217 protein-coding genes, 2 tRNA genes and 1 pseudogene (2 of these 220 only partly in view) are annotated in these 230,686 nt (G+C 54.3%); 55 read left to right on the top strand and 165 right to left on the bottom strand.

Features of this window, described 5'->3' with window-relative positions; genetic code table 11:
* From tig to QWT68_RS03930, 9 genes are all read right to left on the bottom strand, one after another.
* Nucleotides 1-256 carry the start of a trigger factor gene (gene tig, locus QWT68_RS03970; RefSeq protein WP_040286332.1) on the bottom strand. Its footprint begins 1,037 nt before the window's first position, so only the first 256 of its 1,293 coding nucleotides appear in the window; the start codon lies at nt 254-256; its stop codon lies beyond the left edge, outside the window.
* Between the two features lie 104 nt (nt 257-360).
* Nucleotides 361-1,338 carry a tetratricopeptide repeat protein gene (locus QWT68_RS03965; protein WP_290149704.1) on the bottom strand — a complete coding sequence of 326 codons (978 nt, stop codon included), beginning with the start codon at nt 1,336-1,338 and terminating at the stop codon, nt 361-363.
* 70 nt (nt 1,339-1,408) lie between these two features.
* Entirely contained in the window at nt 1,409-1,945 is a 537-nt protein-coding gene (locus QWT68_RS03960; protein WP_290149703.1) for a hypothetical protein, read from the bottom strand.
* Between the two features lie 59 nt (nt 1,946-2,004).
* Nucleotides 2,005-2,457 carry a GNAT family N-acetyltransferase gene (locus QWT68_RS03955; protein WP_040286329.1) on the bottom strand — a complete coding sequence of 151 codons (453 nt, stop codon included), beginning with the start codon at nt 2,455-2,457 and terminating at the stop codon, nt 2,005-2,007.
* A 108-nt stretch (nt 2,458-2,565) separates the two neighbouring features.
* On the bottom strand, nt 2,566-3,054 hold the full coding sequence (locus tag QWT68_RS03950) for a methyl-accepting chemotaxis protein (protein WP_290149698.1): 489 nt from the start codon (nt 3,052-3,054) through the stop codon (nt 2,566-2,568).
* Between the two features lie 198 nt (nt 3,055-3,252).
* A complete protein-coding gene (locus QWT68_RS03945; RefSeq protein WP_290149696.1) occupies nt 3,253-3,951 on the bottom strand; it encodes a copper homeostasis protein CutC in 699 nt (232 codons plus the stop codon).
* 129 nt (nt 3,952-4,080) lie between these two features.
* Nucleotides 4,081-4,260, bottom strand: a complete 180-nt coding sequence (locus tag QWT68_RS03940) for a PspC domain-containing protein (protein WP_290149695.1) — start codon at nt 4,258-4,260, stop codon at nt 4,081-4,083.
* Nucleotides 4,261-4,303: 43 nt separating this feature from the next.
* Nucleotides 4,304-4,522: a hypothetical protein gene (locus QWT68_RS03935; RefSeq protein ID WP_290149693.1), complete on the bottom strand. Its 219-nt coding sequence runs from the start codon at nt 4,520-4,522 to the stop codon at nt 4,304-4,306.
* Nucleotides 4,523-4,558: 36 nt separating this feature from the next.
* Nucleotides 4,559-5,074 (bottom strand): GNAT family N-acetyltransferase, encoded by a 516-nt coding sequence (locus tag QWT68_RS03930; RefSeq protein WP_290149692.1) that lies wholly within the window; start codon nt 5,072-5,074, stop codon nt 4,559-4,561.
* A 252-nt stretch (nt 5,075-5,326) separates the two neighbouring features.
* Between QWT68_RS03930 and QWT68_RS03925 the strand changes: the two genes are divergently transcribed.
* Genes QWT68_RS03925 through QWT68_RS03915 form a run of 3 tightly spaced genes read left to right on the top strand, consistent with a single transcriptional unit; the run spans nt 5,327 to nt 9,534 of the window.
* Entirely contained in the window at nt 5,327-6,823 is a 1,497-nt protein-coding gene (locus tag QWT68_RS03925) for a phytoene desaturase family protein (RefSeq protein ID WP_082023308.1), read from the top strand.
* Nucleotides 6,824-6,849: 26 nt separating this feature from the next.
* Nucleotides 6,850-8,367: a phytoene desaturase family protein gene (locus QWT68_RS03920; protein WP_040286325.1), complete on the top strand. Its 1,518-nt coding sequence runs from the start codon at nt 6,850-6,852 to the stop codon at nt 8,365-8,367.
* Nucleotides 8,368-8,415: 48 nt separating this feature from the next.
* Complete coding sequence (locus QWT68_RS03915) at nt 8,416-9,534, top strand: glycosyltransferase family 2 protein (protein ID WP_290149690.1); 1,119 nt, start codon at nt 8,416-8,418, stop codon at nt 9,532-9,534.
* A 49-nt stretch (nt 9,535-9,583) separates the two neighbouring features.
* On the opposite strand, the gene QWT68_RS03910 is transcribed toward QWT68_RS03915, so the two are convergent.
* A complete protein-coding gene (locus QWT68_RS03910) occupies nt 9,584-10,762 on the bottom strand; it encodes a MalY/PatB family protein (RefSeq protein ID WP_290149689.1) in 1,179 nt (392 codons plus the stop codon).
* A 201-nt stretch (nt 10,763-10,963) separates the two neighbouring features.
* Between QWT68_RS03910 and QWT68_RS03905 the strand changes: the two genes are divergently transcribed.
* Complete coding sequence (locus tag QWT68_RS03905) at nt 10,964-12,985, top strand: penicillin-binding transpeptidase domain-containing protein (RefSeq protein ID WP_290149688.1); 2,022 nt, start codon at nt 10,964-10,966, stop codon at nt 12,983-12,985.
* Between the two features lie 242 nt (nt 12,986-13,227).
* Here QWT68_RS03905 and QWT68_RS03900 read toward each other — a convergent pair whose 3' ends face one another.
* Nucleotides 13,228-13,626 carry a DUF5412 family protein gene (locus QWT68_RS03900; protein ID WP_290149687.1) on the bottom strand — a complete coding sequence of 133 codons (399 nt, stop codon included), beginning with the start codon at nt 13,624-13,626 and terminating at the stop codon, nt 13,228-13,230.
* 167 nt (nt 13,627-13,793) lie between these two features.
* On the opposite strand from QWT68_RS03900, the gene QWT68_RS03895 reads away from it, so the two are divergent.
* Entirely contained in the window at nt 13,794-14,993 is a 1,200-nt protein-coding gene (locus tag QWT68_RS03895) for an iron-containing alcohol dehydrogenase (protein ID WP_290149685.1), read from the top strand.
* Between the two features lie 63 nt (nt 14,994-15,056).
* On the opposite strand, the gene QWT68_RS03890 is transcribed toward QWT68_RS03895, so the two are convergent.
* The 15 genes from QWT68_RS03890 to QWT68_RS03820 form a co-directional block, all read right to left on the bottom strand.
* On the bottom strand, nt 15,057-16,070 hold the full coding sequence (locus QWT68_RS03890) for an LLM class flavin-dependent oxidoreductase (RefSeq protein ID WP_040286320.1): 1,014 nt from the start codon (nt 16,068-16,070) through the stop codon (nt 15,057-15,059).
* Nucleotides 16,071-16,208: 138 nt separating this feature from the next.
* A complete protein-coding gene (locus tag QWT68_RS03885) occupies nt 16,209-17,294 on the bottom strand; it encodes a tartrate dehydrogenase (protein ID WP_290149684.1) in 1,086 nt (361 codons plus the stop codon).
* A gap of 20 nt (nt 17,295-17,314) precedes the next feature.
* Nucleotides 17,315-18,301: an NAD(P)-dependent oxidoreductase gene (locus QWT68_RS03880; protein ID WP_290149682.1), complete on the bottom strand. Its 987-nt coding sequence runs from the start codon at nt 18,299-18,301 to the stop codon at nt 17,315-17,317.
* Between the two features lie 85 nt (nt 18,302-18,386).
* The gene (locus tag QWT68_RS03875; protein ID WP_290149681.1) at nt 18,387-19,574 is read right to left on the bottom strand and encodes a thiolase family protein; all 1,188 of its coding nucleotides are present in this window, start codon (nt 19,572-19,574) and stop codon (nt 18,387-18,389) included.
* Nucleotides 19,575-19,578: 4 nt separating this feature from the next.
* Complete coding sequence (locus tag QWT68_RS03870) at nt 19,579-20,739, bottom strand: acyl-CoA dehydrogenase family protein (protein ID WP_290149680.1); 1,161 nt, start codon at nt 20,737-20,739, stop codon at nt 19,579-19,581.
* A gap of 13 nt (nt 20,740-20,752) precedes the next feature.
* The gene (locus QWT68_RS03865; protein WP_290149678.1) at nt 20,753-21,514 is read right to left on the bottom strand and encodes an enoyl-CoA hydratase/isomerase family protein; all 762 of its coding nucleotides are present in this window, start codon (nt 21,512-21,514) and stop codon (nt 20,753-20,755) included.
* Between the two features lie 30 nt (nt 21,515-21,544).
* Nucleotides 21,545-22,390: a 3-hydroxyacyl-CoA dehydrogenase NAD-binding domain-containing protein gene (locus tag QWT68_RS03860; RefSeq protein ID WP_290149677.1), complete on the bottom strand. Its 846-nt coding sequence runs from the start codon at nt 22,388-22,390 to the stop codon at nt 21,545-21,547.
* Nucleotides 22,391-22,409: 19 nt separating this feature from the next.
* Nucleotides 22,410-23,069: a 3-oxoacid CoA-transferase subunit B gene (locus QWT68_RS03855; protein ID WP_040286314.1), complete on the bottom strand. Its 660-nt coding sequence runs from the start codon at nt 23,067-23,069 to the stop codon at nt 22,410-22,412.
* Nucleotides 23,056-23,745 carry a CoA transferase subunit A gene (locus QWT68_RS03850; RefSeq protein WP_040286313.1) on the bottom strand — a complete coding sequence of 230 codons (690 nt, stop codon included), beginning with the start codon at nt 23,743-23,745 and terminating at the stop codon, nt 23,056-23,058. The genes QWT68_RS03855 and QWT68_RS03850 overlap by 14 nt, the downstream gene beginning before the upstream one ends.
* A gap of 31 nt (nt 23,746-23,776) precedes the next feature.
* Entirely contained in the window at nt 23,777-24,520 is a 744-nt protein-coding gene (locus QWT68_RS03845; protein WP_290150449.1) for an amino acid ABC transporter ATP-binding protein, read from the bottom strand.
* A gap of 43 nt (nt 24,521-24,563) precedes the next feature.
* Nucleotides 24,564-25,220, bottom strand: a complete 657-nt coding sequence (locus QWT68_RS03840) for an amino acid ABC transporter permease (protein ID WP_040286312.1) — start codon at nt 25,218-25,220, stop codon at nt 24,564-24,566.
* 73 nt (nt 25,221-25,293) lie between these two features.
* Nucleotides 25,294-26,442, bottom strand: a complete 1,149-nt coding sequence (locus QWT68_RS03835) for a saccharopine dehydrogenase family protein (RefSeq protein WP_290149674.1) — start codon at nt 26,440-26,442, stop codon at nt 25,294-25,296.
* A gap of 82 nt (nt 26,443-26,524) precedes the next feature.
* Nucleotides 26,525-27,355 carry a transporter substrate-binding domain-containing protein gene (locus tag QWT68_RS03830; protein WP_290149673.1) on the bottom strand — a complete coding sequence of 277 codons (831 nt, stop codon included), beginning with the start codon at nt 27,353-27,355 and terminating at the stop codon, nt 26,525-26,527.
* 226 nt (nt 27,356-27,581) lie between these two features.
* Nucleotides 27,582-28,748, bottom strand: a complete 1,167-nt coding sequence (locus tag QWT68_RS03825; RefSeq protein WP_290149672.1) for an LL-diaminopimelate aminotransferase — start codon at nt 28,746-28,748, stop codon at nt 27,582-27,584.
* 243 nt (nt 28,749-28,991) lie between these two features.
* Nucleotides 28,992-29,909: an SDR family oxidoreductase gene (locus tag QWT68_RS03820; protein ID WP_290149669.1), complete on the bottom strand. Its 918-nt coding sequence runs from the start codon at nt 29,907-29,909 to the stop codon at nt 28,992-28,994.
* A 129-nt stretch (nt 29,910-30,038) separates the two neighbouring features.
* On the opposite strand from QWT68_RS03820, the gene QWT68_RS03815 reads away from it, so the two are divergent.
* The gene (locus QWT68_RS03815) at nt 30,039-30,209 is read left to right on the top strand and encodes a hypothetical protein (RefSeq protein WP_179860762.1); all 171 of its coding nucleotides are present in this window, start codon (nt 30,039-30,041) and stop codon (nt 30,207-30,209) included.
* Between the two features lie 176 nt (nt 30,210-30,385).
* On the opposite strand, the gene QWT68_RS03810 is transcribed toward QWT68_RS03815, so the two are convergent.
* Nucleotides 30,386-30,820, bottom strand: coding sequence for a DUF1284 domain-containing protein (locus tag QWT68_RS03810; protein WP_040286307.1), 435 nt, complete (start codon nt 30,818-30,820; stop codon nt 30,386-30,388).
* 435 nt (nt 30,821-31,255) lie between these two features.
* On the opposite strand from QWT68_RS03810, the pseudogene QWT68_RS03805 reads away from it, so the two are divergent.
* Nucleotides 31,256-32,350: pseudogene (locus QWT68_RS03805) on the top strand (short-chain fatty acid transporter); the annotation flags it as partial.
* A 38-nt stretch (nt 32,351-32,388) separates the two neighbouring features.
* Here the strand turns inward: QWT68_RS03805 and QWT68_RS03800 are convergent.
* The gene (locus tag QWT68_RS03800) at nt 32,389-33,246 is read right to left on the bottom strand and encodes a nuclease-related domain-containing protein (protein WP_290149662.1); all 858 of its coding nucleotides are present in this window, start codon (nt 33,244-33,246) and stop codon (nt 32,389-32,391) included.
* A gap of 1,058 nt (nt 33,247-34,304) precedes the next feature.
* Here QWT68_RS03800 and QWT68_RS03795 point away from each other — a divergent pair.
* The gene (locus QWT68_RS03795; RefSeq protein WP_290149659.1) at nt 34,305-36,368 is read left to right on the top strand and encodes a S9 family peptidase; all 2,064 of its coding nucleotides are present in this window, start codon (nt 34,305-34,307) and stop codon (nt 36,366-36,368) included.
* A gap of 47 nt (nt 36,369-36,415) precedes the next feature.
* Here the strand turns inward: QWT68_RS03795 and thrS (QWT68_RS03790) are convergent, their stop codons facing one another.
* Entirely contained in the window at nt 36,416-37,621 is a 1,206-nt protein-coding gene (thrS, locus tag QWT68_RS03790; RefSeq protein ID WP_431312214.1) for a threonine--tRNA ligase, read from the bottom strand.
* A 665-nt stretch (nt 37,622-38,286) separates the two neighbouring features.
* A complete protein-coding gene (locus QWT68_RS03785; RefSeq protein WP_290149655.1) occupies nt 38,287-39,210 on the bottom strand; it encodes a DMT family transporter in 924 nt (307 codons plus the stop codon).
* A 182-nt stretch (nt 39,211-39,392) separates the two neighbouring features.
* Between QWT68_RS03785 and QWT68_RS03780 the strand changes: the two genes are divergently transcribed.
* On the top strand, nt 39,393-40,763 hold the full coding sequence (locus QWT68_RS03780; RefSeq protein ID WP_290149653.1) for an MDR family MFS transporter: 1,371 nt from the start codon (nt 39,393-39,395) through the stop codon (nt 40,761-40,763).
* A gap of 60 nt (nt 40,764-40,823) precedes the next feature.
* On the opposite strand, the gene QWT68_RS03775 is transcribed toward QWT68_RS03780, so the two are convergent.
* Complete coding sequence (locus QWT68_RS03775) at nt 40,824-42,947, bottom strand: ATP-dependent Clp protease ATP-binding subunit (RefSeq protein WP_290149651.1); 2,124 nt, start codon at nt 42,945-42,947, stop codon at nt 40,824-40,826.
* A gap of 358 nt (nt 42,948-43,305) precedes the next feature.
* On the opposite strand from QWT68_RS03775, the gene QWT68_RS03770 reads away from it, so the two are divergent.
* From QWT68_RS03770 to QWT68_RS03750, 5 genes are all read left to right on the top strand, one after another.
* On the top strand, nt 43,306-43,677 hold the full coding sequence (locus QWT68_RS03770) for a CidA/LrgA family holin-like protein (RefSeq protein ID WP_052461740.1): 372 nt from the start codon (nt 43,306-43,308) through the stop codon (nt 43,675-43,677).
* Complete coding sequence (locus QWT68_RS03765) at nt 43,668-44,360, top strand: LrgB family protein (protein WP_040286303.1); 693 nt, start codon at nt 43,668-43,670, stop codon at nt 44,358-44,360. The genes QWT68_RS03770 and QWT68_RS03765 overlap by 10 nt, the downstream gene beginning before the upstream one ends.
* Before the next feature lie 525 nt (nt 44,361-44,885).
* Nucleotides 44,886-45,938: a M42 family metallopeptidase gene (locus tag QWT68_RS03760; protein WP_290149648.1), complete on the top strand. Its 1,053-nt coding sequence runs from the start codon at nt 44,886-44,888 to the stop codon at nt 45,936-45,938.
* A 130-nt stretch (nt 45,939-46,068) separates the two neighbouring features.
* Nucleotides 46,069-46,701, top strand: coding sequence for a LysE family transporter (locus QWT68_RS03755; RefSeq protein ID WP_040286301.1), 633 nt, complete (start codon nt 46,069-46,071; stop codon nt 46,699-46,701).
* Nucleotides 46,702-46,819: 118 nt separating this feature from the next.
* Complete coding sequence (locus QWT68_RS03750) at nt 46,820-48,058, top strand: MFS transporter (RefSeq protein ID WP_348539789.1); 1,239 nt, start codon at nt 46,820-46,822, stop codon at nt 48,056-48,058.
* A gap of 62 nt (nt 48,059-48,120) precedes the next feature.
* Here QWT68_RS03750 and QWT68_RS03745 read toward each other — a convergent pair whose 3' ends face one another.
* Nucleotides 48,121-48,396, bottom strand: a complete 276-nt coding sequence (locus QWT68_RS03745) for a YqhV family protein (protein WP_040287195.1) — start codon at nt 48,394-48,396, stop codon at nt 48,121-48,123.
* A gap of 262 nt (nt 48,397-48,658) precedes the next feature.
* On the opposite strand from QWT68_RS03745, the gene QWT68_RS03740 reads away from it, so the two are divergent.
* Together QWT68_RS03740 and QWT68_RS03735 are read left to right on the top strand one after the other, a co-directional pair.
* Complete coding sequence (locus QWT68_RS03740; protein WP_290149643.1) at nt 48,659-48,961, top strand: hypothetical protein; 303 nt, start codon at nt 48,659-48,661, stop codon at nt 48,959-48,961.
* Nucleotides 48,962-49,121: 160 nt separating this feature from the next.
* Nucleotides 49,122-49,922: a DUF4309 domain-containing protein gene (locus QWT68_RS03735; RefSeq protein ID WP_290149642.1), complete on the top strand. Its 801-nt coding sequence runs from the start codon at nt 49,122-49,124 to the stop codon at nt 49,920-49,922.
* A gap of 46 nt (nt 49,923-49,968) precedes the next feature.
* On the opposite strand, the gene abc-f is transcribed toward QWT68_RS03735, so the two are convergent.
* The 4 genes from abc-f to QWT68_RS03715 all read right to left on the bottom strand — a co-directional run bounded on the left by abc-f (nt 49,969) and on the right by QWT68_RS03715 (nt 52,814).
* Nucleotides 49,969-51,585, bottom strand: coding sequence for a ribosomal protection-like ABC-F family protein (abc-f, locus tag QWT68_RS03730; protein ID WP_290149640.1), 1,617 nt, complete (start codon nt 51,583-51,585; stop codon nt 49,969-49,971).
* Nucleotides 51,586-51,673: 88 nt separating this feature from the next.
* A complete protein-coding gene (locus QWT68_RS03725; protein ID WP_179860761.1) occupies nt 51,674-51,814 on the bottom strand; it encodes an RAxF-45 family protein in 141 nt (46 codons plus the stop codon).
* An 83-nt stretch (nt 51,815-51,897) separates the two neighbouring features.
* Nucleotides 51,898-52,200 carry a hypothetical protein gene (locus QWT68_RS03720; RefSeq protein WP_040286298.1) on the bottom strand — a complete coding sequence of 101 codons (303 nt, stop codon included), beginning with the start codon at nt 52,198-52,200 and terminating at the stop codon, nt 51,898-51,900.
* 173 nt (nt 52,201-52,373) lie between these two features.
* Nucleotides 52,374-52,814 (bottom strand): hypothetical protein, encoded by a 441-nt coding sequence (locus tag QWT68_RS03715; protein WP_040286297.1) that lies wholly within the window; start codon nt 52,812-52,814, stop codon nt 52,374-52,376.
* A gap of 117 nt (nt 52,815-52,931) precedes the next feature.
* Between QWT68_RS03715 and QWT68_RS03710 the strand changes: the two genes are divergently transcribed.
* Nucleotides 52,932-53,975 carry an aromatic acid exporter family protein gene (locus tag QWT68_RS03710; protein ID WP_290149637.1) on the top strand — a complete coding sequence of 348 codons (1,044 nt, stop codon included), beginning with the start codon at nt 52,932-52,934 and terminating at the stop codon, nt 53,973-53,975.
* A gap of 79 nt (nt 53,976-54,054) precedes the next feature.
* On the opposite strand, the gene QWT68_RS03705 is transcribed toward QWT68_RS03710, so the two are convergent.
* Entirely contained in the window at nt 54,055-55,092 is a 1,038-nt protein-coding gene (locus tag QWT68_RS03705; protein ID WP_040286295.1) for a hypothetical protein, read from the bottom strand.
* A gap of 299 nt (nt 55,093-55,391) precedes the next feature.
* On the opposite strand from QWT68_RS03705, the gene QWT68_RS03700 reads away from it, so the two are divergent.
* The 3 genes from QWT68_RS03700 (at nt 55,392) to QWT68_RS03690 (ending at nt 57,504) form a co-directional block, all read left to right on the top strand.
* Nucleotides 55,392-56,378: a hypothetical protein gene (locus QWT68_RS03700; protein ID WP_290149636.1), complete on the top strand. Its 987-nt coding sequence runs from the start codon at nt 55,392-55,394 to the stop codon at nt 56,376-56,378.
* Nucleotides 56,379-56,512: 134 nt separating this feature from the next.
* A complete protein-coding gene (locus QWT68_RS03695) occupies nt 56,513-57,382 on the top strand; it encodes a GNAT family N-acetyltransferase (protein WP_290149635.1) in 870 nt (289 codons plus the stop codon).
* On the top strand, nt 57,379-57,504 hold the full coding sequence (locus QWT68_RS03690) for a hypothetical protein (protein ID WP_290149632.1): 126 nt from the start codon (nt 57,379-57,381) through the stop codon (nt 57,502-57,504). Before QWT68_RS03695 ends, QWT68_RS03690 begins: the two co-directional genes overlap by 4 nt.
* 48 nt (nt 57,505-57,552) lie before the next feature.
* Here QWT68_RS03690 and QWT68_RS03685 read toward each other — a convergent pair whose 3' ends face one another.
* Both QWT68_RS03685 and QWT68_RS03680 read right to left on the bottom strand, forming a co-directional pair.
* Nucleotides 57,553-57,999 carry a MarR family winged helix-turn-helix transcriptional regulator gene (locus tag QWT68_RS03685; protein ID WP_290149630.1) on the bottom strand — a complete coding sequence of 149 codons (447 nt, stop codon included), beginning with the start codon at nt 57,997-57,999 and terminating at the stop codon, nt 57,553-57,555.
* Nucleotides 57,999-58,475 carry a glutathione peroxidase gene (locus tag QWT68_RS03680; RefSeq protein WP_290149629.1) on the bottom strand — a complete coding sequence of 159 codons (477 nt, stop codon included), beginning with the start codon at nt 58,473-58,475 and terminating at the stop codon, nt 57,999-58,001. Before QWT68_RS03680 ends, QWT68_RS03685 begins: the two co-directional genes overlap by 1 nt.
* Before the next feature lie 163 nt (nt 58,476-58,638).
* On the opposite strand from QWT68_RS03680, the gene QWT68_RS03675 reads away from it, so the two are divergent.
* From QWT68_RS03675 to arsC, 3 genes are read left to right on the top strand one after another with little or no spacing between them, the layout of a single operon-like run.
* Nucleotides 58,639-58,947 (top strand): ArsR/SmtB family transcription factor, encoded by a 309-nt coding sequence (locus tag QWT68_RS03675; RefSeq protein WP_040286291.1) that lies wholly within the window; start codon nt 58,639-58,641, stop codon nt 58,945-58,947.
* Nucleotides 58,935-60,224 (top strand): arsenic transporter, encoded by a 1,290-nt coding sequence (locus QWT68_RS03670; protein WP_290149625.1) that lies wholly within the window; start codon nt 58,935-58,937, stop codon nt 60,222-60,224. Before QWT68_RS03675 ends, QWT68_RS03670 begins: the two co-directional genes overlap by 13 nt.
* A gap of 60 nt (nt 60,225-60,284) precedes the next feature.
* A complete protein-coding gene (gene arsC / locus QWT68_RS03665; protein ID WP_040286289.1) occupies nt 60,285-60,689 on the top strand; it encodes an arsenate reductase (thioredoxin) in 405 nt (134 codons plus the stop codon).
* A gap of 88 nt (nt 60,690-60,777) precedes the next feature.
* On the opposite strand, the gene chrA is transcribed toward arsC, so the two are convergent.
* A complete protein-coding gene (chrA, locus tag QWT68_RS03660; protein WP_290149622.1) occupies nt 60,778-61,965 on the bottom strand; it encodes a chromate efflux transporter in 1,188 nt (395 codons plus the stop codon).
* A gap of 300 nt (nt 61,966-62,265) precedes the next feature.
* On the opposite strand from chrA, the gene QWT68_RS03655 reads away from it, so the two are divergent.
* A complete protein-coding gene (locus QWT68_RS03655) occupies nt 62,266-62,430 on the top strand; it encodes a DUF3810 domain-containing protein (protein WP_144036076.1) in 165 nt (54 codons plus the stop codon).
* An 80-nt stretch (nt 62,431-62,510) separates the two neighbouring features.
* On the opposite strand, the gene QWT68_RS03650 is transcribed toward QWT68_RS03655, so the two are convergent.
* The 11 genes from QWT68_RS03650 to QWT68_RS03600 form a co-directional block, all read right to left on the bottom strand.
* Nucleotides 62,511-63,644, bottom strand: coding sequence for an alcohol dehydrogenase catalytic domain-containing protein (locus tag QWT68_RS03650; RefSeq protein ID WP_040286288.1), 1,134 nt, complete (start codon nt 63,642-63,644; stop codon nt 62,511-62,513).
* A 323-nt stretch (nt 63,645-63,967) separates the two neighbouring features.
* A complete protein-coding gene (locus QWT68_RS03645; RefSeq protein ID WP_290149620.1) occupies nt 63,968-64,348 on the bottom strand; it encodes an iron chaperone in 381 nt (126 codons plus the stop codon).
* Between the two features lie 168 nt (nt 64,349-64,516).
* Entirely contained in the window at nt 64,517-64,906 is a 390-nt protein-coding gene (locus QWT68_RS03640) for a hypothetical protein (protein WP_290149619.1), read from the bottom strand.
* Nucleotides 64,907-65,100: 194 nt separating this feature from the next.
* Nucleotides 65,101-65,670 (bottom strand): SCO family protein, encoded by a 570-nt coding sequence (locus tag QWT68_RS03635; protein ID WP_290149618.1) that lies wholly within the window; start codon nt 65,668-65,670, stop codon nt 65,101-65,103.
* A gap of 36 nt (nt 65,671-65,706) precedes the next feature.
* A complete protein-coding gene (locus QWT68_RS03630; protein ID WP_040286285.1) occupies nt 65,707-67,467 on the bottom strand; it encodes a GMC family oxidoreductase in 1,761 nt (586 codons plus the stop codon).
* 18 nt (nt 67,468-67,485) lie between these two features.
* Complete coding sequence (locus QWT68_RS03625) at nt 67,486-68,268, bottom strand: gluconate 2-dehydrogenase subunit 3 family protein (RefSeq protein ID WP_290149617.1); 783 nt, start codon at nt 68,266-68,268, stop codon at nt 67,486-67,488.
* Nucleotides 68,269-68,671: 403 nt separating this feature from the next.
* Nucleotides 68,672-69,913: a serine/threonine transporter SstT gene (sstT, locus tag QWT68_RS03620; RefSeq protein WP_290149616.1), complete on the bottom strand. Its 1,242-nt coding sequence runs from the start codon at nt 69,911-69,913 to the stop codon at nt 68,672-68,674.
* A 218-nt stretch (nt 69,914-70,131) separates the two neighbouring features.
* Complete coding sequence (locus QWT68_RS03615; protein ID WP_290149615.1) at nt 70,132-70,887, bottom strand: AAA family ATPase; 756 nt, start codon at nt 70,885-70,887, stop codon at nt 70,132-70,134.
* Between the two features lie 57 nt (nt 70,888-70,944).
* Nucleotides 70,945-71,682: an SDR family NAD(P)-dependent oxidoreductase gene (locus QWT68_RS03610; protein WP_290149614.1), complete on the bottom strand. Its 738-nt coding sequence runs from the start codon at nt 71,680-71,682 to the stop codon at nt 70,945-70,947.
* 91 nt (nt 71,683-71,773) lie between these two features.
* Entirely contained in the window at nt 71,774-72,433 is a 660-nt protein-coding gene (locus QWT68_RS03605; RefSeq protein WP_040286282.1) for a hypothetical protein, read from the bottom strand.
* Between the two features lie 35 nt (nt 72,434-72,468).
* The gene (locus QWT68_RS03600) at nt 72,469-74,403 is read right to left on the bottom strand and encodes a bifunctional metallophosphatase/5'-nucleotidase (RefSeq protein WP_290149612.1); all 1,935 of its coding nucleotides are present in this window, start codon (nt 74,401-74,403) and stop codon (nt 72,469-72,471) included.
* A 390-nt stretch (nt 74,404-74,793) separates the two neighbouring features.
* Here QWT68_RS03600 and QWT68_RS03595 point away from each other — a divergent pair, with 390 nt between their 5' ends.
* A complete protein-coding gene (locus QWT68_RS03595; RefSeq protein WP_290149611.1) occupies nt 74,794-75,429 on the top strand; it encodes a 2OG-Fe(II) oxygenase in 636 nt (211 codons plus the stop codon).
* 134 nt (nt 75,430-75,563) lie between these two features.
* Here the strand turns inward: QWT68_RS03595 and QWT68_RS03590 are convergent, their stop codons facing one another.
* Nucleotides 75,564-76,172, bottom strand: a complete 609-nt coding sequence (locus QWT68_RS03590) for an alpha/beta hydrolase (protein WP_290150447.1) — start codon at nt 76,170-76,172, stop codon at nt 75,564-75,566.
* Nucleotides 76,173-76,188: 16 nt separating this feature from the next.
* Nucleotides 76,189-77,172, bottom strand: coding sequence for a ring-cleaving dioxygenase (locus QWT68_RS03585; protein ID WP_290149608.1), 984 nt, complete (start codon nt 77,170-77,172; stop codon nt 76,189-76,191).
* A 228-nt stretch (nt 77,173-77,400) separates the two neighbouring features.
* On the opposite strand from QWT68_RS03585, the gene QWT68_RS03580 reads away from it, so the two are divergent.
* The 3 genes from QWT68_RS03580 (at nt 77,401) to QWT68_RS03570 (ending at nt 80,703) form a co-directional block, all read left to right on the top strand.
* On the top strand, nt 77,401-78,309 hold the full coding sequence (locus QWT68_RS03580; protein ID WP_290149606.1) for a glycoside hydrolase family 16 protein: 909 nt from the start codon (nt 77,401-77,403) through the stop codon (nt 78,307-78,309).
* 91 nt (nt 78,310-78,400) lie between these two features.
* Nucleotides 78,401-79,783 (top strand): glycosyltransferase family 2 protein, encoded by a 1,383-nt coding sequence (locus QWT68_RS03575; RefSeq protein WP_290149604.1) that lies wholly within the window; start codon nt 78,401-78,403, stop codon nt 79,781-79,783.
* On the top strand, nt 79,780-80,703 hold the full coding sequence (locus tag QWT68_RS03570) for a polysaccharide deacetylase family protein (protein ID WP_290149602.1): 924 nt from the start codon (nt 79,780-79,782) through the stop codon (nt 80,701-80,703). The genes QWT68_RS03575 and QWT68_RS03570 overlap by 4 nt, the downstream gene beginning before the upstream one ends.
* Before the next feature lie 134 nt (nt 80,704-80,837).
* Here QWT68_RS03570 and yiaA read toward each other — a convergent pair whose 3' ends face one another.
* The 5 genes from yiaA to QWT68_RS03545 form a co-directional block, all read right to left on the bottom strand.
* Nucleotides 80,838-81,293 (bottom strand): inner membrane protein YiaA, encoded by a 456-nt coding sequence (gene yiaA, locus QWT68_RS03565; RefSeq protein ID WP_290149601.1) that lies wholly within the window; start codon nt 81,291-81,293, stop codon nt 80,838-80,840.
* 121 nt (nt 81,294-81,414) lie between these two features.
* Entirely contained in the window at nt 81,415-81,894 is a 480-nt protein-coding gene (locus tag QWT68_RS03560) for a DUF2628 domain-containing protein (RefSeq protein ID WP_290149599.1), read from the bottom strand.
* A gap of 65 nt (nt 81,895-81,959) precedes the next feature.
* Nucleotides 81,960-82,289: a hypothetical protein gene (locus QWT68_RS03555; RefSeq protein WP_290149597.1), complete on the bottom strand. Its 330-nt coding sequence runs from the start codon at nt 82,287-82,289 to the stop codon at nt 81,960-81,962.
* Between the two features lie 342 nt (nt 82,290-82,631).
* A complete protein-coding gene (locus QWT68_RS03550) occupies nt 82,632-83,240 on the bottom strand; it encodes a CPBP family intramembrane glutamic endopeptidase (RefSeq protein WP_290149594.1) in 609 nt (202 codons plus the stop codon).
* A gap of 106 nt (nt 83,241-83,346) precedes the next feature.
* Nucleotides 83,347-84,192 carry a pyridoxamine kinase gene (locus tag QWT68_RS03545; protein ID WP_290149592.1) on the bottom strand — a complete coding sequence of 282 codons (846 nt, stop codon included), beginning with the start codon at nt 84,190-84,192 and terminating at the stop codon, nt 83,347-83,349.
* A gap of 202 nt (nt 84,193-84,394) precedes the next feature.
* On the opposite strand from QWT68_RS03545, the gene QWT68_RS03540 reads away from it, so the two are divergent.
* Nucleotides 84,395-84,940 carry an ECF transporter S component gene (locus tag QWT68_RS03540; RefSeq protein WP_290150446.1) on the top strand — a complete coding sequence of 182 codons (546 nt, stop codon included), beginning with the start codon at nt 84,395-84,397 and terminating at the stop codon, nt 84,938-84,940.
* Nucleotides 84,941-85,022: 82 nt separating this feature from the next.
* On the opposite strand, the gene QWT68_RS03535 is transcribed toward QWT68_RS03540, so the two are convergent.
* Nucleotides 85,023-85,955: an NADP-dependent oxidoreductase gene (locus QWT68_RS03535; protein ID WP_290149590.1), complete on the bottom strand. Its 933-nt coding sequence runs from the start codon at nt 85,953-85,955 to the stop codon at nt 85,023-85,025.
* Nucleotides 85,956-86,170: 215 nt separating this feature from the next.
* Between QWT68_RS03535 and QWT68_RS03530 the strand changes: the two genes are divergently transcribed.
* Entirely contained in the window at nt 86,171-86,956 is a 786-nt protein-coding gene (locus QWT68_RS03530) for an arylamine N-acetyltransferase family protein (RefSeq protein ID WP_290149588.1), read from the top strand.
* 115 nt (nt 86,957-87,071) lie between these two features.
* Nucleotides 87,072-87,500, top strand: coding sequence for a HEAT repeat domain-containing protein (locus QWT68_RS03525; RefSeq protein ID WP_290149586.1), 429 nt, complete (start codon nt 87,072-87,074; stop codon nt 87,498-87,500).
* 88 nt (nt 87,501-87,588) lie between these two features.
* On the opposite strand, the gene QWT68_RS03520 is transcribed toward QWT68_RS03525, so the two are convergent.
* Nucleotides 87,589-88,395 (bottom strand): aldo/keto reductase family protein, encoded by an 807-nt coding sequence (locus QWT68_RS03520; RefSeq protein WP_290149585.1) that lies wholly within the window; start codon nt 88,393-88,395, stop codon nt 87,589-87,591.
* Between the two features lie 198 nt (nt 88,396-88,593).
* Between QWT68_RS03520 and QWT68_RS03515 the strand changes: the two genes are divergently transcribed.
* Nucleotides 88,594-89,442, top strand: coding sequence for an aldo/keto reductase (locus QWT68_RS03515; RefSeq protein WP_290149583.1), 849 nt, complete (start codon nt 88,594-88,596; stop codon nt 89,440-89,442).
* 173 nt (nt 89,443-89,615) lie between these two features.
* Here QWT68_RS03515 and QWT68_RS03510 read toward each other — a convergent pair whose 3' ends face one another.
* The 7 genes from QWT68_RS03510 to QWT68_RS03480 all read right to left on the bottom strand — a co-directional run bounded on the left by QWT68_RS03510 (nt 89,616) and on the right by QWT68_RS03480 (nt 97,098).
* Nucleotides 89,616-91,673: a transglycosylase domain-containing protein gene (locus tag QWT68_RS03510; RefSeq protein WP_290149582.1), complete on the bottom strand. Its 2,058-nt coding sequence runs from the start codon at nt 91,671-91,673 to the stop codon at nt 89,616-89,618.
* Between the two features lie 240 nt (nt 91,674-91,913).
* The gene (locus QWT68_RS03505; protein WP_290149581.1) at nt 91,914-92,678 is read right to left on the bottom strand and encodes an AIM24 family protein; all 765 of its coding nucleotides are present in this window, start codon (nt 92,676-92,678) and stop codon (nt 91,914-91,916) included.
* 118 nt (nt 92,679-92,796) lie between these two features.
* Nucleotides 92,797-93,057 (bottom strand): putative periplasmic lipoprotein, encoded by a 261-nt coding sequence (locus QWT68_RS03500; protein WP_290149580.1) that lies wholly within the window; start codon nt 93,055-93,057, stop codon nt 92,797-92,799.
* A gap of 131 nt (nt 93,058-93,188) precedes the next feature.
* Entirely contained in the window at nt 93,189-93,872 is a 684-nt protein-coding gene (locus QWT68_RS03495; RefSeq protein ID WP_290149577.1) for a hypothetical protein, read from the bottom strand.
* 125 nt (nt 93,873-93,997) lie between these two features.
* A complete protein-coding gene (locus tag QWT68_RS03490; protein WP_290149575.1) occupies nt 93,998-94,276 on the bottom strand; it encodes a hypothetical protein in 279 nt (92 codons plus the stop codon).
* A 134-nt stretch (nt 94,277-94,410) separates the two neighbouring features.
* Nucleotides 94,411-95,151: a hypothetical protein gene (locus QWT68_RS03485; protein ID WP_290149573.1), complete on the bottom strand. Its 741-nt coding sequence runs from the start codon at nt 95,149-95,151 to the stop codon at nt 94,411-94,413.
* A gap of 21 nt (nt 95,152-95,172) precedes the next feature.
* A complete protein-coding gene (locus QWT68_RS03480) occupies nt 95,173-97,098 on the bottom strand; it encodes a DUF2075 domain-containing protein (protein WP_290149571.1) in 1,926 nt (641 codons plus the stop codon).
* 262 nt (nt 97,099-97,360) lie between these two features.
* Here QWT68_RS03480 and QWT68_RS03475 point away from each other — a divergent pair, with 262 nt between their 5' ends.
* A complete protein-coding gene (locus tag QWT68_RS03475) occupies nt 97,361-97,798 on the top strand; it encodes a hypothetical protein (protein WP_290149569.1) in 438 nt (145 codons plus the stop codon).
* 97 nt (nt 97,799-97,895) lie between these two features.
* Nucleotides 97,896-98,180 carry a type II toxin-antitoxin system HicB family antitoxin gene (locus tag QWT68_RS03470; RefSeq protein WP_290149567.1) on the top strand — a complete coding sequence of 95 codons (285 nt, stop codon included), beginning with the start codon at nt 97,896-97,898 and terminating at the stop codon, nt 98,178-98,180.
* A gap of 85 nt (nt 98,181-98,265) precedes the next feature.
* On the opposite strand, the gene QWT68_RS03465 is transcribed toward QWT68_RS03470, so the two are convergent.
* The 17 genes from QWT68_RS03465 to QWT68_RS03385 all read right to left on the bottom strand — a co-directional run bounded on the left by QWT68_RS03465 (nt 98,266) and on the right by QWT68_RS03385 (nt 111,241).
* Complete coding sequence (locus QWT68_RS03465; RefSeq protein ID WP_290149565.1) at nt 98,266-100,689, bottom strand: heavy metal translocating P-type ATPase; 2,424 nt, start codon at nt 100,687-100,689, stop codon at nt 98,266-98,268.
* 241 nt (nt 100,690-100,930) lie between these two features.
* Nucleotides 100,931-101,131 (bottom strand): copper chaperone CopZ, encoded by a 201-nt coding sequence (copZ, locus tag QWT68_RS03460; protein ID WP_290149562.1) that lies wholly within the window; start codon nt 101,129-101,131, stop codon nt 100,931-100,933.
* 69 nt (nt 101,132-101,200) lie between these two features.
* The gene (locus QWT68_RS03455; RefSeq protein ID WP_290149559.1) at nt 101,201-101,497 is read right to left on the bottom strand and encodes a metal-sensitive transcriptional regulator; all 297 of its coding nucleotides are present in this window, start codon (nt 101,495-101,497) and stop codon (nt 101,201-101,203) included.
* Nucleotides 101,498-101,612: 115 nt separating this feature from the next.
* Nucleotides 101,613-101,939, bottom strand: a complete 327-nt coding sequence (locus QWT68_RS03450; protein WP_290149556.1) for a four-helix bundle copper-binding protein — start codon at nt 101,937-101,939, stop codon at nt 101,613-101,615.
* Between the two features lie 128 nt (nt 101,940-102,067).
* Nucleotides 102,068-102,607 carry a DUF6241 domain-containing protein gene (locus QWT68_RS03445; protein WP_290149554.1) on the bottom strand — a complete coding sequence of 180 codons (540 nt, stop codon included), beginning with the start codon at nt 102,605-102,607 and terminating at the stop codon, nt 102,068-102,070.
* Between the two features lie 137 nt (nt 102,608-102,744).
* Nucleotides 102,745-102,818 (bottom strand) — tRNA-Arg (locus tag QWT68_RS03440).
* Nucleotides 102,819-102,907: 89 nt separating this feature from the next.
* Nucleotides 102,908-103,411, bottom strand: coding sequence for a metallophosphoesterase (locus QWT68_RS03435; protein WP_290149552.1), 504 nt, complete (start codon nt 103,409-103,411; stop codon nt 102,908-102,910).
* Nucleotides 103,408-104,022: an XTP/dITP diphosphatase gene (locus QWT68_RS03430; protein ID WP_290149549.1), complete on the bottom strand. Its 615-nt coding sequence runs from the start codon at nt 104,020-104,022 to the stop codon at nt 103,408-103,410. The genes QWT68_RS03435 and QWT68_RS03430 overlap by 4 nt, the downstream gene beginning before the upstream one ends.
* A complete protein-coding gene (rph, locus tag QWT68_RS03425) occupies nt 104,019-104,777 on the bottom strand; it encodes a ribonuclease PH (protein ID WP_290149547.1) in 759 nt (252 codons plus the stop codon). Before rph ends, QWT68_RS03430 begins: the two co-directional genes overlap by 4 nt.
* Before the next feature lie 100 nt (nt 104,778-104,877).
* The gene (gene murI, locus QWT68_RS03420) at nt 104,878-105,696 is read right to left on the bottom strand and encodes a glutamate racemase (protein WP_290149545.1); all 819 of its coding nucleotides are present in this window, start codon (nt 105,694-105,696) and stop codon (nt 104,878-104,880) included.
* Nucleotides 105,693-106,148: a MarR family winged helix-turn-helix transcriptional regulator gene (locus QWT68_RS03415; RefSeq protein ID WP_040286258.1), complete on the bottom strand. Its 456-nt coding sequence runs from the start codon at nt 106,146-106,148 to the stop codon at nt 105,693-105,695. Before QWT68_RS03415 ends, murI begins: the two co-directional genes overlap by 4 nt.
* A gap of 102 nt (nt 106,149-106,250) precedes the next feature.
* Nucleotides 106,251-106,640, bottom strand: a complete 390-nt coding sequence (locus QWT68_RS03410) for an RDD family protein (protein ID WP_040286257.1) — start codon at nt 106,638-106,640, stop codon at nt 106,251-106,253.
* A 122-nt stretch (nt 106,641-106,762) separates the two neighbouring features.
* Entirely contained in the window at nt 106,763-106,987 is a 225-nt protein-coding gene (locus QWT68_RS03405; RefSeq protein ID WP_040286256.1) for a helix-turn-helix domain-containing protein, read from the bottom strand.
* A 61-nt stretch (nt 106,988-107,048) separates the two neighbouring features.
* Nucleotides 107,049-107,504 (bottom strand): acyl-CoA thioesterase, encoded by a 456-nt coding sequence (locus QWT68_RS03400; protein WP_290149541.1) that lies wholly within the window; start codon nt 107,502-107,504, stop codon nt 107,049-107,051.
* 482 nt (nt 107,505-107,986) lie between these two features.
* Nucleotides 107,987-108,787, bottom strand: a complete 801-nt coding sequence (gene sdhB / locus QWT68_RS03395) for a succinate dehydrogenase iron-sulfur subunit (protein ID WP_052461733.1) — start codon at nt 108,785-108,787, stop codon at nt 107,987-107,989.
* Between the two features lie 53 nt (nt 108,788-108,840).
* A complete protein-coding gene (gene sdhA / locus QWT68_RS03390) occupies nt 108,841-110,589 on the bottom strand; it encodes a succinate dehydrogenase flavoprotein subunit (protein WP_290149537.1) in 1,749 nt (582 codons plus the stop codon).
* Between the two features lie 43 nt (nt 110,590-110,632).
* Nucleotides 110,633-111,241, bottom strand: a complete 609-nt coding sequence (locus QWT68_RS03385; RefSeq protein ID WP_040286253.1) for a succinate dehydrogenase cytochrome b558 subunit — start codon at nt 111,239-111,241, stop codon at nt 110,633-110,635.
* Between the two features lie 225 nt (nt 111,242-111,466).
* On the opposite strand from QWT68_RS03385, the gene QWT68_RS03380 reads away from it, so the two are divergent.
* Nucleotides 111,467-111,883 carry a YslB family protein gene (locus tag QWT68_RS03380; protein ID WP_290149535.1) on the top strand — a complete coding sequence of 139 codons (417 nt, stop codon included), beginning with the start codon at nt 111,467-111,469 and terminating at the stop codon, nt 111,881-111,883.
* 264 nt (nt 111,884-112,147) lie between these two features.
* Here the strand turns inward: QWT68_RS03380 and uvrC are convergent, their stop codons facing one another.
* The 12 genes from uvrC to zapA form a co-directional block, all read right to left on the bottom strand.
* Entirely contained in the window at nt 112,148-113,950 is a 1,803-nt protein-coding gene (gene uvrC / locus QWT68_RS03375) for an excinuclease ABC subunit UvrC (protein WP_290149534.1), read from the bottom strand.
* A 69-nt stretch (nt 113,951-114,019) separates the two neighbouring features.
* On the bottom strand, nt 114,020-114,334 hold the full coding sequence (gene trxA / locus QWT68_RS03370; RefSeq protein ID WP_040286250.1) for a thioredoxin: 315 nt from the start codon (nt 114,332-114,334) through the stop codon (nt 114,020-114,022).
* Between the two features lie 180 nt (nt 114,335-114,514).
* Nucleotides 114,515-115,498, bottom strand: a complete 984-nt coding sequence (locus QWT68_RS03365; RefSeq protein WP_040286249.1) for an electron transfer flavoprotein subunit alpha/FixB family protein — start codon at nt 115,496-115,498, stop codon at nt 114,515-114,517.
* Between the two features lie 37 nt (nt 115,499-115,535).
* Complete coding sequence (locus QWT68_RS03360) at nt 115,536-116,309, bottom strand: electron transfer flavoprotein subunit beta/FixA family protein (RefSeq protein ID WP_040286248.1); 774 nt, start codon at nt 116,307-116,309, stop codon at nt 115,536-115,538.
* A gap of 21 nt (nt 116,310-116,330) precedes the next feature.
* Nucleotides 116,331-117,104, bottom strand: coding sequence for an enoyl-CoA hydratase (locus QWT68_RS03355; RefSeq protein ID WP_290149531.1), 774 nt, complete (start codon nt 117,102-117,104; stop codon nt 116,331-116,333).
* A 131-nt stretch (nt 117,105-117,235) separates the two neighbouring features.
* Nucleotides 117,236-117,817, bottom strand: coding sequence for a fatty acid metabolism transcriptional regulator FadR (gene fadR, locus QWT68_RS03350; protein WP_040287181.1), 582 nt, complete (start codon nt 117,815-117,817; stop codon nt 117,236-117,238).
* A gap of 105 nt (nt 117,818-117,922) precedes the next feature.
* Complete coding sequence (locus QWT68_RS03345; RefSeq protein ID WP_040286246.1) at nt 117,923-119,617, bottom strand: long-chain-fatty-acid--CoA ligase; 1,695 nt, start codon at nt 119,615-119,617, stop codon at nt 117,923-117,925.
* Nucleotides 119,618-119,857: 240 nt separating this feature from the next.
* Complete coding sequence (locus QWT68_RS03340; protein WP_040286245.1) at nt 119,858-120,271, bottom strand: DUF350 domain-containing protein; 414 nt, start codon at nt 120,269-120,271, stop codon at nt 119,858-119,860.
* Nucleotides 120,272-120,347: 76 nt separating this feature from the next.
* Nucleotides 120,348-122,705, bottom strand: coding sequence for an endonuclease MutS2 (locus tag QWT68_RS03335; RefSeq protein ID WP_040286244.1), 2,358 nt, complete (start codon nt 122,703-122,705; stop codon nt 120,348-120,350).
* Between the two features lie 17 nt (nt 122,706-122,722).
* On the bottom strand, nt 122,723-124,429 hold the full coding sequence (gene polX, locus QWT68_RS03330) for a DNA polymerase/3'-5' exonuclease PolX (protein WP_290149528.1): 1,707 nt from the start codon (nt 124,427-124,429) through the stop codon (nt 122,723-122,725).
* Between the two features lie 76 nt (nt 124,430-124,505).
* On the bottom strand, nt 124,506-125,045 hold the full coding sequence (locus QWT68_RS03325) for a CvpA family protein (protein ID WP_290149527.1): 540 nt from the start codon (nt 125,043-125,045) through the stop codon (nt 124,506-124,508).
* 9 nt (nt 125,046-125,054) lie between these two features.
* The gene (gene zapA / locus QWT68_RS03320; protein ID WP_040286241.1) at nt 125,055-125,315 is read right to left on the bottom strand and encodes a cell division protein ZapA; all 261 of its coding nucleotides are present in this window, start codon (nt 125,313-125,315) and stop codon (nt 125,055-125,057) included.
* 412 nt (nt 125,316-125,727) lie between these two features.
* Between zapA and rnhC the strand changes: the two genes are divergently transcribed.
* Entirely contained in the window at nt 125,728-126,669 is a 942-nt protein-coding gene (rnhC, locus tag QWT68_RS03315) for a ribonuclease HIII (RefSeq protein ID WP_290149525.1), read from the top strand.
* 541 nt (nt 126,670-127,210) lie between these two features.
* Here rnhC and pheT read toward each other — a convergent pair.
* The 3 genes from pheT to QWT68_RS03300 all read right to left on the bottom strand — a co-directional run bounded on the left by pheT (nt 127,211) and on the right by QWT68_RS03300 (nt 132,106).
* Entirely contained in the window at nt 127,211-129,622 is a 2,412-nt protein-coding gene (pheT, locus tag QWT68_RS03310) for a phenylalanine--tRNA ligase subunit beta (RefSeq protein WP_290149523.1), read from the bottom strand.
* Nucleotides 129,623-129,634: 12 nt separating this feature from the next.
* The gene (pheS, locus tag QWT68_RS03305; protein WP_290149521.1) at nt 129,635-130,672 is read right to left on the bottom strand and encodes a phenylalanine--tRNA ligase subunit alpha; all 1,038 of its coding nucleotides are present in this window, start codon (nt 130,670-130,672) and stop codon (nt 129,635-129,637) included.
* A gap of 666 nt (nt 130,673-131,338) precedes the next feature.
* Entirely contained in the window at nt 131,339-132,106 is a 768-nt protein-coding gene (locus QWT68_RS03300; RefSeq protein ID WP_290149518.1) for a TrmH family RNA methyltransferase, read from the bottom strand.
* A 90-nt stretch (nt 132,107-132,196) separates the two neighbouring features.
* On the opposite strand from QWT68_RS03300, the gene sspI reads away from it, so the two are divergent.
* Nucleotides 132,197-132,412, top strand: a complete 216-nt coding sequence (gene sspI, locus QWT68_RS03295) for a small acid-soluble spore protein SspI (protein WP_290149517.1) — start codon at nt 132,197-132,199, stop codon at nt 132,410-132,412.
* Between the two features lie 47 nt (nt 132,413-132,459).
* Here the strand turns inward: sspI and argF are convergent, their stop codons facing one another.
* From argF to QWT68_RS03280, 3 genes are all read right to left on the bottom strand, one after another.
* A complete protein-coding gene (gene argF / locus QWT68_RS03290) occupies nt 132,460-133,419 on the bottom strand; it encodes an ornithine carbamoyltransferase (protein ID WP_244898687.1) in 960 nt (319 codons plus the stop codon).
* Nucleotides 133,420-133,553: 134 nt separating this feature from the next.
* On the bottom strand, nt 133,554-134,642 hold the full coding sequence (locus tag QWT68_RS03285) for a M42 family metallopeptidase (protein ID WP_040286235.1): 1,089 nt from the start codon (nt 134,640-134,642) through the stop codon (nt 133,554-133,556).
* A gap of 77 nt (nt 134,643-134,719) precedes the next feature.
* Nucleotides 134,720-135,706, bottom strand: a complete 987-nt coding sequence (locus tag QWT68_RS03280; protein WP_290149516.1) for a diaminopimelate dehydrogenase — start codon at nt 135,704-135,706, stop codon at nt 134,720-134,722.
* Between the two features lie 206 nt (nt 135,707-135,912).
* Here QWT68_RS03280 and QWT68_RS03275 point away from each other — a divergent pair, with 206 nt between their 5' ends.
* Nucleotides 135,913-137,067, top strand: a complete 1,155-nt coding sequence (locus QWT68_RS03275) for an MFS transporter (protein ID WP_290149514.1) — start codon at nt 135,913-135,915, stop codon at nt 137,065-137,067.
* Between the two features lie 78 nt (nt 137,068-137,145).
* Here QWT68_RS03275 and recQ read toward each other — a convergent pair whose 3' ends face one another.
* The 4 genes from recQ to pssA all read right to left on the bottom strand — a co-directional run bounded on the left by recQ (nt 137,146) and on the right by pssA (nt 140,277).
* The gene (recQ, locus tag QWT68_RS03270) at nt 137,146-138,918 is read right to left on the bottom strand and encodes a DNA helicase RecQ (protein ID WP_040286232.1); all 1,773 of its coding nucleotides are present in this window, start codon (nt 138,916-138,918) and stop codon (nt 137,146-137,148) included.
* Between the two features lie 65 nt (nt 138,919-138,983).
* Nucleotides 138,984-139,415 carry a hemerythrin domain-containing protein gene (locus QWT68_RS03265; RefSeq protein ID WP_040286231.1) on the bottom strand — a complete coding sequence of 144 codons (432 nt, stop codon included), beginning with the start codon at nt 139,413-139,415 and terminating at the stop codon, nt 138,984-138,986.
* A gap of 141 nt (nt 139,416-139,556) precedes the next feature.
* Nucleotides 139,557-139,647: transfer RNA gene (locus QWT68_RS03260), tRNA-Ser, on the bottom strand.
* A 96-nt stretch (nt 139,648-139,743) separates the two neighbouring features.
* A complete protein-coding gene (pssA, locus tag QWT68_RS03255) occupies nt 139,744-140,277 on the bottom strand; it encodes a CDP-diacylglycerol--serine O-phosphatidyltransferase (RefSeq protein ID WP_040286230.1) in 534 nt (177 codons plus the stop codon).
* A 45-nt stretch (nt 140,278-140,322) separates the two neighbouring features.
* Between pssA and asd the strand changes: the two genes are divergently transcribed.
* Nucleotides 140,323-141,099, top strand: coding sequence for an archaetidylserine decarboxylase (asd, locus tag QWT68_RS03250; RefSeq protein WP_040286229.1), 777 nt, complete (start codon nt 140,323-140,325; stop codon nt 141,097-141,099).
* Between the two features lie 41 nt (nt 141,100-141,140).
* Nucleotides 141,141-141,626, top strand: coding sequence for a DedA family protein (locus QWT68_RS03245; protein WP_040286228.1), 486 nt, complete (start codon nt 141,141-141,143; stop codon nt 141,624-141,626).
* 331 nt (nt 141,627-141,957) lie between these two features.
* Here QWT68_RS03245 and cydC read toward each other — a convergent pair whose 3' ends face one another.
* Genes cydC through QWT68_RS03225 form a run of 4 tightly spaced genes read right to left on the bottom strand, consistent with a single transcriptional unit; the run spans nt 141,958 to nt 147,818 of the window.
* Nucleotides 141,958-143,688 carry a thiol reductant ABC exporter subunit CydC gene (gene cydC / locus QWT68_RS03240; RefSeq protein ID WP_040286227.1) on the bottom strand — a complete coding sequence of 577 codons (1,731 nt, stop codon included), beginning with the start codon at nt 143,686-143,688 and terminating at the stop codon, nt 141,958-141,960.
* The gene (gene cydD, locus QWT68_RS03235) at nt 143,685-145,409 is read right to left on the bottom strand and encodes a thiol reductant ABC exporter subunit CydD (protein ID WP_290149509.1); all 1,725 of its coding nucleotides are present in this window, start codon (nt 145,407-145,409) and stop codon (nt 143,685-143,687) included. The genes cydC and cydD overlap by 4 nt, the downstream gene beginning before the upstream one ends.
* 2 nt (nt 145,410-145,411) lie before the next feature.
* Complete coding sequence (gene cydB / locus QWT68_RS03230; RefSeq protein ID WP_290149506.1) at nt 145,412-146,428, bottom strand: cytochrome d ubiquinol oxidase subunit II; 1,017 nt, start codon at nt 146,426-146,428, stop codon at nt 145,412-145,414.
* Nucleotides 146,415-147,818 carry a cytochrome ubiquinol oxidase subunit I gene (locus QWT68_RS03225; protein WP_040286224.1) on the bottom strand — a complete coding sequence of 468 codons (1,404 nt, stop codon included), beginning with the start codon at nt 147,816-147,818 and terminating at the stop codon, nt 146,415-146,417. The genes cydB and QWT68_RS03225 overlap by 14 nt, the downstream gene beginning before the upstream one ends.
* A gap of 306 nt (nt 147,819-148,124) precedes the next feature.
* Between QWT68_RS03225 and QWT68_RS03220 the strand changes: the two genes are divergently transcribed.
* Nucleotides 148,125-149,603 (top strand): catalase, encoded by a 1,479-nt coding sequence (locus QWT68_RS03220; protein WP_290149504.1) that lies wholly within the window; start codon nt 148,125-148,127, stop codon nt 149,601-149,603.
* A gap of 73 nt (nt 149,604-149,676) precedes the next feature.
* Here the strand turns inward: QWT68_RS03220 and QWT68_RS03215 are convergent, their stop codons facing one another.
* Entirely contained in the window at nt 149,677-151,176 is a 1,500-nt protein-coding gene (locus QWT68_RS03215) for a polysaccharide deacetylase family protein (protein WP_290149501.1), read from the bottom strand.
* Between the two features lie 318 nt (nt 151,177-151,494).
* Between QWT68_RS03215 and trhO the strand changes: the two genes are divergently transcribed.
* Nucleotides 151,495-152,466 carry an oxygen-dependent tRNA uridine(34) hydroxylase TrhO gene (trhO, locus tag QWT68_RS03210; protein ID WP_290149498.1) on the top strand — a complete coding sequence of 324 codons (972 nt, stop codon included), beginning with the start codon at nt 151,495-151,497 and terminating at the stop codon, nt 152,464-152,466.
* 143 nt (nt 152,467-152,609) lie between these two features.
* Nucleotides 152,610-153,434 (top strand): DUF368 domain-containing protein, encoded by an 825-nt coding sequence (locus QWT68_RS03205; protein WP_290149496.1) that lies wholly within the window; start codon nt 152,610-152,612, stop codon nt 153,432-153,434.
* A gap of 63 nt (nt 153,435-153,497) precedes the next feature.
* On the opposite strand, the gene QWT68_RS03200 is transcribed toward QWT68_RS03205, so the two are convergent.
* Complete coding sequence (locus tag QWT68_RS03200) at nt 153,498-154,481, bottom strand: NAD(P)/FAD-dependent oxidoreductase (protein WP_290149494.1); 984 nt, start codon at nt 154,479-154,481, stop codon at nt 153,498-153,500.
* Between the two features lie 135 nt (nt 154,482-154,616).
* Nucleotides 154,617-154,913, bottom strand: a complete 297-nt coding sequence (locus tag QWT68_RS03195; protein WP_040286219.1) for a DUF6509 family protein — start codon at nt 154,911-154,913, stop codon at nt 154,617-154,619.
* Nucleotides 154,914-155,109: 196 nt separating this feature from the next.
* Between QWT68_RS03195 and QWT68_RS03190 the strand changes: the two genes are divergently transcribed.
* The gene (locus tag QWT68_RS03190) at nt 155,110-156,807 is read left to right on the top strand and encodes a M3 family oligoendopeptidase (RefSeq protein WP_040286218.1); all 1,698 of its coding nucleotides are present in this window, start codon (nt 155,110-155,112) and stop codon (nt 156,805-156,807) included.
* 50 nt (nt 156,808-156,857) lie between these two features.
* On the opposite strand, the gene QWT68_RS03185 is transcribed toward QWT68_RS03190, so the two are convergent.
* The 21 genes from QWT68_RS03185 to citZ all read right to left on the bottom strand — a co-directional run bounded on the left by QWT68_RS03185 (nt 156,858) and on the right by citZ (nt 178,221).
* The gene (locus QWT68_RS03185) at nt 156,858-157,835 is read right to left on the bottom strand and encodes a zinc-binding dehydrogenase (protein WP_290149491.1); all 978 of its coding nucleotides are present in this window, start codon (nt 157,833-157,835) and stop codon (nt 156,858-156,860) included.
* A gap of 139 nt (nt 157,836-157,974) precedes the next feature.
* Nucleotides 157,975-158,484 (bottom strand): helix-turn-helix domain-containing protein, encoded by a 510-nt coding sequence (locus QWT68_RS03180; RefSeq protein ID WP_040286216.1) that lies wholly within the window; start codon nt 158,482-158,484, stop codon nt 157,975-157,977.
* A 99-nt stretch (nt 158,485-158,583) separates the two neighbouring features.
* Nucleotides 158,584-159,072, bottom strand: coding sequence for a dUTP diphosphatase (locus tag QWT68_RS03175; RefSeq protein WP_040286215.1), 489 nt, complete (start codon nt 159,070-159,072; stop codon nt 158,584-158,586).
* Nucleotides 159,073-159,101: 29 nt separating this feature from the next.
* Nucleotides 159,102-159,395: a DUF1294 domain-containing protein gene (locus tag QWT68_RS03170; RefSeq protein ID WP_040286214.1), complete on the bottom strand. Its 294-nt coding sequence runs from the start codon at nt 159,393-159,395 to the stop codon at nt 159,102-159,104.
* Nucleotides 159,396-159,518: 123 nt separating this feature from the next.
* Nucleotides 159,519-159,878 carry a 50S ribosomal protein L20 gene (gene rplT, locus QWT68_RS03165; RefSeq protein ID WP_040286213.1) on the bottom strand — a complete coding sequence of 120 codons (360 nt, stop codon included), beginning with the start codon at nt 159,876-159,878 and terminating at the stop codon, nt 159,519-159,521.
* 90 nt (nt 159,879-159,968) lie between these two features.
* The gene (gene rpmI, locus QWT68_RS03160) at nt 159,969-160,169 is read right to left on the bottom strand and encodes a 50S ribosomal protein L35 (protein WP_040286212.1); all 201 of its coding nucleotides are present in this window, start codon (nt 160,167-160,169) and stop codon (nt 159,969-159,971) included.
* 30 nt (nt 160,170-160,199) lie between these two features.
* The gene (gene infC, locus QWT68_RS03155) at nt 160,200-160,706 is read right to left on the bottom strand and encodes a translation initiation factor IF-3 (RefSeq protein ID WP_040286211.1); all 507 of its coding nucleotides are present in this window, start codon (nt 160,704-160,706) and stop codon (nt 160,200-160,202) included.
* A gap of 584 nt (nt 160,707-161,290) precedes the next feature.
* The gene (gene thrS / locus QWT68_RS03150; RefSeq protein ID WP_290149487.1) at nt 161,291-163,225 is read right to left on the bottom strand and encodes a threonine--tRNA ligase; all 1,935 of its coding nucleotides are present in this window, start codon (nt 163,223-163,225) and stop codon (nt 161,291-161,293) included.
* A gap of 361 nt (nt 163,226-163,586) precedes the next feature.
* Complete coding sequence (dnaI, locus tag QWT68_RS03145) at nt 163,587-164,528, bottom strand: primosomal protein DnaI (protein WP_290149484.1); 942 nt, start codon at nt 164,526-164,528, stop codon at nt 163,587-163,589.
* A complete protein-coding gene (locus QWT68_RS03140) occupies nt 164,529-165,899 on the bottom strand; it encodes a replication initiation and membrane attachment family protein (protein WP_290149481.1) in 1,371 nt (456 codons plus the stop codon). It abuts the gene before it with no gap.
* Between the two features lie 17 nt (nt 165,900-165,916).
* Nucleotides 165,917-166,408 carry a transcriptional regulator NrdR gene (gene nrdR, locus QWT68_RS03135; RefSeq protein WP_040286207.1) on the bottom strand — a complete coding sequence of 164 codons (492 nt, stop codon included), beginning with the start codon at nt 166,406-166,408 and terminating at the stop codon, nt 165,917-165,919.
* A 178-nt stretch (nt 166,409-166,586) separates the two neighbouring features.
* Nucleotides 166,587-167,609: a glyceraldehyde-3-phosphate dehydrogenase gene (locus QWT68_RS03130; RefSeq protein ID WP_290149479.1), complete on the bottom strand. Its 1,023-nt coding sequence runs from the start codon at nt 167,607-167,609 to the stop codon at nt 166,587-166,589.
* A 124-nt stretch (nt 167,610-167,733) separates the two neighbouring features.
* Nucleotides 167,734-168,327, bottom strand: coding sequence for a dephospho-CoA kinase (coaE, locus tag QWT68_RS03125; RefSeq protein WP_040286205.1), 594 nt, complete (start codon nt 168,325-168,327; stop codon nt 167,734-167,736).
* Nucleotides 168,328-168,346: 19 nt separating this feature from the next.
* Complete coding sequence (gene mutM, locus QWT68_RS03120; RefSeq protein ID WP_290149477.1) at nt 168,347-169,219, bottom strand: bifunctional DNA-formamidopyrimidine glycosylase/DNA-(apurinic or apyrimidinic site) lyase; 873 nt, start codon at nt 169,217-169,219, stop codon at nt 168,347-168,349.
* A 9-nt stretch (nt 169,220-169,228) separates the two neighbouring features.
* Nucleotides 169,229-171,856: a DNA polymerase I gene (gene polA, locus QWT68_RS03115; protein ID WP_290149474.1), complete on the bottom strand. Its 2,628-nt coding sequence runs from the start codon at nt 171,854-171,856 to the stop codon at nt 169,229-169,231.
* A gap of 99 nt (nt 171,857-171,955) precedes the next feature.
* Nucleotides 171,956-173,383 (bottom strand): two-component system histidine kinase PnpS, encoded by a 1,428-nt coding sequence (gene pnpS, locus QWT68_RS03110; protein ID WP_290149472.1) that lies wholly within the window; start codon nt 173,381-173,383, stop codon nt 171,956-171,958.
* The gene (locus QWT68_RS03105; protein ID WP_276327487.1) at nt 173,380-174,087 is read right to left on the bottom strand and encodes a response regulator transcription factor; all 708 of its coding nucleotides are present in this window, start codon (nt 174,085-174,087) and stop codon (nt 173,380-173,382) included. Before QWT68_RS03105 ends, pnpS begins: the two co-directional genes overlap by 4 nt.
* Nucleotides 174,088-174,567 (bottom strand): MaoC/PaaZ C-terminal domain-containing protein, encoded by a 480-nt coding sequence (locus tag QWT68_RS03100; RefSeq protein WP_040286201.1) that lies wholly within the window; start codon nt 174,565-174,567, stop codon nt 174,088-174,090. It lies immediately after the preceding gene.
* An 89-nt stretch (nt 174,568-174,656) separates the two neighbouring features.
* A complete protein-coding gene (gene mdh / locus QWT68_RS03095; RefSeq protein ID WP_290149468.1) occupies nt 174,657-175,598 on the bottom strand; it encodes a malate dehydrogenase in 942 nt (313 codons plus the stop codon).
* A gap of 164 nt (nt 175,599-175,762) precedes the next feature.
* Complete coding sequence (gene icd, locus QWT68_RS03090) at nt 175,763-177,031, bottom strand: NADP-dependent isocitrate dehydrogenase (protein WP_040286199.1); 1,269 nt, start codon at nt 177,029-177,031, stop codon at nt 175,763-175,765.
* Between the two features lie 74 nt (nt 177,032-177,105).
* Nucleotides 177,106-178,221 carry a citrate synthase gene (citZ, locus tag QWT68_RS03085; RefSeq protein WP_040287177.1) on the bottom strand — a complete coding sequence of 372 codons (1,116 nt, stop codon included), beginning with the start codon at nt 178,219-178,221 and terminating at the stop codon, nt 177,106-177,108.
* A 233-nt stretch (nt 178,222-178,454) separates the two neighbouring features.
* On the opposite strand from citZ, the gene QWT68_RS03080 reads away from it, so the two are divergent.
* Nucleotides 178,455-179,384 (top strand): AI-2E family transporter, encoded by a 930-nt coding sequence (locus QWT68_RS03080; RefSeq protein WP_052461732.1) that lies wholly within the window; start codon nt 178,455-178,457, stop codon nt 179,382-179,384.
* Here the strand turns inward: QWT68_RS03080 and QWT68_RS03075 are convergent.
* From QWT68_RS03075 to QWT68_RS03040, 8 genes are all read right to left on the bottom strand, one after another.
* A complete protein-coding gene (locus QWT68_RS03075) occupies nt 179,374-179,757 on the bottom strand; it encodes an FxsA family protein (protein WP_040286198.1) in 384 nt (127 codons plus the stop codon). The two genes, QWT68_RS03080 and QWT68_RS03075, sit on opposite strands and share 11 nt — an antisense overlap.
* 59 nt (nt 179,758-179,816) lie before the next feature.
* A complete protein-coding gene (gene pyk / locus QWT68_RS03070; RefSeq protein WP_040286197.1) occupies nt 179,817-181,577 on the bottom strand; it encodes a pyruvate kinase in 1,761 nt (586 codons plus the stop codon).
* Nucleotides 181,578-181,609: 32 nt separating this feature from the next.
* Nucleotides 181,610-182,581 (bottom strand): 6-phosphofructokinase, encoded by a 972-nt coding sequence (pfkA, locus tag QWT68_RS03065; RefSeq protein WP_290149462.1) that lies wholly within the window; start codon nt 182,579-182,581, stop codon nt 181,610-181,612.
* Between the two features lie 35 nt (nt 182,582-182,616).
* Entirely contained in the window at nt 182,617-183,573 is a 957-nt protein-coding gene (locus QWT68_RS03060) for an acetyl-CoA carboxylase carboxyltransferase subunit alpha (RefSeq protein ID WP_290149460.1), read from the bottom strand.
* Entirely contained in the window at nt 183,570-184,433 is an 864-nt protein-coding gene (accD, locus tag QWT68_RS03055; protein WP_040286194.1) for an acetyl-CoA carboxylase, carboxyltransferase subunit beta, read from the bottom strand. Before accD ends, QWT68_RS03060 begins: the two co-directional genes overlap by 4 nt.
* Nucleotides 184,427-185,089, bottom strand: coding sequence for a FadR/GntR family transcriptional regulator (locus tag QWT68_RS03050; RefSeq protein WP_290149457.1), 663 nt, complete (start codon nt 185,087-185,089; stop codon nt 184,427-184,429). Before QWT68_RS03050 ends, accD begins: the two co-directional genes overlap by 7 nt.
* A gap of 98 nt (nt 185,090-185,187) precedes the next feature.
* A complete protein-coding gene (locus QWT68_RS03045; RefSeq protein WP_290149455.1) occupies nt 185,188-188,289 on the bottom strand; it encodes a DNA polymerase III subunit alpha in 3,102 nt (1,033 codons plus the stop codon).
* Between the two features lie 15 nt (nt 188,290-188,304).
* A complete protein-coding gene (locus QWT68_RS03040) occupies nt 188,305-189,249 on the bottom strand; it encodes a DHH family phosphoesterase (RefSeq protein ID WP_040286192.1) in 945 nt (314 codons plus the stop codon).
* A 98-nt stretch (nt 189,250-189,347) separates the two neighbouring features.
* Here QWT68_RS03040 and QWT68_RS03035 point away from each other — a divergent pair, with 98 nt between their 5' ends.
* Nucleotides 189,348-189,668: a YtpI family protein gene (locus QWT68_RS03035; protein ID WP_040286191.1), complete on the top strand. Its 321-nt coding sequence runs from the start codon at nt 189,348-189,350 to the stop codon at nt 189,666-189,668.
* Between the two features lie 24 nt (nt 189,669-189,692).
* Here QWT68_RS03035 and QWT68_RS03030 read toward each other — a convergent pair whose 3' ends face one another.
* Nucleotides 189,693-191,000, bottom strand: a complete 1,308-nt coding sequence (locus QWT68_RS03030; RefSeq protein WP_290149453.1) for a DRTGG domain-containing protein — start codon at nt 190,998-191,000, stop codon at nt 189,693-189,695.
* A 100-nt stretch (nt 191,001-191,100) separates the two neighbouring features.
* Entirely contained in the window at nt 191,101-191,781 is a 681-nt protein-coding gene (locus QWT68_RS03025; protein ID WP_290149451.1) for a metal-dependent hydrolase, read from the bottom strand.
* A 110-nt stretch (nt 191,782-191,891) separates the two neighbouring features.
* Here QWT68_RS03025 and QWT68_RS03020 point away from each other — a divergent pair, with 110 nt between their 5' ends.
* Entirely contained in the window at nt 191,892-192,986 is a 1,095-nt protein-coding gene (locus QWT68_RS03020) for a M24 family metallopeptidase (protein WP_290149450.1), read from the top strand.
* 304 nt (nt 192,987-193,290) lie between these two features.
* On the opposite strand, the gene ald is transcribed toward QWT68_RS03020, so the two are convergent.
* Complete coding sequence (ald, locus tag QWT68_RS03015; RefSeq protein ID WP_290149448.1) at nt 193,291-194,406, bottom strand: alanine dehydrogenase; 1,116 nt, start codon at nt 194,404-194,406, stop codon at nt 193,291-193,293.
* Nucleotides 194,407-194,625: 219 nt separating this feature from the next.
* On the opposite strand from ald, the gene QWT68_RS03010 reads away from it, so the two are divergent.
* Complete coding sequence (locus tag QWT68_RS03010; protein WP_040286187.1) at nt 194,626-195,084, top strand: universal stress protein; 459 nt, start codon at nt 194,626-194,628, stop codon at nt 195,082-195,084.
* Between the two features lie 62 nt (nt 195,085-195,146).
* Here QWT68_RS03010 and QWT68_RS03005 read toward each other — a convergent pair whose 3' ends face one another.
* The 10 genes from QWT68_RS03005 to ezrA all read right to left on the bottom strand — a co-directional run bounded on the left by QWT68_RS03005 (nt 195,147) and on the right by ezrA (nt 205,600).
* Nucleotides 195,147-196,061: a class I SAM-dependent methyltransferase gene (locus QWT68_RS03005; protein WP_040286186.1), complete on the bottom strand. Its 915-nt coding sequence runs from the start codon at nt 196,059-196,061 to the stop codon at nt 195,147-195,149.
* 106 nt (nt 196,062-196,167) lie between these two features.
* On the bottom strand, nt 196,168-196,680 hold the full coding sequence (gene tpx, locus QWT68_RS03000; RefSeq protein WP_040286185.1) for a thiol peroxidase: 513 nt from the start codon (nt 196,678-196,680) through the stop codon (nt 196,168-196,170).
* A gap of 35 nt (nt 196,681-196,715) precedes the next feature.
* Nucleotides 196,716-197,300, bottom strand: coding sequence for an RDD family protein (locus QWT68_RS02995; protein ID WP_040286184.1), 585 nt, complete (start codon nt 197,298-197,300; stop codon nt 196,716-196,718).
* A gap of 17 nt (nt 197,301-197,317) precedes the next feature.
* On the bottom strand, nt 197,318-198,328 hold the full coding sequence (gene sppA, locus QWT68_RS02990) for a signal peptide peptidase SppA (protein WP_290149446.1): 1,011 nt from the start codon (nt 198,326-198,328) through the stop codon (nt 197,318-197,320).
* Nucleotides 198,329-198,395: 67 nt separating this feature from the next.
* The gene (gene rarD, locus QWT68_RS02985) at nt 198,396-199,328 is read right to left on the bottom strand and encodes an EamA family transporter RarD (protein WP_290149443.1); all 933 of its coding nucleotides are present in this window, start codon (nt 199,326-199,328) and stop codon (nt 198,396-198,398) included.
* Between the two features lie 133 nt (nt 199,329-199,461).
* Complete coding sequence (mbcS, locus tag QWT68_RS02980) at nt 199,462-201,033, bottom strand: acyl-CoA synthetase MbcS (RefSeq protein ID WP_290149440.1); 1,572 nt, start codon at nt 201,031-201,033, stop codon at nt 199,462-199,464.
* 146 nt (nt 201,034-201,179) lie between these two features.
* Nucleotides 201,180-201,383: an alpha/beta-type small acid-soluble spore protein gene (locus QWT68_RS02975; RefSeq protein ID WP_040286180.1), complete on the bottom strand. Its 204-nt coding sequence runs from the start codon at nt 201,381-201,383 to the stop codon at nt 201,180-201,182.
* A 101-nt stretch (nt 201,384-201,484) separates the two neighbouring features.
* Nucleotides 201,485-202,690, bottom strand: a complete 1,206-nt coding sequence (gene thiI / locus QWT68_RS02970; RefSeq protein ID WP_040286179.1) for a tRNA uracil 4-sulfurtransferase ThiI — start codon at nt 202,688-202,690, stop codon at nt 201,485-201,487.
* Nucleotides 202,677-203,822, bottom strand: coding sequence for a cysteine desulfurase family protein (locus QWT68_RS02965; RefSeq protein ID WP_290149434.1), 1,146 nt, complete (start codon nt 203,820-203,822; stop codon nt 202,677-202,679). Before QWT68_RS02965 ends, thiI begins: the two co-directional genes overlap by 14 nt.
* Before the next feature lie 80 nt (nt 203,823-203,902).
* Nucleotides 203,903-205,600, bottom strand: a complete 1,698-nt coding sequence (gene ezrA, locus QWT68_RS02960) for a septation ring formation regulator EzrA (protein WP_040286177.1) — start codon at nt 205,598-205,600, stop codon at nt 203,903-203,905.
* A 197-nt stretch (nt 205,601-205,797) separates the two neighbouring features.
* On the opposite strand from ezrA, the gene QWT68_RS02955 reads away from it, so the two are divergent.
* On the top strand, nt 205,798-206,277 hold the full coding sequence (locus tag QWT68_RS02955; protein ID WP_290149432.1) for a GAF domain-containing protein: 480 nt from the start codon (nt 205,798-205,800) through the stop codon (nt 206,275-206,277).
* Between the two features lie 68 nt (nt 206,278-206,345).
* On the opposite strand, the gene QWT68_RS02950 is transcribed toward QWT68_RS02955, so the two are convergent.
* Complete coding sequence (locus tag QWT68_RS02950) at nt 206,346-207,548, bottom strand: PLP-dependent transferase (RefSeq protein WP_290149430.1); 1,203 nt, start codon at nt 207,546-207,548, stop codon at nt 206,346-206,348.
* Nucleotides 207,549-207,641: 93 nt separating this feature from the next.
* A complete protein-coding gene (locus tag QWT68_RS02945) occupies nt 207,642-209,498 on the bottom strand; it encodes a sensor domain-containing diguanylate cyclase (protein ID WP_040286174.1) in 1,857 nt (618 codons plus the stop codon).
* A gap of 367 nt (nt 209,499-209,865) precedes the next feature.
* Between QWT68_RS02945 and rpsD the strand changes: the two genes are divergently transcribed.
* On the top strand, nt 209,866-210,468 hold the full coding sequence (gene rpsD / locus QWT68_RS02940; protein ID WP_040286173.1) for a 30S ribosomal protein S4: 603 nt from the start codon (nt 209,866-209,868) through the stop codon (nt 210,466-210,468).
* A 481-nt stretch (nt 210,469-210,949) separates the two neighbouring features.
* Here rpsD and tyrS read toward each other — a convergent pair whose 3' ends face one another.
* The gene (tyrS, locus tag QWT68_RS02935; protein ID WP_040286170.1) at nt 210,950-212,215 is read right to left on the bottom strand and encodes a tyrosine--tRNA ligase; all 1,266 of its coding nucleotides are present in this window, start codon (nt 212,213-212,215) and stop codon (nt 210,950-210,952) included.
* 369 nt (nt 212,216-212,584) lie between these two features.
* Here tyrS and QWT68_RS02930 point away from each other — a divergent pair, with 369 nt between their 5' ends.
* The gene (locus QWT68_RS02930) at nt 212,585-215,626 is read left to right on the top strand and encodes a transglycosylase domain-containing protein (protein ID WP_290149427.1); all 3,042 of its coding nucleotides are present in this window, start codon (nt 212,585-212,587) and stop codon (nt 215,624-215,626) included.
* 87 nt (nt 215,627-215,713) lie between these two features.
* Here the strand turns inward: QWT68_RS02930 and acsA are convergent, their stop codons facing one another.
* The gene (gene acsA / locus QWT68_RS02925; RefSeq protein WP_290149426.1) at nt 215,714-217,432 is read right to left on the bottom strand and encodes an acetate--CoA ligase; all 1,719 of its coding nucleotides are present in this window, start codon (nt 217,430-217,432) and stop codon (nt 215,714-215,716) included.
* Between the two features lie 178 nt (nt 217,433-217,610).
* Between acsA and QWT68_RS02920 the strand changes: the two genes are divergently transcribed.
* The 3 genes from QWT68_RS02920 to QWT68_RS02910 are packed head-to-tail and all read left to right on the top strand — an operon-like array spanning nt 217,611 to nt 220,066.
* Entirely contained in the window at nt 217,611-218,243 is a 633-nt protein-coding gene (locus QWT68_RS02920; protein WP_040286168.1) for a GNAT family N-acetyltransferase, read from the top strand.
* A 15-nt stretch (nt 218,244-218,258) separates the two neighbouring features.
* Nucleotides 218,259-218,903: an acetoin utilization AcuB family protein gene (locus QWT68_RS02915; RefSeq protein ID WP_040286167.1), complete on the top strand. Its 645-nt coding sequence runs from the start codon at nt 218,259-218,261 to the stop codon at nt 218,901-218,903.
* Nucleotides 218,903-220,066, top strand: coding sequence for an acetoin utilization protein AcuC (locus QWT68_RS02910; protein WP_040287172.1), 1,164 nt, complete (start codon nt 218,903-218,905; stop codon nt 220,064-220,066). Before QWT68_RS02915 ends, QWT68_RS02910 begins: the two co-directional genes overlap by 1 nt.
* A 110-nt stretch (nt 220,067-220,176) precedes the next feature.
* Here the strand turns inward: QWT68_RS02910 and ccpA are convergent, their stop codons facing one another.
* Together ccpA and QWT68_RS02900 are read right to left on the bottom strand one after the other, a co-directional pair.
* Entirely contained in the window at nt 220,177-221,181 is a 1,005-nt protein-coding gene (gene ccpA, locus QWT68_RS02905; RefSeq protein ID WP_040286166.1) for a catabolite control protein A, read from the bottom strand.
* 82 nt (nt 221,182-221,263) lie between these two features.
* A complete protein-coding gene (locus QWT68_RS02900) occupies nt 221,264-222,346 on the bottom strand; it encodes a bifunctional 3-deoxy-7-phosphoheptulonate synthase/chorismate mutase (protein ID WP_040286165.1) in 1,083 nt (360 codons plus the stop codon).
* Nucleotides 222,347-222,506: 160 nt separating this feature from the next.
* Between QWT68_RS02900 and QWT68_RS02895 the strand changes: the two genes are divergently transcribed.
* A complete protein-coding gene (locus tag QWT68_RS02895; protein ID WP_040286164.1) occupies nt 222,507-224,639 on the top strand; it encodes a cell division protein FtsA in 2,133 nt (710 codons plus the stop codon).
* A gap of 43 nt (nt 224,640-224,682) precedes the next feature.
* On the opposite strand, the gene QWT68_RS02890 is transcribed toward QWT68_RS02895, so the two are convergent.
* The 4 genes from QWT68_RS02890 to ytpR all read right to left on the bottom strand — a co-directional run.
* A complete protein-coding gene (locus QWT68_RS02890) occupies nt 224,683-225,465 on the bottom strand; it encodes a YtxH domain-containing protein (protein WP_290149424.1) in 783 nt (260 codons plus the stop codon).
* Between the two features lie 298 nt (nt 225,466-225,763).
* Complete coding sequence (gene murC / locus QWT68_RS02885; RefSeq protein ID WP_040286163.1) at nt 225,764-227,077, bottom strand: UDP-N-acetylmuramate--L-alanine ligase; 1,314 nt, start codon at nt 227,075-227,077, stop codon at nt 225,764-225,766.
* 67 nt (nt 227,078-227,144) lie between these two features.
* Nucleotides 227,145-229,940, bottom strand: coding sequence for a DNA translocase FtsK (locus QWT68_RS02880; protein ID WP_290149422.1), 2,796 nt, complete (start codon nt 229,938-229,940; stop codon nt 227,145-227,147).
* A gap of 218 nt (nt 229,941-230,158) precedes the next feature.
* A protein-coding gene (gene ytpR / locus QWT68_RS02875) for a YtpR family tRNA-binding protein (protein WP_040286162.1) crosses the window boundary here: on the bottom strand, nt 230,159-230,686 show its 3' portion. 78 nt of this gene lie beyond the right edge of the window; the window shows 528 of its 606 coding nt (coding positions 79-606); the start codon falls outside the window, past its right edge — the gene reads right to left on this strand; its stop codon occupies nt 230,159-230,161.

Raw genomic sequence — 230,686 nt, 5'->3', positions numbered from 1 at the left:
CAAGACCTTCTTCGCGGACAGCTGCATCGTATGCTTCAGGAAGCACGATGTCGATTGCATCGTTGTAGAGTGCTTCTTCCCCGTACATTTTGTTGAACATCTTGCGCGGCATTTTCCCTTTACGGAATCCAGGTGCGTTCACTTGCTTGACGACCTTCTTGAATGCCTGATCAAGCGCCGTGTTGAAACGCTCTGCTGTTACTTCGAACGTCAATTTCCCTTTGTTACCTTCTTGCTTTTCCCATTTAACTGTCATTATTCATACCTCCGAATCATTAGTGACGACTATATTCCGACCTGTTATATACGCCATTGACAACTTTCTCAGTATATCACAGTCTCTTTATCTTTCAACAAATTTCATTCCGAGGCCTGTCCTGTATCCTGATCGACATCCAGGATCAGCCGGTGGAGTGCTGTCTGCGGATACTGCGCACCTTCGAAAAGGAAGGAGGCATAGCTTGCGTATGCATCTGCCACCCGATCGGCGGACGCCCCCCATCCGACGGGATAGCTGACGATGGCGAACTTCCGGACGGCCTCTTCGATCAGCTGCAGACGTGTCGGATCCTTATCCAGCAGACGGCCGAGCAGGCGGAGCACTTCCACCGTAACGGCATCCTCACCCGGGAGCGGAATTTCTGCCGGAATAACACTCACCCCACGGCTGAATTTCACGACGACAACCGTCTCCTGCCAGCCCAATTTTCGGAGCAGCACGAGTGCAAAGGTCCTCATCATGTCAGGTACGGCTGTGCTGCCTGCAATCTCGCTGAGGAGCGGTCCGGCATTCTCCGGCACGTGTGCCTCCAGCTTTGTGAGAAACTGTTGCTGAACAGGCCCTGTCATCTGGAGAAAATCTTGCAGGGACGGCAGCCCGTCTTCCAATTCTGCCGGTTCCTCACTGAATCTCCTGGCAAGACGCCCATTCAGTTCCTGCAGATAGATGAACTTCTGCTGAAGATCCGGCGGCACCACGTCTTCTTCCAGCAGCGCGCTGATGATCTCCTCGACTTCATCATAGTCCTGCAGCTGGATACAGATGGCGAGATACAGCTCCATCGCTTCGAAATAATCCGCCAGATCGCTGTGGATCCATTGGGCGCCATATGGTTTTGCCCTCTCGAACTCTTTTGTTTCATAAAGAGCGGCCGCCAGCAGGCCCGGCAGCTCGGGCGCATCCGGTACAATATCAAGAAGCTGTTCGCAAAAGCGGACAGCTTCCTGAAAGTTTTCGGCCTGCAATGCATCCTCCGCCTGGCTGAGCAGCCGCTCCATGGTGCCGGGAAAGATGATCATATTGCCTTTTGTATGAAGTTTTTTCCGCTTCCGTTTCACGTCCGTCACCTGCTTTCAGAGTTACTATACCACAGCTGGCGGATCCGATGCACCTGTGCGGAAACACCCGTCAATCTTTTGGCGGGATGAGGATTTTTTCGACTTCCACCCCTTCATAACTGAGCCGGTTTTCAATCGGCTGCATGAATTTGAAAACGAGCCTGTCGACTTTCATCTCAAGCGGGGTTCCGTCATCGAATGTGAACGTGAGCGTGGAATCGCCGTCCTTGCTCGGAACGGAGCGGAACACGGCATCTTCGACATCCCCCCATTTGTATTCGTTTGCGCTGAAGGACAGCAGCGGACGGTACTCGAATCCGTTATCGGTCAGCATAATATAATGGAGGCTGCCGAGATAGAAGAAGAATGCCGACAGGACGACGAGCCCTCCGCCTATGTACCAAGACTTCCTGACAAGACTCATCGCATAGAGGACAAAACAGGCGGCAATCAGCAGTGCGAATGCTGCTGCGTACAACCCGTAAACGCCTTTCTGAGTGAAGACGAACCAGCTCCCCGCCCGGAAATGGAGCGAGTTGGCGACAAAATTCGGCAGCAGGAAGACCATGAATGGTCCGAGTATGATAAGTCCGACGCCGATCACCATGAAGATATGTTTCTTTTCCGTATGAATGCTAATCCACTTCCCTTACTGTAACGTACGTATCAGCTGAACAGCATGCGGTGTGTCGTCTCCGCTTCCGAATCGTCAAACTCAAACCCATTGCGGCGGTAGAACGCGTCCGCTTTGGATGACTCCGTCTTGACCGTCAGTTCATGGAACGCTCCCTTCGCATTACGGATGATTTCCTGCAGCAGCAGCGATCCTGCGCCGTTCCGCCGTTCGCTTTCTTTCACATAGAATCGCTGAAGCCTGCCTGTTTCAGGGTCTCCGCCCGGCACCGGGAACCGGTTGACGCCGCCGACTGCGATGACTTCCCCATCCTCATTGCGGACAGCGTACAGTGCTTCGCCCGGCTCGGAAAACGTATTGACGCTATCTCTATATTCCTCGACGAGCCTGGTCAGGAACCGGTAGCCTTCCGATTCGCTTTCCGCCACCAGCGCATCGATCTCCAAAGCATTCAGATCGTTCACCCGCTCAACAGTATACGTCATGTTGTCCTCCCCTTTTCTGCAAGGTTGATAACTCACTGGTACCATTCGCCATACAGAAGAAAACTCCTGCTTGTTTTTTGAAAATAATGAAAAAGTCCAATAAACCGGTCAGGCGTTGGCGGCGGCGCGGTTGAGCGACTCTGCAGACGAGGCGACTTCAGTCGTCGAATGCTGGTTCTCCTCCACCGTGACCGACACTTCATCCATCTGCCGGCGGACATGGTCGGCGATCGCATTGCTCTTGTCGATCGAGCCGACTACATGCCGGAATGAGGATGTAGTCGATTCGGAAGCAGCCGCACCCGCCCGCACCGCATCGCTGACGGACTCGAGATGGCCAAGCACCTGCTTCGTATGCTGGTTCGACAGGCTGATCAGTTTGCGGATTTCCGTCACCGATGTCTTCGTCTGCTCGGCCAGCTTCCGGACTTCCTGGGAGACGACCGCGAATCCTTTCCCATGCTCCCCGGCACGGGATGCTTCAATCGCCGAGTTCAGCGACAGCAGATTCGTCTGCTCGGCGATATCCTGGACAATTCCGATCACCGCAGCGATTTGGCCATTCGAGTCACTGAACTGTCCGATGCTTTCCGTCATGCGTCCCGTGTACCGCTTTCGGTTTTTTGTTCCGTCAGTAATTCGGTTTCCTTCTATACTATTCAGTATGGGGAAAGTATATCCTTTGCCTGTCATACCTTCCATAAACGATCGTCCAATTCTGAACTCTCGGCAGGCGGCTGTCCGCATAAAAAGCTGCATGGATCCGTTCGCTTCAAACGGTTCCATGCAGGACGGTCATTCGGACTCCGGCTCATCCATTTGCCTGCGGACAGCTTTGACCTCTCCGGGATCGATCGGATGCCGATAACTCTGCTGCTCACGTACTCCTGAGCCGATATGCACTTCCCGGACACCGGTCTCCCGGATGAAGTTCTCCAGACCATCAGCTTCAAGGCCGCTGCCTGCAAGAATTATCAGGTCGGTCCCTTCTGTCTGTTCCGTCAATTCCCGGATACGGCGGGCACCGAGCAATGCGGTCGGCTGCCCGCCTGAGGTCAGGATGCGTTGGACTTGCGGATAGCCGGCAAGTACAGCGGCCGCGCGCAGCTGATCTGGAACCTCATCGAACGCCCGATGGAATGTGACGCTGAGACCGCCAGCTTCTGTGAGACATCGTTCCAACGAATCTGTGTCGATACATCCATCATCCGTGAGCATGCCGATGACAATGCCGGCAGCATCGGATTCCCGGATAAAGTGAATATCACGCAGCATCACGTCCAGGTCGTCTTCGGTATAGCAGAACGAATGGCTGTGCGGCCGGACGATGACATGGACCGGTATGGACACTGCCTGGACGACCGCTTCGATCAGTCCGCGGCTCGGTGTCAGACCGCCTTCAGACAGGGCGGCGCACAATTCCAGCCGATCCGCTCCCGCCGCTTCCGCTGTCCGTGCATCTTCGACACTCGATGCGATGATTTCCAATTTCATTAGACTCCCTCATTTCCAATGAGAATCATAGCGTACTCGTACTGTGGAAAGCGAGGAAATGGAGACTGCAACTGGATAACGACCATCTCGGACAGCGCCCCGTTCTTTAATACTCACAGAATCCTCCTATTACAAACGTCCTTCCTCAGGAATGGTGAAGGCCAGGATGAAGTAGATGAGCAAGCTGCCGGGGATGACAAAGAACAGCAGCCGGACCCCGAATGGAGAGATTCCCAAATAATGCGCAATTCCTCCGGCGACACCGGAGAGCACTTTATCCTCCGTACTTCTCCGCAGCTTCTGCGGCATAAAACAACCCTCCTCTTCCTTCAAGCAGATAAGCGGGTGAACCTCACCACAACGGCTCATCCTCGCTGCTCAGCTTGATGCGCCAGATCACGAACGGGATGAACAGCAGGCTCAGCCAGCCGAGCGTCAGCAGCCGCTGGGTGTCCGAGGAAATGTACTGGCGTTTCCCGCAGCTAGGACAAGCCCTCCCTTGCTTCAAGAACCCCAGCTTCCAAATATCCTTCGCACGCCACTGGACGCCGCAATTTGAACACCGCACCATGGAACCGCCTCCTTTCCTATCATAGATCCACGTTCTTCATCTAGTGCCGCTCTTCTCCTGCCCCCCATCCAACCGCTTCCTCATCCGGACAGACTGCAGCAGATGGCCGTCAAAGTCCTCGTCAAACACTTCCTCAATCCGAAAGCCTTTCGCTGAATAGAACTGAAGGCCGATGTCATTCTTCTTTTCCACAATCACTTCCAGCACTTCCAGTCCCGGCAGCATGCCGATGCCCCGTTCGAGTAAGGCAGTCCCTGTGCCCGTTCCCTGCTTCTCCGGCAGCAGGTAGATCGCCGAAAGTTCAGCGGTCCCTCCCTCATTGACCGGCGTGAAATTCGCAAACCCGGCAATGCGGCCCTCTTCTTCCGCTACGAGCATGACGGATCGATCCATACGGCGCACCAGCATGTCGCTGTTATACGCCGCTGCGAGGAACCGGTCCTGCCCGTCCCGCGGTATGATCCCTTCATAAGTTGCATCCCAGCTTCCCGCAGCTGCGGCCTGGACGCCTTCGATATCTTTCTGTTCCATCGAACGTATGATTGCTGCCAATGGATAACCCCCTTTCTTTTCCCTTTGTTAGTTCAGGTCTACACATATACCGTCTGCCCACGACCGCAGACCAGTACCTTTTCAGACAATTCTATCCAACAACCGCGCAAACCGCAATGGGAATTTCCATATTGCATGAATTCTCTGCAAAACCGGAAGGAAATTACATAAGGCATGGTATACTCCTTATAAATACGGGTAAAGAGATGGTTGTTACGCTCTGCAGTTTTATTCAGAAAGGTGCTGTGCCTATTGTCAACGCAAAAACGTGTACTCGTCATCGGCGGCGGACTCGGCGGAATCTCCGCTGCAATTTCGCTTGCCCAAAGCGGCTACGATGTGTCGCTCTATGAAAAGAACCGCCATCTCGGCGGCAAGCTGAACCGGCTGGAGAAAGACGGTTTCGGATTCGACCTCGGGCCTTCGATTTTGACAATGCCGAAAGTGTTCGAGCGGCTGTTCACTGGCAGCGGAAAGCGGATGAGTGACTACATTCCGACCATCCGGCTGAATCACCAGTGGCGGTCGTTCTTCCCCGGCGGGAATGTGATCGACCTGTACGAAAATCTGCACGATATGGAAACGAGAAATCCGCATTTATCCAAGAAGGACATGCGGCAGTTCAGAAAACTGCTGGACTATTCGAAGAACCTCTATGAAACGATCGAGAAAGGGTACTTCAACAAAGGACTCGATACGACGCGTGAGGTCGGTGAATTCCACGGCGTGCTGAGCACGTTCAAAAATTTCGACCTGTTTTCGACTGTTCACGAAGCGATCGGAAAGCGGATCAGCAACGACCAGTTCGCGGATATGCTTTCCTACTATAGTAAATATGTCGGCTCCTCTCCCTATGACGCGCCAGCTCTTCTCAATATGATGATCTACATGCAGCAGCACGAAGGCGCCTGGTATGTGCCGGGCGGCATGGACCGCATCGCGCAGGGGCTGACGAAACTGGGACAAGAGATCGGCGTGAAGTTCCATACCGGACAGGCGGTCATCCGTCTCGACCGGCAGGACGGCAGGATCACGGGCGCAGTCCTGGAAGATCGGACAAAATTGACCGCGGATTATTACGTCGCCAACATGGAAGTCATCCCGCTGTATGAGCGGCTCCTGCAGGAAGATGAAAACTATGTGGCCAAGCTCAAGAAAAAATTCGAGCCGGCAAGCTCCGGAATGATCATGCACCTTGGCGTGAAAAAGAAATACCCGCAGCTCGCCCATCATAATTTCTTCTTTGCGAAGGACCAGAAAAAGCAGATGAACAAGATCTTCCATGAGCGCAAGCTGCCGGATGATCCGGTCATCTACCTGGTGAACACCAACAAGACCGATCCATCCCAGGCACCAGAAGGCCATGAAAACATCAAAGTCCTTCCGCATATTCCGTTCATCCAGGATGAGCCGTTCACACGGGAGGATTATGATCAATTCACAGACCGCGTCTTCACGAAGCTCGAGCGAATGGGACTGACCGATCTCCGGAAGAACATCGTCACCTCGGACATCTGGACGCCGGAAGATATCCGGCAGACGTACTGGACAGACCGCGGCGCCATCTATGGAACCGTGTCGGATAAGAAGATGAACAAAGGGTTCAAGCACCCGAAACAGAGCGAGCTGTACGATAACCTGTACTTTGCGGGCGGCACGGTCAATCCGGGCGGCGGCATGCCGATGGTGACGCTGAGCGGCCAGCAGGTCCGTGACAAGATCGTCGAACGGGACAACAGACGCCGCTGATTTCCGGGAAAGCGAGGAGAGATCGATTGGGCAAAAAGATAATTGTCATCGGGGCCGGTGCTGCCGGCCTCGCAAGTGCCATCCGGCTGCAGCATGCCGGATACGACGTGGAAATCCATGAAAAGGAAGCGACACCCGGCGGGAAGATGAACCGCATCGAACTGGACGGCTACCAGTTCGATCTCGGACCGAGCATCATCATGATGCCGGACGTCTACCGGGATGTGTTCCGTGTGTGCGGCAGAAATCCCGACGACTACATACCGATGCAGCCGCTCGATCCGATGTACCAGGTGCATTTCACGGACGAGCCGAACCGGCCTGTCGACGTATCGGGCGACCTCGTGAAGTGGATGAAGACCCTCGAAACATACGGACCCGGCGACGCGGCAGGGTTCCTGCAGTATTTGAGTGATATCTACAAAGGGTTCCAGGTTGCCTGGGACAGTATCATCCAGCGGCCCTTCCGCCGGAAACGCGACTTCTACAATCTGACGATGCTGAAGAAAGGCATGAACATGAAAGCCGGCGGCAGTGCGCACAAATTCATCGGCAATTACGTGGAGAGCGAAAAGCTCAAACAGATCATCAGCTTCCAGACCCTCTACATCGGGATCTCCCCGCTGCAGAGCCCATCGTTCTATACCATGATCCCCGCCATTCAGTTCCTGTATGGCGTCTGGTTCATGCAGGGCGGCATGCATACGATGGCACTCGCGATGGAGCGGCTGTTCAAGGAACTGGGCGGTGTCATCCAGTACAACTCGCCCGTCGATGAAATTTTGATTGAGCGTCAGCAGGCGGTCGGCGTACGGACCGGCGGACAGGCAATCCCGGCCGATTACGTCGTCTGCAATGCCGACTTCCCATACGCCATGAAGGAACTCGTACAGAACCAGCCGGCGAAAGGGAAATACACCGACCGCAAAATCGACAGCATGAAATACTCCTGTTCGTGCTTTGTCATGTACCTCGGCATGGACAGGAAGTATGACGGGGTGGACCATATCCACCATTTCGTGTTCGATGCGGACCTCGAGAAGAACATGAATGATATTTTCGAAGGGAACAAATTGGAGAAGGCCTCATTCTATGTATATATCGCGTCGAAGATGGATCCCTCCCTCGCCCCTGACGGCAAGGATGGGCTTTATGTCATGATGCCTGTTTCAAACAGTGCCGCAGCGGACTATGAATGGGATGATGAAACGATCGCCGGATATCGCGCCTACCTGCTCGATACATTGAAAACGATCGATGGCTTCGAGGACGTCGACCAGCAGATTGTGGCGGAGCGGCACTTCACGCCGCTCGACTTCGAGTCGAAATTCAATGCATTCAACGGCGCAGCATTCGGCCTGCTGCCGACCATGCTGCAGAGCAGCCAGATGCGGCCGCAGAGCAAAGCGCCGGCGTGTGAGAACCTGTATTTCAACGGCAGCAGCACCCATCCCGGCGCCGGTGTGCCGATCGTCCTGCTGTCCGCAAAAATCTGCGCGCAGGAGCTGATTTCGGATGACCAGGGCATCCTATTCGGGTATTGAGGGCATGTCCGTTCATCTGTTACCTGACAAAGACAAGGAGGCGGTGACATGATGGTTCTGGATACTGTCAATCTGATCTTGGGGGTTCTCGCCCTTATCGCCGGCTTCCTGATGTTCCGGTCGCTGCCGGTCCCTTCCTCCGCACGGCGGGAGGACGTTCAGCTGCCAACGGTTTCGATCATCGTGCCGGCGCGGAATGAAGAACAGCGGATCCAGCCGCTGCTGCGCTCCCTGCAGCAGCAGACGTTCCGGTCGTACCAACTGCTCGTCATCGACGACGATTCTTCCGACAATACAGCCGCGGTCGCCGAGCAGTATGGTGCAACTGTAATTCGGAACAGCCCGGCTGCCGCGGGTGCAGGAAAGTCGGCGGCGTGCTGGCGCGGAGCCGGACAGGCAGCTGGCGAGTGGCTGCTGTTCCTGGACGCGGATACGGCGTTCGAACGTGACACAGGGCTGTCCGATCTACTCGGGAGCTACGCTGGAAAAGGCGCTTCCGGGATTCTATCCGTTCAGCCGTACCATACCGTCCGCCATTTGTACGAAAGTCTGTCGGCGGTCTTCAACATCATTGTCGTCGCCGGCATGAACCTGTTCACTGCCTGGCCGGAGCGGTTCCGGACGGCCGGTTCATTCGGCCCGTGCATCCTCTGCAGCCGGGGTGACTACTTCCAGGCAGGCGGACATGAGAAAATTGAAGGTGCGATCATGGATGACCTGGCTTTGGGCGAGGCGTTTCTTGAAGAAGGTCTTCCCGTAGCCTGTATAGGCGGCAAAGGGACGATATCATTCCGCATGTACCCGGAAGGCTTTAAAAGCATGGTGGACGGCTGGTGCAAGAGCTTTGCGATCGGCTCCCAGTCGACACATCCGTTCGTGATGGCGCTTGTCATCCTCTGGATTGCCGGCAGTTTCATCAGCGCCGGGGAACTCCTGTCGGCAGCCTTCACAGGCGGCGGTGTCCGGCTCCTGCTGAGCGGGCTCCTGTACGCGGCATTCGCCCTGCAGACCGCTCTTTTCGCCCGCCGTGTCGGCAATTTCCACTGGCTGTTTTTCGTTTTCTATCCGATCCTGTTCCTCTTTTTCGCCGCGGTGTTCCTCTATTCGCTGTTCCGCGTCCATATCCTCAAATCCGTCGAGTGGCGCGGCCGCAAGATCGATGTATAGGAAAAGCCCGCCGGACAGTGTACTGCTGCTGTCCGGCGGGCTTTTCGGTTTACTGATCCAATCCGGCGACCGCTTCTTCGATTTGCCGGGCTGCTTTTTCGACAACCGACCGGGAGCACGCCAGGTTCATGCGGACGAACCCTTCGCCGCCCGGCCCGAACGCCTTGCCCTGGTTCAGTGCGACATGCGCCTCCGTCAAGAAAAAGCTCTCGAGTTCTTCCGGTGACATGCCGAGCTCCCGGCAGTCGATCCATGCCAGGTATGTCGCTTCGAGCGGCAGGACTTTCAGTGCCGGGACGTGTTCTTTGAAGTAGCCGGTGATGAATTCGACGTTACCCTTCACATAGTCCAGTACATCCGCGAGCCAGTCCCCGCCTTCCGTATAGGCGGCTTCCGTCGCGACCGGGCCGAACGAATTCGGCATACCGATCGAATTACGGGCGGTCTCCTTTTCGAATGCCGCACGCAGTCCGGCGTTCGGAATAATGATATTCGATGTCTGCAGACCGGCCAGGTTGAACGTCTTGCTGGGTGCCGTGCACGTGATGCTGCTGTCTGCAAATTCATCAGAAATGGATGCGAACGGGACGTGGCTGCCCTGCTCGAAGACGAGGTCCGAATGGATTTCATCAGAAATTACGAGGATGCCATGTTCCAGGCAGATTTCGCCGAGAGTCTGCAGGTCTTCCTTCGTCCAGACAGTGCCGCCCGGGTTATGCGGGTTGCACAGCATGAGCAGTTTTACGGAGCCGTCGATCTTCGCACGCAAGTCGTCGAAGTCCATGGAATATCGGCCGTCCTGCTCCTTCAGGGGATTGAAGACGACCTCCCTGCCATTATTCTCGGTCGTGCTCATGAACGGATAATAGACGGGCGGCTGCACAATCACTTTGTCACCAGGTTCTGTGAAGGCCTGCACGGCAAGACTCAAGGCCGTCACGACACCCGGACTGTGGCAGATCCACTCGCGTTCGACTGTCCAGTTGTGACGCGTTTTCATCCAGGAGATGATCGAATTATAATACCCGTCATCGCGTGTCGTGTAGCCGAAGATTCCGTGCGCCGCCTTCGCCTCGACCGCTTTCGAGACGGCTTCCGGCACTTTGAAGTCCATATCCGCCACCCAGAGCGGCAGCAGGTCCTTCGCGCCGAACAGCGCCTCGGCCCCGTCCCATTTCACACTCGATGTCTTCATGCGGTCAATGACCGTATCGAAATCATGTTTCATTCTAATACTCCCCTTTCCGCTGTGACTGCGTTCGCTGTTCTCTTCTTCCTTATCGTATCGTGAACGTGGAATCGTGTACAAAAAACTGCCTGATGCGCTGGATGAATTCCCTACGTTCCATTACCTTCTGCCACCCTTTTTAGTACAATGGTTACAGAGTGTTAGGTAAATCTGAACAATCAGGATAGAGGAGCGATTCCCATGAAGCGGAAGTTCATAGTACTGACGGCCGTCCTGCTGATCGCCATGCTGGCCGGCTGTGCAAAAAAAGAATCGCCGGCAGACCGTCTGGCCGCGTATACGAAATTCTGGAACGATGAAAAGTTCACGGACATGTATACGGATTATTTGAGCAGCGGGACGAAAAAGACGTTCGATCAGAATGAATTCGCAGAGCGTCAGGAGAAACTGATTGAAGACCTGTCGATCGACGACCTGGAAGTGACCTACAAGAAACCGAAGGAAGACGCGGAGTGGGACGAAGAACAGCCTGCCGTCTTCCCCATCCATATCAAAATGGACACCGCGGCCGGTCCTGTCGAGTTCGACAAGGATCTGACGTTCATCTACGAGGAACAGGACGAAGAGAAACACTGGTATGCCGACTGGGACCCGTCGTTCATCTTCCCCGGGCTGACTGCGACGGATACCGTCCAGATCCAGACGACGAAAGCGGTGCGCGGCAAGATCTTCGACCGGAACGGCAAGCCGATCGCGATGAACGGAATCGGCTATGAAGCGGGCATCGTGCCCGGCAAGTTCACCGATGCCGGCAAGAAAGCGGACGTTGCAAAACTGCTGAATACGACCGTCGAATTCATCGACAAGCAGCTGAACCAGTCATGGGTGCAGCCTGATTATTTCGTGCCGATCGGCAAAGTTGCGAAAACCGATGAAGCGCTGCTCGCCAAGCTGATCGAGATCCCGGGGATGACCTACCAGGAAACCGCGATGCGCGAATATCCTTACGGCGCATCACTCGCCCATCTGTCCGGTTACATCGGCCCGATCACCGCCGAACTGCTTGAGAAACACAAGGACGCCGGCTATACCGAGACCGACCTGATCGGGCGGCAGGGTCTGGAGCGCATCTTGGAGGACCGGCTTCGCGGCGAGAACGGCGTCGGCATCTATATGAAGGGACCGGAAGCAGGCAGTACTCCGGAAAAGATCGCCGTGAAAGAGGCGGTCGACGGTGAGGACATTACATTGACGATCGACGCCGACCTGCAGAAGAAGACGTATGACGCGATGCGCGGGGAAACCGGTACAGCGGCAGCGGTCGATCCGCTCACCGGCGAGACACTCGTGCTGACGAGCTCTCCGAGTTTCGATCCGGCGGAATTCATGCTCGGCATCAGCGGCGAACGCTACAAAACATTGTCCGAAGATCCGAAACAGCCGCTGTTCAACCGATTTGCGGCCGCTTATGCACCCGGTTCATCCATCAAGCCGATCACTGCGGCGGTCGGTCTCGAAGCGGGCACACTGAAACCGGACGCCGGTATCATGATCAGCGGGAAGACGTGGCAGAAGGACAGTTCCTGGGGATCCTACCGCGTGTCCCGCTTCCATCCCGAAGCCCCGAACCCGATGGATCTGAACAAAGCGCTCATCTACTCGGACAATATCTATTTTGCCCAGCAGGCGCTTGCGATGGGCAAAGAGAAATTCATCAGCGGACTGAAACGTTTCGGGTTCGGCGAAGAGATTCCGTTTGCCCTCAACTTGACACCGTCTCAGATTTCAAATGACGGAACGCTCGCATCGGAGGGACAGCTGGCGGATACATCGTTCGGGCAGGGCCAGATGCTGACGAACATCCTGCATCTTGCCGTCATGTACGAACCAATCATCACGAACGGGCTCATGTATAAGCCAACGCTGTATAAGGATGACGCCACACAGCAAGTATGGCAGAAGGATCTGCTCACCAAGCCGAATGCAGATGAGCTGAAGACCGATCTGCGGAATGTCGTGCTGGATGGGTTCGCGCAGAAAGCGAATCTGCCGGATATTCCGGTCGCCGGTAAAACCGGCACAGCCGAGCTGAAGAAAGCGGCCGGCGAGAGCGGCCAGGATACCGGATTCTTCGTCAGCTATAACGCCGACCACCCGAATTTCATCCTCGCCATGATGATCGAGCACGTCGAAGACAACAACGGCAGCGGCTACGTCGCAGAACTTGCGGCCGATGTCTACAAAGCGTATTACAAGAAATGAAAAACCAGCACAGCCTGCCGGGAAACCGGAGGCTGTGCTGGTTTTTTCAGGTTGATTGGCGGGAAGTGATCATAAATCAGGGAAAATGATCATATATCCGCTAATTTGATCATAAAACGCAGAAAGTGATCATAAACGCCAGATCGCGCTCATAAACCCGGATAAGTGATCATAAAACCATAAAAGTGATCATAACCCTCCCCGCTGCGCTCATAACTTCACAAATCGACGCTCAGACGCCTTCAATGCGGGTCAGTTCCCTCCTGTCTATGCCGACGGTAATCATATTTTTCACTCCGGACGTCCAGCTCGACGCCATTGATCCGCACGTTCGTCTCTCCTGACCACTCCACCTCGGCTTCTACTCCGTCAGCCCAGTAAATGATTGTCTGCTTGCCCGTACGAGCTGCCGTCACTTCTCCGGACAAGGTATACGGGACGGTCGCGCCTCCGTTGTTCCGGTAGACTGTCAGTGTGTATTCTCCATCGGGCGACCGGCTCGAGAGCAATCTCTCTTCGGTCGGCAGATGCTGCATGTCAATGAATAACCAATAAAAAGCAAATCCCGCAAGGACCGTGAGAACTGTAAAATAACCGATCACAACTGTCATGACAGGATGGCATTTCATCCACTTGCCCATGCGCAGACCCCTTTCTCCTAGCTGTCTGTTTATCCCATATAACGCTCGCTGCTGCGGAAGGTTGCCGATCCCTCAGCCAATACATGAATTGCCCGAACTTTTCTTCTATATTATATTAGAGGGATCAATCGGTTCTTGCACTTTTATAATAAAGAGGGGGGTCACTCATGTACACGCTCTACTGCCGCACCTTCCAGTCCGTCTACCGGCTTGTGGCAAAGGCCCTGCCCTGGCGGCAGCCGCTGCTCCTCGAAGGCGAAAACAGCGTGTTGGAACTGCCGGCACTTCTCTACTGCCATTCTGTCCGCCGCGTCCTCGTTGTGACGGACAGCACCCTGCCGAAACTCGGGCTGCTCGATGGCCTGCTGGATGAACTGCAGACTGCAGATATTCAGTCAGTCATGTATGACAAAACCGTGCCGAACCCGACGATCGATAATGTGGAAGAGGCGCTTGCGCTCTATCATTCTGAACGCTGCGACGGCATCATTGCGTTTGGCGGCGGTTCGGCGATCGACTGCGCGAAAGGTGTCGCTGCCCGGGTGGCCCGCCCGGATCGGACGCTGCCTCAGCTGAAAGGCCAGCTGAAAGTCCGGAAAGAAACACCCCCGCTCGCCGCCATTCCGACTACCGCCGGCACGGGGAGCGAGGCGACCATCGTGTCGGTCGTCTCGGACAGCCGGACGCACGAAAAGTATGCCATCAACGATCCTGTCCTGACACCGCGATTCGCTGTGCTCGATCCGCTGCTCACTGTCAATCTGCCGAAACTGATCACGTCGACGACCGGTATGGATGCGCTTACACATGCTGTCGAGGCATATATCGGCGGCAGCACCACACCTGCCACACGCGCTTGGAGTCTGGAAGCGGCCCGGCTCATCTTCGTTCACCTGCCGGCCGCTTACTCCGACGGGCATGATAACCAAGCCCGGAAAAACATGCAGCGCGCGGCTTACCTGGCCGGCCGGGCGTTCACCCGTTCGTATGTCGGCTATATCCATGCGATCGCCCACACGCTCGGCGGTTTCTATAATGTGCCGCACGGTTTCGCGAATGCCGTCATCATGCCGTACGTCCTCGACTATTACGGGGAGTCTGTCCATAAGCCGCTCGCGGAACTGGCGCTCGCTGCCGGTCTTGGTGACAACCGGCTCTCCGACGCGGGAAACAGTTTGGCGTTCATTCGGGCAGTCAGGCAGCTGAATGTGGACATGGGCATTCCCGATACTATCAGCGGCATCCGGGAAGAGGACATCCCGCTCATGATCGACCGCGCGCTCGCCGAAGCGAATCCCCTGTATCCTGTCCCGCGGATTCTCGGCCGCACGGACCTGCGCAGTCTGTATGATACGATCCGTGATTAATCAAACCCATTAAAAAATCCCCGTCATGCCTAAACTAGCCGGCACAGCGGGGATTTTTCATATTCAGTCCATGAGATCCGCAATGATCTCGAACGAACGCAGCCGGTCCTCCTGATAATAGACCGGGGAGCTGAGGATGAACTCGTCCGCTTTCGTCTGGTTCAGGAACGCTTCCAGTTCACGTTTCACAGTTTCCGGTCCGCCGACAATCGTTGCGGGCGACTCGAGCATTGCGGCAGCGGAAGCCTGTTCCGCCGGCGTCCAGACAACTTCCGGATTCTCGAGCGGCGGCTTGAACTGTGTCGGTTTGCCGCGACCGAGACTGAGGAACTGCTGCTGGAGGGAGGTCGCCAAGTACATCGCTTTTTCATCCGTGTCAGCGGCGACAATGCTTACGCCGAGCATCGCATACGGCGCATCCAGATGCCTCGACGGCTTGAAGTTCTGATGATACAGCTGAAGCGCCTGCATGACATACGCCGGTGCAAAGTGACTCGCGAACGAAAACGGCAGGCCGATCTGGGCAGCAAGCTGCGCACTGAAGCCTGACGAGCCGAGCAGCCAGATCGGAATGTCCTGTCCTTCGCCCGGGAACGCGCGGACACGCGCATTCGGCTCCGGATCGAAGTAGGATCGCAGTTCCGCGACCTGCTGCGGGAAATCCTCTCCGCTGCTGTGGAGCGTCCGGCGCAGTGCATAAGCGGTCGCCTGGTCGCTCCCCGGCGCGCGCCCGAGCCCGAGGTCGATCCGGCCCGGATACAGCGCATCGAGTGTGCCGAATTGCTCCGCAATGACGAGCGGCGCGTGGTTCGGCAGCATGACGCCGCCCGAACCGATCCGCATCCGCTCCGTTTTGCCGGCGATATGGCCGATCAGGACGCTTGTTGCGGAACTGCCGACACCCGGCATATTATGGTGCTCCGCGAGCCAGTACCGGTTGTAACCGAGCTTCTCCACATGCTGCGCAAGTTCCGCACTGTTCTTGAATGTCTCCGACGGACTGCCGCCTTCGCGGATCGGGGCAAGGTCGAGCACGGACAGCGGGATGCCGTTGAATTTCCTGGATGATGACGTCATAGAAACCACTCCTCATCGCTTGTTCCATCAGATGTGAAACAAACTTACTTTAGGTAACCTAACGTCAATTTACTATACTTCAGATGGAGAATCAACTCATCGGTTTCAACAGGCACCCTCCGTTATCGGACAGCCCCGTCATGCAGGACCAGCCAGCGAGTTCGCTGTTAAGATCTCCACAAACCGGTCACCGGCCATTTCAGTCGTCGCAGTCCCGCCGAGATCCGACGTGAGGTTCGCCGGCTCTGCCAGAATCTCTTGGATCGCATCGAGAATCCGCTTGCCCCACGTCTCTTCCCCGAAGAAATCCATCATCTGGCTGACGGACCAGATCGCCGCGAGCGGATTGGCGATTCCTTTTCCGGCGATGTTCGGCGCTGACCCGTGCACCGGTTCGAACATCGATGGGAATTCCCGCGTCGGGTTGATGTTCGCACCCGCCGCGAGTCCCATTCCCCCAGCGATCGCCGCGCCGATGTCCGTCAGAATATCTCCGAACAGATTGGACGTGACAACAATCTCGAAACGTTCCGGTTCCGTGACAAAGTAGAGGCTTGCCGCATCGACCAAATAAGAATACGTCTGTATATCGGGATACTCCCTGCCGACCTCTTCGAAGACTTCATCCCAGAACACCATGGAATAATTCAACGCGTTCGCCTTGCTGACGCTCGTCAATGTGCGGCCCGACCGTCTGGCTTCGTCATACGCATAGCGGATGATCCGCTCCGTCCCTTTTCGGGAGAAAACGCCTGTCTGGAGGACGACTTCTTCAGGTCTGCCCTTGAACAGACGGTCGCCCGCCCCCGCGTATTCCCCTTCACTGTTCTCCCGGATCACCAGGAAATCGATATCCTCCGCATTCTTCCCTTTCAGCGGGGTGAGTTCCGGATTCAGCAGCGTGACCGGCCGGAGGTTCACATACTGATCGAACTCTTTCCGGATGGTCAGCAGCAGATCCCTCAGCGAGATATGGTCCGGCACGCCCGGATAACCGACCGCCCCGAGGTAAATGGCGTCGAATCCCTTCAATTGCTCCATGCCATCTGCCGCCATCATTCTGCCGTGCTCCAGGTAATACTCACAGCCCCACGGAAATTCCGTGAATGAAAACGAAATCGACGGATCCAGCTGCTCGATGGTCTTTAACACTTTCATCCCTTCCGCCACCACTTCCGGTCCGATCCCGTCGCCCGGAATGACAGCGATGCTGATTGTTTTCATGACACCCTCCTGCGCGCCTGTCACGGCGCAAGTTTTTCTGCGTTCGCAATGACGGAAAGCACTTCGCCGCGAATTGCTTTGACCAGGTTTTCCGCGATGATGACAGACGTCTCCCTCGCCGCTTCCAGACTGATGCCGCCAATATGGGGAGTCATCGTGATCCCTTCCGTGCTGAAAAACGGATGGTCCGGAGCGGGTGGTTCCGCTGCATAGACATCGACGGCCGCTCTCAGCAGTTTTCCACCCTCAAGGGCTTCACAGAGATCTGTCTCATTGAGCACTCCGCCGCGTGCCGTATTGACGAGCACAGCAGTCGGTTTCATCCGCTCGAAATACTTCCCGTCGATCAGCCCGCGTGTCTGATCGGTCAGCGGAATGTGGAGACTGACCGCATCACTTTCAGTGAAGACCTCTACCATGGAAGTCGTCAGCCCGATACCGAGGGAGTCCGCCAGTGCCTGCCGCTCCTCGGTGATCGACCGCACACCGGCGAGCACTTCCATGCCGAATCCATTACGTGCCATCGCCGCCACCTGCTGGGCGATCGACCCGAACCCGATCAGGCCGAGTGTTTTGCCCCGCAGCTCCATCGTATACCGCCCATCCCTGCTGGAGAAATTGCCGTCTTTCATCTCCATATGGAACCCACTTATATCTTTCATGGCGGCCAGCAGCAGGGCCATCGTATGCTCCGCGGTCGCCAGGCTGTTCAATTTCGGGGCATGCAGCACTTTGATGCCTTTTTCGGTGGCATACGCGACATCGATATTATCGAGCCCGATACCCGCGCCGGAAATCGCCTTGACGGTTTTACACGCATCCAGGATGGTCGGGGTGATGCGGGCAGGAGCCCGCAGAATGATGCCGTCCACCGGATGCTGCTGCACATAATCGGCGATCGCCTGCTCGTCGAACGTCTCAAACCGCTTCACGGACGCCAGCTGGTTCAGTTTTTCTTCACCATCCGGGTGGTACATCGGGTAAATCTGAACGATATGCAGAGACACTGGACAACCCCTTTCATGCTAATCAACCTAAGCCCAGGGAACTCCCTGTTGGATAAAATCCCAGTCCGACCGTCCCGCTGCAGCTTCACTGCAAGTTTTCGACGATCGTCGTAATTCCCTGACCGCCGCCGATACAGAGTGTCACGAGGCCGTATTTCGATTTCCTGCGTTTCATCTCATAGATCAATTTCGTCATCAGGATGGCGCCCGTCGCCCCGATCGGATGGCCGAGCGCGATCGCTCCGCCATTGACGTTCACCTTTTCCATGTCCATGCGGGTCCCTTCAATGACCGCGAGTGACTGCGCGGCAAATGCTTCGTTCAGCTCAATCAGATCGATATCATCGATGGTCAGCCCGGCTTGCGCCAGCGCCTTCTCGGTGGACGTGACCGGACCGATCCCCATCACGACCGGTGACACGCCGCTCACCGCCTGGGCGATGATCTTCGCTTTCGGCTGGACGCCGTACGCTTTCAATTTCTCTTCCGACATCATCAGGACGGCGGCGGCTCCGTCATTCCTTCCGCTCGCATTGCCCGGCGTCACCGTCCCGCCGTCCTTGAAGACAGCCCGCAGTCTGGCCAGCTGGTCCATTGTCGACTTCCTCGGATGTTCATCCGTCTCAAATAGGAAACTGCTTTTCCTGCTTTTCACTTCTAATGGAACGATTTCCTCCTTGAACCGTCCCTCGAGGATCGCACGTTCCGCTTTCAGCTGGCTGCTCAGCGCAAACTCGTCCTGCTTTCGGCGCGAGATCGAATACCGGTCCGCCAGATTTTCCGCCGTCATGCCCATCGTCAGCTCCCCGTATACTTCAGCAGGCTGGGAGCATGGCTGGCTCTCCGTATTCGGGTCCAGCAGCAGCCCGTTCCCCGCCGACAGCCCATACCGTGCATGGCGGATGTAATACGGCGCGGTGCTCATGCTCTCCGCTCCGCCCGCGATGACGACGTCCGACAGACCGAGCCGGATCTGCTGGTCGGCATTATGGATGGCCTGGAGTCCTGACCCGCATTGCCGGTGGACGGTATACCCCGGCACCGTCACCGGCAAATCGGCTCGCAATGCAGCGAGCCGGGCCAGATTCGATGTGTCTGCACTCTGTTTCGCCTGTCCGAGGATAACTTCGTCCACCGCAATCGCCGGATCGGTCCGTTCCATCACTTCCCGGATCACCTTTTCGGCAAGGTGATCGACCGGGACATCTTTCAGTGAACCGCCCATCCGACCGACCGCCGTCCGCACCGCCTCGACAATATAGCTATTCCCCAATCCGTCACAGCCCCTTTTGCGCATAATCGCGTTTCAATTCGCCTGCGATGATATTGCGCTGGATTTCCGATGTGCCTTCATAGATCTTCGTGATCCGGGCATCCCGGTAATACCGTTCAATCGGGTAGTCCTTCATATAGCCGATGCCTCCATGGATCTGCAGCGCAAGATCGGCGACATTGTTATACACTTCCGATGCGAACAGCTTTGCAATCGCCGCTTCCTTGACGACACGCTGTTTCTGATCGGTCATCCACGCCACGCGGTATGTCATCGAACGCAGCACTTCGATCTGCATGCTGATGTCGGCGAGCATATGCTGGACCGCCTGCATGTCGATGATCTTCTGCCCGAATTGCTCCCGCTCATGCGCATAGTCGAGCGAGTGCTCAAGCAGCCGCACACAGGAGCCTAAGTTCCGCGCAGCGAGCCCCGCCCGGCCGTTCGCAAGGATTTTGAGGGCATTGATGTAACCGGATCCCTCTTTCCCGAGGACATTCTCTTCTGGCACCTCCATGTTGTCGAAGAACAGCTCCGCGGAGTGGGAGCCCCGCAGCCCCATTTTGCGCTCCACGGTACCGAGCGTGAATCCGGGCGTATCCTTGTCGACGATGAACGACGTGATCCCCCGCGCGCCCTGCGAGCTGTCCGTCACGGCCATCACTGTGAACACATGGGCATCCACCGCATTCGTAATATAATGCTTCGAGCCGTTCAGGACGTAGCGGTCTCCCTTCTTCACAGCGGTCGTCTTCAGGTTCGCCGCATTCGACCCGGCACTCGGCTCGGTCAGTGCGAACGAGCCGATCCATTCCCCAGTCGCCATCTTCGGAAGGAATTTCTCTTTCTGTGCATCAGTTCCGAGGTCGACAATACCGACCGTCCCGATCCCTGTATGGGCGCCGATCAGCGTGGTGAAGCCGTTGTGCGTTTTCCCGAGCTCTTCGTAGATGGCACACTTGCCGACCATGTCGAGACCGAGCCCCCCGTATTGCTCCGGGATGCCGAGGCTGAACAGCCCCATCTCCTTCGACATCGCAACGATCCGATCAGGAATGCGGTCATTCTCCTCGATTTCCATCGCAACAGGCTCCACCTGCTCCCGGACGAACTTCCGGACGCTCTCCTGTAAGAAAAGGACGTCTTCGCTAAACTTGAAATCCATGTCCACTCTCCTCTTATCCGTTGATGAAATTCGCAGGCCGCTTTTCCAGGAACGCCAATGTCCCTTCCTGTTTGTCTTCCGTTCCGAAGGCGACCGCCTGGGATAATTTTTCGAGCCACATTGCTGTTCCGGCGTCGATATCGTACCCCTTATGGACTGCGGATTTCGCAAGCAGCACAGCGACAGGTCCTTTCTTAAGTACAGCATCCGTAATCTGTGCAAGGGTCACGGAGAGCGTTTCCTCATCCGCCAGATACGTGACCAGCCCGATCCGTTCTGCTTCTTTGCCTCCGACGAGACGTCCGGTCAGGATCATGTCGAGCGCGTATCCTTTTCCGACGATCCGTGAAAGACGCTGTGTCCCTCCGGCGCCCGGGATGATTCCGAGATTGAGTTCAGGCAGGCCGAGCACCGCGTTCTCTGTCGCAACCCGGATATCACACGCTAGCGCCAATTCACACCCGCCGCCGAGGGCATAGCCGGCAATCACCGAGACCGTCACTTTGGAGCAATTTTCAATTTTACAGTACAGCCCCTGCATGCCCGGCACGAGAGCTTCCAGCGCCTGCCGTTCGTGGAGCTGCCGGATATCCGCTCCGGAAGCGAACGATTTGCCGCCCGCCCCCTGCACCACAACGACACGGACTTCTGCATCCGCTTCCGCTTCCGTGAATGCCTGATCGATCTCCTGCAGCATTTGCGCATCCAGTGCATTCCGCCGTTCCGGCCGGTTCAGCGTCAGCCACAGAATCCCCTGTTCTTTCTCAACCGTCACCGCCGTATATCCAATGATGGCGATCCCTCCTTACTCATACTCGTAGAACCCTTTCCCGCTCTTCTTTCCAAGACGGCCGGCTTTCACATAGTTGACGAGCAGCAGGCACGGACGATATTTTTCACCAAGCGTCTTATGCAAGTACTCCATATTGCGCAATCTCGTATCGAGACCGACCAGATCCGCAAGTTCGAGCGGGCCCATCGGATGATTCAGGCCGAGTTTCATCGCCTTGTCGATATCTGCTGCGGACGCCACCCCTTCCATCAGGAGATTCATCGCCTCATTGCCGATCAGACAGTTCATCCGGGAGGTGACGAAGCCCGGAAACTCGTTCACTTCAACCGCCTCTTTCTTCAGCGCCGTGGCGATTTCACGGATAAAAGCGACCGTTTCATCCGAAGTCTCCAATCCTTTCACCACTTCGATCAGTTTCATCTTATGGACAGGGTTGAAGAAGTGCATGGCGACAACTTTGTCCGGCCGGCATGTGTAGGCGCCGATCTCTGTCGGACTCATCGTCGACGTGTTGGTCGCAAGCACCGTTTCCGGTTTGCAGACGGCGTCCAGCTGCCGGAAGACAGCGATCTTCAGCTCGATGTTCTCAAGGACCGCTTCGATGACCAAGTCCGCCTTTTCAGCGGCGGCCGGCAGATCCGTCTCATAGACCAGATTCCGCTTGGCAGTTTCATAGGCTTCCTGCTCAAGAAAGCCCGCATGGAAACTCGAGTCCATCAGGTTCTCGATCTCTTCCCTGGCTCTGGACAAAATCTCCTCATTCAGATCATTCAGGGTGACCCGGAAACCGGACACCGCACACGCATAGGCGATCCCTTTCCCCATCACACCCGAACCAATCACTGTGACCTCCCTCAATTTCCCGCCTCCTCATTCGTCATTCGCTTGCCCCTCCGTTGCCGTGGGGACCAATCTTGAACTCAGCTCCCGTCAGCCGCCGCAGTTCCTCCATCGTAATGCCAGACAGGATCTCGACAAGCTGCATCCTGCCCTCTCCGAATGCAAAGACGGCGTGTTCCGTGACCACGAGATCCGCCTTGCGTATCCCGCTCGTCGGGAAGGCCAGTTCTTTGACCAGTTTCGGCTCGCCGCTTTTGCTGGAATGACGGGTCGCGACGATGATGGATCGGGCGCCGGCGACGAGATCCATCGCACCCCCGACACCGAGGATCGTCTCGCCCGGCACCGCCCAGTTGGCGATTTCGCCTGTCTGATCGACCTGCAGCGCCCCGAGGACCGCCACATCGATATGACCGCCGCGGATCATCGCAAACGAATTCGAACTGTCGAACAGCGAAGCACCGGTTTCCATCGTGATCGGCGCCTTGCTCGCGCTGATCAGGTCCATGTTGACTTCTTCCGGCGGCGGGGTCGGCCCCATCCCGAGCAGTCCGTTTTCCGACTGCAGCACCAATTTCTTGTCTTCGAGATAATCAGGGATCAGCGTCGGGATCCCGACACCGAGATTGACGACCTGTCCCTGTTTCAATTCCCGGACGATCCGTTTGGCGATCGTGATCCGTTCAGTCCCGTTCAACGAAGACACCGTCCTTTTTTACATATTTGTTCAGGACGATGAAGTCTACATATACATGCGGTGTCACAATCTCAGTCGGCAGCAGCTCTCCCGTTTCGACGATTTCATCCACCTCCGCAATGACGATCCTGCCTGCCGTCGCCATGACCGGATTGAAATTCCGTCCCGTATGGTCGTACGTCAAATTGCCAAGCCCGTCCGCTTTGTGGGCTTTTATGAGCGAAACATCCCCCTTGATGGCTTGTTCGAACAGATACCGTTCGCCGCTGATCACCCGCTCCTCTTTCCCTTCGGCAAGCTTTGTCCCGACAGCCGTCTTCGTATAGAACCCGCCGATCCCCGCGCCTCCGCAGCGGACCGCTTCCGCGAGCGTCCCCTGAGGAATGAGCTCGATCTCCAGATCGCCGTCGGACCATGCCCGTACCGCATCCCGGTTCGTCGTGAAGTACGAGCCGACCGCTTTCTTCAGCAGCTTCTCTTTTTTCAGCAGAAGGCCAAGCCCTTTGCCCGGTTCTCCCAGATTGTTGCTGATGACCGTCAAGTCCTGCAGCGAAGATGCCGCCACCGTATCGATGAGCGTGAGCGGCGTGCCCGACATGCCGAACCCGCCGACGAGAACCGTGTCTCCGTTATTCATGAAATTCAAAAACTCTTTCGCCTGCACCAGTTTGTCCAACCGGCCACTCCTTTCCTGACTGCTCACACGCTCATTTCGCAAACGTCAAAAACTGCCGGGTCCGTTCCTCCTGCGGGTTATCGAAGATTTCCGCCGGTGTCCCCTGCTCGACAATCAGGCCGCCGTCCATGAAGATCACGCGATCCGCCACATCCCTTGCGAATTTCATCTCATGGGTCACGATGATCATCGTCATCCCTTCCTCTGCCAGCTGTTTGATGACCTGCAGCACTTCCCGCACAAGCTCGGGATCGAGCGCGGATGTCGGTTCATCATAGAGCATGACGGTCGGGTTCAGCGACAGCGCCCGGGCGATGGCGACACGCTGCTGCTGGCCGCCCGACAACTGGGAGGGGTAGTGATCCGCCCGGGCGGCGAGCCCCACCTTCGCAAGCAGCGCTTCTGCATGCTCCTTCGCTTCCTGAGGCGGTGTCCGTCTGATCGTCAGCGGACCTTCCATGACGTTTTCGACTGCCGTCTTATTCGGAAACAGATTGAACGACTGGAAGACGAACCCTGTTTTCTTCCGCAACTCCCTGATTTCCCTCTTCTGACTGCGGTCCAGCCTGCCGCTGATCCGGATCGTATGAGGACCGATCGTAATATCGCCTGCATCCGGCTGTTCCAGATTCGTCAGGCAGCGGAGGAACGTCGACTTGCCCGATCCGCTCGGCCCCATGATGACGACCACCTCGCTCTTGTTCACAGAGAGATCGATCCCCCGCAGGACCGGACTGCTGCCGAAAGCTTTCTTCAGATTGTTCACCTGTACGATATGCAATGTCCCATCTCCCCTTCCTGCAGCGATTGCCGGTGTCTCACCGGACTAAATGTTTTGAGGTCTGTTTTTCATAACGGTCCAGCAGCATTGTGAAGAACGTGATGAGGACCCAATAGATCGCAGCGGCCATCAGATAGATCGTGAGCGGCTCGAACGTCTTTGCGATCAGCAGGCTCGACATCTGCAGCAGTTCCGTCACAGTGATGACGGAGACGAGCGATGTATCCTTGATGAGGACGATGAACGAGTTGGACAGCGTCGGGATGGCAATCCTGAGACTCTGTGGCAATATGATGCGCCGCATCGCCTGGGCGTAGGTCATCCCCATGGAAATCGCCGCTTCCATCTGCCCTCTGTCCACCGCGAGGATCGAAGCCCGGAATGACTCGGACAGATACGCACCTGCATTCAGGCTGAGTGCTAGGATCCCGGACGTTATCGGATCCATGGATATGCCGATCTGCGGAAGTCCATAATAGATGACGAAGATCTGGACGAGAAGGGGAGTTCCCCGGATGACCGATATATACACGCTGGCGGCCTGGTAAAGCACCTTCACCTTGACAATCCGGAGCAGTGCTGTCAGAAAGCCGATGACGAGGGCGATAAGTACCGAAATACAGCTCAAGAACAGTGTCATCCCAGTCGCTTTCAGCAGTGAAGGCAGTGAATCTATTACGATCATGGCGTCCATCGTTCCACTCCTTTCCGGTTTCATTGACAAAGCAGCCGGAGGTGTCCGTCTTTACCGCTGACTGCCTGTCTGCTTAGACGGATTGCTGATAATCGATTGTGATGCCTAGGTTCTTCAATTCATCCAGGAACGGGTCGAATCGGTCCCTTACGGCGATCGACTCGATCGGCATGACCCCTTTTTCCGGAATCCTGTTTTCCGCGAGCCACTTCGCGGCAATGACCGCCGGAAGTGCTGTCGTTTTCGCCATCGAAGTGATGCCGCGCTGGTGGTCATAATTATCGACCAGCTCCCATTTGTGGGTGGTCTGCCGGCCGTCTTTCATCCCAAACACTTCCACCCGGACGACTGTGACATCTTCGTTCGACTCACCGACCATCTGGGGGGCCAAAATCTGCTCGGAGACTTTCCGCGGAGTGGTCTGTATTCCTTCCACTTCGATCGGCCGGTCTTCCAGGAACCCGAGCTCAGCCAGCACTTTCATCTTCGACCAGTGCCCCGGATAGCGGACGGTCTTTTCCGTCAGATTCTTCACTTTCCCAAGCAGTGTATAGGCCGTGCTGTGAGCATCCGTGATAACCGCTTCACAGGCGCCGACGGGGTAAGGGAATGTTATGGACTCAAGTTCCGACAGGGCGGGGAATTCGACGATTCGGTCATTCCGGATCGCCGCTGCCGGTTTTGTGTAGAGTCCGAGTACGCTCTCGAGACGGAAGACGACCTGGTACCATAGCGGGGGAAGCGGCATTCTCGGGATCCCTCCGCAGATCATGACTGCATGATCTGCGCTGTCAAGCAGTTCGATACCCTGAGCCGCCAGGAAGTTCGTGATGCCCGGCGCCACCCCGCAGCCGGGGACGATCGTAACGCCGGCTTCCCGCGCCTCGCTGTCCAGCTCCAGCTTTTCTTGGAACAGCGAACCGACCAGGTCCACCAGATGGCAGCGAGACGCGATTGCGGCTCGTACGGCAGTCAGGCTGAGTGAATGCGGGAGGCAGCCGACCGCTACATCCGCATCTTCCAGGATGTCGACCAGATCGCCGACCGATGACAGAGATGCCGTCCGACCGATGACCTTGGGATTGTCCGCTTTTTCCAAACACCGGTCGACCATGTGCTGACTGCCATCCACCGCTGTCACGGTTGTGATGGCACTGAATTTCGCGAGTTCCCTGACGACTGTCGTCCCGATCCTACCGGTGCCTAATACCACTGCATGCATATAATTCTCCCCCTTCATCGTTCCAGGATTTGTTCAACACCGGAGCGGCACACTGCTGCAGTCACGCCGCTTTTTCCGGCTGTCAGAATTCGGACGGATCCGCACCGAACCATTTCTTGTAGATTTCTTTATAGGTTCCGTCTTCTTTCATCTCTGTCAGCGCAGCATTCACGTTTTTCACAAACTCTTCGTTCCCTTTGTTGACGGCCATCCCGATGCTGTCTTTGTTCAGGATGTCACTTGTGATCTTGATCGGAAGATTGTTTTCCTTGATGTTGTAATTCATGAGCAGCTGGTCGTTGATGATGACATCCAGCCGTTTGTTCGTCAGATCCTGGATGTAATCGCTTACCGCCTTATACAGTTTGACATCCGCACCGTCCACACTGTTCGCCACTTCCTCGAATGTCGTCCCTCCGCCGACGCCGACTTTCTTCCCTTTGATGTCCGCAAGTTCGGTAATATCGTTCGTGTCTTCCCGGGTGATCAGTACGGAGCCGGTCACAACGTACGGGTCCGTAAAGTCAACGCTTTTTTTCCGTTCCTCCGTCACAGTCATCTGGCCGATGATGATGTCGAATTTGTCCGCTTTCAGGCCGCCGATCAGGCCGTCCCATTTTGTTGCGATGAACTCCGGCTTCACGCCGAGACGCTTCGCGATTTCCATGGAGATGTCGACGTCGAATCCTTGGAATTCGTTTTTCTCATCCATGTAATTGAATGGCGGATACGTTCCTTCAAAGGCGACCCGCATTACTTTGGACTCCTGCACGCGATCCGCCACATTCGCACCCGCCTGAGGTGCCTCTTCGTTTTTCGTATCCGTTCCGCCCGTTTTGTTTTTATTGCCGCAGCCTGCCAGGACTAGTACGAGAGCGAGAAACATGATTGAAATGAGCATGGTTTTTTTCATAAGTATGACCTCCCTGTTTTTATTACAAATACTTCGCACGACAAATTGCTCGTCCATTTCTAGAATGGAGGAACGTTTGCCTGACAGTCGATTGTATGCTGATGGTTTCCGGAACATGCGACGATGGATCCTTCCGCAATCTCTTTTCTGCCGCACTGTCCGTTTGGCCCTTCGCCAGCCGATCGGGGTATCGGTCAGCGGGAAACGGCCGGGACGGCGGTCGCCGTCACAGCCGGATGTGTTCTTTTATCCGCTCGATCGCATCCAGCAGCCGCTCGGTCGGGACGGACAGCGAAATCCGGAAATATCCTTCGCCGGACTCACCGAATGCGCTGCCCGGTGTTACGATGACACCGGTTTTCTCCAAAACGGACGTGACGAATCCAGCCGACGTGAAGCCTTCCGGCACACGGGCCCAGATGAAAAAGCTGCCGCGCGGCTTGTCGGCTTTGATTCCGATCGCGGCAAGGCCTTCGAGGACGGCGGCCATCCGCTCTTCGTAGATCCGGTTATGGGCGGCGATACAGCTCTGGTCGCTGTTCAATGCGAACGCGGCCGCTAGTTGGATCGGTGTGAACTGTCCTGTATCCGTGTTGCTTTTCAGGACTCTCAGCGCACGGAGGATCTTTTTGTTTCCGACGGCATACCCGATGCGCATCCCGGTCATATTGTACGTTTTGGAGAACGAGCCGAATTCCACCGCAACTTCCTTGGCGTCTGCTGCCTGCAGGATGCTCGGTGCCCGGTAGTCTCCGAATGTCACCATGTTGTAGGCGGAGTCATGCGCGATCGGGATCTGATGCGTCTTCGCGAATGCAACTGCTCTGTCAAAAAAATCCGGTTCCACGGTAGCGGCGGTCGGGTTGCCGGGATAGTTCAAGAACATGAGCTTGGCCTCGCTGAGCACTTCAGGCGGAATCACCTCGAAATCCGGCTCGAAGTTATTTTCCTGCAGCAGCGGCATCGGATACGGCGTGCCGTTTGCAAGCAGCGTCGCCATCCTGTAGACGGGATAGCTCGGATCGGGAATCAGGACCGTATCGCCCGGGTCGATCAGGGCCGGCACCAGGTGGGCGATCCCTTCTTTGGAGCCGATCAGCGCCAGCACCTCAGTTTCGGGGTCCAGATCAACACCGAACTGACGCTTGTAGAAATCAGCGACGGCCTGGCGGAATTCCAGGCAGCCTATGAAACTCGGATACTTGAGATTCGCCGGCTTGAGCAGTTCGTCCGCGAGCCTGCCGACAATGTGCGGCGGTGTCGGCAGATCCGGGTCGCCGATCCCCAAATCGATGACGTCGACTCCTTTATTGAGCAGCGCCGCTTTTTTCTGATTGATCTCCGCAAATAGATACGGGGGGATCTGTCCCACCCGGATAGATGCGTACCTCATACAGCCACCTTCCTTTTACTGGTAGTCATGAATCACCGGTTCTTCAGCCAATGTATGAGGAGGCAGTCCGTAATAGTAATGGTATTCGGCCGGATTCCACGTCTGCCGTTTTCAAGTACGCTGTGGAATACTGATTGGGACAACAAAAAACCCACTGTCCTCTCTGGAACGAGGGAAAAGGAGGGAGCGCCGGCAGTCTGTTCGTTTGATAGGCCATGCGGTTTTTCCGTTCAACTTGTTCTGTCAGGCAAACACTTGGCCGCCGTTGACATGGAGCACCTGCCCGGTGACGAACCGGGAATCATCGGACGCCAGATAGACGAAGGTCGGAGCGACTTCGAACGGCTGTGCCTGCCGATCCATGGGATTTCCTGCGAGCACGACCTGGTCCGCCGAAAAACTCGACGGGATGAGCGGCGTCCAGATGCGGCCGGGGGCGATCGCATTGACACGGATCCCCTTTTTGATGACGTTCCTGGCAAGCGCCCGTGTCATTCCGACGATCGCCCCTTTCGTCGCCGTGTAGTCCATCAGTTCTTCATGGCCTTCAAAGGCGACGACAGACGCAGTATTGATGATGGAACTGCCGGCCTGAAGATGCGGCAGTGCCGCGCGTGTCGTATAAAAGTGCGAATAGACGTTGACTTTGAACGTTTCATCGAACTGCTCGTCGCTGATATCGGTCAGGTCCGTCTGTTGGAACTGGATACCGACATGATTGCAGAGTATATCGAGCGCGCCGAATGTTTCAATGGTCTGGTCGACAATGCGGCGGCATTGTTCCTTATCCCGCAGATCCCCCGGCAGCAGGAGACAGCGCTGTCCGAGCTGTTCAATACGGTCCCTGGTGCGTCCGGCGTCCTGATGTTCATCCAGATAGGCGATCGCAACGTCCGCCCCTTCCTTTGCGAATGAGATGGCTGCCGCGGCACCCATCCCGCTGTCCCCGCCAGTGATGAGCGCTGTTTTGCCGATTAGTTTCCCGCTGCCCGTGCAGTTCGGATTCTCGATGATCGGCCTCGGCACCATGAGATCTTCCCGCCCGGGCTGGCGGTACTGCCGCTGTTCCGGGACCGTGACCGCCACTTCTTCGTATTTCGTGATCTTCCCGTAATTCTTCTGAAGCGGATACGCCTTACGTTCAGACTCCCCGTGTGTCATAACGTCATCGTCCTTTCTGGTCTGCCTGGAATCAGGCTATCGTATGCGCGGGAACGATTGGTTAGACATCACACAACGAACAGGTCGGGAATACAGTATACGGACACATGACAGGAGGTGGCTGCCGCCATGGACTACTTCGTTTCGCGCAAAGTGCGCTGTCTGCTCATCCCGTATTCCGAGGAGAAATCCGTAATCGTGTACGGCCCCGGTTTTTTACAAGTGGAAGTCCCGCAGATCGGAATCCGGCCCCCTTATTATGCACATCCCGTCTATGACTCGTACTTGCCTGTCCTGTAGACCATGCGGGGTGTGAATCTGGCTACTATGGCTGCGGACAAAACCAGTTGGCCAATACGGCAAAAAGGCAGGCATCCGCTAAAGGAGCCTGTCTTTCTTGTTTGTATAGGAAGGTGTCTGACCGCAGCCGCCGGCATATCCAGCCGGGGACTGCTGCCGATTGGCCGGGTGGAGGATCAGCGGTCTGCCGATGAACCCGGCACGTCGAATAGTCCCTTCGCCTCGACAATTCGTTCGACGCCCTGTTCACAGACGCCATACCCGCGCCAGGAACACGTCTCACAGATGACAGCAATGTCGGATGGCCGGATCTGGAGCCGCACCCGCCGCTCCACTTCGCGCCACGGCAGCACATCGCTCGGTGTAAGCCCGAGCCGTTTCACAATATCCTGATCACGGGAATAAATCCCCTTGTCCTCGCAGTGATACGGCTGGTCATCAGGAAATTTCGCGCACAGGTGATCCGGTCCCTTGATCACCTGGATGAGCGTGTCCGGTTTTGTCCGCAACGTAGTATGGACAGCTGTCATATTGGCCACATATTCCGGCGAGTACCCCATCCCCCGGTAGCCGAGCAGGCAGAGAATGTGATGGCCGCGCAGTTTGATCATTGAATCACCTTCTTCAGCGTTTTGATAGGTTTCTATCAGTGTAGCAGATTGGCGGCCAATATGGCCGGGACATCTAGCAATTAAGGGGACCTTATCTTCCTGAAGGCACCGATTTCCCCCGGCTTCAGGCAGTTTAGACCGCCTTATATTCCTGAAGACACCGATTTCCCCCGGCTTCAGGCAATTAAGATCGCCTTATCTTCCTGAAGGCACCCACTTCCCTGGGCTTCACGCAATTAAGACCGTCTTATCTTCCTGAAGGCACCCACGTCCCCGGGCTTCACGCAATTAAGACCGTCTTATCTTCCTGAAGGCATCGACTTCCCTGAGCTTCACGCAATTAAGACCGCCTTATCTTCACGAAGACACCGTGTTCCCCCGCTTCGCGCAATTAAGACCGCCTTATCTTCACGAAGACACCAAGTCCCCCTTGCTTCGGGCAATCAAATGTTCAAAAAAGGGCTGAGCAATCTGGCGGGGCTCGCGAAATCGCCAGGATCCTCAATCATCCTGGTCACGGTCGTTTCACTGATCGCCTGCTGGATCAACTGGGGCTTCGGCCTGGTGATCGGCGCCTTGTTCGCTAAGGAAATCGCGAAGAAAGTGACGACGGTCGACTACCGGCTTCTCATCGCGAGCGCCTATTCAGGCTTCATCGTCTGGCATGGCGGGCTCGGCGGTTCCATCCCGCTGTCCATCGCGACGAAAGATCATCCGTATGAGGATCTGATGGGCATTGTGCCGACATCCGAAACGATTTTCTCGACGTACAACCTGATCATCGTGGGTGTGATCTTCCTTACACTGCCGATCCTGAACCGCTTCATGATGCCGAAAAAAGAAGATACTGTTTCTGTGGACCCGGCTCTTCTGGAGGATGAGATCATTGCGGAACCGCCTGCTGAACGGACGCCCGCTTCGCGTCTGGAAGACAGCTGGATCCTGTCGATGCTCATCGGTCTGCTCGGTGTCGTATATCTCGTGCATCACTTCGCGGTCAGCGGGTTCGATCTCAATCTGAACATCGTCAACCTGATTTTCTTCATACTTGGAATCATCTTCCACGGGACGCCGCGGCAGTTCCTCGCTGCGGTCGCCAATGCGGTCAAAACAGCCGGCGGCATCATCATCCAGTTCCCGTTCTATGCCGGAATCATGGGCATGATGGTCGATTCGGGGCTCGCCGGCGTGATCTCCCAGGGATTCGTCAACATTTCCACCGCCGCGACGTTCCCGCTCTTCACATTCTATGCAGCGGGCATCGTCAATTTCTTCGTCCCATCCGGCGGCGGCCAGTGGGCAGTCCAGGCACCGATCATGCTGGACGCGGCCCAATCACTCGGCGTCAGCTATTCGAAGACCGCAATAGCCGTCGCCTGGGGAGACGCCTGGACCAACATGATCCAGCCGTTCTGGGCACTGCCCGCCCTCGCAATTGCCGGCCTGCGCGCCAAGGACATCATGGGCTACTGCGTCTTCGTCCTCGTGCTGAGCGGGATTGTCGTCAGCCTTGGCCTCTATTTCTTCTGAATAAAACCCGCTTCCATACGCGATGGAAGCGGGTTTTTCTATGCTTGTTTATTCATTGTATAGCGACATTTTGGGAATGCACTGCAGCCAATAAAATCACCATATTTCCCCTTCCTGAGAATAAGCGGGTGATTGCAGCGCGGACAGCTGTCCTGGGAAAGAGCTTCTGGACTTTCTTCTACAACAGGAATCACGGTCTCGCCTACTTTTCTTTTTGAAAGCACGCTTTCCTTCTGTTTCTGCTTCACTCCACGCAAATGCAGCTTTTTCACACGCTTCCGTTCAGCTGCATCCAGGGACGCAAGAGACTTTAAATTCCTGCATATATTCCCGACCTCATCCTCCGCAAGCAGTCTTGGCCGTTCTTTCAATAGGTACTTCCTCAGTGCGCCAAGAGTCAGAACTTCTGATGTCTCAAATGGCTGCTCCATTTTTAGAACAGCGTCACCTGTAAATACAATGACCGACTCTGCCGGCAGATTCACTTTGTTCAAATGATGTTTTAATGACTGTATATGTCCGTAGTTTTGACGGATCGGATTGTAAAACCGATTTTTGTTTTTGTAGATAACCTGTGTCCAATACTTTTGCGTTTCTGACCCGAATATCCACCCGCTGTAGTTTTTTGTTTCCAGCACAACGATCCCATAAACCGATACGATCAGGTGGTCAACCTGGGTATAACCGCCATTATCGTCCGGTATGTAGAGATCCGAGAAAATATGGTATTCATCCCCAAGCTTCCTGAGGCGCCGGTTTACCAGCCATTCACCGAATGCCCCTCGGATTGCAGGCCGTTTCGCTTGATAAATAAAGCTAAGAAGTACTAAAAATATAATGACGTAAACAATCGGCTGTTTTTCCAAACCATCGAAAGCAAGCAGAAATTCCCGCATAAAGACCCCTCCTGTCGTCTTTCTTCATTGTAGACTATTTCCTGTACTTGTCTATTTTTCTTTTAAATGTTCATCCGTAAAAAAGTAGTTTGCCAGGCACACCACCTGCACGAAGTCATTTACGCCTGTAAGAACTCCTTATCTTCTTGAAAACACCGATTTAACCGGCCTTCAGCCAATTAAGTATGCCTTTTCTTCTGGATGACACCGATTTCCCCGAGCTTCGTACAATTAAAAGCATCTTATCTTCCTGAAGCCAACTGAGTCACCGCGCTTCACGCAATTAAGCGCATCTTATCTGTCTGAAGTCAGCCATTTCTCTGGTCTTCGTGCAATTAAGACCACCTTATCTTCCTGAAGCCAACGATTTAACCGGCCTTCAAGCAATTAAGAGCCTCTTATCTGCCTGAAGGCAGCCATTTCACCAGGCTTCATGCAATTAAGAGCTCCTTATCTTCCTGAAGGCACCGATTTAACCGGCCTTCACGCAATTAAGACCGCCTTATCTTCCTGAAGGCACCGATTTAACCGGCCTTCACGCAATTAAGACCGCCTTATCTTCCTGAAGGCACCCACTTTCCCGGGCTTCAGGCAATTAAGAGCTCCTTATCTTCCTGAAGGCACTGACTTCCCCGAGCTTCATGCAATTAAGAGCTCCTTATCTTCCTGAAGGCACCCACTTTCCGGGGCTTCACGCAATTAAGACCGTCTTATCTTCCTGAAGGCACCCACTTCCCCGGGCTTCAGGCAATTAAGACCGCCTTATCTTCCTGAAGGCACCCACTTTCCCGGGCTTCAGGCAATTAAGACCGCCTTATCTTCCTGAAGGCACCCACTTTCCGGGGCTTCACGCAATTAAAACCATCTTATCTAACTGAAGGCACCGACTTGCCCAGGCTTCACGCAATTAAGCGCGCCTTCCGCACACGAAGTCATCCCACCAACCACCTTTCATGCAAAAAATAGCCTCCAACTTCCCCACAATATCAAATAAAGGACTTTTCAGACTTTCATCGAAAGTAGTAAGGTAGCTTCAAAGTGAGGAAGGAGTTTGACAGATGATGAAACCACCAATTGCAAAACGTATCCCGCATCCGCATGAGCTGCATGGCGATGTGCGCGAGGATGATTATTACTGGCTGAAGGAAAAAGAGAATCCTGAAGTCATCGAGTATCTCGAAGCAGAAAACCGGTATTATGACGAGGTTATGAAACCGCTCGAGCAGCAAACCGAGGAGATCTACCAGGCGATGGTGGACCGGGTGCCTGAGACGGAAGTCGATGTCCCGGTACAGCGCGGTCCGTATTTCTACTACTCGCGGCAGGACAAAGATAAGCAGTATCCGGTCTATGCGCGCAAGCAGGCAGCGATGCGCAGTCAGCTCGACAGCACGGACGAGGAGATTACGCTCGACCTAAACGAACTCGCCGCAGGGAGTGATTATCTGAGTGTCACCGCTCAGCGTCTCACAGAGGATCAGAAACTGCTGGCCTACCTCGAGAACCGCGACGGCACCGACCGGTATACGGTATTCGTGAAAAACCTGGAGACCGGTGAATTGCTGGCGGACCGCATTCCGGATGTGTTCATCTACGGCAGCCTCGAATGGGATCGGTCCGGCAACTACCTGTTCTACACGACGGTCGACGAACAGCAGCGCCCGTCGAAACTGTGGCGGCACGAGCTTGGCAGCACAGGGGACGATAAACTCCTCTATGAAGAGACCGACGACACGTTCTCACTCTATATCAGCAAGACGCTGAGCAAGCGGTTCATCACCGTTTATTCCGGCTCGAAGACGACGAGTGAAATCCGCCTCATCGATGCCGACGAACCGCTCGCAGAACCGAACCTTGTCGACAGACGCCGTGAAGGCATCGAGTACGATGTCGAAGATGCAGACGGTGACCTGCTGATCATGACGAATGAAAATGCACAGAACTTCCAGCTCCTCCGGGCGCCGATCGACAATCCGGACAGCCGGGAGAACGTCGTGCCGTATGATGAGCACAAATTCCTGCAGGCGGTCTACCCGTTCAAGGATGTACTGCTCGTTGCAGGGCGTGAGCACGGCCTGACGCAGCTCTGGTCCGTCAAAGACGGCGAGCTTGCTCCGCTCACTTGGGATGAGCCCATCTACACGGTCGGCATTCTCGGCGGTCAGAGCCGGGATGCGAACGAAATCCTGCTGAGCTATGAGTCGTTCCTGACACCGGAAACGACGTACGCAATTGATCCGGAGAGTTTGGAAAAGACTGTGATCCAAGTCGCACCTGTGAGCGGCAGCTACGATCCTTCCAAGTTCGTGCAGAAGCAGTTGTTCGCGACAGCTGAAGACGGCGAGAAGATTCCGGTGCTCCTTGTACATCAGAAGGACGCACTTGCGGATGGTCCCGCACCGACACTCCTGTATGCATACGGCTCCTACGGGTCGAACAGCGATCCGCACTTCAGCCCGTACCGGCTGCCGGCACTCGAGATAGGTCTTGTCTTCGCTGTTGCGCAAGTGCGCGGCGGATCGGAAATGGGCCGCAACTGGTATGAGAACGGAAAGATGCAGCACAAACGCAACACGTTCACGGATTTCATCGCAGCGGCGGACTACCTGCTCAATGAAGGGATTTCGACGCGTGACCAGCTCGCTGCGCGCGGCGGCAGCGCCGGCGGACTGCTCGCGGGTGCCGTTGCCAATATGGCCGGCGACCGCTTCAAAGTGATCGTTCCGGAAGTGCCGTTCGTCGATGTGGTCACGACCATGCTCGATACCTCCATCCCCTTGACGACCCTCGAATGGGATGAATGGGGCGACCCGCGCGAACCGGACAGCTATTTCTACATGAAATCCTACAGCCCGTATGACAACGTGGAAGCGAAAGACTATCCGCACCTGTACATCACGACCGGGCTGAACGATCCGCGGGTCGGCTATTTCGAACCGGCCAAGTGGGTGGCGCGCCTCCGAGATCTGAAAACCGACAGCAACACTCTCGTCATGAAGACCAACATGGGCGCCGGCCACTTCGGGGAATCCGGACGGCTGAACCAGCTCAAGGAATCGGCTGCACTCTACTCCTTCATGTTCGATAAGATCGGTGCAAAAGACAGCGTCAAATCATCATAGGATCCATTCGACCAGGCAGGAAGACACCGTTTCTTCCGCCTGGTTTTTCATTGTGCCGACACTTCCTCCAGCAGACCGAGCGCAGCCTCCCACGGCATCTGCCCGAGATCGCCTTCATGCCGTTTACGGACCGCCACTTTCCCTTCTTCCACTTCCCTGTCCCCGACCACAAACGAGAACGGCACCTTCCCCTTCGCCGCTTCCCGCACTTTGTAGCCGAATTTCTCGTCCCGGTCATCGACATCTGCCCGGTATCCCTGTTCGACCAGCCGGCGTTTCAGCTCATACGCGTATTCCAAATGAGGCGCTGCAATCGGCAGGATCCGGATCTGTTCCGGCGCCATCCAGAACGGGAACGCCCCTTCATAATGCTCCAGCAGGATTGCGAGGAACCGTTCGATCGAGCCGAAGATCGCCCGGTGGATGATGATCGGCCGGTGGGGTGCGTTATCCTCGCCAATATACTCGCAGCCGAACTTGCCCGGCATCTGGAAATCGAGCTGGACTGTGCCGCACTGCCAGCTGCGGCCGAGGGAGTCGAGGATATGGAAATCGATCTTCGGCCCATAGAACGCGCCGTCCCCTTCGTTCAGTGTGTACGCCATCCCCCGCTGTCCGAGTACATCTTTCAACGAGTCTTCCGCCCGGTCCCAAAACGCCGGATCTCCCATGAATTCCTCAGGACGCGTCGACAGTTCAACCTCGTACGAAAATCCGAACTTGCTGTACATGTCATCGATCAGATCGAGCACTCCGCTGATTTCGGATACAATCTGGTCCTCACGGACGAACAGATGGGCATCATCCTGCGTGAACGCCCGCTCCCGCAGAAGTCCGTTCAGCGAACCCGACAATTCATGCCGGTGCACGAGCCCAAGTTCCGCATAGCGGACCGGCAGTTCCCGGTAGCTCCGGCGCTTATGGTTGAAGATGAGCATGGCACCGGGACAGTTCATCGGCTTCAGCGCATAGTTCTGGCCGTCCACTTCCGAGAAATACATGTTGTCGTGGTAATGGTCCCAGTGCCCCGAAGTCTCCCACATCTCCTGTTTCATCATGACCGGTGTCCTGATCTCCTCATAACCTGCTTTCCGATGCGCGTCCCGCCAATACGACTCGAGCGCATTCCGGACAATCATGCCGTTCGGCAGATAGAACGGCATGCCCGGCGCCTCCTCCGATGACATGACAAAGTCCAATTCCTGACTGAGCTGACGGTGATTCTTCTTTTCTGCTGCCTGCTGATTCGACATAACAAATCGCCTCCTGATTTTTTTGGAATGAAAAAACCGCACCCGTCCCCTGAAAAGGGACGAATGCGGTCGTGGTGCCACCCTGATTTTCGCAGACGCCGAAAACACGTGCGTCTGCACTTCATTGCGATAACGGTCTCCCGGACAGGGTTTCATGCCGCGGCACGGGCCCCCCTGCCAGCTTCCAGGCGGTAATGCCGTCCGGTCCTTCCAGGGCTTTCAGCCGATGGCCCTGTTCTCTGTCGAAGGTTCCGGTCCGGGATCATGTCCTGTTCCGAGCTGTTCATGTATTCAACTAAAAAAACCGCATCCGTCCCCCAAAAAAGGGACGAATGCGGTCGTGGTGCCACCCAATGTTCCGCACACCGAAATCGGCATGCGCTTCTTCTGATAACGGTCTCCCGGACAGGATTGCATGCCCGCGGGCAGTTCCTCCTGTCAGCTCAAAGGTGGTAGATCCAGCCGTTCCGCTACAGGACTTCCAGCCGATGGTCCTGTTCTCTGGCAGCGGATTGCAGGCGGGATCCATGTCCTTCTCCTGGCCATGCTATTCGATGTGACGTGTTGATACTGGATTATAGAGTGTACGTTAAAACTTGTCAACCCGTTACTTGAAATTAATTCATCAGGGATCCGACACAACCGGCAATCTTAGAATTATTCGGTCATAATATTACTTTTTCATCTACCGTAGTCGCTTTCCGTTTCCTCAGACGCCCTGCCACGAGTACAGCCGAATACAAAATGAGTGCAATACCGCCCGCCTGCCAGAGAGTCAGCCGGTCACCGAGGAAGAGGACGCCCACCAGCACGGCGACAATCGGCTCGATCGTCGCGAGGATTGCCGCTTTCCCTGCTTCCAGATGCTTCAGCCCGCCCGTGTACAGGACATAGGCGGCAGCTGTCGAAACGAGGGCGAGCAGGATAGCCGATATCCAGACGTCACTGTGCAGGAACCGGTCCGGACGGCTGAACAGCCGGCTCGTCAGCAGCATGAACACACTCATGTAGAAGAATGTGTACGTTGTCACGGTCAGTGCGGAATAACGCTTTGTCACAGGCTTCGTGAAGATGCTGTACAGCGCATAGCAGAATCCGGACAGGATGCCGAGCAGCAGCGTGCTCCCCGAGATGCCGAGGGTCCCCGAGGGCAGCAGGCCGACGACGAATGCACATCCGACGATAGCAGCCGCAAGCGCAAGCCCTTTCCGGAGCGTCAGCGGTTCGTTGAAGAAGATCCGCGACAGCACCGTCACGAACAGCGGCCCCGTGTACAGCAGCGTCACCGCCAGGGACAGGCTGGATTGCGAGAACACTTCGAAATAGAAGTAATTGAACAGCGCCAGACTGAACACCCCGGCACATGCGAAAAGGAGCTGATCCTTCAAGCGGGTCCTCAGCTGATTCCGGGAAAAAATAATCATGAAAACGAATAAAAACAGAAAGCTCAAGATTGCCCGGATGGCAGCGACATCCCACGGAGAGAACCCACGCTCATACAGCGGGGCGATGAACAGCCCGATCAGCCCCCAGCATGCCGCTCCTGCCATCGTCATTCCATATACTTTCCAGCCCGGCTGTCCGTTCAATTGGACTCCCCCTTCCCGGCCATGCAATTTCGATACGCGCAGCCGCATAGTCTGTATGCAGCGCCTCTGATGCTAGTATATAATAGAATCCGTTGAAGAGCTCAGAAACTTGCAACAACCATTCTAGTCGTCTACCTGCACATCCATCCAGGAAGTAGATATACGAAAACCGGAGGAACCCTATGGAAAAGAAAACAAAACAGAAATCAGTCGTCGCGGCGCTGCTGATCGCAACGTTCCTCACTGCGATCGAAGGTACGATCGTCAGCACGGCCATGCCGACAATCGTGGAAGACCTGGGCGGCAGCCATCTGTATACATGGGTCATTTCGGTCTATCTGCTCGCACTCGTCATCGCGACGCCGGTGTTCGGCAAGCTCGCCGACCTGTTCGGCAGGAAACCGATGTTCATGATCGGAACAATCATCTTCCTGTCCGGATCGGCACTGTCGGGGCTTTCCTCTTCGATGGAGCAGCTCATCTTGTTCCGTGTCATCCAAGGCATCGGAGCCGGTGCGCTGTCGACAATCCCGTATACGATCATCGGAGACGTCTTCGACTTCAAAATGCGCGCACGGATGCAGGGGCTCATGAGCAGTGTATGGGGAATTTCAGGCATTGTCGGCCCGCTCGCCGGCGGATTCATCGTCGACCGGATCACGTGGCATTGGATCTTCTATCTGAATCTGCCGTTCGGAATCCTGGCGCTCATCTTGCTGTGGACTTCGCTGCATGAGTCGGTCGAAAAGAAGAAACGCACCATCGATTACGCCGGGATCCTGGCATTCGCCGTCACGATGACATCGTTCCTGTTCGCGCTGAATCGCCTGAAGGAGACACGGAGTGCATCCCCGGTCATGATCGGCTTGTTTGCGGCTGCAATCGCGGGGTTCGCCCTCTTCCTCTGGATTCAGAAAAGAGGCCGTGAACCGATGCTGCCGCTGTCGCTGTTCAAGAACAAGTTCATCGCCATCTCGAACAGCGCTGGTTTCCTTCTCGGGTTCATCCTCGTGACGGTCACATTCTATATCCCGCTGTGGGTGCAGGGGGTGACCGGCCTGAACGCGACATTATCCGGAGTCACAATGCTGCCGATGTCGATCACCTGGCCGCTCGCGTCGATGCTTTCTGGCCGCCTGATGGAAAAACGGCCGATCTCGCACATCACCCTGACAGGGATCGGCGTGATCTTCATCGCCTGCACCGGCTTCACACTGTTTACTGAGCAGACGCCGATGCCGCTCATCATGTGTGTCACAGCGATCACCGGCTTCGGCTGCGGTCTGACGTTCACCGCCTTCACGGTCGCCGTGCAGTCGTCGGTCGGCTGGAATCTGCGCGGTGCTGCAATGGGTTCACATAATCTGATGAAAAGTCTCGGTCAGGTCATCGGGATTTCCGTGTCCGGCCTGCTGCTGACGGACCAGCTGAACGGACCGGTCCTGCAGCACAGTCTGCACAGTGTCTTCATCCTGGTGGCAGTGCTTGCCGTCTGCGCATTCGCTGTCACATCCCTGCTGCTGAAAGAGCCTGAAACGTTCTCCCGCGAATGAATCCGGACATGCGAAAAGGCCGGGGGCTGCTGCTCCCCGGCCTTTTGCCGTTCCTTCGTGTTATGCTTTTGTCACAGTGATCTCTTCGTTCTCGACACCGACTGTCACCGCTGCCACGTCGTCTTCTTCCAGCAGAAGATCCGTCAATGGGTCTTCGATTTTATCCTGGATGACACGGCGGAGCGGACGTGCGCCGAACCGTTTGTCATAGCCGAGTGAGACGAGTGCACGTTTCGCTTCGTCCGTAATCGTGATGTCGATGCTGTGCTCCTCGATTGCATCCTGCAGATCGGCGAGCATGAGGTCGGTGATTGCGAGCAGGTTCTCTTCCGACAGTTCGCTGAACGAAACGATCGCATCGAACCGGTTCAGGAACTCGGGTTTGAAGTAGTCGCCAAGCATATCGAGCATCGCGACCGACTCATGTTCAGTCTTATTGAATCCGACGCTTGCTTTCTTCGCTATACCGGTGCCTGCGTTGCTCGTCATGATGATGACCGTATCTTTGAAGCTGACAGTACGTCCGTGTGAATCGGTCAGGCGGCCGTCCTCCATGATCTGCAGGAACATGTTCTGCACATCGGGATGGGCTTTCTCGATTTCATCCAACAGGACGATGCTGTACGGATTGCGGCGGATCTGTTCCGTCAGCTGACCCGCTTCCTCATGACCGACGTATCCAGGAGGCGAACCGATCAGTTTCGACACGGCGTGTTTCTCCATATACTCACTCATATCGAGGCGGATGAAGGCATCCCGTGTACCGAACAATTCGGCCGCCAGCACTTTCGTGATTTCCGTTTTCCCGACACCGGTCGGTCCGACGAACAGGAACGAGCCGATCGGACGGTCTTTCGACTTCAATCCGGCGCGGCTGCGGCGGATGGCTTTCGCGATTTTATCGACCGCTTCGTCCTGACCGATGACCTGCCGGCTCAGGTTTGCGGCAAGGCCTTTCATCTTCGCCTGCTCGGCTGCCTGCAGTTTCGTAACCGGAATACCGGTCTTCTCTTCGACGATCCGTTCGATGTCCGCGACCGTCACAACTGTGGCACTCGTGCCGCCCTGCTCTTGTGCTGCGTCGAGTTTCTGCCGCAGGCTCATTTCCTCCGTGCGCAACTCGGCCGCTTTTTCGTAATCTTCCTGTTCTGCAGCCTGCTCTTTCAGGCGAACAGTTTCCTCAAGACGTGTCCGAAGTGCGTCCGCATCTCCCGCTTCATGGGCAAGATTCAGACGGGCACCGACTTCGTCCATCAGATCGATCGCTTTGTCAGGCAAGTACCGGTCTTGGATATAGCGTTCGGATAACGTGACGAATGCTTTGACAGCATCTTCCGGATAGCTCACTTCGTGGAATCCTTCATAGCGGTCTTTGATGCCGTTGAGGATCTTCACGGTGTCTTCCGCAGACGGTTCCTTGACGATGATCGGCTGGAAGCGCCGTTCCAGTGCTGCGTCCTTCTCGATCTGGCGGTACTCTTTCAGCGTCGTCGCACCGATCAGCTGCATCGTGCCGCGGGCGAGCGCCGGTTTCAGGATGTTGCCGGCATCCATTTTCGATCCTTCCGCTGTGCCCGCTCCGACGAGCAAGTGGATTTCATCCACGAACAGCAGGACGTCATCACGCGATTCCAGCTCGGCGATCAGTTCCTTCATGCGTTCCTCGAACTGGCCGCGGATACCGGTGTTGCTCACGAGTGACGCAACATCGAGCACATATACTTGTTTGTTCAATAGTTTAGCCGGCACGTCGCCTTCATGGATCTTGCGTGCAAGACCTTCAGCGATCGCTGTCTTCCCGACGCCCGGTTCCCCGATGAGGACCGGGTTGTTCTTATTGCGCCGGTTCAATGTTTCGATGACACGCTTCAGTTCCTGATCGCGTCCGATGACCGGGTCGATCTTGCCGTTCCGGGCATCATCCGATAAGTTGTGCGCGAGTTCATCGAGCAGTCCGGGCTGCTGCTGTTCAGGCTCCCGTACTTGCGTATAGGACTGCTTGCCTCCATTTTCCTGGAAGAAGCCGCCGGTATTCGCTGAGAACGACGGCATGCTGCCTGCAGCCATCTGCCCTTTCAGCTGCCGGAAGCAGGACTGGCAAAGATTCATCTGCATCGCCTGCTGGTTCACTTGCAGTCTGAGACTCATAGTGGCTTGGTTTTGTCCGCATTGCTGGCATTTCATATAATGGTTCCTCCTGTCGTGTTGAATATATAGGTATTGTCCATCGACTTTGATTATCTTTGACCTTTAACTTAATTATACTCTGACCTTCTTTGACTTTCAAGGGAAGTGCTCATCACTTTCAAGCGGTTTGAACATTGTCAGAGACCGCACATTTGATCGGCAGCCTTGATGCAAGGTGATGAAGCCATTTTGCCTGACCATCTTTCACCTTTAACTACAGTATACTCTGACCTTCTCTGACTTTCAAACAAGATGCTTTTGCAGAATAAAATGTCTTTTGCGTTCGCGGCACCGCTGTTTTTATAATGAAGGGTACTTCAATTTAATCGGTTTCTATCCGGAAAGGGTTCTGCAATTGTCCATATTCATCCGGCTGCTCCAGATTGCAGCCCTCTATCTGTTTTACCTGCTCGGCAGCTGGCTGCAGGAGTTCCTGCATCTCCCGCTGTCCGGCAGTATCGTCGGCCTGCTGCTCGTCCTGCTCGGACTGTCGACCGGCATTCTGAAACTGCGTTGGATAGAATCCGGCGCCCATACGCTGCTGTCCGTGCTGCCGATCTTCTTCATCCCGGCAACCATAGCTGTCATGAACTACGGTCATTTCTTCTCCGGCAGAGGCAGCCTGCTCATCCCGGTGACTATCCTCAGCACGGTCTGCACGATGGCCGCGGCAAGTTTTGCGAGTATCGCTGCGTCCCGGCGGAAGGGGGAATCGGAATGCAGCTGATCGCGCTCACACTTGGATTCGTCCTGCTGACGGTGGTTGTCTATTTCGCCATGGATGTCGTGTATGTGAAATTCCATAAGCCGTTCCTCGTGCCGATCATCACGACGACCGGAGTCCTGATCATTGTGCTGACCGCTTTCGATATCCCATATGAAACGTATATGATCGGCGGCCAATGGATCGACAAGCTGCTCGGTCCGGCGGTCGTATCTTTGGCGGTTCCGCTGTACAAGCAGCGCGGCCTGCTGAAACGGCACTGGTTCCCGATTGCGGCCGGCGTCCTCGCTGGCAGCGGGACAGGCATGGTGACAGGTGTATTGTTCGCGAAACTCGCCGGTTTCCCAAAGGAGCTCGTCCTGTCCCTCCTGCCCAAATCGATCACGACACCGATTGCCATGCAGATCGCCGGGCAGGTTGGCGGTGTTCCGGCGCTCGCCGCCGTCTTCGTCATCATCGCCGGCATCTCCGGCGTCCTGATCAGCAGCTGGCTGCTGCGCGCACTGGGTCTCGACTCGCCGCTCGGCCGGGGGATCGGCCTCGGCGCCGCGACACATGCGATCGGTACATCGAAGGCGATCGAATACGGCGAACAGGAAGCGTCGCTCAGCTCCGTCGCCATGACGCTGTCCGCGATCCTCGGCTCGCTGCTCGGCCCGGTCGTCGCCTGGCTGTTCTATATGTAATGTCGTGATTGCGCGGGTGAGTCGCAGTTGGAGCGCATCTATCTGCGATTCGCTGCTTGTATTCTGACGGACTGTCTTGTCAGACGTCCTTATTTTCATGGTGCAGCAGATTTTTGGATCGAGTGTCTGTTAGTACATGTTTAATTTCATGATGACCTGGGCTTCCGACTCCTTCGCTCAATTAAACCGCTCTTTTTTGCACGAAGACTCCCGCGTCCAGCTCCTTCGTGCAATTAAGACGCCCTTATTTGCACGAAGACTCCTGCGCCCAGCTCCTTCGTGCAATTAAACTGCCCTTTTTTGCATGAAGACTCCCGAGCCCAGCTCCTTCGTGCAATTAAGACACCCTTATTTGCACGAAGACTCCCGCGCCAAGCTCCTTCGTGCAATTAAGCTGCTTTGATTGCACAAAAACCTGCACGCCCGCCCTGTGCACCCTCCATCCATAAACTTCGCAAATCGAAGTTGTGTGAATTCCGTGAACGCGATAGACTGAGAGAAGACAGATCCAAGGAGGAATTCATGATGACCTATACACCTGACACTGCAAAAACGAAGGAACTGATCCGGCAGCTCGTGTCGATTCCGAGTCCGTCCGGTTACACCGACCAAGTCATTTCATTCGTCGAGGACTATCTGAACGACAGCGGCGCCGAGATGCAGCGCAACCGGAAAGGCGGTCTTATCGTGACACTGCCCGGCGAAGACACGTCACAGCACCGGATGCTGACGGCGCACGTCGACACACTCGGTGCGATGGTAAAGGAAGTGAAAAGCAACGGCCGGCTTCGTCTCGACCTGATCGGCGGCTACCACTTCAACTCGATCGAAGGCGAATACTGCACGATCCACACGTCGTCCGGCAAGACATTCACTGGCACGATCCTGATGCACCAGACATCCGTCCACGTCTACAAGAATGCCGGCTCAGCGGAACGCAACCAGGTCAATATGGAAGTGCGCATCGATGCACACGCGAAAACTGCAGAGGACGTCCGCACACTCGGCATCGAAGTCGGCGATTTCGTCTCACTCGATCCGCGGGTCGAACTGTGTGATAACGGATTCATCAAATCCCGTCATCTTGACGACAAGGCGAGTGTCGCAATCCTGCTGCAGCTGATCGAGCAGCTCCGTGATGAAAAGATTAAACTGCCGTACACGACCCACTTCCTCATTTCCAACAACGAGGAGATCGGCTACGGCGGCAATTCGAACATCCCGCCGGAAACCGTCGAGTACTTGGCGGTCGACATGGGCGCCATGGGCGACGGGCAGTCGACCGACGAGTTCACGGTGTCCATCTGCGTCAAAGATGCGAGCGGCCCGTACCACCTCGGCCTGCGTCAGGCACTCACCCAGCTCGCGAAGCAGCATGACATCCCGTATCAGCTCGACATCTATCCGTATTATGGCTCGGATGCATCGGCCGCCATCAAAGCCGGCCATGATATCATCCACGGCCTGATCGGACCGGGCATCGATTCGTCACATGCGTTCGAGCGCACGCACGAAGACTCCCTGAGATGCACGCTGCAGCTGCTGTACCACTATGTCCAATCGGAAATGCAGCAATAATACGCTTGAAGACAGCCGGTTCTGCCGGCTGTCTTTTAATTTTGCGAAGAAATCACCGCGTGCCAGTCCTATCCTCCGCTGCTGATGAATAAAATCAGCAGTACCACCCAAGTTACGGAGGAACCCCCTGATGAATTCCATTCTGCTGTATGTCTTTCTCGGCGTCTCACTTGCCGCACCGATCGGCCCGGTGAAAACCGTGCTGCTCAACACGGGCATCAAGAACGGATTTTTCCATGCCTGGTTTTTCAGCCTCGGTTCGCTGGCCACGGATATCCTGTACATGGGGATGGTCTATTTCGGCATCGGAAAATTCATCGATTCCCCGCTGCTGCAGATCATCCTATGGTCGTTCGGCTGCTTCGTCCTGCTGTATACCGGCACTGAAAACCTGTTTTCTCTGCGCAAGACGGCCCTGGACGTCAAGGTCGGCAAACGGACCCGCCTGCGGAAATCCATCATTGCCGGATTTTTCATGTCACTGCTCAATCCGCTGACGATCCTATTCTGGCTCGGCATCTACGGCTCCATGCTTGCGAAAACGGCCGGTATTTCGACAGGCATGCAGATCATCCTGAACAGTTTCGCCATCCTTGTCGGAATCATGCTCGTCGATTTCCTCATGTCGTTTTTATCGAACGGTGCCCGCCGCCTGCTGTCTTCCAAGCTGCTGGTATACGTATCCATCGTGTCGTCGTTCTCTATGATCGGCTTTGGTCTTTACTTCGGATTCCAGGCGTTCCGTGCCCTTTTTCTGGGATGAATGACGGAATTCCAGCTGAATTCTGCAGAATACATACAACCAAGACGTCCCGGCGCATAATTTACAATCGTTAGGAAACCATACCTCCATCAAGAGAAATTACACATCGAGGTGCGGCATGAACAAAACAACTAACGAGGTAAGCGTCTGGTGCATCATCAGTCTCGCTTCCATTCCGCTCGTCATGACGCTTGGGAATTCGATGCTCATCCCTGTCCTGCCGATCCTGGAGGACAAAGTGGGGATCACCTCATTCCAGTCGAGCATGATCATCACGAGCTATTCGGTCGCTGCTATTTTTCTGATTCCGATTGCAGGGTATCTCTCGGACCGGTTCGGGCGGAAGATGGTCATTGTGCCCAGTCTGATCCTAGCTCTCATCGGCGGACTGGTCGCCGGATTCGCCTCTTGGAAAATGGATAGCCCGTTCACCGTCATCATCATCGGACGAATCCTCCAAGGGATAGGCGCAGCGGGCGCCATGCCGATCGTCCTGCCGCTCGTCGGCGATCTGTACCAGGACGACGAAGAGAAGACCAGCTCGAGTCTCGGCATCATCGAGACATCCAATACATTCGGCAAAGTGCTGAGTCCGATTCTCGGATCCGTGTTCGCAGCATTCCTATGGTTCCTGCCGTTCTTCTCCATTTCCGCACTCAGCCTACTATCGCTTGTCCTGATCTTCTTCTGCGTCAAAGTGCCGAGGGAAAAAGACGAACCTGTGAAGTTCAAGGAATTCCTCCGCAGCACGAAAAAGGTGTTCAAAGCGGAGGGCCGCTGGCTGTATACCGTCTTCCTGAACGGCGTCCTCGTCATGCTGATCCTGTTCAGCATGCTGTTTTTCCTGTCTGAGAACCTCGAGAAGGTGCATGACATCAAAGGCATCAAGAAGGGATTTGTCCTGGCGATTCCGCTGCTGCTGCTGTGCATCGCATCGTTCGCTTCCGGCAAATGGATCAAAGGCAGCCTGAAAACGATGAAACGGCTGATCATCGCCTGTCTCATCCTTATGTCGGTGAGTGTTGTGTTCGTCGGATTCGTCAGCAAAAAACTGATTTTACTGCTCATCGTGACAAGCCTGGTCGGTATCGCGATCGGTGCCATGCTGCCGGCGCTTGACGCCATGATCACGCACAACATCGACAAGTCGCTGCGGGGAACGGTCTCGTCCTTCTATAGTTCTGCGCGCTTCATCGGCGTCGCGGCCGGGCCGCCCGTCATGTCGCTCATCATGAAGAACATGCTGAACACCGGCTATATCACCGCCGGCATTCTTGGTGCCATCCTGCTGTTCGTCGTCTGGAAGTTCGTCCGGACAGATGAAGAGGAGGAGCCTGCAGCGGAAGCCAAGGCATGACAAACAGGACCCAGGCGGATTGCCGGGTCCTATTCCTATGTAGAGAAAGCAGTGGAGGCGGCTCATTTCGCCTTCAGGCTGTAGACGATCAGGATGACTCCGGCAAACAGGCAGATGATCCGCGTCAGCGAAATCTTTTCTGTCAGTCCGCTCAGCGCAAGCCCCGTCGTCGTAACAAGAATCACCGGACCGACCAGCGCCAGCATACTGTTAATGTAAAACGCTTTCTCCAAATCATTGAACTTGTACATCAAAGCCGCAGCCGTGATCTCGATACTTCCCGATAGCACACGCAGCAGCACCATGAGCAGCAGCGCCCGTTCAATAACAGCAACCACATCCCCGATAAGTTTGTACTCCACTGTATGCAGACAGGCTCCCGAATAGTCGGTGTGCATCTTGAATTGTGTCCGGATGCCGATACATTCAGTGAAGTGTCAGATACCACACGCCAACTGTCCGATACCCCGTACGAAATGTCCGATACTTCCTGCCATGTGTCCGATACACCGCTCCATCTGTCCGATATCTCCTTCCCGGCGACAGGCCATGCCCGTTTCCGCTATACTGGAAGGAAACTGTGCAAAGGAGGTTTCGCTCATGAAACCTAATGAACGCACCGAACAGATCATCCAGAAATACAAAGAGGATGAAACGCTCATGATCCGCCTGTTCGTCCAGTGGTGTGTGAACCACAACCTGGATCCGCAGCACGTCTACCGGACCGCCTACCCGGATCAGCGCAGGAACGCTGCGCTGCAGGAGGCGATCGATTCGGACGAAGGGATGGAGGAACTGCCCATCGACAACGACACGATGCTGGATGTGCTGCAGTTGTTCGGAAATGATGACCTTGCATTTGCCGTGGCCGATGAAATCGCTAAGATGCCGGGAAGCAAGTGAGCGGCGGAACACTCTCGAAGGCCGTCAAGCCCTATATATGGCAGCAAATCCGGGACCCCAAGTTATTGGGTGTCCCGGATTTTTTACAGAGAAACCAGTGTAGTTCAACTTCTAAAGGGAAAACAAACACCAGACCATTACAATAAAGGGGACCTGCTTCATGAACAGACGACTGACTTTCGCAGCAGTGCTGCTGACAGGCACACTGGCCGCATGCTCCGGCCCGGACAACGGGGAACCAGCGGACGGCGACAACCCGGCAGCAGAACAACCTGCAGCAGACCCGGATACTTCCCCAGACAGCACGGACAGCATGGGAGATGAAGACACGACTGCCGACCGCGGCGAATCATCGGACAGCGGCAGTACATCGGATGATCCGGCTGCCTCAGAGGACGACACGCCAGCCAGTGACGGGTCCTCATTCTCAGGCCATGGCACGTCAGATTCAACGGACGGAAACGGCTCAGAAGCATCGGATCAGAACGAGGACAGTTCTGACGATCCGTCTGTCGCAGATGAACAGAAACAGATGGCGATCGATACACTGAACGATCTTGTCGCAGACGGTAAAAAAGGCAAAGTCTATGCGCTGACCGATACGTTCTGCGTCGGTAAGACGACCCAGACCGATGTCTACAACGAAATCGGTCAGCCGGAACGTCAGGATACGTTCGACCGTTACACCGGTTCAATGGGACGTGCATCGTATGATCTCCGATACGATAAAAACGGAGTCCTGGTCGAAGCCCGCTATCTCGGCACGAACGTCGAGCGTCAGACGAACCTCGGAGGTATCACTAGCGAGGACCTTGTCAAACAGCTCGGCCAGCCTGACGAAGAGCGTAGTCTGCCGAAGACGAAGCAGGTCAACTATACGTATGACCTTGGTAGCTACAAGATGCAGTTCATCCTGAACGACAAAGACACGACCGATCATGTCAACCTTCTTCTCAAATGACAAACGCCTGCGGACCGGGACTTTTTCCGGACGCAGGCTTTTTTCACTATCCCCTCAGCGCCAGCTGTTTCCGCCGGGCAAATGTATAATCGCCGGCGTGCACAGTGACTGTCCCTGCCTCCACCCAGGCGACCGTCGTGAACAGCTTCTGCAGGAAATATCGGTCATGGCTGACGGCAACTAGCGTACCGCTGAACTGCGCCAGCGTCTCTTCGAGCACTTCCCGGCTTTCGATATCCAAGTGATTCGTCGGTTCGTCGAGGATGAGCAGATTCAGATCTTCCTGCATGAGTTGCGCAAGGCGCAGACGCATCCTCTCCCCGCCGCTCAAGTCCTTCACCTTCTTGTAGACGTCGTGACCATAGAACAGGAACTGTGCAAGTACATGCCGGGCATCGGCTTCCGTCATGGCAATATCTTCCCGGAACGCTTCGATCAGCCGCTGGTCCCCTTCGGCCGTACCGAACTGCTGGGCGAGATAGCCGGCTTTCACATTTGAACCGAGCCGCACGGTGCCTTCCGAAGGTGCCAGCTCACCGAGCATCAGTTTCAGGAGAGTCGACTTTCCGGACCCATTGTTGCCGACAATCGCCAGACGATCCTGCCAATGGACCGCAAGTGAGCAATCAGCGAGGACGTACGATTCTTCGTCGAATGAATGGCTGAGTGCCTCCATGGAGATCACCTCTTTCCCGCTCCGGTCTGAGGCGTCCAGGTGAAGGCGCATCGCCTTTTCGGCCTTCGGTTTCCGGACGACTTCCATCCGGGTGAGCATCTTCTCCATCGACTTGGCCTTTCGGTACAAGTCCGGATTCGGCGGCGAGGCTTCGTTCGCCCACTGCCGCAGCCGGCGGATCGCTTCTTTGATTTTCTTTATTTTTTTCTGCTGCTCCTGGTACGCGGAAAACTGCTGGGCAAGCCGTGCTTCTCGGTTCAGCAGGAACTGATCGTAATCGCCATGGCTCACCCAGCACTCGCCGTCCTCCAGCTCGATCACTTTTCCGACAACCCGGTTCATGAATTCCCGGTCGTGGGACACGAGGATGACCGTCCCCGAAAAATGCTGCATGTGCTGCTCGAGCCACTCGATTGCGGACAGATCCAGATGGTTTGTCGGTTCGTCGAGCAGCAGGATGTCCGGCTGCTGCAGCAGGATCCGGCCGAGCATCACTTTCGTCTTCTCCCCGCCGCTCAGCGAGTCGAACGGCTGATCAAGAAATCGGGTGATCCCCAATCCATTCGCGATGCTCAGCAGGCGCGACTCCATCTCGTAGCCGCCCTGCTCCATGAAGGATTCCTGCAATTCGCCGTACTGACGGAGAATCCGGTCCGTCACCTCTTCAGCCATCCGGGATTCCAGTTCCTTCATCCGTTTTTCCACTGCAAGCAATCCACTGAAGGCTTTCAGCATGACCTCCTTTACGGTCTGCCCCGGATACGATGGGATCTGATGCAGAAAGCCGACCGTGCTGTCTTTCGCACGGATGATCCGCCCGCTGTCCGGCGTGTCCTCTCCTGCGAGCAGCCGAAGCAGTGTCGTCTTCCCGCAGCCGTTCCGGCCGACAAGTGCCACGTGTTCGCCTGCGTTCACATCCATCGTCAAGTTTTCAAAAATTATTGTGCCGCCAAGTGATTTGGCGATTCCTTCTGCTTTCATATACATAGTAAGTGCCTCCTGAGGAGCGCACTGATTTTCGGCAAACAAAAAAGACCGCCTGATAACAGACCGTCTCTTCGTGAAAAGAATGGCGTCAATCAGCTGCGCTTCGATTTTTTGGTTTTCTAAAAATGGACAGACGTATCCCGTCGGCCAAAAAATCGAACGTAATGACACGTGCAAAATACATGGACGTATCCACCTGTACACCTGTCAGCGCTGCTGTTTGTTCCATACTTCCCACCTCCGTTCCAATTAGTTAATTGTATGCTATCACATACTCCGCTGAATTGCAAGAAAACTCCGAACGGACGGACCTCATACCAAGCCGAATCGGCGTGCCTGTCCGAGCAGCCCTGCATCTTCCAGCGCCCGCACTTCGACCTCCCCGAACAGATCGAAATGGGGAAAGTCCTTTTTATAATCGATCCATTCCGGTTTCAAGCCGTACCGTCTGCCCCACTCTATCAGTTTTTTTACATCCGTACAGCCGGCCTTCGTCACTGTCTTACAGCCCGGGAACCGATCGTCCAGCCAATAGTGAGTCAGAAACGCGATCTTCCCCGCCTGCACATCCGCCTTCCATGTCTTCAGTTCATTCCGATTTATTCCGAATGCCATCAGCTGACGCCCCCGGAAATTCTATGATCTGTCTTCATACTGCTTTCACCTCTGCCGAAAGTATACAAAAATCGCACGGAAAAGGCTTCTGAGGCATCCTGCATGGAAAGTCTGAAACTGACTGTCGTATCTGGATGCCCACCTGCAGGTAAAACCGCCTGTCTGCTCATTACTTATGCGTCATACTTCGACAGCTGCGCTTCCAGCCTTGCGTTCATTTCCTTCACTTCATCCAAGTACTGGCCCATCATCGTCTGCAGGAACAGGATCCCTTCCATGGCTGTTTCAAAGTAGCCGTCTTCCACGATATCGGTCAGCTTCATCCGCTTCTCTTCCTTCTCCCGCAAGTTGATACGAAGGAAGCCGATATGTGAATCATAGACGACGAGTTCATACCGCGCTTCGTCGAATCCGAGGATGGGCCCGCGGCTCGTGTGCCGCTCGATCGTCGGATGCGTGAAGTAGAGCCCTTTCTTATGGTACCACTGGATGAGCGGCATCGCGTCTTCGAGGGAGGTTTCGATCAGTTCCTTCTGGCGGGACTGCAGCTCGGTGAAAGTCGTGGAGTCGATTTCATATTGCTCGAATTGTTCTTCCAGTTGCTCTGTCGTCATACGGCATGCCTCCTGGTTTCTGGGGATTGGATTTTTGCATCGGTCCGCGTCTATGCATGAGTCCCTTTCCAGATTCCCTTTTTATGATAAACTAAGCCTCTAAGGAGGACGTCACTCATGCGGAGCATCCATTTCCACGGCAGCCGGATCGTCAAGACCGGAATCGCCATCTTTCTGACAGGTGTCATCTGTGACTGGTTCGGGTGGCCGCCTGTATTCGCGGTCATCACAGCCATCGTCACGATCGAGCCAACCGTGAGTGATTCCATCAAAAAAGGGATCGTCCGGTTTCCGGCATCCGCCATCGGCTCCGCCTATGCGGTGTTCTTCATCTCCCTGTTCGGTAATTCCCCGATCACCTATACACTCGCTGCAGTGTTCACCATTCTTACCTGCTATAAATTGAAGCTGCATGCCGGATTGCTCGTCGCGACACTGACGTCGGTCGCCATGGTGGAAGTGATCCACAGCAATTATCTGATTGCGTTCTTCATCCGTCTGGGCACGACGACGGTCGGCCTGACCGTATCGACCCTCGTCAACATGATCGTCTTCCGCCCGGATTACCGGCAGGATATTGCGAAGAATATCCAGACAATCGGGGCCCGTGCCGGTTCGATTCTCGAGCACACCTTCCGGACGGTGCTTTTTGATGCCGCTGCAGACCGGAAGGCGGATGGGATCCCGATTCATCAGCTCACACAGGATATCCGCAAAACGGAAGTCCTTCTCCGGTATCAGCGTGACGAATCCAGCCTGCATCCTCTCATCGGCGGCGATAAGGATGAGCTGCTGCTGGCGGAGCGTCAGCTGCTCTACCTGCACAACCTCGATTACCATCTCGGCAACCTTCTGCAGGTCCCGATCCGGTCGCTGGCATGGACGGAAGCCGAGCGGGCTGTCATCATGGACGCTGTTGCAGCACTTGCGGATGATCTGCAGCATGCAGCTGAGTATGACGCAGAGCGCCATAACGCCCAGTTGAAAGCGATCACCGATCTGTTCTGGGAGGACAATGAAGAACTGACGAAGCATAACTATATCCACCCGACAAAGTTTCCGCCGGAACTGATCATCCTTTACGAACTCGTCACAATCTACGACTTGGTGGACCGCTATTATAATCCCGAATCACCGGCCGGTTCCGTTCAGCCCGGCTGAACAATCTTAAGGAGGCAGTCTTCCCAGGGAAGGCTGCCTTTCATTTTTTTCATTATCAGCTGATTATAATGAAGCCCCCTTACCGATCTTGGAACACCAGCTCGTTCCCTTCTGCTTCCTTCACTGTCCAAGTTTTCTTCTCTGTATCATAGGTGACCGTTTCGACAACCAAAAACGGCTCATCCGTCGCTTCGATCGCCATGCGGAAGACCTGCGATTCGGACAGCGCGGCACCCGCTGGACGATAATCCGGATGGACGGTTACATATTTCGCCTGTCCCTGTGCCGGATACGATTCCGCAAATGGACCTGTCGCATCGACAGTGACACGGCTCCCTGCCGTCAGCCTGTCAGCTTCCGCGAATGCATATGAGACAGCGGCTTCGGTACCGCCTGCGACCAGGAACCCGCCATCTCCCGTATCGAGAACGAATCCGCCCTCTTCTTGCGGCGTTTCCGTTTCCGGATGATCCGGCAGTATGACGGCGGACTGCCCGGGCTCAGGCGCCATGCTGCCTTCCTGCTGGAACAGGATTGGCTTCTCCTGGAATTGTTTCTTGAGTGCGTCGATATCGGTTCGTTTCAGGAAATCGTGCGTGACAGAAATATCACCCGAGATTGTATCCACGGACACTGCGTAGGAGCCGCTTCCCTCATACAATTTCTTTACCGCCGCACTCACCTGATCCTGCAGCGCAATCAGGTCCTGCTGGGTATGCGGACTTCGGTAGAAATGGATCAGTTCCGCGAGCAGTTCGCCCGCATCCACTTTCCTCTGGAGCCGGTCGAGGACCTGCTGCAGACGATCATCAGGCTTTTTCACGCCGATCCAGACGCCGGGAAGTGATGCTCCGTCTGCTTCCAGCTCATAGAACAGGATCCCTTGCCGATCGAACCCTTCCATGCCATACACCGCTTCTACCGCTTCTATGGCAGCTGGCCCTTCGACAATCTGAATTTCCATGTCACGCTCCGCTTCTTCAGTCTGTTCGCCGAAGTACCCTTCTTGAAAATCGGTGTACGCCAAATTATCTTTCACTGCCTGCTGACGTTTTGACGGTTCGGTCCCCTTCTGTTCCAGTTTTGCAATGATATCCCGGCCGTCGGCAGTCTCCAATATCGGCCACTCCTCCCCGTGAGCTGACTTGTTCCCGGCCGGGGGATCGGATGATGCGGTGCCACCGCCTGCGGTCACCAACACAGCAGCGAAAAGTGCAAACGGCCTCCTGCCCATACTGCATTCCTCCCTTTGGAATCATAGACGGGTAAGGCGGAGTAACGTTACAGATGGTGTTGGAAAATTCATATATTCATGCAGGCGGATGAACGGCAGAGCCGCCAATTCCTTGCAATCTCTTGTTCTTTCACCTTGTTTTTCGCTATGATAGCAGTATTGACTTTCGGGGAGCGTGGATAATGGAGACCGTAAAAGAATTCGCTGGAATGGCCGCAGGCACCTTGTTTTTCATCCTGCTGACATGGGCGCTGACCAGCTCTTATTTAGAGGAGTATGACCTGACGTCTGCCAAACCCGCGACAGCGTCGGTCGCTGCGAAGGTCGGGACGAAAAGCCTGCTGCGCCCGCCCGCCTTTTTCGTGAAAATCCGGCAAGACGATGGGAGTCCTTCAGAGGAACTGCACCGGATTTCAAGAAGTCAGATGGAAAAACTGTCCATTGGGGATCCGGTGAGCGGTTATGCGACCGGACCGACCGGCTTCTCGACTATCCGGACCATCGTCTACGACAGCATCTTTTACATGATCGGTATTTTCATATTCGGTTTCATCTCGCTGTGCTGCCTATTTGCGACCATTCTATCTATCCCGGCCATCGATCAGGCCGAACAGCGGTCTTCCCATAAACGGGCTGTGAAAAAGAAACGGGAGCGTCGGAAGAAAAAGAAGAAACCGAAACGGACGAGGAGCGGCTGGGGACTTGCTCTGGGGTGTGTCGCCTTCTTCCTCTTGGTGACACTGCCGTTCCTGTCCAACTTGGTGCATAGTGCCCTGCCAGCCGGCAAGAACAGTGCCGAGGCACTGATCATCAATGAGGATTCCTATGTCACCTACCGCAAGCATGAAGATTCCTCGTATCGGTTCAATATCGTATTCGACGATGAAGACGGAGAGACGATCCTGGCCATCAAGGACGTCACGCCGAACACGTACAGAAATTATTCGATCGGCGACAGCCTGCCAATCGAATACCAGACATCCAATCCGTATAACATCCATGTACGCGGCACAACACTCACCGATATCCAGCAGATGCTGCTCACATGGGAAATGTTCCTGTATGCTGCTCTCTTTGCCGTCAGCGGATTTGTCATTTGGGCCTATGTCAACAGTAGGAAGAACGGGAGAAGGGACAGCCGCAAGGGAGATCGCTTTGCCTCCCGCTGAACTGATTAGCAATAGTCGAGAACATGCCAGTGCTGCTCGTCTGGAGACGGCTGCGGCAAACCTTTAACTCTGCGAACAGCAAGAAACCCACAGGGCCTGTCATCGATAGCCGGACCTGAGATTGGAGATCTGATATGCAAATCACATATGAACCGCTGTCTTCGCTGACATTCGAAGCGGCACACGCACTTTTCAACCGAGCGTTCGAAGGCTATCTCGTGCCGATGCACCTGACCCTCGATGCGTTCATCAGCCGGTTCGGCCAGCACGGCCTGTCCCCGGAAGTATCCATCGCTGCGTTTGACGGCGATGTCCCTGTCGGCATCGTCCTGCAGGGGATCCGGGAGACCGGCGGGAGGGTGATCTCCTGGAACGGAGGCACCGGGATCGTCCCCGAATACCGCGGCCGGAAGCTCGGACAGCCGCTGATGGAAGCGGCGGAAATGCTGCTGACGGATAGGAATGTAGGCGTGGCCACCCTCGAGTCGATTTCCGGCAACGAAGCCGCAATTGCGCTGTATGAACGGTGCGGCTACCGGATCACGGACCGCCTGCAGTTCCTCCAGGCCGACGGGATCCTGATGAACACGCTTCCCGAGCTCGGCGACGCGGAAATCGTCCGCATTCCCGCCGCCCGGCTCGCGGGAAGCTCGCTGTTCCCGGCAGTCGGCCCCCTGCAGACCGATCCATCGGACATTGCGCGCGCGCGCGGCGAAGCGGTCCTGCTGCTGAAAAACGGCAAAGCGGCAGCCGCCTGCCTTGTCCGCAAAGACGGCGTTTTCGGGGAACCGGCAAAAAGCATCACGCTGTATCAGGGAGTGCATCCGGACGGCGAAGACGCACTGCGCCTGCTGCTTCCCCATACGCTGGAATACGATACGGCGGTCATGCGCAAAACGTACAATTTCCCGAATGGTGACGGAGCAGCCGCAGATCGGCTGATCAGAGACGGCTTCGAACGGCAGCCGTTGTCCCAAGTATTCATGGTGAAAGAGCTGTCATGAAAAATTTGTTTCGCAGTAAGTGGGTTGAACGGCTGTTTTTTCTCATCTGCGGTCTGCTGATCCTCTGGCTATTATCCGGCTTCGTCTTCATCCTGTTCCTGGCACTTGACGAACTGTCATAAACGAAAAAGGCTGTTTCCAATAACTGCATGGAATCAGCCTTTTCGTATTCAGCCGGCCGCTTCAGACTGCTTCTTCAGCTTGGCGTGCAGGTCATTCAGACGCGTCATCAGTTCTTCATATTCGTGTACACTGATCTTGCACAGCTCGATCACTTCAGACACACGTTGCATGATCGCCGGCTTTTCGTCGATCGCCTTCTGGTTTAGCTGCACGAACACTTTGCGTTCATCTTCCGAAGACCGCTGTTTGCGCAGCCAGCCTTTGTCCTGCATCCGGGAAACCATCGGCGTCAGCGTGCCGGTGCCGAGACTGACGCGCTCCCCGAGTTCCTTCATCGACTGTCCGTCCCGCTCCCATAATGCAAGCAGGACGACATACTGCGGGTACGTGAGGCCGAACTGTTTCAGCGCCCCTGCGTACAGCCTGCTGAACTCCCCTGCCGTCTCCTGGACCGCAAAGCAGAGTTGCTTGTCGAGCGTGAAAAACTCATCCATCATAATACTTTCTCGATGTCCCCTTTCAGTTTTTCAGGGGAGGTCTGCGGCGCGAACCGATCGACGACCTGTCCGTTCCGGTCGACGAGGAATTTCGTGAAGTTCCATTTGATGCCTTTGGACAGCAGGCCTTTCTGCTCGGCTGTCAGATACTTGAACAGCGGGTCGGCGCTGTCTCCTTTGACGTCTATCTTCGCCATCATCGGGAACGTGACGCCGTAGTTCACTTGGCAGAATTCCGTCGTTTTGTCGATGTCATCGAATTCCTGGTCGTTGAACTGGTCGCATGGGAAGCCGAGGACGGTCAGCCCCTGGTCTTTGTACTCTTCATACACGGACTGCAGCCCGCCGAACTGCGGCGTGAAGCCACACTTGCTCGCCGTGTTCACAATCAGCAGCGGCTTGCCTTCATACTCTTTCAAGGACAGCGGTTCCCCATTCGATTGTGTCACTGTGAAATCATATAGAGATGTCATCCGAATTCCTCCTTATTATATCGTTGCCAATTAAATCGTACACGATTTAATTACACTATACAAACTTATTGCCTGAGTACCCGTTTTCCAGCCAATCCATGCTTTACACCGCAGGTCAGACAGCTTATTATATAAGAGTTCTATTATATAAGGAGTTGTTTATATGGAATTGATTCAATTGGAAAAGGAACTGAAAGCACTGGCGGATGCGAAACGTCTGCTGCTGCTGGCCTGCATGAAAGATCGCGAAGTGTGCGTCTGCGATCTTACCGATGCCCTGCAGATCTCCCAGCCGGCAGTCAGCCAGCATCTGAGGAAATTGAAGGATGCCGGGTTCATCCAGGAACGGCGTGTCGGCACGTGGCGGCATTACAGCATCCGGGAGGACATCTCCCCATTGTTCCGGCAGCTGATCGATGGCCTTGAGAGACCGGATTCCTGTGACTGCGGAGGTACCTCATGCTGTATGTAGCGGCCGCCATCTTCCTCGTCACTCTGATTCTGGTCATCTGGCAGCCGAAGGGGCTCAGTATCGGCTGGCCGGCTGCAGCCGGTGCGGTCGCTGCGCTGCTGGCAGGTGTTGTGGACATGACGGATGTCCAGACGGTCATCGGAATCACCTGGAACGCAACGCTCTCATTCGTTGCGATCATCCTCATTTCCCTGATCCTGGATGAAATCGGCCTGTTCGAGTGGGCCGCGCTCCATATGGCGCGACTCGCGAATGGCCATGGTGTCAAGATGTTCATCCTCGTCAGTCTGCTCGGAGCTGCTGTTGCCGCTTTGTTCGCCAATGACGGGGCTGCCCTGATCCTGACGCCGATCGTGCTGGCCATGGTGCGGCACTTGAAATTCAGTGAAACGATGATCTTCCCGTTCATCATGGCAAGCGGGTTCATCGCCGATACGACGTCGCTGCCGTTCATCGTCAGCAACCTCGTCAATATCGTGTCCGCCGATTTCTTCTCGATCGGGTTCGGGGAGTATGCACTGCGTATGATCATCCCCAACCTTTTCTCACTCATGGCGACGATCACGGTCCTGCTGCTGTATTTCCGCAAGTCGATACCGCGGACATATGATGCGCAGATGCTGAAAGTGCCGCGGGAAGCGATCCGCGACTTGCGGCTGTTCCGGCTTTCCTGGCCGGTGCTCGCCGTGCTCGTGGCAGGCTACTTTCTGAGCGGACCCCTCGGCATTCCGGTATCGTTCATCGCCGGCGGCGTCGCCCTGCTCTTCTTCCTGCTGAGCCGGAGCAGCCCGGCAGTCGACACGGCGGCAGTCGTGAAAGGGGCCCCTTGGACGATTGTCGTCTTTTCGATCGGCATGTATGTTGTCGTCTACGGCCTGGGCAATGCCGGACTGACAGACGCACTTGCAGGACTTATCGAGTGGACAGCCGAGAGAGGATTCTTTGCTGCGACGATCGGGATGGGATTCCTGGCCGCTTTCCTCTCCTCCGTCATGAACAACATGCCGACGGTGATGGTGAACGCACTCGCCATTGCGGAGACCGATACAGCTGGATCGATGCGGGAAGCGCTCGTCTATGCCAACATCATCGGCTCGGATCTCGGCCCGAAAATCACGCCGATCGGTTCCCTTGCCACCCTCGTCTGGCTGCACGTGCTGCAGACGAAAGGCGTCCGTATTTCGTGGGGGACGTACTTCAAGACAGGGATCCTGCTGACTCTGCCGATCCTGTTCGTGACTCTGCTCGCGCTGTATGTCTCCCTGCTTGCATACTGAGCAGCGGGAAATTGTGCCGCAACCAGACGATCATCGAAACTTATATGGAGGTATGTGACTATGGAAAGAAAATTGATCTACTTCATCTGTACAGGCAATGCCTGCCGCAGCCAGATGGCGGAAGGGTATGCAAGGAACATCTTAGGAAATGGATGGGAAGTCCGCTCCGGAGGCATCGAAGCCCACGGCGTGAATGCTGACGCTGTCTCGGTCATGAAGGAAGACGGGATCGACATATCCCGGCAGACGTCCGATGTCATCGACCCGTCCTTGCTGGCCCGCAGCACGCTGGTCGTCACTTTGTGCGATCATGCCGATGCGAACTGCCCAGTCATGCCGCCTGGAGTCCCGAAGGAGCATTGGCCGTTCCCGGATCCTGCAGGCGGCTCCTGGGAAAGGTTCCAGCAAGTCCGGGACGACATCCGGAAGCGGATCGAGCAGTTCCTTGCACAGGGACGGTACTGATCATTTCCCATGCCAAAAAGCCGTGATTGTCCAGCAATCACGGCTTTTCCATGTCAGAAAATCGATCGTCTTGCAATGACCAGGCCGTTCAGGCGAGCAGCACACCGCCGGCTGCACCAAGCACGACGACGATCCAGGGCGGCCACTTCCAGAACACGAGCAGGCTGAACAGCACCGCCGCCAGCGCGAAATCCTCCGGTGCCTCAACCGAGCTTGTCCAGATAGGATGATAGAGGGCTGCGAGCAAAATGCCGACAACGGCCGCATTCACTCCGATGACAGCCCCTTGTATGCCCGGGCGTGCACGGAGACTGTCCCAGAACGGCAATGTCCCGAACAGAAGCAGGAACGCAGGCAGGAAGATGGCGACGGTCGCAAGCAAACCTCCCGGCCAGCCGTCCATCACCGCTCCCAAATACGCAGCAAAGGTGAACAGCGGGCCCGGCACGGCCTGGGCGGCGCCGTAGCCCGCCAGGAAGGACTGTTCCCCGATCCAACCGGCAGGGACGAATTCCTGCTGCAGCAGCGGCAGCACAACATGGCCGCCGCCGAACACGAAGGATCCTGCCCTGTAAAAGCTGTCGAACATCGACACAGCAGCGGAGCCGGTCGCTTCTTTCAATATAGGGAGCAATGCCAGCAGTCCGAAGAACAGGAACAGGCAGACTGCGCCGAACCGCCGGCTGATCGGGAATTTCATAATCGGGGGCCCTGTGTCTTCCCGATTGCGGAATACGAGCAGCCCCGCAGCGGCTGAGACCAGGATGACAGCGATCTGCATATAGGCATTCTGCCAAATGAGCAGCATGGACAGAGCTGCCAGCACAAACGCCTTGCGGGTCAGATCAGGAGCAAGTTTACGGCCCATCTGAAGAACCGCTTGTGCCACAACGGCAACCGCTACGAGTTTCAAACCATGCAGCCACCCCGAGCCCCCAGCATCATAGACGTCCACCAGCAGCGCGAAGAGGATGAGTGTCACGGCAGAAGGAAGCGTGAAGCCGACGAATGCCGCCAGACCGCCCGATATCCCTGCACGCATGACGCCGATGCCGATGCCGACCTGGCTGCTCGCTGGACCCGGCAGGAATTGTGCCAGCGCCACTAAGTCGGCGTATCCTTTTTCATCCATCCATTTTCTTTTTTCGATATACTCGCTGTGGAAATAACCCAAGTGCGCAATCGGACCCCCGAAGGAAGTCAGACCGAGCCGAAGGGATACGAAGAATATTTCCACAAGCCTATGTAAGGTGGATCCATTACCTGTATCTTTCACCGCGTCTCCTTTCCGACAGCACGGAAGCCGGACCGGCTGCATGGGTATACTGCCGGCTCCTTCAACTGTCTGGTACTTACCGTCTCCCCCGATTATAGTCAGCCGGCCCAGCTCGACACAACCGTATCCCCTAAAGTTTACACACTCTTAACAATTGCAAGAAGGCATCCGCAGCACGAAGGAGCGATCGGCACTCCCACAGGCAGCTCTCCTATACTTTGTGTATCCTCTATGCCAGAATGGAAAGTACAGACGACTTTGTAAACTGGTCCACATTCCAACTGAAAGGAGGGCGAAGAGATGTTCCTGACCCTTATGTCCGCCGTTCTGGCAATTGCACTTATCGTGTTCGGTATCCTGTTCATGACCAGCAAGCGGAAAAACAGGACCACATTCATCCTCGGGTTCTTGTATTTGCTGGCCGGACTGATCGGCATTATAGTTGCATTCTCTTTTTATTGGTGAAAGACAAACAGGAACAAGCCGGATGGGACGCATCCGGCTTGTTCCTGTTTGTCTAGGTGAACCTGTATAAAGGAATCTCTTTACGGCTTGAAGATGACCTTGATACTTCCATCCACTTTCCGGTCAAAGATGTCGTATGCTTTTTCCGCTTCGTCCAAACTCATCTTGTGGGTGATGATGTCAGTCGGATCGAATTCCTTATTCTCAATCTTCTTATACAGCTCCGGCATCAGATGGATCACCGGCGCCTGGCCCATTTTGAGCGATACATTGCGCGTAAAGAAATCGCCGAGCGGGAAGTTGTTCGCTTCCGTCGCGTAGACACCCGTCAGCTGCACTGTCCCGAATTTACGGACAGCTTGGGAAGCGGTGACGATCGGGCTGATCGTGCCGAACTGGTTATCGTCATCCGAGCCGAATTTCGTTTTCGGCGGAACGGTTCCGTCCATCCCGACACAGTCGATGACGACGTCTGCTCCGCCTTTCGTCTCTCCATGCAGCAGCTCGCCGATCGTTTCATGCTGTTTGAAATTGAATGTCTCCACGTTATTCGTCTTCTTGGCATGATCCAGCCGATAGTCCATCTGATCGACGGTGATGACCCGCTTGGCGCCTTTCATCCAGGCGAATTTCTGCGCCATGAGCCCGATCGGCCCCGACCCCAGAATGATAACCGTGTCCCCTTCTTTCATGCCGCTGTGCTCGACACTCCAGTAAGCGGTCGGCAGCACGTCGGACAGCAGCAGTACCTGCTCGTCTTCCAGTTCGCTCGACTCCGGTACTTTGAATGATGTGAAATCCGCATACGGAACCCGGAGATATTCCGCCTGGCCGCCGGGGTAGTTGCCGTTCGGCTCTGCGAACCCGAACAGACCGCCCACTTCTCCGTGTGGATTCGAATTGTCGCATTGGCTTTCCATCTGATGGTTACAGAAGAAACACTCGCCGCAGCCGATGTTGAACGGGATGACGACTCGGTCCCCCTTCTTCAGTTTGCTCACTTTGGAACCGACTTCTTCCACGATCCCCATCGGTTCATGACCGACGACATAATCCTTCTCCGGTACGATCCCGCCGTGATACAAATGCAGATCGGACCCGCAGATCCCACTCGCTGTGATCCGTACGATCATATCCGTGTCTTCCTGGATGTCAGGGGTGTTCACATTTTTCGATACCATCGATTTCTCGCCTTGGAATGTTACTGCTTTCATGCTGTCACATCCTTTTCATGGTTTACTTCACTGCATGGTTTGTTTAGCCTGACAACCAATTCGTAAACCTTCTTTTCTCAGAATGCTGACATAGCAGCCGGACGAAACCAAAAAACAGGAGGAATCACACAGTCCAGGTCTGTTCAGTTGGCAATCCAAGATCATTCGTTATGGTTATTTGTTCACACATACAGTGCTTATCGGTAATGATCGAGATACCGGCTTTCCTCGAAAATTCCTTTCGAATTTTCCGAAGTCCACTCATCTGTCGTCATGCCCGGGTGCAATGCCAAATAGGCTTCAATTTGCAGTGAATTTCCGTATCAGCATGTGGTGTCTTCACCGTCACGCCACATATCAACGGTTTTCCGGATAAACCGCTCCAGTTCCGTCTGTTCGATACGTATTGTCTTTCGGATACGGATGCATCCTTTTCCATAGGAATATCCATCCAACAGAGCTTCGGCATTTTCCACCTTATCGATTGTCCCTACATAGAGGCTGACATAGTATTTTTGGGCGTTCAACGCGAAGACATAGTCCGTATCCTTGCCGTAGTTCAGCATTTTGTAGCGGATGACCTCATCAAATTCAGGCGCATACGCCAAAATCATTTGCCGGACCTCCAGCAGTTTCTCTTTCCGCCAGTCGTCTTCAAGGACTTCCAAATATTCGTCTGATGTCTTAGCGTCATACTGCACCATGACAGCTCCTCCTCATTCTGTAGTCCCGAAAAATCTGGTACCAGCTTGAATTTCTATATAGGCCGGCCACCATAATCTGCTCGGTTTCATTCCTTAGTTTCTTAAGACGGAAATAATTCTATGATAGGAGCAAGCAAGATCTAAAACACTTTCTGCCTTGTCATCCCGTTATCCTTCCACCAGCGCTGAATAGTTCACCAGCCGCCCTTCCGTTTCCACCAGCAGGAATCCCCCGCCTTCTTCCACGGTATAGATGATCGACCCGGCAGGCAGTCTGGAAGCTGTTCTTTCCCCGAAGTCGGCCACCTGATCACTTTGCTTCAGAATCTTCCCGACCGCTTCCTTCTTCGTGAAGGATTGTTCTTTCACCCAGTCGACTCCTGACTGGTAGATGAGTCCGTCGAATTGGAAGATATCCGCATCCGGAATTTCCGCCAGCACTTCCTCCGCCGTCGGATGTTCCGTCGTATGCGTCACTGTCTCGATCTTTTCATCGGCACAGCCAGCTAGAAGCAGAAACAGACACGCCAGCAATGGAACGTACCACCGATCGCTCATCTTGTCACTCCCCTTTTTCAAACAGACGGCTGACGGTTGGAAAAAGTTACATCTGCTTACAAGTATACATGGTCTGTATGCTGTAGGAATGAAAAACGGGTGCTATTTCAAGTGGGAATACGACCACTGAAAACAGGTGCCCGGATCATAGACCGGGCACCTGCTTGTCATGTGTCTGCTGTCCTTGCTGTCAGCTAGAGAACGGTTTCCACGTCCTTGATGAGCTGTTCATTCTCTTTCAGGCTCATGCCGTTATACTTCTTCACAATCTCCCCATCCGGATTGACGAGGTAGAAGTAGTAACTGTGAGAACGCTGATTGAGCGCCCCTTCTTCCAGTACCGCTTTGAACGTGTTGACGGAAAGCGTCCGGATCGTCTCGAAATCATACCCTGTCAGAAACGTGAACGTGTCCGTATCCGCTCCATAGTCCGCCGCATACTTCCGGAGAACCTCAGGAGTATCGTTGGCGGGATCGATGCCGAACGAGACGATCTGCGGAGTGAAGCCGTCCGCCTTCAAGGCCTGCTGGATGTCCACCATGTTGGCGGTCGTCCTCGGGCAGACCGTTGTGCAGTGCGTGTAGGAGAAGTACGCGATCCACCAGTCGCCTTTCAGGTCATCGAGCGACAGCGGATTGCCGTCCTGCGTCGTGTACTTGAAATCGGGCAGCTGTTCGGACATGTTGGTCTCGATCTGTTGTCGTCCGCATCCTCCAAGAACCATCAGAACAGCGATCAATGCCACTCCAATCCTCAACTTCATGCAATCACTCCTCTTTGATGGACCAGTAAAGAGTAATTACGCCTTCGCTGTATCTTTCTCCTGCTTCACGAGCTGGCCGCCTTCTTCAAGGAACTTGATCATCCCTTCCGCCGCACGGTACGCCATCGCACCGACCGTCGCTGTCGGATTGGAACTGCTCATATGCGGGAAGGAAGAAGCGCCCACAACGAACAGATTGTCCATATCCCATACTTGTGAATACGTATTCACTGCGGACGTTTCGGGATCGGCTCCCATGATCACTCCGCCGCCAGTATGGTCGGATAAGGACGTCTTGTTGAATTCCGTTTCATCTGTGATGTCAGGAACGGTGATGTGATCTGCGCCCATCTCTTCGAGCAGTTCCTTCGAACGCTGATGCGCATAGCGGACGATATTGCGGTCCTGGTCGTGGAACCGGCTCGTCACACGCAGGAGCGGATCGCCGAAAATGTCCGTGTATGTCGGATCCAGATCGAAGTAGTTGTCCTTCCAAGGCAGTGCGCCGTTCTGCTGCTGGACATCGATCCGGCGGTTCGCGTAGAACAAGGATTTGTCCTTGAACTCAGGGCCCCATGACGGCACGCCGTCCGGAACGAAGTTGTTCGAGATCGGCCGGTCGCCGCGCTGGGAGGTCCGCAGGCAGAAGCCGTGCAGGAAGTCCAGTTTCGTGTGATCCAGCTGCTCGACATTGAAGTCATCCATCGTGACACCGAGCGCACCTGTGCCGGCATACCGGTTGAATTTCTTGTTATCGAAGAAACCGCGGACACGGGTATGGGTCAGGTTCCGCTGGTGGGCGGTCTGGTTCTTCCCGATGACGCCTGTTCCGGTTTTCGGATCATATGGCTTGCCGATCTTCGACAGAAGCATGAGGCGGACATTGGAGAAGACGAATCCGCTCACGACGACCAGGTCTGCCGGCTGGATGAATTCCTCTCCGGTTTCCGTATCGACATATTTGATGGCACTCGCTTTCCCGTTTTCGTGCAGCACCCGTACGGCATACGCATTGTGGCGGAGCTCATAATTACCGGTCTTCTGCGCGGTTGCCAGCACCGTTGCGATCGGGTCGGATTTTGCACCGAAGTCGCATCCGAATGATTCACAGAACGCACAGTAGACGCACGCATTGATCGTTTCCCCGTCCGGGTTCGTATAGGACTCCGACAAGTTGGCTGACGCAATCCGGTGCGGGTGGTAGCCGAGGTTCTTCGCCGCTTCGGTGAAGACGCGGATCACTTCCGTCTCTTTCTGAGGAGGCGTCGGGTAGTCGCTCGAGCGCTGGCCTTCGCGCAGCGGATCGGGCTCCCCGGAAATACCGGCCATCTTTTCGAATTTGTCGTAATACGGTTCCGCTTCGTCGTACGTCAGGCCCCAGTCCTGCAGCGTCATGCCTTCAGGGATCATATCCTTGCCGTATTTCTCGGCGGTCTTGCTCGCCATTTCGAAGTCGGTCGGCAGCCAGCGGTACACCATGCCATTCCAGTGCACCCCTGAGCCGCCTGTGTCCGTTCCGTTGATGGCATTCGTATCATTACTGCGGTTCGGGGAAGCCACTTCATCCATCGTGTTGCGGATAGTCAGTGTCTCCTTGCTGAGATCCTGGAACATGACTTTCCGGCTGTCATAGCGTAATTCGTCTTTCGACCCTATGTAATCTTCCCGTACTTTCTGTTTGCCCCGTTCCAATCCTACGACTTTGTATCCTTTTTTCGTCAGCTCTGCTGCAGCAATCCCGCCGGCCCAACCGGATCCGACGATGACTACATCAGTCTTTGGCAGCTGTTTCGCCATGTTCTCACTCCTCTGTCATTATTTTTGCTGGTAGTCCGTCAGACTGACCTGATCCATTTTGATGAAATCTTTCTCTTCGATGATGTTGGCGTAGGATGCGATAGATCCCGGATACTCTTTCATCTTCCATCCTTCCATGCCGCGGTTGCCGCCATAGAGCGGATCGCTGTACGCCCCTTCGAGTGTGAGGGTGCGGAGCAATGTGAAGAATCCTTTGGAACCGATCCCCTTGATTTTGATTTTGTCCGCTTCCAGGTCCTTCAGGATCTCTGTCTGCTGATCTTCCGATGCTTCGTTGAACGCCGTATCGAACCGCTTCTGGCTCTCCTGGCCCATTGCCCGCAATCCATTGATGAAGATCTCGCCGCGGTTCAGGCTGGAATCCGCCGCAGTTCCGTTACCGTTCTTGAACGGCCCCTGCCGGTAATCACTGACGTTGTTTCCGTACGGCCCGGCCAGCTGCTTGTCGATGAAATACGGAACACCTAATTCAATTGCACCCGGACCATTCTTGTCTTTCGGGTAGATGCGTTCCACAGCCTGTTCCAGGATGACGAAGTCTGCGAACCGCGTGAAGAACATGCGGGCTTCCTCATACCGCTTCTCCTCTTTTTTGCCGTTCCCTGCACTGTTTGCCTGGTCCTTGTTCTTCTTGCCGAATTGGTTCGTGAACAGGCCGCCGAGCAATGCGCCTCCCGCGACCCCTCCGACCGCAATCCCTGAATTTTTCACGAATTGACGGCGACTCGGGTCCTTGATGTTGCTGTCGCCATTCGGCTGTTTCGTCTGATTGTCCGCCATGTGCAATTCCTCCTTCACCTTTTTAGTTGAGCAAAGCCATATTGTTACCTGTGTCATTTACACTGGTCTGCCGGGATAGGCGGACCGTCTCATCGATGACCGTCCAATTCTCCCAGCCTCTTTTTTGCACGTCGAGTGTACCACAATACTTTCAGTGAAAACGTGTTTTCATCAAATTACTTCGGTTTTCTAACTAAACGATTCAAAACACCCAGAGAACTGTCAGATGATATGTAATGAGTTACATTTTGGATTTCCGCTACTTATCTGAAATTTATGCAGGAGATGGAAGTCCTGTGGTTTCCCCAGGTAGCAACCGGACGAAGTGGCGCCGGGCATAAGTAAAACCGCCTCCCGGTCAGCTCGCGCAGCTGACGGAAGACGGTCTTGGGAACTTTCTATTTTAGGACTTCGCCGAAATGGCTCCGCCCACTTTGCTTTCCTTATATTCCTTCGCATACTCGGCAGCTGCTGTGAACAGCACATCCGTCGAGGAGTTAAGAGCCGTCTCACACGAATCCTGGACAACTCCGATGATGAACCCGACTGCGACCACTTGCATCGCGACGTCGTTTGGGACACCGAACAGGCTGCATGCGAGCGGGATCAGAAGCAGTGAACCGCCTGCGACACCTGAAGCGCCGGCAGCTGAAACAGCTGAAACAACGGACAGCAGAAGGGCGGTCAGGAAATCGACCTGGATGCCAAATGTGTGGACTGCAGACAGTGTCAGGACAGAAATCGTCACCGCGGCGCCCGCCATGTTGATGGTCGCACCGAGCGGAATGGAGACAGCATATGTGTCCTCATCCAGACCGAGCTCTTCGCACAATTTCATGTTGACTGGGATGTTGGCCGCTGAACTGCGGGTGAAGAATGCTGTAAGGCCGCTGTCACGCAGCACTTTGAACACGAGCGGATACGGGTTCCGCCGGATGTAGACGTAGACGATGAGCGGATTGACGACCAGGGCGATGAACAGCATGCAGCCGACGAGAACCATCAGCAGTCTGCCGTAATTGTACAGTGCCGAGATGCCCGTTGTCGCAACGGCATCGAATACAAGGCCCATAATACCGATCGGCGCCAGACTGATAATCCACTGGACGACTTTCGTGATCGCTTCAGACACATTGCCGAGGACATCTTTCGTTGTTTGGCTGGCACTCTTCAATGCGAGCCCGAGTACGACCGCCCATAGGAGAATCCCAAGGTAGTTGGCGTTCAGAAGAGCATCAACCGGATTGGAAACGAGGTTCAGAAGCAGTGTCTTCAGGACTTCGACAATCCCTTCCGGCGGCGTCAGCCCTTCCGCTCCAGCTGTCAGTTTCAGCGTAATCGGGAAAATGAAGCTCACACCGACCGCCACCACGCCTGCGAGCAGTGTGCCGATCCCGTAGAGTGTCAGGACCGTCTTCATGTTCGTCTTGGTGCCTTTCTTATGGGCTGCAAGCGCATACATTACGAGGAATAAGACTAACACAGGTGCGACAGCCTTCAGCGCACCGACGAACAACGTCCCGAAGATTGTCACCCACCCTGCTGATTTCGGCAGTGCCAATGCCAGCACCACGCCTAAGATAATACCCGCAATGATACGTTTCACCAAACTGATGCTGTTCCATTTGTTCCAGATCCCCTGCATACCGCCCCCCCTTTTCTGAATAACCTGATAAATGAATACGTGCCGGGATTCTCCCGGGTTGAGATATACATTACCACCGTTTCAAGAATTGGACAATAGTTTTTTTCTTTCAGTTTATTCCAATCATGCAAGCATTATTCAGCATAAGAACGCTCAGGTCCTCACGAGTCAGAGGGTTTACAAGGGGATTCTATATCTTAATGGTTTCGTATGGATAATTATTTGAACAGATGATAAATCAGCCGGTCGCGGTCTTCGAAGAACTGTTTCATGACCGAGTAGTGGGACGTCTCTTCCAAGAGTGCCTCCTCGATCCCCTGCTCGTCGATCTGGTAGATGACCGCGTCGGGATAGGCCATCAGGATCGGCGAGTGCGTCGAAATGATGAATTGCGAGCCATCCTCTGCAAGTTCGTGAATCCGGGCGAGCATGGCGAGCTGCCGGACCGGGGACAGGGCGGCTTCCGGCTCATCCAATATGTACAGGCCATTCCCCTGGAACCGCTCGAGGAAGGCAGCAAAGAACGATTCACCGTGGGATTGTTCATGCAGCGACTTGCCGCCGAACGAATCGATGATGCGCGGTCCGCCGAGCGGTTCTGTATCCAGCTCCTCAATATGGGTGGCGACATTGTAATACGTCTCCGCACGGAAAAAGAACGAATCCCGCGGGCGCCGGACTCCTTTCGTGATCCGCAAGTATTCATCGAGATTGGAATGGGAATCATAGCTTGAAAAATTGAAATTCCGGGTTCCGCCTTCCGGATTGAAGCCGAGATTCGTCGCTGCCCCTTCCAGCAGTGTCGACTTCCCCATGCCGTTCTCACCGATGATGTACGTCACACTGGGGTGGAAGGTCAGTTCCTCCAAATGCTGGAGGAACGGAAGGCTGAGCGGATAGGAGCCGAACGAGCGGATCCGTTCCCGTTTCAGCGACAGGCTTTTGATGTATTGGGTGTCCTTTGTCAGTTTCACTGTGTCTCCCTGCTTTCATTATAGGCGGCTGCCTCTCCGTACAGGCCGTCTCCCCTTTCAGCGGCCGACGGTCCAGCCGCCGTCCACTTTCATCTCTGACCCCTGCATATAGTCGGATTCGTCGGAGGCGAGGAACAGGGCCGCCGCTGCGATCTCTTCCGGTTTGCCTGCGCGGCCCGCCGGAATATCCTTGAGACGGCTGTCGTCGATTCCTTCGGTCATCGGCGTGTCGATGAACCCCGGTGCAATCAGGTTCACTTTGATGCCCTTCTGACCAAAATCGTATGACAGCTGTTTCGTGAAGCCGGCGATCGCATGCTTGCTCGTCACATACGTGCTGCCGCCCGCTCCTGCGACGAATGTCGACTGGGAGCCGATATTGATGATGGTGCCCCTCCCTTTCTTCAGGAAGATCGGCATGATTTCTTTCGTCACAAGGAACGCGCCTTTGACATTCACCGCCATCAGTTTGTCGAACAGCTCTTCATCCGTTTCCGTGACGTCTTTGTATCCATCATGGATGCCAGCGCCGTTATAGAGGATATCGATCGTACCGCATGTGTCCGCAGCCTTTCGGACCGCCCGTTTGACGGAATCGGCGTCCGTCACGTCGAGCTCGGCAAACACCGCCCGGCCGCCTTGGTCCGTAATATCCCGGACGATCCGGTCTCCTGCCTCCCGGTCGCGGCCGGCAACGATGACGTGTGCCCCTTCTTCTGCAAACCGTTTGGATGTCGCTTCCCCGAGTCCTGATGTCCCGCCGATGATCATCGCCACTTTGCCTGTAAGTTTCATTGATATCCTGCCTCCTTGGAATTCGGTTTCTTACTGTACCGGATTCCCTCTGGCAACGGCCTCAAACTACAGGAAGCACCGGCAGGAGGTTTCAGAGTTCCCGGCTTTTTGTCCCTTCCGAAATCCGGATATCCACCCCCCACACTTCCGCACTGTCCGCGTGGGACGGGACGCCGGAGACATCGATGTCCTTCTCGAGGACGACTGTCCGCTGTTCCCTGCCGTCCAGTCTGATCCGGAACGGGCCGTCCTGGTTCAGCAGGGACACGGTCGGCACGTCATCGAGCTGCAGGGTATCCTCTTTGAAATGGATATCGAACGACACCGGCGAATCGCTGTGGTTGTGCAAAGCGACTTCACAGCGGCTCCTCAGCACCGACTCCCCATGCATCGCGAAACTGCACGAGCTTTCATCCCTGTCATACGACACGGCATCGATCCCTTCCGCAAACGCACCCTGATAAAGATTCACCAGCACCCACGGACCGATCAGCACGACAAGGACCGCAATCACACCATACAATCCCTGCCTCTTCTTCACTGATTGTGTCAGCAGAATGACGCCTATGATCATTACCCCCAGAATCAGGACACCTGGGAGCTGAAATCCTCCGGCCAATGTCACAGGCAGACCGACCGTCTGGAACAGCGACTGCGCAACCGTCCACCGGTCCGGAAACTGGATGGCAAGGATGACCGCCAGCAGCAGAACAACAACCGCTGCGGCGAATTTATTTTTATTGTCTATCATATCAGCAATCCCCTTTTCCCTCTGCCGGCTGCCCATTACAGCAGCCGCTTGCGGCGTTTCCGTCTTACGATGAATACGGCCAATGTAACAATGACAGCGAGCACCGCAGCCAAGATTGCATACGCACTCAAAATTATCCCGTTGGGCTGGCTCAATACAGCGGACAGACTGGAATCCTGTTCGACCACTTTCCTGCCCTGTTCCTCGCTATAGTAGCCAGGGATCTGCGGGACGCCTTCCTGCTGATCGAACGACTTCAAGTATTCTGCGATCGCATACCATTCCTTCACTTCCTGCTGACCGTTCATGTAGAGGATGTGATCTTCAAAGTCTTCGATCGGCTCCCCGTCTTTTGTCTTCGGCACGACAGACAGCAGACCAAAGGACTTCTCGTTGACAAACGGCAGCATCTGAACGGAGTACAAACCACCTACGACCCGATAAAGTTTGTCGTCGTCAATCTCCTCTGTCACGCCGTCCCTGTCCTGCAGGCGGATGTCCGTCACTTTGTTGAAGAGCAGCCGGTTGGGATTGAACATGTAACTCAGCCCGGAAATATACAATTGCACGGTGTTCATGATTGGAGTGATCGATGCATCGACTTCCGCGACGGTCTTCAGTTCTTTTCCTGTCAGATAGATGCTGAGCAGCGGATAGCCGGAAATTCCGTCTGGCCCGATGCCGAGCGAATTGGCATTGAAGACATCGGAAACCGTGATATCCCCCTCCCGGAATGTGTTCCGGATGGTTCCGACAGGCACGACGGCTGCTGCGACCGGCTCGTAATCGGTTCCTTCCAACTCTTCAACCATATGGATGAACGAATCGCCGATCAAATTCCCGATCGGCTCTTCCTTCTGCTCCCTCCCCAATTGGGAAAACGGAGTGAAGTCGAACGGCGACGCGGCGAGCACTTCATCGAACTGCATACCGAATGGACTGAGGTACTTTTCCTGGACCAATTTCTTATACGTATCCGTCATTTCAGAGACCTCCGGATCGTCCGGTATCGAATCGTCGACCGGCACCAGTTCATAGTCAGCGAGTTTCCAGCCACCGTCTTGTTTCTTCACCGTGAGGACCCCTAAATTCTCCCCATACTGGCCCGCAGAACCAAGGATTGTCTTGCCGGTAATGATCGGCTTGGACAGCACAGTATGGCTGTGCCCGCTGATGATGACGTCGATGCCGGGGATTTTCTTCGCCAGCAGTTCATCTTCAGAGAGGGCAGGATCTTCCGACGTACCACTATGTGACATCGCGACAATCAGATCGGCCTTCTCCTCTTCCTTCAAGACGGACACCGCCGCCTTCGCCCGTTCGATCGGATCACCGAACGAGACACCGGACATCGGGGCATTGCCGGCCGCTTCGTTCCCCATCAGTCCGAAGAACCCTATGCGTATGCCGTTCCGCTCGATCACCACATGGTCTTCGAGTCCGTATGTATGCACCGTCTCCTGCAAGTCCTGCAGATCGGCTGGCATTTGGCCGTCCTTGGCATCCGGGAACTCCATATTGGAGGCGACGATTTGCGGAAGCGGGTCTCCGCTGTCAAGTGCGGTCCGCAGACTTTCCGCCAGGCCGGCCGCACGGAAATCGAATTCGTGGTTGCCGAGTGTCGTCACGTCATAGCCGAGATGACCGAGCATGCGCAGTCCGGGTGCGTCCGACGTGTAGATCGTCTGGAATAAGGTACCCATCGCAAAATCACCCGCATCGACGAGCAGCGCATCCGGATGCTCCTCGCGCTGCTGCTGGATCGCGCTCGCCAGCCGGGCATACCCGCCGACTGTCCGCTTCCCGTCCGAACCGTCCACTTCAACCGGCAGGAAATTATCATGCAGGTCATGGGTGAACAGGATGGTGACAGTTTCATCAGCGGAAGCTGCTTGTGCGTCCGGTGTTTCAAAGGCGGACACTGAAACAGCCAGCAGGATGCTCAGGAAGACTCTTATTGGTTTCGTCATGGTGACGCATTCACTCCTCTGTGATGCAGTTGGCTGGGATAGGCTGGATTGCTGAAGCGCTGTTTCGGAATCTGCATTCCCCGCCACTCTGATAGCCATGATACGTCTAGTATCTCACAAAAGATTCAGTGATTGTAGACTCCGAAGAAATCTACATAGAAATGAAGGGACGTTAACAACAAATTTAGAAAACCTAAAAACAGGAATATATAACTACCTTTCCGACTACATTCCGGATTGTCGGGAGTCTATCCGCCGTGCTAAAATATATTGAATTTAGAATGAAAGAGGAAGTGTGAAACTCAAAAGAAGTCCGATATTGGCTGTACACTCATTTTGCATGATTGTGTTTGTTTCAAGGAATTCAAACAACTAAAGAGGTGTTCCAAGTTGATAGCGGAAAATAAAGAGCAAACGATATTCAACCATATAGGTAAGAAAATCACCACAGACCGAGAAATCGAAATAGTCGCCAAAGTCGAAGAACCGCTCGTTGTCGTCCTCGGCAACATGCTGAGCGACGAAGAATGCGACGAACTGATCAGGCTTTCGAGCGACAAGCTGAATCGGTCCAAGATCGGCACGACACGCGAAGAAAACGACATCCGGACGAGCAGCAGCATGTTCATCGATGAAACGGACAACCTGGTCATCACCCGGATCGAAAAGCGCATCGAAGCCGTCATGAACATCCCGATCGAGCACGGCGAAGGCCTGCAGATCCTCCGCTACGCCCCCGGCCAGCAGTACAAAGCGCACCATGACTTTTTCTCGGCGAACAGCAAGGTCACGAACAACCGGATCAGCACGCTCGTCATGTACTTGAATGACGTCGAACAGGGCGGCGAAACGTTCTTTCCGCATTTGAAGTTATCCGTCACCCCGCAAAAAGGGATGGCCGTCTACTTCGAGTACTTCTATAACGATCCGGCGCTGAACGACATGACACTGCACGGCGGAGCGCCCGTCGAAATCGGCGAGAAATGGGTCGCGACGCAATGGATGCGGAAACAGCGGGTCCGGTAAACGACCTGATGAACGGAGAAGCCCGCAATGAACATTCCGAATTAACACAATAATAAAATTTAAAAAGCATCTTTGTCATCATAGACGACAAAGATGCTTTTTGCTGTTGAAAAGTCTAGTAAGACGATGTGACATCACGCAAATTTCAGATCATACCAGTCCTTCGCTGCCTTCACTTCCTGCATCGTCAGCTGATGGCCGGCGTGTTCCCAGTGGAGTTCGACCGAGGCGCCGGCCTGTTGCAGCAGTTCCTGCAGCTCTGTCGATTCCGCCTGCGGGCAGATCGGATCGTTGGTGCCTGCGCCAATCCAGACGGTTGTGCTCTTGAGATCCGGCAGCTCAATAGAACGGATCGGTACCATCGGATGGAACAGGACGGTCCCTTTCAGAACATCCGCGTAATGGAACAGCAGGCTTGCGGCGATGTTGGCGCCGTTTGAATAGCCGACAGCGACCACGTTTGCCGGATCGAAACTATACTCATCGGCAGCACTGTTGATGAAATCTTTCAACTCACCCGTCCGGTACACGAGGTCCTCTTCATCGAACACACCCTCCGCCAGCCGCTGGAAGAAGCGCGGCATGCCGTTCTCGAGCACATTCCCCCGCACGCTGAGCACCGAAGCACCCAGATCGATGATGTCTGCAATCGGCAGCAGGTCTTCCTCCGACCCGCCTGTTCCGTGCAGCAGAAGAAGCACCGGCCGGCTTTTATCACTGCCCTCTCTGAAGACGTGCCGCATATTCAACTCCCCCATCTCACAAATACTCCTTTTCGATCACCCGGCTGCTCCGGACAGTATCGATGGGCCGGACGACCGCCTCGATCTGCGCCCGTTTCGGCTCGAGGAACGGCGGCAGTGACAATTTCTCTCCGGCCGTTTCGTACGGTTCATCCTCCAGGAACCCGGGACCGTCCGTCGCCCATTCGAACAGGATCCCGCGCGCGACCCGCGCATAGAGCGAGCGGAAGAAGAACCGGTCGACGTATCCCGAATTGTTCAGGCCGAACGCGTTGAGCCGGCCGATCCATTCGTGGAGCGCCCCTTCATCCGCCACCCGGAATGCCGAGTGGTGAATGGTCCCGTACCCTTGCCGGCCGCTAGGCAGCGACGTATTGTGCTCCACGATGACCTGTGCACCGTTGCCGCCCTCGCCGACTTCGAACAGATGGAGATCGCCATCCGCCACAATCTCACGGAACTGCATGACGTCTTCCAGCAGCTGCTTGAACGGAATGTAGTCCGCAATCCGGATATGGACGGGACCGAGCCCGGTTATCGCGTATTCGAGCGGGACGGGTCCGTTCTGCCACGGCGTCCCCGGGGCAACACCTGTGTCGCCTTCATCGGACACGAGCATATACTGCTGGTCATCGAAGTCCGTGAATGATAACGTCTGTTTTCCGAACACCTTTTCGATGCCAGTGTGACGCACGTCGTATTTGTCGAAACGCTTCACCCAGTAGCCGAGCGCTTCATCGGATGGCACCCGGAATGCCGTCTTGTGGATTTCATTTGTCCCGTGCGTCCCTTGCGGAATTCCCGGGAAATCGAAGAACGTCATATCGGTGCCGGGCGATCCCGTGTCATCTGCGAAAAACAGGTGGTACGTGCGGATGTCGTCCTGGTTCACCGTTTTCTTCACGAGCCGCATGCCGAGGGTGTAAGTGAAAAACTCGTAATTCTTTTCTGCGCTGCTTGTGATGGCGGTGATATGGTGGATCCCTTTCAGTCCGTTCATAATCGGTCTCTCCTCTTTTATCTTGAATTCAAGATAAATAATAGCATGACTCCCCTTCCTCGTCAAAAAGACTGTTCGCACACAAGCTAGACTATTCACCCACCTATCACTAGTAAAGTAACATCCTAACTCATCGTATAGTTATGAAACTGCTGTTCTCTGCGTATGCTGACTTTACGGAAGACCAAACAGTCCGGATGCCCTAGCAATGAATAGGAGGAAGGGAGTATGGAAACGGGAACAGGAAGTGTACTGATATTTAGTGCAAGTGCAATTATCTTACTCATACTCATATCGATGGCTGTGCTGGGTGTATTCAGGGAATTATCATCAACTGAAGACCCGGGGACTTCGGATATCCTGCCGGAATTCACTTCCACGAAGTCCATCGATGAGGGCACAGTATGCATGGACAAGCAGGTACAGCCAGAGAGTTCCCACAGGCTGTCGCCGGCAGCCGGTCCTCGATGGGAGCTCGTCTGGTCGGATGAATTCAACGGGCACTGCTTGGACCCGGATAAGTGGACACCGGAAGACTGGGCCGCCGAAAAAAATAATGAGCTGCAATATTACACGGCAGCCAATGCAGAAGTCCAAGACGGACAGCTTATCCTGACGAGCAGAAAAGAACCGTTCGGCGGGCGCCGGTATACGTCGGGGGCTGTCCATACCCGGGGGAATTTTAGTTTCCTCTATGGAAAAGCCGAAATGAGGGCCAAGCTGCCTGCAGGGCAAGGGGTGTTTCCCGCTTTCTGGATGATGACTGACAAAGAAGAGACATGGCTCCCTGAAATCGACATCATGGAAATGCTCGGACATCGCTCGGATGAGATCTGGATGGTCTCCCATTGGCTGACTGAAGAAAACGAACTCACCAGTGCTTCGCAGACTTTTACGGGAACCGACTTTTCGAAAGACTACCACGTGTTCAGTTTGGAATGGACCCCCGAGTCCCTTGTTTGGCGGATTGACGGTGAGGAGAGGTTTAAAGTGACATCGCCGATCCCGCATGAACCAATGTATCTGTATCTGAATACTGCCATCGGCGGTAACTGGCCGGGGTCACCTGACGAGACAACACGCTTCCCTGTCACCTTTGAAATAGACTATGTCCATGTATACCAGATAGCACAATAGGGATCCTTGTAATTTTTCCTTGCACACCGACATATAGTCATGGGTTGCCATCTTTACACAAAAATAGAATGTCAAAATGGAGGGGCCAAGATTGATATTGCTTATGATTACTCTAGGGTTTTACAGCTGTTTCCTTCTGTTCCATCTTCTCTATACATTCATCCCTTTGTATACGAGCAGGCGCTCGGAAGCGAATCTGCCGACTGAACAGAAAGGGATGAGCATCGTCATTCCAGCGTTTAATGAACAGGCAGTCATCGGTCATTGCCTGGATGGCATCCTCCGTGTCGACTACGGAAACAGCGAAGTCATTTTCGTGGACGATGGATCGGCTGATGGCACTTTCTCCATTTTGGATGCACGTCTGAAGCTGCAGCCCACCAGCAAACAGAGAACCGGGCATCTGACCTCAGAACGGATTACTGGCATCTTTCAGTCGGAACTATATCCGCACATATGGGTGATCGACAAAGAAAATGGCGGCAAAGCGGATGCGCTGAATGCCGGTATCGCTTTTTCTTCTAAGGAACTCGTGATCACCTTGGATGCTGACAGCATACTGGACCCCAGCTCTCTGACTGAAATGAACCGGGCCTTTGCAGACAGCTCCGTGGCTGCTGCTGGTGGCATGGTCAATATCGCGCAGGGATTCAAACGCCAGGATCGTATTTTCACTCCGTATTTCCAGCTGTCGAATCTTATTCGGTGCCAAGTGATACAGTACTTGACGACGTTCTACCTTTACAAGGCCACCCAATCAAGACTGGGATCAATAACTGTCATTGCAGGGGCTTTTGGAGCATTCCGCCGAAGTGTGCTTCTTCAGGCAGATGGATATCGGAAAACGGTCGGTGAGGATATGGATATCACACTTCGCATACAGCAGCTGATCGGTACGGTCCTGAAAGGGAAGCGTATTGTTTTTGTGCCGGAAGCTGTCTGTTATACGGAATGTCCGGCCAGCTTGAAAAGTCTGTTCAGACAACGTATACGCTGGCAGAAAGGGTTTCTGGACTGTTTTTTCTCTTACAAGCAGCAATTATTCAGGAAATTGAACAACAGAGTCTCCACCTACCTGCTTCTGGACTCATTGATTTTAGGCACGCTTTCCGCTTTCCCGACTCTCCTGATCCCAATTTTACTAATAATGACGATGAGTCATCTGAAGTTGACTTTCCTGATGTTCCTGATCTCCATCGTACTTGCTGTCATGCAGAATGTTGCCGTGCTGATCGTATCTAAGCGATACGGACACACCTACACCTTCAAAGGATATCTGTCCGTCTTATGTTTCCTTCCTATAGAAGCAATCGGATTCCGTCTGACTAACCTGCTATTTGTGACAACCGGCAGTATCCTCTATCTATTCAATAAAGAAGGATGGAACAATTCCGAACGGGTCGGCAGCGGATTCAGCGGTGATACGGACAACCGGCAGCATTCAGAACCACTTGATAGTAGGAGGATTGCATGAAAAAACACACATGGGCCAACCTTATATTCACTCTTGTGTTTTCGACTCTCTTTATACCGCTCTGTTATCTGCTCATCCAGCATCTGATGGAATATAAAGTTCCGCACGTCTCTGCGAAAGAATCTTACAACAGCCATATAACAGCGAAATCACCGGTCATCCGCGACTTTTCAAACGGTAAAGCAGCCGCTCAAGTACCGGTGCTCATGTACCACCAGATCATCCCCGAGCGTAAATTGGGTCCCCAGCATTACAAAGAAGATGGAAGCTTGCTGGATGTAGTGGTGACGATGGAGCAGTTCATCAGGCAGATGGATCATTTACAGAACGAAGGATACACAACCCTTTCTCTGGAGGAATTCGAGGGATTCCTAAAAAAAGGAGAAACCGTTCCTTATAAAAGTGTCTTGATCACGTTTGACGATGGCTATAAAAACGTTTTTGAATTCGCCTATCCTGTACTGAAGGAGAGGAATTTCCAAGCCGTCCAATTTCTGATCACGAGCATGATAAGTTCCGAAAAAGAACTTTACGACCCTCTCCTTCAGCAGTATGCCAGTATTCCAGAACTCATGGAAGCAGCGGATGTGTTCGACTACCAAAGCCACTCGCATGCTTTCCACAAGAGAGACGGCACAGACACCGCCTACTTGAACGCCTTCGGCAGATCCGAGGTAAAGGAAGATCTCGAGCAGGCAGCCGCTTGGCTCGGTACACGAAAAGCCTTCGCCGCTCCTTATGGTGAATACAATGGCAGTACGCTTGATGTTCTCAAGGAAATCGGCATCAGCATGGCGTTCACGATAGAACCGGGTACTATTTCTCCCGGTCAGGACCCGCTGACGCTTCCGAGGCATGGGATCTTCCCTTCATACCCGATGTCCGTTTTCAAGAATATTGTCGAGATGAAAGCAGATTAACTAAGACATGAATTGTCCATGCGAAAACATTGACCCTTCCATTTGAAGGCAACTCATAAAAAGAAAACGGACCTTCAGCTGAGCCGCAAAGGTCCGTTTTTTTACATTTACTTATTATGATTCATGAATCATGGTCAATCCTGCTCCCTTGCCTTCTGCGTATCCCGCACGTTCTTTTGCACGGTGATCGCGGAGAAGATACTTAGCACGAACGCCATCGCATAGAACCCTTTCTCGCTGAGGACGATACTGCCCGCGTTGAACAGGCCGATCGCCATGAGGGCAATCGCGATGACGATGGCCATCCAGCTGATGCCATAGTAGATCGGCGTCACCGGGATGCCTTCTTCACGGTCGCGCACCGCCTTCTGCAGCGACACGGCCGCGTACAGGCCGAATACGAGGATCGCGAAGTAATACCCTTTTTCATTCAGCTCCATCGCCGCATTGAACAGCCCGATCAGATACGCGCCGATTCCGATCAGCAGCGCCGCATAGGAGGCCCCTTTGAATGCCGGTGTCGGCTCCCCGCTGTTCGGCACACGCCGGTCGCGCCGCTTGTCTTCCGTCTCATCCCGCTCCATCTCCATGTCTGCCAACTCCTTTTCTCTCATCATATATAACCCGGACGCTGACGGCAACTACTATTCTGACAATACTAAAAATGGCAGCCTTTCTGTAAGGAGTGGTGATTGATCCTGAAATCTCCTGCTACAGACGGCCGATCTGATGGAACAAACCTGTATACACGAGCATCATCACCCAAACGATCACGACACCGGTCCAGCTGGCGCGGCGCCGGTCCGCCGCTTCCAGCAGCTCATCGGGCGCCGTCCGGGTTTCCAGATGACGGAGTTTCCGCAAGACCACCCATCGGTACAGGGAAGTTCCGCGGAACCCGAGCAGGATACCGAACGCAATGGTCAGGCAGTATTCAATTGGATCTGCATCGAATCTCATAATTGCAGCCAGAACATCGATCAGCAGATAGACAGCCAGGATCCCAGCCACCCCTCCATAAATCTTGCGGTAGCCCATCCAGAAGAAGATGAACAGAAACGCGCCCCAGTTGAAAGAAATCTTCCTTTCTGCTTTCCAGCGGGATAGATAATAATCGACGTTTGGACCGACCAGCAAGTGCAGAGCATCGGAATCCAATTCGGCTGGTGTATTGGTTTGCTGCGCTGTCATACGGCACCTCCCGTTCCAAGATCATGGTTCCACATTCGCAAGCAGTCACGGTTCGACAGGCCAAATCACATTCCCATGAACTCTTCATAATAAAAGACAAGCGTCAATACGAAGCTGACTACTACGGACAACAGCAACCCCATCATCACAGGAGAAATCCGGAGACGGAACACCCGGACAGCCCCCGCCTCCCCGCCGGTCATCCCCCGGACATTGGAGTAGTAGACATTCCGATTATGGTTCATCACGAAGGAAAACAGCCAAGGCACGGCGAAGATCAGCAGGCTGCCAAGGAAGATCGTTTCCATGAAGGTCCACCCGAGATACCGGGCCAATCCCAACAAAATCACCGCCTCCACTGACATGGTCAGCAGGATGATGACGATTCGTTTCAATAGAACGCCTCGCAATGATTTTATTTTCAATCAATTCACTTCGCAGCAGCCTCTTCAGCTGCTTTCTTCAAGTGCAAACACGTCTGTTCTCTTACTGCAGAAATCAGAGATGACCCAGGTACATATTCACGATCCGCAGGTGGAACGGCTCGCAGCCCTGCCTCTACCGCTGTAACCTTCGGTATAAGAAGAGAAGTACGCGTTTATAGATTTGGTTGTCCATACTTAAACCTATCCTTCGTTAATGCTCAATTGACTTGTATGGATGGTATAACGATAACATTCCAAATTTCCACATGATCAATGAAACGAAATAAACAATCCACCTACAGCTGCTGCCACTCAATCTTTCATGGCAATCATTTTATACTTGAACAGCAAGGTTATCACATAGTTCATGATGAAGTGGATAACGGTCGGCACCAGCAGATTGTCTGTCTTGAAGTACACCCAGCCGAGCGCAATCCCCGGCAGGCTGATGTTCAGAAGCATGAGGGGTTTCTTGAAATATTGGACGTGGAACAGTAGGAAAACGACGGTCGCCAGCAGGATCGCTCCCCAGGAACTATCGGTCCAGAGGAAGAAAAGATTTTGCAAAAGACCCCTGAAGAAAAGTTCTTCAAACAGCGCCCCCGCCAGCATGACTGCTGTAATACTTGCCAAACTGCCCTCCTGGTAAGCCTTGTTCCCTTCATCCACTGTACTCGAAGGCAGCAAAACTGTCAGAACAATTCCATAGCCAACCAACGCCAGTGTAATTGCTGCTGTCCACAGCAGCAGGTCCCCTGGTTTTTCGAAAGACAATAGCTGTCCGATATCCAAGACATCCAAGACTGCAAGCGCAAACAAAAAAGCGGCGCAGATGAATGAAAACAGCAAGAATACGGACGCTGCATTTTTTTGGTCGAGCGATTGTTTTGGTTGTTCCAGTTCGATAGCTCGTTTCTTCATGTCGATCACCTTTTCAATTGAGCTGCGTTTACTCAGCCATTCTATACCTGCGACTCTTCTGATTCATCAGCGTATATGCGATCAATCGCATGGAGTTTCCATCTGCCTACAGCAGCATCCCCAAATGCGATTCAAAGTTCACACCCGCCACAGTCGGTACCTGCTCGGCTGACGTCGACAGGATAGCGGCGGATAAGAACGCTTCCGCAAGCTGCATGGTCTCGATCGGATCCTGCCCGCGCATCAGTCCGCCCATCAGGACAGAGGAGAACAGATCCCCAGTTCCTGAGTAACTCATTCCGTTATAGGCTTGGAGGCTCGGAAACGATCGGGTGCCGTCCATGTACAGATTGCCGACCAGCCGGGTGCCTTGCAGAACAGGCGGATTCAACCCGGTGATGATCACCGTCGCGTCCGTCTCTGCCTGAAGTTGCCTCCCCGCTTCTTCGATCGCGGCGACATAGTCCTCGTTCGTCCGATATGTCTGCAGTCTGTCATACGGCAGCCCCGTCAGCAGGCAGCACTCCGTTACGTTCGGTGTGATGACGTCCGCGTTTTTCACCAGCTCCTTCATGTAACTAATCAGTTCCGCACTGAACACATCATACAGCTGCCCCCGGTCACCCAGCACCGGGTCCACGAGAAGCGTGGTCTCGTCTTTGTAGAACGTATGTAAAAACGAAAAAATATGATCGATCTGTTCCTTGCCCGTCACAAACCCGGTCTGGATCCCGTCAAACGTAGCGCCCATCTTCCGCCATTCGTCGATGAAACAAGGCATCTTCGCTGTCAGATCTTCACTTTGATAACTCGGATATTCCGTCTGCGACGTCAAGATGGCCGTCGGCAGCGGCACGGCCTGCACGCCCATGACGGAAAGCACCGGAATCGCCGCTGTCAGCGAGCATTTGCCGAACGAGGACATATCCTGGATGACTGCAACTTTCTTCATTGGAACCCCACCTAACTCTTCGTTACGTACACTTCTTCCATCCTACCATAAGAACGTGGACACAAGAATATTGAAATCTCAATTTCTTCCTTCCGTAAACTGACCCTTAACATTTCATCGGAACTGACACTTTTACAATGGTCAGCTATTCTGTACAATGAAACAAATGATCCTTTCGAAAAGTCAGGAAGTGAAATCACTTATGCAGACAATCCACCAAACACCGACACACACACGCACCAAAACACTGGACCTCGTTTTGACAGGCCTTCTGTCCGCCATCGTCCTTGTGTCCACCGTCTTCATCAATATCAAACTGCCGATCGGCCAAGGCGGCCTCATCCATCTCGGAACCGGCGCCCTGTTCACGGTCGCCATCCTATTCGGACCGAAAAAAGGCGCCCTCGCCGGTGCGATCGGCATGGGCCTGTTCGACATTTTCGGCGGCTGGCTCATCTGGGCGCCGACGACGATCATCGCCCGCTTCCTGCAGGGCTACATCGTCGGCAAGATCGCCTGGTCGAACGGTCATCGGGGCAACAGCGTCAAACTGAACATCCTGGCAGCCGTCGCCTCCACACCGGTCATGCTCGCCGTCTACTACATCGGGCAGGCGATCATGTACAACAACTGGGTCGCCCCGCTCGCCTCCATCCCGGGCGATCTTATCCAGAGCATCGTCGGCATGCTCATTGCCATCCCGCTTTGTCTGACACTAAAGAAGACACCGTTTTTCCGGAATCGATGACAGTGAAAAAGCAGCGAAGCAAAGCCAATCGGCCCGCCTTCGCTGCTTGTTTTTTCATGTCAATCACCGGTCCATGTCCAACTTACCGGATCGTAATGACAATCTTCCCTTTTGCATGGTGTGTCGCACTCAAATCATGCGCATCCCGCAATCCTTGTTCAGTCAGCGGATACGTATGCCCGATATGCGGTTTCACTTTACCGTCTTCGATCAGCTGTCCGAGTTCCGCAAGCTGTTTCCCATTCGGATTCAGCCACAGCGACTCCGCGGTGATCCCCTTCTCTTTCGCTTTCTCCGCATCCGGTTCCCCGGCAATAGAAACGAGACGGCCGCCTTTCTTCACGACGTCCATACTCTTCTCCAAGATGTCGCCGCCCATCGTGTCCACGACCAGGTCCACGTCCTTTGCGACATCTGTAAAGTCCGTCGTTTTATAATCAATGAATTCATCCACACCGAGCTCCTTCAGGAACGCCTCATTCTTACTGCTCGCTGTCGAATACACAGTGGCACCGAAGTTTTTGGCGATCTGGATGGCATAGCTGCCGACCCCGCCGGAACCCGCTTGGATGAGTACCTTATCTCCTTTTTTCACCTGCCCGAAATCGACGACGCATTGCCAGGCCGTCAGTCCGGCCAGAGGGACGGCAGCGGCTTCTTCAAAACTTAAGGAATCCGGTTTCAGCGCCACCAAGTCTTCGTCGACCGCCACATACTCGCTATACGTGCCGTTTTCCATAGCGGGACGCGCGAAGACCTTGTCGCCCTTCTTGAATTGCGTCACTTTGCTTCCGACTTCGCTGACGACACCCGCGGCATCCCAACCGAGAATCAGCGGGAAGTCGAAAGGCATCGCATCTTTCATATACCCCTCCCGCACTTTCCAGTCGATCGGATTGATGGACGTCGCATGCATTTCGATCAGCACCTGATTATCATTGATGTCCGGTATCGGCAGCTCCTTCTCGATCAGCTGATCCGACCCGCCATACTGTTCAATTACGATTGCTTTCATGTCAGACACACTCCTTTGGATGTTGGGTTATACATATTTTGCTGAATGCTTTTCCAATCATCTATACCCGGAATGGACGAATCGACACAAAAGCCGCCATACGACTAAATAAACCAGGAAACCATCGGCTGAATGAGGCCCCTTGCTTATCCATGGTATTCAACAGCCAGATGCGTACAATGGAAGATAGGTTACCGATCGAAAGGATGAATGGCATGGAGATGTCCACACTGAAAGAAAAATTAGATTTGAAAGGAACCATACTGGAACAGATCAGCCAGGTGCAGCAATGGTTCGCAAGGCAGTTCGAGTTCGAAAACCTCGACGTCCTGCTGGGGAATGAAGAGCCGATCACCGAGCAGTTCCTTCGGGATAAAATGCTGGAACAAGGACGCGGCGGTCTGTGTTACGAACTGAACGGCCTGCTGTATCTCGTCCTGAGAGACCTGGGATTTCCCGTCCAGCTCGCCGCAGCCACCATCTGGGTGCAGCCGCGTAACAGCTATGCCCTCGACCGCACGCACGTCATCAACCTGCTCGAACACGATGGCACCCTCTACCTCATCGACAGCGGCTTCGGCAGCAACCTCGTCCTGCAGCCGGTTGCACTCGAAGGAGACGCTGTTACGTCACCCGCCGGCACGTTCCGCTTCCGCAGCGAAACGACCGAAAAAGGGACAATGGTCTTCGAGCAGCAAACGGACGCAGGTTGGGAACGCCGGTATGGCCTGTATCCCGCTGAGATCGAGTGGTCGCATCTTGACAGTGTCAAACAGCAGATCCACCACAGCCCGGAATCGTCGTTCAACAAAGCGCTGCTTATCGCGAAAGTGACGGAGGATGGGACGTATTCAATTAATGATGAGCGGTATCACAGTAAGGGCAAGGATGGCGAAGAGACATTGCAATTCAAAGAATCTGGCGAGCTGCTGGAGCAGGTCAGACAGCATGCATCACCCGCGGTTTATGACACGGCTGAACGCTATCTGGATACAAAGTAAACTGAACAGCGTTCGAGCCACACAACCAGTCATAGCTATTACGAACGGAACAACGTACAATGAGTGAGACAGTAGAGAAATCCATTTCTCATTCATTAAAGAAGAGGTGCATGACTTGAAGCAGTTTGAAACCACATTACCCGAAAATTACGAGGCATTGAAAAAACAGGCCAATTACACGTCCAGCTGGCGCGACCGCTTACATGCAGTCGAAGAATTATCTGCGTATCAGCACGAGAAAGTCATCGATCTGCTGAAAAACCGGATGCAGCACGATACGGTCTACCAAGTGCAAACCGCAGCCTATGACGCACTGGCCGCGTTCGGCGAAAACGTTGAGAAGCCGGCGCCTGCACGGTTTGACATCATCAAAAACACCGACAAGATCTTTCTGCGGGTGAAAAAAAGCCTGCCGAAGGACCATACCGTGGCCGACTTCGCAGACAAATTGAAACGTATGCGGCTGGATGTCTATGATGCGTACGAAGGCGACAAAGGCGAACAATTCATGACGTGGTTAGAAGAACGCTGGGCAAAACTGTAAGAGAGAGTTTTGTGATTCATTAGGAAAGCCATTCGCTCCGCTTTTATGGAGAGAATGGCTTTTTTTAACATTACAGGTCGCAGCGGATTTATAACCTGCTGATCCGTTCGCGATCGTTTTCAGTGAGGGCAAAGTCGAAAATCGCTAGGCTTTGTGCTTGCCGCTCTTTGTTATGCGACTTCGGGATGACGATCACATCGCGCTCAATCAGGTAACGCAATACAACTTGCGCGAACGTCTTCCCGTACTGGCTTCCGATTTCCTCCAGCGTCCGCTTCGCCTGTTCATCGATTCCGCCGAGCGGCGACCAGGCGACCGTTGCAATATCGTTTTTCGCATTATAGGCAACGAACGCGTCATTCCAAGTGCCGACCTGCGATTTTATCTGATTCACAGCCGGCCTCACAGTCCCCTTCTCCAGAAGCAGATCGATGTGCTCTTCCTTGAAGTTCGAAACCCCGATCGCCTTGAATACACCGCGCTTATAATACTCTTCTAAGATTTGCCACGCTTCCACCATTTCAGCCGGGTTGTCCCATGGGTTGTGAATGAGGAACAGATCGATCGTATCCGTTTGCAGTTTCTCCAAGCTCTTCTCAATTTCAGCATGAGCCCAATCCGCCCCAGCAAACCCTTCGAATGTATTCAGCTTCGTCGTGATGAAGAAATCCTCTCGCGGAATTGACGAGTTTGCGATCCCCTGACCAAGCACTTCTTCGTTGTTATAGACTTGCGCCGTGTCAAAATGACGGTATCCGTTTTCAATCGCCCAGTCGACTTCCTGCGTATCTCCCCGCAACGCACCTCGATACTCGTTTCCTTCTTTTCCGTACGTATTCGTCCCGCTGCCGATGATGGGAATCTCGATGCCGTTATTCAGTGTGATCGTCTCCAAAGGAATCCCTCCTATACTGTACATCCAATCTTACGCATTCCGAAGTACTTCGGCAATCGATTTGTTCTGAACATTCATAGAATGACCTTCTCAATGGATCGCACAACCGAGACGTTCCCGGAAGTTTGGCAGTTCCCATAGAGGGAAAATGAGAGAACGGACTTGCAGATAAACTAATCGTAAAGGAGCAGGATTAAAATGAAGACTGACCAATCACATCGGTTGAACGACGGGACGAGCCTTCCGTCCATTGGTTTTGGAACGGTGAACATCAATGGAGCACAAGGTGTCACGTCTGTTGTAACCGCCATCGAAGCGGGCTACCGGCTCATCGATACGTCGACGAACTACAATAACGAGGGGATGGTCGGTGAAGCGATCCGGCGGTCATCTGTCCCGAGGGAAGAACTGATGATCAGCTCGAAACTCCCTGGCCATTCCCATGAGTACGACAAAGCGATCCTCATGATCCAGGAATCGCTGTACCGGCTCGGACTCGACTATTTCGATAAATATCTGATCCACTGGCCGCTGCCAAAGCGAGGCAAGTATGAAGAGGCGTGGCAGGCGCTCGTCGATGCGCAGAAGTTCGGACTGATCAAGACGATCGGCGTCTCGAACTTCCTGCCGGAACACCTCGAGCGGATCATCGACAAAACAGGTGTGACGCCGGCAACGAACCAGATTGAGCGCCATCCCTATTTCAATAACAATGGATTGGTCGAGTACAATAAAAGCCAAGGCATCCTGACAGAAGCCTGGAGCCCGTTAGGCCGTGAAATCAATGACGTGTTGACAAACGATACCATTGCATCGATCGCTGAGAAATACAACAAAGAGCCCGCGCAGATCATCATCCGGTGGAACCTGCAAAATGGCGTCTTACCGATCGTGAAAGCATCGTCCTACGACCATCAAAAAGCGAATCTTGACGTCTTTGACTTCAAATTGAGTGATGAAGATATCCAGACGATCGATTCCTTGGATAAGGGCGAAGAGGGACGAGTCGAAGGGCAGCACCCGAACGAATATGAAGAGTTTGAGTGATCGGCAGTGATGTAACGAATCGTCCAGAGCATGAGGGGATGCCTGTCCATCGGTAACCAAAAATAAAAGACGTCCTCCATCCGCCAGTATCAGCGGCGGATGGAGGTCGTCTTTTGATATATAGACATTAACACAAGCAGCGATCGATCTGCCGGCGTACATTATGCGCCACATCACTCGTTGAACCACTTCTGCCCCCACTCTTCAAGGCTCTCCCAGAACCCTTTCCCCTTCTCGTCCTTCTCTTTTTTCTTCTCGTCCTTCTTTCGTTTCTTCTTCGCCTTTTTCTCCTGCTTCTTCAGATCTTTGATGTCATCGTCAATCAGCGACAGGTCGAAAGCCTCCCCAGATAGTTCACTTGCAGATCGGGACACGACCTTCGCAAAAATAGGCGACGCCGTCGTGCTGCTGGTCGAGGTCAGATAATGGTCGGCGTCTGTCTTATCATAGCCGAGCCACACCGCACCGGCAATGTCCGGCGTATAGCCGACGAACCAATTATCTTTGGAACCCGACACGCCTTCAATCGGCAGCTGCGTCGTCCCCGTCTTCCCGGCGACATCCATCCCGGAAATCCGGGCGTTCCGACCTGTCCCTTCCTCGACAGCCCCTTGCAGCATATACGTCATCTGCGCAGCAACTTCCGCATCCGTCACCTGGACGGACTCGCCCTGCCACGTCCCAAGCACCTTCCCGTCCGCGTCTTTGATTTCCATGATCGCATGGGCTTCCTCCATCACGCCCTCATTCGCAAACGCGGAGAATGCCTGCGCCATCCGCAACGGAGACGTCCCTTTGTCGAGCCCGCCAAGCGCCAGACCGAGTACACGGTCCTTCTTCGTCAATGGGATGCCGAACCGTTCCACCGCATCGACGCCGTTCTGGATGCCGATCTGATCCAGCAGCCAGACCGGCGGGACGTTATACGAATTTACAAGCGCCTCGTACAGGGTCACATGTCCCCGATACTGCTGATCGATGTTGGTCGGGGCATACCCGCCGATATCAATCGGCTCGTCCTCCAGCAGATCCGACATATGGTAGCCCTTCTCGAGCGCCGGCGCATAGACGGCCAGCGGCTTCAAGGCAGATCCAGGCTGCCGTAGCAGCTCGGTCGCATTATTGAAGCGTCCCGGCGTATACTCGCCCCGCCCGCCGACCAGCGCGAGGATCCCGCCCGTTTTCGGACTCACGAAGACAGAAGCACTCTGCAGCAGCTGATCCGGCGGGCTCTCCGGGAAATTCCCGTCATCCGCATACACGGCTTCGAGCGCATCCTGGACGACCGGATTGATGGCCGTCGTAATGTGCAGCCCGCCCGACAGCACTTCATCTTTCGTCAGCCCATACATATCCACCGCCTCGTCGACAACACGGTCGATATAATACGGATAGTTCCCATTATCCTTCGGCACGATCGACGCAGCCAGTTCCAGCTTCTGCCCGACCGCTGCGTCATACTCTTCCTGACTGATGTACTGTTCCTTCAGCATCAGCGACAGCACGAGATTGCGCCGCGCCACCGACTTGTCCAAGTTCTTTCGGGGCGATAAATTAGACGGCGCTTTGAGGAGCCCGGCAAGCGTCGCCGATTCGCTCAGCGTCAGCTCACTGACGTCTTTGCCGAAATACGTCTGCGCCGCACGCTGGACACCCCACGCCCCGTCGCCGAAGTAGATGTAGTTCAAGTACCGTTCGAGGATCTCCTCTTTCGAAAACGTGCGTTCAATCTTCTTGGCAAGGATCAGCTCCTTCAGCTTCCGGGAAAACGTCCGGTCCTGCGTCAAAAACACATTCTTCGCAAGCTGCTGCGTAATCGTACTGCCACCGGACACGATCTTCCCTTTCAGCGCATTCCCGGCAAGCGCACGCCCCATACTGAAATAATTGAGGCCATGATGCTTGTAGAACCGCTGATCTTCCACGGAAACAACAGCGTCCCGCAGCGTCTGCGGAATCTGGTCGATCGAGACCCCTTCAATCTTCGAATTCGACACCTTGCGGATCACGTTGCCATCCGGATCGGTAATGACCGTCGACCGCGGCGCCGGCTTGTCAAGCTCACTCACATCGCTGAAGGCGATGAACAGATTCAGGACAAGCACGGCGCTAAGGGCGGCGAGCAACGCGCCGATGATCGTGAAACGGAGGACACGTTTCTTCAGGCTGAGTTTCTGTTTCATCGTTTTCTTATGCTCTTTTTTATATTGTTTGTATTCGGATCGTTTCATAGTAGGTCCCCTGCTTTTTTACTGTGGAGTTTTGTCGAACTGTGGAGCATAGTATTGACGAGGACGGGTGTTTGAAAGTTGCGGGGGTTGGCTTTAGGGGGATTATGTGCGAGTGGACGTATAAAAATACCCGCGCGAGAAACAAACAGGCTAGTTTCTCACACAGGCACCGATCGTTGTATGAACAGTGTACAATTGTTTAACACACAAGTCACCTTCACAAAAGGTATCGGAAAGTACCTATGGAAGAAAAGGCGCCATTAAGACTTTGCCTGTGCCGCGGTAAACATTCACCAATCCTTCACCAGAAGCGGCGGAACCCAGAAGTGTTTTGCCAGAGCGCTCGACAGTGAAGTCCAAACTGCCAGACCAGGCAATCGCCATATTGCCATCGATCTTCAATTCATCATTGTCCAACTCGATTTCGATTAGTTCCTCTCTTGCAATGGAGGATTCCAGTGCAACGGTCCCTTGTCCGGTCAAACCAAGATTGAAAAGACCTTCACCGCCTAATGAGGCAGAAGAAAGAGTGGAGCGCACCACGGCCTTATGTTTGAGTCCTGAATCACAAGCCAAAAAGAGTCCGTCTTCAATGACGAGTGACTGATGCCAGTCCCCCACGTTCAATAGCAAAATATGCTTGAACGTCGGTTCCAAAACAAGTGTGCCGGTTCCCGTATATTCAGGTTTGATGGCCGATTCTTTAGTCACTTTGCCGCGAATCGTCTTCCCGATAAAGTCCCCTACCCCTTTCAGCCCTGTCGTCGCTTTCACATCCCCTGCCATCCATTGCATGGCGCCGGCCTGAACCGTAATGTTGGACTGACCGACATCGCAAACCAGCTGCCGTCGTCTCACATTCATTTCAGACGCAAAATAGGCGGCTTGAGCACTTGCGCGATCGGTGCTTAATTCTCTTTGAAATTCGACTACTTTAAATGGGCCGAGCTCCTCTTTGACTTTTACATTCGGATTATCTTCAAAATTTCGGATTGTTATAATCATAATCGCCCGCTTTCTGATCTATTTCGTTTTCGGGGATACACAATTTTCGCCGCAAGATACAGCGAAGGTTTGATACGTGGAATCTTATTGAGAGGGACAAGTGTATACAGGAAATCTTTTAGTCTACGATCGTCTCTACAGAAATCAACGTAGATTTCCCTCTTTTGGTAGTTTCGTATCTGAAAAAGTATTCCTTGTTTTCTTCCAGAGGAAAATCTAAATCGGAGCCGATATCTACCTCTGTAATTTTCCCTCCCCCATTTTCGATAACGACAGAATTCTGATTGACTTGGGTAACAGTCGCAAATTCTCCAGTGATAGAATGGCTGCAACCAAACAAGAAGAAAGCAGATAAGATCAATAGCAACGTTTTTCTCATAGGTTTATCTCCTCTTACATTTCGGTGGATTCGCTACTACCTTCATCGCTTTTACATAGTATTGTGCGATGATCAAGTCACCATACAATGTAATTATTTAGGGCACAGGCATCGAAGTTGTGAGGGAAGTGCTAATACAATCCTGTGCCACTTAACTGAAGCAAGGTCGTGATGATATACCGTTTGCCTTCTTCCTCGTCATCAAAATTCTTTTCGTTAAACGTTCTGCCTCTTTCCGTGAAAAAAGTGATCCATTTCCCTTTTTGCTGATAATAATGGAAGCCTTCAGCCAACGCAACGCTTCCTGGCGGCTCGCTTTGCGGAAGTCCATTAGTCAAGACGTAGTCAAAGACGTCATCGGTATTGAGAGTAAAGACTTCCGCGTATTTACGAATGCTCATGTCTTTCACGCCCAAGGTGTCACAGGCAAAACTCAAAGCGTCCCCATAAAGCAGAATCTGTATTTGAGTTTCCTGATCCACTAAAGCTCCTAATTTAGTAGTGGGCACTTCATTGAGCCAGTGGTGTTCGGGTAACGCGCTTTCGACGAACAACCCCCATAGATACTCAATCGCGCCATTCACTGTGGAAAATACTTCAGTCGAATAGGGCATATCCCCTTCTTCTTTCCACACTGCCCAGTGACAGTCAGGACGTTCGGTTGCAAACCAAAAGTCATCCGCTTGAGTAAAGAACATGGCATACGTACGTCCTTGAGCTTCCTTCCATGTTTCATAGCCCAATGATTGTGCAAACTCTGCTGCCAACGGCCCATAATCTCTGGAGAACAGTTTTCTTAAATAGTTTCGAATCATATTGGCAACCTCGATTCTTATTAGGCTTTAACTATTTCATATATCATAGTGTAGAGTGCCTGTGTGTGAAACTATCGTGTTTGTTTAAACATTCATGATTGTTTCTCACACAGGCACCCATCTCGTTAATGTCTTCTTGCCATAACTGCATACGTACCAGCCCAAAGCAAAACAGGTACACCAATTGCTAGAGAAATTCTTAATGAGTTTTGTGGCATGAAATTTATAGAGAAAATTAAAAATAATATAGATGCTACAAAGAAACGATCTCCTCTGGTTTCTTTATCTAGACGTTTCCAGTTTAAGATAACAATTAAATAAGCTAGCGGTGCAAAGCAAAAAGCAATTAACAAGAAAAATCCTTGCTTTAAATACCAAGGTAATTCAGTTTCGTTTCCTTTCATTAAATTCACTCCTTTTCAAAAAATTTCAAAACAAACTGTTGACTAACATCATTATACAGGGTTATAATGGAAAATCAGTGTAGAGTGCCTGTGTGTGAAACTATCGTGTTTGTTTAAACATTCATGATTGTTTCTCACACAGGCACCCATCTCGCAATCTCTTCGAGAATTTCATTAAAACTTATAAAATTCAATCTATTATATATTCCTTTTATCCTCTTAATTTCTTTGATTAATTGACCCAAACTATATTCAATATAAGCTAATTCCACTTTAAAATTGATCGGATCATCTAATTCATTTTTTTCGTAAAACTTATAGGAATTAATTAATTTCACCTGTCCGAGACCTCTTATAAATTTATTTATGAAGTAAAGAAATTCTTTCGAATTATTATAGTTGTGGGTAACATTTAGTTGATTGAAGTATTTGATCACTTGCAAAAACTCTTTATCCGATTTTAATGGAGAATAGTTGAGACATTTAATGAACGACAGATCTATTTCATTTGAATTTCTATAATCAAAATAAAAATCATTAAGCTTTTGTTGATACTCATCACTTACTCCAACAATTTTAAAAGCTTCATAAATATTTTCAAATTTATCCATACCAATTTTAAAAATAGTGCTATTTCCAGTGATTTGCTGTCTATCATAAAAATAGTAAGTCCAGTACTTTTCAAATGCTTCAATTTGGTCATGCTTTTGCATATCTAATACTTCTTCACACAACTTCTTAACCGCTTTTTCGTAATCCGTAAAAACAGATTTCCCTTCATCGAAATCAGAGTGCCTGTGCAGCAAACTTACATGTTTGTTTAAATATTCATGAATGCTTCTTGTACAGACACACTTCATCATTACTTTGGACAATTCACTTTCATTTACAGTTGTTTAATAACCTTCCCTCTCATCAACCAAATACAGATCTTTCTCCCGCTTTCTCCGATACATTGTCACCAACGCCAGCCGTTCTTTCAAATGACTCTGCAGTTCAGGATCCGTGCAATACACAAAGCACCCTTTCTGCCCACGCGTCATGAGCGTGCGGTACGTGTTACGGATGAGCGGATCAGCGAGCTGGCGGGCTCGGTCTGGGTCTTCTTTGGCAATCTTCTTGATGCCTTTCAAGGATTGATCGGTCTTCGCCCTCTTGGTATGGTCGGTGATGAGCTTGCCGTTCTCCATCCGTAAGTCATCACCTACGAGAACACCAACGTAATCAAATTCAAGCCCCTGTGCAGTATGGATGCAGCCTGCTTCCCGAACGGATGAGTTTTCAATAGCCCAGGTGTTTTCGATGTTCCAGCTGATGCCAAAGTCGTGTTCGGGCAAGGTGATGTCGAGGTGTTCGACGTCGAGCCGGTTCTTTTTAGGCCATTCCCAGCAGTAGCCTGCCATCATGCGCGATTTGTTGTTCCGTTCATTCAGCTTCTCGACGTCCGCCAGCATGGCATTCGGGTCGTCGTATACGCGGAAATCGTAGTCCATGCCGAGGTCGTTTGCATTAGCTGTATGCCGGATACCGAGCACGTCATCCAGCCATGCAATGTAGCCGTCGGATCCGTCACATCGGAATTGAGAGACGAGCTGCCGCTTGATGACTTGTGCGTTATATTCCTTAGCATACTTTTCGATCGTCTCCGTACTGCCGATATCACTGAGCGTCACTTTCTGGTTTTCATCGATGAAAAAAATCGTGAACTGGGAGGCGTTAATCAGTTCTTTGACCTGGTTCTCCCCTTTGTTTTGAAACATGCCCGATTTCTCATTGAGCCGGTGGGCTTCATCGACGATCAGGACATCAAATTCGTTGGTTGCCGATTCCGTGAAGCTGCCGGAACCTTTAAACAGGTTGTCGATATGGGACTTTTTGAAGTCCTTTTTCAGTTTCGTTGAATAGATATTACGGGGCGCGGCATTTTTGGTGACATACATCGCTGTCTTATCATTTCCGATCAAGTTCACCAGCAGATTGATGGCCAGTACGGATTTTCCGGTGCCCGGCCCGCCTTCCACCACCATCACCTGTTTCGTCCTCGTCCGCACACTTTCAAGAGCCAGCTGGAGTGCTTCTTCGTAGAAGACTTTTTGATCATCGATCATGACGAACTCCTCGTTACCTTGAAGCATGGCGTTCAGCGTATCCTGCAGCGACTTGGACGGTCTGATCTTACCGTTTTCGATTTGGTAGATCAGCCGGTTTTGGTCGCCTTTCCGGATGTAGTTCTTGATGAACGCACGGAGCTTCTGAATTTCCCCTTTTGTGAAGACTGGGGCACGTTCGATATGAAACTCGTAGTGTGGGTCTGTCAGCGGATCTTGTTCCGTCTTCCTATAATTGTGGAGATACGCACACGGTTTCAGGCTGATTTGTTGTGTCTGGACGTTTTCATTGAAATCTTCGATGAGTGCCGCATACGACCATGCCTGGTACGACGGATGGACAAGCTCCCGTTTCCCGCCCCCGACATATGTTCGGACTACTGCATCCCGGGTTGGAATTTTCTCGACTTCCTCCCATTGTTTCAGTTCCACAATGACGACGTGGTCCTGACTGCCGTCATTCCCAGCTACGAGGAAATCCACTCGCTTTGATGTGTTCGGTATATTGAACTCGATGGCGACGGCCGTGTCCTCTGGAATGTCATCGTCCTGCATGACATTGGACATCTTTTGCAGGGAGTTTTCCCAAGACCTGATTTCCGCCTTGCTGGTCTTCCCGATCTTCTGCTGGTAGGAATTGTAGAGACGGTCGATCAGCAGCTCATTCACCACGTCGCCGACAAACTGCTCTTTTGTTGATTCATAGATAATCATGGACTCACCCGCTTCGTACAGTTTTCACTATCTATCCACATCTTACCAATGATTCTGGGAAGTCACAATGGACTATTCGCCTTTTTGCGTCTTTTGTCGGTCAATGCGTTGTTCCACTTCTCTCTTTTAGCTTCGGGCTGTCCTCTTCCAGAACGGTCATATGCTATACTGGACTCAACTATTAACAGAAACACTTTTTCAGATACCCAGGGCAAAGCAGCCGTTTTGAGGGACTGTATCATTCAGGAGAGGAGGGACTCGCATGAGTGAGGACTTGGCAGTGATGCTGAAGACGGTGGTGGACAATTCGCTGCAGCCGATTCATGAGCGGCTGGATCGGATGGACGGACGGTTCGATAACCTTGAAGCAAAGGTTACCAACATCGAAGTAGATCTTGCAGACATCAAGAAAGATGTCGATGTATTGAAGACGGATATGGCTGCTGTGAAAGAGGATATTCCTCTTATGAAAACGGATGTATCCAATCTGCAAAGCGACATGGCAGACGTGAAAACGTCCGTTGAAATACTAAAGGATGGACACGGCACAATGCGAGAAGAAGTCACACAACGGTTTAATGAGCAGCGCAGAACAAACAGAGGGCTTGCTTTGGACGTGAATTACTTGGTCCATAAAATGCTTGATCATGATTTGGTTCTAGATGATCTGCGGGACGTTTATCGTAACCAGCAGGGATAATTGGAAAACCGGACGTGCGTGTTAGTGGCGGGTCGGGTTTTTGACTATCTACCCAGTGAACTAATACTTGAGTTGTACACCTTAGGAGGCGTCTTACGTGAAGAAAGATCGATATCTGTATCCAGCTCTCTTCGACTATGCGGATGACGGCATCAGCATCTCGTTCCCCGATCTGCCCGGCTGTTTCTCTTGTGCCGACTCTGATGAAGAGGCGATGCTCATGGCAAAAGAAGCGCTGTCGCTCCATCTATATGGAATGGAAGTGGACGGGGAACCGATCCCCTCTCCTACACCTGCAGAGGCTCTTCAGACCGACGACAACCAGACGCTTGTTTCCATTGATGTCTGGATGTCGCCATTTCGGTTGGAGATGCAAAATTAGTATGTATTGAACGTGCTGACACACTCACCCAGTGATAGCAAAACCGGACCCGCGCAATTGACGCGAGTCCGGTTTTTGCATGTTTTCATTTCTCCTCCAGCGTCACCCGCTGCAGACGCAATGCGTTCAGCACGACGCTGACGGAGCTGAAGGCCATGGCGGCGCCGGCGACCCAGGGGGCGAGGAGCCCGAGTGCTGCGATCGGGATGCCGATGGTGTTGTAGATGAAGGCGAAGAACAGGTTCTGTTTGATGTTGCGCATCGTTTTGCGGCTCATGATGATGGCGTCCGCGACGCTGTTCAGGTCGCCGCGCATGAGCGTGATGTCGGCAGCTTCGATGGCGATGTCGGTGCCTGTGCCGATCGCCATGCCGATGTCAGCGGAGGCGAGGGCGGGTGCGTCGTTGATACCGTCTCCGACCATGGCGACTTTCTTGCCTTGTGCCTGCAGCTTGGTGATCTGCTCGCCTTTTTCCTCCGGCAGGACGTCCGCGATGACATGCGTCACGCCGACCTGGCTGCCGATCGCTTCGGCGGTGTGCCGGTTGTCCCCCGTCAGCATGATGACGTCGAGTCCGAGGGCGTGCAGCCGGGCGATCGCGTCCTTGGACGTTTCCTTGACGGTGTCGGCGACTGCGACGAGTCCGGCGAGTGTGTTGTCGACTGCGATGAGCATCGCCGTCTTCCCTTCATTCTCGAAGTGTTCCATGCGGGCTTCGATCGTGTCGATTGCAATGCCGCGTCCTGTCATCAGCTTGCGGTTGCCGACGAGGATGGTCTTCCCTTCGATGGCCGCTTCGATGCCGTAGCCGGGCAGTGCCTGGAAGGAGTCGGGCTGGGCGAGCTCGATGCCCTGTTCCTTGACTCCTGCGGTGATTGCTTGTGCGAGCGGGTGCTCCGACTGGTTTTCCGCGGATGCTGTCCAACGGAGGACGTCGGTTTGATTGAAGCCTTCCTGGATTTCCACGTCGGTCAGCGACGGCTCGCCTTTCGTGACAGTGCCGGTTTTATCCAGCACGACGGTATCGATCGACCGGGTGTTCTCGAGGTGCTCGCCGCCTTTGAACAGCATGCCCATTTCGGCGGCACGGCCGGAGCCTGCCATGATGGACGTTGGTGTCGCAAGGCCGAGTGCACACGGACAGGCGATGACGAGGATCGAGATTGTCGGGATGATCGCCGAACGGAAGTCGCCCGGTGTGACGGCGAAGTACCAGATGAAGAACGTTATGAGCGCGATACCGACGACAATCGGGACGAAGACGCCGGAGATTTTGTCCGCCAGGCGCTGGATGTCCGCTTTGGTCCCCTGCGCTTCCTCGACGACGCGGACGATCTGCGCGAGCGCACTGTCCTTGCCGACTTTGGTGGCGCGGATCTGCAGGGAGCCGTTTTTGTTGATGGTCGAGCCGATGACTTGGCTGCCGGGTGCTTTGTCGACCGGGATGCTTTCGCCGGTGATCATCGATTCGTCGATCGCCGACTGGCCGGCGATGATCTCGCCGTCCGCAGGGATCTTCTCCCCCGGTTTGACGAGCAGGATGTCGCCTGCCTGGACCTCTTCGATCGGAATTTCCTGTTCGATGCCGTCTTTTAGCACACGGGCGGTTTTCGCCTGCAGGCCGAGCAGTTTCTGGATCGCCTGGCTCGTCTTGCCTTTCGCCCGGACTTCGAACAGCTTGCCGAGCAGGATGAGGGTCAGGATGACAGCGGATGCCTCGAAATACAGCATCGGTTCACCGGTACCGCCGCCCTGCACCCACTCGATCAGCAGGTAGACGCTGTAGAAGTAGGCGGCACTCGTACCGAGCGCGACGAGGACGTCCATGTTGGCGCTCTTGTTGCAGAGTGCGTTGAATGCACCCTTGTAGAACTGCGCGCCGATGATGAACTGCACCGGGGTGGCGAGCACGAGCTGGACCCACGGGTTCATGAGGATATCGGGCAGGTAGAGGAACGACAGGAATTCGAAGTGCGCGACCATCGTCCACAGCAGTGGCAGGGTCAGGATCGCTGAGAAGATGAATTTCCGTGTCTGTTTCTTGATCTCCTCTTCTTTGTGGTCGATTTTCTGGTCATCCTCCGTCTGCAGATGGAGCTCATAGCCCATCTTTTGGACAGCCGCCATCATATCTGTCGGGTTAGTCTCCGCAGCGTTGTAGCGGACGGTTAGGGTTTCCACCGCGAAGTTGACGGATGCTTCGGCCACACCATCCATACGGGCGATCCGTTTTTCAATCCGGTTCGCGCATGCGGCGCACGTCATGCCGGTGATATCGAATTCGGCTTTGTCGAAGACGACCCCGTAGCCGAGTTTCTCGATTTTCTCCGTGAAGTCCCGGACGTTTGCTTTCTCGGGGTCATAGCGGACGGTCGTGCTCTCGAGCGCAAAGTTGACGTTCGCCGAGTCGACGCCCTCCATCTTGGACAACCCTTTCTCGATCCGGTTGGCACATGCCGCGCACGTTATGCCATTGATTTTCAATGTCTTTTCTTCCATGTCCCTCACATCCTTTCGATACTGTATGGGGGTATATAGTTTGCAAAAAAGAAGGATTATGCGGTGGGCATAATCGGTTATTCTTTATTATTGATGTTCTGCCGTTGATGGGGCGCTCCAGCTTGCAGCGGAAGACGGTGACTCCGGCGGGAATAGCATGAGCATAAGACCCTGGACTGAGCGTCAGCGAGGGAAGCGGCTTATGCCATGCCCGCGGAAAGCATCCGTCTGCAGCGGAAAGCGGTCTTCCTTAGACCACATCGTACCCCTGATCCTCGATCGTCTCTTTCACTTGCTTCATTGTTGCCTCATTGTCGTATTCCACTGCCACTTCTTTCGCTGGCAGGTCGACTTTGACAGAGGAGACGCCGGAGATTTCTCCTACATTCGTTTCCACAGCGTTGACGCAATGCTGACATGACATACCTTCTACTTTCAATACTTCTTTCATGGGTTCTGCCTCCCTTTCGGTAATTGGTTTCACTGTATCATACCCTCGCCAGGTATGGAAACCTTCAGCTTACTTCGTCATCGTTTTCATCACCGACATCAGTTCCTCGATCGCCTCGTCGCCGTTCTGCCCTTTGATAGCATTGGCGACACAGTGCGTCGTATGATCTTCCAGCAGCGCGAGCGATACTTTGTTGATGGCCGACTGGATCGCACTGATCTGATGGAGGATGTCGACGCAGTACCGGTCGTTCTCGATCATCTGATGGACGCCGCGTACCTGGCCTTCGACCCGTTTCAGGCGTGTCAGCATCTGCTGCTTGTTCGGCTGGACCGTCTTCTTGTTCGTCTCTGTCACGGCGCTCATCCTTTCGTATACCCTATACCCCTATATTATCACGCTGGAAGATAGGTTACAAGCGAATGGATTAATTAAAAAAACCGTCAGAGGGACGATACCCCCTGCCGGTCTTACAAGTGGATTATGCAGCCAGCTTGCGGCACGTTTCCGCACACTTCTTGCAGTGTTCGGCACAGCGCTTGCAGTGGTCGTGGTCGTGTTTGGCACACTCGTCGCCGCACTTCTCACAGACATCCGCACAAAGCTGCAGGATCTGCTTCGTGAACGGGCTGTTGCGTGTGATCGCCTGTACAGCATATGCACATGCGTCGGCACATTCACGGTCGAGCCGGATGCACTCCGCCATCATCTTGACGTCCTCTTCCTTCAGGCACGCGTCGAAACAGTTGTTGCACGCCTCGATGCACTCCGACAGTACGGAGAGGGCTTCTTTGTATTGCGTTTCCATTTTACATCTCCTCCTGTTAGGTTGAAAAGTGGTGTTGCTTTTCTTTTCCCCGCTAGGATGGCATAAAACGTGAAAGGATAAACTCCTAAGAAACTCCTTATACGGCTTATCCACGCCGTCACTTGCCGTTACTCGTTCGTCTTGTAGTGTTTTCTGATGAATTCCTGCTCCTGCTCGATCGTCAGAATGCCTGTCGCTTTTCCGACCGTGCCGCCTTGCATGTCCCAAATTGTATTGTGATCCTGATCGACAGCGGAGAAATCATCGTTCGACCAGCGCTGCAGTATATCCAAATATACGTCAGCATTTTTTCCGTATTTCTTTTTGTTCTTCTCTACAACCTCTGTCAACCGTTCAACCCTGTCCTGTGTCATCGGCAGGAACCCCCATTTGTCTTCTGCTCTCACTTTCTGGTGGGACATGTCATGGATGGCGTTTTCAACCTCCAACTGATCCATCGATGCCGGGAATTCCTCTTCCACAGGGACATCCCTGTCTTCCTCGATTGTCAGAATGGGGGCCTTACCGCTATTTTCTGTCGGCCGGTTTGTTTTCTTGATGGTCACACGGTCTTTCCCTGGCTCATTGATGAGGAAATAGGCTGCCGCACCGATAAGGACGACGCCCAGTATGATGAGTGTTTTTTCATAGAACTCCTCCCCCTCCATCCTAATACACCAAGATGTGGAACTCAACGGTCGTTTTCATACTGGCCCTATCCAGGTCTTGCCTTTTTTATAAGTTGCCAAGGACATAAAAACAGCTTCTCAAATTTGAATTGAGAAGCTGTTTCAGATAGTTTATACGTCCCAGGAGGGATTCGAACCCCCGACCGACGCCTTAGAAGGGCGTTGCTCTATCCAGCTGAGCTACTGAGACAACTGCGTTCCCTGAGTTGTGAAGATCTGGTTGTGATCGGAACGACAGGTTTTATTATAGGCAAAGCTGGGTGTGAAGTCAATAGTAAATTAGCGGAGGCTGAATTGTGCGGTCTCGACGACCGCTCCGCTGAGCGGATCCTTGAACGTCACGGTGAGTGCGTCACCGTCTTCAATGACCGCGTAGGTCGCTGCCCGGCCGCCCCTCGGCTGCACGGTGCTGCCCGGATTGACGTAAAGCAAGCCGTCTTCGCGTTCTGCGCCATACAGGTGGGAGTGGCCGAACAGGACGATGTCTGCGCCGGCTTCGGCTGCTGCGTATTTCAGCTGCAGCAGCGACTCTTTGACGCCGTGCCGGTGGCCGTGCACCATGAGCACCCGTCTGCCCGCCACATCGGCCCGTATGGCGTCTTCAAAGCGTGCGCCCCAGTCACAGTTGCCCTGGACGATCCGTATGCCTTCCAGCACCTGTGCGTCGGACGTGAGCTCGCTGTCGCCGCAATGGAAGACGGCGTCTGCATCGGTCTCCCGGCGGCGGATCGCCTCGATCGTCTTCGTATCGCTATGCGAATCGCTTAATACGACCAGTTTCACTGGCGCTCGCCCGCTTCGCTCACCAGTTTCGGCAGTTCCGCTTCGAATTTCCGCATCGCTTCCCCGCGGTGGGAGTACTCCGCCTTCTCCGTCGGCGTCATCTCCCCCATCGACTTGCGCGCCTGCGGGACGTAGAAGATCGGATCGTACCCGAATCCGCCCTTGCCACGGCGTTCAAACAGGATGTTCCCTTCACAGCTGCCGGAGAACGTCTGCGTCTCCATGCCCGGTCCTGCGATCGCCAGCACACAGCGGAAGCGTGCCTGACGTGAGCCTTCCGGGACGCCTTCCAGGTTGGTCAGCGCTTTGTCAATGTTGGCCTGGTCGTCTTTCGGTTCGCCTGCATACCGGGCGGAGTAGACACCGGGCTCGCCGTTCAGCGCATCGATTTCAAGGCCGCTGTCGTCCGAAATGACCCATGTGTTCAGGAGCTTGGCGGTTTCTTCCGCCTTCAGGATCGCATTCTCCTCGAATGTCGTCCCCGTCTCCTCCACTTCGATCGGCTCGTCCAGGTCCTGGAGCGAGCGGACGGTGATGCCGTGCGGCTTGAACAGCACTTCGAAGTCCTTGACTTTGCCCTTATTGTTCGTTGCGATCAATACTTCCTTCATTGCGCTGCCTCCTCGTGTGATTCGATTTGTGCGCAGATCGGGCCGAGTGCTTCTTTCTGCAGACCGATCAGCTGGGCGATCCCGGCTTCCGCCAAGTCCAGCAGGCCGTTCATCTCCGCACGGGTGAATGTCGATTCCTCACCAGTCCCCTGCAGCTCGACGAATTCACCGGCGCTCGTCATGACGACGTTCATGTCGACGGCTGCCGATGAGTCCTCCACGTAGTCAAGGTCCAGGATCAGCTCCCCGTCCTCTTTCTTTCCGACGCTCGTCGCCGCGAGGTACTGCCGGATCGGGAATTTCGCGAGCTTCTTGTCGGCTGCAACACCCGCCGCAGCCATCGCCATCGCGACGAATGCGCCCGTGATCGATGCGGTGCGTGTGCCGCCGTCCGCCTGGATGACGTCGCAGTCGATCCAGATCGTGCGCTCGCCGAGTGCCTCAAGGTCGATGACGGAGCGGAGCGCCCGGCCGATGAGCCGCTGGATCTCCATCGTGCGTCCGCCGATCTTGCCCCGTGACGCTTCACGCTGCGTGCGCTGGCCGGTGGCACGCGGCAGCATCGAATACTCCGCGGTGACCCAGCCTTTGCCGCTGCCCCGCAGGAATGGCGGTACACGGTCTTCGACGGATGCCGTGCAGATCACTTTCGTATTGCCGACCGTGATGAGCACCGAGCCTTCCGGGTGCAGCAGGAAGTCCTTTTCTATCGTTACGTTTCTCAGTTCGTTGTTCGTTCGTCCGTCGTGTCTCAAATCACATACCCTCTTTCTTTTCATTCGTCCATTTTAGCATACCCATCGGAACCCGCGCAAAAGCCCGGCGGAGGAGCACACCGGGCGGAATGTTCTGCTATTATTGCGGTACGGGGAGCGTCAGCCGGCCGACAGCAGGTGATTGTATGCCGAGCCAGTCCGCCGTGATTGTCCTGAAATGCTCAGGGTTTCCCGTCGTATAGAAACGCGAACTTCCGCGTTCATCGCTCTGCCGCCTGTTTCCCTCAGCCTCCAGGAGCTGTATGACCGTATCCGCAGTTGCGGCACCTGACGTCACGAGTGCCGTCCCGTCCGGCAGATGCTTCCGGATGAACGGAGCGAGCAGCGGGAAATGCGTGCAGCCTAAAATGACGGTGTCGAACGATTCGCTCTGCAGCGGCAGGAGCGCCTGCTTCACCGCCTCGTCGGCCGTTTGTGTCTTGTAGACTGCCTGTTCCACGAGCGGCACGAACGTCGGACAGGCGAGCTGCAGGACGTCCGCATGCGGTGAAAGGCCGTGTATCGCCTCGCGGTACGCACCGCTCTTCACGGTGCCGATCGTGCCGAGCACAGCGATCCGTTTCGTATCCGACTTACGGACAGCTGTGCGTGCGCCCGGGTCGATGACGCCGATAATCGGGAATGTGAACAGCGGCCGCACGTGATCGAGGGCGAATGCTGTCGCCGTGTTGCAGGCGATGACGGCGAGCTTGACGCCGAACCGGTCGAGTGCGCCGATCAGCTGCTTCGTAAAGCGGATGATCTCTTGCGGAGACCGGCTGCCGTACGGACAGCGGGCGTCGTCCCCGATGTAGATGAAGTTCTCCTCCGGCATCCGTTCCAGCAGTTCTTTCATGACGGTCAGGCCGCCCACTCCTGAATCGATGATGCCGATCGGGTAGTCCGCTGTCCCGCTCATTTCGGTTCCGGGCTCATTTCCACGTGAAGTTTCGACAGCAGATCCGTGAATGACCGGAGTTCCTCTTCACTGAAGTCCTTCATGACATCCTCCAGGTACTGACGCCGCTTGTCGATCACTTCCTGGATGACGCGCCCGCCTTCTTCGAGCAGATGGATGCGGACGACACGGCGGTCCTTGTCATCCCTCACCCGCTTGACGAGTTCGTTTTTCTCCATCCGGTCGACGAGGTCCGTCGTCGTGCTGAAAGCTAGATACATTTTGTTCGACAGATCGCCGATCGTCATATCCCCATGCTCGAACAGCCACTGCAGGGCGACGAACTGCGGCGGCGTAATCGTATAATTGCTGAGGATTTTGCGCCCCTGCTGCTTGATGATCGCGGCGATGTAGCGCAGATCCTTTTCCATTCGGTGGATTTCTTCTTGTTTCGTGTCCATGTTTTCAGTCATCAGTACCCACTCCAAGTCATGAGTTTGCTTATTATTTTCCTCTTAACCCGGGGAAAAAGCAATAGTTATGTCAAACTCATGGGTTTTCGGTGTGCCTGTAAGTCACGCTTCCTCGACGATCGTGCCGGCGAAGCGGTCTTGCGGAAGCTGTCTGCCGCCTTCCTGTTCGAACGTCTTCCGATGTGTGAAGTACTGGATGCCGCTGACGGACTCCCGGTAGACGATCCGTTTGGCGATCTGGACGCCGGATGGTTTTCCGCCGTTTTCATCCTCAAGCTGGAGTCCGGTGAGCCTGTAGCCGACCGTCTGCCCTTTCGTATACAGCTGGGCGAATTCGAGGGTTCCCGCGATGACGGACGGCGTCACCAGGTTATGGACCGCTTCACTTTTCACTTTCTTCCGCAGCAGGTATTCTGTGAATGCCGTGACCGCTGCGTTGACGGCATGATCGATCATGTATGCTTTCAGACGCTTTTTTGTAATTTCTTTCATCTTTTCTCCTCCTCGACTTGTATATTGGTTCAAAATGAAGTATACCAGATCTGTCCGATATTCTTCCGAATCACGAAAAAAGACTGCAGACATCTCTGCAGTCTTCCATACCCGCTTTGCGGTCAATCAATGCTCAATTCACCGAGCCGGATCAATTCGATCATCGCCTGGGCTCTGCCAGAGACCCCAAGTTTCTGGATGGTGTTCGAAATATGATTCCGAACTGTTTTTTCACTGATGCCCAATTCGCCGGCAATCTCTTTTGTTGTGTGATCGGCAATCAGCAGCGTGAATATTTGCCGTTCCCTGCCCGTCAGCACAGAACGGCTGCTAAACTCCTCATTCAAGACGCGCCCCTCCCATCGGTTTCTCTTTACAGTATTCCAACTGTGGAGAGGCTGTGCCGGCTCAGTTCCTGGTTTTCTCGCAGAATTGCTCTTTCTCGTGTTCACTCCACGGAACACCCGACCCGGTTTTCTTGGAAATCTGCACCATGGCACCGCGCCCTGTGAAAACGATGTCTCCCTTTTCGTTCTTCCCCATGTAATGGATATCGACGGAACTTCGTCCGATCGAACCGGCTTTGACATGAACGTCCACCGTTTCATCGAAAAACACTTGTTTCACATAATCGCATTGGAGATCGGCGACGACAGGGATGCAGTCGCCGTCCGGATCGAGCCAGTCATTCATGAGACCGATATGTTTAAGATAGTCGATGCGCGCCTGCTCGAAATAGGCGAATGTCACGGTATTGTTCAAATGGCCGAACATATCCGTCTCGGAAAAACGGACACGGATCGGCACAGAGAACCGAAAGCCCTCCTGCCACTCTTCGAGGTTCTCAATATACGTCTGTTTCAATCAAAACGCCCCCCAGTCTGATAAGTGAATACTCATTCATTTATCAGTATAGCAAAGTTATCTGAAAATAAGAAGTGAGATTGACTTGTCAAGTGCATTATACGCGGCACAGGCTGTACGAGGCATGCGAGTTGAGCCGCGGAAGTCGATGACGGCTCCATCGCCTTGGGTGTTCCACAGGAAATGCGGAGCGCAGCGGAGCCGGCAAGCTAAGGGGTTGAAACTTTTTTTGGAATGGACGTCTTTATGAGCGGTTTGGACAAGTTTATGAGCGCTATTTTAGTTTAATGATCACTACTGGAGATTTATGAGCGGTAATCGCTTTTTATGAGCAGATTCCGGGATTTATGAGCAAAAACTCTTTTTTATGAGCGGAATGACCCGGTTTATGAGCGCAGGCCGCCTTGCCCCCCATTCAACGAAAGAAAAACACCCGGACGGCCAGCGAACAGCTGGCAATCCGGGTGTTGGACTGGCGGGGATCAGTCCACCATATGGTCGCTTCCGAAGAAGTTCTTGAACATCTGAACCGTTGTTGCACGGTTCATGGATGCGATGGACGTCGTCAATGGAATACCTTTCGGGCAAGCCACGACACAGTTCTGGGAGTTCCCGCACTCGGCGAGGCCTCCGTCTGTCATCAACGCTGCGAGACGCTCATCTTTGTTCTTCGCGCCAGTTGGATGCGTGTTGAACAGGCGGACTTGCGAAATCGCGAACGGCCCCATGAAGTTTGTCGAGTCGTTGACGTTCGGGCATGCCTCGAGGCAGACGCCGCATGTCATGCATTTCGACAGCTCGTATGCCCACTGGCGCTTGCGCTCCGGCATACGGGGACCTTCACCGAGATCGTACGTTCCGTCAATCGGAACCCATGCTTTGATTTTCTTGAGGGAGTCGAACATGCCTTCACGGTCGACCATCAAGTCACGGACAACCGGGAATGTGCGCATCGGCTCCAGTTTGATCGGCTGTGTGAGCTGATCGACGAGGGCTGTACACGACTGGCGCGGACGGCCGTTGATGACCATCGAGCAGGCACCGCATACTTCCTCGAGACAGTTCATGTCCCAGTTGATCGGTGTAGTTTTCTCGCCCTTCGAATTGACCGGGTTCCTCCGGATTTCCATCAGAGCGGAAATGACGTTCATGTTAGGCTTATATGGGATTTCGAAAGACTCCATGTATGGCGCGGATTCAGGTGTATCCTGACGCTGGATTTCGAAAATAACTGTTTTACCGGGTGCTGTCTTTTCTGCGACAGCGGTTTGTTGTTCACTCATTTCCGTCAGTCTCCTTTCGATGCGGAATAATCGTGCAGCGATACGCCGGGCACTTAGTGGGCTGACGTATAGTCGCGCTTACGAGGCGGGATCAGGGATGTATCGACCTCTTCGTAAGAGATGATCGGTGCGGACTTTCCGTCGAACTGGGCAATCGTCGTTTTCAGGAAGTTCTCGTCGTCACGTTCCGGGAAGTCCGGCTTGTAATGCGCGCCGCGGCTTTCGTCACGTTTCAGGGCACCGAGTGTGATGACCCGTGCCAAGTATAGCATGTTTTTCAGCTGACGCGTAAACGTTGCGCCTTGGTTGGACCACTGCTGCGTATCTGTCATATCGATGTTTTCCCAGCGCTCGAGGAGCTCCTGGATCTTCTTGTCTGTCGCCTCGAGACGATCGTTGTACCGGACAACGGTCACGTTCTCCGTCATCAGCTCGCCAAGTTCCCGGTGAATGACATATGCATTCTCGGTCCCCTTCATGCTGATGATTTTATCCCACTTCTCCTGCTCTTCTTTGACCGCGTCGTCGAAGATCTTGGAAGGCAGATCATCCGCAGATGTCTTGAGACCTTTCATGTACTTGACGGCTTCCGGTCCTGCGAGCATACCGCCGTATACCGCAGAAAGGAGGGAGTTCGCACCGAGACGGTTTCCGCCATGCTGTGAGTAGTCACATTCACCCGCCGCAAACAATCCTGGGATGGACGTGTGCTGTTCGTAGTCGACCCACAGTCCGCCCATTGAGTAATGGACTGCCGGGAAGATCTTCATCGGCACTTTGCGCGGATCTTCGCCTGTGAACTTCTCGTAGATTTCGATGATGCCGCCGAGTTTGACGTCAAGCTCATGCGGATCTTTATGGGACAGGTCGAGATAGACCATGTTCTCGCCGTTGATGCCGAGCTTCTGGTTCACACAGACGTCGAAGATCTCACGTGTCGCGATATCCCGCGGCACGAGGTTACCGTATGCCGGGTATTTCTCTTCGAGGAAGTACCAAGGCTTGCCGTCTTTGTACGTCCAGATCCGTCCGCCTTCCCCACGTGCGGATTCACTCATGAGACGCAGTTTGTCGTCTCCCGGAATCGCAGTCGGGTGGATTTGGATGAATTCGCCGTTCGCATATTTCGCACCCTGCTGGTAGACGATCGAAGCGGCCGATCCTGTATTGATGACCGAGTTCGTCGACTTCCCGAAGATGATTCCCGGTCCGCCGGTCGCCATGATGACCGCATCCGCAGGGAATGCTTTGATTTCCATTGTCCGGAGGTCCTGCGCACGGATTCCGCGGCAGATGCCTTCTTCGTCAAGTACCACACCAAGGAATTCCCAGTGTTCATACTTCTGCACAAGACCTGCGACTTCCTGTGCACGGACCTGCTCGTCCAATGCATACAGGAGCTGCTGTCCCGTTGTCGCGCCGGCATATGCCGTACGGTGGTGCATCGTTCCGCCGAAACGGCGGAAGTCAAGAAGGCCTTCCGGTGTCCGGTTGAACATGACGCCCATCCGGTCGAACAGGTGGATGATACTCGGTGCCGCGTCCGCCATCGCTTTTACCGGAGGCTGGTTGGCCAGGAAGTCCCCGCCATATACCGTATCGTCAAAGTGGATCCATGGGGAGTCGCCTTCCCCTTTCGTATTCACCGCACCGTTGATACCGCCCTGGGCACAGACGGAGTGGGAACGTTTAACAGGTACGAGGGAAAACAAGTCGACTCCGACGCCTTCTTCTGATGCCTTGATGGTTGCCATAAGTCCGGCGAGACCGCCGCCTACGACAATCACTCTGCCTTTTGACATAGTTGTTTCACTCCTCAAAATTTACATGATTACAAAATTGTTCTTAGACGAATGCGAACAGTGCACGCAGACCGATAACCGTCAGAACAACGAAAAAGATCATAGTTACATAAGAGACGATACGCTGGGAACGCGGTGACTGTGCAAGTCCCCAAGTAACGAGGAATGACCAGATACCGTTCGCCAGGTGGAACGTTGCTGCGATGATTCCAAGTGCATAGAACACGATCATGAACGGGTTGCTCAGGATGTCAGCCATCATGTCGAAGTTGACTTCCGTACCGAACAGTTTCTGGATACGTGTCTCGTAGATGTGCCATGCGATGAAGATGACAAGGAATACACCTGAAATCCGCTGGAGCATGAACATCCAGTTACGGAACGTGCCGTAGCGCTGCACGTTGTTTTTCGAAGTGAACGCAAGATAGACTCCGTAAAACGCGTGGAACATGAGCGGTATGTAGATGACGAACCATTCGAGGAAATAGATGAACGGCAGGTTTTCAATGAAATGTGCCGCTGTGTTGAATGATTCAACACCTCTTGTTGCGAAATGGTTGATGATCAAGTGCTGCGTCACGAACAGGCCGATCGGAATGATCCCGAGCAGTGAATGCAGGCGTCGCCAATAGAACTCTGATTCTCTCACCAAGTGATTTACCCTCCCTTAATATATGAGCCGGATTGTGTGTACATCGCCGTACGTTTGCGAACGAATGATTGACGGTCCGTCTCTTCGTGTTACAATATAATAACATGTACATTGTACTCTTCCATTTTGGGTAGGTCAAGGTGACTCGCTTATTCGGCACGCCTTTCTTACATCAGGAAAACTTACTGGATTGGAACAGACAACGACGAAAGGGATGCTTGCGCTTTGGCAAACGAGACCACTGGACAGCCGACACGCTTCGGTTATGAGCTGCTGAGAGATCATGTGATCCCGGATATCCTCGGGAAGCATGAAGATGATATTCTGTATTGGGCCGGCAAAGAGATCGCCCGCAAGTTCCCTGTTTTTTCGGTGGATGAAGTCCCCCAATTTTTCAAGGAAGCCGGCTGGGGGACGCTCGTGCGCGTGTCATCCGGCAAAGAGGAAATCGATTATGAATTGACGGATCGGCTGGAGTCGCCGGCGACCGAGGATGCGTTCAGCCTGGAATCCGGATTCCTCGCCGAGCAGCATCAGATCGCGAACGGCTGCCTGACCGAGTGTTATGGATCGCGTGACGCCGACACGGGCCGCATCGTTTTGCAGGTCCGGTGGGATGAGACGTATAACTTAGGTGAATGACTGGTGAACCGGAGAGGCTTGCGGCCTCTCCGGTTTTTTTGTGTTCGGGTGTTGCAGTGCTGCAGGATACGGACCGCTCCATTCAAGCGGCGAACCGCTCGTTTCAGTCGGCGAACCGCTCCATTCTTGCAGCTGACCGATCATATAGTACCGCTAAGCGATCAATTGCTGGTGCTGACCGATCATTTTCTCACCATAATCGCTCAATTCCTCATGCCCCTCCCCCGTCACAGCACAAAAAACGGACCCGCCACAGGTCCGTTGTCAGTCTTCCACTTCTTCTTTCGCTTTCGCCTGCTCCGTGAAATATTCTGTCACCGATTCGGCGACGGACTTCGGGAGGCCGGCTTCGATGAGCTGGTCGGTGGTGGCGGCCTTGATTTTCTTGACGGAGCCGAAGTGCTTGAGCAGCTTCTGCTTCCGTTTCGGCCCGACGCCGGGCAGTCCATCGAGCGAGGACACGAGCGAGCCGGCCTGGCGCCGCTGCCGGTGGAACGTGATGGCGAACCGGTGCACTTCGTCCTGGATACGCTGCAGCAGGTAGAACGCTTCGCTCGAGCGCTTCAGCGGGATCAGTTCCGGTGGCGACCCGTACAGCAGGTTCGCGGTCTGGTGCTTCTCGTCTTTCGCGAGACCGGCGATCGGGATCGACAGGCCGAGCTCGTCTTCGATCACTTCGCGGGCGATGTTCATCTGCCCTTTCCCGCCATCGATGACGATCAGGTCAGGCAGCGGGAGATCGTCCTTCAGCACGCGGCTGTACCGGCGCCGGATCACTTCCCGCATCGCCCCGTAGTCATCATGCGCTGCGGCCGTCTTCGTCTTGTATTTCCGGTAGTCCTTCCGGTTCGGCTTGCCGTCAACGAACGATACCATTGCCGATACCGGCTCGACGCCGTGCGTGTGCGAGTTGTCGAACGCTTCGATGCGCAGCGGGATGGAGATGTTCATCGCATCGCCGAGTTCCTCGCAGGCGCCGACTGTCCGTTCCTCCTGCCGGTCGAGCAGCTGGAATTTCTGCCGCAGGGAAATCGCTGCGTTCTTGTTGGCGAGCTGCACGAGATCCTTCTTCTTGCCCCGCTGCGGAATGTACGCGTGCACATCGAGCAGCTGCTCGACAAGATCTTTGTCGGTATCCTGCGGCAGCAGCACTTCGCTCGGTTTGATGTGCGCGGCTTTGCTGTAGAACTGGCCGATGAACGTCAGCAGTTCCTCTTCCGGATCCTGGTACATCGGGAACAGCGAGACGTCGCGCTCAATCAGCTTGCCCTGACGCACGAAGAACACCTGCACGCACATCCAGCCCTTTTCGACGGCGTAGCCGAAGATGTCACGGTCCTTGAAATCGTGCATCGTCATCGTCTGCTTCTCCATGACCGTTTCGATGTTCGTGATCTGGTCGCGGTACTCCGTCGCCCGCTCGAATTCGAGGTTCTCGGCAGCGGCATTCATCTTCACGGTGAGCTCTTTCTTCATTTCTTTATAGCCGCCGTTCAGGAACCGGGCGATGTCGTCGGTCATCTCCTTGTACGTCTCCTTCGATACGTCGTAGACGCACGGCGCCAGGCACTGGCCCATATGGTAATACAGGCAGACCCGGTCCGGCAGCGTATGGCATTTCCGGTACGGATACAGCCGGTCGAGCAGTTTCTTCGTCTCGGTCGCTGCCGTGACGTTCGGATACGGACCGAAATAGCGGCCTTTGTCCTTTTTGACGATCCGCGTGACGATCAGTTTCGGATGGCGTTCCGCGGTCAGCTTCAGATACGGATACGTCTTATCGTCCTTCAGCATGATGTTGTATTTCGGATCGTACTGCTTGATGAGGTTCAGCTCCAGGATGAGCGCCTCGATGTTGGACGACGTGATGATGAACTCGAAGTCCTCGATTTCGGAGACGAGCCGCTGGGTTTTCGCGTCATGGGATCCGGTGAAATAGCTGCGGACCCGGTTTTTCAGCACTTTCGCCTTACCGACGTAGATGATGGTGCCCTGCCTGTCTTTCATGAGATAGCACCCGGGATCATCGGGAAGGATGGCGAGCTTCTGCTGGATCAATTCATTCATGGTTATCTGTCACCTGCCAAAAAAACCGGGTTCCGCTGAGAACAGGGACCCGGTCTTGAGATAGTAAGCTTATGCGTGCTGGTCAACCAATTTTGCAAGTTCCTCTTTCGGACGGAAGCCGACTACTTTGTCGACAGTTTCGCCGTCTTTCATGACGAGGAGTGTCGGGATCGACATGATGCCGAATTTGCTTGCAGTTCCCTGGTTGTCATCCACGTTCACTTTCACGATCTGCGCTTTGCCTTCGATTTCGCCGTCCAATTCTTCAAGAACCGGAGCGATCATCTTACAAGGCCCGCACCATGGTGCCCAGAAGTCAACGAGTACGACACCTTCACTTGTCTTTTCAGTAAAGTCTGCATCAGTAGCGTTCAGAATAGCCATTGGATAATTCCTCCTTTGTAGGTAACAACTCTGGAACAAGTATATCATGCACATTCACCCGAGGCGAAAAATCTGCTTATAGCGCTTACAGCACCTGCGGGATGGATCGCTTGCAGGATCCGCTCCGGTAAAACAGGGCCTTCCATTCAAGTACAAATGGAAGGCCCTGCCGAAATGTGATTATGCAGTCTGACCCGCTTTGAGTTTCTTCACTTCGTCGATCAGGATCGGCATGACGTCGAACAGGTCGCCGACGATTCCGTAGTCCGCCACTTTGAAGATGTTGGCTTCCGGATCTTTGTTGATGGCGACGATGATCTTGGAGTTCGACATACCCGCCATGTGCTGGATCGCGCCGGAGATGCCGACCGCGATGTACAGGTCAGGCGTGACGACTTTCCCTGTCTGGCCGATCTGGAGCGAGTAATCACAGTAGTCCGCATCACACGCACCGCGGGATGCGCCGACTGCGCCGCCGAGCAGATCCGCGAGTTCTTCGAGCGGTTTAAAACCGTCTTCGCTCTTGACGCCGCGTCCGCCTGCTACGATGACTTTCGCTTCGGAGAGGTCGACCCCTTCGGATGCTTTCCGTACGACGTCCGCGATGACGGAGCGGAGGTTCGTGATGTCCGCAGATACGGATGACACGTCACCAGAGCGGCTGTCGTCCTTCTCAAGCGGTTCGATGTTGTTCGGACGGATCGTCACGAACAGCAGTCCTTCTTTGTTCTTGACCTTCTCGAATGCTTTTCCGGAGTAGATCGGGCGGATGAATTCCGCATCGTCGCCTTCCCCTTCGATCGTTGTAACATCCGAAATGAGTCCCGAGCCGAGTTTGGCTGCGATCTTCGGGGAGAGGTCCTTCCCGAGTGCTGTATGCCCCATGACGATGGCTTCCGGCTTTTCCTGTTCATAGACAGCCATGAACGCCTGGCCGAAGCCGTCGGATGTATACTGCTTCAAGTCCGCATTCTCAACAGTGACGACACGGTCCGCCCCGTGCTGGATCATGTCCTGCGCAAGGTTCTCCACTGATTCCCCGATGAGTACGCCTGTGATCGTGCCGCCTCCTGAAATCTGCTTCGCCGCCGCTATGGCTTCAAAGGATACGTTCCGCAATTCGCCTTCGCGAGTTTCGCCCAGTACTAACACATTTTTTGACATGTTTTGTCCCTCCTAGAACGGTTTAAATGGTCCGAAATCAGATGACTTTCGCTTCTTTGCTGAGCAGTGTGACCAGTTCGCTCACCTGGTCCGCCACTTCGCCTTCGAGGATCCGCCCTGCCTCTTTTGCAGGCGGCATGAAGATGTCGACAGTTTCCGTTTTCGCTTCGACATCGTCTTCGTCGAGATCCAGATCATCGAGTTCCAGTTCTTCAAGCGGTTTCTTTTTCGCTTTCATGATACCCGGCAGTGATGGATAGCGCGGTTCGTTCAATCCCTGCTGTGCCGTCACGAGGAGCGGCAGGGCAGTCTTGATCGTCTCCGAGTCCCCTTCCACGTCGCGGACGAGTGTCGCGTCAGTGCCGTCCAGCTTGAGGTCGGTGATCGTCGTCACGCAGTTGATGCCGAGGAGTTCCGCAACACGCGGGCCGACCTGGCCGGAGCCGCCGTCGATTGCGACGTTTCCTGCAATGATGAGATCCGCGTCTTTGTCTTTCAAGTATTCGGCGATGATCTTGGCTGCCGAGAACTCATCCATTTCATCGAGATCGTCTTCCGTGTTGATGAGAACCGCTTTGTCAGCCCCCATCGCAAGCGCTGTGCGGAGCTGCTTTTCCGCGTCCTCACCGCCGAGTGACAGGACGGTCACTTCCCCGCCGTGTTCGTCGCGGACCTGGATCGCTTCCTCGACCGCATACTCGTCATACGGGTTGATGATGAATTCTGCACCGTCGTCCTGGATTTCACCATTTTTTACAACGATTTTTTCCTCTGTGTCAAATGTGCGTTTTACCAAAGCATAGATATTCATATTGCTGACCTCCTCAACTTTTTATCGTCCATTGAATTTCGGTTTGCGTTTTTCGATGAATGCCTGGATGCCCTCTTTTGCGTCTTCCGACACGAAGACCTGACCGAAGGAGTCGGCTTCCGCCTGTACGCCTTTGCGGTACGAATCGTCTTTCGTATACTGCAGCATGCGCAGTGCCGCCTGCATGGCGACCGGGCTCTTCTCTGCAATTTTGTGTGCGATTGCAAGAGTTTCCGTCATCAGGTCCTCTTCCGGGAAGGCGCGGTTCGCGAGCCCCCACAGCACGGCTTCGGTTCCTGTGATCGGTTCACTCGTCAGCAGCATCTCCGCTGCTTTCGCCTTGCCGACATATCCCGGCAGGCGCTGGGTTCCCGCAAATCCGGGAATCAGGCCGAGCTGCAGTTCCGGCAGGCCGAGTTTCGCAGTTTCCGTCACAAAACGCATATGGCAGGCCATCGCCAGTTCCAGTCCGCCGCCGAGTGCGGCACCGTGGATAGCTGCAATGACCGGCTTGTGATACGTCTCGAGACGTTCGAAGACCGCCTGGCCGTCGCTCGAAAGTTTCGAGAATTCAGCGCCTGAAGAAACTGTCGTGAATTCCTTGATGTCCGCGCCGGCGGAGAAGAACTTCCCTTCGCCGCGCAGGACGATCACACGGACGTCATCGATGTCTTTCAGCTGTTCGAGCAGTTCCCCGACCTCAAGAATGAGGGCGCGTGCCAGGGCGTTCGCCGGCGGCCTGTTGATGGAGGCGACGGCAACCCCCCGGTCGATCGTTACGGATAAAAACTCCATGTCATCCCATCCTTTTTCAGTACAGTGTGCTGGTTGTTAACTAGAAATGGAAGCGCCTTCAATGATAGCATACATGTTTCACTGATTTAAAGATTTATACTTATTCCGCATCCGGCTGCCGGGTGTGCTGCTCAGCCTTTCATGCCGGAGAGCAGCAGCTTATGGACTTTTGGTGCAAGTTCCGTGAGACCGTATTTCTGGTCGTTCATGACCCAGGACGTGCACGTCTCGTCGATCGTGCCGAAGACCATTTGCCGGGCGAGCCGGGTGTCGAGATCCTGCGCGAATTCGCCGTTTGCGATCCCCTCTTTCAGGATGGCGTCCATGAGCGTCATGTACTCTTTCAGCACTTCATTGATACGGAAGCGCAGTTCCTTGCCTGACTGCCGCAGTTCAAGCTGCGTGACAATGGCCAGGTTGCGGTCCTCGTGGAGGACGTTGAAATGGTTCTGGATCAGTTTATACAGCTTCTCTGAAGCCGGGCAGTCCATTTCCAGAATTTCTTTGACGTAGTCTGCGAAGACGGCCATCTTTTCCTGGAACACGGAGATGAGGATGTCTTCTTTGTTCTTGAAGTAGAGATAGATGGTACCGTCTGCGACGCCCGCCTCTTTTGCGATTTTGGACACTTGCGCCTGATGGTAGCCGTTCTGTGCGATCACTGCGACGGCAGCGTCTACGATTTTCTTATATTTCGGTTTTTCCCGCTTCAGTTTGCTCACCACCATCATTGATTGAATAAAAAAGAAAATATGAATGATGGTTCATTCATATTTTCATAGTAATCGCTATTCAGTTTTCCGTCAAGCTTTTTTGCCTCAGGAGGTCAGTTTCTGTTCGAGCTTCTTCTTCTCCTCGTCGACCAGCGCCCTGCGCAGGATCTTGCCGACTGCGGTCTTCGGCAGTTCGTCACGGAAGTCATAGATGCGCGGCACTTTGAATGAGGCCATGTTGGCGCGGCAGAAGGCGTCCAGTTCTTCTTCCGTCGCGTGTTTCCCTTCCTTCAGGACGATGTACGCTTTCACTGTCTCGCCGCGATACGGATCCGGCACACCGGCGACAACGCATTCCTGGATGGCGTCATGCTCATACAGCACTTCCTCGATCTCGCGCGGTGAGATGTTGAAACCGCTCGCGATGATCATATCTTTCTTGCGGTCGACGACATAGAAGAAGCCGTCCTCATCCATGTACCCGAGATCACCGGTCAAAAACCAGCCGTCCCGGAAACTTTCCGCCGTCTCTTCCGGCCGGTTCCAATAGCCTTTCATCACCTGCGGCCCTTTGACCGCGATTTCGCCGACTTCCCCGGGTTTCATCCGCTCCGCGGAGTCGGGCGGGAGGATGGCGACATCGGTGTCCGGCCATGGCACGCCGATCGATCCGCGTTTCCGCTGGCCTTCCCAGACGAAGTTCGCGATCGCGACTGGGGACGTTTCCGTCAGTCCGTAGCCTTCCACGAGCTTACCGCCGGTGACGGTCTCGAATTTTTCCTGGACGTCGACCGGAAGTGCCGCCGAACCGCTCAGGCACGCTTTGATGGAGGACAGATCGTATTTGGCGATATCCGGGTGGTTCAGCAGACCGATGTAGATGGTCGGTGCGCCGGGGAACAGCGTCGGCTTCTGCTTATCGATCTCCTTCAGTGCCGTTTTGAAATCGAATTTCGGGATCAGCACCATTTTGTTCGCGGACATGACCGATGCAATCAGGACGGTGGTCATGCCGTATACATGGAAGAACGGCAGGATGCCCATGTACACTTCTTCCCCGTCAGCCGCCTTGTACAGCCAGGCCCGGCACATCTCAGCGTTCGCAATCAGGTTGCGGTGCGTCAGCATGACCCCTTTCGGCGGGCCGGTCGTGCCGCCCGTATACTGCAGCAGCGCAAGTGTCTCGCTGTAATCGGAATCGAGCGGGATTTTGTCCGCCGGCATCGATTTCATGATTTCCGTGAACAGATGGCTGACGCCGCGGTGCTCGACTTTGACGGCGATGCCGTTGTCCTTTTTCTGGATGAACGGATAGATCAGATTCTTCGGGAACGGCAGGTAATCTTTGATGCCCGTGACGATGATGTTCTCAAGGTCCGTCTCCTTGAAGACGGCCATCACGCGCGGGTACAGCATGTCGAGTGTGATGATCGCTTTCGCTCCTGAATCGTTCAGGATGTACTCGATTTCGCGCTCCTTGTAGAGCGGATTCGTCTGGACGACGACTGCCCCGGCATAAAGGATCCCGTAATAGGCGATCGCATTCTGCGGACAGTTCGGCAGCATGATCGCCACCCGGTCTCCTTCTTCGACGCCGAGTTTCCGCAGGTAGCCTGCGAACTTCAGTGCGGATTGATAGAATTCGCCGAACGAGACGTCCTTGCCGAGGAAGTGGATTGCGGTCTTCGACGGATAAGCCGCCGCGGACCTCGTCAAATAGTCCTGCAGCGGGATCAGATCGTACTCGAGCGACTCCGGAATTTCCGGCGGATATTGAGCCAGCCATGGTTTCGAACTCATGTGAACAGCCTCCTTTTCGACAGTATATTCATAGAATATTCTTTCTTTCCTAAGTATAACGAAAGTTGTATGCGTTTACAATTGCAGATTTCCAAAAGAAAAGGCAGACGTCCGACGCGAATGCGTCAGGAAGTCTGCCGGACCATCCATATGATGCCGATCACGATGAAGACTATGCATAGGACAAGCAGGATCTTCGAGAGTTTTTCCATTTAGTATCGTCTCCACTGTACTGATGTTTTACGAAATGCTTGCACCGATGACGAATGACAGGCCGACCGAGATGATCATCGATATGAACCCGACGGACCGGTTATCCTTTTCGATTTCGTCGTCTACATGGAACATCGGCGTCAGGAATTCGAACAGGACATAGGCGAAGACGAGAAGGGCGAAACCGTACAATCCCCAGCCGATCATCTGCGGCAGCGTATTGTGCTGCTCGATGGAATAGCGGAAGATGTTCGCCACGCCGAATATCTTGCCTCCTGTCGCGAAGGCGACCGCGAGATTCCCGTTCTTGATTTCCTGCCAGTTGCGGTATTTGGTCACGAGTTCAAAGATGACCATCGCTACGACGAGACAGAGGACGACGGTGCTGAAATAGCCGGCTGTCTCGACGAGCGGGTTGCTCCAGAATCCGGTAGTTGCCATGTGTGCAGACCCCTTTTTTACGATGATATCCTATCGGTTACGGATGGGTCTGCAAAAAGTTTCACTTTCAGAGGAATTATTTCAGTTCGACGACCGTTACGCCATGGCCGCCTTCCCCGGCGTCTCCGAACCGGTAGCTTTTGACGCGGGAATGCTTCTTCAGCATCTGCTGAATCCCCTGCCGGAGCGCGCCGGTCCCTTTGCCGTGGATGATGGAGACCTGATGATAGTTCGACAACAGTGCGTCGTCCAGGTATTTCTCTGTCCTGCGGATTGCGTCTTCGTAGCGCTCGCCCCGCAGGTCGAGTTCGAGTTTGACATGTTCGGTACGTCCCCGGACGGCCGCAGATGCTTTCGTCTGCTTCTCTTTCTCCGGCTTGACGTACTCGAGTCCCGATTCGTCGAGCTTCATCTTCAGGATGCCGATCTGGACGATCCATTCCTTATCGGAGACCTTTTCCATGAGCGTGCCTTTCTGGCCGTAGCTGAGCACTTTCACTTCGTCGCCTGCCTGAAGCGGACGCGGCGCCGCTTTCGCCTTCGGCGCCTGCTTCTTCGTCTGGGCCGGAGCAGCGCCTTCCAGCCGTTTCCTCGCTTCGATAAGTTCATGCTCTTTGACGTTTGCACCTGCCGTCATACGGAGCGCACGCAGGTCTTTGATGACTTCATCCGATTCGCGGCGTGCGTCATCGACGATCCGCTTCGCTTTCTCCTTCGCCTTTTCGGTCAGACGGTCTTTCATCTCTTCCTGTTCGGCGAGTTTTTCGGCGAGTTCCTTTTTCAGCAGTTCCGTCTCTTTGAGCAGCCGGTGCGTCTCTTCGGCGTCTTTCTCGGACTGTACGCGGCTCGCTTCGAGTGACGCGATCATCGAGTCGACTTCGCCGCGATCAGTGCCGGTGAACGTCTTCGCCCGTTTGATGAGGTGCTCGCCGAGACCGAGCCGTTTCGAGATCTCGAACGCGTTACTGCGCCCCGGCACGCCGATCAGCAGCCGGTAGGTCGGGCTGAGCGTGTCGATATCGAACTCGACACTTGCATTGGCGACCCCTTTCCGGTTGTAGCCGTATGCTTTCAGTTCCGGGTAGTGCGTCGTCGCCATGACCCTCGCGCCGGTCCCGTGGACTTCATCCAGAATGGAGATGGCGAGGGCCGCCCCTTCCTGCGGGTCGGTGCCGGAGCCGAGTTCATCGAAGATGATGAGGGAGTCCGAATCGAATTTCTTCAGGATATCGACGATGTTGACCATATGCGACGAAAACGTACTGAGGCTCTGCTCGATCGACTGTTCGTCGCCGATATCGGCGAAAACCGAACCGAAAACGGCGATCTCCGAGCCGTCGAGCACCGGGATCGGCAGGCCGGCCTGTGCCATGAGGACACAGAGGCCGACCGTCTTCAATGTGACAGTCTTCCCGCCCGTGTTCGGTCCGGTGATGACGATCGTCGTGATATCATTGCCAAATTCGATCGTATTCGCGACCGCTTCGTCCATCGGCAGCAGCGGGTGACGGGCTTTCGTCAGTTTCAGATAGCCATCGTTGTTGACGTCCGGCTTCGTGCAGCGGTTCGCCTGCCCGTATTTCGCCTTGGCGAGGATGACATCGACCCGGATGAGCTGGTCGACGAGGATGAACAGGTCATGGGCATGCTCCTGGACGCTTGCGGACAGTTCCCGCAGGATCTTCTCGATCTCTTCCTTCTCTTTCGACTTCAGGGCACGGATTTCGTTGTTCGCCTGGACGACGGCGTCCGGCTCGATGTAGAGCGTCTGGCCCGATGCGGAGGAATCATGGATGACTCCGCCATAATGGCCGCGGTACTCCGACTTCACCGGGATGACGAACCGGTCGTTCCGGATCGTGATGATGCTGTCCGACAGCATCGTCGCTGCGTTCCTGCCGCGTGTGATGCTCTCGAGTTTCTCCCGCACACGGCCTTCCTGGATGCGGAGGCTCTGACGCACGGAACGGAGGGCGCTGGATGCGCTGTCGAGCACCCGGCCGTTCTCGTCGATCGCGCTGTTGATTTCATGTTCGAGCCCTGTGATGATCGGCATCGCTTCCTTGATGGCCAGGAAATGCTTCAGGTCAAGCTCTTCTTCCTGCTGGAGGCTTTCGATGAACTGCCGGAATATCCGGCTTGCGCGGATGGTCGAGGATGTCTCCATCAGCTCCTGCGCACTCAGCGTACCGCCGATCTGGGCGCGCCGGGCATGCGGCCGGACGTCAGTGATGCCGCCCATCGGCACGTTGCCGCGGACGCGCAGGATGGCGAGTCCTTCATCGGTCTCTTCCAGCAGTGTGCCGACCGTTCCGAAATCGGTGCTCGGCACCAGTTTCTCGAGTGCTGCCCGGCCTGCCGGGAATGTCGTATATCCGGCGGCCTGTGTCAGCACCTTATCAAATTCGAGTGTTCGGTAAACCCGTGAATCCATGGACGGATCCCTTCCTTTCACTTATCGACGATCTCCCGTTTAAACCGGTCGAGCGGCCACGTGTTGACGACGGTGTCTTTTTTCAGCCACGCTTTCTGGGCGTAGGCGACGCCGATCGCCATGATATCCAGCTGGCCGGTTGCATGGGCGTCGGTGTTTATGGCAATCGGAACGCCCTTCGACTGGGCGAGTTCCAAGTAGTCTTTGTTCAGATCGAGCCGGTGCGGGCTCGCATTCAGTTCCAATATCTTTCCATACTCGGCCGCCCATTCGATGAGCTGCGGCACGTCCGGCTCATAGCCGGGACGTTTGCCGATCAGGCGCCCTGTCGGATGGGCGACCATATCGACGTGCGGATTTTTCATGGCCGCATGGAGGCGCTCCATGATCTTCTCCTGCGGCTGGCTGAAACTCGAGTGGATCGAGGCGATGACGAAGTCGAGCTGCGACAGCACGTCATCGTCGAAATCGAGCGTCCCGTCCGGCAGGATATCCATTTCCGTCCCGCTGAAGATTTCGATGTCCGGGTATTCTTCGTTGATTTCCCTGATTTCTTTCAGCTGATCGAGCAGCCGTTCCGGTGTCAGGCCGTTCGCCACTTTCAAATAGTGCGAGTGGTCGGTGATCACCATATGCGTGTAGCCTTTCGCACGGCAGGCGTCCGCCATCTCGCGGATCGAATAGCCGCCGTCCGAGGCGGTCGTATGCATATGGAAGTCGCCGCGGATGTCACGGAGCGTGACCAGTCCGCCGAGCTCGTCCGCCCGCTCGATTTCGCGGCCGTCCTGGCGCATGTTGGGCGGGATGAACGGCAGGCCGAAATGGGCGAAAAAGTCTTCTTCGGATCCGAACGTCAGCACGGAACCGTCCTCCTGCTCGACGCCGTACTCACTGATCTTCTCCCCCCGTGACTTCGCAAGCTGCCGCATGGCGACATTATGCTCTTTCGATCCGGTGAAATGATGGAGCGCGCTCGCATACTGGGCGTCGGTTACGAAACGGAAATCCACATCGATCACTTCTTCGAGATCGAGTGTCACGGAGAGTTTGGCGTCACCCGCTGCAATCGTCTCGCGGACCGGCAGCTGTTCAAGAAGCTGTTCCCGGACGGCACCGGGCGTGTCCGTCACGAGGATGAAATCCATGTCGCTGCTCTGTTCGGCCGTCCGGCGGTAGCTGCCGGCGACGGAATATTTGCTGATCTCCCCGATGCCATCGAGCACCGGCTCGACGGACGCGACGAGCCCTTCCATCTGCCAGAGCGGGAAGGACGTCTTCCGTTCCGACAGCTGTTCGATTTCGTGCAGGAACTTCTCTTCGGTCTTCTTGCCGAACCCAGGCAGTTCGCTCACTTTGTTCGTTTCGCATGCTTCCTTCAGCGATTCGATGGAGTCGATGCCGAGCGCCTTATGCAGCTTTGCGATCCGTTTGCCGCCGAGGCCCGGGATATCGAGCAGCGGAATCATCCCCGCCGGCACGGTTTCCTGCAGTTCATCCAGCAAATCGGACTTCCCTTTCGCAAGAAGGTCCTCGATGACGGCACCGGTCCCTTTTCCGATGCCTTTGAGCGTCAGGATGTCGTCCATTTCAGCGAGACTGCGCGGGTCCGTCTCAAGCACTCCGGCCGCCTTGCGGAATGCCGACACTTTGAACGGGTTCTCCCCGAGCAGTTCCATATAGAGTGCGATACGTTCAAGAGTTTGTATGATCACTTTCTTATTCACAATGCATCCCCCTTTGACTGTCTGTACCCGGACGGAACAAAAGCTTCCCGCCGCACGGGAGGGAAGCTGATCCACATTATTTCGTATAGACGTACCACCAGTTTTGCACCGCATTGGACAGCAACGGTGTGTGTTCGAACATGGTCTTCGCCAGCAGCGACGATCTCACCAGCTTCTGGATGAAGTCGACCGGCAGCAGCGCCAGTACACCCACGAGCAGCAGGATGATGACGTAGAATTCGACAAAGCCGAGTGCCGCCCCGAAAAAACGGGAGATGAAGCCGAGCACCGGCAAGTATTTGAGGAAATCGAACATCGAGACGATCAGCTGCAGCACGAACTTCACTGCGAAGAAGATCAGGATGAACGCGAGCAGACGATAGAACGTCTGGTCGAGATCCAGTTCCCCGAACGCCCACGTGAGCTTCGACTCGGCCGTCACTCCCGGATACGGGATCCAGAGGACAAACTTCTCGGCAAGCTGTTTGTAATAGGCGAATGCGACGATGAATGAAATGATGAATCCGGTCATATGAAGCACCTGCACGAGCAGGCCTCTGCGGAACCCGGTGATGAGACCCCCGAGAAGCAGGAATAGTATGAGTATATCTAACATGAGCAGCCGTCAACCCTTCAACTTTTTCAATTCTTGTTCCAGCAGTTCTTTCTCAGTTTGCAGTTTCAAATAGTCATGTACACTGTTGACAGCTGTCAGTACAGCGACTTTGGTCGTATCGAGATACGGATTCCGCGCGCGCAGCTCCCGCATACGGTCATCGACCAGCGATGCCACCTGGCGAACGTGGGCAGCCGTGTCCGAGCCGACGATCGTATAGGTCTGTCCGTAGATGTCGACCGTAATGCGTGTCTTTTCTCCTTCTTCCACTGTCATAACCTCCTGCCCAAAACTATGAAGTCCATCATACCATGAAAGCGGAATATTTGTGAACAAAGGGGGTGCCCGCCCGTTATTTTTATGCTTGCGTTCGGCGGGCGGATACGGAAGAATGGAAGTCTGGTGTTTGTTACGGAACTGAAGTCAAGTTGGACAAAGTTGATCTGCGTTCCGGGCGGACGCGGGCCTGCAGGATGCAGGTCATGCAACCGTTGCGGCACGATGCCGCGAACTTAGGTTGCTTCCTTCGCTGATCCCGGGCCAACAGGACGCTGGTCATGCAGCCGTTGCCGCAGGACGCGGCGTCTTAGGCTGCCCAGGAGTCGCCACCCTGCACTACAATCAACTGGCATCGTCAGTTAAGTAAGTATAATTTCAACATCGTTGAAAGGAGAATATAAATATGTCGAATAATGTAGTGTTGCTGGATGCAGCTCGGATGAAGGAGCTGCAAGCGTATTATCAATCCGTTAAGGTGACGCGGAAAGCGCCGGGGGTGGTGTTTGCGGCGAAGACGGCGGATGCGTCGATCACGGCCTATAAGTCGGGCAAGGTGCTGTTCCAGGGCGGCGGGGCTGCTGCGGAGGCGGCGAAGTGGGAAGATTCCGCTGCGCCGGTTCCCGGACATGCGAAGAAACCGGCCCGGCATGCGGATGCGCTGCCGGAGAATCTCAGCTCGCTGTCGGTCATCGGCTCGGATGAAACGGGTACAGGTGATTTCTTCGGCCCGGTGACCGTCTGCGCCTGCTACGTGCGCGCCGATCAGATCGCGCTTGTCGAAGAGCTCGGCGTCAAGGACTCTAAGCAGCTGACCGATCCGTACATGCGTACGATTGCGCCGGATCTGAAGAAGGCGCTCACGTACAGCGTGCTGACGCTGAAAAATGAGAAATATAATACCGTCCAGCAGAAAGGCTGGTCGCAAGGGAAGATCAAAGCTCTCCTCCACAACCAGGCGATCCGCCACGTGCTGCGCAAACTGGACGGCGAGCACCCGGACTGCATCCTCATCGACCAGTTCGCGGAGCGCGGTGTGTACTACAACCATTTGAAAGCCGAGCCGGAGATCGTGCGGGAGAAGGTGTTGTTCGCAACGAAAGCGGAAGGCCTGCACGTCGCGGTGGCGGCAGCGTCGATCATCGCCCGGGTCGCGTTCCTGGAAGAAATGGACCGCTTGAGCGGGCTCTCCGGCCGCACGCTGCCGAAAGGCGCCGGGAAGAAGGTGGATGAAACGGCTGCGGCTATTTTGCTGGCGAAAGGTGAGCCGTTTTTGAAGTCGATGACGAAATGGCACTTTGCCAATGCGAAGAAAGCGGCGGTGCTGGCGGCGAAGAAGCGCGGGTGATGGTCGCCCGCGCGGGGTTTTTCTGGGATTATGTCGGGGGCTTGAGCGCTTGTAAGGTATGCTTGAGCGCGTGAGTGACCCACTTGAGCGACTTGCTGCTTGCTTGAGCGTTTAGGACGCTGCTTGAGCGTTTCCTATGTTGCTTGAGCGTTTCGACGGAAACTTGATCGTTTCTGCCCGTCTCTTGAGCGTTCCGGCCCCTTCTTGAGCGCTCCCCTAGCAATGGACACTTCCTGCCCTGCTGCTCACCAACAGAAAAGGCGAAGCGCAGCGGAGCCCACCATTCAATCTCGGTTTTAATTTGACGAGTCTCTATTGATCGCGCAATGGAGAGGGTTTGGCTCGGCTGTTTTGCCGCGGGAATGGAGCGGTCGGGCAGCGGAATGGAGCCTGGGGAATGGATCGCTTCGCCAGTCAAAATGAACGGTTAACCGGGTGAATGGATCGCTTAGCCGGCAGAATGGAGCGCTCGCGCGGAAGCATACCATCTCAAAAAGCGGAACGGGAGCCCTTCCCCGTTCCGCTTTTCCTATTCATCCATTCAGCCGCGCAATACAGCGCCAGATTTCGTATTCAGAGCTTCCAGTACTTTCTCGTGCCTTGCAACGACTTCTTCGTCAGTCAGCGTGCGCTCCGGATCGAAGTACGTGAGCGAGAATGCGAGCGACTTTTTGCCGGCTTCGACGTTGTCGCCTTCGTACAGGTCGAAAACCGTCACGTCCTTCAACAAAGCGCCGCCGGCTTCTTTGATGACCGCTATCAGGCTGCCGGCCGATTCGTCGGTCGGCACGACGAGTGCGATGTCGCGGGAGATCGATGGGTAGCGCGGTACTTGTGTGTACACGAGCGGTTCGGTCTGTTCTGCGAGCAGCGCGGACAGGTTGAGCTCCATCACGTACGTCTCTTTCAGGTCGCGTTTCTTCTGCTCGGACGGGTGCAGCTGGCCGAGCATGCCGACACGGACTCCGTCGAGCATGATGTCCGCTGTCCGGCCGGGATGCATACCCGCATGCGACGCTTTTTCATACGTCACGCGGTCCGCCAGGCCGAGTACGTCCATGAGACCTTCGATGATGCCCTTCATGACGAAGAAATCGACTTTCTTCGTTTCCTGCTGCCATGGCTGGTCGACCCATTTGCCGGTGATGACGGCTGCCGCATGGTTCACTTCTTTCGGCAGGCCGTCCTCTTCCGTGCCGAGGAAGACGGAGCCGGTTTCGTACAGCGAAACGGTATCGATGCGGCGTGCGACGTTGTAGGTCGCCGCTTCCAGCAGATGTGGCAGCAGGCTCTGGCGCAGCACGCTGCGGTCCTCACTCATCGGCATGAGGAGTTCCGTCACGGGTGCCGTTTCCAATGCGAACGACTGGGATTCTTCCCGGGACGTCAGCGAGTACGTGATCGCCTGGTACAGTCCAGCATTCTCCAAGTAACGGCGGACGAGCCGGCGCTTCTGCTGGCTGCTGTTGAGTCCGCCCGGTACGCTTTCGCCGACCGGCAGCGTTGCCGGGATTTCGTCGTAGCCATACAGGCGTGCGATCTCCTCGATCAGGTCTTCTTTGATGCGCAGGTCCTGACGGCGTGTCGGTGCATCGACGACGAGCTGGCCGTTGACCGCTTCGACCGGGATCTGCAGCCGCTCGAGGATCGACATCATCTCGTCCATCGGGATCTTCATGCCGAGTCGCTGATTGACGTAGTCCGGCGACAGGATGATGCGCACCGGTGTCTTGTCGAGCTCATCGAACACGACCGAGCCTGCGAGCACGGTGCCGCCGGCGAGGTCCGCCATGAGCTGGGCTGCACGTTCTGCGGCTTCCGCCACCCGGTTCGGATCGACGCCTTTTTCGAATCGGACGCTCGCATCACTGCGCAGGCCGACTTCCTTCGATGTCTGGCGGACGGAGGCCGGTGCGAAGTACGCCGATTCGATGACCACGGTCGTCGTGCCGTCATGCACCTCGGAGTTCGCTCCCCCCATGACACCTGCGAGCGCGACCGGCTCTTTCCCGTTCGTGATAACGAGCTGGTTCGCGTTCAATGTGCGTTCCGCATCGTCGAGTGTCGTCATCATCTCGCCTTCTTGCGCATGGCGGACGACGATCTCCTTCGTGTCGAGCCGGTCGTAGTCGAACGCATGCAGCGGCTGGCCGTATTCCAGCAGCACGAAGTTCGTGATATCAACGACGTTGTTATGCGGACGGACGCCTGCCGCCATGAGATAGTTCTGCAGCCAGAGCGGTGATTCCGCGACTTTGACATCTTTAACGACTTTCGCAACGTACATCGGGTTGTCTTTTTTCGCGTCCACACGCAGGGACAGCGCGTCCGACGCCAGCTCGGACGATTCCTCGATCGAAATCTCCGGCAGTTTGACGTCCTGGGATAAAATCGCAGCGACCTCGTACGCTGCACCGAGCATGCTCAGGGCGTCCGAGCGGTTCGGCGTCAGGTCGAATTCCAGGATGACGTCGTCGAGACCGAGCACTTCAAGCGCATTCGTCCCCGGCACTGCGTCTTCCGGCAGCACGTAGATGCCTTCCGCATACTGCTTCGGCACGACTTTCCCTTCTAACCCTAGCTCCTGCAGCGAGCAGATCATGCCATTCGACACTTCGCCGCGCAGTTTCGCTTTCTTGATCTTCACGCCGCCCGGCAGCCGTGCGCCCGGGAGCGCTGCGACGATGTTCTGCCCTGCCGCGACGTTCGGTGCGCCGCAGATGATCTGCAGCGTCTCTTCACCGACGTTCACCTGGCAGATGTTCAGTTTGTCGGCTTCCGGATGCTTTTCACATGATTCCACGTGGCCGACGACAATGTTTTTCAGGCCTTCTGCACGGTCGATGATCGAGTCGACTTCAATGCCGGCCCGTGTGATCTTTTCGGCAAGTTCCTGCTTGGAAACGCCGCTGATATCTGTATAATCGTTCAGCCAATTCGTTGATACGTACATGGTGTCTCCTCCTTACGCTTCTGTGCGGTGAAATTGTGATATGAATCGCATGTCGTTCGTGAAGAAATGGCGGATGTCCTCGACGCCGTATTTCAGCATCGCAATCCGTTCCGGCCCCATGCCGAACGCGAACCCGGTGTAGACGGCCGGGTCATAGCCCGCCATCTCGAGCACGTTCGGGTGCACCATACCGGCACCGAGGATTTCGATCCAGCCCGTCTTCTTACAGACATTGCATCCTTCCCCGCCGCACTTGAAGCAGGAGATGTCCATTTCGACGGACGGCTCCGTGAACGGGAAGAAACTCGGGCGCAGGCGGATTTCCCGCTCCTCGCCGAACATCTTCTTCGCGAACAGGGCGAGCGTCCCCTTCAGGTCGCTCATGCGGATATCTTCACCGACGACGAGGCCCTCGATCTGCGTGAACTGGTGGGAGTGCGTCGCGTCGTCGTTATCGCGGCGGTACACTTTGCCCGGACAGATGATCTTGATGGCTTCGCCTTCTTTCGCAGCCATTGTCCGTGCCTGTACCGGCGAGGTGTGCGTGCGCAGCAGCACGTCCTCCGAAATGTAGAACGAGTCCTGCATGTCGCGCGCCGGGTGGCCTTTCGGCAGGTTCAGCGCTTCGAAGTTGAAGTAGTCCTTCTCGACTTCCGGCCCTTCTGCGATTTCGTAACCCATGCTGATGAAGAAGTCCTCGATTTCCTCGACGACCCGGGTGAGCGGGTGGTGGTTGCCGAGTTTCACTGGACGGCCCGGCAGCGTGATATCGATCGTCTCCTTCGCGAGCTTTTCATTGACCGCTTGTTCTTCCAGCTGCGCCATCTTGGTCTCGAGTTCCGTCGTCACAGTCTCCCGCACGACGTTCACGAGGGCCCCCATCTTCGGACGTTCCTCCGCAGGGAGTTTCCCCATGCCTTTCAAGAGGTCCGTGATCGGCCCCTTCTTCCCTAAATACGCAACGCGCACATCATTCAGCTCTTTAACCGAAGACGCCGCTTCGATCTTCTGCAATGCTTCCTGTTTCAACTGTTCCAACTGCTGTTCCATAGCAATACCCCTTTCCTTCTTCTCATTAGTGGTCGTTTCATTGGTGTCCGACTCTCCGTTGATTGGAGTGCAGGGAGGCGACTCCGGGGCAGCCTAAGACGCCGCGTCCTGCGGCAACGGCTGCAGGACCAACATCCTGTTGGCCCTGGATCAGCGGAAGCCGTTACAGCGAACGGCTTCTGCGAGCAAAAGCGAAGCGTTGTGAGCAAAGGATGCCTTAATTTCTGCCAAGTTCGCAGAAATACGGCAAAGCGAACCCTTCGCTGTTCGCTTGGCTTGATGCTCGCCCACCGGAAAGCGTCCTCCCGGAACGCAAATCAACACCGTTCACTCTCTGGTTTCATCCAAAATAAAAACCCCGCCCCTGGAAAAGGGACGAGGACGAAGTCGCGGTACCACCCTGATTATCATGCAGACTGGTGCATGATCACTCAACTTCGGAATAACGGTCCGGTGCCGTCGCGCCTTTTCCAGCTAGGCTGGTCCCGGCGGCCGCTCGCGGGGTGAACAGTAACAGTGTCGGCCGTCCGTACTTCCAGTCAAGGTGCGGACTCCCTGGCGCCGATGATGCTGTTGCCTCTTCCCGGTCAAGGCGTTTCGTGTCGTGAAGCTTGTATACCCCTCCAGTATAGCGGATTCCGTCCCGGACTTCAACAGCCGGCCGGCTCACCTGCGGGCATATGTGTACAGCAGGATGCCCGTGGCGACCGCGACGTTCAGCGACTCCGCGTCACCGTACAGCGGAATCTTGACGATCGTGTCCGCTTCGCCGAGATACTCAGGCGCGACACCGGCGCCTTCATTGCCGACGAGCAGCGCGAAGGCATCGGACACGTCGGCGTCATAATGGTCCTTCGCCTGGTCAAGACCCGTTCCGATCACACGGAGGCCGTTCTCTTTCGCCCGGCCGATCCATTCCGCCAGGTCGCCGCGGACGACGGGGATATGGAAATGCGATCCCTGCGCCGAGCGGACGGTCTTCGGATTATACGGATCGGCGCTCCCTTTTCCAAGGATGACGGCATCCATGCCGGCAGCATCCGCTGTCCGGATCATCGTGCCGACGTTGCCCGGGTCCTGGACAGCGTCGATCAGCAGGACACGTTTCCAGGCATCATACTGACCGTCGGATGCAAGCGGCTGCCTGCAGTGCGCAAAGAGCCCCTGCGGATGCTCGGTCTCCGAAATTTCCGCCGCCACGGGTTTCGTGATATCGACCCGTTTTGCATCCGGGATGTCCATGCCTGCGGGGAGTTCGACGTCTTCCCGTACCATGACATGCAGCACGATGTCCTTCTGTTTCAGTGCCTCTTCCACGAGGTGGAACCCTTCCAGCACGAATTCTTCCGAGCGGTCCCGTTCTTTCCGGGTCGACACAAGTTTCTTCCAATGTTTCACAAGCGCGTTCTGCGGTGATTCGATTCGTTTCCCCATATCCAAAACTTCCTTTTTGTTTTTAGTGTATCAAAGACCGGCACGCTTGGCGATACTGAGTGCAAGGATACGGGAAAGGAGGCAGGTTGCATGGACTTTCAGATCAGGGATGCCATCTCCGCCAATATGACGAATAACAAAGCTCAGGATATCAGAGGCGTCGTCGACGATGCCATCCAGCGCGGCGAAGAACATCTGCTGCCGGGACTCGGTGTGTTCTTCGAAAAATTGTGGCAGCGCGCAGATGACCAGGAAAAGATGAAGATCACCGGTGAGCTTGAGCAGGCATTCGCCGCCGGACAATGAAAAAAGACTGTCGCGCCGACTGGGGCGCTGACAGTCTTTTTCTGTTGTTATAACAAGGCGGCGAGCAGTGATTTCTGGGCGTGCATACGGTTGCCCGCCTGCTGGAACACGACCGAGTGGCTGCCGTCGATCACATCTGCGGACACTTCCAGCCCTCTGTGCGCCGGCAGGCAGTGCATGAAGGTGTAATCCGGTTTCGCATGCTTCGCCAGCTGTTCATCGATCTGATACCCTTCGAACGCTTTTAGGCGCGCTTCCTTCTCACTGTCCTCCCCCATGCTGACCCAAACATCGGTATAGAGGAAATCGGCATCCGCTGCTGCTTCTGCTGGATCGGTTGTCTGCGTGAACACAGCGCCGGCTTCTTTCGCCTCCTGTTCGACTTCCTGTGCGACGTCCGTATCCATTTCGTAGCCGGCAGGTGTCGCGATCGCCGTATCGATGCCCATCTTTGCACAGGCAAGCAGAAGGGAGTGCGCGACGTTATTGCCGTCCCCGATATACGCTGCCTTCAGACCGGCCAGTTTGCCTTTCACTTCGAGCATCGTCAGCAGATCCGCAAGCGCTTGGCATGGGTGGAACTTATCTGTGAGCCCATTGATGACCGGGATATCCGCATTCTCCGCAAATTCCTTCACCATGTCATGTGAATTTGCACGGATCATGACGGCATCCAAGTATTCCGAAAACACTTTCGCAGTGTCTGCAATCGTTTCGCCGCGGCCGATTTGCAGGTCGTTCGGATTCATCATGAGTGAGTGTCCGCCAAGCTGGTTCATGCCGACATCGAACGAAATTCGTGTGCGTGTGGAATTCTTCTCGAACACCATGCCGAGCGTCTTGCCTGCAAGCGGCTGACTTCCCTTGCCTGCTTCGAAATCTTTCTTCATCTTGACGGCTTTGTCCAGCAAGTAATAGAGATCATCCGCAGTGAAATCGGTGACGGTCAAAAAGTCCATGCCTTTCAGTTTCTTCTCTGTGTATTTCATCTCCAATGGGCTTGTCATGATCGCATCATCCTCCATGTGTAAGATTCGTTGTTCCCAGTATAAGTATGAATAAATATAAAGTCAACTGTATTTTTATACATTCCTGTATATGAAAAAGACAGATCGCTCTCACAATCTGTCTCTTCCCTTTATTATTCAGCTGTAATCTTCATGACCGTATCTTTGTCGAGCTTTTTGATGACGGCCGTCAGCAATTTCACTGCATTCTCGTAGTCATCCCGGTGGAGCATCGCTGCATGGCTGTGGATGTAGCGGGTTGCGATCGTGATGGCGATCGACGGAACCCCATTGCCGCTCAAGTGGATGGAGCCTGCATCCGTGCCGCCGCCTGCTATGGCGTCGAACTGGTACGGGATTCCGTTCTCTTCGGCTGTATCGACGACGAAATCGCGCAGCCCTTTGTGTCCGACCATGGACGCATCATAGAGGATGATCTGCGGGCCGTCCCCCATTTTGGAAGCCGCCTCTTTGACGGATACCCCTGGTGTGTCGCCGGCAATGCCAACATCGACCGCAAAGCCGATATCGGGCTTGATTTTCGTGGCGGCCGTGCCTGCTCCGCGCAGGCCGACTTCCTCCTGTACCGCTCCGACGCTGAACAGCGTGTTCGGATGCCCTTCCTCTTTCAGCGCCTTCATGACGTCGATCGCGATGGCACAGCCGATCCGGTTATCCCATGCTTTTGCGAGCAGGTACTTCTCATTGTTCATGACCGTGAATTCGAAATACGGTACGACCATGTCCCCGGGAGCCACGCCCCACTCTGCCGCTTCCTCGCGCGAAGATGCACCGATATCGATGAACATATCCTTGATGTCGACCGGCTTCTTGCGCGCTTCCGGCGACAGGATATGCGGCGGCTTCGAACCGATCACGCCTGTGACCGTATCCCCTTTGCGCGTCACGATCGTTACACGCTGTGCGAGCATGACCTGCGACCACCAGCCGCCGACCGTCTGGAAGCTGAGGAACCCTTTTTCGTCGATCCGGGTGATCATGAAGCCGACTTCATCCAAGTGGCCTGCAACCATGATTTTCGGGCCGTCCGTCTCGCCTGTCTGCTTCGCGATCAGGGAACCGAGTCCGTCCTGGTCGATTTCATCGGCATACGGTTCGATGTAGCGCTTCATGACGTCGCGCGGTTCACGTTCGTTGCCGCCGATCCCTTTTGCATCCGTTAAGTCTTTCAGCATTGTCAGTGTTTCATCCAGTTTCGCCAACTCTTTCGTCCCCCTAAGTAAAAAGATACTGCTAGTATAATACAAATTTTCATATAATCAAAGTTTGGTGTGTGCGCTTACAGCAATTCTTTCCGCAGCTGTGCCGGATCTTTCGGTGACAGCAGGCCGGGTGCGATATCGAATACCGTCTTCGCTCCGTGCTGGCCGCTCCTGGACAGCTTATGCGCTGCGCGTGCATAGGCGGTCAGGACACTCGACGTAAATTCCGGATTGCTGTCGAGCGTCAGGGAGTATTCCATCACCTGGCGGCTTCCGGCGCCGGTGTTTCCGCACCGGATGACGAATCCACCGTGCGGCATGGCGCTGTGTTCTGCCGCCAGCTCTTCCGCTGTGATAAAATGCACAGTCGTCGAGTAATCCGCGAAGTAATCGGGCATGGTGACGATCGCTTCCTCGACTTTCGCTGCATCGGTGCCTTCTTCAAGGACGACATAACACTCCCGCGTATGCTTTTCGCCTGTCGTCAGTTCAGGCGCCCCGCCTGCCCGCACTTTTGCGATCGCTTCCTCCGATGGAATCGTATATTGTACAGCCTGCGAGACGCCTTCGACGCGGCGCACTGCATCGGAGTGTCCCTGGCTCAGCCCTTTGCCCCAGAACGTATACGTCGCCCCGTCTGCGAGCACCGTCTCCCCGTACAGACGGTTGATGGAGAACAGGCCGGGATCCCAGCCGACGGACAGGACAGCGGTCGTGCCGGCTGCCGATGCCGCGTCATCGAGTGCAGCGTAGTATTCCGGTATTTTGGCATGTGTGTCGTAACTGTCGACAGTCGTGAACCACTTGGCGAGTGCCGGGCCCTGTTCAGGCAGATCGGACCGCGACCCTCCGCAAAGGACCATGACATCGATCTTGTCGGCATATTGCTCGATTGCATCCATAGGATAGACAGGTACTTTATTGTTCACCGGCTCGATCGATGCCGCCGGCCGGCGTGTGAAGATTCCGGCACAAACCATATCCGGCTGTTGGGCAACTGCATGCGCCACGCCTTTTCCTAAATTGCCGTACCCTGCGATGCCGATGCGTATTGCGTTTACCATGACCTCATCCCCATCCCCTTTTTTATAATTCGTTATTTTACATCTTCTTCGGCCGGATTGCCATATTTTCTTCCGGCCGACCCTTCCCTCATCATTCCGTCACAATTCATCCACCTGCACGCCGGAGGAGGCCCCGTTCCGTTGAAATACATAGCGGGCATGCTAAAATGGACTGGATACATGATTATTTGAAACGAGGCGTTCGTATGCGTTTTTTTGTCTACCTGATCGTGTTCTTCTCCTTTTTCGATCTGTTTTCCCAGCTGCCGATCATGAGTCCGTTCGCGCTGTCCCTCGGCGCGACGACGTTCATCGCCGGCCTGGTCGTCGGTACATATTCGCTCGCAAATGTCTTCGGCAACATCTTTTCGGGATTCATCACCGATCGGCGCGGGCCGTTTCTGATCCTGCTGATCGGTCTGTTCATGAACGCGGTCTCCCTCAGCCTGTATTCGGCGGTGCATGCGCCGTGGCTGCTCGTTGCCATCCGGTTTGTCCATGGATTCACGAACGGTCTGATCATCCCGGCGGCGTTCACGTTCCTCGCAAACCGGGCGGAACCTGAAAAGCGCGGCAAGAGTACAGCAATTTCCGGTGCGTTCGTCGGCCTGGCCGCCATTGCCGGGCCCGCGTACAGCGGGATCATATCTTCAAAGATCACGACGCCCGGCATCATGCTCATCAACGGGGTCATCATGGTAATCCTGGCAGCATGCGCAATCGTCTTCCTGAGGACGTTTAAGCGCGGAAAGAAGCCATCAGCGAAGCCGGACAGCAAGGAAGTCCGGGGACTGTTCCGCAACAGGGGAATCCAGCGGGCGTTTGCCGGCGCCTTCTTCCTCATGTTCTCACAGGGGGTGCTTGCGCTCATCCTGCCGCTCAAAGTCGAGGCGCTCGGGTTCGAGACGAAAACGACCGGGATGCTGCTGAGCACGTTTGGCGTGATCGCCATTCTCGTGTTCCTGCTGCCGATCAACCGGATCTTCGACCGTGTGCGTCCGATGATCACGCTGGCGTTCGGGATCTCGCTCATGGGCGTCAGCATGCTGCTGCTGAGCGGTGCGGATGATCTGGCCAGCCTGTTCGGCACGATGTCCGTCTATGGCGTCGGGTTCGCGTTCCTGTTCCCGTCCATCAACTCCCTGCTGATCGATTCCTCGAGTCCCGCGTCCCGCGGCCGGGCGTATGGCTATTTCTATGCGTTCTTCTCGATGGGTGTCGTGGCGGGCTCCTACGTCATCGGTGCGCTCGATCTCGAGTACCGCTCCGCGTTCATCGTTACGGGCATCGTGCTGCTGATCGTCGCTGTCTACACGATCTACGGCCTGATGCGTAAGCAGTCGTCCCCTGTCCGGCCCTGACTGGACAACATGCAAAAACCGCAAGCCCTGAGCTATTGAGCCAAGGCTTGCGGTTTTTGCATGCATTCACTTATACAGTCAGGCTTCCTGGAGACCGAACGACTCGATTTCTGTGATGAACACTTCGCCGTATGATTCGAGTTTGCTCTGGCCGACCCCGTTGACATCGAGGAATTCGTCCGCTGTCCGCGGTTTCTTTGCGGCCATGTCCTTCAGGGTCTTGTCCGAGAAGATGACGAATGGCGGAACGCCCGCTTCCTGGGCGAGTGTGCGGCGCAGCTGGCGCAGCCGCTCGAACAGCGGGTCATCTTCGGTCAGCTGTTTCGTCACGAACGATCCTTTCCGCCCGATCTTCTCTTTACCGAGAAGAACGTCTTTCCCCCGTTCCGCCACTTGGATGGTCGGGAACTGGCCGTTCTCGACGGACAGGCAGTTCGCCGAAATGAGGAACTCTATGAAATCCGCCACTTCTTTGGCATTCTTCCCTTTCATGAGTCCGTATGTCGACAGTTCGTCGAACCGGAACTCGAGCAGTTTCTTGTTGCGGGAGCCTGTCAGCACCTGGGCGATCATCGTCTTGCCGAACCGCTGCCCCATACGGATGACGCAGGACAGCACTTTCTGGGCATCGAGTGTGACGTCGAGCTGCTCGCGGGTATCCGTACAGTTCGCACAGCGTCCGCACGGCGGCGGTTCCTGTTCGCCGAAGTAGGTGATGATGTACTGCTGGAGACAGTCCTCCGTATGGCAGTAGTCAATCATCCCCTGCAGTTTCTCGGTTTCTGAACGCATGCGCGACGGATCCTGCGACTGCTCGATCAGGAACCGCTGCGTCTGGATGTCCTGGGAGGCGAACAGCAGGATGCACTCGCTGTCGAGTCCGTCCCGCCCGGCACGCCCGGCTTCCTGGTAGTAGCTCTCCATGTTCTTCGGCATCTGGTAGTGGATGACGTAGCGGATATTGGATTTGTCGATTCCCATGCCGAACGCGTTCGTCGCCACCATGACGGATGCTTCGTCATTCAGGAACCGGTCCTGTTCGCGCTGCCGTTCATAATCGTCCATGCCGCCGTGGTATTTGGCGACCGCGACACCGCTGCGTGCGAGCTGATCGTGCACACTTTCGACCGCTTTCCGCGTTGCCGCGTAGATGATGCCGGCTTCGTCCTTGTTCTTGCTGACGTAGTCCTTGATGAACTTCTCGCGGTTCTCGCCTTTCACGACCGTGAACGTCAGGTTGCCCCTCTCGAAGCCGGTCAGCACCGTCTGTTCCTGCGGAATGCCGAGCTGTTCGCGGATGTCTTCCCGTACGGTCGGTGTCGCTGTTGCCGTGAGGGCAAGCAAGACCGGTTTTTCATCGAAACAATTAAGCACCCGGCTGATATTGCGGTAGCTCGGCCGGAAATCGTGTCCCCATTGCGAGATGCAGTGGGCTTCGTCGATGGCGATCATCGGCACTTTCATGCGGCCGAGCTCACGCATGAACGACTCGGATTCAAGCCGCTCAGGTGCGATGTACAGCAGTTTGTAGTGGCCGTCCCGCGCGTTCTCTAGCGTACCGAAGTATTCTTCCGTGGACAGTGTGCTGTTGATGTATGCAGCCGGGATGCCGAGCTGCCAGAGGGCATCCACCTGGTCTTTCATGAGTGAGATGAGTGGGGATATTACGAGGACCGTCCCTTCCATCAGCATGGCCGGCACTTGGTAGCACAGTGATTTACCGCCGCCGGTCGGCATGACACAAAGGGCGTCCGAGCCGTCCATGACGAGCTGGATGACCTGTTCCTGGCCTGCCCTGAACGAGGGGTAGCCGAATTTCTCTTCGAGTACGCCGAGCGCCTGCTCCATCATCCTATGACCTCCTTCCGTTCAAAACACGCCATTCATCGGACGAATGGCGTGCTGTCGACTGTCTGTCAGCTCCCGGGATTATTCTCCTCGAACAGCAGCCGCTCTTCTTCGCGGCTGTGCAGTTCATTGACGACGAGAAGCGCGTAGAATTTCTGCAGGACCGTCGGGCTGATCCCTTCCGTCTCCTTCAGCTGCTCGATATCCGCCACGACCAGGCGCATGATGTCATGATCGCGCGTCAGCTGGGTCACTGCCTTTTCGAGTGAAGGATCCTCTTCCTTGATTTCCAGATAGAACCCTTCCTCTTCCGCATCCGCATGGCTGATCACACGTGTCTTCCAATAATCGATCAGATCGTCCGCAGCGCGCTCCGCATTCTTCTGATCGCCCTGCTGGAGGAACTCGATCAGCATCTCCGTCTTGCCGACTGCGCCGGATAAGCCGCCTTCGTGGATCGCCCTGTGGGACTGCAGCTGTTTCAGTGCCGGACCTGCCATTGTCTCCACCCTTTCAATCGTATTGTCTAGTATTAGAATACCAGATACGGGCCCAGAAAGAAACGGACACGGCATACGGACGGCAGCCGGAAAAGCAGAAAACCGCCGGCTGCACAGAGCAGCGGCGGTTTTCGGTATGTATGGCGGAGACGAGAGGATTTGAACCCCCGCGGCGCTTGCACGCCCTAGCTGATTTCGAGTCAGCCCCCTTCAGCCTCTTGGGTACGTCTCCATCAGAACGAGATATAGTATATCACAAACAAAAAGCAGCCGACAATAAAAAAATCCCCGTTCCGCAAAATTTTCTGCGGCACAGGGAGACTGCTCCTTACATCTTCGCGATTTTCACGTTGCTCACCATCGCATAGGACAGAACGAGCATGGCAATGACGAAGTACGGAGCGCCGACGTACGGAATCGCGAAATAGAGAACGGTCAGGATGACACCTGCTGCCGTGATCGGGATGCCGCGGAACGAGCCGTCAAATTCCTCCACATTGTAGCGTGCAAGGCGGACTGCGCCGGCAGCGATGTAGATGATCGTCGCCGCGATGCCGACCCACAGCATGCCGGACAGTGCCGTGTGGTAGATCAGCAGGGCCGGTGCCACACCGAACGAAATGATGTCACTGAGCGAGTCCAGTTCTTTTCCGAATGCCGATTCCGTATGGAAGTGCCGGGCGGTCATGCCGTCGAACCTGTCGAACAGCGCCGCCAGGAAGATGAACACCAGGCTCATATGGGACAAATCCTTCGAAATGAGCAGAATCGCGATTGCGCCGAAACTTAAATTGATCAAAGTGATGGCATTCGCCAATTGTGCCTTCACTTTAGTATAATCAAAATATCTGAATGAAAACATATTGTGCCTCCTTGTATTCTATACTAGCTGAAGATGGTGAATCCTATGAAAAAAAGATTGCTGAAAAAATTTGTCGAACTGACCGGCAGCCCGGTTGCTTCCGCACTGCTGCGGCAAATTTCCGCCTCCCGCCTGAGCAGACCGCTGATTTCCGTCTATTCGAAAGCATATTGTATAGATGAAAGCGAAATCGAGCACCCGCGAACTTCCTACGGCAGCCTGCAGCACTATTTCACGCGCCGGCTGCGCACTGGTGCCAGACCGTTCGATCCGTCGCCGGAAGCACTCGTCTCACCTGCGGACGGCTTTCTGAGTTCGTTCGGCCGTGTTGAAGACGGGCACCAATTTACAATAAAAGGTCATACCTACAGTATAAATCAAATCTTCATGGATGAACAGAGGGCATCCCAATATAAAAACGGCTGGTATTTCGTCTTCTACCTGTCACCTGCGGATTACCATCATTTCCATTACCCCGCTGACGGCACTGTCACCAGCCGCTATGCACTCGGGACTGTTTCCTATCCGGTGAACGGCTTCGGGCTGACACACGGCGACCGGCCATTCGAGACAAATTACCGCCTGATCACTGAACTGTCTTCACAATTCGACAAACTGGCACTTGTCAAAGTGGGTGCTCTTAATGTAAACTCCGTACAGCTCTATTCATCTGACAAACAAGCGGTCAAAGGGGAAGATTTCGGATTCTTCTCATTCGGCTCGACGATTCTCCTGTTCACTGCAGGCGACTCCCCATTCACGCCGGCGGTCGGACATCCAGGCCCCGTCCGGACGGGCGAGACGATCGGATATTGGCAGTAAATGTGCGCTGATCAGCTTAGAAACGGCAAAAGAGGGATATCATGAGTTTGCTGCAAGACTATATTATCCAATACGGTTATTTCATTGTATTCGTGTTCCTGTCACTTGGTATCTTCGGTCTGCCGATGCCGGATGAAGTCGTCATCATCTTTACTGGCTACCTTTCTTCTTCCGGTCTGCTGAGCCTTGCAAGCGCCCTGCTGATTGCGATTGTCGGGGTGTTCATCGGCACGCTCGTCACGTATACGATCGGCAAGAAAATCGGACGGCCGATCATCGAACGGTTCGGGAAATGGATCGGATTATCCGAAAAGCGTGTCGGCCGGGTGGAACGCTGGTTCAGCCGGTACGGTTCCTGGACGGTTACACTCGGCTTCTTCGTCCCCGGCATGCGGCACTTCGTCTGCTGCTTCTCCGGCATCAGCGGCATGAACGTCCAGCGGTACATGCTGTTCTCTTCGCTTGGCACTGTCGTCTCCGGAATTCTCTGTGTTTCACTCGGCTACCTCTTCGGCTGGCCGTTCTGATAACTGTACAAAAGCCGCCCTGCAGATTCACTGAACCCAGCAGGCCGGCTTTTTTCATGTGCCGGGTAATCCGGATTCCTGTCCAGAAAGCGTCGCCCTGCTAAGCTGACGGCACAAATATTTTCATCCACCGGGCTCCCGCATAGCTCAGCTCGATAAATTCCATTGCTGGCACCCTGCTGCCCCTATCTGTTTAAATCGATGAACTGATTTTGTTCCCCACCCTCTTTCAAGTTCTATTATCGGCACACTCTCCTTTAATGAAAGTGCCGTATAAAACAAAAACTGCAGTACTCATCAGTCCTGATTGATGTGTACTGCAGCTGTTTCTTCATATACCTCTGTCCAGTTCAACGAGCCGGTGGTACCGCCCGGATTTCCTAAGCAGCTCCTCGTGTGTGCCTTCCTGTGCGATCCGCCCGTCTTCCAGGAAAATGATGCGGTCCATCAGTTCCATCCCCATCAGATGGTGGGTGATCCAGATGACCGTTTTTCCTTTCAGGCTGTCCAGCATCGTGCGGATCAGATTACGCTCTGTCTCGGGATCGAGGCCGACGGATGGTTCGTCCACGATGACGACCGGCGTATCATTCAGCAGAATGCGGGCGAGCGCGAGACGCTGGCGTTCCCCTCCCGAGAAGCGGCGGCCCGCTTCCTCAGTCTGTGTCTGCAGACCGTCCGGCAGACGGCGGATGTATTCCTCGAGACCGACCTGGCGGATGGCCGCGTCGAGTTCCTCAGCGGACGCATCCGGTTTACCGAGACGCAGATTGTTTTCGATCGTCGTGCCGAACAAGTATGGTTTCTGGTTCAGGACGCTGACGAGCTGGTGGATATGATCGCCGTAGGATGATGGCGGCTGTCCAGCGATTGCAATCGTCCCGGCATCAGGCTCCAAGGCACCGAGCAGCAGATTGAGAAACGTCGATTTCCCTGCACCGCTCTTCCCGAGTACAGCGATCCGTTCCCCTTGACCGATCGAGAGTGTCATATCGCTGAGCGCTTTCCTGGCACCTTCCTGATAGGAATAGGATGCCCCGCTGATCGAAATGCCGACCGGCCCAGCAGGCACCGGCAGCGGGTCTTCGGTCTCCCGTATCTGACTTGCGGTCTCTTCCGTGAAACGGAGACGGGTGAACGCCTCTTCATAAGCCGGAATCCGCTCCATGGCATTCGAAATCGGAATAAGCGCCTCGATGATCGGCAGTGTCACCAGTGTGAATGCAGCGATATAGACAGGTGTGATCACACCGTCCGCCGCCTGGATCCCCGCCCAGATACCGACAACCACGGTGATGATACCGGAAAACAGCTGGAGCTGCAGCGTCCTTGCCTGGTCTTTGCGCGTGATGTCCAGATCCGTAGAGTAGCTCGCATCCCGTTCAGCCCCGAACTTCTCAAGGAAGTCGGCGGAACGGCTGCTGATCAGCCAGTCCCGGATGCCGTACACCGCATCACCGAGTGTATGGTACAGCCGCGTATGCTGCTGTTTCGACCGCTGCATGTGCCGCTTGCGGATACGCAGCGAGTACAGCGGATAGACGAAGACGAACACGCTGAGGCACAGGCCGATGAACAGGCCGAACTTCCAGTCGAAGACGGACAGCGAGACCGTTGCGAACAGGAACAGGACCAGTCCGCTGACGACCGGAAAGATCGTCCGGATGTAGACGTCCTGCAAGTGCTCGATATCATCCGCAAGCGTACCGAGCAGATCGCCGCGCTTGAAGCGCGAGCGGATGAACAGCGCTTGCGGCTCGAGTGCCCGGTACAAGCGGATCCGCATGTCGGACAGCACTTTCAGCACCGCATTGTGGCCGGTCATGCGCTCCGCATAACTGAAGACGGCCCGGGACAGTCCGAACGCCCGGACCAGCACGATCGGCACATAGACAAGCAGTATCGTCTCCGGCCGTTCGGATGACCGGGAAATGAGATAGCCTGACACGAAAATCAAGAGCGAAGCGGACAGCAGGGACAGGAAAGCCAGCAGGACGGACGACGACATCAGTTTCCAGTACTTCTTCACATACGGGGTCACGAATCCGGTGACGTGGTTCATGCAATCATCCCTTCCCGCTGTGCGGCCGCAAGCTTGCTGTAGACACCATTTTGCGCTAGCAGCTCTTCATGCGTCCCCTGTTCAGCGATTTGTCCGTCCTCCATCACAAGGATCCAGTCCATCTCCTTCATCCAGTGCAGCCGGTGTGTCGCAAAGAACACGAGCCGGTCCTCGAGAAGCGGCAGCAGCAGCTGCTTCACTTCGTGTTCCGTCTCAATATCCAGATGCGCGGTCGGCTCATCGAGCAGGAGCACATCCGATTCGTCAAGGAGTGCCCTTGCAATGGCGACCCGCTGCTCTTCGCCGCCCGACAGCGGCCGGCCGCCCTGACCGATCATCTCCCCGTATCCGCCCGGCAGCTCGGCAGCCAGAGCGGACAGCCCTGCCTTCCGTGCCGCCTCTTCCACTTCCGCATCACTGGCCTGCGGATGATAGAAGCGGATGTTGCCGGCGAGGGTGTCGGAAAAGATTGTCGGATGCTGCGGGATATAGGTCACCTGGCTGCGCCACGAAGGATGCTTCAGGGAAGCACTCTCCACCGTACCCACCCGGAACAGTCCTGAATCGGGTGAAGTGAAGCCCGCAAGCATATCGATGAGCGTGGACTTCCCCGATCCGGAGGCGCCGACGATCCCGACCTTCTGTTTACCGGTTATCGAAAAACTCAGATCCCGTGTGATTTCAAGACCATGGTCACCGATTCTGCCGATATGCTCGGCGGTGAATCGTTCAGCCGCCGACCCGGCTGGCAGTTCCGGACCGGCCTCCGTTGCGGCAGCCGCACTGTCTGCGAGCAGCCGGCGGATTTCCGCAGCTGCATCCTTCCCGTCCATCGTCGCATGGAAATCGCTGCCGAGATCACGGACCGGCTGGAAATACTCGGGCGCCAGGATCAGGATGAACAGCGCAGCTTCCAAGCCGATGCCGCCGTTGATGAGGCGCAGTCCGAGCTCGACCGCGACGAGTGCGACGGACAGGCTTGAGAAGAAGTCGAGCGCGAACGACGACAAGAACGCATACCGGAGGGACCGGTTGGTCGCAATGCGGTATTTGTCGCTCACCTCTGCGATATTGCGCTCATGCGATTTGCTCCGTCCGAGGAACTTCAGTGTCTCGATCCCCTGGATGGAATCCGCGAAATGGGTGGACAGCTGCCGGTAGGTGCCCATCTGATCGTCGACTTTCTTCTGTGTCAGCATGCCGATCAGGATCATGAACACGACGAGGATCGGCATGACAATCAGAAGGGTCACACCCGACATGATGTCGGCAGTGAAGATGTAGATCAGGATGACGAGCGGCGTGACCCCCATCGCCACCGAACGGGGGATGAACAGCTCGACGTATTTCCGGAATTTCGGGACCCCTTCCAATGTCAGTGTCAGCAGGGAACCGGTGCCCTGTCTTGCAACCATGCCTGTGCCGTCCTTCATCAGTGCGTCCGTCAGCTGATCCTGATAGGAACGCGCGATGCGGTCGGCAAAGCGGAATGCAATCCGCTCCTTCGCCCATTGTAGGAAGTGGCGGACTGCGTGAGCAGCGAAAAACAGCGCGAACGACCCAGCGGCCCCTTTCCACTCAGCCCCCTGGAACAGGCGGGTGATGGCTGAAGACAGGGATAGTGCCTGCACGATGATTGCTGCCGCCTGCAAGACGGTCAGCACACCTGTCAGGAAAAACACTTTCCTGCCGCCGCTGAACCGCAGAAGGTCCCGGTCCATCATCAGTACTCCAGATGCTCCGAGTCTTCTGTCAGACGCTTACGGAAGACGTAATAACTCCAGATTGTATAGCCGATGACGATCGGCACCATCGTCAGCGCGACGAACGTCATCAATTTCAGGGAATACTCACCCGAAGCAGACGCTTTGATGGTCATATTGAACGCCGAGTCGATCGTGCTCACGAGGACGTTCGGGAACAGGCCGATGAAGAAGGAAGCCGTCACAGCAGCCAGCGTGACCGCAGTTACGGTGAAGCTGAACCCTTCCCGGCCTTTTTTGATAAGACGATGCAGCAGGGCATACAGGATGAGCACAACTGCGAACAGCGGGATGAGAATGGCCTGACGGCTTGCAAAAGCGTCCGTATAGACGGCTGTCAGACCGATGAATACCGCAAGGACAATGCCGGCAGCCCAATAGATCCTGAGCGCTGCTTCCTTCGCCCGTTTCCGCATCGGTCCCTCCGTCTTCAACGTGAGGAACAGCAGGCCGTGCAGGTAGGACAACAGGACGAAAGCCACTCCGCCTGCAACGGTATAGATGTTGACAAAATCAGCGAACCCAGCATGCAGGTTCATGTCCCCATCGACCGGCATCCCTTTCAGCATGCTGGAGAACAGCACACCGAGGAGGAACGGCGGCACGATGCTCCCCGCAAAGATCGACCAGTCCCAGACGGCGATCCATTTCGGGGAATCCACTTTCTCACGGAACTCGAACGCGACACCGCGTGCGATAAGGACGATCAGCAGCAGGACGAATGGCATGTAATACCCGCTGAAAACAGTCGCATACCAGTGCGGGAACGCGGCGAACATCGCACCGCCCGCTGTGATGAGCCACACTTCGTTCGCATCCCATACAGGTCCGATCGTATGGATGAGCAATTGTTTTTCACGTTCTGTCTTGGCCAGGAATTTCGTTCCCATGCCAACTCCGAAGTCGAACCCTTCCAAGATCATGAATCCGATGAACAGGACCGCGATCAATACGAACCACAAATCACTTAGTGCCATTTGTCACGCCTCCTACGTTAAACGGATCTGTTACCGATACGTCTTCTTGTTTGCGTTCTTCCGGTCCGCGCTGGATCACTTTCACGAACAGCACGACCATGATGATTCCGAGGATCGCATAGATGGTGGAGAACGAAATGAGCGAGAACAGGATCTGCCCTGCCGAGACGTTCGGCGATACGGCATCCGCCGTCTTCATGAGCCCGTTGACCACCCATGGCTGCCGTCCGATCTCGGACATGATCCAGCCGAACGAGTTGCCGATGAACGGCAGGAAGATTACCGGGATCATCAGTTTCAAGTACAAGGAGGATGCAGCGATCTTCTTGCGGAATAGCAGGAACAGTCCGAGCAGACTTGCCATGACCAGCACACCGCCTGTTCCGGCCATGATCCGGAAACTCCAGAATGTCGTTTTGACAGGAGGGATGTAATTGCCTTCCCCGTACTTCTCGACCATCTGGTCATTCAATGTATTCATGCCCAATACTTTACCGGAAAACTCGTTGTAGCTCAGATAACTGAGCAAATACGGAATTTCCAGCCGCTGGGTCGTGACCTGCTTGTCGGAATCGATCTTCGCGATGACCGTCCATGCGGCCGGGTCTCCGCTGTCTTCCCACAGACCTTCCGCTGCAGCCATCTTCATCGGCTGTGCATGCATCAGATATTGTGCCTGCGAGTGGCCAGTGAATGCCAATCCGAGTCCGCCGACCATCCCGACAAGAAGTCCGATACCAATCGACTTTTTGAAGAAATCGGTCTGCCGTTTCTTCAATAGATAGAACGCACTGACACCGACGACGAAGAATGCGCCCGTTGCGATGCTCCCGAAGATCGTGTGCGGGAATGCAACCCACAGTTTTTCGTTCGTCAGCAGCGCGACAATATCATTCATCTCCGCGCGGCCGTTCTGCAGCTGATAGCCGACCGGGTTCTGCATGAACGAGTTGGCTGCCAGAATCCAGAAAGCGGACAGCACCGTACCGATCGATACGAGCCAGATCGATGCCAAGTGGACTTTCTTGGACAGCTTATGGGCACCGAAGATCCAGATCCCGATGAATGTCGACTCCAGGAAGAAGGCAAGCAGTGCTTCCACTGCAAGCGGTGCCCCGAAGATGTCCCCGACGAACCGGGAATAGGTCGACCAGTTCATGCCGAATTGGAACTCCTGAAAGATCCCCGTCACAACACCGATCGCGAAGTTGATGAGGAAAAACACACTCCAGAACTTCGTCATCTTCATATATATCTCTTTTTTCTTCACTACGTAGAGTGTCTGCATGATCGCGATGATCAGCGCCAGCCCGATCGACAGCGGAACAAAAATGAAGTGGAACAACGTTGTCGATGCGAACTGGATCCTTGCGAGTAAAACCTCTTCCATCCCTATCTCTCCCCTCACACTCAATCTGACTCCATTATAAATTAAAAGCTAAAATACTTTGTGAGCAATCAGCGGAGGATCTGTTACAAAGCTGTAAACTTCCGGGCTGTTTCGGTATCCTTTGTAGAAATGTTGACACATGTCAGATGTCCCCCATCTTTTTTGGAATATATATTGAAAGTAATTATACTCCAGATGATAACTTGTACTTAACAATAATAATTATAAACAAAATGCTGGCTAACTTGTCACCCGGCTGATATAGTGGATTCATAGCTTAGGAAAAAGAGATTGGGAGGAATTGAGATGAATTCAAATGAGAATCCAAACAACAAAAAATTGACGACAGCTGCAGGTGCCCCTGTAGTTGATAACCAGAACTCCATGTCCGCCGGCCCACGCGGCCCGCTGCTGCTTCAGGACGTCTGGCTCATCGAGAAACTTGCGCACTTTGACCGCGAAGTCATTCCCGAACGCCGCATGCACGCGAAAGGGTCCGGTGCATATGGAACGTTCACCGTGACGAACGATATTACGAAATACACGAAAGCCAAGATTTTCTCCGAAATCGGCAAGAAGACGGAAATGTTCGCCCGGTTCTCCACTGTCGCAGGCGAGCGCGGAGCAGCGGACGCCGAGCGGGATATCCGCGGCTTCGCCCTCAAGTTCTATACCGAGCAGGGCAACTGGGATCTTGTCGGCAACAACACGCCGGTGTTCTTCTTCCGTGATCCGCTTCAATTCCCGGATTTGAACCACGCCGTCAAACGCGATCCGCGTACGAACCTGCGCAGTCCGAAAAACAACTGGGATTTCTGGACATCGCTGCCGGAAGCGCTACACCAGATCACCATCCTGATGAGCGACCGGGGCATCCCGCGCACGTACCGCCATATGCACGGATTCGGCAGCCATACGTACAGCTTCATCAATGCCGACAACGAACGGGTCTACGTGAAGTTCCACTTCCGGAGCCAGCAGGGCATCAAGAACCTGACGGATGCCGAATCCGCGGCAACGATTGCGACAGACCGGGAAAGCCACCAGCGGGACCTTCTGGAAAGCATCGACAACGGGGACTTCCCGAAATGGAAGATGTATATCCAGGTGATGACGGAGGACGAAGCGGCCAACATGCCGTTCAATCCGTTCGATCTGACAAAAGTCTGGTACAAGAGCGACTTCCCTCTGATTGAAGTAGGGGAGTTTGAGCTGAACCGCAACCCTGAAAACTACTTTGCCGAAGTCGAACAGGCTGCGTTCACTCCGGCTGCCGTCGTCCCGGGCATCAGCTTCTCACCGGACAAAATGCTGCAGGCGCGGTTGTTCTCCTATGGTGATGCCCAGCGGTACCGTCTAGGTGTCAATCACCATCAGATCCCGGTCAATGCACCGAAGTGTCCGTTCCACAGCTTCCATCGTGACGGACAGATGCGGGTCGACGGCAACCACGGCAGCCGGACTTCCTACGAGCCGAACAGCGTCGGTGAGTGGCAGGAGCAGCCGGACTTCCGGGAGCCGCCTTTGAACTTGCATGGCGCCGCCGATCACTGGAACTTCCGTGAGGACGATGATGATTACTTCACACAGCCTGGAAAATTATTCAACCTTCTGAATGAGGACGAGAAAGAGCGTCTGTTCCGCAATACGGCGGATAACATGGGAGACGCCCCTGCCGAAATCAAGATCCGCCACATCAAACACTGCTACCAGGCAGACCCTGCCTATGGCGAAGGGGTTGCTTCTGCTCTCAGCATTCCGATGAATGAAGTGCTGGCGGACTGACTGCCATCTGCATAATCAGGTAATACAAAAAGGCTGGAAATCCATTGGATTCCCAGCCTTTTTGCTGTTTTGGTCACTTCATTTCCGACACCGTGACGAACGTGTAGCCTTCTGCCGTCAAATACTGCATTACAGCTTCCAGACCGTCCGCAGTCGACATATGGATGTCGTGCATGAGGACTGTGCTGCCATCTTTCGTCGCTTTCTTCACTTCCTCCAGCAGTTTGCCGGCATCCCGGTACTTCCAGTCCATTGTATCGACATCCCACAGGACGATCGGCGGAATGGTCTGCTTGCTCAGCTGTTCCGTATAGGCGCCATATGGAGGCCGGAAGACAGTCGGCTTTTCCCCCGTGACTTTGTGGATGATGTCCTTGGTCCGGTTGATCTCTTCCAGTGCTTTCGGCAGCGTCATCTTGCTCAGATCCGGATGATTCCATGAATGGTTGCCGATTTCGTGTCCGGCATCTTTGACGGCTTTCGCCAAGTCCGGGTAGTATTCCACACGGCTGCCAAGCATGAAGAAGGTCGCTTTGGCGTCATACTTTTTCAGGATCTCCAGGATTTTTCCCGTTGAGGCCGGTTCAGGACCATCATCGAACGTCAGTGCCACCCGTTTCTGCTGCGGGGCAGCCGGTGCCGTCTCTTCCCCGCCGGCCTTCGGTTTGCCGCCTTCGGTTTTGACAGCTTCCCCGGTCTTCTTTGTCCCATCTATGGAACCTGCTGATTTTCCGGTATCAGGCTTGTCTCCGCCCGCCGGCTTCGCTGCAGCGACCTGGTAAGCCGGCTCCAGCAGGTCATTCACTTTATCGATGGGCAGCTTGGCTGCCTGGGCACCGGCCGCTTCCTCTTTCAGGGAACCGCTTTCGAAATAGAAGATAATCTCCTTATCGGTCAGTGCAAAGTTTTTATAGTTCTTCCAATCCGGTTCAGTCCGGATCTGCATCTTATCCGCAATGATGCCTTCCTGCAGGCCTTCCGTATGCATGATCGTTTCCCGGACGCGCTTTGTCACTTCCTCGACAGTTTCCGGGCTGTCGCTGAACACGTTCCGGATGTCCATCACCGTTCCGCTCTCTCTGTCCAGATGGAAGGATTCGATGTCTGCAGGCTGCTTCACGCCACCTACTGTCTCGTTATTGGTGATGACGAACGAGTAGTTGCCTTTATGATCCACATGTGTCTCAAACGATATATTGAGTTCACTTTTCTTCTGCTTCGGCTTCTTGACATTCGCCAAGGCGGCCAGGTACCGGTTCTTCTCCTGGTCAATATAGCCGCGCACATCCCGGTTGAATTCATCATTTCCGCTTTCGGGGTACTGGATTGCATATTTCACGAGAGGGTCGTTGGAAGTTTCCGTGATAATCCCGATTCCTTCGTAGTTCGAATCCGATTTATCGACCTTCACATTTGTATCACCGGGTTCCGGCATCTTGGCCGACATCAGATGCTGGTCGGATTTTTGGTTTGTCACTAACAGTACTAGTGCCGTCGTCGCAAGAAACAGTATGACTGCTGTCAACAATACATCGATCAAGCTGAACTTTCCGATGCCTCTTTTTTTTTCCATTGCTGATTGAACTCCTCTTCGGGTATATATTCCATATGTTCACAGACGGCAGCCGACTGGCAGGCAGCCTATGAGTTCGTATTCTCCTATGTATTCCCTTACCAGTTGCATATCCTAAATATTAGTACATATTTTACTAGATTACAATTGTTTTCAGGGTGTTCACTGCTGCTTTTTCCATCGCTTTTTTTGTGGTATACTGGTATCGACCCGGATCTTGCAAATGCGGGCAGCTTTTTTATGAAGAGAAACCAAAGTTGCACCGGGCCGGCTGTTTTACCCTATTGCAAAGTGAAAAAACAGAAGGTGGTTAACACAATGGAAAAAGGAAATTACCGTGTATTGCTGTTCTACAAGTACGTACCTATCGATGATCCAGAAACGTTTGCGGCGGAACATCTGCAGTTCTGCAAGGACCTCGGATTGAAAGGACGTATACTGATCGGTAAGGAAGGTATCAACGGAACTTGCTCAGGAACGGTCGAGCAGACCGATGCATATATGGAGCATATGAAGCAGGACAAGCGCTTCGAAGACCTCTGGTTCAAAATCGATGAAGCCGACGGCCATGCGTTCAAGAAGATGCACGTGCGTCCGCGGAAAGAAATCGTGAATCTGAGTCTTGAAGAAGATGTGAATCCTTTGGAAACAACAGGGGCTTATTTGAGTCCTGAAGAGTTTTTCGAAGCGATGCAGCAGGAGGACACGGTCGTTATCGATGCACGGAACGACTACGAATATGATCTCGGCCATTTCCGCGGAGCAATCCGGCCGGACATCGAAAATTTCCGGGAATTGCCGGAATGGGTCCGCGATAACAAGGAACAGCTGGAAGGCAAGAAGGTTCTCGCCTATTGCACAGGCGGCATCCGGTGTGAGAAGTTCACGGGCTGGCTCAAGCGCGAAGGCTTCGAAGACGTCGGTCAGCTGCACGGCGGCATCGTGACCTACGGTAAGGATCCCGTTGCGAAAGGCCAGCTGTGGGACGGTCAGTGTTATGTGTTCGATGAGCGTATCGCCGTACCTGTCAATCAGGTGGAACACGTCGTGGTCGGCCGTGATCATTTCGACGGCACGCCTTGTGAGCGCTATGTCAATTGCGCGAACCCTGAATGTAATGCGAAAATCCTCGCTTCCGAGGAGAATGAGTATCTATACATGCGCAGCTGCTCGGACGAGTGCCGCACGCATCCGCGCAACCGCTATTTTGTCGAGCAGAACATGACGAAGGAAGAATTCGAGGAACGGCTCGCAAAGCTGGATGCACATCGTTCTGAAGTGCATGCGTAAGTGAGACGCTGTATGGCGCATAGACGGCTCCATCCGTCTATGCGCTTTTCCATGCGCGTTTTTCGCGGACAGCCGGCACGTCAGCGGAACATTTCACTTTTGCAGACGTCCACTGTTCAAGCATGATATTGGAGGAACAACGAATGGAATGGAAAAATATCTACAGAGGGTTTTTAATGGGGATCAGTGATCTGATCCCGGGAGTGAGCGGCGGGACTATCGCGTTCCTGCTCGGTATCTACGATAGGCTGCTGACTTCGATCAGCGGATTCTTCAGCAAAGACTGGCGCCGGCATATCGGATTCCTGCTGCCGCTCGGTATCGGGATGGCAGCTGCGCTGCTGCTGTTCAGCCGTGTCATCCATTTTTTACTGAAACATTATTTTGCACCGACCCAGTTCTTCTTCATCGGTCTCATTCTCGGCATCCTGCCGTTCATGACCCGACAGGCGAACATGAAATCGTCTTTCAAAGCCCATCATTACCTGATTCTGCTGACCGTAGCGGCTTTGCTGGCAGCAACCGGCTTCATGGCGCCGGCTGACCGGGCTGTCATCACATCACTGACACCTGTTTCTGCGATCCTTCTGTTTCTTGCAGGCTGGGCGGCCAGTACCGCAATGTTGCTTCCCGGTATCAGCGGATCGTTCATCCTGCTGCTTCTCGGGTTCTACTCGACGGCGATCGGTGCACTGTCCGATTTCAATATCCCTGTCATGATCGTTATCGGACTCGGTGTCGTGCTCGGTTTCATCATCAGCAGCAAAGTGATCCACTACCTCTTGAACCGGCATGCGACGCTGACCTTCTCGATCATCATCGGGCTGATCATCGGATCGGTGTTTGTCATCTACCCCGGTATACCGGAAAGTGGGACTCCTTTTGTCATGAGCGGCATTGCGCTCATCATGGGGCTGCTCGTATCGAATCTGTTCCAGCCTACTGCAGTCAAAGAGAAAGTGAAATGAAAAAGACGGCCCATCCGGCAGATCACTCTGCCGACAGGCCGTCTTTTTTCATGTACGATGAAATTATGAGAAGACGCTTGTACTGTGAAGCGGCTGGACGCGCGCCTTCGGATCGAGATACGCTTTTGCGTTATTGACAGCGATCGGCGCTTCGCCGAGACCGACGGCGATCAGTTTGACTTTGCCGTCGTAGTTCGTAATATCGCCTGCTGCGTAGATCCCTTCGATATTCGTCTCCATCCGTGTGTTGACGACGATCGAATTCTTATCCATTTCCAAGCCCCACTCCTTGATCGGTCCGAGTGAGGAAATATTGCCGTAGTTGACAACGACGTGATCCATCGGCAGAACCTCTTCCGTGCCGTCTTTGTGGACGAGGAGAACTTCGTGGACCTTGCCGTCTTCCCCGCGCAGTGATTTCACCGATTGCGATGTCTTCACGGTCACGTTCGATTCCATCAGCTGGTTGACACTCGTCTCATGAGCGGTGAACCGCTCACGGCGGTGGACAAGCGTCACACTTTCCGCAATGTCTTCCAGCATGAGCGCCCAGTCGACAGCGGAGTCGCCGCCGCCGCAGACGAGGACATTTTCGCCTTTGAACATGGCAAGGTCCTTGATGCCGTAATGGAGGCTGTTGTTTTCAAAATGAGTTTCCTCTTCGATGCCGATCTTGCGCGGCTGGAATGCACCGATTCCCGCGGTCAGCAGGATGGTCCTTGTCAGATGCTCCCCTTTGTCCGTCTTCAGGACGAAATGGTCGCCGTTCCGTTCAGCAGACAGCGCCGCTTCCCCGAGAAGGATCTCCGGATTCGAATGATGCGCCTGTGTGACAAGATTCGCAACGAGATCCTTCGCGAGGATCTTCGGGAACCCTCCGACATCATAGATGTATTTGTCCGGGTACAGTTCAATGAGCTGCCCCCCGAGCTGCGGCAGGCTGTCGATGATCTTGACCGACATTTCCCGCATCCCCGCGTAGAAAGACGCGAAAAGACCGGTCGGGCCTCCGCCAATTATGGTTATATCAACGATTTCTCGATCCATAGCAAACACTCCATTACTAATAGATTTTGCAGAATGTCCGGACATTGTTCAGTGAACATCGTTCCGCCATTCGGGTATGACACCATTATCCACTATTCCAAGCAGAATATCACGTATTTTGAACGCAGACCAGGATCACTCCGCGTCCGCTGCATCTGCATGGGATCGGCAGAATTCGAGCACCTCCGCCTGTTCGTCCTCTTCCAATTCGAAGTCGAGCGGTTCCTCCGTCCCCTTTTTGAAGAAGTAGGTGCCGGTGATCCTGTCATTTCCGTTTTCCTGTATGAAGACAGCCCGGATGCCGCCTGCCCCTTCTTCTGCGAGCTCGTCCTCTTCGTCGAAATCGATATGGAGGAACACCTCATACCGCCGTCCTTCCAGGATGCCGGTCGGATCGACCAATTCGTTTATCGTATATTGCGTAATGTTCATCAGCTTGACGGTCTCCTTCGTTATACGTTTTGAGCAGTCTCTGCCGCTGCCTTCATCATACCACGGCGTCCATGCAGTGGATACTTATACACACTGCGAAAAAGCCTGGACGCAGGCTGTCCTCTTTTTTGCATTTTACGGCCCTTTCCCGGACAATAGTAGTGGTCAAGTATTTTTTATGGAGTGGAGGAATCATATGATACTGTTTGACGAATACCAATATGCACGGCCGGATATGGACGAGATCCGCGCGGAGTTTACTGACTTGCTGCATAAGTTCAGAGACGCCGGGTCCTATGAGGATCAAAACGAAGTGATCGAAAAGATCAACGCCATCCGGAATGATTATTCAACGCAGCTCAATCTTGCATACATCCGATCTTCCATCGACACGCATGATGAGTATTACCAGAAAGAACGCGACTATTTTGATGAAGTGAGCCCCGGGTTCCAGGAACTGACGACGGAATTCTATAAAGCGCTGACGACATCGGCATACCGTAAAGAGCTGGAAGACCGGTGGGGCCGGCAGCTGTTCGCTCTCGCTGAAAACGAGATCCGCGCGTTCGCTCCGGAGATCATGCCGCTGCTGCAGCAGGAAAACAAGCTGACGTCGGAATATGCCAAGCTGGTTGCTTCCGCACAGATCGAGTTCGACGGCAAGGTATTGACGCTTGCGCAGCTCGGCCCCTATATGGAATCGACAGACCGGAATGTCCGCAAGCAGGCGATGACAGCCCAGTACTCGTTCTTCGGGCAGCATGAAGAACGGTTCGACGGCATTTTCGACGAGCTCGTCAAACTGCGTGATAAAATCGCGAAGACGCTCGGGTTCGAATCGTTCACGGAACTCGGATACGTCCGCATGTCGCGTATCGGCTATGATGCGGGAATGGTCAAAAAGTTCCGCGATCAGGTCCGCGACTATATTGTTCCTGTTGCGAACAAGCTCTATGAACGTCAGGCGGCCCGCATTGGAGTCGATTCCCTGAAGTTCTACGATCAGTCACTCGATTACCTGACAGGCAATGCAGTACCGAAGGGATCGCCAGAGTGGATCATCGAGCAGGGCAAGGAGATGTACAAGGAACTGTCGCACGAGACAGACGAATTCTTCACATACATGACCGAGAAGAACCTGCTCGATCTCGTAGCAAAAAAAGGAAAGGAAGCCGGCGGTTACTGCACGTTCATCGATAACTACGATTCGCCGTTCATCTTCTCGAATTTCAATGGGACATCGGGCGATATCGATGTGCTGACACACGAGGCGGGACACGCCTTCCAAGTGTACTCGAGCCGCAACATCGGAATCCCTGAATACGTCTGGCCGACCAGTGAAGGCGCCGAAATCCATTCCATGAGCATGGAGTTCTTTACATGGCCGTGGATGGAGCTGTTCTTCCGGGAGCAGACCGAGAAGTATAAATTCTCGCACTTGAGCAGCGGTCTTCTTTTCCTGCCGTACGGTGTCGCAGTCGATGAGTTCCAGCATGAAGTGTACGATCATCCGGAAATGACGCCTGCCGAGCGGAAAGCCGCATGGAAACGGATTGAGCAGATCTATTTGCCGAACCGCGATTATGACGGCAACCCGTACTTGGAGAGCGGGGGCATCTGGCAGCGACAGGCACACATCTATGACGTCCCGTTCTACTATATCGACTACACGCTTGCCCAGATCTGCGCGTTCCAGTTCTGGAAGAAAGATCAGGAAGACCACGACGCTGCCTGGAACGATTATGTCCGTCTCTGTAAACTCGGCGGATCGAAATCATTCACGGAGCTCGTGGCGGAAGCGAACCTCATATCGCCGTTCGAAGACGGCTGTGTGGAATCGGTCGTCGGCACGATCGAGAGCTGGCTCGATTCGGTGGATGACAAAAAGTTATGACAGACAGAGACAGCCCGTACGGTCCTGAGAAAGGACCGGCGGGCTGTTTGTTAAATGGAGAATACGACTTTGCCGAACTGGCTGCTGTCCTCGAGCATCTGGAACCCATCAAGTGCCTCGTTGAACGGAATCACTTTATCGATCACAGGGCGGATGCCGTGCTCGCCGGCAAACGCAAGCATCTCACGCAGCTCCTCGCGGCTCCCCATCATGGAACCGACAATCTCCTGCTGCTTGTTGAAAAGCGCACGCAGGTTGATGTCGACAGTATCCTCGGTCGTAGCACCGAAAACGACAAGGCGTCCGCCGCTCTTCAAAATGCCGAGCGACCGGTTGAATGTCGCCCTGCCGACACTCTCGATGACGAGGTCGATCGTTTCATCTTTCAACTCTTCTTCCCAATTCCCGTTCGTATCGATGGCACGGTCTGCCCCGAGCCGGAGGGCGGCATCCCGCTTTTTCTCACTTCTTGATGTTACGATGACCCGGGCACCTTTCGCCTTCGCGAATTGGATGATGAATGTGACAACACCGCTGCCTGCCCCGGGAATGAAGACCGTCTCGCCTTCTTTCACCTCCCCTCGGGTCACGAGCGCACGATAGCCTGTCAGTCCGGACAGACCGACGCAGGCAGACTCCTCCCACGACAGGAAATCGGGACGCGGTTCCAACTGCTCGGCAGGGATTGCGATCTTCTCCGCGAACGTCCCATCATCCGGCATGCCGAGCGGGCTGAACCCGTCAGGTGAGGCACTGCTGTTTTCAACCCAATGCATGGACGGGTTGATAAGCACCTCATCCCCCACCGACCAGCCGGTCACCCCTTCACCGATTTCGCAGATCGTGCCTGCGCCATCCGATCCGAGTATGAGGTCCGGCCCTTCGTGGTTCCGCCTGTCCGGAATGTAGAGGTCCCTCCGGTTCAGACCTGCATTTCTCAGCTTGACGACGACATCACCTTCCGATGCCGACGGTTCCGGCATCTCCTCCAGACGGAGTCCTTTGTCACCATGTACGAGTGCTTTCACAGTAGTAGCCACCTTCCTGCTTGCGCATAATTGTTGCGGGAATTTTCCTGCACTTCTATCATCATAGCGTACCTTTCGTAATCTCCAAAACAAAAGACACAGCAGATGATGAAATCCGCTGTGTCCGTCTCTGTGTATGTCAGTTCCCGGCCGGCTTCTGCAGGCGGCATTTCAGCTTTGCCAGTTCCAGCAGTTCCAGGACATCTTTTTTCGGCAGCTTCGTCAGCAGGTGCAGCATTTCACGTTCTGCAAGACGGCGGCCTTTCCCGCTCCGGTACCGCGCTTTGTTATCGGCGTCCAGCTGTTCGTACAATGCAGTCATCTCGTCGCTCTGCTCGTCCGCAAATCCGTCAACGGTCAATGTCTCGCGGAGACGCTCATAGAGAGGCTCTGCACTGGCACTGTTCGACTGATTGAAAGCAGGAGACTTCTTCGAATCCCCTAAAATCAGCTCATCTGTTGAGATGTTGAAACGTTCCGAAATTTTTGCAACCCAGGCTGCAGACGGCGCGTTTTTCCCTTTTTCCCAGTCTTTGATGCGGCTCGCCGATGTGCCGATGGCCGCACCGAAGGCCATCATGGAGAGGCCCCGCTGTTCTCTTAGTTCCTTCAACCTGATTCCAAACGCTTCCTTGCTCCACTCGTTCACAAAAAATCCTCCTCTAATAGTCTCTTGTTCTATTATTTTTCATTTCATTGAGTTTGTCAATCCATTATTTTTTCAATAAATCTCATAGAACGGAAGACTTCAATATCCCGATTTTTGACGCTCATAATTCGTTTCGTTTTTGTCAATATACGCGGCAATGATCTCGTCAGGTGTGAACCCGAGTTTTTCTGCAATGCGGCCGTACTGTGTCCAAAGACCCGTGTAGGTATGCATGGTGGGATCTGCTTCGAAATGGAGGATTGCCCGGTTCGTGTCCAGGAATACTGCAGTCAGCGAATCGGAGGTGGATTCGATGTCCCAATCATTGAAGGCCGTAAGTCCGGATGCAATGCCGAGTGACAATAGGAAGTGGATTGAATCCACATATTCCTCCAAAATGACCGAGCGTTCGGAAGGTCCTTTGGTACTCCAAAATTTGAAACAGCGGGTCTCATTTGCTAATTCGGACAGTTCCACGAGCAGTGCCAGCACTTTTTCATGGAACAGGTCCCCTGTCGACAGGCTGTGCTGCTGGTGAATGTATGTATCAAGTGCTTCCTGCATGGTAAACAATTTTTCAAGTTCCATTGGGTACCCCTTTCCGCCGCGCTTCCTTGTCAGCTGAACTGTGGAAGTGCCGGCATACCGAAGCCGAAAAGATAGAGGAGAAGGGCTGCATCGAGCAAGGCGAGCATCAGGAAACCGACCCGGAACTGCGTATGCAGCGTCTTGTGGCGGAAGACTTGCATGCCCAGATAGGCACCCGGACCGCCCCCCGCTGCAGCGAACAGCCATAACCGTTTCTCCGGGACACGCCGTCTGCGGCGGACTGCCTGTCTTTTGTCATATCCCATCGAGACAAACGTCAATACGGACATCCCGGCAACCCAGGCAAGTGCGATGACTTCCATATGATCTCCTCCCTACTCTTACTTGTCGGCCAAAATTTCAGAGTCTTTATGCTTGTTTCTATACGCTCTATTAAAAAACACCGCGTCCCGAAAGTTCCGGAACCGCGGTGCAGGCAGTGTCGATTATTTAGACAGTGATTGTTTTGCAGTTGCTGCAAATTGAGCGAATGCTGCTGTATCTGTAACAGCCAGGTCTGCAAGCATTTTGCGGTTCACGTCAACGCCCGCAACTTTCAGACCGTGCATCAGTGTGCTGTATGACATGCCATTGGCACGTGCAGCCGCGTTGATACGTGTGATCCAGAGTTTACGGAAGTCCCGCTTCTTCTGGCGGCGGTCCCGGTATGCATAGTTCAATGATTTCATGACCTGCTGGTTGGCTACTCGGTATAGACGGTGTTTCGAACCGAAATACCCTTTCGCTAATTTCAATACTCGATTACGGCGCTTGCGCGTCACTGTTCCACCTTTTACGCGTGGCATAGTAATTACCTCCTGCTATTCAATAAGAATAAATTTAGTTTAGTATAGGGCGGCCGCTGACAGTCGTCCATGCGGCACAGGGTTGGAAACTTACTTCATGTACGTGATCATTTCACGGATACGCTTGTAGTCTCCGGATGAAATGAGGGCGCCTTTACGCAAGTGACGCTTTGCTTTTGTCGACTTGTTGGCAAAAAGGTGGCTTGTGTACGCGCGGCCGCGCTTCACTTTACCAGTTCCTGTTTTCTTGAAACGTTTCGCGGATCCGCGGTGAGTTTTCATTTTTGGCATGATCTGTTCCTCCTAAATCGTTTGTTCAGCTTACTTTTTCTCGTTGATCGGGGCGAGCATCAGGAACATGCTGCGGCCTTCCATTTTCGGACGGACTTCCACTGTTCCGACTTCTTTGCAGGCTTCTGCAAATTTGTCGAGCACGCGCTGGCCGATCTCTTTGTGCGTGATTGCACGTCCGCGGAAGCGGATGGATGCTTTCACTTTGTCTCCGGCTTCGAGGAATTTGATTCCGTTGCGGAGTTTTGTCTGGAAGTCGTGTTCGTCGATCGTCGGGCTGAGCCGGACTTCTTTGACCTGGATGATCTTCTGGTTCTTACGGACTTCCCGCTCTTTTTTCTGCTGCTCGAACTTGAATTTCCCGTAGTCCATGACGCGGGCTACCGGCGGCTTCGCATTCGGTGCGACAAGGACGAGGTCCTGATTGGCACGCGCAGCGATGTCAAGTGCTTCGTTGCGGGATTTAATGCCGAGCTGATCACCATTGTGGTCGATAAGTCGAAGTTCACGGGCACGAATTCCTTCGTTCACATACATATCTTTGCTAATCGTAATCCACCTCCGAATAATATCTCGCGAATACTCTGTTTGAGCAGTCTGCGCCGTTCGGCACAGCTTGCAGAACCGGCGGGTTTGGACCGTTCCGGTAATGAGGCAATAAAAAAAGCAGACAAATGGTCATTTGTCCACCCGCATAGGCACACGTGCGTGTTTCGGCACGAGGCTTCACTACTGTGCTGACCTCAGCAACTGCCGGATGGCGTCGTTGGGGTGAGAAGCGGGCAGCTCCTTCTTGTATCACAAACCGTATTCATTTACCTTAACTACTTTACCATAAGATCAGCAGACATGTCAACAAAGAAAATACAGAGTATATACGCATAAGACCATCTTCCGTATCCACTTCGTTCCAGACGGACGCTTTCCGGGGGGCGAGCGTTGAGCCTCCTCGGTCGCTGCGCTTCCTGCGGGGTCTCAACTGTCTCGCTAATCCCCCAGGAGTCGCCGTCTTCCACTCCGCTGGTATAAGTATCCGTCATTGCAGCAGACCAATCAAAATAGGGCCGCCATCAGCAGGCAGCCCTCTTCTATTTAAATCAGTCCTAAAAAACAGTTTTAAATCAATCACGGTTGGTGTCTTGTTTGAGCAGGTCCAGGAAGTCCGTGAAGGACATGGATTCGGATTTCTGTTCGCCGTATTTGCGGACGTTGACGGTTTCGGATTCGATTTCCTTGTCGCCGAGGACGAGCATGTACGGGACTTTCTGGACTTGGGCTTCGCGGATCTTGTAGCCGATTTTTTCGTCGCGGCTGTCGAGGTCGGTGCGGAAGCCGGCTGCTGTGAGCTGTTCCCGGATGTTGTCGGCGTAGCCGAAGTGGGCTTCCGGTGAGACCGGGATGACTTCGACTTGTACCGGTGCGAGCCATGTCGGGAATGCGCCTTTGTATTCTTCGATGAGGAAGGCGACGAAGCGTTCCATGGTTGAGACGACACCGCGGTGGATGACGACCGGGCGGTGCTGCTTTCCGTCTTCGCCCACGTATGTGAGATCGAACCGTTCCGGCAGGAGGAAGTCGAGCTGGACAGTGGATAGTGTCTCTTCCATGCCGATTGCCGTCTTGACCTGGACGTCGAGTTTCGGACCGTAGAATGCGGCTTCGCCGATCGCTTCGGTGTAGCTGAGCCCCATGCCGTCCATCGCTTCTTTCAGCATGCTTTCCGCGCGTTCCCACATTGCGTCGTCATCGAAGTACTTTTCCGTGTCTGCCGGATCGCGGTAGGACAGGCGGAAGGAGTAGTCTGTGATGTTGAAGTCCTTGTAGACGTCGATGATGAGCTGGACGGTGCGCTGGAATTCTTCTTTGATCTGGTCCGGACGGACGAAGATGTGCGCGTCGTTCAGTGTCATGCCGCGGACACGCTGCAGTCCTGAGAGTGCGCCGGACATCTCGTAGCGGTGCATCGTGCCGAGTTCCGCGATGCGGATCGGCAGTTCGCGGTACGAGTGGATGCCGTTCTTGTAGATCATCATATGGTGCGGGCAGTTCATCGGACGGAGTACGAGGTCTTCGTTGTCCATGCTCATTACCGGGAACATGCCGTCCTGGTAATGATCCCAGTGGCCGGAAGTCTTGTACAGGTCCACACTGCCGAGTACCGGTGTATAGACGTGGTCGTAGCCGAGCCGTTCTTCTTTGTCGACGATGTAGCGTTCGATGACGCGGCGGATCGTCGCGCCTTTCGGCAGCCAGAGCGGCAGTCCCTGCCCCACTTTCTGCGAGTTCATGAAGAGGTCGAGCTCGCGTCCGATTTTACGGTGATCGCGCTCTTTCGCTTCTTCGAGCATCTTCAGGTGGGCGTTCAGGTCTTCTTTCTTGAAGAACGCCGTACCGTAGATCCGCTGGAGCATCTTGTTGTCGGAATTTCCGCGCCAGTAGGCTCCTGCGATGCTCAGCAGTTTGAATTCCTTCAGTTTGCCGGTATATGGCACGTGGACACCGCGGCACAGGTCGAAGAATTCACCCTGTTCGTAGATGGTCACTTCTTCGTTCTCCGGTATCGCTTCAAGCAGTTCCTGTTTGTATTCGTCGTTGATCTCCTCGAAACGCTTCTGCGCTTCCGCACGTGTCACCGTATGGCGGACGACGGGCAGGTTCTCTCCGATGATGCGTTTCATTTCCTTTTCGAGTTCAGGCAGGTCGTCTGCCGTGATCGGTGTCGGGGAGTCGATATCGTAATAGAACCCGTTTTCGATCGCCGGCCCGACACCGAGTTTTGCATCCGGGAATTTGCGCTTGACAGCCTGCGCGAGCAGGTGTGCAGTGCTGTGCCGCAGGATTTCGAGCGCTTCCGGCGACTGGGATGTGATGATTGCGATGTCCCCATCGTGTTCGATCGGTGTTTTCAAGTCGATCAGCTGCTCGCCGAGTTTTCCTGCGAGTGCATTTTTCCGGAGTCCCGGGCTGATCGAAGCGGCGACATCTTCTGTCGTCGTACCAGCCGGAAACTCTTTTACGGCTCCGTCCGGGAATTTCAACTGTACTGATTCTGGCATTTGAATGCACTCCTTTTGTTTTTTGAAAACATAAAAAGACCCATCCCATAAAGGGACGAGTCTGGTTCTCGCGGTTCCACCCTTCTTCCTTCAATCCGGCAAGCGGAATGATGAAGCTTCAAACGGCTAACGGGCCGGGTCCGTCAGCAGGTACTCTCGTTTCCCCGCTGCTGCTCCAAGGTGGTGGACTGATGCCGGTTCCTGCAGGGATCTCAGCACTTTCCCCCGCTCTCTGTCGGCCGTACAGGCAATCCGTATCCTTTTCCAAGCATTTGTTCACTGTATTGAGTCCAGTATAGTGAATACCCGTGCAAAAAGCAAGAGCCGCAGTACAAATTCCGCCTGCTTTCGACAGCCCGGATCAGCCGCGGCGATTTTTGCCCGACAGTTTGACGGGATCGCTCGTCATGCGGATCCGTTCCATGATGCGCGCCGCTTTGATCGGCTCTTTTTCGCCGCGCTGCGTGTAGGTCATATGGTGTTCGAGCTCGGACAATGTGAAGTTGGACGTGAAGAAGGTCGGCAGCTGTTCCGCCATCCTGTACTGCAGGATCGTCCCGAGCACTTCGTCCCTCGACCACGCGGACATCGATTCGGCACCGATGTCATCGAGCATGAGGACCGATGCTTTCTTCACGAAATCGATCTTCTCGTTCAGCGACTGGTCCTGGATCGATTGTTTGATCTCCCGCAGGAATTCGGGCAGATAGACGGCGACGGTCCGGATCTGCCGGCTTGCGAGTTCGTTCGCAAGTGCCCCGAGGATGAATGACTTACCGGTGCCGAATGGGCCGTGGATGTAGAGCCCTTTTTGCGGCAGGCTGCCCGTCGATTCGTATTCGGTGATGAACCGTCCCGCAAGGTCGACGATATCGAGCCGGCTGTTGTCGTGGTACAGGTCGATATCCGGCAGCTTGGCCGCCATCACGTCACGCGGCATGTACAGGGAGTCGAGCATCTTGCTGACATGGCGTTTCTCATCATCAAGTTCTTTTCGCGGACAGCGGGTATACGTCACGTCGATCAGTCCCTGATTCATGACGAGCAGCGGCTCGAACCCTTTCATGACGTTGATACAGCCATCGAGACTCGGGCAATCCCCGCATTTGTGCGAGGCCGTCGTATATTCATAGAGTTTGTTAAGGCTGCGGTCGATCACCTGCTTGTCAATCTCTTCTGCATGCTCCTCGACGAACTGCTGGATCCGTTCATCCGCCAGTACCTCATCACGCAGCTGGTCGTACCTGGCCGCCAGTGCCGGCGCGTTGATGACGCGTTTCATGGCATCTCCAATCCGTTCCAATTAGTTCACCCCATTCCGCATCGATTCCAGTCTCGCCATGAGTGCCCTGCGTTTCGTTTCAATCGCTTCGGCATCATCGGCGGATTCCTGCTGTGCAGGTTCTTTGCTTTTTTCCTTTTCTTTGAACCAGTCCGGCACTTGCTCTTCCCTGGCCGGTTTCCGGCTTCTGCCGGATGAGCGGGAGCCTTCCTTCTTCCATTGTTCCGTCTCGTCAAGCCCTTTTCGGGAGAGCTCCATCGCTTCTTCCGCAGTCGCGACTTTTTTCATCGCCCAGTGGGAGGCGACACGCTCCGCGAAACCGCTCGTGATCTTGCCGTCGTTGTTCAGCACGATATAGTGCAGCAGGACGTTGACAACTTCGAACGGCAGCTTATGAGTGTTCATGAGCCGCTCCGCCAGTTTGACATCCACCGAAAACGGTTCAGAACCGATCAGGTCATAAAGCAGTTCGCGGGGGCTCGTCCGTTTAAAGTACGCCAATAGTTCTTGCTGCTTCGTCAGCGGCGCCTGTCCGCCTGCCGGTTCGGGCGCATCTTCAGGGATGTAAAACTTGTTGAGTTTCGGCGCCGTGTTCGAGACGTTGACCTTATAGAACTCGGTCGCCGCCCGCCGCAGCCGTTCTTCGGGTACCTCGAGGTTTTCGTCCAGCGCCATCATGATCACTTTCTGCATATCGAGCGGTGACAGGGAATAAAGAAATGCGAGCTTCGCGATCAGCTGGTGCGAAATCCCTGCGATTGCGCTGCGCGGCACCATCTGTTCCGACAGACCGCTCATCATCATATCAAAGTCGAAGAAGCTGTCATCGAACGGCACGCCTTCCGCTGTCTTACGCTCTTTCAGCGGCTGGTCGTTCAGCAGTTCGTGCGCATTGCCATTGACGGGTGTGTAGACGTCCAGGAAGTTCCTGGAGACTTCCTTGAAATTGTGCATATCGGGCTGTTCGATTGAGAACCGGGCGCGCAGTTCCCTGTAGGACTGTTCCCCGATTTTGCTGAACAGGAACGTCGCCAGCAGCGGATCGTGGAAAAACTGTTCCGCATCGAGCGGCGGCAGCAGTTCATAGATGAACGAGCGGCTGTCGCCTTCCGTACACATATAGGAGCGCAGCAGACCGATCGCTTCCAGCGAAATACGTGCCTGGAAAACGGACGGCAGCGACATGCTCAGATGGTTCATGAGGTGGTAGTGGTTGAACTGACGGGCGGCATTCGTTTCGGCATCCGCCCATAAGGTCAGGAACAGGCTGATCGGTTCCGGCCCGGTCAGCGGCTGGTAGAACAGGGAGAGGAGCTGCCGGTCATAGTCCGAAAAAGAGGCGGACGGCTTCAGCGTATAGGCATCCACCGGCTGTAATTCCTGGTAAAGCATGCATTCTCACCTTCCTGCTAGTTGGACTCATCGAGGGGACCGGACTTTTCGCGGAGCGGCCCTTGCTGCAGATTCTTCAATTCCTCGATGAACATCGTGATGTTCTGGTAATCCCGGTAGACGGACGAAAAACGGACGTAGGCGACTTCATCGACAGCCGCAAGCCGCTCCATCACCATCTCTCCGACATCATGTGAAGCGATTTCGGAAATGCCGCGGCTTTTCAGTTCCTGTTCGATCGAGAGGACGATATTCTGCAGGTCTTCCAGGGGCACCGGCCGTTTTTCACAGGCACGGACCAGGCCGCGGAGCAGTTTCTCACCTGTGAATTCTTCGCGGGTCCCTTCCTTCTTTACGACGATAAGAGGGGCTTCCTCCACTTTTTCAAATGTTGTGAACCGGTAGCTGCACTTTTCGCATTCACGGCGTCTGCGGATCGAGCTATTCTCTTCGGCTGGCCTTGAATCGACGACACGCGTCCCGTTGTAGTGGCAGGCTGGACATTTCATGGTTCGTTCCTCCGGTTTTCTTTAGTCTATCCAGTATACCAGACAGATAGGCTGCAGAACACCCGTCTGCAGACATGGTTCGACGTATGATTGTGCAAACGACCCGTAAAACTGCAAAAAACTGTCCATTCGTCTGCACACAGGCAGCCGGATGGACAGTTTTCGCTATTCAAATCAATTATGCACTGACACCAGCCCGCAGTTCTTTCGCAACTTTCTTCGTCAGGTCGACGACGCGCGCGGAGTAGCCCCACTCGTTGTCATACCAGGCGAGCACTTTGACTTTTCGGTCACCGATGACCATCGTGGACAGGCCGTCGATGATCGCGGAGTCTGTCGTGTTATTGAAATCGATGGAAACGAGCGGTTCCATCGTGAAGCCGAGGATGCCATTCATCGAGCTTCCGGATGCTTTCTTGAATGCTTCGTTCACCTGTTCAGCCGTTACGTCTTCCTTCAGGTCGACGACCAGATCGACGAGTGAGACGTTCGGTGTCGGGACACGCAGCGCCATACCATGGATCTTGCCTTCCAATTCAGGCAGCACAAGTGAGAGCGCTTTTGCTGCACCTGTCGAAGTCGGGATGATCGACTGGCCGCATGAGCGGGCCCGGCGCAGATCCTTGTGCGGGTTATCCAGGTTCTTCTGATCGTTCGTATAGGCATGGACGGTCGTCATCAGGCCATTCTCGATGCCGAATTCGTCGTTCAGCACTTTGACGACAGGCGCCAGGCAGTTCGTCGTGCAGCTGGCATTCGAGATGACGTCATGCTTTGCAATATCGAGTTTCTCATCATTCACGCCCATCACGATCGTGATGTCTTCGTTTTTCCCGGGAGCTGACAGGATGACTTTCTTCGCGCCGGCATCCAAATGGAGGGCGGCTTTGTCACGTGCATTGAAGACACCAGTCGCTTCAATGACGATGTCGACGCCGAGCTGTTTCCAAGGGAGTTTGGATGGGTCACGTTCTGCGACGAGCTCGACACGCTTTCCGTTGACGATGAGCGCGCTGTCCGCAATTTCGATGTCGCCGTCAAACGTTCCGTGAGTTGTGTCATACTTAATCAGATGTGCCAGCGTTTCCGGCGGATATAAGGCGTTTATGGCGATGGCAGTCACTTCGTCCTCTGTGATCAACTGCCGGAATACCATGCGGCCGATGCGGCCGAATCCATTAATCGCTACTGATGTGGTCATGAAAAGTCCTCCCGTATGTATGATGTTATACTGTTTACTCGAATACTCGTAAATAGTATAACACATTTTCACTGTGTGGAAAGAGTTTGTGCAAGAGTGAACAATGTTCGATTTTTCTGAATGGTCAGTGCACCTGCCAAGCGGTCAGCACTTCATCCACTTGACGTTCCGTCTCTTCCAGGGAGCCGTCGTTATGGATGACAGCGTCCGCCCCCGCCTCTTTTTCCTTCACAGGCAGCTGGGACGCGATACGGGTGGCCGCTTCCGCCTTCGTCAGGCCGTTCCGCAGCATAAGGCGCTCCAGCTGGATTTCCGGACTTACGGACACAACCAGGATCTTCTCGACATACTCGAATAATCTGTTCTCGAACAGCAGCGGAATGTCGAGGACCACCGTTTCCGCCCCCGCTTCAATATACAGTTCTTTCTGGGCGATCAATTCTTTACGGATGGCCGGATGGATGATCCCGTTCAGCTGCATCCGCTTGGCGTCGTCGCCGAATACAAGCTTCCCGACATACTCCCGGTTCATGGCACCGTCCTCCCGGATGGCCCGGGGACCGAACGCAGCCTTGATGTCTTCGAGAACGGGGCTTCCGGGTTCGACGACGAGACGCGCAATCTCGTCCGCGTCAACGATCGGAAGTCCTTTTTCTTTCAGCATGCGTGCGACGGTGCTCTTTCCGCTCGCGATGCTGCCCGTCAGACCGATGATCATGAAAGTCACTCCTTCGTGTTCAATGCTGGCATTTCTTGCAGTATGTCGATGTGCGTCCCGCAATCTGGACGGCCGCCGTCTGGGCGCCGCAGACAGGACAGGTTTTCCGCCCGTACATCTGCAGCCTGTCCTGCATCGAACCTGCTTCGCCGTTGATGTTGCGGTAGTCCGAAATGGAACTGCCCCCTGCGTCGATGCTTTCCCTCAGGACGGCCGCGATTTCCCGGAACAGCTGCCGTTTCCTCGCTTCGCTTATCCGGCCGGCTGTCCGTTTGGGATGGATTCCTGTCCGGAACAGTGCTTCTGTCGCGTAAATATTGCCGCAGCCTGAAATTACACGTCCGTCCATGATCACTTCCTTGATCGCCTTTTTACGGAATGCCGGCGTTTCCGCTTTATGGATGAAAAAGGACTCTGCCTCATCATCGAACGGCTCAGGTGCCATTTCGAGAAGCGACGGATGATCTTCCGCACAAGTCAGCAGACGTAATTCACCGAACCGGCGGATATCCGAATAGACAAGCAGTCCACCGTCCTCCATTTCGAACACGGCGTGGATATGATTCCGGAATTTCTGTTCCCGGATATCTTCGACCGAGCCGACCGCGAACCACGCTCCAGTCATGCCGAGATGGCTGACGAGCAGGCGGCAGCTGGCTTCTCTGGACAGATGGATGTAGATATACTTGCTGCGGCGCTCAATGCTGTCGATCGTCCAGCCGGCCAGCTGGCTGGTGAACTGTCCGACAGGCATCCCTTTGACAATCGCTTCTTTCCCGGCCTCTTTCGAACGGATGACCGTCTCGGAAATGGCGACACGCCGGATCGTCCTGCCGCTCGCCACAGGTGCGAGCGCCCGGACGACCCCTTCGACTTCCGGTAATTCCGGCATAGGATCACCTCACTTCGTGTCGTACCAGCTCGCGCCGAACGCGGAGTCGACCTTCAGCGGGACGTCCAGCTTCAGCGCAGACTCCATGACGTCGGGAACAAGCACTTTCAATGTTTCCAGTTCTTCTTCAGGCGCTTCGAAGATCAGTTCATCGTGCACCTGGAGCAGCATGCGCGCCTGCAGATTCTCAGCTGCGAGCCGTGCGTCCATGTCGATCATCGCTTTCTTGATGATATCCGCAGCTGTCCCCTGGATCGGTGTATTCATCGCAGTCCGTTCTGCAAAGCCGCGCAGATTGAAATTGGAACTGTTGATGTCCGGCAGGTAACGGCGCCGGTTCATCATCGTCGATACGTATCCGTCCTTTTTCGCTTCCAGGATACTCTCGTCCATGTAGCGCTTGACACCCGGGAAACTTGCCAAATAGGTTTCGATGAAATCAGCCGCTTCCTTCCGCGGGATATCCAAGCTCTGGGAGAGACCATAATCACTGATGCCGTAGACGATTCCGAAGTTGACCGCTTTTGCAGCGCGCCGCATATTGGCAGTGACATCGTCCTTGCCGACATGGAACACCTGCATCGCTGTCTTCGTATGGATGTCTTCTCCGGCACGGAATGCTTCGATCAGCTTTTCGTCCTGTGAGATGTGAGCAAGCACACGCAGTTCGATCTGCGAATAATCCGCTGCGAACATGATCCAGCCTGGTTCGGATGGGACGAAGGCAGCACGGATCTTGCGGCCTTCCTCGAGCCGGATCGGGATATTCTGCAGATTCGGGTTAATGGAGCTGAGACGGCCCGTCTGCGTGAGTGCCTGCTGATAGCGGGTGTGGATCTTTCCGTCATCATGGATTTCTTTCGACAGACCATCAACGTACGTCGATTTCAGTTTTCCAAGCTGCCGGTACAGGAGGATCTGATCGATGATTTCATGTTCAGGCGCCAGCTTTTCGAGCACGTCAGCTGCCGTGGAATATCCCGTCTTCGTCTTTTTGATAGGTGTCAGACCGATCTTTTCGAACAGGATGACACCGAGCTGCTTCGGCGAGTTGATGTTGAACGGCTGTCCGGCCATTTCATAGATCGTCTTTTCGAGCTGATCCAGCCGTCCGGACAGTTCCGTGCCGATATCCTGCAGTGTGGCAAGGTCCGCCTTGACGCCGGTCGCTTCCATCTTTCCGAGGATCTTGGCCAGCGGCAGTTCCAAATTGTGATACAGCTCATATTGGCCGTTGTCTTCCAGCTGCCGGGAGACCGGCCCGCGGAGGTTCCAGACAGCCGCCGCCTTCGCGCCTGCGTGCTGTGCAAGCCGGGCGCCTTCCGGCCGTGCTTTCTTCGCGCCTTTCCCATAGACCGTCTCGTCCTTTTCGATCTGCTTCCAGCCGACCGATGCGGCCGCTTCCGACACATCATCGAACGACAGGGATGGATTGACGATATAAGCAGCAAGCGTCAGGTCGAAATCAATGCCGGAAACGGGAATCCCGATCCGGTCGAGCGCTGCGAACAGGGCTTTTGCGTCGGTCGTGTATTTCTCATGTTCTTCGGAGGCGAGCCACACTTTCACTTCATCACTATTTTGGACATCCTCGATCGGCATATAGAATACACGCTCTCCATCTGCGAATGCCAGGCCGAACAAGTCGGAGGTGAAATAGTTGTCATCCATCATTTCCAAATGGACCGCCATATGTCCGGTCAGGTCTTGCTCGGTGACCGAATGCTTCGTTTCCACTTCGATTGCTTCCGCAGGCGGCTCTTCAGCTGCCGTCTCCCCCATCTTCTCGAGAAGCGTGGTGAATTTCAGTTCTTTGAAAATGGACTTCACCCGTTCGTCGTCCGGTCCGCTATAAGTCAGCTCATCGTATCCGACTGTGATAGGGGCCTGTACGTCTATCGTAGCGAGCTGTTTGCTCATGAACGCCTGCGCTTCGTTTTCCGTCAGGTTCTCTTTCAGCTTCTTCCCGCTCACTTCATCCAGCGATTCATAGATCTTTTCGACCGAGCCATACTGTTTCAGCAGTTTCAGTGCCGTCTTCTCACCGACCCCCGGAACGCCCGGGATATTATCGGAGGCGTCCCCCATGAGTCCTTTCATATCAATGATCTGGAGCGGTTCGATGCCGTATTTCTCTTCAACATGCTCAGGTGTATAGGCCTCCATGTCGGTGATGCCCTTCCGTGTGATGCAGACGGTCACTGAGTCTGTCGCAAGCTGGGTCAGGTCCTTGTCCCCTGATATGATGACCGTTTCGACTGCCCGCTCGCCCGCTGCGCGGCTTAAGGTGCCGATAATGTCGTCCGCCTCATAGTTTTCCAATTCATACTGCGGAATCCGGAACGCTTCCAGCAATTTACGCAAATACGGAAACTGCTCGGACAGTTCGGGCGGTGTCTTCTGCCGGCCGCCTTTGTACTCGCTGAAGGTGCTGTGCCGGAATGTCGTCTTTCCGGCGTCCCAGGCGACCAGTATATGGGTCGGCTGTTCTTCTTTCAGGATATTCTGGAGCATCATCGTGAAGCCGTAGACGGCATTCGTGTGGATGCCGCTGTCGTTCGTCAGCAGCGGCAGTGCGAAGAACGCACGGTATGCCAGGCTGTTTCCGTCGAGCAATACAATTTTTTCTGTTGTCACGTCACTCGTCCACTCCTTCGTCAAAAAAACGTCGTCTCCCCCCATCTTACCATGCAGGCAGGATGAAAAGAAAACGACGCGATGTGTCATGGCTGTCAGTTATGGCCGCGGCAGCTGATGGATCGGAAGACGGACAAAAAACTCCGAGCCGTTGCCGACTTCACTCTCGACCCATACGTCTCCGCCGTGTGCTTCGACAAGGTGCTTGACGATTGCAAGTCCGAGTCCCGTGCCGCCCGACTCCCGGCTTCTCGCCAGATCGGCCCGGTAAAACCGCTCGAACAGGCGGGGAATCTTATCCGGGTCAATTCCGATGCCTTCGTCAGCCACGGAGAGAATGAGACTGCCGCCATCAATCCGCACGGTGATCCGGATTATTGTTCCGTTTTTCGAATAGGCGATTGCATTGGCGAGCAGGTTGACGAGCACTTGCATCAGCCGGCGGCCGTCGGCTTCGATGACCGCTTCTTCAGGGGCCATGACAGTCAGCCGCATCCCTTTTTCCGCGAGCCGTTTCGATACCAGTTCCTCCGCTTCGGCTATGATTGCTGTTACGTCAATCCGGTCGATATCGAGACTGAAGCTGTGCTGCTCGATACCCGAGAGTTCCAGCAGATCGGTGACGAGCGAATGGAGACGGGTGCTCTCCTTCTCGATGATCCGGATGAATTCCCGGGAGATTTCCGGATCGTCAAGCGCCCCGTCCAGCAGCGTCTCTGCGAATCCTTTGATGGACGTGACAGGCGTCCGAAGCTCATGGGATACATTGGCCACGAAGTCTTTCCTGATCTCTTCGAGCCGGATGATTTTCGAGATGTCGTGGAAGACGACGATGATTCCGAGCCAGTTGCCGTGGCGTCCGATGACCGGCGCGCCATAGACGTTCAGATCGACCGGCGCCCCGTTCCTGTTCAGGCGGATCGGCCGTTCGTGCACCTGCTCGGACAGGAAGACGTTTTCAATCAGCTGTTCCGCTTCCGCAGGCAGCCCGATCTCCTTGAACGATTTACCGATGAGTTCCTGAGAGGATGTATGGAACGTCTGGGCAAACACGCCGTTCATGAGGTTCACCGTGCCGCCCCTGCCGAGCATGAGCAGGCTGCTGCCGATACTTTCAATCAGCGTCTTCAGCCGCTCTTTCTCCATGGATCGCACCATCTGAGTCTCCTGTCCGGTTTGTGCTACTTTATTAAGCGAGGCGGCGATGTTGCCGAGATCACTGAATTCACTCACCGCAGCCCGGGTTTTGTAATCGCCTGCCGCCAATTTATCCGCCACCATGGCAATTTCATCGACCGGCTTCGTGAAATGGTACAGAATACGGGAGACGATGAAGAGACTGATGACGAGGAACAGCAAGATGACGACTGTCAAGTACAGCCAGTACCGCTGTTCAAGGCCGGAATCCGTGTCTTTCGCAAAGATATTGAAGAACTGGCTGAGTACGATCCACGATACGACCGAGAATACGACGAGAACTGCGCACGCGGTCAGCAGGATCCTGGACGTATGACCCTCCGTTTTCATGGGTTCACCTCGAATTTGTAGCCGATTCCCCGCAGCGTCTTGATGGACTGCGGTTTTTTCGTATCTAATTCGATCTTATCGCGCAGATGACTGATATGGACATCGACGATGCGGGTGTCTCCGCTGAATTCGTAATTCCAGACAGCCTGGAGCAATTGGTCCCGGGAGAGCACACGGTTTTTGTTTCTCATGAGATGGACGAGCAGTTCGAATTCCTTCGGCGTGAAATCGAGCGGTTCCCCATTCAGTTCCGTTGCGTACCGGTCGGGATAGACAGTGATGCCGTTCAGCGAAATGACAGCCTCCTGAGACGGCTGGTTCCCCATCCGTCTCAGGACGGCCTTCACACGTGCGGTCAGCTCACGGGGGCTGAATGGTTTCGTCATATAATCGTCCGCGCCGATCTCCAAACCACGGACTTTGTCGGCCTCTTCGGTCCTCGCCGTGAGCATGATGATCGGGATTTCGATCTGCTGGCTGCGCAGCCGCCGGCAGACTTCAATTCCGTCGATCCCCGGCAGCATGAGATCGAGAAGGATGAGGTCGGGTCCTTCTGTTGCGGCAGCCTTCAGCGCTTCAAGGCCATCCATTGCGGTCAGCGTATGGTAGCCGGCCTGCTTCAAGTTGTAATCGATGAGTTTTGAGATCGATGGATCATCTTCTACGATGAGGATGGTCTGCATGCGCTGCTCTGCGGTACCCATTCAGAAATTATCCAATGTCTGGGACGTCAGCTGACGGTTTTTCAGCGCAGGCGGCACGATGGCAATCCGTCCTTCGACCACGACAGCCCCTGCTTCGTTCCGGCCTTCCGCATGGATGACAGCCTGGTTGCTGTCCGTGTCGATTTCGATGATCTCCAGTGTGATTTCGATCGTTTCATAATGATGGAGCGGCACTGGAAAGTCCAGGTGCTGCGACTGCACATACGTCCCGGGACCCGGCAGGTATTTCGAAATGGCGGATGTGAGGATGCCTGTCAGCATAAGCGTCGGGACGATCGGCCGCTCGACGTCTGTCTGGGATGCAAAATCGTGCTGAATGTAGATCGGATTCGGATCGTTCGTCAGGCCGAGGTAGAGCAGCAGATCGCGGTCCTCGATCTTTTCCGTCAATTTCAGTTTTTCACCGACTTTGATTTCGTTAATCGCTCTGCCGACTCTTCGTTTCTTCCCAAGTATCAAATAAAGTCCCCCTCATGGAAATGTGATGAAACCAGCTAAAGTTTACCATACTGCAAAAAGGAATGGAGCACCATCTGACCGCGCGCGGGTCAGTCCGTCAATACGGCCATGACGGCTTTCACAGAGTCCGCGGACTTCTGCAGGGCTGCTTTTTCATCGTCCGTCAGTTCGAGTTCAACAATTTTTTCTATACCGCCTTTCCCCAAAATGACCGGTACACCGAGATAGATGCCGTCCATGCCGTATTCGCCCTCCAAGTAAGCAATCGCCGGGATGACCCGTTTCTGGTCTTTCAGGATTGTTTCCGCCATCTCCGCGAGAGCTGCGGCAGGCGCATAGTATGCAGATCCGCTGCCGAGCAGATTGACGATCTCCGCCCCGCCTTTCCTCGTCCGCTCCACGATTTCCGCAATGCGCTTGCCTGTCATCAAAGTGTCGAGCGGGACGCCGCCGGCTGCCGAGCAGCGTACGAGCGGCACCATGTCATCCCCATGTCCGCCGAGAACAAATCCTGTCACGTCTTTGACGGAGACGCCCAGCTCCTGTGCCACGAATGTACGGAATCTCGCTGTGTCAAGAACACCGGACTGGCCGATCACACGCTCTTTCGGGAAGCCGGATTCTTTGAAAACCGTATACGTCATGGCATCCACCGGGTTCGTCAGGACGAGGATCGTCGTCTCCGGAGAATGTCTGACGATTTCCTGTGTCACGGATTTCATGACCTTCTGGTTCGTCTGTACAAGGTCGTCACGGCTCATGCCCGGCTTCCGGGCGATGCCTGCGGTGATGATCACCAGATCGGAATTCTTCGTATCCGCATAGTCCGCGGTTCCCGTGACTTGTGCATCGAAGCCGAGGATGGGACCGGACTCCAGCATATCAAGCGCTTTGCCCTGTGCCGGTTTTTCCATATCCGGGATATCAACCAGGACGACATCCGCCAGTTCTTTCTGCGCAATGAGGAATGCGGCTGTCGCTCCTGTGAATCCTGAACCGATCACTGTTACTTTTTTACGTGCCAATACCATAACGAAAACGCCCTTTCCTTAGTGAGATGATAGTCCGCTGGCCCTGTCGGCCGGTCATGGGATGCATCCGGTATTTTTCTGTAAACAAAAAGCAGAGGCTGTCTGGATAGCATCTGCTTTTTGTCTTCTTGTCTATTGAGTGCCTGACCGTACAGTTCGTACTCTTACAGGTTTTTGATGAGCTCGTCTGCGAACTCGGATGTCTTCACTTCGGTTGCACCGTCCATGAGACGTGCGAAGTCGTACGTGACAACTTTCGAAGCGATCGTCTTCTCGATCGACTTCGTGATCATGTCAGCCGCTTCGTTCCAGCCAAGGTGCTCAAGCATCATGACGCCAGAAAGAAGAAGGGAGGATGGGTTCACTTTGTCAAGACCTGCGTATTTCGGTGCAGTTCCGTGAGTCGCTTCGAAGATCGCGTGGCCAGTATCGTAGTTGATGTTGGCTCCTGGTGCGATACCGATGCCGCCGACCTGTGCTGCAAGTGCATCTGAAATGTAGTCGCCGTTCAGGTTCATTGTCGCAACGACGTCGAATTCTTTCGGACGTGTCAGGATCTGCTGGAGGAAGATGTCCGCGATGGAATCCTTCACGATGATCTTGCCTGCCGCTTCGGCATCAGACTGCGCTTTGTTCGCTGCATCCGTACCCTGCTCGTCCTTGATGCGGTCGTATTCGTTCCATGTGAATACTTTGTCGCCGAACTCCTGTTCAGCCACTTCATAGCCCCAGTTCTTGAAGGCGCCTTCCGTGAACTTCATGATGTTGCCTTTGTGTACGAGTGTAACGGATTTGCGTCCTTCTTTGATTGCATAGTTCAAAGCACCGCGCACAAGACGCTTCGTTCCTTCCTCTGAGATCGGCTTGATGCCGATACCTGAAGTTTCAGGGAACCGGATGTTTTTCGCGCCCATTTCGTTCTGGAGGAACTCGATCACTTTCTTGACTTCCGGAGTGCCTTCTTTGTACTCGATCCCTGCGTAGATATCTTCTGTGTTTTCACGGAAGATGACCATATCACAGTCTTCCGGATGCTTGACAGGTGAAGGGACACCTTCGAAGTAGCGGACCGGACGCAGGCATGTATAGAGGTCCAGTTCCTGACGGAGCGCTACGTTCAATGAACGGAACCCGCCGCCGATCGGTGTAGTCAGAGGTCCTTTGATGGCGATGAGATAGTCCTCGATCGTATCAAGCGTTTCCTGCGGCAGCCATTCTCCTGTTTCGTTGAATGCCTTCTCTCCTGCGAGTACTTCCTTCCACTCGATCTTGCGCTTGCCGTCATATGCTTTGTCCACAGCGCTTTCAAGGACGCGGGATGCCGCATGCCAAATATCAGGGCCTGTGCCGTCACCGATGATGAAAGGGATTACTGCGTGATCCGGTACATTCAATTTACCGTCAGTTACTGTGATTTTACCTTCGTTAGCCATTAAAATTCCTCCCTGAATCATAAGTATAGGGCCGGTATGCGCGCATACCGCCCCACTATCGTCTTTCCTGCTGCTTACCGTTCTTCGATCGGTACGTATTTCTGCATATCAGGACCTGTGTACTCCGCACGCGGACGGATCAGACGATTGTTTTCGTACTGTTCCAGAATGTGTGCAATCCAGCCCGAAATACGGGAAACCGCGAAGATCGGCGTGAACAGATCATGGTCAATCCCAAGTGAATGATATACCGATGCCGAGTAAAAATCAACATTCGGCGGCAGTTTCTTTTCGCCTGTCACGATGCCGGCGATCTGCTCGGACATACGGAAATACTTGCCTTCACCCCGGAGTTCCGTAAGTTTTTCGGACATTTCACGCAGGTGCTTTGCACGCGGATCCCCTTTGCGGTAGACACGGTGGCCGAAGCCCATGATCTTCTCTTTGTTTTCGAGCTTGCCATGGATATACTTGTCCACGTTCTCTTCGCTGCCGATCTCCATGAGCATCTTCATGACCTGCTCGTTGGCACCACCATGGAGAGGACCTTTCAACGCGCCGATTGCCGCTGTCACGCCTGAATACATATCGGATAATGTCGCAACACAGACACGTGCTGTGAATGTGGACGCATTCAGTTCGTGGTCAGCATGAAGGACGAGCGCCTTGTTGAATGCTTCGATCTCCACGTCTTCCGGCTTCTCGCCTTTCAGCATATACATGAAGTTCGCCGCATAGCCGAGTGAAGTATCCGGAGCGACCGGCTCCAGACCTTTCCGGATGCGGGCGAATGCCGTCACGACTGCCGCGATCTTCGCCTGGAGCTTGACCGCCTTCTTGTAGTTCGCTTCCTTGGACATATCTTCCGCTTCTTCGTCATATAACCCTAACATGGAGATTGCTGTGCGCAGAGCCGCCATTGGATGTACGTTTTTGATCGGATACGTTTTGAAATGAGCGAGAACTTCATCAGGCAGGGACATGTTATCCGCCAATTGCTGTTTCAGTTCGGCAAGCTCATCTTCTTTTGGAAGCCGCAAGTGCCATAGAAGATAGACTACTTCCTCGAAACTTGCATTGTTAGCCAGATCGTCAATGTCATACCCGACGTATGTAAGGGTATCATCGATGATTGAACTGATCGAGGATTGTGTCGCTACAATTCCTTCTAAACCTTTAGTAGATGTCATGAAACTCTCTCCTTCAGTCAGCAGCCGCTGCATCCTCGGTCTTCTCATCTGCCGGTCCGGACATACGGCTGTTCTGATTATATTGGTTCCGCTAAAAACGCTTACATCTGTCATTATAGTAAACTTTGTCTGTTTTGTGAATGATAATGCACACAATTCGGAGGAAATCTGTTATCGGGGAGTGTTCAGCAATCAGAAATTGGAATACTTATACGGTTTTCAAGGACTTCATCATGCCTTTCCTGCCCGCAGTGGCGGGCGGGCTGTTCCTCTTTGCCGTGCCGCCCGCCGGGGTCGCAATTATACTGGCATACTTTGCAGCACCGCTGATGAGACTGTTCCATGATGTGCTGAGAGTTCCGCGGACGCTCGCCACCTTGCTGTCGATGGGCGTCATGATCAGTGTGCTGGCCGGTCTGTCATTCATGGTGACGCACAGTATGATGGAGACCCTCACTACAGCCGAACGGCATCTGGAGCCGCTGACCGGCAGCCAGGATTGGTCAGGGGTTGCTGTCGCCTTTTTCAAGGATCATATACTGACTGCAGGCTACACGGTGGTCGAGCATGCCGTGTCGTTCTCTGCACTGCTGTTCCAGCAAGTCTTCACGGTGTTCATCTTCCTGGTCGCCTTTTTCTTCGCCCTCCGGGAGACGGGAAGGGACCGTTTCTGGTTTCTCGTCTATTTCCCGAAAGTGATGCGGGAGCAGGCACACCGTCTGTTCAGGAAAGCCGGCGAACTTGCCGGTCATTTCATCTCCATCGAGGCACGGCTGTTCTGCCTCACGTTTCTCCTGCTGACCGCCGGTTTCTTTGCGCTGTCATTCTCATCACCGATCGGTACGGCGTTTTTCATCGCGCTTGCTGACAGCCTGCCGTTCCTCGGTATCGGGCTGTTCCTGTTCCCGATGATCCTCTTCTATTACTACACAGGCAATCTGCTGTTCGGGTCTGCCCTTCTCCTGCTGTACTGCCTGGCACTCCTCAGCCGCCAGTTCGGCGAGTCGTACCTCTGGGCGTCCACGTTCCGGGTGCAGCCTGTCCATGCATTCCTGATCACGGCGAGTTCGTTCTATCTATTCGGCCTGCCGGGCATCCTTCTGACACCATTTTTGATGTACATCGCCATGAAGGTGAAGACCCACCCGAAATTCAGCGGATGATGATGGTTCCTTTTTTCATCTTTTTATAGATCTGACGGATGATGAAGGGACGGACCCACTTGCGCGGCCAGCTGAACAGCAGAAGAAGTCCGGCTGCGTCGGTGATGAACCCTGGCACAAGAAGCAGCACGCCGCCCGCGAAGATCAGCAGACCGTCGATGATCGCGGGTCCTGGGGGATCACCTAACGACATCCGCTGCCGGAAATCAGTGATTGCCCGGAATCCCTGCCGTTTCGCGAGGTATGCGCCGCCGATACCGGTGATGAAAATGATCGCGATTGTCGGAATGACGCCGAGATGGCTGCCTGCGACCAGCAGAAGAGCCAATTCAGCAGCCGGGACGGCGATGAATAGGAGTATGAGCCATTTCACAGTTTTGCCTCCTTTTGCGAAAAACCGCTGTCCCTTGTTCAGGGAAGCGGTTTTTCAGTTTATAGTACTTTGGCATGTCCTTTATAAATGACACCTGTTTCAGCGTCCATCGTGATTTCCTTATCATGCTTGATGATTTGGGTCGCTCTGTCGACACCGACAATGACAGGGATCCCCAGGTTCAGACCGACGATTGCCCCATGGCTCGTCAGACCGCCTTCTTCCGTGATGAGTCCTGCACATCTTTCAAGTACAGGAAGCATATCACGGTCCGTCGAATTCGTCACAAGAATCGCACCGTCCAACTCGCAGCCTTCCGCTTCTTCCGGCGTATTCGCAATGATCGCACGGCCATAGGCAACCGACTTCCCGATTCCCTGGCCTTTCGCGAGCATGTCGCCGATCACGTGGATCTTCATGAGATTTGTCGTTCCTGCCTCTCCGACCGGCACGCCTGCTGTGATGATGACGACATCGCCGTGCGTGACATACTTATGCTTGACGCTCTCTTCCACCGATTCCTCAAGAATCGAGTCGATGGAGCTGACGCGTCTGCCGACAATCGGATAGGCACCCCAGACGAGTGTCAGTCTGCGGGCGATCGATTCGGAGGAAGTGACGGAAATGATCGGGCATCCAGGACGGTATTTCGCAATCATCCGCGCAGTCGTCCCGCTTTCGGTCGGTGCAATGACCGCATTGACGTTCAGGTTGATGGCCGTGTAGGCAGCTGCCTGACCGATCGCATCCGTCAGATTGCCGTGCTTTTCACGGCGTCTAGTCGTGATGAACGCACGGTAATCGAATGACTCCTCGATCTTCCGCGCGATGCGGTCCATCGTTTCCACCGACTCGGCAGGATACAGGCCGGCCGCCGTTTCACCTGACAGCATGATCGCATCGGATCCGTCGAAGATGGCGTTTGCCACGTCACTCGCTTCAGCGCGGGTCGGACGCGGATTGCGCTGCATCGAATCGAGCATCTGCGTCGCTGTGATGACCGGTTTGCCCGCCTGGTTGCATTTTTCGATCAGGTCCTTCTGGATGACCGGCACTTCTTCCGGCGGGATTTCCACACCCAGGTCTCCGCGCGCGACCATGAGCCCGTCGGACACTTCAATGATCGCATCGATATTATCGACACCTTCCCGATTTTCGATCTTCGGGATGATATGGATGGCTGAACCGCCGTTCTTTTCCAGCAATTCCCGGATTTCAAGGACGTCTTCCGGTCTGCGCACGAACGACGCGGCGATGAAGTCGAGTCCATGCTGAATGCCGAACAGGATGTCCTGCTTGTCCTTTTCCGTGATGCCGGGCAGCTGGACCGAAACGCCGGGTACGTTCACACCTTTTTTGTTCTTCAGTTCACCTGAATTGACGACGACCGTATGGATAAGCCCTTGGCTTTTGTCCTTCCCGGTCACTTTCAGCATGATCAACCCATCGTCCAGCAGGATTGTGTCATCTTTATCAACATCGTCGATCAGCTGGTCATACGTGATGGAGAACCGTTCTTTCGTCCCCACCACTTCGGTCATCGAGACATCTACAGCTTCACCGGTGCGCAGTTCGATCACGCCGTTTTCCATCGTATGCGTACGGATTTCCGGACCTTTCGTATCGAGCAGAATCCCGACGGTCTTCATCTTGGCATCCGCCGCTTTCCGGATCGCCTGGATGCGGTTCAGATGTTCTTCATGATCCCCGTGCGAAAAATTCAGCCGTGCGACGTTCATGCCCGCATCGATCAGCTGTTCCAGTTTTTCAGGTGATTCACTTGCTGGTCCGATCGTACAGACAATTTTCGTTTTTCTCATTGTGCTTGACCACTTCCTTTTCCTATATTGCATCAGATGGACAATTCCTTCGAAAGGTTGTACATATCTTTGTCGAACTCGTTCGCATCATCCGCCGGTTTTGCAAATACATCATCGAGAGGGTATTCGACGAGCTGGTGGCTCTTCATACCGATCGCTGCGGCAATGTTGCCTTTCAGCAGCGATTCGACCGCCCTGGCGCCGAACTGGCTGGCGAGGACGCGGTCCCGAGCAGATGGCGAGCCTCCGCGCTGGATATGACCGAGGACGGACACACGCGTATCGACTTCCTCCTCGGTGATCAGTTTCTCGGCCAGTTCGGATGCCGACATGACACCTTCCGCAACAATGATGATACTGTGCTTCTTGCCGCGCTCCGTCCCCCGCTGAAGCCGCTCGAGGATATTCGGCATGTCATACCGCTCTTCGGGGATAAGGATGGTTTCCGCACCGCCTGCGAGCCCCGCCCATAATGCCAGATCTCCCGCATTGCGCCCCATCACTTCAATGATGAATGTGCGTTCGTGGGATGTCGCTGTGTCACGGATCTTATCGATAGCATCGATGACCGTATTCAGCGCCGTGTCAAAACCGATTGTGAAATCCGTTCCGTTAATGTCATTATCGATTGTTGCGGGGACACATGCAACCGGAATGCCGAGCCGGCTCAGTTCAAGCGCACCGCGGAAAGATCCGTCGCCGCCGATGACGACCACACCTTCGATCGCATGCCGTCTGATCTGCTCCATCGCCCGCTCGCGGCCTTCTTCCGTTGTGAATTCAGGACACCGTGCAGACCTCAGCATCGTACCGCCCCGCTGGATGATATCCCCGACCGAGCCCAGTTGAAGCTGTTCGATTTTGCCGTCGATGAGGCCTTGGTAGCCGTTGAATACACCAGCCACCTCGATCCCTTCGAATATCGCTTTCCGGACGACTGCACGCACTGCAGCATTCATGCCGGGTGCATCACCGCCGCTTGTCAATACAGCAATCTTCTTCATCCTGCCACTCCTTCCTGCTTGATCTGCCATCGGGATCACTGTTCTGTGAATACCCCGATTTTCCGGAATTTATCATATCTGTCCTGGATCAGGGCATCGCGGCCGAGACCTTGCAGTTCACCCAGCCCTTTCTCCAGCATTTTTTTCATTTCCGCTGCCTGCTGTTTCGGATTACGGTGGGCACCGCCGAGCACTTCAGGAATCATATCGTCGATGATGTCCATCTCCTTCAGGTCAGGCGCGGTGATTTTCATCGCTTCCGCAGCGTCTTTCGCATAAGCGGAGTCTTTCCAGAGGATCGAAGCCGCCCCTTCCGGCGAAATGACGGAATACGTCGAGTGCTCCAGCATGTAAATGCGATTGGCGACACCGAGTGCGAGTGCACCGCCGCTGCCCCCTTCGCCGATGACGACTGAGATGACAGGAACTGTCAGGCCGGCCATTTCGACAAGGTTGCGGGCGATCGCTTCGCTCTGTCCGCGCTCTTCTGCTGCACGTCCCGGGTACGCCCCTTTCGTATCGATGAAACAGACGACCGGGCGTCCGAATTTTTCGGCCTGCTTCATGAGACGGAGCGCTTTCCGGTACCCTTCGGGATGCGGCATGCCGAATGTACGCTTCACATTCTCTTTCGTGTCTTTGCCGCGCTGGTGTCCGATGATGGTCATCGGCTGGCCGTTGAAGCAGCCGATGCCGCCTACGATCGCCGCGTCATCGCCGAATGCACGGTCGCCATGGAATTCGATGAAGTCCTCGAACAATTCCCCGATATAATCGTACGTCGTCGGCCGTTCCGGATGGCGCGCGACCTGCACACGTTCCCATGTCTCCATGTTGCCGTAGATCTCGTTTTCAAGCTTTTCGAGCCGGCTGTTCAAGTTTTCGATTTCGTCGGAAAGGTCGACTTCGTTCGTTTCCGTGAACTCTTTCAGTTCCTGGATCTTTTCCCGCAGTTTGATGATCGGTTCTTCGAATGATAGTGTTTTCTTCATTTGGCGGCTTCCTCCTTCGTATGCAGGCGGATGATCCGGGACAGCATATCCTGGAGATCATTGCGGTGGACGACCGCATCCAGCTGGCCGTGGTCCAGCAGAAACTCGGCAGTCTGGAAATTATCAGGCAGTTTTTCACGGACGGTCTGTTCGATGACGCGCCGTCCGGCAAATCCGATCAGCGCTTTCGGTTCCGCGAGGTTGATGTCGCCGACGGACGCGAAGCTTGCAGATACCCCGCCTGTTGTCGGATAGGTCATGACCGAAACATACAGCAGGCCTTTTTCCGCATGACGGTTCAGCGCCACGCTTGTCTTCGCCATCTGCATGAGCGACAGGACGCCTTCCTGCATGCGGGCGCCGCCGCTTGCAGAAAAGATCAGAACCGGCACGCCGAGTTCCGTCGCCTTCTCCACCGCTCTTGTAATCTTTTCACCTACTACCGATCCCATGGAACCCATACGGAAATGAGGATCCATCACAGCGATGGCGACTTCCTGTCCACTGATCTTGCCGGTCCCTGTCAAAACAGCCTCATTGAGACCCGTCTTTTCTGCATCCTTCTTCACTTTTGCCGTGTAGGCCGGGAATTCGAGCGGATTCTCCGTGACGAGATGGTCATCCATCGAAACGAAAGTCCCTTCGTCCATCAGGGAATCAATGCGCTCCTGTGCGGTCATCTTGAAATGGAAATCACACTTCGGGCAGACTTTCAGATTTTTCCCCAATTCCTTCGTCGGTACGACATGCTTGCACTCCGGGCATTTCGTCATGATCCCTTCCGGCACATCGTTCTTGGATTTCGCATTCGGCATGATCGCCTGCTGTTTCTTTGTATTTGTAAATAGATCCCTCAGCATTCGTTTTCGCCCCTTTTTTCCACATTGACAAGTTCAAGCCAATCATCGTAATGATGTATGGCGGACTTGCTGTTGCCGGCCTTGAGCTCGCTCAGCATTCGCACTGTGCATTCCTGCTCGGCTGCCGTCAAGATCCCCTGGTATGGGAGTCGGCTGTATTGTTTCAGTAAAAACCAGATTTTCAGTGACAGCCGGTTTCCGGCGGCTACAAGGAATTCCTTCAGTACGTCTTCACGGACAACCGGTTCGCATTCGCCGATCTTCCGGAGGAACCCATCCCATACAGGAAGGGACCGGAGCTCTGCATCCCCGGCAATCCGCTCGATTGCAGCATGTTCATGGATCCGGCAAGTCCGGTCCACATCGCGCAGCGATTGCGGATGCTGCATGATGAATGCAGACAGGATGTCGACAAGCTGGTGTTTCTTGTAATCTGCCAGAAACGTCCCTTCTCCCCTGCGCGTTTCGATCAGCCCAAGCAGTTCCAGGCTTCTCAGCGCTTCGCGGATCGTGGATCTGCCGACTTGCAGACGCTCTGCAAGCACCCGCTCCGACGGCAGCTTGTCGCCGATCTCGGCTCCTTCTTCTTTGATGATCGTCCGCAGATCACTGACGATATCCAAAAAACGTTTCGATGATGGCCGAGAATTTTCCATTGTCAAACTCCTTTTGCACACCATTCTTGAGTGGTCTGACCACTTTCACTGTATAAGCATACAAAAAAGGGGGCCTTGCGTAAAGGGATAACTGTAAACTATTCTCGCTCTCCTTCCGCCTTGCCGGGGTCTGCTATTTGGTCGGCCAGGAGCTGCGGCTGGCCGTTCCTGATTTCCACTTTCCCCCTGCAGACAAGCATTGACTGATCTGTCAGTATACGGCTTGTGGATGCATACACTTTCGGGAACACCGTTACGGAGAGGCTTCCGGTTTCATCTTGCAGTTCGAGGAACGCCATCGCTTCCCCTTTTTTTGTGCGGATCCGTTTGCACTCCACAAGCATCCCGGCGATGGAAATACGCACGCCCGGCTTCATCTCCTGCACATCACTGATCGGTATCGTGCCCTCTTCCAGCGTTTTCTTAAAGGCTGCTGCCGGGTGTTCGGACAGATAGAAACCGAGCACTTCTTTTTCGTAATCGAGACGCTGCATATCCGGCATCGTGCCGGCAGGACTGTATTTCGGACTCGCCAGCCCGTTCAGCATCCCGGCGAACAAGTCCTCACCGTCGGATGGCCGGACGAACAACGCATGCTTCCTCGCCGCTTCGATCGAAGCGAGCAATACTTCACGGGGCTTGCCGAATTCATCGAGCGCCCCTGACTTGATGAGCGGCGGGACCGTCTTATCGTTGAATTGTTCAGCGCCTGCCGCCACCGCCAGATCGAACAGGGTCTTGAGCGGTGCCGACTGATTCCGCGCTTCTTGCACAGCTTTATAGAATTGGAACGGCACTCCTTTGACAGAGGCGATCCCAAGCCGGACCGCATCCCGTTCGGATACAGCAGACCATCTGCTTCTTGTGATTGACGGGCCTAGTACACGGATGCCTTTCGTTTTCATCTCCCCGATATATTCCGTCATCTTTTCCGGAGAGCCTGCGAGCACTGTCAGGCAGGCCGCGTAAAACTGTGCAGGGTGATTCGCCTTGAAATAGGCGAGCTGATAGGAGATGAGCGAGTAGGCGACCGCATGGCTTTTCGGGAAGCCGTAATCCGCGAACTTGACGATCAATTCGTAGATTTCGACGGCTGCTTCTTCCGGGAATCCGTTTCGTACCGCACCGGCTGCAAAATGGTTCCTCTCCTGTTCGAGCACCTCGCGCTTCTTCTTGCTGACCGCCCGGCGCAGAAGATCCGCTTCCCCGAACGTGAAGCCTGCAATCCGGCTCGCGATCTGCATGATCTGTTCCTGGTAGACGATGATGCCGTATGTCTCCGCCAGGATCGGCTCGAGGGAGGGATGGAGATAGCGGATCGGCTCCATCCCTTTCTTGCGCCGGCTGTAGAGCGGGATATTTTCCATCGGACCCGGACGGTACAGGGCGCTGATCGCGTAGATATCTTCAAACGAATCCGGCTCGATGTCCCGCAGTGCTTTCCGCATACCGGGAGATTCGAACTGGAACACACCGAGCATATCCCCCCGCCGGAACAGTTCGTATGTCGCTTCGTCGTCAAGCGGCATGGTTTCCAGGTTGACCGTGCGTCCGGTATCTTGGCGGACCGCTTTCCGGATCCTGTCGAGCAGTGTCAGATTGCGGAGTCCGAGGAAGTCCATTTTCAGCAGGCCGGCCTCTTCCGCATCATTCATCGCCCATTGGGTCAGGTAGATCGAATCACCGCCTGCCTGGAGCGGGATGGTTTCCACCAGGGGCTTCGGTGACAGGATGACTCCTGCCGCATGGGTGGATGCGTTTCTCGGCAGCCCTTCCAGCGCGAGGGAGGCGTCCATCCACTTTTGCCGGACTTCTTCCTTTGCAATCCATTCTTTCAAGGGAGCCGACTGGCCGATCCGCTCTTTCAATGCAGCGCCATGTACGGCAGCCAGGCTTTTGGAGATGAACGCCAGGTCTTCGTTCGGGAAGCCGAATACACGTGCGGTGTTCCGCGCCACCGATTTTGCCGACAGCGTGCCGGACGTGACGATCTGCGCGACGTGCGCTTTTCCATATTTGTGCGCAACGTATTCCACGACTTCCAGGCGCCGTGTATCCGCGAAATCGACATCGATATCCGGCATCGTGACCCGGTTCTTATTCAGGAACCGTTCGAAGATCAGCCCATACCGGATCGGGTCGACCGCGGTGATACCGAGCGAGAAGGCGACGAGCGAGCCGGCGGACGATCCGCGGCCCGGACCCACTTCGATGTCATTCCGCTTGGCATACTCGATGAAGTCCTGGACGATCAGGAAATAATCAGCATAGCCCATGGAGACGATGACCTCCAGTTCATAGCGGAGACGTTCCTCATAGGCTTCAGGGATCTGCCGGATTTTACGTTCCAGCCCTTCCCGGCACAGACGGCCGAGCAGTTCTGCTGCCGTATCCCCTACTGGAACAGGAAAACGCGGCATCAGCAATTGTTTCTCCGGGAGATCGACCTTACACGACAGCAGCAGATCAGCCGCCTGCTGCAGCCATTGCTCGTTTCCGCGGAACCATTCCGCAAGTTCACGTGCCTCCGGTATGTACGCATCTTTATGCAGATTCACGGGGCGCGCAGGATCATTCAGCTTGTAGCCGTCCCGGATGGCCTGGGCCGTTTCATAACTGAAGGCGTCTTCCGGGTCGATGAACCTTGCTTCACTGCATGCGAGGATGGGCAGCCCTGCGGTTTCCGCAAGCTGCACGATTGTTTGTTCTTCCTCATGGACGCTGCCGCCCGGACGAGCGACTCCGATGTACAGACTGTCCGGATCGATCTCCCTGGCGATCCGTCCGATGACAGGTTCTGAACGGAACGGATCCCAAGAAGGCGACGTCAGCGGAAGGACAGCCGCGCAGTTCGCCGTGTAGGCGTGCAGCCATTTCTCGGGAAGGTCGCCGGACTCCCGCGTCGCTGCTGCACTGCTCGCTTTCATGAGCTGTTTGAAGCCCTCTTCGTTTTTTGCATATAGATAGAAAAGTGCCGTTCCCCCTTCCGTCAGTTCGACAGATAGTGACAGGCCGATCACCGGGTGGATGCCGTATTTCGTCATCACTTTCCAGAACGAGCGGACGCCGGACAGCGAGGAATTGACGATGGCAGCGGAAACAGCTCCTCTTCTGTTCAGAAGAGGAGCCAGCCGGTCGAGTTTTATGATGCCGTTCAGGAAATCGGCTCCGGTGATCAGTTGTGGATATACAAGGGTCATCGTCCATCCCTCCAATCATTCGTGATGCGCACACATCGCTTTCAGTTTCAGGATGACTTGGTCCGCCTCTTCCCATGAAAAGACGGAAGCGCCTGCAGCGAGCGGATGGCCGCCGCCGCCATATTCGGCTGCAAGTCCGTTGATGACGGTCTTTTTCGAACGGAGCCGGACGCGGATCTGATCGGGTTCCTCCACAAAGATCAGCCAGGCGCAGATCCCCTTGACATCACCGAGGGAACTGACGAGCGAGGACGTCTCTTGCGGCTGTACGCCGAATTCATCCAGGATCGCTTTTGTCAGTTTGATATACGCCGCTCCGTTTTCGTCCATCTGGAAGTTCTGGTAGACATACCCCTGCAGATGCAGCAGGCTGCGCTCCACTTCATACATGCCCGCAAAGATCTGCTGCCGGTCGAAATCATACTTGATGAGTTCGCTTGCCGCTTCGAATGTCCGGCCGGTTGCACTCGGATACATGAAACGGCCGGTATCACCGACAATACCTGCAAACAGCAGGCGGGCCGCCTCGTCAGGCATCTTCCAGCCCTTATAGGCACTGCCTTCCTTATATAGTTCGTAGATCATTTCCGAGCAGGAACTCGCTTCCGTATCGACCCAGATGAGATCGCCATATGGATCGACGTTCGGATGGTGGTCGATTTTTACGAGGCAGCTGCCATTGGCATAAGACTGTCCATCGACCCGGTCGGTGTTGGCCGTATCCGTGACGATGACGAGCGCCCCTTCGTACTGCTCCTCCGTCACGTCGTCCTGTCCTGCCAGGAATGCGAGCTGTCCGTCATCACTGCCGGCGGCGAAGACCGTCTTTTCCGGGTAATTCCCTTCGATCAGTTTCTTCAGGCCGACCTGCGAACCGAACGCATCCGGATCCGGACGGACGTGGCGATGGATGATGATGGTCGTATACTTTTCAATTGTGTCGATGATTTGTCTGTTCATTGGCCGTTTCCCCCATTGTACAAATAATTGCGTTCGCATTTGTTGCAAAAAGCCGCTACAATGGAAGAAGTGTTTGTTTCCAATGGAGGGCTCACGTTATGAAGACACTCAATTTCGTGCTCGTGTTTCTGATCATTGCATCGGCAGTGTTCTATTTCTATTTCAAAACAAGACAATTCCGTACGAGTCACGTATTTCCGATCCGCAAGAAAATGTTCGCCGCCAAAGCGGGAATGTTCCTAGGTGTGATGCTCGCTGTGTTCGGCATCAACCAGCTTCTCTTATTCGACGGCGCGCTCACGTATATCGTCTCTGCGGTGTTCATCCTGCTGGGCGGTTATGTATCCATCTTCAACTGGCGTGCCACGCAGCACTATAACCGGTTTGTCGATGAAGAGACGGAATTGAACTCACGCTGATGCCTTTTTTGCATCAGCGTTTTTTCATCGTTCCAGCAGCTGGTATGTAACGAGCGCTTTGCCCAACAGTTCGTCCCCTGTGTAGATGGAGATGTCCATCTTGACGACGCGCCGGCTCAAGTGCAGGATGTCCGGGATGACTTCAACCGTGCTGCCGAGCTGGATGTGTTTCATGAAATAGATCGTGACATTTTCCGGGACACTTTCCCCGCGTTTGACGAGTTTGATGGCCCGATTGCCGGTCTCAGCAAGCAGTGTCATGAGTGCGCCGTAAGAAAGTGTGCCGAACTGGTTCGTCATCTGCGGGATGACTTCGAAGAGGACCTGGTCGGGGTGCTCCTCACTTTCGTGCATCTGGCTTTTCACGATGTCATCGATCGTCTGCCCATGCTGCGGCTGACGCTGAACCATCTGAAACGCCTTCAGCACATCCTGACGGCTCAGGACGCCATCCAGCATGCCGGATTCCGTAACAACCGGCAGCAGGTCGATCCCTTCCCACACCATACTGTGTCCGGCCGATGCGACGCTCATGTTGCGTGTCGCAGTGATCGGGTCCTCCGTCATCACTCTGCCGATCGGTTCCGCATCCTCCTTGCCGACAACATCCTTTGACGTCACCATTCCGACGACGCGGCCGTTCCTGTCGATGACCGGAAAAGCGGAATGGGATGTCTTCCGGCTCACTTCGTTGAACCGTCCGACCGTATCCTGGATCGACAGGGCCACTGTGTTCGCCAGGGAGTGCTGGATGTCTTCGACAAGCAGGATATCCTTTTCGATCATCTGATCCGAGATGGCCCGATCGAGCATTGTCGCGACAGTGAAGGAGTCATAGCTTGTCGATATGACAGGCAGATCTTGTGCGTCCGCAAGCTCTTTCACTTCGTCCGCAGCATCGAACCCGCCTGTGACCAATACGGCAGAGCCTGCATTGATCGCCAGAAGATGCGCTTTCTGGCGGTTGCCGACAATCAGGAGACTGCCGGGCTCTATATAGCGCCGGATATCCTCGAGCTGCATCGCCCCGATCAGGAACTTCGTCAGTGTCTTATGCAGTCCGCCTGCACCCCCAAGGACGCTGCCATCCACAATCTTGACAACTTCTGCAAATGTAAGCCGTTCGATGTTCTCTTTTTTCTTCTTTTCGATCCGGATCGTACCGACCCGTTCGATTGTGTTGACCAATTTCTTGTTTTCCGCTTCCTTGATGGCCCGATAGGCGGTGCCTTCACTGACGGTCAGCGCGCGTGCGATCTGCCGGACGGAGATCTTCTCTCCGACCGGCAGTTCCTCGATATGGCGCAGGATCTGTTCGTGCTTTGTCGACATGTCGTTCACCTTTTTCTTCTGGCTGCCTTGCGTTTAGTTTACCATAATTTCTCGAAAAAAACCGTGCTGCCCGAGATTTCACTCAGCCAGCACGGGGGGTTCACAGCGACAGCGATTCGCCGGGTTCCATTATTTTCGATTCATGATGTTTGACGAGCTCCGTGAATGCAGCAGGGTCCTGCTGGATGGGCGGGAACGTATTGAAGTGCACAGGGACTGCCAGTTTCGGGTTCAGCAGTTCGACAGCATATGCCGCATCCTCCGGTCCCATCGTGAAGTTATCGCCGATCGGCAGAAACGCCACATCAATATCGTTCCGCTTTCCGATCAGTTCCATATCTCCGAACAGCGATGTGTCTCCTGCATGGTAGATTGTTTTTCCTTCCGCTGTAAACAGGATTCCTGCAGGCATGCCTGTATAGATGATCTGCCCATCTTCTGTCGTATACGAAGAGCTGTGGAAGGCTTTCGTATATTTCACCGTACCGAAATCGAACTTCTTCGCTCCCCCGATATTCATGCCGTGCGTATTGAGTCCCTGCCAGCCGAGCCAGACCGCCAATTCGTTCGGCGCGACGACAAGCGCATCGCATGATTTCGCGATAGCGATCGTATCACCGACATGATCATTATGTCCGTGCGTCAGCAGGATGACGTCCGGTTTCTGTTCATCCGCCTTCAAGTCTGTCAGATCGTTGTCCGTGATGTACGGGTCGATCAGAATTTCCTTCCCGCCTGTTTTCACTTTTACAATTGAATGGCCATGATATGAGATTTCCAATTCATCCGACACCTCCATTACATATTCTTTCCTCTCTCCCGGATTCGCGAAACCTGCCGGAAATCCTCTTTTTTGATATGATGGACCATGTATATAAAGGAGGAATCATTTTGAACAGACTTGAAACAATCCAGCAATACTTGACAGACCACCAGACGGATGCGGCATTCGTGACGACGCCGGATAACATTTTCTATTTGTCAGGGTTCAGCAGCGATCCTCATGAGCGCCTTCTCGGTATCATGATCTTCAAGGACGCCGAGCCGTTCATCGTCTGTCCGCTGATGGAAGTCCCCGATGTCAAAGCGGCTGGCTGGTCATTCGAGACCGTCGGATACCAGGACACGGACGATGCGTGGGAATTCGTCAAGGAGGCGGCAGGACGCAAGACGGATGAAATCAGTTCGATTGCAATCGAGAAATCCCACTTGACTGTGGAACGCCTTGAGCGGATGGAAGAACTGTTTGCGGGCGCGACGATTTCCCGTCTGGACGAGCAGCTCAATGCGATGCGCAGCCGGAAAGATGAGTCCGAACTGAACTTGCTGCGTGAAGCAGCCGCGCTTGCCGATTATGCAATCGAAGTCGCACGCGATACGATCACGGAAGGGATGACCGAGCTGGAACTGCAGACAGCGATCGAGCTCGCGCTGAAGAAGAAAGGCGTCGAGAAGATGTCGTTCGCAACGACGGTGCTGACCGGCACGAAAACGGCTTCACCGCACGGCACACCTGGTGAACGGAAGATCGAGCAAGGCGATTTCGTCCTCCTCGACCTCGGTGTCGTCCACAAGGGCTACTGCTCGGACATCACACGGACACTCGCGTTCGGCGAGCCGTCTGAAGCCCAGAAGGACATTTACGAAGCGGTCCGCCGCGCGAACCAAGCTGCTATCGATCTCGTAAAGCCTGGCGTAACCGCGCGCGAACTGGACAAGGCTTCCCGGGATGTCATCGACGAAGCAGGCTATGGCGAATACTTCACCCACCGTCTTGGGCATGGTCTCGGCATTTCGGTGCACGAATTCCCTTCCATTCACGGAGCGAATGACTTCCAGCTCGACGAAGGCATGGTCTTCACAATCGAGCCGGGCATCTATGATTCGTCGATCACCGGTGTCCGGATTGAGGATGATGTGGTCGTCACCGCAGCTGGTGTGGAAGTGATGACGAAGTTCCCGAAAGAATTGACAATTATCCGATGACTGGAGCTGCCCGCTTTGTGCGGGCGGTTTTTTTGTGGGCTGGATTTGTGTGGGCTTTGGTTTGAGCGTTTGTGGGGGGCTTGAGCGTTCGGAGGGCTTGCTTGAGCGTTCCGGGGGCTGCTTGAGCGTTCCGGGCATTGCTTGAGCGTTCGGGGGGCTGCTTGAGCGTTCCGCAGGCTGCTTGAGCGTTCCGAAGAAGGAATTGAGCGGTCAGCCGCTGGATTGGATCACTCGCCGGACCTGCCGGCATTCCAAGCAATAGAAAACCCCCGGCTCGATAAACCCGGGCCGGGGGTTTCTGTGATCAGCCGAGCAGTGACTCAGCCGATACGTATTCAAGCGACTGTGCTTCTGCAACAGCCTGGTATGTGACGTGGCCGCCGATCGTGTTGAGGCCTTTGCGCAATACTTCGTTGTCGAGGCATGCCTGCTTGTAGCCTTTGTTCGCGATCTGCAGGGCATACGGCACGGTGACGTTCGTCAGTGCCATCGTCGAAGTGCGCGGCACAGCGCCCGGCATGTTGGCGACCGCATAGTGGACGACACCATGCTTGACGTAGGTCGGATCGTCGTGTGTCGTCACACGGTCGGACGTTGCGAAGATGCCGCCCTGGTCGATCGCGATGTCGACGAGTACGGAGCCCGGTGACATCGATTTCACCATCTCCTCGCTCACGAGCTTCGGTGCACGTGCGCCCGGGATGAGGACACAGCCGATCACGAGATCCGCGTCCTTCACGGAGTTCGCGATGTTGAACGGGTTCGAGACGAGTGTCTGGACGTCCTTGCCGAAGATCTCATCGAGCTGGCGGAGGCGTTCCACCGACAGGTCGAGGATGGTGACGCGCGCGCCCATGCCGATGGCGATACGGGCTGCGTTCGTGCCGGCCTGTCCGCCGCCGATGATCGTCACGTTGCCGCGGTCGACGCCCGGGACGCCGGACAGCAGGATCCCCTTGCCGCCTTCCAGCTTCTCGAGATACTGTGCGCCGATCTGCGTCGCCATCCGGCCGGCCACTTCACTCATCGGTGCCAGCAGCGGCAGGAGTCCGCTCGGCAGCTGGACCGTTTCGTAGGCGATCGAAATCACTTTGTTTTCGACGAGCGCTTTCGTCAGATCCTCTTCATGCGCAAGATGGAGATACGTGAACAGGATGAGTCCTTCACGCAGATAGCCGTATTCGGATGCAATCGGCTCCTTCACTTTCATGACCATTTCCGCACCCCATGCCTCCTCAGCGGAATCCACGATCACCGCGCCGACTTCGCGGTAGTCCTCGTCACTGAAGCTCGATCCGAGACCAGCGCCAGTTTCAATCAGCACTTCATGTCCGGCAGACTTCAGGTTGAAGACGCCGGCGGGTGTCATCGCGACACGGTTTTCATTGTTCTTGACCTCTTTTGGTACGCCAATACGCATTAGTAGTTCCCCCTTAAGATTGAAGTACGGCTGTTCAGTATGTACCGTTCAGACCTTTTCACCATTAGTGTAGCAGATCCGCATATGATTTGCCGAATAATTTCATCTGATTGTCACCATTGTTCCTTATCCATTTCATAGACGAGGCAGGAATTCTGCCGGGAAATGGCGTATACTGTCTATAGAACGATAAATTCAAAGAGCAGGAGTGTGATCCCTATGTCATTAGTGTACAACCAGATCATCGTCGCAGTCGATGGATCGAAAGAATCCGAGTGGGCGTTCAAAAAGGCTGTTGCGATTGCAAAACGGAACGACGCAAACTTGAACTTGGTGAATATTATTGATACCCGTTCGTACTCTGCGGTGGAAGCGTATGACCGGTCGATCGCGGAACGCGCCCAGTCCTATGCAGTCGATCTGCTGGAAGGTTATAAAGACCATGCCGCTGAAGCGGGTCTGACTCATGTGAACATCATCGTGGAATACGGGTCGCCGAAAACGATGATTCCCCGTGAAATCCCCAAAAAGATCGAAGCGGATCTCATCATCTGCGGGGCTACCGGCCTGAATCCTGTCGAACGGTTCCTGATCGGCAGCGTCTCCGAGAACATTGTACGTGCAGCGAAATGTGATGTGCTCGTCGTCCGTACACCGGAAAACGAAGACATCCACTAACCAGCACAAAGTAAAAAGCTTGCGGGGCTGCCGGTTCATCCGGTGTCCCGCAAGCTTTTTCTTCATCCTTCCTGTACCCAATCCTCAAGCTTCACAAAGAACGACAGCATCGCCTGTTTGTCCGTCATCTCAGGGACATTTGCCAGAAGAACATCAGGTGCCGCCGTTTTATCGGCAGACGGCTTCTGCAGAATCAGGATGCTTTTCGCCTGTGCCGCATTTTTGAACAAGGAGGACGGCAGCTGCAGGACGGCCCTGATGACCGTATGCTTCTTCAAATACGTATGCAGCAGTCCGGACTGTGCAGACTCGAATAAGGAAGAGGGAACGAGGAAGATGCCGTGCGCCCCCTCTTTCAGGTGCTTCATCGTCTGTTCGATGAACAGGTGATGTGCATACGCATGTCCTTCTGCCGGCATCATTTCAAAATTGAGCCCATTGTCGTCATCCGGATAATAGCCGACAGGGAGATCACATACTGCCAGATCTGCCGGATCGATCAGCAGCGGGCGCAGGGCGTCCTGGACAAAGATCTCGGCTTCCTGCTCCAGCAGATCCGCAGCCGCTGCCATAAGACGGGCAAGGAGTTCGTCGATTTCAACAGCTGCCGCTGATGATGGACGCTCCATCATGTTCATGACCGTGAACAGCAAGTTCCCTGTTCCGGCTGCAAGATCTGTGATCCGTATATATTCCTGTCCCGCAGTGAGCAGTTCTGCAATCCGTCCGATCAGCATGCCGATTGCATCCGGTGTCATCTGATGATTCGGCTGCACGTTCTGCCGCATTCCTTTCAGAATTGCGAGCTGCAGCCCTCTCCGTATTTCCTCTTTTGCCACTTCGCCCTGCAGATCGGGCGCGGCTTTTCCTTCTGCCCATGCGCGGCATGCGGTGACGAGCTGCTCCAAGTAGAGCTGGTCTCCCTTCTCCGCTGCACCATCCAAGTAGGTGAAGATCTGTTCCGTATTGCTTTTCATAAGTCATCCCTCTTTTTCGTTTGTTACTGCATTTTAAAAATGAGCGCGTGTGCGGAGAAAAACCCATCCGGCAGCCGGATGGGTGAACAGGCAGCGCAGAGCTGCCTTATACAGACACAATCAGTTTCTTGACGGTCTCCAGTGCTTCCAGGTAATCCGGATGGTCCGTCACTTCATTCACATATTCCGAATAGGCGACTGTGCCATCCGGTTCGATGACAAAAATTGCACGGGCCAAAAGCCGGAGCTCCTCGATAACAACGCCGTACGCGCTGCCGAACGACAGATCGCGATGGTCGGACAGCACTTGCAGATTACCGATTTCTTCAACCGACCGGTACCGCGCCTGTGCAAACGGCAGATCTGCAGAAATTGTCAGCACTTCCGCCTTGTCACCCAGTTTTCCTGCTTCATCATTGAATCGGTGGGTCTGTTTTGCACAAACACCTGTGTCGATGGAAGGGACGACACTGATGAGCCTGACTTTGCCTCCAGCACCTTCGAAAGTGACAGGCTGCAGATCATTGCCGATCACAGTGAAGTCCGGTGCTTTGTCTCCGGCTCGGAGCTGAGTGCCGAGCAGTGTGACCGGCTTGTTCTGGAATGTAATGGATGTCATACGTTTTGCGCTCCTTTCGTGGTCCCTCCATCTTACTAGACGGACTGCTCCCCTTGCAACTGAGCACGTCCGGCAGTCGTCCGGACAACGTCAGCAACAGCCTTCTCATATACTTGTTCGTGTATAACTTCCGTATCCGCGAACAAGTCATGCAGCGCTTCTTTATGCGGCATGAAGACGACGAGCAGGTATGGGATGACGAGCGTCTTCGAGATATAGCGGCCGATCACTTCCCGGAACAGCAGACTGCTCCAGCTTAAGCGCCCTCCCGCTTTACGCACAACACGGATTCCGCAGATCATCTTGCCGGCCGTCTGTCCGAAGTATCTCGTCATCAGCAGGAAGTAGGCCAGGAAAACGATGAGCATGACCGCTTTGTACGGACTGTATAACAGAAAAATCGGATCGGTGATTGCCCAGTCGAAAACCCGGAACACCGGTTTGACGATCAGCCCGCTAATGGCACTGATGATGATCAGATCGATCAGATACGCCCAAAAGCGGATCCAGAATCCCGCAGGCTTTCTCCGGAATTCGTCCGCTCTCTGCACAACCTCCTCTGACGCACGGTTTTCCGCCGGGAGTTCACTAGCTGCTGCTGGTTCCAATTGGTCAGACATTCGGGTCCCTCCTCTCTTTAGCGTTCACCATACAGATACATCATCCGCGGTGCCTGGTAATCCGTCAGCATTTTTTCGATCAATTCCGTTTCCGCATTCTTTTTCAGCAAGCCGGACACATTCATCCCGAACAGCGATGACAGGCTGTCTGAAGATGTATATTCGAATATAGTCGGATCCTTGAGTCCCAGATCGGTTTTCAGTGACTCGACGACGTCCGGCAGCTTGCCATAATCATCCGCCAGTCCTGCCTCGATCGCCTGCCGTCCGTTCATGATTCTGCCGTCCGCCACTTTCTTGACCGCATCGACAGACATGCCGCGGCCGTCTGCGACAATTCCGACAAACCGCTCGTATGAATCATTGATCATTTCCTGCAGCATATTGCGTTCTTCCTTCGTCATTTCACGATTCGGACTCATCATGTCTTTATAAGGACCTGTTTTGATGGTGTTGAAGTCGATACCGATCTTATCGGCGAGTTCTGCATAGTTCAGACTTTCCATGATGACACCAATCGATCCTGTGATTGTTTCGGGATGAACGAAAATCTTCTCGGCAGGAGCTGAAATGTAGTATCCGCCAGAAGCCGCCATCGAGCCCATCGAAACATAGATCGGAATATTGCTGTTGTCCCGGATTGCAACCAGTTCATCATAAATATCCGAGGATTCCATCACGCCGCCGCCCGGCGAATCCACGTGGAGCACGACCCCTTTCACTGTCGGATCCTCCTGGATGTCCGCAAGCTGGCTCATGAAAAGCTGGTGGTTATAGCCGGGTGCCGCAAATGGCGATGCGGGGCCGGTATCCTGGATGACGCCGCTGACCTCAAGGACAGCAATCCGCTCCGTCGAGCCCCCGCCTTCCAATACATTTTCTTCATACATCGGACCGTTCAGCGCGAAGTTGTCTTCGAACAGCGAGCTGAAATCCCTCGTAAAGATATAGGATAGCGAGTTGACGCCGATCGAGACGATCACCAGTGCAGCTGCGCTCAGTAACGCTATCCATCGTTTTGTTGTCATTGCGATTCCTCCTTCATGTCCTCCATCTTATACGTATGACCGGTGAATCCGTTTCATTAAAATCCCATCAGTGAGGATGATGCTGTTCCTTCAGCCGGCCGGCAACTCTCCGGTTCTTCAAAAACCGCACGACCTGCGGGATGGTGAACAGCATCAGCGCAGCCCAGATGAATGCGAAACTCATCCATTCGAATGCACCGAACTGCTCGCCGTACAGGGAGACGCCGATGATCAGCATCAGTGTAGGAGCGATATACTGCAGAAAGCCCGACACATAGAGCGGAATGGACACAACTCCTTTTGAGAAGAAGATGAGCGGCAGCGCCGTCGCAATCCCTGTCAAAACGAGCAATACGACTGTCACTGGATCGGTACCGAACAGCACGGCATCCCCCGATCGGATCAGCCAGCCATACGCAAGAAGGGCGATTGGAACCACAAATGCCGTTTCGATGGCGAGTCCCCGCGCGGCGTCCAGCTTGATATGCTTCTTGATAAGTCCGTACAGAGCGAACGATAAGGCAAGGACGAACGATACCCACGGGAAGACACCATAATGGATTGTCAGTATGGTGACGCCCACGGCTGCAAGCACGAATGCCCCCTGCTGGCTGCGGTTCAATGATTCCTTGAGGAACAGGATACCCAGAAGGACGGAAACGAGCGGATTCATGTAATAGCCGAGACTTGCCTGTACGATGAAATCGTGGTTCACGGCCCATATGTAAGTTCCCCAGTTCGTCGTGACGAGCAGAGATGCCAGACACAATCCCCAGAATTGACGAGGGGTCCGCCACAGCTCTTTCACGTCCGCGGCCAATTTCCTTCCCTGCCCTGCAATCAGAAGGACAGCCGCTGTCAGGATGAACGCCCAGATGATCCGGTTGAGCAGAATTTCACTGCTGCCGACATGATCGAGGCTTTTCCAATAGATCGGCATGAACCCCCATAGAAAATAAGCGAAAAATACCCAAAAAGCTCCTTGCTGCGGTGATTGCATCGTATTCCTCCCTTCCATCATGTACGAACATTTTGCAGTTCGAAATATTGCTCAATTATACGTTGCTGATTCAGCGGCGTAAAGGATTACATGAAAAAAGAACCGAGAACGAAAGCTCTCAGCTCTTTTTCAATCACTTCATTTCCATTTTACGGAGCTGGACCCGCATGATCTTACCCGACGCGGTCTTCGGCAGCTCCTCCACGAATTCGATTTTGCGCGGATACTTGTAGGGCGCTGTCGTTTCCTTGACATGGTCCTGCAGCTCCTGAATGAGCCCTTCATCAGCAGCAGCTGATGGATCACGCAGGACGATATAAGCTTTGACAACAGACCCTCTCACTTCATCCGGACTGGCGACGACTGCGCATTCACGGACAGCGGGATGGTTCGTGAGAGCGTCCTCCACTTCGAACGGCCCGATCGTATAGCCTGAGCTGATGATGATATCGTCTCCCCGCCCTTCAAACCAGAAGTACCCGTCCTCATCTTTCTTCGCACGGTCACCCGTTATATAGTAGTCCCCCCGGAACTGCATCGCTGTGCGTTCGGGATCCTTCAAGTACTCTTTGAAGAGGGCAGGCGTGGAAATATGGACTGCGATATCCCCGACTTCGCCGACACCTGCGATCTCTCCTTCGTCGTTGACGATCTCGACCCGGTTGCCGGGGGTCGGCTTGCCCATTGAACCTGGACGCGCCTCCATACCGAGCATCGTCCCGACGAGCAGGGTGTTTTCCGTCTGGCCATAGCCATCACGCACTTGAAGTGAGAAGACGTCTTCAAACCGATCGATCACTTCCTTATTGAGCGGCTCGCCTGCAGAGACAGCACTGCGGATGGACGACAGATCGTACTCGGCGAGATCTTCAGCCTTTGCCATGAACCGATATTCTGTCGGCGTACAGCAGAGCACGTTCACCTGGTAGGTTTTGATCATCTCCAAATAGGTTTTGACATCGAATTTCCCGTTGTACACGAGCCCGGTCGCACCGCTGCCGAGCACCGCCAGGAACGGTGTCCAGATCCATTTCTGCCAGCCGGGCGCGGCCGTAGCCCAGACGGTGTCGCCTTCCTGGATGCCGAGCCAGTTCTCGCCGGTTGTCCTGAGATGTGCATAGCCCCAGCCATGCGTGTGGACAACGCCTTTCGGTTTGCCGGTCGTTCCGGATGTGTAGGAGAGGAATGCCATATCATCCGCTTTGGTGTCGGCTGCCTGGAATTCCGGCGAGGCGGAGGCCATGGCATCCGTGAGCGAGATGCCCCGATCCGCTGCCTTTCCGATCACAAACAGGTTCACATCTTCGATCCCTTTCACGTCGGCAAGCTGATCGGTAAACGCTTCATAGGCGACAATCGCTTTCGCTCCGCTGTGGGCAAGCCGGTACTCGATATCGGATGCGCGCAGCATTTCGGAGGAAGGGATGACAGCTATCCCCGCTTTCAGGGCTCCGATGTAGGCGGTATACGCCTCGATCAGACGCGGCACCATCACCAGAACGATGTCCCCTTTCCCAAGTCCGTTCGAAGTGAAGACATTCGCCGCACGGTTTGCGTCATTCATGAGCTGGTCATATGTATACTCCCGTTTGTTTCCGCCGGCATCTGCGTAAATGAGTGCTTTCCGATCCGTTCCATCTGCATATTTCCCGATTTCAGAGACCACATTATACTGCTCAGGTGCAATCAACTCTTCACGTTTCATCCCAATTCCTCCTTTACACAATGTAATCAGTATACAAGTAAAATTCCGCAAATTCAAAACAAAGTCATTTGTATACAAACCGGAAAATGAGCAACCATAAAAAAGACTGCCCTCCATATGGAGAGCAGTCAAGGGTTCAGTTTAGCTTAGAAGCCCTTCATTTGTTCTTGAGCTTGACGTACCAATCGCTTAGTGATTTCTCCGCCGACGGATCCGTTGGCACGCGATGAAGCGTCTGCTCCAAGCTGAACACCGAATTCAGAAGCAATTTCATACTTCATCTGGTCAAGCGCCTGCTGTACACCTGGTACAAGAAGTTGGTTTGAGTTGCCGTTGTTTGAGTTTGTCATGTCGTTGTCACCTCCTTGTGACTATAGAATGGTCCGTTCCGGAGAATTCATGCACTGATAGGAAGTGGTATTTTTTTCATGACAATCAAAAACGGGATCCTCTACAGCAAGTCGGAGAAGTCGCCATCTGGGTTGCTTTCACTCGTACACTCGATGATCTGCCTGTTCTTTACGGCTTCTTCGATCAGCGGCGCGAAATCGATGAAGCTTTCATAATACTCCACCTTGTCCAGTCTCGGTTTCGTTTTCGGGCTGGCAGGTGTGAAGATGGTGCAGCAGTCTTCATATGGCTGGATGGACGTTTCATAGGTGCCGATCTTTTTGGCGATATCGATGATCTCCAGTTTATCTGTAGCAATCAGCGGACGGAGGATCGGTGTATTCGTTACGGCATTGATTGCCGTGAAGCTCTCCAGCGTCTGGCTTGCCACTTGGCCGAGGCTTTCCCCCGTGACGATGGCCAATGCGCCGATCTCCTGTCTCACTTGGTCAGCAATCCGCAGCATGAGACGGCGTGTGGATGTGATCGAGACGTTTTCGGGCACTTGCTTGACGATGGCCTGCTGGATTTCTGTGAATGGAATGATATGCAGCTTTATGCTGCCGCCGTAGACACTCAGCTTCCTGGCGAGCTCCTCCACTTTCGCCTGAGCCTTCTCACTTGTATAAGGAGGGCTTGCGAAATGGATCGCCTCCACCATGACGCCGCGTTTCATCATCAAATAGCCGGCAGCCGGACTGTCGATGCCGCCAGACAGCATGAGCAGGGACCGGCCGTTCGAACCGACAGGCATACCGGCCGCGCCTTTGTATATGCGTGCGGAGAGGAACGCACCGGTTTCCCGGATGTCGATATGGAGAAGGATATCCGGTTTGCGGACGTCCACTTTCAGATCGGGATGCGCGCGGAGAATTGTGCCGCCGATCTCCTTCTGCAATTCTCCCGTGACGAGCGGAAATGACTTGTCCGTTCGTTTCACTTCGACCTTGAACGTTCTCCCCAAAGTCTCCTCATGCTCGAATACACCCAGCGCAGTGCTTCGTATCGACTCGACCGTCGATTCACATTGCGCTATCGGACTGTACGATTGGATGCCCGCAACGTCTTTCAGCAGATGGACTGCCTGTTCGAGCTCTTCGGGAGAGGCGTAGATGAACATCCTGTCCCGTTCCGCTTTCAACTTGACCGTTTCAAGCCCTCGAAGCGCTCTCCGTATATTTTCACTCAGTTTCTGGATAAACACTTTCCGGTTCCGGCCTTTCAGCGACATCTCGCCGTAGCGAATGAGAAGTTCACTCCATATCATGCTGTTTCATCCCTTTCTTCGTCATCTCTAAAAATTCTTTCGTCACTTCTATAACACGCTCTGCGTCTGCTGCACTGTTGGAACGGCCGAAACTGATCCGTACAGCACCTTTCCTGTACTCTTCCGGGACACCCACCGCTTCGATGACATGGCTGGTCCTGGACGATTTGGACGAACAGGCGCTTGAAGTGGAGACGTATATGCCGTTTTCCTGGAAGTAGTTTACAGCCACTTCGCCGGTCAGACCTTTGAATGCCATCGAAAAAATGTGCGGCGCCCCGTCCGGCGATGACAGGATACGAAGCCGCGGTTCATTCTTCAGTCCGTCATGCATCGCGGCCGTCCAGTTTCGCATATGATCCGCTGACGGTTCCGCTGTTGCAAGGCGGAATGCTTTCGCAAACGCCGCTGCCCCGGCGACATTGACAGTACCACTCCGCAATCCGTCCTCCTGTCCGCCTCCGTATGAAATCGCCTCCGGCAGCCTGGATGGTTTAGCTAGAAGGCATCCCGTCCCTTTCAGACCGTGTATCTTATGTCCGGAAAGTGTGATGGCATCGGCATAGCGAGGGAAAGGCAGCGCCAATTTCCCTGCACTCTGCACACAATCCGAATGGAAAATCGCGCGGGACCGTTCCCGGATGATCTGTGCGCATTGTGCCAGCGGCTGCACAGATCCGATTTCGTTATTGACATGCATGATGCTCACCAAGATCGTATCCGGCCGGAGTTTCCGTTTCAATTCATCAAGCGAAATGACTCCCTGTTCGTCGACAGCCAGCCAGTCCACTTCAAAGCCGTCTTCCTCCAGCGACCGGCATGCCTTCCGGACGGAATCATGCTCGATTTCAGTTGTGATGATATGGTTCCCCCGATAGCGGTATTTTTTCGCGTAGCCGAGGATGGCAAGATTGTTCGACTCCGTGCCGCCCGATGTGAAAACCACTTCGCTTTCGTCATCTCCTGCAAGACGGGCAACTTGTTTCCGTGCATTCTGCAGAAGCTGATCGGCCCTGGTCCCAGCCTGATGGAGTGATGCCGGATTTCCATAGTAAGTCCGGCTCGCTTCCGTGAACGTCCTCAGTACATCCTCGTCGGGTGCAGTTGTTGCGCTATTGTCCAAATAGATCATTCCGCTCACCGTCCTTTCAATGATTCACAAGCGGCACAAAGCCACCGACACAAAGTGTGCCGATGGCTGTAGACAAACGCTTAGTGAACTTGTTCCTGCATATAGTCCTGTATCCGTTTCATCGCTCCCGGTTCGACGTCCTCGACAGCTGTTGCCGCTTCTTCCAGCGCTTTTGCATACCGGAACTGACGGAATGCTATTTCCGCTTCCAGGAGACGTGCATGCATCGCAGGATGGGATGCACGATACCGGTTGCCGTATTGGATGATCCGTTCTGTCAGAAGGGCGTTCTCCAGCATCTCGTTGATCTTCAAGATGGACTCATCCACCTCTTTTTCGGCATGCGCAATATACTCTTCGACAAGCGCCATATTCAGCGGCACTTCTTCAAGACCGTTCTGGACGATGAACAGCTGCTCATCCGCTTCTTCCAGACGGACTTCGATATCTTCCGGAATTCCGGGGATATTCGCTTTCTGCAGGCTGCGCTCGACAGTCTGCAGTTTGTAGGCCAGCTGTTCAAGACGTTTCCGCACGCTGATTTCCTCGGTCCGGAGGTTTTTCATCCGTTCCTTGAACTCGGCGGCTTGCTCGCCGACACGATCGAGCACTTCATTCACTTCTCGTATATGCTGTGCCAGCGCCGTGAAGGCTGCGGCCCCTTCTTCCCCCTGGCTGGTCATCATGTCAAAACGGTCAGATGCTTCTGCCAGGTCACGGGTGAACTGCTTCGGTATCTCTGCTTCCTTTTCGTCGAGACGGTAGCTCTGCTGCACATAGAGCGCCTCATCGGAAACTTCCTTTGCGAGCATGTGTACATCAGACAGTCTTCGTGCTGTGTCTTCGTACGTAAGTTCAACGTACTGCCGCTCCCTCACTTCTTCCTCCAGTGCTGCATAGAATCCATCGATCTGTTCATCGATTTCCGCAAGACGCTGCTCGACCGGCTCGATTTCCAGATGTTCGACCTGCTGAAGCAGGTCTTCGATTTCCGTCTCGATACCTTTCAGATAGTGGGTGAGATCCAGATGGCCCACATAATAGCCATCGTCCTCCATCTCCCCGACTCCGTTCCGAAGTTCACGGATCGTCGCCGGCAGTTTCGTCTGCAGTTCGCCCAGCAGCGCCGGAATGGTTTCAACAAGAGGGAACAGATGATCCGCTTTCGCAGTGACAGCGATCACATTCTCGCGTGCCTGCAAGTAGTTCCCATTAGCCGTCAAGTCATCGTATTCCTCGAACGCGGGCTGGAAGTACTCAAGCTCCTTTTCGAGGGCCGGCACCGCCCGTCCAAAGGAATGCGGCCGGGCAAGGATCGCTTTGCGGGCTTCCCGGTACTGCTCTTTCAGTTCATCCATCTCGACCCGGTTCTTCTCTTCGCTGCCGATCAGCTCGTTCAGTTCCTTCAGAATCGAGTTTTTACGCTCTTCGCATACTGTCAGCTTCTGTGCGATCTCTTTTTCGATATGGCCGGCCTTCTTGAACCGGAACCGGTCCACCATCTCTTCGGTATCGAATAACAGGGAATCGATCTGCGGGACGAGGACGTCGACGACTTCTGTCCACTCGCTGCGCCACCGCTCGAACTTCTCTTCGGTTTCGCCTGTCATATTCAGCTGTTTCACTTTTGTCATTTCTTCAAATATCGGTTCATGTTGGATTTGCAGTTTTTCATGCTCCAGCTTACTGATTTCCTGGATATGTCTCCGTCTCAGCACAAATATGGCAACCGCCAGCACTATTATGATGATGACTGGAATGATGAAGTAGTTCACCATGGTCCATCCCCCTATTCCACAACCGCTCTACAATGATAATACCTTATATAGTAACACGTTTAAAGAATTTTCGTGTTGAAAAAGGGCGAATCCCCGCCGGAAATTTGTTTACTTGTCGAAAACGGGCACGAAATTGTATGATGCAAGTATCGATTGCACAGTTTCTGTTACAACCGATACAGACAGGAGAGATGATCATGTTCATGGGAATCGAGTATTCAAAGGATCTATCAGAGGCATATACGCAGCTGTCGGACCAGCTGAACCTGCTGCTGGACGGCGAGCCGAACAGGATTGCCAACTTAAGCAACGCCTCCGCTTTGCTCAGCAATTTCCTGGACCGCACCAATTGGACCGGATTTTACTTGATGGAAGAAGGCGAATTGGTGCTCGGGCCGTTCCAGGGACTGCCGGCATGCATCCGTATCGCCGTCGGCAAGGGAGTGTGCGGCACGGCCGCAGAAAAACAGGAGACGATTGTCGTCGAGGATGTTAATGCATTTCCGGGTCATATCGCATGTGATGCTGCGTCCCAGTCGGAAATTGTCGTGCCGCTCGTCAAAGATGGCCAGCTGATCGGCGTGCTGGATATCGACAGCCCTGAAACCGGACGCTTTTCCGATGAGGACCGGGCCGGCATCGAGAAATTCGCCGCCACCCTTCTGCGTCATATTTAAGGAAGACGTCCGCAACTGAAAAAGGTATCGGCAGTCCATACGACAAGCCGGTACCTTTTTCATGTCCTTCAGTTCACTTGCTCGCAGGCCGAGGCTGCCCGGAATGCCTGTGAAAGGTCTGCAATCAGGTCATCCGCATCTTCAAGTCCCGCAGACAGCCGGAGCAGACCATCCCCGATTCCCATAAGGACCCGTTCCTGTTCAGGGACCCCGGAATGCGTCATAGTGGCTGGGTGCTGGATGAGCGTTTCAGCATCCCCGAGACTGACGGCGATCTTGATGAGCTTCAGCTGGTTCATGAACAGCTGGGCTGCCGGCTGTCCGCCTTTGATGGTGAAGGAGACGAGACCTCCGCCTGCCGTCATCTGCTGTCTCGCCAGATCGGCCTGTGGATTCAGGTCATCGAACGGATAGAAGATGTCTTCCACCATGTCCTGACTTTTCAGGAATTCTGTCAGCTTTCCTGCGTTTTCCGTGTGACGCTGCATGCGCAGGGGCAGTGTTTTCAGCCCCCTGATGAGCAGCCAGGCATCGAATGGCGATATGATTCCGCCGTAATCTTTCTGGACCGTGCCGCGGATCTGCTGGATGTCCTCTTCGTTCCGGCCGGTCAGAAGCCCTGCAATCACATCCCCGTGTCCGTTAATATATTTCGTGGCGCTATGAAGTACGAAATCGGCACCGAATTCAATCGGATTCTGAAGATAGGGGGACGCGAAGGTATTATCCACAACCACCTTCAGTCCATGCCGCTCTGCGACAGCGGCGGCTGCCCGCAAGTCGACGAGTTCCGTTGTCGGATTGATGGGCGATTCAATGTACAGGCAGACCGTCTCGGGTGTCACAGCCGCTTCGATCTCTTCTTCCGTGCGCATCGCTGTCAATGTATGGCTGATGGCATACTTCTCTTCCATGATGCCGAGCAGCCCGAATGTACAGCCGTAGATCCCACGGGAGCAGACGATGTGGTCGCCGCTTTTCGTAAGATGCGTCAGGATGGTGCTGACAGCTGCCATCCCGGAGCCGAACGCAAGTGTCCCGGCTCCTTTTTCGAGAGCCGTCATCCGTTCTTCCAGCACACGCACTGTCGGATTGCCGAGTCTTGAGTAGATCCCGCCCTCCTCTTCACCCGCAAAACGCCGCGCGCCCTGTTCTGCTGTGTCGAACGTGAAGGTGGACGTCTGATAGAGCGGAACTGCCAGGCTGTCGTGATGCTGTCCGCTGGTATAACCGGTATGGATCGCCTCTGTGTCTTTGTGCACTTTCTTCATTGAAAGAATCCCCCGCTTTCGTTTATAAGTAAACGCTTACATCCATTGTATGCCGGGTATACTGATTTTTCAATCAAAATCAGATACCCGCCTTTACTCGGCGAGTATCTGTTCGTTGATGACAATCCTGTTCTTGCCGCCTGTTTTCGCTGCATACAGTGCTTCATCGGTATTCTGGAACAGCTGCTGATACGTTTCACGGCTGGCGGATGGTTTCCAGACACTGACGCCGATTGAAATGGTGACTGACGGATCTGTGCAGGCAGGCATTTTGACAAGGAGCCGCTCTGCCGTTTCTTTCCCATCCTTGAGATCCGCGCCCGGCAGGAACACGGCGAATTCCTCGCCGCCCCACCTGCCTGCAATGGCACTATCCGGAATTGCCGCCTGCAGCACTTCTGCCGTCTGGATGAGCACCCGATCTCCCACCGCATGACCATGAGAATCATTGACCTTTTTAAAATCATCCACATCAATCAGAAGGAACGCACCGCCTACCCCGTCCGTAAACGATTCGGACATATGACGGTCCAGATACCCGCGTGCATAGAGGTCCGTCAGCTGGTCTTTGTTGGCCAGTTCCTGAAGTTTGTCCCGCAGGATCAAGTTGGACAGCGCAAGTGACGAATGGGACATGATCGCTTTCACCAGTTTGAAGTCATCGAACGAAAAGTGATACGTTTCTGTATGCATGAGCACGGTATATCCGGCCACCGCTTCCGATATGATGATCGGAGCGATGATGAGTGCCCGGTATGGTGAAAAACCGTCAATATCGCCCGGCTGGAGATCTGCTATGAAGACTGCATCCTGTTCTGCAGCCAGACGTTTTTCCGCATATTCCAAATACCGGCTGCCGGCCGCGGTCAGGAAATAATCTGTTGTCGTATCCAGCAAGACAGGCTCCTTCCGTCTGTCGTAGTAGACGAATGCCATCTCTTCCGGCTCGAAGGCGGCATTGAGTTGTTCGGCCAGATAGGTTTTCATCTCCATGAAGGTCAGCCGCCCTGTCAGTTTCTTCGACACTTCGTTGACAAGCTGGAGATCGCGGATCAGCCGATGCGACTGGTTATACAGACTGGAGTTTTCAATCGCATGGCCAGCGCTTTCACAAATGTTGCGGACGAAGTCTTCTTGCGCGGATGAGAACGTATAACCGGGCGTGGCCGTGATCTGCAGCACCCCGTATGTCCCCTGCATGCCTTTCACCGGTGCGTTCAGATAGGTTGGATGGCTGCCCCTCTTCCTGCCGATCCGGAGTTCTCCCGAAAGGAAAGCGTCAATCGTGGCCGGCTCCTCATTCGTATAGTCGAACAGCCGGCAGAAGGAGGAGGAAGCATGTTCTTCATGAGAGACGATCAGTTCGACAGCAAACGGCGCCAGGTTGGAAGCTGCTGTCCTGACGAGTTCCTCATAGATGACCGGCATTTTCATCGTCGAGTTGAACTGCTTCGTCGCGTTCAGCAGGTCGAGATGGTTCTGCTCCCTTCTGCCGGACGCTTTGCTCTCCTTGACGATATCGATCATTTCACCGAGCAGCAGCTGGAACTCTTTATAGCAAGCGGACATGACGAACCTATCCCATGCCGCGGTGGATTTCATGAGCACCATTGCGACCGGTTCACGCTTCCCGTTCCGGATCATCAGCGTGTCATCCGGGAAATCGGATGGCTCATCATGTTGGATCAGCGATCCGGCGATGACCGGTGCAGTCTGTTCCCCGGACTTGTCCTCCAGGGCAGCCGGCCGGCCGTCACAGCACGCAGAGGCGGACTGAAACTGATTGTCTTCATATAGGTACAGATCGAGTTTCGGTATGTTAAAATGATGCGAGAAGACGTCTTCCAATTTACGGAAGCTCTCTGCGTATGCTGAGTGTTTCAGGACATCTATCAGCAGACCCAGCAGATCACTCTTCAATGACCCGTATAGCTGCTCATTTGTTTGCATGCGATCACCCTCTTATATCTCTCAAGCAATATATGATACCTTTCTGTCATTCTATACCTATATCGGCTAAAATGCAACTTTATAACTAGTACATTTTTCATATAAACTCTTTTTGTTTAGACAGTCTGGAAGTCACTGTGCAGCATCCCTTGACGCACTGCCGTTTTCTTGGTATGCTGTTTTTTGTGTAAAATAATCGCAGCAGTTGTGTGTTTGCTGTCGCCCAGTCTGTTCCTACATATGTGAGGGGTATCGTGTAACCTCTTGGCTGCAGAGGCGAAGATGCATGAAAACAGAATGGCCCAGTGATTGAACGCATCTGGTCTTATTTTACAACAAAATAAAACCAACAGAGGAGGAGTCATTCATGGCTCGTTATACAGGTCCATCTTGGAAACAATCCCGCCGTCTTGGTATTTCCCTGACAGGCACAGGAAAAGAAATCGAAAAGCGTCCATACGCTCCGGGTCAGCACGGTCCGAACCAGCGTAAAAAGCTTTCTGAATACGGTCTTCAGCAACAGGAAAAACAAAAGCTCCGTTTCATGTACGGTGTCAATGAGCGCCAGTTCCGCACATTGTTCAACAAAGCCGGCAAAATGCAAGGTATCCACGGTGAAAACTTCATGATCCTTCTTGAAACTCGCCTGGACAACGTTGTTTACCGCATGGGTCTTGCACGCACACGCCGTGCAGCTCGCCAGCTTGTCAACCACGGACACGTCCTCGTTGACGGCAAGCGCGTAGACATCCCGTCTTACAGCGTTAAACCAGGTCAGGAAATTTCACTTCGTGAAAAGTCCCAGAACCTTGATGTGATCAACGAATCCATCGAAGTGAACAACTACGTTCCAGAATTCGTATCGTTCAACCCGGACACGAAAGTCGGTACATTCGTACGTCTTCCTGAGCGCAGCGAATTGTCTGCAGAGATCAACGAAGCTCTTATCGTTGAATTCTACTCTCGTTAATAAGCAGTACCTGCCCTTCCGGATTTTCCGGAAGGGTTTTTTGTGTTCCAGTGCCATGCCGTGATAGGCATATCGGACATTCCGGCAGCGGTATCGGACAGTTGCCGTGCACTATCGGACACTTCGCCAGAGTTATCGGACACTTCGCACGGCGTATCGGACAGATCGCTGAATGTATCGGCATCCAGGCACAATTCAAGCGATGGCTTGTGCTCGCTTACGCTCGTTTCCTGTCGGTGCCGTCCATGCACGCGGCAGCTGGCCATGGACAGGACGTCCTTCTGGCGCGCAGAAAAAACAAGCCAGGGGTTGTCCTAGGCATATCGGACAGTTCGCTGGAGATATCGGACACTTGGCACGGTGAATCGGACAGATCGCTGAATTCATCGGCATCCAACCACAATTCTAATGAACAAACATCAGCGAATCACCTAAAAAAAGCAGGAAACCGGCACATCACTGGCCGGTTTCCTGCTTTTCATCAATTGAATGAGATCATCGTATATTTCTTTTTGCCCCGCCGCACAATTGCGAATGCGTCTTCCAGCCGGTCATCGGAACCGACCGTGTACTCGGTGTCCATCACTTTGTCGCCATTCAGCGAGATGGCGCCGTTCGCAACATCTTCGCGTGCCTGCCGCTTGGATGGTGAGATGCCGGCTGCTACGAGCAGCTCGACGATATTGTGTTCCGCTTTCTCCACTTCAAACGTCGGTACGTCCTTGAACGCATCTTTCATCTCGGAGGCGGTCAGCTTTTTCAGATCACCGCTGAAGAGCGCTGCCGAAATCCGGATTGCCTGGTCCAGCGCATCCTGCCCATGGATGAGCCGTGTCATCTCTTCTGCGAGTGTCTTCTGCGCTTTCCGCAAGTGTGCCTCTTCCTGCACCGAACGTTCCAATGCTTCGATCTGCTCACGTTCCAGGAACGTGAAGATCTTCAAGTAATGGATGACGTCCGCGTCTGCTGTGTTCACCCAGAACTGGTAGAACTCGTACGGTGACGTTTTCGCTGCGTCGAGCCATACTGCGCCGCCCGCTGTCTTCCCGAATTTCGTACCGTCGGATTTCGTCACAAGCGGAATGGTGATGCCGTATGCTTTCGCCTCTTCGTCATGCGTTTTCCGGATGACCTCAAGCCCCGTCGTGATATTGCCCCATTGGTCCGATCCGCCGATCTGAACGCGGCAGCCGTAGTGATCGTACAGATGATTAAAGTCGATCCCTTGGATGAGCATGTACGTGAACTCGGTGAAGGAAAGCCCGGTTTCCAGACGGGACGCGACGTTCTCTTTGCCGAGCATGTAGTTGATATTGAGCAATTTCCCGTAGTCACGCAAGAATGCGATGGCACTCATCGGCCCCATCCAGTCTTTGTTGTTCACGAGGCGTGCCCCGTTTTCATCCGTGAAGTCGAACAGCCGCTCTAGCTGGACCTTCAGCCCCTGGACATTTCTATCGACCTGTTCTTCAGTCTGCAGCTGACGTTCATCGGCACGGAACGACGGGTCCCCGATCATCCCGGTCGCTCCGCCGATCAGCAGGATCGGACGGTGCCCGTGCAGCTGGAAGCGCCGCAGCGTCAAAAGCGGAACGATATGCCCGATATGCATGCTGTCCGCTGTCGGATCGACTCCGCAATACAGGGATATCTTCTCTTCCTCCAGCAGTTTTTGCATCCCTTCCTCATCGGTCTGCTGGTACAGCAGTCCTCTCCATTTCAGATCTTCTACCAGATTTCCTGTCATCCTGATCATCCTCCCTGTTCTTCCGAATAAAAAAAGCCCCTGCATGATCGCTGATCGATCATGCAGGGACGCCCTCTTTGTAGTTCGGCGCGGTACCACCCGGCTTGAGACAGGCTATCCGTCTCCGCTCTGCCAGCCATAACGCCGCTGTCCGCGCAACACTCCAAAGCTGTAATTCGTCAACAGGGTTCCGGGCAGCTCGCACCAAACGCTGCCTCTCTGAACGGATTGCCTGTTCCTACTCCGGCTTTTTCTCCGTGAAGAAGTTCTTATCTCACATTGTAAGCCAAATTGGAAATTTGTCAAACTAATTTCGTCAATTGCCAGCACATTATGCTATAATTAATGAGATTTTTAGGGGGGAACGAATTGACTAAACATGAAAAGAAACGTGTTGACGAACTAGAACATAAATTCGAAACGATAAAGAAAACCAAATGGGCGAAAAACACCCGGATCGCATCAGGCGTCATCTGGAATCTATTTTTGCTTTTCTTAGTAATCGGTTTGACATTGACTGTCTTCGGCGCTTCGGTCGGAGCCGGCTACTTCGCCTCTCTCGTCAGCAAGGAGCCGCTGCGCTCCAAAGACGAAATGCGCAGCGAAATCTTCAGCTACGAAGAGACCTCCGAAATCTACACCAATGGGAAATACTTGAGGAAAGTGCGGTCGGATATCGACAGGAAAGAAGTAAAGCTTGCAGATGTTTCGCCGCATGTCATCAATGCCGTCTATGCAACAGAGGACGAATACTTCAACACGCATAACGGAATCGTTCCGAAAGCTGTATTCCGCGGTCTTTTCCAGGACGTCACGAACTCCGACAGCCAGACCGGCGGCTCGACACTGACCCAGCAGCTCATCAAGAACCAGATCCTGACGAATGAGATCTCCTATGAGCGGAAAGCGAAGGAACTGCTGCTGGCCATGCGGCTCGAGCACTTCATGACGAAGGACGAAATACTGGAAGCCTATCTGAATATCATCCCGTACGGCCGGAATTCGAATGGCGGTAACGTCGCCGGCATCGAAGCGGCGGCGGAGGGGATCTTCGATAAGAAGGCAAAGGACCTGAACCTTGCGCAGGCTGCCTACATCGCCGGCATCCCTCAGGCACCATACGCCTACACGCCATTCTACAACGGCAAAAAAGGGCTGAAAGACGAAGCGGGACTGCGTCCGGGCGTCAACCGCATGAAAACCGTGCTGTTCCGGATGCGGGAGACCAATTACATTACGGAAAAAGAATACAATGAAGCGATTGCTTATGACATCACGAAAGACTTCCGGGCGCCTGCGAAAGCGCCGAAGGACCGTATCGAATATCTGACTGATGAGATCCAGAGAGAAACGATCGATGCACTATCCGACATTCTGGCTGAAGAAGATGGAGTTGACGCAGCCCGTCTGAAAGAGGACAAGAAACTTAGGGGAAAGTATAATATCTTAGCTGAACGATCTATGCGGAATGATGGGTACAAGATCTACTCTACTGTGGACATGACCCTCTATAATACGCTGAATGACGTGGCCGACAACTATACGCAATATGGCTTCACATACACGGACAAAAAAACAAAGGAGAAGCTGCCCGCTCAAGTAGGCGCTATGCTCTTAGACAATAAGACCGGCAGAATACTTGCGTTTGTCGGCGGCCGCGATTACCAGCTTGAAAAGACGAATCATGCCACGCAGGCTTATCGCTCACCTGGTTCGACTATCAAACCGCTGCTCGTGTATGGTCCTGCTATTGAATATGGTGCCATAGGAGCAGGCAGTCCGGTTGTAGACGTGAAGTTCAATTATAAAGGATGGGAACCGTCAAACTTCCTGGCCTCTCAGGAACTCGGTATCATCCCTGCCCGGCAGGCACTTGCCACTTCGCAGAACTTGGCGGCGGTGCGGCTATATTACGATATTCTGAACCGCAGACCTGCCGAATACCTGAAAAAGATGGGATATGACAAACTTCATCCTTTGGACTACGAGATCCCGGCTGCTGCCCTGGGCGGTCTGAAATACGGTACAACAGTTGAGCAGAATACTTCTGCTTATTCAACATTTGCAAATGGCGGTGTCCATAATGATCCTTACATTATCGACAAGATCGTTGATAAGCACGGCAAAGTGATTTACCAGCACAAAGCCGACCCGACTGAAGTATTCAGCCCTGCGACTGCCTATATGATTACAGACATGCTCCGTGACTCGGCGCGTGAAGGAACCGGAGCCAATATGACACGTCAGCTGAACTTCAACCTGGATATCGCTTCGAAGACCGGTACGAGTTCGAGTTACTCCGACTCCTGGCTCGTCGGATACAATCCGAATGTCACTCTTGGTATCTGGCTCGGTTACAAATACCAGACCCTCTCTCTGCAGGGGCCGGGCAATGCACAATACGGCACGACGAACACCCGGACCACTACGTTGTACGCCAAGATGATGAATGCCGTCAACCAGGCACGACCGGCGACCGTTGGTAAAGAGGCACGCTTCCAGCAGCCGAAAGGGGTTGTGACGCGTTCGTTCTGCGGAATTTCAGGACTGGCCCCATCGGCCGCCTGTTCGTCCGCCGGTCTGGTCCGGTCCGACTTGTTCAATGCGAATGCGATGCTTCCGAACAAACCGGATGACAGTATCATTTCGTCATCTTCTGTGTCCGTCAAAGGTAAACGGTATGCAGCTCTGCCGTCCACACCGCGGGAGTTTATCACCGCCGGCGGGACAGGTGTCAATGAAAAGTTCATCAAGCGGATGCTCGGTCCACTTGGCGGCGATGCATCGAAACTGTTCCCTGCGAATTCGGCTTTCACATCACGTGTCGTCTCGGGCGCTGTGTTCCCGGCGGACAGCGTGGCACCGGCAGGCGTTTCGGCCTCGCAAAACGGTTCTGTCCTTACGTGGACACCATCCCCGTCGAATGACGTCATCGGATATTACGTCTACAATGGCGGCACACGTGTCGGCACGGTGATTGATGGCCAATCGCTGTCCTTCCCGATGGGCGGCGGTACGTATACTGTCCGCGCGGTCGATATAACCGGTAAGGTTTCCGGCCCTTCGAATGCCGTGACAGGTGCAGCGGCGGCTCCCGCACCGGAACAACCATCCGCCACTCCGCCAGGCGGTGATTCAGACAGCGGCGGAGATGAAGACAAATCTGAACCGCCGGCGTCCGGAGGCGATACAACGGCCAAACCGAAGCCGCCTGCGAATAATGGCGGAGACGGAAAACCGAATCCCCCTTCCAATAACAACGGGAACAGCGGCAACAACAATAATAACGGAAACACCAATGGCGACAGTAAACCGAAGCCGCCTGCCAATGGAAGCGACAGCAACAAGAAACCGAATCCTCCGGCAGACGGTGATAAGGATAAAGGAAAAGACAAAGAAGGCGGCAACTGATGCAAGTCGCCCCCTTCCCTGTCTCCTTCACAATTGAAAAAACTGGGCACTCCCATATTCGGGGGTGCCCAGTTTTTTTGAGATTTCTCAGTCTTCCATTGTCGACAAATCACCTGTCGGCAGGTCAAGCTCCCAGGCTTTCAGCACGCGGCGCATGATTTTACCGCTCCGTGTTTTCGGCAATTTGTCCTTGAACTCGATTTCCCGCGGAGCAGCGTGGCCCGCCAGCTCTTTCTTCACGAATTGGCGGATGTCTTCCTTCAGCTCATCGGATGGCTCATAACCGTCCTGCAGGGCGATGAACGCCTTGATGATTTCTCCGCGCACGGGATCCGGCTTGCCGATGACCCCTGCCTCGACGATTGCCGGGTGCTCGAGCAGTTTACTTTCGATTTCGAAAGGTCCGACCCGCTCCCCGCTCGTCATGATGACATCATCCACACGGCCCTGGAAGAAGAAATACCCGTCTTCATCCATATAAGCGGAATCACCGGAGACATACCATTCATCGTTCAGGAAGTACGAATCATATTTCTCCGGATTATTCCAGATGGCCCGCATCATCGCCGGCCAGCCTTTACGGAGTGCCAGATTGCCCATCCGGTTCGGCGGCAGGACGTTCCCTTGGTCGTCTACGATGGCTGCTTCGATACCCGGAACCGGTTTGCCCATCGAGCCGGGCTTCAGTGGAAGCGAACCGAAGTTGCAGATCATCTGGGCGCCGGTCTCCGTCATCCACCATGTATCATGGATGCGCATATGGAATGTCTCCATCCCCCAGCGGACGACTTCCGGATTGAGCGGTTCCCCGACGGACAGGATATGCCGCAAGGACGATAGGTCATGCCCTTCCATCGCGGCTGCACCTGCACCCATCAGCATTCGGAAAGCGGTCGGTGCACTGTACCAGACAGTCACGCCGAATTCCTCGATGGCTCCATACCAGCTGTCCGTCGAGAAACGGCCGCCGACGATCAGATTCGTTGCGCCCGCAAGGAACGGTCCGAAGATTCCGTATGCCGTACCGGTGACCCAGCCCGGATCGGCCGTGCACCAGAAGACATCGGTCTCCCGCAGATCCAGCACCCATTTCGCAGTCTGGATCTGCTGCACCATCGCTTCCTGTACATGCAGAACGCCTTTCGGTTTCCCAGTCGAGCCTGACGTATAGTGGAGCAATGTCGGCGACTCCCGTTCGAGCCATTCCACGTCGAACTGCTTGGAAGCTTTTTTGAAATGTTTATTGAAATCGATCACTTTTCCTTCTTCTGTCACGTTGTCCCCCACGACAAAGACAGTTTCCAGATGAGGCAGCCGGTCGACAGGGATGCGGTCGACCAGTTCAGGTGTCGTCACGATCGCCTTGGCATCACTGTCATCGAGACGGTCATACACCGCGCCTTCCATGAATGCCTCGAACAGCGGACCGGCGATCGCGCCGACTTTCAGCGCTCCGAGCAGCGCAAAATATAATTCGGGCGAACGCGGCATGAAGATGAAAATACGGTCGCCTTTCTCAAGCGTCGAGCAATTCTTGAATACATTTGCCGCCTGATTGGAATACTTTTTCATATCTCCGTATGTGTAGGATTCGTGCCGTTCCCCGTCCTTATAGAACAAGGCCACCTTGTTTTTACGGTACGATTCCGCATGACGGTCGATCGCCTCATGTGCGATGTTCACCTTCCCGGTCTCATACCAGCTGAATTCCTTTTCAGCTTCCTTCCAATCAAAGTTTTTGACGAGCTCGTCATAGTTATCCATCTGGTAATCCGTTCCTTGCGCCGGAATGATTTTTGTAACCATAACAGCACCCCCTTAAATATGTACTAACACGTTTTATTCTACATGAATCCGAAATGAATTAGCAAACAATTAATATTCTTTGGACTGTTCCCTGTTTTGTTGGAAATTGAGGGTAACTGTCTTTCAAATTCATGTATACTGATAGCAGAAGGACTAACAGCACAAGGCGGTGAAGTTGTTGGAGCACAGAAAAACGTACAATGCACTTGAATTGAAGCATAAGAATGGGAACCTTATCATAGAAGGACCAATCCGCACTTCCGATCTCGAAAGCTATTCGTTCCATGAAGGGCTGGTCGCCTTTCGTCCTGCGAAGCAGCAGAAGGAGGCACTGATCGGCATTTCCAAGCTTCCTGAAGGCCGGATCATCATCGCACGCGATCAGGATGAGATCGTAGGGTATGTCACCTATCTGCATCCCGATCCGCTTGAAAGATGGTCGGAAGGGAATATGGATAACCTGATCGAATTGGGTGCCATCGAAGTGATCGCCAAGTACCGCGGCGGGGGTGTCGGCAAAGCATTGCTCGAAGTATCAATGATGGATGACGCCATGGAAGACTATATTGTAATTACGACGGAGTATTACTGGCATTGGGATCTGAAAGGGACAAAGCTGAATGTCTGGGAATACCGGAAAGTCATGGAGAAGATGATGCAAAACGGCGGGCTTGAGTATTACGCGACGGATGACCCGGAAATCTGTTCGCATCCGGCAAATTGCCTGATGGCCCGCATCGGCAGCCGGATCTCCCAGGAAGACGTCCAGCGATTCGACAGCCTGCGATTCAAGAACCGGTTTTTATACTGAGAAAGAAGGGATACTATGCTGCTGGAAGAAATCATGCAAACTGATGTGATTACACTGTCGCCCTCCCATACGGTGAAAGACGCAGCGGACATCATGAGGAAGCACCATATCCGGCATCTGCCGATCACCGAGGACGGGACACAGCTCGTCGGGATCTTCACGGACCGTGACCTGAAGGAAATCCTTCCTTATGGAAAACAGGAAGACCAGACTCCGGTCTTCGCCATGCCTCTCGCTGAGTGCATGGTGAAACACCCGATCACCGCACATCCGATGGACTTCGTGGAGGAATCGGCTCTCGTCTTCTATCACAACCAGATCGGCTGCCTGCCGGTCGTGTCCAATGACCGGCTCGTCGGCATCATTACGGAAACCGATCTGCTCTATAAGTATATTGAACTGACCGGCGCCCATCAGCCCGGCTCCCAGATCGAAGTGCGCGTTCCGAACGTACCCGGGATCCTGTATGAGGTTTCGAAAGTGTTTCACGAGTTCCAGACGAATGTCCAGAGTGTCCTCGTCTATCCGGACAAGGAGAACGACGCCAGCAAAATCCTCGTCATCCGCATAAAAACGATGAATCCGATCGCCATCATCGACGGACTGAAAGAACAGGGATTCGATGTGCTGTGGCCGAACTTCCCAGGGACAGGCGTATGATGAAAGATGCTGTGTTCGTCTATTCCGAAGACCAGCTCGGCTATTCGTTTTCGGATTCGCACCCATTCAACCAAAAAAGGATCGTGCTGACGCTGGACCTGCTGAAAGAAATGAATGCCATTACAGACAGCGATATCGTCGTTCCGCGGGTCGCCACCGATGAAGAATTGCTGCTTGTCCACGAACCGAAATTCATCGAGATGGTAAAAAAAGCCGGACGGGGTGAAGTCGGTCCAGAAATCGGTGCTGTCTATGGAATCGGGACGGAAGACACCCCGATCTTCCCGAATATGCACGAGGCCAGTGCCATGCTGGTCGGCGGCACCCTGACAGCGGTCGATGAAGTGATGCAGGGACGCGCCCGCTATGCGCTGAATCTGGGCGGCGGCCTCCACCACGGATTCCAGGGCAAAGCATCAGGCTTTTGCGTGTACAATGACAGTTCTGTCGCCATCCGCTACTTGCAGAAGAATTACAATGCACGTGTCCTATATGTGGACACGGATGCACATCACGGGGATGGTGTCCAATGGTCTTTTTATGACGATGAAAACGTCTGCACACTGTCCATCCATGAGACCGGCCGCTACTTGTTCCCGGGAACAGGCCATGTGACAGAGCGCGGAAATGGCAAAGGATACGGAACGTCATTCAATTTCCCGATCGATGCATTCACAGAGGATGAATCGTTCCTCTCCATCTATGAAACTGCCATACGGGAAGTCGCGGAGTGGTTCAAGCCGGACGTCATCCTCACACAGAATGGTGCGGATGCCCATTACTTCGATCCGCTGACGCATTTGTACGGGACGATGGAACTCTACAAGCAGATTCCGAGGATCGCAAGAGAAGTCGCAGAAGAGTATTGCGGGGGGAGATGGATTGCGGTCGGCGGTGGCGGCTATGATATATGGCGGGTCGTACCGCGTGCGTGGTCGCATATCTGGTTCGCCATGAAACAGCTGCCAGCACCTGCAGGACCGCTTCCGGAAGAATGGCTCGCCCGCTGGCAGCCGGAGTCCCCTGTCCCTTTCATCGAGACGTGGGAAGATCCCGACCCACTGTATCCGCCGATTCCGCGCAAACAGGAGATCGAGGAGAAAAATGCACAAGTGATGGGCAGGTCGCTGCATTACATACGGAACGAGCAGCAGCGGCAGTAGAATCTGTCCAAACGCCGTTTCAGGCACACAAAAGGGTTGGAAATCATTTCGATTTCCAACCCTTTTTCCATAGTCTGAGCGATCCTGTTCTGCTTCTCACTGCCTTGCTGTCAGTGTTTGCGGATGGAATCCCGCTGCTCAAGCTGATAGGGGAGAATGACCTGCTCGCGGTCGACTTCTTCGCCGTTCATCAATTTCGTCAGCAGCCGCATGGATACCGCGCCGAGATCATACAGGGGCACGCGGATCGCAGCGAGCTGCGGACGGACCGCGCGTGCCAGGATGGAATGCTGGAAACAGATGATTTCCATGTCTTCCGGCACCTTCAGACCGTCATCCCGCACACCGTTCATGATACCGACTGCAATTTCATCGTTCCCTGCGAAGATGGCGGTCGGCGGCTGCTCGAGCCGGCTCAGCTGCTTCCAGGATTCGTACGCATCGTCATACGTATTATCCGTTTCCACGATGAGCTCCTCATGGACCGGAAGACCGGCCTCCGCCATCGCTTCTTCGTAGCCTGTCTTTTTGGACAGAAGATTGATGTCCCGGCTGAACGGACCGGAGACGAAAGCGATCCGTTCGTGGCCGTTCGTGACCAGTTCGCGGACTGCATCATATGCCGCTTTCTTGTTTTCGATATTGACTGTCGGAAACTCTTCTTCCGAATCCAGTGTGCCCGCCAGGACAATTGGCACGTTCGCGGTCTTCATCTCTTTCCGGACGTCTTCGGTGATGGAATCACTCATGAAGATGAGGCCGTCGACCTGTTTGCCGAGGTGGTCTTCGATGAGTTCCATTTCGCGGAGGGCCCGCTTGTCGGAATTCGACAGGATGATATTGTACTCATACATCGTCGCGACGTCTGCGATCCCTCTCGACAGTTCAGCATAATAGCTTTTTGAGATGTCGGGCACGATAACACCGACTGTCGTGGTCTTTCTGCTGGCGAGGCCCCGTGCAACTGCGTTGGGCCGATAGCCGAGCCGTTCAATGCAAGCGGTTACCTTTTTGCGTGTTGCCGGTTTTACATTCGGGTTGCCGTTGACCACCCGAGATACGGTCGCCATGGAGACGTTCGCTTCACGCGCTACGTCGTAGATTGTTACCGCCATACTGACCTCCCCTTCTCCGTCTGGTTATTCTTCCTGAACCATTATACCAAAATGCCGGAGCTATGAAAGCTCCGGCGGTGAATTATACTATTTGATGAGTATTCATGAAACGCTGCATTTCATCATAGAACTCATCGAATTGCTGGAGATTCATCTGCTGGGCTGCATCGGACAGGGCGACAGCCGGATCTGGATGGACTTCCGCCATGACGCCGTCCGCTCCGACAGCTATCGCTGCCTTCGCTGTCGGGATCAGGAGGTCCCGCCGGCCTGTCGAGTGTGTGACATCCACGAACACAGGAAGGTGGGTCTCCTGCTTCAAGATCGGCACTGCCGAGATATCCAGCGTGTTCCGCGTCGCCTTTTCATATGTACGGATGCCGCGTTCGCACAGCATGATCTGGCTGTTCCCTTTGGAGATGATGTATTCAGCTGCATTGATGAACTCATCGATCGTCGCCGCCAGACCGCGCTTCAGAAGGACCGGCTTATTGGTTTTACCCGCTTCCTTCAGCAATTCGAAGTTCTGCATATTGCGGGCGCCGATCTGGATGACATCGATATAATCGAGCGCTTCTTCCAGATGGGACGGCGTGATGATCTCCGTTACGATGGAGAGCCCGGTCTCATCCGACACACGCTTTAGGATCTTGAGTCCTTCCAGGCCGAGACCCTGGAAGTCGTACGGGGACGTCCGCGGCTTGTACGCCCCGCCCCTCATCATTGTCAGGCCCTTCGCTTTGATGGAATCCGCGACTGCTTTCACCTGCTCATAGGACTCGACGGCACAAGGCCCGAAGACAAATGTCGGCGTACCGTCCCCGATTTTCTCTCCGTTAATGTCAACGATTGTATCCTCCGCTTTCCGCTTACGGGATACGAGCAGTGCATTGCGCTGCTCATCTTCCTGGATTTCAAGTGCGGACATGAAGATGCCTTTGAAGATTTGTTCCAGCACACCATTTGGAAGCGGTCCATTGTTCGCCTGTTTCAGGGAATCGAGCATTTCGCGCTCACGCACAGGGTCATAGCGGTTTACACCCTGTTTCTCTTTCACTTTGCCGATTTCCTGCACGACGGCTGTTCTGTCGTTGATAAGATCCAGAATACTCATGTTCAGCTCAGTCACTTTGGACCGAAGTTCTTCCAGTTCGTTCTGGCGCATCTCCCATTCTCCTCCCCACTCACGGCATTCCCTTTTCGCATTGCGGAATGTGTGATACATTTTTAATAATAGACCCAGTATAATGAACTGCTGTTGAAAAGTCACGCTATTTCGCTAAATAGTTGTATTTAATATATCGGAACATTGAGGAGGATCACTTGTGGCACCATTATTTGCTTTGGATATCGGGACGAGGTCCGTCGTCGGTATCATTCTGGAACAGACGGACTCCGGCTTCCATGTCATCGATCTGGAAGTCATCGAGCATAAGGAACGCTCCATGATCGACGGGCAGATCCACAATATCGTCAGTGTCGCATCTGTCATCAGTGACATGAAGACACTGCTGGAAGAACGTCACGGGCCTTTGAAGAAAGTGAGCGTCGCAGCAGCAGGACGTGCATTGAAGACTGCAGTCGGCACGATGGAAGTAGATATCACTGGACAGGCACTGATCGGCAGCGAAGATATCAACCGCCTTGAGCTGGGAGCCGTGCAGAAAGCCCAGCAGGAGCTGATGTCGGCGGAATCCTTCACGGCGGACAGCCAGTATTACTGTGTCGGCTATTCGGTCCTCCACTACTTGCTGGACGGGGAACCGATCGGCAGTCTGATCGACCAGAGCGGTCATTCCGCAAGTGCTGATGTCATTGCGACATTCCTCCCACGGGTCGTTGTCGAGTCCCTTCTGTCCGCACTGAAACGGGCGGATCTGGAAATGGAGGCACTGACACTCGAACCGATAGCCGCAATCAATGTCCTGATCCCTCCCTCGATGCGGCGTCTGAACGTCGCCATGGTCGACATAGGGGCGGGCACGTCGGATATCGCGATCACGAGCCGGGATACTGTCACTGCATTCGGGATGGTGCCTGTCGCAGGCGATGAAATCACGGAAGCACTGAGCACCGCGTATCTGCTCGACTTCCCGGAAGCGGAAACCGTCAAGCGGCAGCTTGCGGAAAACGAAACTGTCACAATCCGTGACATCCTCGGTTTCGAACAGGAATATCCGAGCAGCCAGGTCACTGCCGGCCTCTCCGCAGCAATCGAACGTCTTGCAGCTTCCATCGCCACGGAAATCCGACGGCTGAATAATGGCGAATCACCGCAGGCCGTCATGCTGACAGGCGGCGGCAGCCTGACTCCGGGCCTTTCATCCCGTTTGAGCACCCAGCTGGATCTGCCGGCCCAGCGTGTGGCAGTGCGCGGACTCGACGCGCTCAGCACTGTCACGCTTGCAGAGAAAATCGCCAAATCACCGGCGTTCGTCACGCCGATCGGTATTGCGATTGCTGCACAGCGTGCGCCGATCCATTACATGTCCGTCACAGTGGACGACAAGCTGATCCGGTTGTTCGAACTGAAAGAGATGACAGTCGGTGACGCTCTGCTGGCTGCTGGCATTAAAGCGCGTCATCTCTACGGGAAACCGGGTCTTGCCCTCCGGTTCACGCTGAACGGGCAGGAGATTACATTGCCGGGAAGCCATGGTACTCCTTCAGTCATCGAAAAGAACGGCAAAGTTTCCGGTACGAAAGAACGGATTGAAAATGGGGATACGATCCGGCTGACGCTGGGGAAAGACGGGCAGCCGGCTGCCGCCACCATCGGTGATGTGGCAGAGATGGACATGGCACCGCTCACAATTTCCGTAAATGGGGAGTCTTTCACCCTACATACGGCAGTGACCGTAAACGGTGAACCGGCGAGTATGACAGACCTTGTCAAAGACCATGATGAAATTATCGTCCGCCGTCCCGTTTCAATCCGTGATGCGTTGGAATCAGCGGAAGGACTGTCTGCCACCCAGTCTGTTCAGGCTATCACCCTGAACGGCAAGCGCGTCCATGTAAAGACAAAATCACCGGTCTTCAGAAAGAACGGGCTGCCCGCCAACCTGACGACGCCTGTCGAGGATGGTGACCGGATCGACATCGAAACCTGCACACCGCAGACGGTCTTGGATATAGCTGAGGAACTCGGCGTCCGCCTGACAGAGCGGATGTCCGTCACGTTCAATGGACAGGAAGTAACGATTGCAAAACCGCGTTTTTCCGTCCTGGTGAATGGGCGGACAGAAGACCTGCAGACAACGGTTGGTGAAGAGGATCAGCTGACAATTTCCCCATTGGCCGGCCAGCCGATTTCATTCAGCGACGTATTCGCATTTGTTGACTATCAGCTGCCTGCCGGAACGGCGACAGGCTATCGTCTGCTGCGGAACGGTCAGCCGATTCAATTCCATGACGAATTGTTCGGGGGAGACCGTCTGGAAATCATATTGACATAAAAAAGCCATTCGGCATGCAGCGGCATACCGAATGGCTTTTCGCTTATTTGTTTTTCGGTTTTTCATCCGAAACAGGATTTTGGTTGATGATCTTGTTATCTCCGACGTTGGCAGAGTTGTCGTAAGCGACATCACTGTTCTTTGTCGTCTGGCTGCTCGCTTCTTTTTTCTCAGCCGATATATTTTTGTCAGCGGAAGAGCTGCTGCCGGAATTGTTCTTGCTGTTGCTGTTGCTGTTGCTGTTAGCAGACTTGCTGCCGTCTTTGTTGTCTTTTCCGACAATCGGCTCTTCGCCCTCGGAAGAAGCAGTCCCATCGTCCATCGGCGCCATCGTTTTCGAAGACATCGATTTCACTTTATCCGTCAGGCTGTCTGTCTGATCCTGGACAGTCTTCTTCAGATCTTCCGACTTATCTTTGGCAGTGGAAGTCAGTTGAGATGCCTTGTCCTTTGCTGTGGACGACAGATCAGCCGCTTTGTCCTTCGCTGATGACGTCAGATCGACCGCTTTGTCTTTTGCTGTGGATCCGAGTTCGATACTCTTATTCTTCAGCTGGACAGCCTGATCGGAAAAGTCTTCGCGCATCTCTTTACCGGTCTTCGGTGCAAGGAATAATGCAGCCGCCGCCCCGATGACGCCTCCGACGAGCGCTCCCATGAGGAAACTGCCTGTGCTTGAGCTTTCGTCCTCATAGAACTTATCAGTATCCGAAGGGAAATAATTGTAGTTCATCGGCAGCTGTGATGGCTCGCCGTATGAATTTTGGTAGTTGCTGCTGCCTGTCGTATTGCTGTACGATTTGCTTTGGTTGTAGTTGTCGCTCATTCGAATTCCTCCTTAGAATAGGTTGCCTGTGTTAGTCTTTCCGTTTTCCCTGTTTGTAATCTCTGTCGTGACGCGGGCCGTATCCGCGGCTGCGGAAAAGACTCCTCCGCCGCTCGACCCTATGTACAACAGGTTTTGTTGTCACTCCCCTCAGTCTGCTTTGTATGTGTACTTTTACCCTGCCTCCGCCCAGACTAAACTCCGGCTGTCTGTTCCACTTCGACAGAAGAAGCCGAACCCCTTCTTCTTTTCCGGACATCATTCTGAATAAAAGAAAAGACAGTGCGATTCCGAGGAATCAGACTGTCTTTTTCTTTGAAATATGGTCTTGATAAGCTTTCAGATACTTTTGCACATCCCCGGCTCCCATGAAAAGGAACACGGCATCTTCATGGCCGTCGAGCGCGTTGATTTCCTCCAGCAGCAGGTGGCACGAACCCGGAATCTTTTCCGCAAGATCATCCACCGTCAGGCTGCCTGATTTTTCACGGGCCGACCCGAAAATATCACAGAGGTACACAAGGTCCGCTTCTTTCAGACTTTCCGCGAAGTCGTCCATCAAGGCTGCTGTCCGTGTGAACGTATGCGGCTGGAACACCGCTATCACTTCCCGGCCCGGGAACTTCTGCCGAGCGGATTGAAGTGTCGCCCGGATTTCGGTCGGGTGGTGGGCATAGTCATCGATGAGGATTGCATCATCCGTCTGTATTTCCGTGAAACGGCGTTTCACACCATTGAACGTACGGAGACGCTCCGCCACAATACCGGGATCCAATCCTTCATATTGGCAGATCGCAATCACGGCCAGCGCATTCTTCACAGCATGATCACCAGGCATTGGGATCATGAAAGAGTGGTAGAACTCATTGCGCACGAACACATCGAATTTCGTGCCGTCCGCGGTCTTTTCTATATTGCCTGCACTGAAATCATTGCTTTTTCCCAGACCATACAGGACGACAGGCACGTTCGCCTGAATTTCCAGGCAATTGGCATCGTCCCCGCATGCGATGATCGCCTTCTTGACATTATGGGCCATTTCACTGAATGCATCGAGCACATCTTCCATGTCCTTGAAATAGTCAGGATGATCGTAATCGATATTCGTGATGATGGCGTAATCCGGCTCATACGCCAGGAAATGCCGTTTGTATTCACAGGACTCGAAGACGAAATACGGACTGTCTTTCACACCTTTACCTGTTCCATCGCCTATCAAATAGGAGATCGGATCATATCCGGAGAGGACATGGGCGAGCAGGCCGGTCGTCGATGTCTTCCCGTGTGTTCCTGTCACAGCGATGGATGTCGACTGCTTCATATAATCAGCCAGGAAATCATGGTAGCGTATGACTTCAGCGCCGACTTCCTTCGCCCGTTCGATTTCCGGATGGGTATCCGGAAATGCGTTGCCGGCAATCACTGTCAGACCCGGCGTGATATTCTCTTCATTGAAAGGCAGGACGGTGATACCGCGTGCATGCAGGGGCTCTTCCGTGAAGAAGTGCTTCTCCACATCGGAACCTTGGACGTCATTTGATGCATCGTGCAGAATTTGTGCAAGGGAGCTCATTCCAGAACCTTTTATCCCTGTAAAGTGATATTTCGTCATTGTGCAACCTCCTGGGAGCAGCTAGTTCCTAAAAATCATTGTAAACCAGTATATTCTATAAGTAACCCTATGCGTCGCGGGACGGATTCAGAAATGCATCCAGTTCCGTCTGCGTCACGTAAACATCACGCGGACGGCTTCCCCGCTGCTCCGAGATGAACCCATGGGTCTCCATCCGGTCCATCAGCTTCGCAGCACGGTTGTAACCGATACTGAAATGCCGCTGCAAAAGGGAAGTGGATGCACTGCCCTGTTCGATGATGAATGAACATGCTTGCACAAATAACGGATCGGACTCCTCTTCTTCGGTGACTGCCGCAAGCAGGTCGTCCTGACCGAACAAGTAGTCAGGGGACGCTTCGCTCTTCACATGATCTATGATCTGTTCGATTTCATCGTCTGTGACAAACGTGCCCTGCAGCCGGACAGGAGACGACTGGCCGTTGCCGATATACAGCATGTCTCCGCGGCCGAGCAGCCGCTCCGCCCCCGCACTGTCGATGATTGTCCGGGAATCGACTTGGGAGGACACGGCAAATGCAATCCGTGTCGGGATGTTCGCTTTGATGATCCCCGTGATGACATCGACGGAAGGACGCTGTGTTGCGATGATGAGATGGATTCCGCAAGCACGCGCTTTCTGGGCGATCCTGCTGATGGATACTTCGACATCGGACGGGGCGACCATCATCAGATCCGCCAGTTCGTCGATGACGATGACCAGATACGGCATCTTGAGCGAAAATTGACGGTTCTCTTCCGCCATCCGGTTGTACCGCTCGATATTACGGGCACCGGCGTGGGCGAACAGTTCATATCGCCGTTCCATTTCGTCGACCGCCCATTTCAGGGCTGCTGTAGCTGCTTTCACATCGGTGATGACCGGGCTGATCAAGTGAGGAACGCCATTGAACGGGGCCAGTTCAACCATTTTCGGATCGATCAGCATCAGCTTCACATCAGCCGGGGATGCCTTGTACAGCAGACTGACAAGTATCGAATTGATGCAGACCGATTTGCCGGATCCTGTCGCACCGGCAATCATTCCGTGCGGCATCTTACGCAGATCCAGCGTAACCGGCTCGCCGGTCAGACTGAGACCGAGAACCGCCTCAAGCGGAGAATCGGAGTTCAGGAACTTCTCCGTACCGATCACTTCCGATATACGGACAGGACGTGTCGTCCGGTTCGGAATCTCGATTCCGATCGAGCTCGTTCCAGGAATCGGCGCCTGGATTCGGATGTCTTCGGCAGCCAGTGCCAGCTTCAAGTCATCTGTCAGATTCCTCACTTTGCTTACCTTCGTCCCGAATCCCACAGTCAATTCGAACCGTGTGACTGTAGGTCCCTGCACGGCTTCCAGAATATCGGCATGCACCGCAAAATGAGAAAGCGCCTCGACCAGTTTCTCGGATTGGGAAACGAGCCACTCCGCGTCTTCCTGCTGTTCTTCCGGAGGCAGCAGATCTTCCATGGATGGGAATACATAATGCGCAAGAGCATCTTCCTCAGGCTCAGTCTGCACGCCTTCTGTGATAGGCGGTACAGCTGCCGGACTGCTTACCGCAGGCTCGGCTGCCTGTTCTTCCGCGCGTCCGGCCGGCATGGATGGCTCTTCAGGAACTTCTTCAGCCGGTACGGCTTCAGTGGGTACGGCTTCAGCATGTACGGCTTCCGTTGTTGCAGCGGCTTCACATACGTCAGATCCTTCAGGTTCCGCTTCATTGATCACTGCTGCAGACGCCGGCGAATAAGACGGCATGCTTGTGTGACGCGGAATCCGAAGCTTCTCTTTATCGGACTTCAGCATAAGAACATTGAATGGCACGATTTTCTCCTGATTCTGCGGAGTCTCTTCAGCAGCTCCTTCTATGTCCTCTGCCTGATCCCCCATATCGATCTCTTCAGTTCCCCATACAGCTGGTACTGCGGCATCCCCGTCGGTTGTTCCGATTGGTTCGGATGACTGTTCACCGGCTGAAGCATCTTCAAGCTCTTCGTCCGGCAGCCCGTCTTCCTGTACAGCAGGTTCTTCCCGCTCCAGGACAGCTGTTTGGGCGTATGCCGCTGATAGAGCCTTCCTTTCCGGATCCGTGGTTTCAGTACGTACTGCCGGCTCCTCTGAAACAGATGGAACTGCCGGTGTCTCTTCTAGTGCTTTCGGGTTGCTCTCTTCTTCATTCTGTTCAATTTTCCCAGGGACCGCTGCCGGACCTTCCAGCCGCTCCTGCAATTCCTCGGACGACATGATCGCCGGTCCCTTGTCTGCCGCCGCACCGGATGGCAGAAGGTCGGAAGCAGTCTTCGTCTTCCGGAGTTCCTGATGTTCTGCCGGGGCAGCCTGCTCAGCAGAAGTTTTTTTATCAGTCTGCGGGAAAGAAGGCGGTTTCCGTTTGGAAAACCCGTAAACGGGCGATGGCACTTCCGTCGGCGTGAACGGTGTATGTATGCGTTTTTCCACAATCTCCCGCTTCCTGTCAGCGGGGCTCAGATCCCGGCTTTTTGCAGGCAACCGCTCAGCGGGGGTCCTGTACTTGCTGCTGTTGGTACCGGCACGGTGCACTTCACCTTTCGGCTGTTCGGCCGGCCATCTCCTGTTTTCAAAAAGGGGAGTCGCACGTTCAAAACGATCGTCTTCTTTTATTAAAGGGATGTCATGTGTGGTCGTCCGGATGTCACCGGATTCTTCATCCCATCCGTATATTTCAGCATCTGTAATCATAGGGAACCGGAATGCACGCCGCTCCTGCGACTCGTCTTCCTGACGAGATTCCTGGTTTTGTATGCCTTCCGCCGGCTGGTCGGATAATTCATCCGATTGCTGGCCGAACAAGCGTCCCATCGTTTTTTTTATCCAGCTCACTCTATCACTCTTTTCATTTCAATCACCCTATTTTAGCAGGTTTCCGGCCATAAAATCAAATGGACATGCGCTCTGTCCGTAAAGAGGTGACCGATGTCATACAGTCTGGTTCCTGCAGCACCGGTCGGCTTCCTGATAAAAGGCAGAACGGCCGATAAAAAAGACTGCCTGGAAGATTCACGAACCGTGACCTTCCGGGCAGCCTTCCTTATTGGGAATCATTTAACAAAAGCGGTGCCTGCTTGTGCATCCGCCGGCAGGATGAGGATCCCTTTCTCAGCTGGGGCATCGGGCAATTCAAGTTCACGTGCCGAACAGATCATACCGGATGACGGCACCCCGCGGAGTTCAGCATCGCGGATCACCATTCCGGACGGCATGACGGCACCTACTTTCGCGACGACCACTTTCTGATCCTGTTCTACATTCGGCGCACCGCAGACGATCTGCAATGTTTCACTGCCTACATCCACTGTGCAGATGTTCAGCTTGTCGGCGTTCGGATGTTTTTCTTTCGTCAAGACATGACCGACGACGAATTTCGGACTGAAGTCCACGTCCAGCTGAAGGCCGGCACCATTGTCCGACAGGGATTTCTGGATGGCAGCCACTAGTCCCTGTGTCAGCTCCACAGGTCCGTCAGACAAATTCCCTGTGTAGTGCGATGCACGGAACAGGTTGAATGCGACCGGCTCCCCGGTTTCCGTATTTTTGATGAGGGTGACATCGCCTTTCGTTTCAATCGA

Source organism: Sporosarcina trichiuri (assembly GCF_030406775.1).
GTDB classification, from domain to species: Bacteria; Bacillota; Bacilli; order Bacillales_A; family Planococcaceae; genus Sporosarcina; species Sporosarcina trichiuri.
Note: the sequence above shows the minus strand (reverse complement) of the source record. Positions and strands in the feature narration are given on the sequence as shown.

Bases quoted from the DNA above. Each gene is read 5' to 3' on its own strand.
- QWT68_RS03275 (WP_290149514.1), top strand. From the start codon at position 135,913: ATGCGTTTTTTTGTCTACCTGATCGTGTTCTTCTCCTTTTTCGATCTG.
- QWT68_RS03455 (WP_290149559.1), bottom strand. From the start codon at position 101,497: ATGAGCGCCGTGACAGAGACGAACAAGAAGACGGTCCAGCCGAACAAG.
- QWT68_RS03265 (WP_040286231.1), bottom strand. From the start codon at position 139,415: ATGGCAGGTCCGGCACTGAAACAGCTGCAGTCCCACAGGGCGATCCAC.
- QWT68_RS02910 (WP_040287172.1), top strand. From the start codon at position 218,903: ATGAAAGATGCTGTGTTCGTCTATTCCGAAGACCAGCTCGGCTATTCG.
- copZ (WP_290149562.1), bottom strand. From the start codon at position 101,131: ATGAAAGAAGTATTGAAAGTAGAAGGTATGTCATGTCAGCATTGCGTC.
- QWT68_RS03550 (WP_290149594.1), bottom strand. From the start codon at position 83,240: ATGAAGAAACGAGCTATCGAACTGGAACAACCAAAACAATCGCTCGAC.
- QWT68_RS03840 (WP_040286312.1), bottom strand. From the start codon at position 25,220: ATGGACGCCATGATCGTAATAGATTCACTGCCTTCACTGCTGAAAGCG.
- QWT68_RS03445 (WP_290149554.1), bottom strand. From the start codon at position 102,607: ATGGAGGGGGAGGAGTTCTATGAAAAAACACTCATCATACTGGGCGTC.
- QWT68_RS03010 (WP_040286187.1), top strand. From the start codon at position 194,626: ATGTCATTAGTGTACAACCAGATCATCGTCGCAGTCGATGGATCGAAA.
- abc-f (WP_290149640.1), bottom strand. From the start codon at position 51,585: ATGTATATGAAAGCAGAAGGAATCGCCAAATCACTTGGCGGCACAATA.
- QWT68_RS03695 (WP_290149635.1), top strand. From the start codon at position 56,513: ATGCAAATCACATATGAACCGCTGTCTTCGCTGACATTCGAAGCGGCA.
- QWT68_RS03715 (WP_040286297.1), bottom strand. From the start codon at position 52,814: ATGACGACAGAGCAACTGGAAGAACAATTCGAGCAATATGAAATCGAC.
- acsA (WP_290149426.1), bottom strand. From the start codon at position 217,432: ATGGTTACAAAAATCATTCCGGCGCAAGGAACGGATTACCAGATGGAT.
- QWT68_RS03820 (WP_290149669.1), bottom strand. From the start codon at position 29,909: ATGACACACGGGGAGTCTGAACGTAAGGCGTATCCGCTTCAGAAGAAT.
- recQ (WP_040286232.1), bottom strand. From the start codon at position 138,918: ATGATGGAGCAGGCGCTCGGCGTACTCGAAGAGAAATTCGGCTACCCC.
- argF (WP_244898687.1), bottom strand. From the start codon at position 133,419: ATGACAAGCCCATTGGAGATGAAATACACAGAGAAGAAACTGAAAGGC.
- QWT68_RS03045 (WP_290149455.1), bottom strand. From the start codon at position 188,289: ATGACCCTTGTATATCCACAACTGATCACCGGAGCCGATTTCCTGAAC.
- QWT68_RS03885 (WP_290149684.1), bottom strand. From the start codon at position 17,294: ATGAAAACAATCAGCATCGCTGTCATTCCGGGCGACGGGATCGGACCG.
- QWT68_RS03910 (WP_290149689.1), bottom strand. From the start codon at position 10,762: ATGAAACATGATTTCGATACGGTCATTGACCGCATGAAGACATCGAGT.
- QWT68_RS03300 (WP_290149518.1), bottom strand. From the start codon at position 132,106: ATGGGGAAACGAATCGAATCACCGCAGAACGCGCTTGTGAAACATTGG.
- QWT68_RS03795 (WP_290149659.1), top strand. From the start codon at position 34,305: ATGATGAAACCACCAATTGCAAAACGTATCCCGCATCCGCATGAGCTG.
- coaE (WP_040286205.1), bottom strand. From the start codon at position 168,327: ATGATCATCGGTCTGACGGGCAGCATCGCGAGCGGAAAGAGCACCGTC.
- QWT68_RS03105 (WP_276327487.1), bottom strand. From the start codon at position 174,087: ATGGGTACCGCAGAGCAGCGCATGCAGACCATCCTCATCGTAGAAGAT.
- QWT68_RS03955 (WP_040286329.1), bottom strand. From the start codon at position 2,457: ATGACGTATACTGTTGAGCGGGTGAACGATCTGAATGCTTTGGAGATC.
- ccpA (WP_040286166.1), bottom strand. From the start codon at position 221,181: ATGGCGGTAACAATCTACGACGTAGCGCGTGAAGCGAACGTCTCCATG.
- QWT68_RS03725 (WP_179860761.1), bottom strand. From the start codon at position 51,814: ATGGAACAAACAGCAGCGCTGACAGGTGTACAGGTGGATACGTCCATG.
- QWT68_RS02915 (WP_040286167.1), top strand. From the start codon at position 218,259: ATGCTGCTGGAAGAAATCATGCAAACTGATGTGATTACACTGTCGCCC.
- sppA (WP_290149446.1), bottom strand. From the start codon at position 198,328: ATGACAACAAAACGATGGATAGCGTTACTGAGCGCAGCTGCACTGGTG.
- QWT68_RS03760 (WP_290149648.1), top strand. From the start codon at position 44,886: ATGACCTATACACCTGACACTGCAAAAACGAAGGAACTGATCCGGCAG.
- QWT68_RS03940 (WP_290149695.1), bottom strand. From the start codon at position 4,260: ATGCCGCAGAAGCTGCGGAGAAGTACGGAGGATAAAGTGCTCTCCGGT.
- QWT68_RS03810 (WP_040286307.1), bottom strand. From the start codon at position 30,820: ATGATCAAACTGCGCGGCCATCACATTCTCTGCCTGCTCGGCTACCGG.
- murI (WP_290149545.1), bottom strand. From the start codon at position 105,696: ATGAGCGGGACAGCGGACTACCCGATCGGCATCATCGATTCAGGAGTG.
- infC (WP_040286211.1), bottom strand. From the start codon at position 160,706: ATGTATGTGAACGAAGGAATTCGTGCCCGTGAACTTCGACTTATCGAC.
- QWT68_RS03495 (WP_290149577.1), bottom strand. From the start codon at position 93,872: ATGATTCGAAACTATTTAAGAAAACTGTTCTCCAGAGATTATGGGCCG.
- arsC (WP_040286289.1), top strand. From the start codon at position 60,285: ATGGAAAGAAAATTGATCTACTTCATCTGTACAGGCAATGCCTGCCGC.
- QWT68_RS02955 (WP_290149432.1), top strand. From the start codon at position 205,798: ATGTTCATGGGAATCGAGTATTCAAAGGATCTATCAGAGGCATATACG.
- QWT68_RS03960 (WP_290149703.1), bottom strand. From the start codon at position 1,945: ATGGTGATCGGCGTCGGACTTATCATACTCGGACCATTCATGGTCTTC.
- mbcS (WP_290149440.1), bottom strand. From the start codon at position 201,033: ATGAAACGTGAAGAGTTGATTGCACCTGAGCAGTATAATGTGGTCTCT.
- QWT68_RS03490 (WP_290149575.1), bottom strand. From the start codon at position 94,276: ATGAAAGGAAACGAAACTGAATTACCTTGGTATTTAAAGCAAGGATTT.
- QWT68_RS03710 (WP_290149637.1), top strand. From the start codon at position 52,932: ATGCGGAGCATCCATTTCCACGGCAGCCGGATCGTCAAGACCGGAATC.
- QWT68_RS03360 (WP_040286248.1), bottom strand. From the start codon at position 116,309: ATGAATATCTATGCTTTGGTAAAACGCACATTTGACACAGAGGAAAAA.
- QWT68_RS03685 (WP_290149630.1), bottom strand. From the start codon at position 57,999: ATGGATGAGTTTTTCACGCTCGACAAGCAACTCTGCTTTGCGGTCCAG.
- thiI (WP_040286179.1), bottom strand. From the start codon at position 202,690: ATGATATGGAGTGAACTTCTCATTCGCTACGGCGAGATGTCGCTGAAA.
- QWT68_RS03060 (WP_290149460.1), bottom strand. From the start codon at position 183,573: ATGAAGAAAACACTATCATTCGAAGAACCGATCATCAAACTGCGGGAA.
- QWT68_RS03140 (WP_290149481.1), bottom strand. From the start codon at position 165,899: ATGCTTTACCAGGAATTACAGCCGGTGGATGCCTATACGCTGAAGCCG.
- QWT68_RS02900 (WP_040286165.1), bottom strand. From the start codon at position 222,346: ATGCGCCAGAACGAACTGGAAGAACTTCGGTCCAAAGTGACTGAGCTG.
- QWT68_RS03585 (WP_290149608.1), bottom strand. From the start codon at position 77,172: ATGAACGGACTGAAAGGGATCCACCATATCACCGCCATCACAAGCAGC.
- QWT68_RS03750 (WP_348539789.1), top strand. From the start codon at position 46,820: ATGAACAAAACAACTAACGAGGTAAGCGTCTGGTGCATCATCAGTCTC.
- mdh (WP_290149468.1), bottom strand. From the start codon at position 175,598: ATGGTATTGGCACGTAAAAAAGTAACAGTGATCGGTTCAGGATTCACA.
- QWT68_RS03345 (WP_040286246.1), bottom strand. From the start codon at position 119,617: ATGAGTTCGAAACCATGGCTGGCTCAATATCCGCCGGAAATTCCGGAG.
- QWT68_RS03505 (WP_290149581.1), bottom strand. From the start codon at position 92,678: ATGATTATAACAATCCGAAATTTTGAAGATAATCCGAATGTAAAAGTC.
- sstT (WP_290149616.1), bottom strand. From the start codon at position 69,913: ATGCAGGGGATCTGGAACAAATGGAACAGCATCAGTTTGGTGAAACGT.
- citZ (WP_040287177.1), bottom strand. From the start codon at position 178,221: ATGACATCTACTAAAGGTTTAGAAGGAATTGTAGCGACACAATCCTCG.
- QWT68_RS03355 (WP_290149531.1), bottom strand. From the start codon at position 117,104: ATGGAGTTTTTATCCGTAACGATCGACCGGGGGGTTGCCGTCGCCTCC.
- QWT68_RS03030 (WP_290149453.1), bottom strand. From the start codon at position 191,000: ATGTCGACAAAGCACGAACAGATCCTGCGCCATATCGAGGAACTGCCG.
- QWT68_RS03915 (WP_290149690.1), top strand. From the start codon at position 8,416: ATGATGGTTCTGGATACTGTCAATCTGATCTTGGGGGTTCTCGCCCTT.
- QWT68_RS03475 (WP_290149569.1), top strand. From the start codon at position 97,361: ATGAGTGAGGACTTGGCAGTGATGCTGAAGACGGTGGTGGACAATTCG.
- QWT68_RS03635 (WP_290149618.1), bottom strand. From the start codon at position 65,670: ATGAAGTTGAGGATTGGAGTGGCATTGATCGCTGTTCTGATGGTTCTT.
- pheS (WP_290149521.1), bottom strand. From the start codon at position 130,672: ATGGAACAGCAGTTGGAACAGTTGAAACAGGAAGCATTGCAGAAGATC.
- trxA (WP_040286250.1), bottom strand. From the start codon at position 114,334: ATGGCTATTCTGAACGCTACTGATGCAGACTTTACTGAAAAGACAAGT.
- QWT68_RS03870 (WP_290149680.1), bottom strand. From the start codon at position 20,739: ATGGATTTCAAGTTTAGCGAAGACGTCCTTTTCTTACAGGAGAGCGTC.
- cydC (WP_040286227.1), bottom strand. From the start codon at position 143,688: ATGAACCACGTCACCGGATTCGTGACCCCGTATGTGAAGAAGTACTGG.
- pheT (WP_290149523.1), bottom strand. From the start codon at position 129,622: ATGTACGTATCAACGAATTGGCTGAACGATTATACAGATATCAGCGGC.
- QWT68_RS03170 (WP_040286214.1), bottom strand. From the start codon at position 159,395: ATGGAAGTCATCGCACTTGCCTGGGTTGCCGGGATGTCCGTATTGACG.
- QWT68_RS03220 (WP_290149504.1), top strand. From the start codon at position 148,125: ATGAATTCAAATGAGAATCCAAACAACAAAAAATTGACGACAGCTGCA.
- QWT68_RS03735 (WP_290149642.1), top strand. From the start codon at position 49,122: ATGAACAGACGACTGACTTTCGCAGCAGTGCTGCTGACAGGCACACTG.
- QWT68_RS03890 (WP_040286320.1), bottom strand. From the start codon at position 16,070: ATGACGTCATCATCCAGGAAATTCAACGGCATCCCGCTGTCCGTGCTC.
- QWT68_RS03570 (WP_290149602.1), top strand. From the start codon at position 79,780: ATGAAAAAACACACATGGGCCAACCTTATATTCACTCTTGTGTTTTCG.
- QWT68_RS03535 (WP_290149590.1), bottom strand. From the start codon at position 85,955: ATGAAAGCAATCGTAATTGAACAGTATGGCGGGTCGGATCAGCTGATC.
- rpmI (WP_040286212.1), bottom strand. From the start codon at position 160,169: ATGCCAAAAATGAAAACTCACCGCGGATCCGCGAAACGTTTCAAGAAA.
- QWT68_RS03340 (WP_040286245.1), bottom strand. From the start codon at position 120,271: ATGGCAACTACCGGATTCTGGAGCAACCCGCTCGTCGAGACAGCCGGC.
- QWT68_RS03830 (WP_290149673.1), bottom strand. From the start codon at position 27,355: ATGAAAAAAACCATGCTCATTTCAATCATGTTTCTCGCTCTCGTACTA.
- QWT68_RS03365 (WP_040286249.1), bottom strand. From the start codon at position 115,498: ATGTCAAAAAATGTGTTAGTACTGGGCGAAACTCGCGAAGGCGAATTG.
- QWT68_RS03775 (WP_290149651.1), bottom strand. From the start codon at position 42,947: ATGAAATGCCAGCAATGCGGACAAAACCAAGCCACTATGAGTCTCAGA.
- QWT68_RS03480 (WP_290149571.1), bottom strand. From the start codon at position 97,098: ATGATTATCTATGAATCAACAAAAGAGCAGTTTGTCGGCGACGTGGTG.
- ezrA (WP_040286177.1), bottom strand. From the start codon at position 205,600: ATGGTGAACTACTTCATCATTCCAGTCATCATCATAATAGTGCTGGCG.
- QWT68_RS03200 (WP_290149494.1), bottom strand. From the start codon at position 154,481: ATGGATCGAGAAATCGTTGATATAACCATAATTGGCGGAGGCCCGACC.
- QWT68_RS03590 (WP_290150447.1), bottom strand. From the start codon at position 76,172: ATGCGGCACGTCTTCAGAGAGGGCAGTGATAAAAGCCGGCCGGTGCTT.
- pyk (WP_040286197.1), bottom strand. From the start codon at position 181,577: ATGAGAAAAACGAAAATTGTCTGTACGATCGGACCAGCAAGTGAATCA.
- QWT68_RS03530 (WP_290149588.1), top strand. From the start codon at position 86,171: ATGGAGATGTCCACACTGAAAGAAAAATTAGATTTGAAAGGAACCATA.
- QWT68_RS02945 (WP_040286174.1), bottom strand. From the start codon at position 209,498: ATGCAAACAAATGAGCAGCTATACGGGTCATTGAAGAGTGATCTGCTG.
- QWT68_RS03175 (WP_040286215.1), bottom strand. From the start codon at position 159,072: ATGGAACTTGAAAAATTGTTTACCATGCAGGAAGCACTTGATACATAC.
- QWT68_RS03005 (WP_040286186.1), bottom strand. From the start codon at position 196,061: ATGAAAAGCAATACGGAACAGATCTTCACCTACTTGGATGGTGCAGCG.
- QWT68_RS03225 (WP_040286224.1), bottom strand. From the start codon at position 147,818: ATGGAAGAGGTTTTACTCGCAAGGATCCAGTTCGCATCGACAACGTTG.
- QWT68_RS03895 (WP_290149685.1), top strand. From the start codon at position 13,794: ATGTACACGCTCTACTGCCGCACCTTCCAGTCCGTCTACCGGCTTGTG.
- QWT68_RS03540 (WP_290150446.1), top strand. From the start codon at position 84,395: ATGCAGACAATCCACCAAACACCGACACACACACGCACCAAAACACTG.
- QWT68_RS03605 (WP_040286282.1), bottom strand. From the start codon at position 72,433: ATGATAGACAATAAAAATAAATTCGCCGCAGCGGTTGTTGTTCTGCTG.
- QWT68_RS02950 (WP_290149430.1), bottom strand. From the start codon at position 207,548: ATGAAGAAAGTGCACAAAGACACAGAGGCGATCCATACCGGTTATACC.
- QWT68_RS03195 (WP_040286219.1), bottom strand. From the start codon at position 154,913: ATGAACATTACGCAATATACGATAAACGAATTGGTCGATCCGACCGGC.
- QWT68_RS03515 (WP_290149583.1), top strand. From the start codon at position 88,594: ATGAAGACTGACCAATCACATCGGTTGAACGACGGGACGAGCCTTCCG.
- uvrC (WP_290149534.1), bottom strand. From the start codon at position 113,950: ATGAATGAATTGATCCAGCAGAAGCTCGCCATCCTTCCCGATGATCCC.
- QWT68_RS03690 (WP_290149632.1), top strand. From the start codon at position 57,379: ATGAAAAATTTGTTTCGCAGTAAGTGGGTTGAACGGCTGTTTTTTCTC.
- thrS (WP_290149487.1), bottom strand. From the start codon at position 163,225: ATGCCAGAATCAGTACAGTTGAAATTCCCGGACGGAGCCGTAAAAGAG.
- QWT68_RS03325 (WP_290149527.1), bottom strand. From the start codon at position 125,045: ATGTTAGATATACTCATACTATTCCTGCTTCTCGGGGGTCTCATCACC.
- sdhA (WP_290149537.1), bottom strand. From the start codon at position 110,589: ATGTCAAAAGGCAGAGTGATTGTCGTAGGCGGCGGTCTCGCCGGACTT.
- QWT68_RS03650 (WP_040286288.1), bottom strand. From the start codon at position 63,644: ATGAAAGCAGTAACATTCCAAGGCGAGAAATCGATGGTATCGAAAAAT.
- QWT68_RS03800 (WP_290149662.1), bottom strand. From the start codon at position 33,246: ATGCGGGAATTTCTGCTTGCTTTCGATGGTTTGGAAAAACAGCCGATT.
- pfkA (WP_290149462.1), bottom strand. From the start codon at position 182,581: ATGAAGAAGATTGCTGTATTGACAAGCGGCGGTGATGCACCCGGCATG.
- QWT68_RS03545 (WP_290149592.1), bottom strand. From the start codon at position 84,192: ATGAAGAAAGTTGCAGTCATCCAGGATATGTCCTCGTTCGGCAAATGC.
- nrdR (WP_040286207.1), bottom strand. From the start codon at position 166,408: ATGAAATGTCCAGCCTGCCACTACAACGGGACGCGTGTCGTCGATTCA.
- QWT68_RS02975 (WP_040286180.1), bottom strand. From the start codon at position 201,383: ATGACAAACTCAAACAACGGCAACTCAAACCAACTTCTTGTACCAGGT.
- QWT68_RS03560 (WP_290149599.1), bottom strand. From the start codon at position 81,894: ATGACAGCGCAGCAAACCAATACACCAGCCGAATTGGATTCCGATGCT.
- icd (WP_040286199.1), bottom strand. From the start codon at position 177,031: ATGGCTAACGAAGGTAAAATCACAGTAACTGACGGTAAATTGAATGTA.
- QWT68_RS02965 (WP_290149434.1), bottom strand. From the start codon at position 203,822: ATGATCTATTTGGACAATAGCGCAACAACTGCACCCGACGAGGATGTA.
- QWT68_RS03415 (WP_040286258.1), bottom strand. From the start codon at position 106,148: ATGACTGAAAACATGGACACGAAACAAGAAGAAATCCACCGAATGGAA.
- QWT68_RS03675 (WP_040286291.1), top strand. From the start codon at position 58,639: ATGGAATTGATTCAATTGGAAAAGGAACTGAAAGCACTGGCGGATGCG.
- QWT68_RS03625 (WP_290149617.1), bottom strand. From the start codon at position 68,268: ATGGCGGACAATCAGACGAAACAGCCGAATGGCGACAGCAACATCAAG.
- QWT68_RS03905 (WP_290149688.1), top strand. From the start codon at position 10,964: ATGAAGCGGAAGTTCATAGTACTGACGGCCGTCCTGCTGATCGCCATG.
- QWT68_RS03765 (WP_040286303.1), top strand. From the start codon at position 43,668: ATGCAGCTGATCGCGCTCACACTTGGATTCGTCCTGCTGACGGTGGTT.
- QWT68_RS03050 (WP_290149457.1), bottom strand. From the start codon at position 185,089: ATGGAAAATTCTCGGCCATCATCGAAACGTTTTTTGGATATCGTCAGT.
- tyrS (WP_040286170.1), bottom strand. From the start codon at position 212,215: ATGACAGGAAATCTGGTAGAAGATCTGAAATGGAGAGGACTGCTGTAC.
- QWT68_RS03215 (WP_290149501.1), bottom strand. From the start codon at position 151,176: ATGGAAAAAAAAAGAGGCATCGGAAAGTTCAGCTTGATCGATGTATTG.
- QWT68_RS03655 (WP_144036076.1), top strand. From the start codon at position 62,266: ATGTTCCTGACCCTTATGTCCGCCGTTCTGGCAATTGCACTTATCGTG.
- QWT68_RS03815 (WP_179860762.1), top strand. From the start codon at position 30,039: ATGGACTACTTCGTTTCGCGCAAAGTGCGCTGTCTGCTCATCCCGTAT.
- cydD (WP_290149509.1), bottom strand. From the start codon at position 145,409: ATGGACCGGGACCTTCTGCGGTTCAGCGGCGGCAGGAAAGTGTTTTTC.
- QWT68_RS03825 (WP_290149672.1), bottom strand. From the start codon at position 28,748: ATGAGGTACGCATCTATCCGGGTGGGACAGATCCCCCCGTATCTATTT.
- QWT68_RS03080 (WP_052461732.1), top strand. From the start codon at position 178,455: ATGCCTTTCCTGCCCGCAGTGGCGGGCGGGCTGTTCCTCTTTGCCGTG.
- pnpS (WP_290149472.1), bottom strand. From the start codon at position 173,383: ATGAAAACGGAGGGTCATACGTCCAGGATCCTGCTGACCGCGTGCGCA.
- QWT68_RS03130 (WP_290149479.1), bottom strand. From the start codon at position 167,609: ATGACCACATCAGTAGCGATTAATGGATTCGGCCGCATCGGCCGCATG.
- tpx (WP_040286185.1), bottom strand. From the start codon at position 196,680: ATGACATCCATTACATTCCAGAACAAGCCGGTCACACTGCTCGGCACT.
- pssA (WP_040286230.1), bottom strand. From the start codon at position 140,277: ATGTTTTCATTCAGATATTTTGATTATACTAAAGTGAAGGCACAATTG.
- ald (WP_290149448.1), bottom strand. From the start codon at position 194,406: ATGCGTATTGGCGTACCAAAAGAGGTCAAGAACAATGAAAACCGTGTC.
- QWT68_RS03645 (WP_290149620.1), bottom strand. From the start codon at position 64,348: ATGGTGCAGTATGACGCTAAGACATCAGACGAATATTTGGAAGTCCTT.
- QWT68_RS03035 (WP_040286191.1), top strand. From the start codon at position 189,348: ATGAAGACACTCAATTTCGTGCTCGTGTTTCTGATCATTGCATCGGCA.
- rplT (WP_040286213.1), bottom strand. From the start codon at position 159,878: ATGCCACGCGTAAAAGGTGGAACAGTGACGCGCAAGCGCCGTAATCGA.
- rarD (WP_290149443.1), bottom strand. From the start codon at position 199,328: ATGCAATCACCGCAGCAAGGAGCTTTTTGGGTATTTTTCGCTTATTTT.
- thrS (WP_431312214.1), bottom strand. From the start codon at position 37,621: ATGTCGAATCAGCAGGCAGCAGAAAAGAAGAATCACCGTCAGCTCAGT.
- QWT68_RS03430 (WP_290149549.1), bottom strand. From the start codon at position 104,022: ATGAAGGAAGTATTGATCGCAACGAACAATAAGGGCAAAGTCAAGGAC.
- QWT68_RS03670 (WP_290149625.1), top strand. From the start codon at position 58,935: ATGCTGTATGTAGCGGCCGCCATCTTCCTCGTCACTCTGATTCTGGTC.
- yiaA (WP_290149601.1), bottom strand. From the start codon at position 81,293: ATGGAGATGGAGCGGGATGAGACGGAAGACAAGCGGCGCGACCGGCGT.
- QWT68_RS03935 (WP_290149693.1), bottom strand. From the start codon at position 4,522: ATGGTGCGGTGTTCAAATTGCGGCGTCCAGTGGCGTGCGAAGGATATT.
- QWT68_RS03720 (WP_040286298.1), bottom strand. From the start codon at position 52,200: ATGGCATTCGGAATAAATCGGAATGAACTGAAGACATGGAAGGCGGAT.
- QWT68_RS02890 (WP_290149424.1), bottom strand. From the start codon at position 225,465: ATGAGCGACAACTACAACCAAAGCAAATCGTACAGCAATACGACAGGC.
- rpsD (WP_040286173.1), top strand. From the start codon at position 209,866: ATGGCTCGTTATACAGGTCCATCTTGGAAACAATCCCGCCGTCTTGGT.
- QWT68_RS03245 (WP_040286228.1), top strand. From the start codon at position 141,141: ATGAGTTTGCTGCAAGACTATATTATCCAATACGGTTATTTCATTGTA.
- asd (WP_040286229.1), top strand. From the start codon at position 140,323: ATGAAAAAAAGATTGCTGAAAAAATTTGTCGAACTGACCGGCAGCCCG.
- QWT68_RS02995 (WP_040286184.1), bottom strand. From the start codon at position 197,300: ATGTCTGACCAATTGGAACCAGCAGCAGCTAGTGAACTCCCGGCGGAA.
- QWT68_RS03945 (WP_290149696.1), bottom strand. From the start codon at position 3,951: ATGAAATTGGAAATCATCGCATCGAGTGTCGAAGATGCACGGACAGCG.
- QWT68_RS03410 (WP_040286257.1), bottom strand. From the start codon at position 106,640: ATGAAAGAAATTACAAAAAAGCGTCTGAAAGCATACATGATCGATCAT.
- QWT68_RS03835 (WP_290149674.1), bottom strand. From the start codon at position 26,442: ATGCATGCAGTGGTATTAGGCACCGGTAGGATCGGGACGACAGTCGTC.
- QWT68_RS03900 (WP_290149687.1), bottom strand. From the start codon at position 13,626: ATGGGCAAGTGGATGAAATGCCATCCTGTCATGACAGTTGTGATCGGT.
- QWT68_RS03510 (WP_290149582.1), bottom strand. From the start codon at position 91,673: ATGAAACGATCCGAATACAAACAATATAAAAAAGAGCATAAGAAAACG.
- QWT68_RS03580 (WP_290149606.1), top strand. From the start codon at position 77,401: ATGGAAACGGGAACAGGAAGTGTACTGATATTTAGTGCAAGTGCAATT.
- QWT68_RS03335 (WP_040286244.1), bottom strand. From the start codon at position 122,705: ATGGATTCACGGGTTTACCGAACACTCGAATTTGATAAGGTGCTGACA.
- QWT68_RS03205 (WP_290149496.1), top strand. From the start codon at position 152,610: ATGGAATGGAAAAATATCTACAGAGGGTTTTTAATGGGGATCAGTGAT.
- QWT68_RS03500 (WP_290149580.1), bottom strand. From the start codon at position 93,057: ATGAGAAAAACGTTGCTATTGATCTTATCTGCTTTCTTCTTGTTTGGT.
- QWT68_RS03450 (WP_290149556.1), bottom strand. From the start codon at position 101,939: ATGGAAACGCAATACAAAGAAGCCCTCTCCGTACTGTCGGAGTGCATC.
- QWT68_RS03040 (WP_040286192.1), bottom strand. From the start codon at position 189,249: ATGAACAGACAAATCATCGACACAATTGAAAAGTATACGACCATCATC.
- cydB (WP_290149506.1), bottom strand. From the start codon at position 146,428: ATGGCACTAAGTGATTTGTGGTTCGTATTGATCGCGGTCCTGTTCATC.
- QWT68_RS03680 (WP_290149629.1), bottom strand. From the start codon at position 58,475: ATGACATCTCTATATGATTTCACAGTGACACAATCGAATGGGGAACCG.
- QWT68_RS03780 (WP_290149653.1), top strand. From the start codon at position 39,393: ATGGAAAAGAAAACAAAACAGAAATCAGTCGTCGCGGCGCTGCTGATC.
- QWT68_RS03950 (WP_290149698.1), bottom strand. From the start codon at position 3,054: ATGACGGAAAGCATCGGACAGTTCAGTGACTCGAATGGCCAAATCGCT.
- QWT68_RS03280 (WP_290149516.1), bottom strand. From the start codon at position 135,706: ATGGTAAACGCAATACGCATCGGCATCGCAGGGTACGGCAATTTAGGA.
- sspI (WP_290149517.1), top strand. From the start codon at position 132,197: ATGGACTTTCAGATCAGGGATGCCATCTCCGCCAATATGACGAATAAC.
- QWT68_RS03640 (WP_290149619.1), bottom strand. From the start codon at position 64,906: ATGAGCGATCGGTGGTACGTTCCATTGCTGGCGTGTCTGTTTCTGCTT.
- accD (WP_040286194.1), bottom strand. From the start codon at position 184,433: ATGCTGAGGGATCTATTTACAAATACAAAGAAACAGCAGGCGATCATG.
- QWT68_RS03610 (WP_290149614.1), bottom strand. From the start codon at position 71,682: ATGAAACTTACAGGCAAAGTGGCGATGATCATCGGCGGGACATCAGGA.
- rnhC (WP_290149525.1), top strand. From the start codon at position 125,728: ATGTCGAATAATGTAGTGTTGCTGGATGCAGCTCGGATGAAGGAGCTG.
- QWT68_RS03740 (WP_290149643.1), top strand. From the start codon at position 48,659: ATGAAACCTAATGAACGCACCGAACAGATCATCCAGAAATACAAAGAG.
- trhO (WP_290149498.1), top strand. From the start codon at position 151,495: ATGGAAAAAGGAAATTACCGTGTATTGCTGTTCTACAAGTACGTACCT.
- sdhB (WP_052461733.1), bottom strand. From the start codon at position 108,787: ATGAGTGAACAACAAACCGCTGTCGCAGAAAAGACAGCACCCGGTAAA.
- QWT68_RS03190 (WP_040286218.1), top strand. From the start codon at position 155,110: ATGATACTGTTTGACGAATACCAATATGCACGGCCGGATATGGACGAG.
- murC (WP_040286163.1), bottom strand. From the start codon at position 227,077: ATGACGAAATATCACTTTACAGGGATAAAAGGTTCTGGAATGAGCTCC.
- QWT68_RS03630 (WP_040286285.1), bottom strand. From the start codon at position 67,467: ATGGCGAAACAGCTGCCAAAGACTGATGTAGTCATCGTCGGATCCGGT.
- mutM (WP_290149477.1), bottom strand. From the start codon at position 169,219: ATGCCGGAATTACCGGAAGTCGAAGGGGTCGTCCGGGCGCTCGCACCT.
- QWT68_RS03600 (WP_290149612.1), bottom strand. From the start codon at position 74,403: ATGACGAAACCAATAAGAGTCTTCCTGAGCATCCTGCTGGCTGTTTCA.
- QWT68_RS03700 (WP_290149636.1), top strand. From the start codon at position 55,392: ATGGAGACCGTAAAAGAATTCGCTGGAATGGCCGCAGGCACCTTGTTT.
- QWT68_RS03755 (WP_040286301.1), top strand. From the start codon at position 46,069: ATGAATTCCATTCTGCTGTATGTCTTTCTCGGCGTCTCACTTGCCGCA.